Below are 230,686 nucleotides of genomic sequence, written 5' to 3'. Positions count from 1 at the left end.
ATTGAGATTGATAATAAGTATTCTAATATTGAGCAATATTGAGAGACACCTTATGAAAAACAATCATACGCTGATTATCGGTGGCGGTATCGTTGGGGCGACGCTCGCGCTAAAGCTTGCGCAGCACAAAATGCCAGTGACCTTGGTTGATGCCCGTCCTGCTCGAGATGAGTCTGCATGGCAAGCGGTGCTAAGCAAACGTGACGCGCGTGTCTATGCGCTTAGTTTGGCGAGTATTAACCTGCTTACAGAGGTTGGCGCGTGGCAACACATTACCGCATCCAAGCGTAAAGCCGACTATTCACAAATGCAGGTTTGGCAGTTGAACGGCATGGGCGAGCTATTATTTGGTGATAGTCATGACCAGAGCGCTGCGCCTGAGATACTCGGTAGTATGGTGGAGCCAGCCGTTATTGAGCACGCCTTATGGCAGCGTCTGTCTGAGGAGGATGTCAGCGACTATCTGACGGTTATCGCTGGGCATAAAGTGGTCAATATGGACTGGCTAGGCGCGCAGCAAGGCTACCGTGTGACCTTGGATGATGGAACAGCGATTGACGCGCGTCTGTTAGTTGGGGCTGATGGTCGTGGCTCGTTTGTGCGTCGTCAAGCAGGGATTGGACTTGATACGCTTGATTACAATCAAACCGCGATTTGCTGTGCGATTCAAACAGAGAAACCACATCAAGCGACTGCTCGTCAAGCCATGTTGCCAACGGGGACGCTAGCGCTCTTGCCGCTAGCGGATATTACTGATGACGATAAGGCAAATCCACAACATTGGCAATCTATCGTATGGACCTTGCCGCGCAATCAGGCATTGGCATTGATAGAGGAAGACGACCGCTTTATCGCAGATAAACTCGCAGCGGCAAGTCATTACGAGCTGGGTGCTATAAAGCAGATTGAGTCCATCGCCAGTTTTCCTTTAGCAGCACAACAAGCAAAAAACTACGTCGCTGATAACTTGGTACTCATCGGTGATGCCGCCCATGGCGTGCATCCGCTAGCAGGCCAAGGGTTGAACCTCGGTATGCTAGATGTAAAAGTGTTGTGTGAGCAGTTGATGCATGACTTTACCCGTAGTGGCGGCACGCTGTGGGGCAGTAATCAAACGCTGCGTCATTATGAGCGCTCGCGTCGTCCGCATAATAGCCTGATGATGCACAGCTTTTCGGCACTGAATTGGTTGTTTGCAGGGTCGCTTGCACAAACTCGTCCTATGCAGCAACTGCGTAGCGAAGGCATGTACCGCGTTGGCAAGATTAAACCTTTAATGCGGCTGTTTGCGAAGCAGGCTAGTGGGGTTTAGTTTGCTTGTTCTTAGTGACACAGAGTTAGTGGCATAGCATGAGTATAAGTATGACCTATCATAACCAGTAAGGCATTCACTATGACAAAGTTTAAGAAAACAAAATTCTCTACTGCCTTATGGATGATAGGAGCTGTGGTAATAGCAGGCTGCCAATCAGTGACTCCAGTCACAAGTAACATAGCACAAGAGGTTTTAAAGCCCTCCATTTGCGTGGTTGAACCGCCACCTGTTGATGAAAATGGCAAACCTATGCCAGTAGATTTGGACGATACATTGTCTATGGAGTTACGAGTATTTTTTGATAAAGATAGTGCCGAATTAAAGGAACAATATACTCCGGAATTAAATAAGATCATAGCGTTCGCGGATCGCTGTTCTAACCTGACTTTTTTTGTCCAAGGGCATACCTCCAAAATTGAACAGCAAGCCATTGACGAGAAAGCTCTACATCTCAAAGGCTCGTCTCAGCCACTGGACTTTATCTCATTAGCGAGTGCTCGTGCACAAAGTATCAAAAATTATTTGGTTAATCTTGACCTGCCAGCGTATAGAATTCGCACCTTTGATTGTAGCGCTAATAATCCTATTGCTCCTAATGATACCGAGGAGGGAGCTATTATGAATCAGCGAGCGTTCGGTTGGATATCAGCGCGAGATAGGTATGATCAAATGTTACTCGAATGCAGAGAGTTTTAAAGGAAAAATATTATGAAAACTCAATTGGGAAATGCATTTTTAATTTTGGTAAGTGCTTTGGCGTTATCAGCCTGCCAAACATCTGTTTCACAAAATCAAGCAACTCAAAATATTAATGCTCCAGTTGCTAAAGTTATTTTAGATAGCGACGGTGATGGCGTACTTGATGCTATGGACGAATGCCCAAGGACGCCACATAATATGGTAATAGATGAAAGAGGCTGTCCGCACTCCTTACTTTTTGCTGAAAATGAATTCAGAATGGAAGCTAGAGCCTATTATGATGAAAATAGCAGTGAGATAAAAAGTGAGTATTATGAACAGCTAGATAACGCAGGCAAGAAAATGCAAGATCATTTGGACGCTATCATGCGTGTTGAAGGGCATATATCCAAGCGTGAAGACAGTCGCGGCAACCAAACACTATCAAGATACCGTGTAGAAGGAATCAAAAATTATATCGTTATGAAATACAATATAGATCCCGCTCGTATCGAAACGTCCTATTATGGATCGGAGCGACCGATTGCGCCTAATGATGCTGAAAACAGTTGGCTCAATCAGCGTATTTATGTGCTTATTAGCAATGTTGAATAGTGTATTCAGCGTTTGAAAATTAAAAAAGTAAATTTATCAAATGCTACCCCAAAGCCGAAAACACCACCATCAGTACGGGCGAGATGATATTAATCAAAAAGCCAAAGCTAATTGCCAGTGGCACGACCTTGAGACCGCCTGATTGCTGAATAATCGGTAAGGTAAAATCGAGACTCGTCGCGCCGCCAAGCCCCACCGCAGCAGAAGGATATTTGCGCATAAATACAGGAATGAATAGCAGCGCAAAAAATTCCCGTATCAAATCATTAAATAGCGCGACACTGCCCCATACCGCGCCGTAAGCATCAGTCATGACAATCGCGGATAGTGAATACCAACCAAACCCTGATGCCATAGCCAAGCCTTTCGTCCACGACACATCGGTAAATAGTAAGGCAAACACAAGCCCACCAACCAACACCGATAGCGTAAAAATAACGCTCATCTCGACGCCGCGCTTATTGAGCATGACTTCTTTTAAGGTAATGCCTGAGCCTTTGAGACCGATACCGACCAGCAAAATCAAAATCATCAGCATGACCGTCATAGAGTTTTCAGGCGGCATATAACCTGCCGGTAAAAAATAACCAATCACCATGCCAATCACGACACAAACCACTTGTGCCAAGCTACCGCGGATACTGACGCGGTGCTCTTTAGATTTGACGCTTGGTTTTTTGGCATGCCATGGTCGTACATGATCAAATACCATCAGTGCAAACAATCCTGTGCCAATCGTCAATATGGATAAGACAGTCACGTACAGTGCAATTTCGCCAACTTGATTACCCAGCCCTTCTACCTGTGATAGCTCAATACCGATCAGTGCCAAGATAAGATAGACTAAATAAGACAAGCCTGTATCGGCTAGTTTGGTCATGGTTGGGTTAGACGGAATGGCAAAGCCAATAAACATTGGCATCAAGACCAAAACGAGGGTAATTAGGCTTTGCATGGTGGTCAGCTCGCAGCGATTTTAACAAGACATTTTAGGAAGCTTGCGATTGTACCATAACCCTGACCGAATACTAAAAACCCACTAGGTAGCCTACATTGATTGATATTTTGTGAGCTGATAGGACTTGCGACAAGTCAATCAATCTCTGCTATTGGCTGACTTTTTCTAGAACGTTGATGTGCACACTGCTCCGTCAAGCAATCAACGTTTTCCACATATTGTTTAGCGTTTTCGATATATTTATAGATTGAGCAGAGGAGATATGTTGCTGATATGGCTCACGCTGCGGCTCAACCACACTTGCCCGAGGTATATCCGATAGCTTTGGATAATCATGGCGATAATGTCCGCCGCGACTCTCCATACGCTGATAAGCAGACTGAATAATTAAGGTCGCTAAAGCAAGCTGTCTGGTTAATTGAAAATATGCCAGCTCATGTATGTTCGTGGGGCTGTCATTTTTAATGATATTTTGTTGTCCAAGCTCAGTACTGGCAAGCGAAACTTGCCACTTTTGTATTTGGGTTAATGCTTGTTCTAATTGTCCCGCGCTACGGGTGATACCCATGTTAGTGGTCATGAGCACTTTTAGTGCGGCAGTGATTTTGGTCATGTCCGCCTCAGCGCCAGATAGCTTGTCATCATTGTCATATTCGGACGCTGTAAATAACGTATCAGTCAAAATAATTGACTGCGCATCTGTGAGCGTAGGCACTGACCAAGATTCAATGACGGATTGATTTATGTCACGATAAGCATCATTACCTATCTTCTCTGCGTTTGCTAAACGGGTGACATACTGAGGCAAATGGTCTGCGATATTACGACCAACCACCACGCACTCCAACAACGAATTACTTGCTAAGCGGTTCGCCCCATGTAGCCCTGTATAAGCGACTTCACCAGCCGCATAAAGTCCTGGTACATCCGTCAATCCATTGGCATCAGTCACCACACCGCCACAGCTATAATGCGCAGTCGGGGCAACTGGAATAGGATCTGTCGTGATATCAATCCCGAGCGTTAATAGCGTTTGGTAAATCTGCGGGAAATGCGCTTTTATAAAGTCAGTGGCTAAGTGACTGACATCAAGATGCACGTAGCCAAGCCCGTTGTTATCAATCTGCGCGGCTATCGCCCGAGCGACGATATCGCGCGGTGCCAATTCAGCACGGGCATCCACGTCCAACATAAAGCGGACACCCGTCTTTGGACAATATAACCGTCCACCTTCACCGCGCAGTGCCTCAGATATCAAAAAGCTGCTGTCATCTAGCGCTAAGCCTGTTGGGTGAAACTGAATGAACTCCAAGTTTGCCAAGCGGCAGCCTGCTTGCCATGCCATCATCACGCCATCACCGACGCAGACGTTAGGCGCGCTGGCACGCTTGAATAATTGACCTAAGCCGCCACTAGCCAGTACCACTGCACGACTATGAAAGGTGAGCGGGCGCCCATTGATATGATCAAAGACAAGCACCCCTCGGCAATGCTTAGCATCGCTATTATCTGTAAAAAAAGGCTTGTCGCTCGCTATAGGCAGTGTCAGTAACTCAAGCGCTTCATGATAAGGCAAAATAGTGATATTGGTAGCAGCTTGCGCTTTGATGGTTAATGCGTCCATCACGTGTCGACCCGTCGCATCGTCCGCATGGGCGACGCGTCTACAGCCGTGACCGCCTTCTTTTGTTAAATGCAAGTCGCTAGTCTGTAACTGAGAAAATTCCTGTGCGCTTGTATTATCCAAAGCGTTAGGTGAGTTCTGCGTAAAAGGGACACCTTGCGCGCATAGCCACTGAACCGCTTGCTGTCCTGCACCCAAGATACGGGCAGTATTATCGGGTGTGCAAAGCCCGGCACCAGCCACTAAGGTATCAGCAACATGGTCAGACACAGAGTCATCTTTGTCTAGACTAGCGGCAATGCCACCTTGAGCATAGTGACTTGAGCAAACCTCAAGTGCCGCTTTACTCAAAACCGTGATATTCAGTGACTTTGGTAGCGATAACGCTGTACTCAAGCCTGCCAGTCCAGCGCCAATGATAAGGACGTCAGTGTTGACAATATGGCTCATGCGACTACTCCTACAGTTATCAGGAATACAGTTATCAGGGATGGTGGTACGGGTTTGATTGGCTGAGCGCGGCTGACTCATGCTAGGCTGCCCCAACATTGGCAAACAATGCACGGTCTTGAACGATATCGCCACTGGCGGCCACACGTTGCTTTTGCGATTCAGCAAAATCAAGCATACGTTGTAAGGGTTTTCTAGCGGCGGCGGCAAGCTCAGGCGTCATTAGTACCTCACCGCTGTTATTGGTCAAGCATTGCTCGATACCTTTTAGGCCATTCATCGCCATCCAAGGACAAAAGGCACAGCTTTTACAGCTTGCGCTTTCACCAGCGGTAGGCGCTGCCAAAAAGCGTTTGTTCGGCGAGCGTTTTTGCATTTCATGCAATATGCCGAGGTCAGTTGCAACGATAAAGGTGTCAGCATCCATCTCATACGTTGATTGCAACAGTTTACTGGTTGAACCAACGACATCAGCGAGTGCCACCACGCTATCGGGCGACTCAGGATGTACCAAGACTTTGGCTTCTGGGTACTCGGCTTTTAATTGCAGCAATTCAGTGGCTTTAAACTCATTATGCACGAGGCAAGACCCTTGCCAAAGCAGCATATCTGCACCCGTCTCACGAGCGATGTATTTGCCCAAATGACGGTCAGGCCCCCAGATGATCGGCTCACCTTGTGCATGCAAATGACGGACGATATCGATACCGACCGATGATGTCACAACCCAGTCAGCGCGGGCTTTCACCGCGGCGCTGGTATTGGCATAAACGACGACGGTACGTTCAGGGTGGGCATCACAAAATGCGGAAAACTCATCAGCAGGACAACCCAAATCGAGCGAACATTCCGCCTCCAAATCTGGCATAAGCACGGTTTTTTCCATACTTAAAATCTTTGCTGATTCGCCCATAAAGCGTACACCAGCGACGACTAGGGTCTGGGCGCTATGGGCTTGTCCAAACCGAGCCATCTCAAGCGAGTCACCGACGCAGCCACCTGTCGCAAGTGCTAAGTCTTGGATAAAAGGATCGACATAGTAGTGTGCAACGAGTACCGCGTTATTATCTTTCAATAATTTTTTGATGTTTTCTTCAACCACGAGTCGTTCAGCACGAGGCAAGTCTGCTGGCATTTTTGCTCTGGCATATTCGATGTTCATCTGAGTGGCGATGCGATTGTCGGTACTCATGATGGGTGCGTCGTAAGGATAAATTTTCATAATGGCAACCTCTGTTGGCGCTATAGTGATAAATGGTGTGCTAAAACAAGATATTTGGTTAAATAAATTTAATTGGTCTTTAATTATGCTCATTTTGAGTATAAATACAAGTGTTTTTTATAGGTTTACTGATTTATTTCCTCTGTTGTCATCATTTATTCTTGGTTATGTGATAGAGATTCTCTAGCATTTCTCTGCACCATCCTTGATAGTAGAAGGACCATTTTGATGTTGTCTGATTGCAACGGCAGACTATGATATTTTTAGATTCACGTTATACTGAGTCTTATTATTATCAGCATTGATAGTCCACTCATCACACTTTATACAGATAGGATAACCCCCTAAATTATGACGTTGTCTTATTCACATGCGCACCAGCAAGGTAGCGGCACGACAGAAGTGGTCGCCGTATTGGTCGCGATTACCGATCATATCGCTCGTGTCCTAACCGTTGATCAAGGTAAGCTGCTGCCAAATGGGCCGCTTATGCCGCTACATCGCTCGCTACAGGCAGGCGTACGTCAATGGGTAGAAGAGCAGACGCAGCAGCCGCTCGGATATTTAGAGCAGCTATATACCTTTGTTGATACCAACAGACGTAACGTTGATGGTCATGCATTGGTGTACGTCAGCTACCTTGGTTTGGTACAAGAAACTCAAATGCAGGCATTGCAAAGCCAAGCGCTATGGCGAAATTGGTATGATTATTTCCCATGGGAGAACCATCTAGATGGTATGCCTAGTATCATTATGGACTTTATCATCCCTATGCTATTGGAGTGGGCGAGTAGCGCTGAAGATTCAGTTGCCCGGCAGCGCAGGCGTCAACGTATTGGTTTGTGCTGGGGACTTAGCGAAGAGTTTTTGACAGATAGCGAGTTCATAGAAACTGAACCAGTTGGCGATAAGGCTGATGAAAGCAGAGAATGGATCGCAGAGCATGTGCTGCTGCGCTACGAGATGCTGTATGAAGCAGGACTGATACCAGAAGCGCCCAATTATCCGCCTAATTACCAAACGGTTCAATTGCCAAGCGACTGGTCTCAGCGTATCGGCATACCGATGTATTACGATCATCGCCGCGTGATTGCCACCGCTATCTCCAGACTACGCGCCAAGATTGAATATCGACCGCTTATCTTTGGGTTGATGCCAGATGTGTTTACTTTATCCCAGTTGCAGCAGAGTGTTGAGGCCTTATCAGGCATACGCTTGCACAAACAAAACTTTCGCCGTTTGCTGGAATCTCAGAATCTTGTGATGGAGACAGGAGAGAGTAGTAGTGCTCAGCGTGGTCGCCCCGCCAAACTCTATCGTTTTCGCCATGATATCGAGCTACAAAGCTTATTGATGGACAGCAAACTTCCTAAGCGTAAATAATTGCTACTAACAAATACAGCTAGGTCAATTTCATATAGAAATCGACTTGCTCAATAAAAACTGTTTCACCTTCCCTTGCAGGAGCGTCAACTTTACGCTATATTTATGCTCATTTTGAGTTTAAATATTTAGACGTTTTTATTCATATTACGCCTACATAAGGGTCAAACATGACAATTGAAAAAGAGCCAGTATTGGATGACGTATTGCTTAAACCTTTGGTAGAAGATGCGCTAGCGGAAGATTTGGGCAGGCGTGGAGATGTCACCTCGCAAGCCACTATCCCAGCAGATATGCAAGCCCAGCTACAAATCAAGGCGCGACAATCAGGTGTGATATGCGGTATGGATTTGGCGCGGTTGTCTTTTGCCTTAGTTGATGCAAACATTGAGTTTGTGGCTCAAGTGCAGGATGGCGAAACAGTCGCCGCTGGTGCCGTATTGGCTACTGTAAAAGGTAATGCACGCCATCTGCTAACAGCAGAACGTACAGCATTGAACTTCATGACGCATCTTAGCGGTATTGCGACTGCGACCCGCCAGATCGTCGATAGCGTGGCGCAATATCCAGCGCAGATTACTTGTACGCGTAAAACCATCCCAGGTCTGCGTATTGTACAAAAATACGCGGTACGCTGCGGTGGCGGTCGCAATCATCGTTTGGGACTGGATGATGCGATCTTAATCAAAGACAATCACATTGCCATCGCAGGTGATATAAAGACGGCTATCGAGCAAGCGCAACACTTTGCTGGGCATCTGATTCCGATTGAGGTTGAAGTCGATACGCTAGAGCAATTAGAGCAGGCGCTAGAGGCGGGTGTGAGTTTGGTATTGCTAGACAATATGTCGCCAGAAACGCTATCGCAAGCGGTTGCTATGTGTAAAGGTCGCGCAAAGACTGAAGCATCCGGTGGTATTACGCCTGAAACGGTACGAGCCGCCGCCAGTACAGGGGTTGATTTTATCGCGATGGGCTACCTAACGCACAGTACTACTGCGCTGGATATTGGCTTAGATTTTAGTGCATAGGCCATCAAGTATTTCAGCTTCATCTGATTCATAGCTTTTATATTCGCTGGATTTCTCGCCAAGATGACATAGAAGGGTAACCGAGCAAAGTTAATGATTTAACTCGCTTATCTGCCTATGTTACAATGCTACTATGAATTGCCTATTGGGTCATCGTTGCACTCGCACGATGGCCTTATCTTTTTGCACCAGTGGTATCAATAGACAAGCGAGCGCTCAGTGAATACTGAAATTATCAAGATAATCCTAGCCTTTATGGTATTGATCAATCCATTTAGCGCATTGACGTTGTTCTTGGATTTGACTCGCGGCTATTCGATGAACAATCGACGCAAAGTTGCGCGTGTTGCTTGTCTGACCATTTTTATCACCATCAGTTTTTTTACGGTGGCGGGTGAGACCTTACTAAAAGCACTAGGTATTTCTATTGGCTCGTTTCAGCTGGCTGGTGGAATATTGGTGTTCTTGATTTCACTAAATATGATGAACGGTGAAGGCAACCCTGTTAAGCCTGATCAAGAGAACTTCGATGTCGACCACGTGCAAGATGCACCGCCGACGATGGCCTCAGCAGTGGTCCCCATTGCGATACCGATGATGATTGGACCAGGTGGTATTTCTACCGTTATTATTTATTCATCGCAAGTCTCAGGCATTTTGCAGGTATCTGCCATCATCATTGCTGGTCTCTTTATTAGTCTATTTTGCTACCTGGCATTGATGGCTGCTGGTCGTATCAGCCGCTTGCTCGGTGATACTGGTCTGAATATTATGAGCCGGATCATGGGTATGCTATTAGCAGCCGTGTCTATCGAGATTATCGTTAGCGGTCTGCGCACACTGTTTCCTGCTTTAATCTAAGCTATTTATTCTGTCTCTAATATTGAGCACTTAAAATCCTAATAATTGAATTAAGAGGCCTTATCAGATAGCTGATAATGGCATCTTAGTTTATCTAGATTTAACGCCTAATGTTGTGTTTAGCTTTGGTATAAATGCCAAGCCAGATACAACATCAGCAGTCCTACCAACGCATCGAGTATGTTCCAAGCTTTTGGCTTTTCAAATAACGGCCTGAGCAGGCGTGCACCGTAACCGAGCGCAAAAAAGAAAAAGAATGAGGCGCTAATTGCCCCAATGGCAAAGGTAAGTTTGCTAGCAGCGCCTGTTGAAACCATCCCAACGAGCACCAATGTATCTAAGTAGACGTGCGGATTGAGCCAAGTGAAACCAAAGCAGAGTAGTAGCGCTTTTTTTAAGCTGGTCACTACTTGCCCATCAACGTTCAAAGCGTGTGATACACGGATACTGGCATACAAACTTTGTAAGCCATAACCCAACAAAAATAAAACGCCTGCTATTTTTGCGATATCTATCACATGCGGATAGCGTGCGGTGACCGCACCAAATCCACCAACGCCTGCTGATATCAACAGCGCGTCGCTCACTGCGCAAAACAGGCAAACAAAAAATATGTGCTCACGTTTGAGACCTTGTTTGAGTACAAAGGCATTTTGTGAGCCAATGGCGATGATGAGCGATAACCCAAGCAGGAAACCAGAAATATAATCGGGAGCATTCATAACAAGTCGCTTAGCATTTAGGAAGTGAGCGGAGAGAGTAGGAATGTTGACACTTTGCGTACTGGCAGGTCAGCAAAAACCTGTTAAGATAAGCTATTGAATGAACGTATGCAATACGAGCACAACGTGTGTGTACTGGATGAGGGGCAGAGCAAGTCATGGTAGTCAGTTTGACAAGAATGCTAAAGTCATTTGGGCAAGCGCAAGATGACCTACCAACGTTAGCTGCCAACAATGCGCAGGAGATGGGTGTTAACCATAATTTAAATGACAATAGTGATAATATCGATATCCATCATAATAATGACGGCACTCAATCAAATCACGAGCGTGCTGCATTAACGCCACCTGAGCGGGTACACCGTATACGTGATGCACTAGCGCAAGTGAACGATATTCACTCATCAACCCCGCTGACTGATCGCTATTTGTCCAATCGCGCCCAAATGCAACCGACCAATAGACCACCTTTTGACCCCGATACCTTGTGGTATCTCAAACATGGACGTTGTCCGATTATGACTGAGCTTGTTGATGTGGTCGACGAGGCCACCCTAAATGCGATGCCTATCGAAGCCGTTGCGATATTAGATCGTATCAATGGTAAGCTAAAACGCTATCGTGAGTGGAGTAGTGAGCTAAACGAGCAACAGCAGCAGCAACATAATGAGCGCCAGTTTGTCATTGATAAGCTGGTGTCCGAGAGCATCCCTGAAGCGCTACATCATTATGAGCAGTTGCAGCGCTTTAGTCCGCATCGCACCAAAAACAATATGGTTCAGGGAAAAATGACCGCAGGTGATATGTTGACCGATTTGTTTTTAGAAATCGATTATGAGCTTGATGAGCTATTGGATGAGTTGCATCAAACCGTTTTAAATCGTCTTGCCTCAACCCATCGTTATGTCAAGAGCCGCACGCAAAGCTAGCGTATTTTATAAAATAAAAGATTATCCAAAAACATAACAGACTCAATGTATAACAATATAAGGCTTTCATAGAGCCTTATTTTTTTGTTTAATAAAAGCAGTGCTAAGCAATAAAGTTGACGACACTAAAACCGCCTAGCTTAAAATACTGATTAAAATAACAAGAAATCTGCCAAACTATTCTGTCAAAACAATAAGGAAAACCCGATGACCCAAGTGACTGCTATGTTAGTGATGTTTGTATTATACGGAGTGCTGCCGGCCGCTGGGTTATATTTGGGGTATCGTGGTATTAAGAAAGTTACCGCGCCCAAAATGCTGGAATATACTGCCATGCCGCAACTGGGATATATACCAGAGAAAAGCCTACCTGTTGAAGTCAAAACAGCACTTGAGCAAATCAATCGAAAAGGCAAAAAACTCCGCTTGATTTATGGTGATACCAATAATGACGGCAAAATTGACGATAAAGACACCATCAATGAAACTTATATTATGATCCAAAATCTGATGGACCGACACATTCCGCAAGCTGTGGCCGATTATCGCCGCTTATATGACTTAGATGTGACAGATGGGGCGCGTGCTGATACCACCAAAATCAAACATTCAGATGTCACTGGTAAACAAGCATTGTTAGAAGTGCTTAAAACGATCAATACCCAGTTTGACGATTTACTCAATGCCTCATACCATCAAGATGGGCAAAAACTGCTCGCGACCAATCGCTATCTGCAAACACGCTTTGATCATCCAAATATGGATTCAACAATGCAGCCGCTGAGTAATCTCAGTAAGAAAACAGAGGCTATTGAGTCACCTACTTTGAGTAGCACGGATGTGAAAAATCCAGTAGCAGAAGATATTAAACGCTAAATGCTAAATGCTAAGTGCCAACGATAAGTAGTCATACATAGAATTGAGTGATGAGTAGCGAGCAGTTATGAGTATATTAATAGGCATCGGTATTGTAACGACCGTCACAACTTTTTATCTAGGTAGAAAAGGCTGGCATGCATTGCACAAAGCGGTCGGTATTACTCCAGGTGTGCTTATATATCAAGATGATCATGCGCCATTGTCACTGGCTACGTTAAGTTGGGAGCAGCTTAACTTAAATAAAAAGCACTTAAAAAGCTTGTCAGATCAGCAGCTACGGCAATTAAAACGTATCGATAACAAAGTGAGTGGCTATCAAGCTTATCAGGCAGCATTACAAGCTCAACATAAAACACCTGCTATAACAGAAGCACAGTTTGTATTGAACAAAATGTTGCAAACTCGGCTACCCGAAATGCTAGCCACTCACTACCAATTAACAAATATAAATGTCACTAATGAGAATAGTGAAAAGAGGTTAGAGGCTAGTGAGTTATTGCAAAGTGTTTTAGATAACATCGAACAGCGTTTGGATAGACTACTGGCACAAATGGACGAGGAGCAGCTAAAAGAGCTGCGAGTCATGACGCATTATATTAATACCCACGATAGCTGAGGCGTTATTTTTATACTGAGTCACTGTGAGGCCTGTAAAAAATACATAAAAAAAGGGGTCAATGATGAATAGTCATTGACCCCTTTTTTATGTTTATTCTAAATCTATCAAAAACTTAGAATAATGTTAAATCAATTGAATTAGCGCTTATCATTGCGGTCACGACTATTACGCGTACCGCGGCTGGCAGGGCTAGCACTGCTTTTAGGCTTCGCGCTGCTGTTGCGATTGTCATTACGAGTGTCCGTGCGACGCGCTTTAAGCGGCTTGTTTCTGATACGCTCTTGCTTTTTTTTAGCCGCACCATGTAGACCTGTGCCATAACGTGGGCGTAAGCTCACCAAATCGGTCAATGTATTGATCTCTTTTTTATCGAGCTCTAAGAAACGACCTGTACGTAACTCTTTTGGCAAGGCAATCGTACCGTAACGTGTACGCAATAGGCGGCTAACTTTCAGACCTTGTGACTCAAACAAGCGGCGTACTTCACGGTTACGACCTTCTTTAAGCTTGACGTGATACCACTTATTAACGCCTTCACCGCCGCCTTCTTTGATGTCGTCAAACTGCGCCATGCCGTCTTCTAACATGACACCAGCAGTCAAGTTGCGGGCGATATCGGGAGTGACTTCACCCAACACACGAACGGCATATTCACGCGTCACTTCGCTAGAAGGATGCATCAGGCGATGCGCCATCTCACCATCATTGGTAAATAATAGTAAGCCAGTTGAATTGATATCCAAACGTCCAACCATGACCCAACGATCATGAGTGAGCTTTGGCAAGCGCTCAAACACAGTCGGACGACCTTCTGGATCCTTGGCTGAGCAGACTTCGCCTTCTGGCTTGTAATAAGCGATCACTCGGCGACGCTTTTCATTTTCGGCGGTATATTTGATCTGACGACCATCCACACGTATTTCATCGCCTTGCGATACACGATCACCAATCGTTGCTGGACCGTTATTAACAGATACGCGACCTGCTTTAATCACTTCTTCCATTTGACGGCGTGAGCCAAGGCCCATACGGGCGAGTGCTTTTTGCAATTTTTCGTCTTTCATCTTAATGTCCTTGAGTCGGTGGGTTTACATTTCTCAATGTATAATGATTCACAATTGTTTATACTAGATTATAAATGATAATAGGTAAGAAAATGCATTGTTTGCTGTGAGCAGCATTATACTAGTAAAAGACTGCTTATACTGTATTTTTTGACTTATTTCTTTGACTTATACACCTCGCAACTGTACTCAAGCCAATTTGAACAAAATCTTGCATATTTTTACTAAGAATGTTTAACAGCTTTTAGGTAGTCGTACATATGCAGCAACATAGCAGTGTAAGAATTTAATATAAATTCAATCAATTATTAATATACGTAATATATTTAATTGTAATTGATAAAAAGAATTTATATGCTACATGGAGTAATTAGTTTAAAAATAGCTTTTTGTATCAATCAATAAGAACATTACTGTATAACAGATAACTTATGTTATGATGCCGATTATTTTTGTGAAAGATGTAAAAAAATAACATCGATACAAATTTATTAATACAAAACTGTTTTTAGTCGTTTTATGTGATTGCAGTAATAGAAGAGGCTTTTTGATATGAGACAGACAACTAAGTTGTTGAGTGCAGCGTGTTTGTTAGCTAGTAGTATGCTCTATGGATGTGCTACTACAACCATCAATTCTGGGCTTCAAGCTGGTCAGTTACCGCCCAGTGGATCTTTTACTGCAGAGAATGGTATTAATTTCAATGTACTGCCATTGACTCTTGCCACATTGCCACCTAAACAAATCGCTCGCTCACAAATGAGTGCCAACCTATCTGACCTAGTACGATCGTCTAATAGGATGAATTACCGTATTGCATCCTCTGATGTATTAAGTATTATTTTGGTAGATTATCCTGATATTAATGCTGCAGGAGCATCTGGTTATCCTGTTGATCAGCAGGGGTTTATACAGTTTCCGTTGATAGGTCGTATACAAGCTGGCGGGCTAAGTGTTCCACAGTTCACCGCAAACCTAAGTTCAAGATTGCAACGCTACCTAAAGTATGCAGATCCGCAAGTGAAAGTTGCTGAGTATCGAGGCAATAAGTTTTTTATCGATGGTGAGGTTAACAAGCCTGGTCAATTCAATATTGCTGACGAACCTGTGTCATTGTACAGTGCAATATCTATGGCTGGTGGTACGACGAGAGAAGGTAACTCAAACAGTATTGTATTGAGAAGAAATGGTATTGATTATCGTATGGGATTACAGTCTCTGCAGCAGGCGGGATTATCAGCCAATCAAATTTATGTACAAGATGGTGACTCTATTCGTGTCAGTAGCGAAGACATCAATAAAGTGTATGTTTTGGGAGAGTTTGGCAAAGTTGCACCTGTACCTATTATTGACCAGGGGTTGAGCTTAGCGCAGGTGATTGGGGAGTCAGCTGGTCTGAATTCTAATACGGCTAATGCGGCTAAGATCTACGTAGTACGTGATCAACCTGAATATCAGCGTACAAATATATACTATGTAGATATGCAGGCGCTCACTAGCTTTCCACTGACTAGCCGGTTTGAGATGTTGCCTAATGATATTGTCTATGTCGACCCAACTGGTCTGACGCGCTGGAACCGTGTTATCAGTGCTTTGTTACCATCAACTTCAGCAATCAGAAGTTTTTCAACTTTATAGGAAGTGATAAGCATGGCGTTTGATAATATTTTGGTTGTTTGTGTTGGTAATATTTGCCGTAGCCCAATGGCAGAAGCTTTGTTAAAAGAGCGTTATCCTAACAAAGTAATTGACTCCGCAGGCGTTGGTGCTTTAATTGGACATCCTGCAGATTCATCTGCTCTCAAGATTATGACTGAACAGCAGATAGATATTACAGACCATATAGCCAAACAAATCGACGAAAAATTAGTAAAAAAAGCTGATCTTATTTTTACCATGTCAGATAGTCAGACTAAATGGATTGAGGAACGTTGGCCATTTTGCCGTGGTAAAACCTTCAAGCTTGGTCACTGGCAAAATAAGGATATTGCTGACCCATATAAACATGAAATGAGCGCTTTTGAGACAGCATATCAAGATATTGTTGATGGTCTCGATCAGTGGGCCGATAAAATTAACTAAGTAATGCTTATCCGATGAACAAGCTGAAGTGGTAGACCTATAGTTATGAGTACAGATTCGAAAAATTTATCAAACCCTGTTTCGAAAGAAGATAATGATGACATTGATCTTATGGCGCTGCTGTTTGCCATTTTGCGTGGCTGGAAAACTGTATTGTTTTTCGCATTAATTGGCTTATTGATTGGTGTGCTGTACGGGCGCTATGTGAACCCCACTTTCAAATCCGATGCTTTGATACAAATAGAGGAAAACTCTCAAGGTATATCAGCATTAGGTACAAGTGCATCAGAGCTCATCGCTCCACAATCGAGCAAAGCTCAGACAGAGTCCGAGCTGATAAGATCTCGTATGATACTTGAGCCTGTAGTAGATAAGTTAAACTTGCGTATACGTCTAACGGATCCTTCTATCGGCTATATTGATCGGATCAAAAGTGATCGCGTCGCTACCCAAGTTAATACTCCTGATGGTGTATCGTTACAAACAGAAGACGGCGATGCTCAGATTAGCCAGTTCAATGTATCGCAAGCTTATCTTAATCAAATATTTACTCTGACCAAATCCGAAACAGGTTTTGTCCTGAGCAATGGGTTCGATGATTTTAAAGGCCAGTTGAATAAACCGCATTTATTTAAGGGTGTAGATGGTCAGATTCAGATTACTGTGACTGATTTACCTGACAACTCTCATCCTATCAACTTAGCCAAGCAATCTCTACAGGTTACTACTGATTCAATAAACAGCAAGCTATCCGTAGTTGAGCAAGGGCAACAGACTGGTATTGTTGAACTGTCTATGACAGGGTCTAACCAACAGCAAGTCAGTTTGATATTGAAAGAAATAATTCTGTCTTATGTAGATCAGAACCAAACGCGGGGCACTGAAGAAACAACCAGAACAATCAAGTTTATGGAAACACAGATCCCAGACTTGAAGAAAAAGTTAGAAGATTCTGAAGCAGCATTTAATAAATTCCGTGAAAATAACGGTACTATTGACGTTAGCAAAGAAGCTGAACTTTTATTATCAGAGAACTCTCAAATTGATACACAGATTAATGAGCTCAAGCTGAAAAAAGCTGATTTGACTACCTATTATACGGAAGAGCATCCATTAGTCATCCAGATCAACGAACAACTCGACGTACTTAATCGTAGAAAACAAAATATAGATGACACCATTGAAGGATTGCCGGAAATACAAAGGGAGTTCTTACAGTTGTCTGAAGATACAGCGATTAATAGAGAAATATACCTAACACTGCTAAAAAATTATGAACAGCTAAAAGTCGTGAGAGCTGGTCAGATCGGCTACGCTCGTATTATTGATTTGCCTATCAATACTTTCAATGCTATTGCGCCAAATAAGCCACAAATTTGGGTGTTAGCAACGCTACTAAGCACTATGATAGGTGTATTGCTCGTACTCCTGAAAAACATGCTTAGAAATGTGGTTAAAGACCCTGAACGTATCGAAGCAAAAACGGGTGTACCTGTGGTCGCAACGATTCCTCGTTCACCTTTACTGACCAGATTACGTAAAGATAAGAAAACGCCTAGTCGTTTGCTGGCCTATACTGATAGTAACAGCTTGAGTTATGAAGCCATCAAAAGCCTAAGAACGAGCCTGATGTTCGGTATGACGACACCAGAGCAAGCGGGCCAAAGGGCGAAAGTTATACTTATCACTGGTGAGAGTCCTGGCGTTGGTAAATCATTTATCTCGGCCAATCTAACGGAAGTTTTTGCTCAGTTAGACAAGAAGGTGCTGATTATGGACGCAGATATGCGCTTGGGTGAGCTGCATAAAATATTTGGTATGACCCAATATAACGGTTTGGCCGACTATCTATCGCAAGATAAATTATCACAAAATATGACTGATTTTGCGCAGAATAACGCTCAAGTCCCAGAAGCTATCACCACCCAAAATATCAGTAATCTAGCGAGCTTTATCCATCCGACCAATATAGATAATATTGATTTTATGCCAAGGGGCGAGTATCCACGTAATCCTGCATCGCTGTTGTCTGATAGCAGGCTCAATAACCTAATGACAGAGTTAAGCTCACACTATGACTATATCATTATTGATTCACCGCCGATCCTAGCAGCTTCCGATGCAATGATACTGGCGCAATATGCTAATAAAGTATTGATGGTAACTAGATATGATAACTCAATTGAGGGACAGCTGGTCTATGCGGTCAATCAAATGAATAAGGCAAATATAGAAGTAGATGGAATTATCTTAAATGACGTACAGCAGGGTATCATGAGCAAATACAGCTATCATTATAGTTATGCCTATGGTAACAACCAGTAGTATGCTATTAACTAACTTAGTTCTTAAAAACGATGTGGTATGAATAGACAATCCATATGGTTGAAACGTCTTTACATAGTGTCAAACGTAAGCCGAAGCTTATAGGTGGAAATGTGTTGCAATCTATCGCTCAGTACCTGTTGTCGCTGCCAAGATATGTCAAGCGTCTGATTTTGATTAGCGCAGACTTTATAATGGCTATTGCCTGTCTGTTTTTGTCACTATTATTGCGATATGGTTATATCGAGCTTCATATTAGTTTATGGACATTAAGTTTATATGCCTTAATTCCTGTCATTGGTTTATACCTTGTAGGCTTTTATCATGGCGTATCTAGAGGGTTTCTTGATACGGTTATGAGTGGTGTATTGCAGCTGTTTTTTGTGCTGATTGTTTTTTATGAACTGATTATCTACTTTGATGTACTGCCACAAATCCCTCGATCGACCCCTATTTTGTTTCTGTTTTTGCTTTATATCTGGCTGTGGAACAGTCGTCTGACAATTAAAGAATTATTGAAGCGATGGCAAGGTAAGCGTTTTGAGGGTGAGCTTATAGACTACGATAATATTTTGATTTATGGTGCAGGTGAAGCAGGGCAGGAGTTGATGAAAGGTTTGAGTAACTCACATAAATATAGTGTGGTTGCTTTTGTTGATGATGATCGTCAGCTAACAGGTGCCCATATTATGGGTAAAAAGATTTACCATACTGATAACTTATTGGATATCGTAAATACCCTTGATATTGCCCAAGTATTTTTGGCAGTACCCTCGATTAGCCGTGCTCGTAAGCGCAAAATTATTGAAAAGCTTTCACATATCTCTATCAAGATAAAAGAACTACCCAGTCTAAAAGAATTGGCTGACGAAAAAGTCACGGTTAGCCATATGCGCAAGATCGATATATTAGACGTATTAGACCGCCAAACTGTAGAGCCAGACGAAGAGTTGCTGAAGAAAAATATCGCTCATAAATCTGTCTTGGTAACAGGGGCTGGTGGCTCTATCGGTAGTGAGTTGTGCCGTCAAATCATCAAAAATAAACCAACTTGTCTGGTGTTATACGAGCTATCAGAGTTTGCCCTTTATAGTATTCACCAAGAGCTTTTGGCAAAACAGGCTAGTAGTAATGAATATCAGGATATTCAAATCGTATCCATTATTGGTAATGTGACTGATGAGCATAACCTTATGCGGATATTTCAGACTTATCATGTACAAACAGTCTACCATGCAGCAGCATATAAACATGTGCCTATGGTCGAGCACAATCCGTTTCAAGGGGTTATTAATAATAGTCGCGGTACTTACCATTGTGCGCGTGCTGCTATTCAAACAGATGTAGAAACTTTTGTTTTGATATCTACTGACAAAGCTGTTAGACCTACTAATGTGATGGGTGCCACAAAGCGTTTAGCTGAGCTTGTGTGTCAGGCATTAAGTTATGAAGCCAATTCAATCAAGCCAGGTAGCAAAACCTGTATTAGTATGGTTAGATTCGGCAATGTGCTAGGCTCATCAGGATCTGTAGTACCTGTTTTTACCAAACAAATCGAAAAAGGTCTTCCAATTACTGTCACCCATCCTGATGTGACACGCTATTTTATGACTATTCCAGAGGCTGCTAATCTAGTAATACAGGCAGGTGCTATGGCGCAAGGTGGTGAGGTTTTTGTGCTTAATATGGGAGAGCCAGTAAAGATTGTCGATCTGGCTCAGCGTATGATTCGCCTAAGTGGGCATGAGGTCAAAGACGATAAGCATCCTAATGGTGATATCGAAATTGTCTTTACAGGTCTTCGTCCTGGTGAGAAGCTCTATGAAGAGCTCATAATCGGTGATGACAATGTTGAAGAAACTGCTCATCCTCTTATTATGCAAGCTATGGAGCATAGGTTTTCTCTAGCAGATCTTGAACGGGTATTAGAGAAGTTACCAGAAAAATCTCAATTATACGACGTTGTATGGTTAAAGTTGCAGTTCAAACATTTTGTAGATGGATATAAAGAAGATACTACAGTTCACTCCTAATTTGGAAAACACTCATTGATAAGGTTGGTTGATAGATACTATGCTAAATATTGATAATATTAAAATTGCCGTTATTGGTCTTGGTTACGTGGGGCTACCATTAGCAGTAGAGTTCGGTAAAAATCACTCGGTTATAGGCTTTGATATCAATGCTGAACGTATTTCAGCACTTAATACAGGTATTGATCATACTTTAGAAGTCAGTGAAGAGGAGTTAGCAGAAGCTACACATTTAGGATACAGCTCAGATATCAATGAGTTAAAGGACTGTAACTTCTTTATTGTGACTGTACCTACTCCTATTGATGACTACAAACAACCTGACTTAACACCGCTTATAAAAGCATCGGAAGCAATCGGCGGCGTGTTAAAGCAAGGGGATATCGTCGTCTATGAGTCGACCGTCTATCCTGGCGCAACTGAGGAAGTATGTATCCCTGTGCTAGAGAAAGTATCGGGATTGAGCTTTAACCAAGACTTTTATGCAGGTTATAGCCCTGAGCGTATTAACCCAGGTGATAAAGAGCACCGTGTAACTAACATTCTGAAAGTCACCGCTGGTTCAACGCCTGAGATTGCGGACTTTGTCGACGAAGTCTATAACTTAATCATCACTGCTGGTACTCATAAAGCACCTAGTATTAAGGTAGCGGAGGCAGCAAAAGTTATCGAAAATACGCAACGAGATGTCAATATTGCTCTCATTAATGAGCTTGCAGTTATTTTTAATAAAATGGGTATCGATACTGAAGCAGTGCTAGAAGCTGCTGGTACTAAATGGAATTTCTTACCGTTCCGTCCAGGTCTAGTCGGCGGCCACTGTATCGGGGTTGATCCATACTACTTGACGCACAAAGCTCAAGCCATCGGCTATAACCCTGAGATTATCTTAGCGGGCCGTCGCTTAAACGATAGCATGGGCGAGTACGTAGTCACGCAGTTGGTCAAAACCATGATTAAAAAGCGCATTCAGGTAGAAGGCGCAAAGGTACTAATTCTAGGTCTTAGCTTTAAAGAAAATTGCCCAGATGTACGTAATACTAAGGTTATTGATATCGTACACGAGCTGCAAGAATATAATATCGAGGTCGATGTGTACGACCCATGGGTAGATGCTGTAGAGGCTCAAAAAGAGTACGGTGTTAAGCCTGTCAATGAGCCTACAGCCAATAGCTATGATAGTATTATTTTAGCAGTAGCTCACAGTGAGTTTGTCGATATGGGCGTAGCGCATATAAGAAGTTTAGGTAAACATAATCATGTGCTATATGATCTGAAGTATGTGTTCGCCAAAGAAGACACAGATATCCGTCTATAAGCCTATATAGTCTTACAATAACAGCATGCGAGCAATACTATGACAGCGACAACCTACAATAAAGTGAAAGAAACATTAGTACAGACGCCTAAAACTTGGCTTATCACAGGAGTAGCGGGCTTTATCGGCTCTAATTTGCTTGAGACACTATTATTGCTTGATCAAAAAGTGGTTGGGTTAGACAATTTCGCCACAGGTTTTCAGCATAATTTAGATGAAGTAAAAAGTTTAGTAAGCGCTGAACAGTGGGAAAATTTTACTTTTATAGAGGGTGATATTCGTCAGTTAACTGATTGTTCGAAAGCCTGTCAAGGTGTTGATTACGTGCTGCATCAAGCAGCGCTAGGTTCAGTCCCGCGCTCTATCGCTGATCCTATTAATACCAATGATACCAATATCTCAGGCTACTTAAATATGCTCGTAGCAGCTCGTGATGCTCAGGTAGCTAGCTTTACCTATGCGGCGAGTAGCTCAACCTATGGCGATCATCCAGCATTGCCAAAAGTCGAGGATGCTATTGGCAATCCGTTATCACCTTATGCGGTGACTAAGTATGTCAATGAGTTATATGCAGATGTATTCTCACGTACTTATGGCTTTAAGACGATTGGGCTACGTTACTTCAATATCTTTGGTAAACGCCAAACACCAGACGGTGCTTATGCTGCAGTGATTCCGAAGTGGGCGGCAGCAATGATCGCAGGTGATGAAGTCTTTATTAATGGCGATGGTAATACCAGTCGTGACTTTAATTTTATAGAAAATGCCGTGCAGGCTAATATCCTAGCAGCGACGGCTAATGATGAGGCTAAAAATGAGGTGTATAATGTAGCAGTCGGTGGTCGTACTACCCTTAATACACTGTTTTCAGTACTGAAAGAACATTTAAGTGCTAACGGAGTTAGCTACACTCAAGAACCAATCTATCAAGATTTTAGAGTAGGGGATGTGCGTCATAGTCAGGCTGATATTAGCAAAATACAAAATGCGTTAGGCTATGCGCCACAGTTTGATATTATTCAAGGTATTAAAAAAGCGATGCCTTGGTATGTACTAAATCATAAATAAACTTATTTAATAGGATATGTAATGAAGAAATTTGCGCTAATAGGAGCTGCTGGATATATTGCTCCAAGACATATGCAAGCCATTAAAGCTACAGGGAATGAATTGGTTGCCGCTTATGATCCGAACGACTCTGTAGGAATTATAGATAGCCACTTTCCTGAAGCACATTTTTTTACTGAGTTTGAAAGATTTGATCGACATATAGATAAGTTGCATCGTCAAGCTGAAAATAAAAAAATAGATTTTATGTCAATTTGTTCTCCTAACTATCTACATGATTCTCATATGCGTTTTGCTTTACGTAGTGGTGCGGATGCTATTTGTGAGAAGCCTTTGGTTTTAAACCCTTGGAATATTGATGGTTTATTAGAAATAGAAAAAGATACAGGGCATAAAGTAAATACCATTCTTCAGCTAAGAGTGCATCCTGCTATCGTTGCTCTAAGAGAAAAAGTAAAAAGCCAACCACGAGATAAAAAATATGAAGTCGATCTCACTTATATCACTTCGAGAGGTAAATGGTATTTACAGTCATGGAAAGGTGATATTAATAAGTCTGGAGGAATTGCAACCAATATAGGCGTGCACTTCTTTGATATGCTGCATTTTATATTTGGTGATTTACAGCAAAATATTGTACACCATGTCTCAGAGACTAAGTCTTCTGGTTTTCTAGAATATGAAAATGCTCGTGTGCGCTGGTTCCTATCTATTGATTTAGAAGATGTGCCAGCTGATATATTGGCTACAGGACAGCGTACATTTAGATCGATTACGGTAGATGGTGAAGATATTGAGTTCTCTGGCGGTTTTACCGACTTACATAATCGTAGCTACGAGCAGATATTGGCAGGTAATGGTTTTGGCTTAGAAGAAAATCGTACCGCGATTAGTACTGTAGCTCATATTCGCGATGCTCAGCCTATTGGTTTACAGGGTGATTATCATCCTTTCTTGAGTAGATAAGGAAATATGATAATGAATGATTATTATCAGCACTCTAGCGCAATAGTCGATGATGGTGCACAAATAGGTGAAGGATCTCGAGTCTGGCATTTCGTACATGTCTGTGGTGGGGCTAAAATTGGAAAAGGTGTTTCACTTGGTCAAAACGTCTTTATAGGTAATAAAGTCATTATTGGTGATTATTGCAAGGTACAAAACAATGTATCAGTTTATGATAATGTAACTCTAGAAGAGGGTGTGTTTTGTGGACCAAGTATGGTCTTCACCAATGTATATAATCCACGTTCTCTCATTGAGCGTAAAGATGAATATCTTAATACTTTAGTAAAAAAAGGTGCTACATTAGGTGCAAACTGCACTATCGTGTGCGGGATAACCATCGGCGAATATTCTTTTGTGGGAGCAGGTGCAGTAGTAAACACAGATGTTCCAGACTATGCCTTGATGGTAGGCGTACCTGCAAAACAAATTGCTTGGATGAGTGAGTATGGTGAGAAGTTAGATATACCGCTCACTGGTAACGGTGAAGCAATATGCGAGCATACTGGCAGTAAGTATGTGCTTTCCAATGGCCAATTAGCCAAGGAGGCTTAATATGCAGTTTATTGATCTAGTCGCACAGCAAAACAGAATAAAAGATAAATTGAATGCTAATATTCAAAAGGTATTGGCTCATGGGCAGTATATTTTGGGTCCTGAAGTACATGAGCTTGAAGAGAAGCTATCAGCATATACGGGTGCTAAATACTGTATCACTTGTGCCAATGGTACTGATGCGCTACAGATCGCGCAAATGGCTTTTGGTATAGGTCCTGGTGATGAGGTTATTACTCCAGGCTTCACTTATATTGCTACTGCAGAGACGGTTGCGGTACTCGGTGCCAAACCTATCTATGTAGATATTAATCCACAAACTTATAACTTAGATGTAGAGCAGCTTGAAGCGGCTATTACGCCACGTACCAAGGTAATTATTGGTGTGAGCTTATATGGACAGTGTGCAGACTTTGATGCTATCAATGCTATCGCTGCCAAGTATAATCTACCAGTCATAGAAGATGCTGCACAGAGCTTTGGTGCGAACTATAAAGGAAAGAAATCTTGTAACTTGACCACAGTCGCTTGTACCAGTTTTTTCCCTAGTAAACCCTTAGGTTGCTACGGTGATGGTGGGGCTATTTTTACTAATGATGAAGAATTGGCTAAAATAATTCGTCAAATAGCACGCCATGGTCAAGATCGCCGATATCATCATATACGTGTAGGGGTCAATAGCCGATTAGATACCTTACAAGCAGCGATATTGCTGCCTAAGCTTGAAATCCTAGATGATGAAATGCAAGCACGTCAGCGTGTGGCAGAGACTTACAATCAGCTCTTTACCGAAGCAGATATAACAACAATACCCTTTGTCGAAGCACATAATCAGAGTGCGTGGGCGCAATATACCATCCAAGTTGATAATCGTGATGAGATACAAGCCAAGCTAAAAGGGCAAGGTATCCCGACAGCCGTACATTATCCTATTCCATTGAATAAGCAGCCTGCAGTTGCGGATAGCAATGCAATACTGCCAGTAGGTGATGAAATTGCTGAGCGAGTAATGAGTTTACCGATGCATCCTTATATGTCTCAGAGTAAACAAGAGCAGGTTATAAGCGCACTGCGAGAGGCTGTGAGTGTTTAAAAAAATACTGAGTAAAGTATTACCCAAAAAACAATTTGCGCGTGGTGTAAGTGTATTGATTGGGGGTACAGCAGGGGCACAGCTATTAAGTGTACTCGCTGCACCCATACTTACACGGTTATATAGCCCAGATGATTTTGGTATGCTTGCTGTATTTACAGCACTACTAACTTTCTTGACAGTAATATCAGCTGGGCGTTATGAACTGACCATTCCTTTACCTGATAGTGAGCAAGATGCAGCAGACTTAACAGTACTAGGTTTTAGTTTGGTTTTGTGTACTACAATTATCTCAGCATTTATATTTATAATATGGCCTCAAAAAATTGCCACTATTATTAACACGCCTCAGCTTGCAAATTATTTATGGATAATCCCATTAGGTGTATTTTTCCTCGGTAGCTATCAGGTCTTTAACAAATGGGCAGTTAGGCAAAAACAGTTTACAGTCATAGCTAAAACAAGAATTTATCAATCAGTCGGTACATTAGCTATCCAGTTGGGTGGTCATTCGCTAGGGCCTTTAGCCCTGATGGGTGGGCATGCTACAGGTCAAGGCATAGGAGCTAGTGGCTTAGCGTATTCGGCATTGAAACGCCCAGAGCTAAAAAAAATCTCTTGGAGAAATATAAAAAAGCAAGCGTACCGATATAGGGACTTTCCTGTTTTCTCTACTTGGACGGCGTTGTTTAATACAGCTAGCTTACAATTTGCGCCTATTATGTTTATCGCGATGTTTGGCGCTACGGTAACAGGGCTATATGCCCTAACGCTACGTATGCTAACGTTACCGAGTAGCTTAATTGGTAATGCAATTGGTAGTGTGTTTCTGTCAGAAGCCCCTAAAGCAAAACGTGAGGGTAATTTAGCAGAATTAGTCACTAAACTTCATTCGCGTTTGGCGATGGCGGGTGCTTTACCCTTAGTGGTCTTGTTGTTATTTGGACCCGATTTATTTGCACTCGTGTTTGGCGAAGAGTGGCGTAAAGCTGGGGTTTATTCACAATGGATGGCACCTTGGATTTACTTGCAGTTTCAGTGGTCTCCATTGTCAATGCTCACTACCGTTCTCGAGTTGCAACGACAAGCGTTAATTGCTCAGGTTTTTACCTTTATTTCACGTTTTGGCTCAATATTAATCGCAATGTTGTTGGGATGTACAGCAGATAACAGTATCTTTGTTTTCGCTGTAGTAAGTGCGGTCGTCTACCTGCTCATAATGTTTTGGTTTATGAGAAAAGCAGGTGTAAAAATACGTACAATATGTACGGCAGATATTAAGTATGTCTCAGCAGCATTTATTTTAATTTTGCCAATATGGTTGTTTTTTCGGAGTATATTATGAATATAAAAAAATCCTGGGAGACTTACTTCTTTAAAAAAAGAAATATTATGGCTTATAATAAGGATAAAGAGCCATTTGAAAATATTTCTTTTGCCTCAATGGCTGAAATCGATATTGAACCATTACTAAAAAGAATTGATTCGCGTTTTGCTAATTACTTAAGAATGAGAAAAGACAATCCAGCATGGATTCTTTTCTATTTTGAAATAGACAATAAGATTCTTGGTTATAGTTTTTTGCATGTGCCAGTACAAGAAGAATGGAATGATTCGCTTCCAACTAATAGCGGAGAGGCAAGGGTCAGCACTAACTTCGTCTATCCTGAGTATCGTGGTAAAGGGATACTTAGTGAAATTGCTAAATGCCAAATTAAATATGCGTCTGAACATGATTTAAAGCTATGGTGTGTGATAGAAAATAGTAACGTTCCAGCTATGCGTGCAACTTGTAAAAACGCTCATATTGATAGAACTAATTACTTAATTAAAGTAATGAAAAGAAATGTATTTTCAGTTCTAACCAATCCTGTACGAGTAAATTTACTTTTAGGAAATAAACGTGAAAGAAGATAAAATTTTCTATTTTTTACAGCCTACTTCTGATCAAGCAATAGCTATGACAAGGATTTTAAATACAACAAATTCTTGTAAGTTGATAGCTGTACTTCTGAAAAATGAAAAAAAGTCTGGAGCGATAAAAAAATTATACTCTAGTAGTATTAGAGTCGAGAGTTACTCAGATATAAATAACGGAATAATTGTACCTTTTGGAGCTGCTTCTACGGAGATGTTATTAAAAAATCAGGATATTAAACTATCAAATGTAACAATGAAGCAATCATCGTTGTCAGTTTATAGTAAAGACCTATTTATAGAGTTTTGTAACTCTAATAATATTCCCGTGCCAAAAACGTTTTTAACTGAAGAACAGATAAGCTCAGAAGACTATCCCTTATTTTATAAACAGAAATATGAGAAGGGTGGTGGTGTTCGCGGTATTGCCTATGCCAAAACGGAACTTCCAAAGGAAGGTAAAAGCGACCTTATATATCAAGAATTCATTGATACTCCAGGTACGTATGGAGTAGGGTTTATAGCAAGAGATGGGGTTTTAGAAGTATGCTTTTCTCACTTTGAGTCCCGAAGTTATCCCGTATCAGGTGGTTCAGCTATTAAAGTTGAAGCTTATGAGTCTGAAAGACTAGTTGAGTTAACAGCTAAATATATCGAAGCAAGTAATTACTCCGGTTGGGGACTGGCTGAATTTAAATGGTGTAATAAAAGACAAGATTTTGTATTTATGGAAATCAATGCAAAGCTATGGGCTTCTTGTGAGTTTAGCTTCAGAAATGAACCAGCTTTTATTCGAAAATTATTTGGCATAAAAACTATAAAAGAAGAAATTCCCAGTATGATATTTATACACCGTGCTTTCAATGCTGGGCTCATAAGCGGGTTAAAGTATTCGTTCAGGAGTAGTGACGCTAAAAAAAATATTTATCCAGGTCTTTTTAGAATGATTATCATTAGCACTATACCTAATCCTGTAAAAAACAAGCTCAAAAAGATATTGGGTAGATAATACAAGTTAGTTTGTTACTTAGAATAACACATGAAATGCATTTTTAAAGAGCAGGTGGAAAAGAGGCCTAGATGCGCTAGCATCAAAGCTACTATCCACCGCCAAAGTGAGATTGCAGCTATGAGCTATAAAATTTAAGCCTAGAGAAACGATATCAGATTTAAGCCCCTAAAGAGGCAAACCGAAGCATTAAATTTATAGCAGGCGAATTAAATAAAAGTGAAATGAAATCAAATTAAGTACAGATGGCACTGATATTATTTTTGATCAAGAAATGCAGATAAACTTGTTTTTTTAACTTTAACGAAGCATAACAGCAACACTTTTCTATATAGTTAAGGGTTGCCTAGCCATAAATATAAAATATTGGTGGTGTATCAAAATTATACTGATTAAAATTCAAACAATTCTTGAAGCATTGAAAGCTCTGTAAGGTCAGAGGATATCTAATAGTTTCTTATTGGTTTTTATCGCTAGCATATTTTTTAGGACACCACCAAAATATTTACTACATATGAGAAAGATTATGCCAGAATTTACTACTTCCGCTCTTGAATGGATTACCCTAGTTCTTGAAGAACGTTTTGGTTATGTCTTTACGCTTAGGCAAGGCCAGTCAGGACTGAAACTATCCCTAGCCAACACGTCACAGGGCTATATTTTATTTCCCAAGGTTGAAGAGGCGTTTCATCTGTCTCGTTCCGATTTTCCTTGCAGTCATTGGGATGCAGATAGAGCAGGCTGGATTAGCGTATTGGAAGTGCCATTGCCTGCACCAGGCGTTAATGACCTATCTGAGCCAGTGATCGAGAAAAAAGAAGATTGTTTTGTGATTAATTACGACATTCTTGGCCTTACCTATTGGATGCTTAATCGTATTGAGGAAATTGGTCGAACTGATTTGGACAACCATAACCGCTTTCCCGCAACAGCTTCCCATGCTTATAAACATGGTTATTTAGAACGCCCTGTGGTCGATGAATGGCTGCATATATTGGGACAAGTTATACAATGCACATGGCCAGCGTTAGAGCTTAAGCGACACCAGTTTAATATGAAGGTATCTCATGATGTTGATGGTGCCAGCAGGTATGGCTTCAGTTCGTTTAAAGGAATGCTTAGAGGAGTTGCGGGAGATATTTTAAAACGTAGAAATTTTAAAAGCTTATTACTAGCACCTTTGATACATTTAAATAGTAGTAAGAAAATTCACCATGCTGACCCTGCTAATACATTTGATTGGCTTATGAATCAGTCGGAAAAGCATAACATGACTAGTGCTTTCTACTTTATCTGTGGTCGTACCGATGCTTATAGAGATGCAGATTATGAGCCAGAACATCCAGCTATTCGTGAGCTTATACGTAGGATACATAATCGTGGTCATGAAATAGGACTACATCCTAGCTATAATAGTTTTCAGTATCCTGAAATCATTAAAGCTGAGGCAAATCGTCTCCGTAATATTATGCAAGATGAGGGTATAACACAAGGAGAGTTAGGTGGCCGTATGCATTATCTGAGATGGGAACATCCCACTACATTACAAGCTTGGAACGATGCAGGTATGACCTATGATAGTACATTGAGTTATGCAGATTTACCTGGATTTCGTTGCGGCACATGCTTTGAGTATCCAGCATTTAATCCGGAAACTCAAAAAATATTAGATATACGGGTAAGACCTTTAATCGTAATGGATTGTACGGTTGTTTCGGACCGTTACTTAGGACTAGGATATACTCAAGAAGCCGAAGAAAAAATACTCGAGCTAAAAAATAAATGTCGAAAAGTACATGGTTGTTTCACTTTTTTATGGCATAACTCCTTCTTCGTAGGTAAAGAAAGCTATTATCTATATGAACAAATACTGTCTAATTAAACTAGGTAAAGAAACTATATTGAGGCAATAAATGAAAATTGTAACTATTTTAGGGGCTAGACCTCAGTTTATCAAAGCAGCAGCTTTTTCTAGAGCACTTAAAATATATCCAAATATTGAAGAGGTTATCGTTCATACGGGTCAACACTATGACCAGAATATGTCGGATATATTTTTTCAAGAAATGGATATCCCTAAGCCAAAATACCAACTAAATACGGGTGGAAAATCTCATGGTGCTATGACTGGACAACAGTTAGAAAAAACAGAAGAGATATTAATTATTGAAAAACCTGATATCGTGTTGGTTTATGGTGATACGAATTCTACTCTTGCAGGAGCTTTAGCGGCTGTAAAATTACATATTCCTGTTGTTCATATTGAAGCCGGACTGAGATCTTTTAATCGTAGAATGCCCGAAGAAATAAACCGTATACTTACCGATCAGATTAGTTCTTATTTATTTGTACCGAGTGAAGAGGCACGAAAAAACCTATTGAATGAGGGGGTTGATAAAAACAAGATATTTGTTGTCGGCGATATAATGTACGATGTATCTTTATATTATAAAAAGAAAAAAGTGAAACCTATCTGGTTTGATGAATTAAACATAGATAAGTTTATTCTTTGTACGATTCATCGTGCAGAAAATACTGACGTTCCACATAAACTGAAAAATATTTTCGAAGGCTTATCAACTTCTAAAAGCCCAATAGTTTTACCACTTCACCCTAGAACATTAGATAAAATAAAAAAAGTAGGAATAAGCATTCCTACTAATGTATTTATCGTTGAGCCAGTTGGATATCTTGAAATGGTTTGGTTAGAGATTAATAGTGAATTTATTATTACAGATTCGGGCGGCGTACAAAAAGAGGCCTACTTTCATGGTAAACAATGCATAACTTTAAGAGATGAGACTGAGTGGGTTGAGTTGGTTCAATCAGGTGTAAATATTCTAGTGGGAAATGATATCCGAAAGATTAAAAGCGCTATTAATAATGTTCAGTTTACCTGTATAGATAATAATATATATGGTCAAGGGAATACTGCAGGTCAAATTGCTAATTTTCTTGAGGTTAACATATGAAGCGTATAGTTCATATTACTAGTGTCAGAGAGTTGACTTCGGGCCAAAGACAGCAGTTGCATTCTGAGCATAAAGCTGCTTTGATGCTTCAAACTGCTAATTGGACTACATTAGCTTATCATACAGATCAGCCGAAGCTTTCATTTGAAAAGCGAATCCCATTATTTTTTAGACCGATACTTTTAAGGAATTTATACATATGGCTTAAAATACTGTCTTATCAGAATGATTATGATTTAGTCTTGCTTCGACATATGACTTTTGATCCATTTTCTATAGTATTTTCTCCCTTAATTAAAAATCGTATAAGTGTTCATCATGCTAAAGAAATTGAAGAGCTAAAATTAGTACGCAAGGGTTGGAAAGGTAGGTTAGCTTCTATGTTAGAAGTTATAGCAGGAAAGGTTTTAATTAAGAATTCAGTTGCTGTTATTGGAGTAACAGAAGAAATAGGGAGGTATCAAAATATAAGAAGGAGACTCAATAAGATAGTTTTTAGTTATCCAAATGGTATTGATCTACCCTCTATTCCGCTAGCGCAGGACTGTAGAGAAAAAGAAGATTTAAATATAGCCTTTATCTGTGGAACGTTTTCTGAATGGCATGGCCTAGACTTACTTATTAAATCTGTCAAAGAGTATACAAAAAAAGATTTAAACTTTAAGATACATTTAATAGGGAAATTAAATAATAGTTATATTAATAGTATTAAGGATAAGGAGTGTTTTATAAACCATGGGTTCTTGGCTAAGACAGAGTATCTTGATATCGTTTCGAAATGTGATATAGCACTAGGTTCTCTAGCGATGTTTAGACAGAATTTGAATGAAGGTGCTACGCTAAAAGTTAGAGAAATGTTGGCTTTAGGTATACCAGTATATTCAACACATATAGACACAAGCTTGCAAGATAACAGCATTTTTTATTTGAATGATAAGGTATTAGATATCGAAAATTTAGTTAATTATGGCCTAGAGATGAAAAAATATAGTAGACAACAAGTTAGAAATGATACAGCCAGATTTATAGACAAAACTAGTATTTTGCAGAGTCTAATCATAGATATCAACAATGCTTTATTTTAACGGAATGTTTTTAGAAAAATTCTTGAAAGTCTATAGATAGGTGCTAATCAGAGTAATTATATGGAAAAGTTGAATTTAGTATACTATGACTTCTACCAAGCTATACTGACATTATTTATTTTAATATTAGGATTAATAGTCTGCATACTAGTGGGTGCAAAAAAATCAAGCGATATAAAGTATATCTCACTTATTTATGGCTGGCATACATTTTATTCATGTTTCTACTGGTATTACTCTTTATCTAATCCGGGTGATTCGATTACATATTATAGAAAAACATTTGATTTAGACCTTAATTTTTACCCTGGAACCAGATTTACTGAATCTCTAGTGCTAATTGTTACTCGAATATTCGATTCAAATTATTTAAATACCAACTTAATCTTTAATATATTTGGGTGTCTGGGTTTAGTTTTAATATATCTTACGCTAAAAAAGTTCTTTCTTGTTCTGAACAAGTACTGGTTCTTTATTTTATTAATTCCTTCTATGAGCTTTTGGAGTGCTGGCTTAGGTAAAGACTCAATATCATTCTTTGCAACCGGTCTTTTTCTATATGCTGTAACTACCGGTAAGAGACCTACTTTGCTAACGCTTATTGCTGTTTTTTCTATGTTTATGGTAAGGCCCCATATAGCTTTAATGATGTTGGTTTCATATTTACTATATTATTTTATTAAAGCAAAGATACACTTGGTGCTTAAGCTTTTTACTTTGCCGATCATAGCTGCAGGAGTCATTATAGCTTTAAGCTTCGTGCAGCAATATGTAGGCTTGGAGGATACTTCTTTAAGTAGTGTTAGTGACTATGTTGATCAGCGTCAGGGTTATAATCAACGTGGTGGGTCTTCTTTAGATATTGCTTCAATGAGCTATCCGATGCAAATGTTCACATATATTTTTAGACCTCTACCTTTTGAAGCTCATAGTGCGGTAGCACTGATTAGTAGTTTAGAGAATACAATCTTATTATTATTATTTGTTTATATTCTAATTAAGTCAAGATTCAACTTCCGACCATTCATAGAGAATAAAAACTTATGGTTACTTATCTACGTTTTTTTAACTTGTACGATACTTGCTATTACGACAGCAAACTTAGGCATAGCAACACGGCAAAAATGGATGTTTATGCCAGTATTACTTTATCTATTAATATATAGCTTCCATAATTACAAATTAAATAAGTCTAGGATTTATCAATGAAGTTTCTCCTCATAGCAAGCTATCCTGCTTCAATCTTAAAGTTCCGCGGTGCTTTAGTTAAAGCACTACAGGATAAAGGCTTTGAGATTCACATTACTGCCCCTGAGTTTGATGTTTATTCAGAAGAGCGTAATAACTTAATAGAGTTAGGTTATATAGTCCATGATATACCTATGCAGCGTACAGGGACCAACCCATTAAACGACGCTAAAACTGTGTCTGCTTTATACTTATTGATGAAGGAAATTAAGCCTAGCCATGTAATGGGCTATACCATTAAGCCTGTCATCTATGGATCGCTAGCAGCCAAACTCGCTCGTGTGCCGCATCGTTTTGCTCTGATTACAGGTCTTGGTTACGCGTTTCAAGGAGCAGATGAACAGGACTATAAAAAGTCTAATCTACAAAAAATAATGCATAAACTGTATTCAATAGCATTAGCATCGACTCATAAAATGTTTTTTCAAAATCCTGATGACGAAGCATTATTTAAATCTATGAGTATCTTAACGCCCAATGCCTCAACTACCGTTGTTAATGGTTCAGGCGTTGATATATCAGAATATAGTGTCCAGCCTTTTGCCACTATAGATGATATATTGATTCCTAGGTTTTTATTGATAGCTCGATTGCTGGGTGATAAAGGAGTACGCGAATATGCTCAAGCTGCTAAAATTATTAAAGATAAATATCCGCAAGCTCAATTTGACTTGGTAGGCTGGATCGATGATAACCCTGATACCATCAATCAACAAGAGTTAGATAGTTGGATTAGTGCAGGATTATTTAACTTTTGGGGTAAGCTTGATGATGTGAAGCCAGCCATTGCAGCGAGTTCCATTTATGTATTACCTTCTTATCGAGAGGGCACACCGCGCACTGTACTAGAAGCGATGGCAATGGGTCGACCAATCATTACGACGGACGCACCAGGTTGTCGTGAAACAGTGATTGATGGTTATAACGGTTATCTCGTTCCTGTTAAAGCGGTAGAAGAATTAGCCGCTGCGATGGAACGTTTTATCGTTAATCCAGCGCTTATTATTGAAATGGGTAAGGCATCACGCCAATTGGTAGAAGAAAAGTTTGATGTGGATGCGGTCAATCAATCCATGCTAGAAGCGATGGGTTTATAATTTATATATTAGAGTCACAGGAAGAAAAATGATAAAACGCCTTTTCGATATCACTGCTGCGACCACCGCTTTGGTCGCTTTATCTCCGGTATATGTCATCACCGCTTATAAAGTCAAAAAAAACTTAGGTTCACCTGTACTATTCCGTCAGACGCGCCCTGGTCTAGACGGTAAGCCGTTTGAGATGCTCAAGTTTCGCTCGATGAAAGATGCTGTTGATGCTGATAGCAATGTGCTTCCTGATAGTGAGCGCTTAACTGACTTTGGTAAAGCACTACGGAATAGTAGTTTGGATGAATTGCCCGAACTGTGGAATGTGTTAAAAGGCGATATGAGTTTAGTGGGGCCGCGTCCGTTGTTGATGGAGTACTTGCCGCTATATAGCGATGAGCAAGCGCGTCGTCATAATGTACGCCCTGGTATTACGGGTTATGCGCAAGTGAATGGACGTAATGCTATTGGTTGGGATAAAAAGTTTGAGCTCGATACTTGGTATGTAGATAACCAATCATTATGGTTGGATATTAAAATACTACTTAAGACAGTAAAAAAAGTAGTTATCAAAGATGGTATTAGTGAGGAAGGTGAGGCAACCATGAGCAAGTTCAGTGGAAACAAAAAGGAATATTCATGAATATATTAATCACCTCCGCAGGTCAAAGAGTATCATTAGTTAAATCATTCAAAAAAGAATTAACTTTCTTTTTTGAAGATAGTAAAGTTTTTACTGCTGATTTAAATCCACAGTTATCTCCTGCATGTCATATCTCTGATCGTTCTTTTAAGGTTCCTAAAGTTACGAATGATGAGTATATACATTACTTACTAAAAATTTGTTTAGATAACGATGTAAAGTTGATTATTCCTACTATTGATACAGAGCTAAAGACTCTTAGCTTAAATATTGAACATTTTAAAAAATATAATATTGAAATAATAGTGAGTGACTACTCACTTGTAGAAATGTGCCGCGATAAAAGAAAAGTAAATAAATTATTTGTCGAACACAATATAGAGATTCCAGAACAATTTAATGTCGATAATTTAGTTTTTCCAGTATTCATTAAACCATGTGATGGAAGTAGAAGTGAAGGTATATTTCTTGCTTCTACAAGCAAAGATATAAAAGATGAGCATATAAAGAATACAAAGCTCATGTTTATGGAATATATTTCTAACGAAGATTATGATGAGTTTACAGTAGATTGTTATTATGACAAACATTCTGATTTAAAATGTGTCGTGCCACGCCAACGAATTGCTGTTAGAGCAGGTGAAGTTAGTAAAGGTGTAACTAAGAATAATTTTATTGTAAGTGAATTTCAAAAACATCTTTCTAAGTTAGAAGGAGCTAAAGGTTGCTTAACTATTCAAGTATTTTTACATAAGAAACTAAATAGGATTAAGGGAATTGAAATTAATCCTAGGTTTGGTGGTGGTTATCCATTGACTTATTTGTCAGGAGCTAATTATACAAGATGGTTAATAGAAGAATATATGTTAAATAAGCGCATTGAGAAATTCAATGGCTGGCAAGATAACTTACTAATGTTACGTTATGATGCAGAAGTTCTGGTAGAAGATTATAATGAATAAAGTTCTAGTTTTAGACTTAGATGATACTCTCTATTCTGAATTAAATTATCTGAAATCTGCATATCACAGAATAGCCAGTGAGTTGTCAGATAATAATAGTCAATTATATGAATTAATGTTGAGTAAGTACATTAATTCCGAAGATGTATTCAGTTTTCTTGTCACCGAATATAATGTTGAGCTGCAATACTTGCTAGATTTGTATAGATATCATATCCCTAATATTCAATTGTATCCTAATGTGGACAAAGTCTTAAACTATTTCTCAGAGAACGGTGAAATAGCTATTGTCACTGATGGTCGCTCTAAAACTCAGAGAAATAAACTCAGGGCTTTAGGCTTAACCCATATATTGACAACTATAGTGATATCAGAAGAGCTAAAAACCGAAAAACCTTGCAGAGCAAATTTTGAAAAAGTTGTTTCAGAAACTATAGGTAACAAGTATATATATATTGGTGACAACTTAAAAAAAGATTTTATCACTCCAAAAGAGATGGGATGGACAACAATATGCTTAAAAGATCAAGGTAATAACATACATAAGCAGAATTTCGACCTCCCTTATGCATATCAGCCTGATTATTGTTTTGAATCATGGTTGGAAATACAATACTTTTTAAATATCCCATAAAGACGAATTTATTATGCTAAATACAAAGTTTTCACCGTGGCCGAGCTTTACGCAAGAAGAAGCTGATAAAGTCAGTGCTGTTTTGTTGTCCAACAAAGTAAACTACTGGACAGGTCAAGAAGGGCGCGAGTTTGAAAAAGAATTTGCGGCATGGGCAGACAGCCAGTATGCAGTAGCCGTTGCTAATGGCACCTTAGCATTGGATGTAGCATTAAAAGCGCTGGATATCGGCGCAGGTGATGAAGTGATTGTCACACCGCGCACTTTTATCGCCAGTATCTCTTGTGTGGTCAATGCAGGGGCGACCCCTGTTTTCGCTGATGTAGAAACGGACACGGGCAATATCTCGCCTGAGACCATCAAAGCCGTATTGACCGATAAGACCAAAGCTATCATTTGCGTACATTTGGCTGGCTGGCCGTGCGACATGGATGGTATCATGACATTGGCGGATGCGCATGATTTATACGTCATCGAAGACTGCGCGCAGGCACATGGCGCAACCTATAAAGGACGCAGTGTCGGCAGCATCGGTCACGTAGGCGCATGGAGTTTTTGCCAAGACAAAATCATGACCACAGGCGGTGAAGGCGGTATGGTCACCACCAATGATGAAAACTTGTGGCGCAAAATGTGGGCGTACAAAGACCATGGCAAGAGCTACGCCGCTGTCTATGAAACCGAGCACCCACCTGGCTACCGCTGGCTGCATGAGAGCTTCGGTACCAATTGGCGTATGACTGAGATGCAATCGGCAATCGGGCGTATTCAGCTGGCGCGCATGAGCGATTGGACAAAAAAGCGCACGCAAAACGCGCAGGCAATTTTGGATGCGTGTACACGCTGGGCAGAAAAAGGCTATTTGTCTGTGCCGCGTCTAGAAAACAGCGCCGACTTTGCTGATGCCAAACACGCTTACTATAAGCTTTATGTTTATGTAAAGCCTGATAATCTACCCGAAGGCTGGACACGAGATGCTATTATTGCAGCGATTAATGAGCAAGGCGTGCCGTGCTTTTCAGGCTCGGCGTCGGAAGTGTATTTAGAAAAAGCCTTTGATGATACAGGTCTGCGTCCAGAAATCAGGCTGCCAATAGCCAAACAATTGGGTGAAACCAGCTTGATGTTTTTGGTGCATCCAACCTTGACAGAGGCAGAAATTACGCAAACGGTTCAGGCTTTAGACAAAGTTCTTGCCCGTATCGATGCGAATGCTAAATAAATAATGATTCATTAAAACTTATCTATTCTGGATAAGTACACTTTATAAAGAGTAGATAATTATGTCTAAACAAAGAAAGTACAAGCAGCTGAGTGTGTTAGTAGGGCTGGGTATGGTATCCATGCTGGCCTCAGCACAGAATTTGTATATGAATGATATGAAGCTCAAGTCAGAGCTAGAATGGTTAAATGCGCAAGGCGTCACTCACATTAGTACCAGTACATGGCCTTTAACTGCTAATGAAATTACAAAAGCAATCACCACGGCTCAGGTGAGTACTGACGCACAGCAAAAAGTACTACAGTCAGTCCGTGCAACACTTGCTAAAAACCCCAACTCCTTGGTGAAGGCTGAAGTAGACGCTTATGTACAGACCGATCGTCAGCAGTTGCCGCAAACTTTTGCTGATGACCATTTAGCAGGGCAAGAGGTTTCAGCAGCGCTCAGTTTGAGTGAAGAAAATTGGGAGATGAAACTTCAAGCCAATCTAAAAAACGACAGTTTGCTCGAAGACAGTAATGACTTGAGTTTTGAAGGCTCATATATTGCTGGCTCTGCTGCCAATCAATGGTTGATTGCCGGTCAGATCCCGACATGGTGGGGCCCTGGTACTGACGGCAGTTTGATTCGTGGCGATGCCAGTCGTCCTGTTGCAGGTATCACCATGCAACGTGATGAGCAAAATGCACCAACCTCGCCTTATCTTTCATGGGTTGGTCCATGGCAGTATCAATTATTTGCAGGTCAACTTGAAGATTATGATGCCGTACCAGATGCCAAGCTATTTGGTGCTCGTCTGACGGCCAGTCCTTTACCATGGCTAGAAGTTGGTGCGTCTCGAACCTTTATGTGGGGCGGGGAAGGTCGTCCAGAGAGTTTTAGCTCCTTTGGTGATGCTATTTTAGGCACTAAAGATAATGGTGACAATGGTGCGACGATTGGTGAAGACCCTGCTAACCAATTAGGTGGTTTTGATGCTAAGGTGCAGCTTGCCCCACTGATCAATATTCCTGCGAGTATCTACGGTCAATATATTGGTGAAGATGAAGCGGGCGGCTTGCCTGCTAAAAACATGTATTTGGCGGGTGCAGACTACGCTTCTGAAGCTTATGGTATGCCATATCAATTGTATACAGAATATGCAGACACACGTACTAGTGGTAAAGTCCGAGGCGTATCCTATGATCATAGTACATATACGGATGGGTACTACCAGCAAGGCTATCCACTCGGGCATTCTTTGGGCGGCGATGCAGAGAGCATATCAGTAGGTGGCAAGCTATGGCTAGATAGTCGAAACTTTGTCAATACAAAACTGCAATATGCTAAGGTTAATCAGTCAGGAGAGTTGGATCGTCGCACTGGGAAGTCTGATAACCAAGCATTTCCAATGAAAGATAAACTGACCGCTATTGACATATCATGGGCGCATCAGTTGAATCCAAAAACTTTAGTGACATCTCGCTTATGGGGCGTAGACTCTGATACTCAGTCGAGTGATATTGGAGCAGGCGTTGGGCTAGAGTTTCAGACTTATTAGCCCAAGCCTATAGCGGCTAATAAATAACGTGAATACATGAGAAGTCAAATGGTCTACTAAATGATAGTAGGCCATTTTTTTATTGTATCCCAATACACGCTAGGATTTTGCAGCGTACACAGGTACAATATTATTATCAGTCAAAGGTTGACGAACCAAAGGACAGGCATGCAAAGTACTTGCACGCGCTGTCTTTATTTTTTTATATCGTATCCTCTATTGGAGTTACTATGTCTATTGCCCACGAGTCCGCCACCGTTTTGGACGGCAAAGCACTTGCCAAACAAATAGAACAGGATCTACGCACGCGCGTGGATGCGATCAAAGATAAAACGGGGCGCACCCCAAGCTTAGCGACGATATTGGTTGGTGACGATCCAGCCTCTGCCACTTATGTCCGTATGAAAGGCAACGCTTGCAAGCGTGTTGGCATGGACTCTATACGTGTTGAGATGCCGAGTGCCACGACCACTGAGCAGCTCATGGCAAAGATAGATGAGCTAAACAGCAATCCAGACGTACACGGCATTTTGCTACAGCATCCAGTTCCTGGACATATCGATGAGCGCGCTTGCTTTGAGCAAATCGACTTGGCAAAAGACGTCGATGGCGTGACTTGTCTTGGTTTTGGACGTATGGCGATGCAGCAATCCGCTTACGGCTCATGCACACCGCAAGGCATCATGCATCTACTCGCGCATCATAATATCGAGCTTGCGGGTTTGGAGGCTGTGGTCGTAGGGCGTAGTGCTATTTTGGGTAAACCAATGGCGATGATGCTATTGAATGCGAACTGTACGGTGACTATCTGTCATTCAAGAACTCAAGACTTAGAGTCTCATGTCAAGCGTGCCGATATTGTTGTTGGTGCTGTGGGTGTGCCTGAGCTGATCAAAGCCGCTTGGATCAAAAAAGGCGCGGTAGTCGTTGATGCAGGTTTTCATCCAACGGATAACGGCGGTGTTGGCGATATCGAAATGCAAGGTATGGAAAACATTGCTAGCGCGTATACACCAGTGCCAGGCGGTGTTGGCCCAATGACCATCAACACGCTTATTCGCCAGACAGTCGATGCGGCTGAAAAATCAGCAGGTTTGGGTATTAGCTAGAAAATAGCCATGTGAGTGCTGATTGCCGATAGATAAAGGGGCCTGATTGATAGAGTCAGGCAAATCAACCACCTCTTCGTTGATAGGATCTAAAAATGGCTAAAAAAGACGTAGGTATTCATGAGCGACTACAAGGTATTGGTAGAGAGTTTGTCGATGTCTGTCATTACGTTATCTTATTTTTAATCAGCGTGGTGGTGGTCTGGACGGCAGGTAAAGAGTTTATCTATATTGTCCAAAAAGGCTCAGCGGATTTAAAAGATATTTTGATGCTATTCATTTATCTTGAGCTGCTGGCTATGATAGGGATTTACTTTAAAACCCATCGTCTGCCCGTACAGTTTTTGATATTTATTGCGATAACGGCTTTATCACGACATCTAGTGGTTGATGTGCAGGCAGTGTCAGATTATTTTCATCTATGGTTGCTGGCCACCATTTCTGTGGCAATCATGCTATTGAGTGGGGCTATTGTCATACTCACTTGGACGGCAAAAACATTTGGTCGCCCAGAAGACAATCTTGATAAACAGTATGCAAATTTAACGGTCAAGGCTATGCTGCCTGATAATGCGCAAGCACCAGACAGCCATACCAAGCATCGCCGCGAATAATGATTGACGATCAGCATAAAAAAGGGCTACCAGTGGTAGCCCTTTTTTATGTATGAATGAGTTATCACAGCCATTTGAGTCGCTTAAAGTTGTAATACAAGAAGCTACAAAGAGCGATGATGATTATCATAATAACGAAGTACGCATACTTCCAATGGAGCTCGGGCATAAAGTCAAAGTTCATACCGTAAATACCAGCGATGGCGGTTGGTACGGCAAGGATACCCGCCCATGCCGCAAGCTTACGTACGACTTCGTTCTGTCCCATATTGACCATGGCCATATAGGTATTCATGACCACACTTAGCATCTCATTAAGACCATTAATGGCATCCAATGAGTGCAAAAGGTGATCATTCACATCGCGAAAATATGGCTTGGCTGCTTGAGAAAACCCTGAGACTATTTCGCTCTTTTTATGATTGATAAAAAAGCTACAGATGTCTTGCACAGGTAAGATAATGGCACGCATATGTACCAGCTGTGATTTGAGCTGATACAGATTTTTTAATGTGCCTTTATCAAATTCATAGGTGAAGACATAACGCTCTTGCTCACGCAAATATCGTCCCAATCGATCGGTGATCGGCATATAGTTATCAACGATAAAATCGAGTATGGCATGGAGTACAAATATGGGCCCCATGCGTAGCTTTTCTGGGCGACGATGACAGTGCTCGCGTACAGGCGCATAGGAGTTTGACGGACCATTACGAATCGTAATCAGGTAGTTTTTGCCCATAAATATCGCAGTCGTACCATAACGAATGACATTGTCTTCGAGCTTGGCGGTACGTATCACGACAAAGACCATATCGTTGTCGTAGTTCTCTACCTTGGCACGCTGGTGATCGGCAAACGCATCTTCAACCGCCAACTCATGCAGATCAAAAGCGTCTTTGACTTTTACCATGGTTTCTAGGCTTGGGTCGTAAAGACCGAGCCAAATAAACTGACCGTTATTACTCAGCGCACGGCTCACATCGGTAAGTGCCACTTTATCTAGATTTTCGCCTGTTTTTCGCGAATACGCATAGCAATTAACCACTTCATCCTTACTTGATGAATCAATATCTTCATAGCGCTCAGAGTCAGGATCATAGACCGTCATGGTCTCGATGGTATCCTGAGTCGTGGCTTCAGCATCGCCGTAGATATAGCTGTCATCGTCATCTAGGTAGAGATGCCTGTCATTCATATTGGCATAAATGTGGCTCATATTAGAGTCAGGTGCAATGTGAGCCGTTTTTTTGATTAATTGGTTATTGTCGTTTTCCACACACCCTCCTGTCATATAATAAACAGCTGCAAGAATCAAAACTTGTCTTAAGCAAAGCCATTATCATTTGATCGCACTATCTATGAACAACCTTTTACAATGCATAGCTTTTTAGCGTGTCGATATCTACCAATGCCAGTAGGCTCTCGTGGCAAGCTTCTAGTTTTATCTGCGGAGCAATGTCAAAATCTAGTGCTTCGACCCAACGCAGGGCGCAGATACACCAGTAATCACCAGGCTTGAGACCGGCAAAGTTATATTCAGGTAGCGGGGTGATAAGGTCATTGCCACGACTGGCTGAGAAGTTTAAAAACTCGCTGGTCATCTTGGCACAGACGGTATGTTGACCAACATCATGGTTTCCCGTATGACAAAAGCCATTGCGATAATAGCCAGTGATAGGGTCGAAGCAACAGCTGGCAAGCGCTGTGCCTAAGACATTGGTTTGGTTGATGGCAGGGTTTGGATGGTAATCAGATGACATAAGGCTTCCGAGATAAAAATATGTGTTAGTGTACCATGAGTCTGTATTGATGACGCTGCCGTAATCATGCTCATCAGTGGATGTATAACAAAAAATAAACGCTATTGTAGCCTGTCAATGCCGAACTGAATATATGAGTGTCAACGGCTACCTCTACCGTACTAATGAGAAGCACTTAGACAGTAATTAGATGCGGATTGTGGCTAATTGTCACTAGGCGAACCTTGAGTGCTATGCTAAACTAAAGCATAAAGTGCCTTGATTATTGGTCGCAATTTTTTAGCGCATAAAGATACTCGTCTTATCATTCCAAATTATACTTATTACTCACCCTCTTAAAGTTGCCTGGTTTGTTTATAAATAATTGGGTCAATGATGTTGCGCGTTAAAAATAAAAACACTCGGCGTCAATACTTGGTAAAACAACCTTTGAGTACCGCATCAGTACCGCGTTTTTGGTAAGCGATACGCCAAACAAGGATTTATTGTGTCTGTTAGTTCTGATTCTGCAAAATCTGCCCAGCAAAACCCTCCAAATGAAACGACTCAGTCTGCCAAAAGCAGTACTGCATCTAATAGCATGCCGTACTTGAGTAACTTTGGCAGCGATGTTGCCAATAGCTGGCTGTTGCCTGATGGGGTGGTCGATGTCCTGTTTGAAGATGCCCATAAGCAAGAAGTGCTTAGACATCAACTGATTGAGCAGCTTATCACTCATGGTTATCAGCTGGTTTGTCCGCCGATGATTGAGTTTACTGAATCTTTGCTGAGTGATGCATCAGAAGATCTGAAACGTCAAACCTTTAAGATTATCGATCAGTTGACGGGCCGTCTAATGGGCGTGCGTGCTGATATTACTCCGCAGATCTTGCGTATTGATGCGCATCATGGCGGTACGGGTATCGCTCGTTATTGCTATGTCGGTGATGTGATTCATACCTTGCCATCAGGATTGTTTGGCTCACGCACACCATTGCAGCTAGGTGCTGAGATATTTGGCTGTGCATCACTGGCAGCAGATATTGAGTTGATCGATGTGTTGTTTACCATGGTAAATAAACTCAATATAAGTGCAGCGCTCCATATTGATTTGGGTCACGTGGCGATATTTAAGCGTTTAGCCGAATTGGCTGAGTTGCCAGACAGCGCCACTGAGCAATTGATGTACTTATACGCCAATAAAAACCTTCCAGAACTGAAGCGTCTCTGCCGAGACTTACCGATGGGCGATGATTTTTATGTGTTGGCACGCTTTGGTCATGACATTGCAAACTTATTATCTAAATTATCAGACGCAGCTCAACAAGACGATCAAATCGCGGCCGCTGTCGATGAGTTACAACGCCTCAAATCTTATTTAGAAAATCACTGGCAGTGCCCAGTCAGTATCGATGTGACAGAGTTATCAGGCTACCACTATCATACAGGTATCGTGTTCAACGGTTATATTAATAGTGAGACACAGCCGCTAGTACGCGGCGGACGTTTCGACGGTATGCAAAGTCAGACGCAAACACTACGCGCTGCCACAGGCTTTAGTATGGATGTTAGTCGCTTGCTGGCGCATACGCAGCTTGATGCTCCAACCACAGTACTAGTTGATTTTGCTGCTATAAACAATGCCAACGAAGATGAGATGCAGACACTCTTACAACAAGTTGAGAGTCTACGTCAGCAAGGCTATCGCGTTACCATGCCGCTTGACGCACAAGACAGCCCAAATGATGTCACTCATCGCTTGATTTTTGCTGATAATCAGTGGCAGCTACAAACGATTTAATGAGTCATTTGTGAAACACACGCGCATCAAGCACCAGTTATTAAAACGCTATGTTGTTCGTTAGATAAAAAGATACAGTCAATAAAATCATTTTAGTTTTTCAACTGTTATTGCACACACCTCAATACATAAAGGTAAGGATTGATCATGGGTAAGAATGTTGTAGTCTTGGGTAGCCAATGGGGCGACGAAGGTAAGGGTAAAATCGTTGATTTGCTTACCGAAAAAGCCTCAGCAGTAGCCCGCTTCCAAGGCGGTCATAATGCTGGTCACACGTTGGTTGTCGATGGCAAAACCACGGTCTTGCATTTGATTCCATCAGGTATCTTGCGTGAAGGCGTTACTTGCTTTATCGGTAATGGCGTGGTGTTAGCTCCTGATGCATTACTAAAAGAGATGAAAGAGTTAGAAGACAACAACGTACCAGTACGTGAGCGTCTACGTATCTCTCCAAACTGCCCACTTATCATGCCTTATCATGTGGCACTTGATCAAGCTCGTGAAGCCAAGCGTGGCAGCGGCAAAATTGGTACAACAGGTCGCGGTATCGGCCCTGCCTACGAAGACAAAGTCGCTCGCCGTGCGATCAAGCTTGCTGACTTGTTCCGTGAAGATCTAGAAGAAAAACTACGTAACCTAATCGAATATCACAACTTCCAACTGACTGAGTATTATAAAGTTGAAGCGATTGATTTTGATGAGACACTTAAGCTTTGTAAAGAGTGGCGCGATGAGATTAATGGTATGGTTACTGATGTAACTGAAGACCTAAATCAATTACGTCTGGCTGGCAAAAACTTAATGTTTGAAGGTGCTCAAGGTACGCTACTTGATATCGACCATGGTACTTATCCGTTTGTAACCAGCTCAAGCGTAACTGCTGGCGGTGTATCAACGGGTACAGGTATCGGTCCATTGTATTTAGACTACGTACTTGGCATCACCAAAGCGTACACTACGCGCGTTGGTAGTGGTCCGTTCCCAACTGAATTGTTCGATGATGTTGGTGCTCACTTAGCCAAAGTCGGTCATGAATTTGGTGCAACAACTGGCCGCGCCCGTCGCTGTGGTTGGTTCGATGCTGAAGCATTACGCCGTGCAGTAGTACTTAACTCTATGTCAGGTATCTGCTTGACCAAGCTTGACGTACTAGATGGTCTTGAAGAGTTGCTAATCGGTGTAGGTTACAACTTACCTGAGACTGAGTGTGCAGGCGCGCATGATGCTGAATTCTATGAGTCAGTCACGCCTAAGTACGAAACCCTACAAGGCTGGAGCGAGTCAACCGTTGGTATCACAAGCTATGATGACCTACCAGAAAACGCTAAAATTTACATCAAACGTATCGAAGAATTGATTGGTTGCCCAGTTGATATCATCTCGACCGGTCCTGACCGTGAAGAAACGATTGTATTACGCGATCCGTATGATGCTTAATTGGTTATAAAGATATTGTCTGTTTTATTTACAAAACCCTGATGCCAAACATTGGGGTTTTATTTTTGGTAAATAAGAAGATTGATGAGCGGTAAAACCTTGCTCAATTTATCTTTGTGTAAGTTATCGCCATAAATTAATCCTATCATTTATACGCTTAATCATTATATTGACATACTTCCACCACTTTCGCCAAGCTCAAGTGGGGAATTCTAAAAGCATAAGCTCTTAGGTGGCTTTCTCACGAAGGTCACAAGTTTTCTGTTTCAAAGGGCGACCTTTAACGCATCCTCCCTCCGCAGACAAAACGGCATGTCCTGCCGCTAATATATTACGAGCCGCATTAACATCTGCGTTCGTAACATACCTGCATTCGACGCACTCAAAGTTTGCTTGAGTGCGTCTATTTTCCTTGGCAATATGCTTGCATTCAAAGCAGGTTTGGCTGGTGTAACGTGGGTTTACCTTAATGAGCAACCGTTCCAAAAATCTTACTCAAACCTAGCCAATATTGACTATTAGATAGGTTTGACGTTTTCTTTCTGCTTCATTGTCACGCGCTATTTCTCATTTGAGATTTAGACTGACCACGACTCCACAGACTTTTTTAATTGGCGATGGAACTCACCGTCCAATAAACAGGATTATGCAGCTGTTAAAATAACAGTCGCGTTATTTAAAATATTGATGCTGGCGTTGAGGTCACGGTCATGAGAAACCTGACAGTTAGGGCACAACCACTCACGCATTTTCAATGTTAGCTCATCTTTACCAAGGATATGATTGCAGTTTGAACAGGTTTTTGAGCTTGGGTAGAAGGGTCCGACTGATTTCACAACCTTGCCTTGCTCAGTGGCTTTGTAGATAAGCTGTCGCTTAAACTCAAAGAAACCCAAGTCACTGATAGCTCTTGATAGCCGCCTGTTCTTAACCATACCTTTGACATTCAAATCCTCAATCGCAATCACATCGAACTCATTAACCAGACTTGTTGTGATTTGATGGAGAGAATCTTGCCTAATACACCTGATCTTATAGTGCAAACGAGAGAGCTTGGTTTTCGCTTTTTCTCTGTTTTTACTGCCTTTTTTAGTGCGACTGAGCGCTTTGTTTAGCGTTCTTAGTTTTTTAAGGTTTGCTTGAAGTGGTTTTGGCGCTTTAATTTTAGTGCCGTCTGATAAAACCAGTAAGTCGGTAATACCAAGATCAACACCAACGCTTTTACCTGTCTTTTTAGTAGGAATTACAGCTTTTTGTATTTCAACAGCCACACTAACAAACCACTTACCGCCACGTTTAGAGATGGTGGCTGACATGATCTTGCCGTCAAAACGTAAAGCTTCTTTTAAGCGAACCCAGCCCAAGTTTGGGATACGAATGGATTTACCTTTAATGGCAAATTGGTCGTTGGATAAACTGAATCTATCGTCACGGCCTTTTTTACGAGCGGTTGGGTATTTCGCTAAGCCTTTAAAGAAGTTGTTATAAGCATCACCCAACTGCATGATTGCCGCCTGCGGAGCGCATTTGGTCACTTCCAGCATATAGGGGAATAATTCACGCTTAATGGCGTTCAATTCGCGTCTGAGCTTCGCCTGTGAGGGCTTGTTTAGATTTTTAGTATCAACCTCAACGCCTGCGGCCAAACACGCATCACGGTACGCTTTGTCAAGCGCATACTGCCGCTGCCACTCATGCAAAGCCCAGTTGTAGGCTTTTCTCGCCACGCCACAAGCACGAGCAAGGTGATTTGCCTGTACGTTGTTTGGCTTGAGTTCGATAATGTGTCCACGGATCATAATGCTTTTTTAACCGCCTCTATTAATTGTTGGTTTTTCTTGCTGCAAGAGCCGTATAGCCTCGCTGAAAATACGGTGATAATCTCCAATAAATCTTGGGCTAATTCTTGCTCAAAACTCAACTCTTCACCTTGATTGATTATTACCACTTCAACGTCACGAGCCTCACACAACATGAAAACCAGTTCTGCACCAAATCGTAAAAGCCTGTCTTGATGGGTAATTACCAGCCGTTCAACTTTATTGCTCAGTATGTCATCAAGCAGGTCTTTTAAGCCTTTCTTTTTATAATTCATTCCACTACCAAGATCGGTAATCGTCTCAAAAGTCCAGCCTTGCCTGGCACAATAAAGTTCCAAAACTTGAGACTGGCGAAGTAAGTCGTCTTTTTGATCACGACTCGACACACGAGCATAAGCAATGGTTTTTCGGTCTAATTTAGGTGGTGTATTCAAGGAATGCGGTCTGATTTCACTTAAATCATATCGCCTATGCCCGTTTTCGGTTCGCTTGGCGACTAACGTACCATCCTCATCCCAACGTCTTAATGTGGATTGAGCAACCCCGAAATGTTTGGCAGCCTCCCCAATACTAACCAGTTTCCCCATAACTTGCTCTCTATATTATAGATATAATCTATCTATTATAGTAATAAATAGGTAGGTTTGTATATGTTTTATTTAACTGTTTGCAACCCGCCTTGCCATTGTTGCTTGTACTCAAACATATTAACCATCATGCCCCAGCCTTGATCTAAGATTGATTTGTTTAATGCTGATTTGGCTTTGACATGCCGACCTTTTTTCTCCATCGTACCGCTAGCTGATCTCGACATATTGGCGACTTTTAAATCTTCACAGGCAATCATGGCGTGGTTTTTGCTGATCGCGGTAGTGATTTTATGCAAGTAGTCATGGCGAATATTGGCGATGTGATTGTGTAATTTTTGAATCTTACGGTTTTGCCTTTTCCAGTTTTCACTGAACTTTACTTTCTTACTTAATTGACGCTGCAATTTGGCAAGTTTAATTTGATTGGCTTTAAAGCTGTTTTTGGGTTTGATGTATTGACCGTCTGAGGTGGTAATGAGTTTAGTGATACCTAAATCAATACCTATGGCGCTTTTGGAGGGGTGAGTTGGGTTCTCAGATAATGCTCGCTCAGTGCCAAACGACACGTACCAGTGACCTGATTTCTTGCTGATGGTGACGTTTTTAATGGTGCCGATGATATCTTGTGATTTTTTAAATTTTACAAAGCCCACGCCATTAGGTAGTTTGACGCGATTACCTTCAACACGGCAATATTTATCAAACTGAACAAGCCTGATTGAGTCGCAGCCATCGGATTTACGTTTAAATCTTGGCATCAGTTGTCGTAGTTGAATCTCTGTGCCATCACTTAGCTTAAAAAACTTGGGTTTTCGAAACTTCTTTTTGTTTTCTTTGAGCCTAGCATGAACTTTAGGGTCGAAAAATCGTGACCAAGCAGAGGCAAGATCACGTACTTTTTGTTGTAAAGACACAGCATTGGCATGGGTTCTTAAGAAGTCAAAATCAGGATTGTTCTTTAGAACCATGATTTTATTAACCAAGTTGGTGGCATTAATAAATTCATTTTTGGCAAACATCTCAAATGAGATCGCTAGCATTTGATTCCAAACAAAGCGTGCAGAGCCGACAAGATTATTTAGAATAATCTGTTGCTCTGCATTAGGCTCAAGCCTAAATTTATACGCTTTGTTGATTTTCATAACGCCGATTCATTTTTTTTGATATAATATAAACTCTAAAGTTTACAATAATTTATTTCAATATATTATTTGTGTAAAGATATAATATAATAAACGAAACGCTAGGCGAAATTCAATTCCACCCTAACATCAGGTGGAGTCCTTTTTCACGTTTTGATAAGCAATAATTCTGTTTTGGTCTGTCTTGAATTTATATTTATATTGATAAATCATGAACCATTTCAATAAGTCTAAGCCAATATAGTAGTCGGAGATAAAATGAGAGGTTCGTGATAAGGCGACTTCTTTGCTATTTCATTTCTTATTTTAGTTCAATTTTTTAACCCACTCATCCATTAGGAGCTTTTCATGGCTAACGAACGTACTTTATCTATCATCAAACCTGACGCAGTTGCTGGCAACCACATTGGTGCTATCTATGATCGTTTTGAGCAAGCTGGTCTAAAAATTGTTGCCGCTAAAATGCTACAACTTGATGACGAAAAAGCAGGCGGTTTCTACGCTGAGCACGCTGAGCGTCCATTTTACAACGACCTAGTATCATTCATGACTTCAGGTCCAGTATTGGTATCAGTACTAGAAGGCGAAAATGCTATCGCTAAGCACCGTGAAATCATGGGCGCAACCAATCCTAAAGAAGCTGCTGAAGGCACTATCCGTGCTGACTTCGCTAGCAGCATCGATGAAAACGCGGTACATGGTTCAGATTCAGCTGAATCAGCGGCACGTGAAATCAGCTACTTCTTCAATGAAGACGAAGTTTGTGCACGTACGCGTTAATAGCAGCTATTATTTGCAATATTGATTGTTAATAAATAGTATCGCGAGACGGCTTATATCTTATGGGTATAAGCCGTTTTAGCTGTTATATGTAATAACAGTGTCGTTGCTTATTGAAATTCATAGGCGCTTGCCTCATTATTAGATTTACTAGCGTTATCAATCCTTTATCAGCACATTGTCAATATAGATAATTATTTGCATTCTATATAGGACAAATTTTGCGCTCATAACGGATTGCTCAATGCATCATTTAATTGTATAACGACGTTCATGGCTTATGCCAAAAGGTTACCTATTATGTCCACTGTTCAATCACCGATCCAACACACACCCACTAACAAGACGGCTAGTATCAAGATAGTAGATGAGGCGCAGGCCAAGACCAATCTATTAGGGATGACGCAGTCGCAACTTGCCGATTACTTTAAAAGTATCGGTGAAAAGCCATTTCGCTCGACGCAAGTGATTAAATGGATATATCAGCACGGAGTCACTGACTTTGAGCAGATGACCAATCTGAGCAAATCATTGCGGGATAAGTTATCAGCCAATGCCTGCGTTACGCCACCAAAAGTGATTCATCGTCAATATAGTGATGATGGTACGCGTAAATGGGTGTTTGAAGTGACGGGCGGCTCATTGGTTGAGACGGTATTGATTCCAGCGGATGACAGTAAATTAAATGGTCGTAAGACTTTGTGTGTGTCTTCACAAGTGGGCTGTGCGCTAGATTGTAGTTTTTGCAGTACTGGTAAGCAGGGCTTTGAGCGTGATTTAAGCGCTGCTGAGATTATCGGTCAGCTGTGGGTGGCCAATGCCTCTTATATGACTGATAACAATGATAGTCTAGAACACGTTGATCATAGCCTGTGGGAAAACAATGTCACCAACGTGGTCATGATGGGCATGGGTGAACCATTATTAAACTATAAACCAGTGGTTGGCTCAATGGAGCTGATGCTGAGCGATCACGCTTATGGACTATCAAAACGTCGAGTGACCTTGTCAACCTCAGGCGTGGTACCTAAAATGTACCAACTAGCACAAGATATCGATGTAGCACTGGCTATCTCACTGCATGCCCCCAATGATGAACTGCGTAATGAGCTGGTGCCAATTAATAAAAAGTACCCGCTAGAAGAGCTGATTGCCGCTGCAAAAAACTACGTCTATGATGTCAATCCGCGTCATAAAAAGCACGTCACGATTGAGTATGTGATGCTTGATGGTGTCAATGATAGCAATGAGCATGCTCATCAGTTGGTCGTGCTATTAGAAGGGCTACCAAGTAAGATAAATCTTATTCCGTTCAATCCGTTCCCACATGCGTCGTACGATAAGTCAAGCAACAACCGCATTCATGCGTTTAGCAATATACTGAGTGAAGCTGGGTTTGTTTGCACCATTCGTCAAACACGCGGTGATGATATTGATGCCGCTTGTGGTCAATTGGTCGGACAAGTGGCTGACCGTACCAGACGCTCGGCTGCATGGCAACAAAGCATCAAAGATCGTGAAAATGTTTGATACGTTTTGCATATGACAGGATAAATATCCGTCTGTTCTAAAAGAAGCTTAGCTGTCTTTTATCTGTCGCAACGGTAATGAAAATGTATCAATAACGGTCAAGATTGAAGAACATAGCAATTAATAACAACTAAATTGTACTTATAGGGGCTAAATCTATTAAACTGATGCCTCGAAGATCGAATGCATTGAACCACAGTTTTATGATGGCGGCTATGATGACTTCTAAAAATTTTTATCAGTTGGTAGAGCAAAAACCATTTTTTAACCTTTATAAAAAGGCAGGTGTGGTGACGAACCGAGTCACTGCACCGAAGTGCGCATTACTGGCTGCCGCACTCGCATTATCATTGCTAAGTGGCTGTCAGAGTACACCAAACAATGACTTGTCAGGCATCGCGCCTTATCAGACATCCACGAAGCCCAGCGGTGACCGCAACTTAGATCAGCAAGAAATTGCTCGTGTACGTACCTCACTTGCTGCACAATATATCCGCAAAAATGAGCTCGATACGGCGCAGCGTCAACTCGAAAAAGCCTTTGCTGCTGATAGCCGTTACGCGCCAGCCTATGATATGATGGGCGTTTTGTTGCAGCAAGAAGGCAGCCGCATCAATCTTGCAAAAGCCGATCAGTACTTTAAAAAAGCCATCGCGCTGGATAAAGACTTTGTGCAAGCACACAATAATTACGGTGTTTATTTATCACAGATGAAGCGCTATCGTGAGGCGGCAGAGCAGTTTGAGATTGCAGGCGCCTCATTAGGTTACGAAGGCCGTATCGGTGCGTTAGAGAATTTAGGGCGTACATACCTTCAGTTGGGTGACAATAGTGCCGCTGCTAAAGCGTTTTTGCGGGCCCTAGATGGCAATCGCAATAGTATTATTGCTCATATTGAGCTGGTAGATTTATTGCTTGAGCAGCAGCGAGTACCGCAGGCTCAGCGCTTGTATGACGAGACCTTGATATTGGTACAAGGGCAGGGCATCAGTCCTAGATTGCTCCTACAAGGTATCAAACTTGCGGCAGCACAAAACAACATTACAACTCGCCAGCAATTGGCACAGCAGCTTTTATCCGCTTATCCATTGAGCGACGAAGCGAAACAACTTAAGACTTGGCTTAACAATCCAGAGGCACCATGGAAATGATCACCCCATCATCAAACACTCAATCTAACGCTCAGGGATCATTTGGTGCCACGTTGCAGCAAGCCCGTAAAACGAAGCAAGTCAGTTTAGAAGAGGCAGCCGCCGAGTTATTTATCTTAAAACGTCATCTAGAAGCACTAGAGAGCGAAAACTTTGCTGAATTACCGCAAGCGGCATTTGCTCGTGGCTTCGCTATTAACTATGCCAAATATTTGGGCCTAGACTCAGCCAAAATCGCGAGTAGTTTTGATGCCGCTTACCCCAGTGAACTCAAAGCCAAATCGGTCAATAATACTGATACACCATTGCAACCAATGGGCACGCTGCAACGCGATACACACAATCGCATTCGTTTTAATCCGCTATTGATCATCGGTGTGATTGGACTCATTATCTTGGCAGTATTTTTATTCCGTATGGTGAGTAATGCGAGTAAAGAAAATAGCCAAGAGCCTGTCTCTACTGTTGAAGATGTATCTGCTATTGAGCAAGCGCAAGGGGCTGCGATTAGCAATGATGCAAGTGATATCGGTGCGTCTGGCTCTGCGTTGAATTTAGGTGCTGCCAGTGCAGATACGGCTTTTTTAAACGTGAAGTTGACCGATAATGCTGTGGTTAGCATTACGGATGCATCGGGTAATAGTCTCATCAGCGGTTCACAAACGGCAGGTGACTATGACCTATCAGGTGTGCCACCATTTAGTGTACAAATTGATAATATCGATAATGTTAGCTTGATGCTCAATCAAGAAACGGTTGCTTTAGATACTTATGCAACGGATAAGCAAGCTACCTTTGAGCTAGTACCTTAGTCATCATTGGCCTCTTATCGAGCATGATTACTAGCGTTTAATAAAACTATTATACGTCTAAGCTCATTTATATATACAAGCCTGTGGTTTTTCTATTTTTGATTTAAGGATTTATCTATGTCAATGCCATCGCCTATTAACCGCCGTTTGACCAAAAAAATCTATGTCGGCGATGTTGCGATTGGTGGTGATGCGCCAATTAGCGTACAGAGCATGACCAACACTGACACTTGTGATGTGGCGGCAACTGTCGCCCAGATCGAGCGCTGCGTAGAAGCTGGTGCTGATTTGATGCGCGTATCAACGCCGACGATGGATACCGTCAAAGCCTTTGGCGAGATTCGTAAACTGGTGAGCGTACCTTTGGTTGCAGACGTGCATTTTGATCATAAGATTGCCTTAGCAGTGGCTGAAGCCGGCGCTGATTGTTTGCGTATCAATCCTGGTAACATCGGTAGCGATGCCAAGGTGCGTGAAGTGGTTGCTTGTGCTAAGTATCACAATATTCCTATTCGTATCGGCGTCAATGCAGGCTCTTTAGAAAAAGACATTCAGCGTAAGTATACTGAGCCGACTGGGGAGGCGATGCTTGAGTCAGCAATGCGTCATATCGACATTTTAGAGCGTCTTAATTTTGACCAATACAAAGTATCTGTCAAAGCCAGTAATGTGTTTTTGACATTGGATGCGTATCGCCTGCTATCAGCGCAGATTGATAACCCACTGCATTTAGGTGTCACTGAAGCAGGTGTCTACCGTACTGGTGCTGTCAAATCTGCCATTGCGCTTGGTGGTCTGTTATTAGACGGTATCGGCGATACGATTCGTATCTCCTTAGCGGCTGAGCCTGAAGAAGAAATCAAAATTGGCTTTGATATTTTAAAATCGCTCAACATACGTTCGAACGGTGTTAATTTTATCGCTTGCCCAAGCTGCTCGCGTCAAGAGTTTGACGTGATTAAAGTGATGACGGCGCTAGAATCACGTTTGGAAGACATCCGTGAACCAATGGATTTATCCGTGATTGGCTGTAAAGTGAATGGTCCAGGCGAAGCAAAAGAAGCAGATATCGGTATCGTTGGCGCCGCACCAAGATCACTGGTATACCGTATGGGTCAAAAAAGTCATCTTATCGATACCGGCAATGTAGTCGATGAAATAGAAAGTATGGTTCGCGCCCATGCAGAAGATTTGGCGAAAAAGCGCGAGAACGAGATTATTCGCGTAAAATAAGTCGCAATATAGGTATCTGCTTTTTGCTGTGTAAAAAAAGGGTAGGCAGCACATTTTTTTTGTTAATACGTAGATAACAATAATAGACATAACTGTTAAATTTTAAGGACATGACCGTATCATGATTAAAGCTATTAAAGGGTTTAATGACATTTTGCCTGACCAATCAGCAAAGTGGCTGCATCTAGAAGCGATATTGGCTGATGTACTTGGTAGATATGGTTATGAGCATATTCGCTTGCCTATCGTTGAGCAAACTGATCTATTCGCACGTGCGATTGGCGGTGCGACAGATATCGTTGAAAAAGAGATGTACAGCTTCACTGATAAATCTGAGCCACCCACGCCTTTGGCCTTGCGTCCTGAAGGTACAGCAGGAGCAGTACGTGCCGTTATCGAGCATAACTTATTGCGTGGGGACACGCCGAAGCTTTGGTACGTTGGTCCAATGTTCCGCTATGAGCGTCCGCAAAAAGGCCGCTATCGTCAGTTTCATCAGCTAGGTGTCGAAAGCTTTGGTAGTGCGCTACCAGACGCTGATGCTGAGCTGATTGCAATGACGCATCTGATGTGGCAAGAACTGGGCCTAAAAGATGAGATGCACTTACAGTTAAACAGCCTAGGTGAGCTTGATGAACGCCATGCCTATCGCGAAGCGCTGGTTGCCTATTTGACGGACAAAAAAGATCAATTAGACGAAGACAGCAAACGTCGCTTGACGACCAACCCATTACGTATCTTAGATAGTAAAGAAGCAAGTACGCAGGCAGTATTAGCAGACGCACCAAAGCTTGCTGACTTCTTGGGTACAGAGAGTGTGGCGCATTTTGAACAAGTTCAAGCTTATCTGACTGCGCTTGGTATCGATTTTGAGATTAATCCACATCTGGTGCGCGGTCTTGATTATTATAATAAAACGGTCTTTGAGTGGGTAACGGATAAGCTTGGCAGTCAAGCGACGGTATGCGCTGGTGGTCGTTATGACGGTCTGGTTGGACAATTAAAGTCCATAGGTACAAACGATGATAAGTCAGATAAAAAACCTGTAAAATCTGAACCGGCTATTGGTTTTGCGATGGGGCTCGAGCGCTTATTGCTACTGATGGAAGCCGTGGCACCGATTGCTGACAAACCCGCTTGTGATGTCTTTGTCGTGGCGCATTCTGACGTTTATAGTGCAGGTATCAGCTACGCACAAAACCTACGTTATAGTCGTCCAGATGTACGCGTGAAGATGGCAAGTGCAACGAGTCTAAAAGCGCAAATGAAAAAGGCAGATAAGTCCGGCGCAGCATTGACAGTCATTATCGCACAGCAAGAGCTGGATGATAATACCATCAGTATCAAAGACATGCAGACGGGTGAGCAGCAGACTGTCACACAAGATTGGCTATCGAGTAAAGATAACTTTTCTCGTAAATAATCGTCTTGCAACGCCGCATTTTTGATTTTGGCATCAGCAATTTAATGTACATTTTATCAGGTAAATATATATGGCTCTGACCCCCAATTCGCCGAATGCAGACAACTCCATGCAAGCGTTAAAGCAGTATGGTAGTTATATTGTCACTGCGATTTTGTTGGCACTGGCTGCTTATTTTGGCTGGACATACTGGCAGAACAACCATGCGCGAGTAGATACTGTCGCCGCTGATCAATATGCCGATATCCAACGACTGAATGAAGAAGTCAGCCTGGCTTCGCAAAATCCAGATCTAGAAGCCGATGCACAAGAGTCGCTGGTACAGAGCCGTACACAGCTAGACAAAGACATTGATGCTTTAGTCAGTACGCATGGTGAATCAGTTTATGCCTGGCAAGCGCTGATGATAAAAGCTCGCCAACAGGTCGATAATGATGATTTTACGGCGGCAGCTGAGACATTTAAACAAGCGCTAGCAATCGATCTGGGCGATGCCGGTCTAAAGGCAATCACTCAGCTGCGTTATGCCAAGACGTTACTGGCGACAGGCGATGCAGATGCGGCCTTGTCAGAAGCCAACAACGATATGCCAAGCTCGTTTGAAGCCAGTCAGCAAGAGCTGCTGGGTGATATCTACTTGGCACAAGACAACAAAGAATCAGCGATTAAGTCTTACAATAATGCTTGGGAGCTATTACGTAGCCGCCAAGAAACGCGTGCAGTATTGGCCTTAAAGATGGAAAGCTTGGGTATCACTCCTGAGCCAATTGCTGGGCCCACCAGTCTTATCCAAGAATCAGCGACTCCTGAGCAGCCATTAGTGGTTGAAAACTCAGAAAATACGAGCGTTGAAGCTGCTCAATAAGTCACTAAGTTCAGTAAATAACTAAGCTCAGTAAATCACTAAGCTAGTATTGAGCAGTAGCAATCGATTAAATGCTTTTTGATATGACGTCATAATGACTAATGTGCTGTTGGCCAATGTACCAATTAATAATAATTCATTTGTAGTGAGAACATATAATGACTCAATCTATTCGCTCTAGCAAAATGTTAAAAACTACGTTAAGTAGTCAGACTATCAAGAAGACAGTCATGCATGTGGCAGTACTTGCCGTAATGAGCACTGCAGTGATTGGGTGTAACCGCGGCATCAAGCCAGTGGTTAATGACCCAGTAAAATTGGTACAGATTGCGCAACCGATCAACGTGCTCCAGCCAGTATTTAGCACCGATGTAGGTAACAAAAAAGCCAGTAAGAAAGACCCTCTAGATTTGCAAGTTGGTTACGCCAATGGGCAAATCGTTACGGCATCACGCGGTGGTGATCTGATAGGGTTTAATCAGGCAGGCGAGCGCTTATGGTCGGTTAACGTCGGTGATCAGATCACAGGCGGCGTGGCGTTGGATGCGCTGAGTCAGACAGCGGTTGTGAGTACTCGCAATGGTCAAGTAATGGCGTTTGATACTATGACTGGCGCAAAACGCTGGCAGCAGCAGTTGTCAGGGTCGGTTTTATCCCCAGCGCTTATCAGTAATAATCGTGTGGTATTATCAGCGAATGATGGCTTCTTGCATGGCTTATCACTACAGACTGGTGAATCAGTGTGGCAGTTTGCGACGCAAGTACCAGCGATCAGCGTGCGCGGTAGTGCGGCACCAACTTTGCTAGATAATGAAACGGCATTGTTGGCGACTGCTGATGGTCGTTTGCATGCAGTCACCGTTGATAATGGCTTACCAAAGTGGTCAAGACGTGTTGGCATTGGGTCTGGAAGCAGCGAAGTTGAGCGCATGAGCGATGTCGATGGCAAGCCTATCGTGGATAAAAATCAGCTGTTTGCGATTAGTTATAGTGGTCAGCTATTAGGTATTGATTTGGCCTCACGTCAAGTGATGTTCGTCAATGAGCTTGCTAGTTTAAAAGCACTTGCCGTCAACCCTCAGCAAGTGATTGCTACTAGTCTAGATGGTAAAGTGGTTGCCTATGATCGCAATAGTGGCGAGACATTATGGGAAAGTGAGGCACTGGCTTATCGTGACCTAACCAATCCTGTCATGATTGGCAATTATATTGCAGTCGGTGATTTTGACGGTATGGTACATTTATTTGACCCTGCTACTGGCAATATTGTTAGCCGCGTGCAGACAAAAGGGACGTTGACGAACTTGCAAGTACAAGGCAATCGCCTGATGACTCAAAGCACGTCAGGACAAGTTGCTATCTGGCAGCTAACGCGCTGATAAAACAGTACACTGGTTTTTATCTACAAAACACAAACGCTGCTTAGTCAGCGTTTAGTGCCTTGTGTAAATCGCTTGTTTAAGTACAGGCTTTCGCGTACTCTATGCGACCGATGTGCTAACCATATATACTATATATAATTTAGTCGTCCCAATTATTTTTTAGCTAAAAAATAGCTAGCTACTATTTTTGCTATTGTTTTATCATTCATTTTAATTTGCGGTTAAGTGCAGCCCTATTCGTTACTATTGTTATATCAGTGGTCATAAGAATAATTGTACTGTCCGTCATTGTGCCTTTCACTGAGAGTAACCCATGAGTATCAAGCCTGTGGTCGCCTTAATTGGTCGTCCAAACGTCGGTAAATCTACCTTATTCAATCAGTTCACAAAAAGTCGGCAGGCATTGGTTGCTGATTTGTCGGGATTGACTCGTGACCGTCAATACGGTGATGCAACTTATGAAGATAAGTCATTCATCGTTGTGGATACTGGTGGTATTGGTGAAGCAGATGACGGCAGCGGTAATATCGATGACTATATGTCTGAGCAGTCGCATACCGCGATTCACGAAGCAGATATCATTGTATTTGTCGTTGATGCTCGTGCTGGTATGATTGGTGCTGATGCTGAGATTGGCAAGTTTTTGCATACTCTGGGTAAGCCTGTCTACGTGGTTGCAAACAAGGTTGATGGTGTCCACGATGCAGCGCCAGCAGAGTTTTACGCGCTAGGATTGGGCGAGCCGTATCCGATGGCAGCCAGTCATGGTCGCGGTGTGGGCAACTTGCTTGAAGTCTTAACGGCTGATATGCCTGAGCAAGAGAATATAGTTGAGCCAAACGGTTTGAAGCTTGCGATTATCGGTCGTCCAAACGTTGGTAAATCAACACTGGTTAACCGTCTGTTGGGCGAAGATCGCGTAGTGGTATTTGATATGCCTGGTACGACGCGTGATAGTATTTATATCCCTTATCAGCGTGAGGGCAGAGACTACGTATTGATTGATACGGCTGGTGTACGTCGCCGCGGTAAAATCGATGAAAAAGTAGAAAAATTCTCTGTTATCAAAACCTTGCAAGCGATTGAAGACTCTAATGTAACTGTCATTGTCATTGATGCGCATGAAGGTATTGTTGACCAAGATTTGCATATGATTGGCTATGCACTTGATGCTGGTCGTGCTCTAGTCGTAGCAATCAACAAATGGGATGGTTTGACACCAGATCAAAGAGACTATATTAAGCTTGAGATGGATCGTCGTTTTAACTTTATCCCATATGTAAAAGTACATTTGATATCAGCACTACATGGGACTGGTGTGGGTAATTTATATCCATCTATCTTGCGTGCTTACAAGTCTTCAATGTTTGAAGTCTCTACCAATCGCTTGACGCAAATCTTGCAAGATGCTGTCACTGCCAATCCGCCACCAACTATTGCTGGTCGCCGTATTAAGCTACGTTATGCACATATCGGTGGTCACAATCCACCTGTTATCGTAATCCATGGCAATCAAACCAGCGCGCTTCCTAAGAGCTATCAGCGTTACTTAGAGAACCAGTTCCGTCAAGTATTTAAGCTTGAAGGTACGCCGCTCAATGTTATCTTTAAACAAAATGACAACCCATACGCCAATAAGAGCGACACGCCAACCAAGGCAAAAACACAGCAATTGCGTCAGCGTGAGCGCAATCGTGCGAAGAAATTCACTACCAAAGATAAAAAGTCTCGTTAATCACATGATTTGCTATGACTTATTTTATCGTGCAGCTCAGCACGGTAAAATAAAAAAGCACTATAATCATATAGTGCTTTTTTTGGCAGTTCAGTATACTCGTTAATTGCCTCAATCTTTCGCTTATCACATCTCTCAAATACTTGTAATATAAGTAAAACTTTTCTTGACTCAGTAGAGTGATATGAACAATCGTTCGTCTCAAACCATTTCTATGCTCATTTGGCGCTCTGTTGGACAGGCCGTAATTCTGGCTCTGCTGGCAGGCTTTGTATTGCCTTTTATTTATGGTTTGGTGCATCACTACCAAGAAAAACATCAGCATATACAGCAATTAGCCTCGTTACTAACAACCAGTGCATCGACACCAGATGGTGCTGACGTCGTCGCTGAGCAAGTGAATGTTTTATTAGAAAATGAGCCGAGCATTCAGAGTATTGTGTTTTATTCCACATCCCAGCCTATCAACGATATCAGCCAATCACTAGATGACTGGAAAAATGCTTTATTTGCCGATACGGTCAGCTTCAACTATCCTGTCGTTAGTAAGTACGAAGATTTTTTGAGTGTCAGACCCAATAAACCCACATCTAATCAGCAGCTAGCGACAGATCTGTCTGAGAGTATGAGCACATCATCAGTTACGGATGAATCGATCGGTAGCACGAATAGGAATAACACGCTGATTGGCTATATCAACATCACCATGGATGTGAAAGTACTGCGTTCATATTGGTTTCGTAGCATTATTCCGTTGTGGCTGACCACGTTACTACTGACTATTATTTCAGGTATATATATCTTTCGAAAGCTGAATTGGCCGGTCAAAGATATCGAAGCATTAAATGGTGTCTGCGGTATTATCATCAAAAACGCAGAGCTAGAGCAGCTACCTATTATTCCGCAGCGCTTTAACTTTCAAGAGCTGACACAAATAAAAAAGGCCTTGGCTATCTTGTTTGATCGACTGCAAGAGGCCAAGCAAGGATATGATACGCTTGCTGCCTTTGAGCAGCAACTACATAACAAAGATGTCTCGCTTGATGTGCAGTTGCATAATTTTCAAAGCATGATTACCCATGAACTAAAAACATCGCTCAATGCTATCGTGGGCGGGCTACAGTTATTGGACTACGAAACCTTAACTAGAGAGCAAAAAGACGCTGTCGAAATTATTAGCAACGGCAGTGATAAACTGGTGCTATCACTGGATCATATTATTCAATTAAATCAGATACAAAAAGGACAAATAAAAATTCATAACAATGAATTTAATCCGCTACAGTTGATATCTGATCTTTTGATAAAGTTTGAACCTATAGCCAATCAACAAGGCTTAGCGTTAACCAGTAATATTCATCATGTAGATTACAGTCTTTATGGCGACTCAGCAAAAATTCAACAAATATTATCCATATTAGTCAGTAATGCCATTAAATTTACTCCTACTGGACAGGTAGTGATCACGTCACAACTGACGCATTTTGATAAAAGTAATCGTTGGAAAATCAGTGTCAAAGATACGGGCATCGGTATTGATAGCAATCATATTGATGATATTTTCAATCCTTTCTTTCAGGTGGATTCGTCACAAACGCGCCAGTATGAAGGCTCAGGTGTGGGCTTGCCTGTGGTTAAGCAATTGGTGCAGCTCATGGGGGCGACCATCGAAGTTGATAGTACCTTGGGATCAGGGACGCAGTTTACGTTGACGTTAGTAATGCCAAACCAACAACAATCTCGCCAGCAGCGGCTCTTAAATGGGCTAACGATTATTTATTATTATGATCAAGAGACGGGTGCGTTATTCAATGAGCTAGAGTATCTAGGCGCTACGGTGATCTGTCACCAGGACGTACAGCAAGTCATGAATGAAATAAGGGTACAGAAGGTCGATATGGTGATGTTCGCTGAGGACGTGCTCGCGGACAAAGCTGAGCTGTTAGCAAAGCTTATTCGCCAACATGAAAACGAAGAAAGCGTGCAACGTGCGTTATTGATATATTGGTATCCCCAACATCAAGCGCGTTATGTCGATAATTTCGAGTATGGTTTAAAAGCAGCTGGCATCGATTACTGTCATAGTACGACCTATGAGCACAAGGCTTTGAGTGACTTGTTAAAACGTTGGTTAGTATGGATCTAAAACACTATAAAAAAATACGTTTGACTTCTTAAAATCGCCTAGCCCATTAGATGTAATTTCCTGATAAAAAGCACAAACAAGCCAAGATTTTTTTACAACAAATAAAAAAGACGCCCAATTTTAAGGCGTCTTTTTTATTATGTGATTTTCTTATAATGAGAGGATTTGCTATAGCTTTTTATCTATAAAGATAAAACAGTTCTTAGAACAGGTTTTGCGCCCAGCGTACAATATGTTGCCAAGTACGGCTCAAAAATCCTGACTGTGCGACATCATTAGTGGCAATGATAGGGACAGATGCGACAGCTTTACCATCAATAACGGCCATCATCTTACCGATTTCTTGACCTTTCTTAATCGGTGCTTCTAGGCTTTCAGGAATATCAACCACGGTCGTGATTTTATTCTTCTGCGTTTTACTGGTCAGGATTTGTAAGTTATCACCCGTTGCCAGTTCTACCTCATCGGCTTCTCCGAACCATACTGGAACTTTGCTGACGAACTGGCCAGCAGGCGCTTTGGTCACTGTGGTGAAGTGGCCAAAACCCCAGTTGAGTAGTTCACGCGATTGATCGGCGCGAGCCTGCTGGCTCTTGGTGCCCATGATGACAGAGATGAGGCGCATACCGTCGCGGTTACTAGAAGCGACTAAGCAATAACCTGCCGCATCAGTATGGCCCGTTTTTAGACCATCAACGGTAGGATCGGTTGCGAGTAGGGCGTTGCGGTTGCCCTGAGTGATACCATTATAGGTAAACTCTTTTTCGGAATAAATACTGTAGTAATCACCGCTGTTTTTGACAATAGCGCGAGCAAGTTTGGCCAGATCCAGCGCTGATGCCTGATGCCCTTCAGCAGGCATGCCAGTAGAGTTGACGAAATGAGAGTTTTCCATACCAAGCTTTTGCGCTTGCTCATTCATCAATATTGCAAATGATGCTTCGCTACCCGCGATATGCTCAGCCATGGCTTTTGACGCATCATTACCTGATTGAATGATAATACCGCGTAGCATATCGATGACACTAGCGGTCTTATTGACTGGCACATACATGCAAGACTGACTGCTGCTACCACGGCACCATGCATTTTGGCTCATGAGTACTTGGTCGTCTTCTTTGAGGTCGCCTGATGCTAAGCGCTGTTCGATGATATAACTGGTCATCATTTTTGTCAGAGACGCTGGCGGTAATGACTCATTCGCATTTTTTTGACCCAAGATTTCACCAGTATTGTAGTCCATCAATACATAGGCGGTATTATCCATCTCAGGCGGTTGTATGGCTGCGTTTGCCATCACTGCACTCATTGAGATACTTACACCAACTACCAGCTGTACTAGCTGATTTTTTACACGCTTTACTGTCATATATCATTACACCGCATCATGGAACCAAATGTATCTATCGCTTGTATTCAATGTCAATTTTCATACATTATTTTAAGCAGCATGCCTTAAACATCATGTCTAAAATAATGTATTAATCAAAACAAGAACGACTGTACGATAGACATAAAATTAACGCCTTATCTTAGCAAAATGCCAACCGATGGGGAATCGATAAATGCAAAAAAGTAAGGCCTGAATAAAAAGAAAAGCGAGTAGGTATTAAGTGTTTGCTCTTACTAACCTATAGATAGCTTTTGATCAGCATAAATTCAACGACCACAAAAAAGCCTGCTGTACCGCTTGTGGTTTATAAGCGGAATGACAGCAAGCTTTTTTGTTCATTAAACTTAATGGGTAAGTGTAGAGTATTGTTCTTAACGATGATGAGAGTAGAGCTCCAAAAAGAACAAGGCCATTGTTTATTGTCGTTAATTATGACTGGCTTTTCTAGCGCTCAAGACGGCTCTCTACGCTTACACGCTTTTTAGCGATTAATATTCTGCGTTTGCAAGATCTTCGCATAGTGCTTTATTTTCTTGCTTTGAAAAGCCCATTGTCCAGCTACGAATACCTTGCAGTATCTGACGATAGTCTTGCTGCGTTGACAGGTATTGAATCGCTGCTTTTGGGTCTTCTAATGAAGGCATCAGCTCGTGCAATTGCACAGTATAAGACTTATAAAAACGTTGTTTTTGATTGCCGTTCAGCATTGATGGACAGATCTCTGATAGTACCTGCATCACAGCAATTTCATGCTTTGTGATATTAATGCCAGACATATCTAGCGGAATAGTGGTCGCAGGATTGTTTGCAGCATTAGACGCTTGAGACAGCATGGCAACAGACGTTATCAGTCCTGCCAGCCCGATTTTTGAGGCGGTCTTTGCTATCACAGAAGCTATAGATAATATCGATTGATTCTTCATTCAGTATTACACTCGCTTATCTTTATTTGATGGTGATATGTTAATGGGTAAAAAAACAAAAGTCACATAAAATATTGATTTATGTGTAGATATCTTGTGAGCCAAAGGCATTTTACAGCAACATATCAGTAGCATATACCAATGAAGTCACATCAGTATAAACGCATCAGTCTGTATTATTGTACGGTGTTGCATATTGTAACGCGTTGCCTTATTTCTCTCATTTCGACTCCATTTGAGGCAAATAATATAACAATAGACAAAAATGCCAGACGGTTTTTGGTCAAAGACTGAGTTCGGGATTATCTATTGTTCAGGTATAATCGCTCGGGCTATCAAGATAATTTAGTTTTAATGTACTGATATCACAAGGCTTTCAAGAGTAATCGCCAAATTTTTTATTTTATATACTGGGGCGTGTTGAACATTCGACCATGGCACTGACAGCGACTATTTTTTAGGCGATTCGATGTTAAAAATAATAAGTTTAGTCATTCTAAGCGCTTATTTTTAACGATGAAGCGGCAAAAAAGAGTCCTGTCCCCTGCTTTTATCGTTGGGGCTGATGCTAAAATTGCCCCATACTGCGTTACAAATCTCGCTAAGGCATCTGCATTATCGTCGCTTTGTGCCTTATCTGGAACAATTTTAGCGATCAGCAGTGCCTATTTGCGAATGTTCAACACGCCCTAGCCTTTGGTTGCTATTTTTATACGAATAAAGATATGGTACGGTAGCAAAACTTTCTACTAGAAAGACGGTTTGACACAAACATACTGAGCTGACATGAAGATTTTAATTAGTAATGATGATGGGGTGTATGCGCCGATTATTGGCACTGTCTCAAGCACTATCCACCATCGGTGAGGTCGTGGTAGTCGCACCAAACGAGGAGCAGAGTGGCTATGCTAGTGCATTGAGTGTATCAAAGCCATTGCATACGCATCAATTGCCATCGGGATTTATAGCGGTCAATGGTTCACCAGCTGATTGTGTCCATCTGGCGCTGCATGAGCTATACCGTGACGTGGATTTTGACTGTGTCATTACAGGTATCAATTCAGGTGCAAACTTAGGACAGGACGTGATGTTTTCTGGTACCTTTGGCGCGGCATTGACCGCGCAACTATTGGGCATACCTGCTATTGCCACGTCTTTGGTAGGTGGCGGCGTAAAAAATGGTGGACAAGAATCAGCCAGTGATTATCAAGTGGCGGCAAATGAAATTGTCAAATTGCTCACTGATACCTCGATTTTAGAGTTTCTCAAAAGTTTGCCCTATCATGTATTAAACGTTAATATTCCTGATATGGATAGCAGCAGTGATATCAAAGGGCGAAAGGTTACCTCGTTGGGACACAAGCAGATCGCCCGGCCCGTGCGTCATATGATTGACCCGCGCGGCCGAGATGCGTACTGGCTGTCTCTACGAAAATGTAAAAACAGCAAGCACAAAAATGAGCGACCCTTAGACATTTCAGCTAAATCAACCAATCAAAAAAATGTTGTATTAACATCGGGCATGACGGATGATCAAGCAGTGGCAGCAGGATACATCAGTTTGTCGCCAGTACGTCTACATCATACCCCAGCGCGGGCATTGGATAAGCTTTTGGCACTAGATTTATAAGTTCGATAGGATATGATTATCAATGACATAGGTGATAATCACCATATCGCTTGCTGTACGAGTGATATAAATCATCTGCTAGATCGCTAATTGTAGTAACAATATCTGGAGGCTTTTGAGTGATATCAAGCGCTTTTGGATGATAAAACAATAGATAAGCAACACAAAGAACAGGAACCTTGTATGAAAAGAATCATGACCGGATCGCACCTTGCTAAGGCGGCGTTGATTGGCACTATGGCAGTTGCTACCTTGTCTGTAGTCGGCTGTGCAACCAAGCCTACTTATCAATCACCAAACCAAGTAGGTCCTAAGATTATTACCAACGCACAAGGCGTCCCTAACTACCATCACGTACAACGTGGCGATACGGTCAGCCAAATTGCGGCGCGCTATCGTCTTAACTATCGTCAGATTGGCGCACTAAATAATCTGGACAGTAGATATACGATTTATAGTGGGCAATGGCTCAAACTATGGCAGGGCGGTGCAGCGACCACAGCGAGTAACAATAGCTATAGCAGACCAGCACAGTCGCAACCAACTTATACCCCACCTGTAACCCAGTCTCGAACGCCAGCATACGAGGCAACTGCCAATTCGACCTTTGGTTATGATTATCCTACTCGCAATCCAGTGACGCGTAACATTGATCCAGCGGCGGGCAATATGGGCATGTGGTTTGCTGGTAATATCGGTGATCCAGTACTTGCTAGCCAATCAGGAACGGTGCTTTACTCAGGCAACGGTCTACCAGAATATGGCAACTTGATTATGATCCGCCATAGTGATGATTACATCACGGCCTACGCACACAATAGCCAATTGCTGGTAAAAGAAGGGGATACGGTACAGCGTGGCCAGCGTATCGCGACGATGGGTAGCAGTGGTCAGACCAATCAAGTGGGGCTGGAGTTCCAAGTTCGCTTAAATGGCAATCCGATTGATCCACGTACGGTACTTGGACGTTAGTATTCAGCCATGTCGCTGATGGCTGGGCGGCTTTGGTCCATTTTATTTATTTATGTTTGAGACTTTTTATGAGATTAAAAAAACAGTACCTCACCCTGATGCCAGCGCTCGTGATGGTTGGGTGTACAAGCCAACAAGCGATGCAAAAAAAACCGGTGCGCCAAGGCGGCGTTGAGATCACGCAGACCCAAACGGTGCAGGTCAAGCCAACACCAGCGCCAGTTATTAAGCCGCAGCCCGCCCCAAAGCCAAGCTATAGCAGTTTTTCTGATTGGAAGTCAGACTTTTCTATGCGTGCAATATCTTCAGGCTATGATGCGGGAGTCATTCGCCGATTACTCGATTCCGCTTATCTGAATCAGCAAGTTATCTCATTAGACTCAGGACAGCCTGAGTTTTCTAAGATGCCATGGGAGTATGTGGACTCTGCTGTCTCTAGTGGGCGTGTGAGCGTAGGTAAGCGCAAGTTTGCAGAGCAGCGTGCGTTTTTGTCTCAATTAGAATCGCAGTATGGTGTTGATGCAGAGATTGTCGCAGCGATATGGGGTATGGAGTCGTCATATGGCGCGGTCACAGGTAACAGTGATTTGCCAAGCTCGCTTGCCAGTCTGGCCTACGATGGTCGTCGTCAAGAATTTGCAGAAGCTCAGCTATTATCCTTAGCGACGCTACTCCAGCGTGGCGACGTATCATGGTCGCAATTAGATGGTTCTTGGGCAGGCGGCATGGGACAAACGCAGTTTATTCCTGAGACTTGGCTCAAGCAAGGCGTTGATGGTGATGGCAACGGTCACCGTAACCCTTGGGCCACAGGTGATGCACTCGCTTCTACTGCCAACTATCTGAGCAACTCAGGCTGGGTGCGCGGTCTAGCACCTTTTTATGAGGCGACTGTACCTGCTTCGTTTGATTATTCACTGATGGGGAGTAAGCAACCTGCAGCCAGATGGGCGGCGATGGGTGTCGATACGATAGATGACGTCTATTTAGATGCCAATACTCAGATGGAGCTATGGTTGCCAGCTGGTAAAGATGGTCCCGTATTGCTGCTAAGCCAAAACTTTGATGTTATCAAGGTTTACAATAACTCGTCGAGTTATGCGCTAGGGGTGAGCCTATTGGGCAAAACGATTGATGGACAAAGTGGTCTGCGAAAATCATGGCCCCGCTATGAGCGTCCGTTATCAACCACGCAAGTGACCAACTTACAGCGCCGTCTGACGAGTATGGGTTACGATACCAAAGGTGCTGATGGTATCGTGGGCACCAATACTCGTATGGCATTTCAGCGCTGGCAAGCAGATAATGGGCAAACGCCAGATGGATTCATCACTCAAAATAGCGCCTCTTCATTGGCTGGCTGGTGAGGTAAGCTGACGGTATTTATACACCGTATGAAGGTCACGATTCATAATCGCTTTTAGCTATTATAAATCAGTCATTAATCATCAATTAAGCATGTTACCTTGCTCTACAAAAAGCACCTTGCCAAGGTGCTTTTTTTGCCTCAGGCTATGTCTGATTTTGCTGAAATTTATTGAATGAATAAATATTGTGATAATCATCAAATATTTGAGTTGGCTTGATCTCGCAATCTTCAAAACTTATCAGAACAAGGTTAATACAACAAAATCGATACTGTGAATGATAGACTCTAAGGACAGCTTTTAATAATAAAGATTCAATCACAAATAATGAGAACGATCAAAAGAGCATACCTTTATGATTACTATGGAAGAATTACAAGCGGCAATAAAGCTGCGTATCAATGATTATAATAATACTGACTTCCCGCTTCCCAACAGAGCCGTCAATATCTGCGATCTATTAGACAGTCGTAACCACATACTCGCGCAAGATATTGCATCACCTTTTGATGTGCCAAGACAGAATCTATCTGCTATGGATGGTTATGCCATTGCAAAAGGAAGTGAGCTGTCAGAAGGCAAGACGATTGAAATCATTGGTGAGTCTCAAGCAGGCAGTGCCTATGCTGGTGAGACAAAAGCAGGGCAGGGTGTGCGTATTTTTACTGGCGCGGTCGTCCCTGACTGTTGTGATACGGTCATCATGCAAGAGAATACTAATTTTGCTGATATCAAAGCGACCATTGATAAGACTCAGCCGTACAGCATCACTCTCACGCAAACGGCCGAAACCAACGATAATATCCGTGCGCAAGGCGAAGAGGTTGAGTCTGGCGAAGCTGTGCTAAAGATAGGAAAACGAATTAATCCTGCCGATATCAGCTTGCTGGCAAATTTAGGTATCAGCGAAGTGAGCGTGTTTCAACCACTCGTCGTCGGTGTGCTCGCGACAGGCGATGAGCTCGTCGCTATTGGCGATGAGCTGGAACATCTAGCCCAAATATATAATTCAAACACCCCAACGCTCAAAAGCTTACTGTCGGATTTACCTATAATCATTCGTGACTATGGCATCATTCCTGATGATTTGGATAAGACGACAGCTGCGGTCAACGAAGCCATGCAAGACTGTGATGTGCTCATATCGACAGCAGGCGTCTCAGTCGGCGATTATGATTTTCTGACGACGGTGATCGAAACGCTTGGGCAAATCAACCACTATAAAGTGGCGATGAAACCTGGTAAGCCTTTCGTATTTGGCGAGTTAAATAAAAATCTCGATAAGCCCGTATTGTATTTTGGTCTACCGGGTAATCCGCTCTCCACAGTTGTGGGCGCGCTACAGTTTGTGATACCCGCATTATGGCAGATGTCAGGTGCGAGTGTGTCCGAGCAGCCGATGCCGCTAACGATCAACGCTAAACTCACAAATGACATCAAAAAGTTCCCGGGCCGCAAAGACTTTCAGCGCGGCGTATTGTCACAAGATGAGGCGGGTCATTACCAAGTGGAATGTTTTTTGAGTCAACAATCACACAGAATAAAACAGCTGAGCCGCGCCAATTGCTTTATTGTATTAGACAAAGACAGTGGCAACGTAGTATCTGGTGGTGAGGTTACCGTACAGCCGTTTCCTTGGTTGCATCGCTAATTCACCGTTTGCCAATCTGCTATAAAATGATGGAACGAAATTAAAAAGCAATCTAGCAATGGGATGCTAAACACGAATAATAAAGTAACGCTTATGGCAAGCAATACTGATGGCAGTAATATATGAATGACAACAATATCAAAATAGACAGCCCAAAACTGTACTCTCCTGCGTCAGCACCTGTGCTGTCTGACAGCTATATACCGTCTAATTTAGTGATGCCGATTGATCAGGCAACCCAAATCCATCAGCCTTTAACGGATGGGTTTGCGCGCCGTCTGACATATCTGCGTCTATCTATTACGGATTTTTGTAATTTTCGCTGTGAGTACTGCTTGCCAAATGGCTATCAAGGCAAACGTCCTGACGATGAGTTGAGCGTTTCTGAAATTGCGACATTGGTGCGCGGCTTTGCCCAAGTAGGTACCAAAAAAGTGAGAATTACGGGCGGTGAGCCATCCATTCGCCGTGATGTTGTCGAAATTATCGAAACGATCAAGCAAACGGACGGTATTGAAACAGTAGCGATGACCAGCAATGCTTATAAGTTGGGTAAACATTTAGCCAGCTGGCAAGCGGCTGGACTTGATCAGCTCAATATCAGTATGGACAGTTTTGATGCGGCCACTTTTCACAAAATGACTGGCTTTGATACTTTACCGCAGATATTGGCGGATATGGATACCTTGCTAGAAACGACGGATATCAAACTCAAAATAAATAGCGTCTTGATGGCAGAGACTGCCTTTGAAAACCTGATCGCCGCGATCGACTACGTCAAAGACAGGCAAGTAACGTATCGTTTTATTGAGTTTATGCAGACCAGTGACAATAGCGACTTGTTTTTTGCCCAACATGCTCAGTCTGATATCATCACGGATTATTTATTAGAGCATGGTTGGCAGCCACACGAGCGTGGCAGTGCCGATGGTCCAGCGGTCGAGTACAGTCACCCTGATTATGTCGGCCGTATTGGTATGATTGCCCCTTATGCGGCGCACTTTTGTGATACTTGTAACCGCTTGCGAGTCAGTAGTCAGGGCAAGGTGCATCTGTGCTTATTTGACCAAGGTAATTACGATATTCGTCCATACTTACAACAAAACGATATCCAAGGACTGGTAAACACTTTACATAGCTTTATGCCGATTAAGCCTGAGCATCATCATCTGCATGACTCGAACAGTGGTATCATGCACAATCTCTCGATAATCGGTGGTTAAGGCATTCTGAGTCTCTAATTCTGATGATAACTGATGCTGTTTTTGCTATCGTTTTTCTGACATAAGCTTTTTTTAATACATTTATAAAATTATATCTATAAAGGATCTTTTATGAGTAAGCCTGCTGCACCGTTTACCCCTCTTAATATTGCGGTATTGACTGTTTCTGATAGCCGTACGCTGGCAGAAGACACGTCAGGTCAATATCTAGCCGATAGCTTGACCGAGGCTGGACATCATTTGGCAGACCGTCAGCTGATCACTGATGATATCTATCAGATTAGAGCGGTCATTAGTGGCTGGATTGCCAGTCCAGACGTGCACGCGGTCATCACAACAGGTGGTACAGGGTTCTTTATTAGAGATAGCATGCCAGAAGCTGTCAGCGTACTATTTGATAAGTCGATTGATGGTTTTGGTGAGATGTTCCGTTTGATCTCAAAAGACGAGATTGGTATGTCTACGGTGCAGTCGCGGGCATTGGCTGGTATGGCCAATGGTACCGGTATCTTTTGTCTACCAGGTTCATCGGGCGCGTGCCGAACTGGTTGGGAAAATATCCTAAAAGAGCAGTTTGATAGCCGTACTCGTCCGTGTAACTTTGTGCCGCATTTTTTGGCACAAAACCCCAGTCATGACTGATTTATAAATGATTGATGATAAATGATTAAGCCATGACAGCTATTTAACCAAAAATGACAGGCAATGGCATAATAATGGGTTGCTCAAATAGTTCGGACAACTTGGCAGGTATAGTTATTTTAGCTGGCGGAGCATCCAAACGTATGGGAACACCAAAGGCGACGCTCACTCTGCCGACAGGTGAGCAGCTGCTAAATTATCATGTTCGTCATGCCAGCGAGTTGCAAGTTCCTATTTTGATTGCGGATAATGGGCGCGGCTTTTATGTTGATTCAGATGCTACTTTGAACAAACCCAGTTCGCCCGTTACGCCTATTGCTGACTACGTTTCTGATTTTGACGCGGATAATGATGAGCAGATTCGTACAGGTGGTGCGTTGGTTGCTATCGAATCAGCATTGCAAACATTGACTGGCTCGAATAATCTGTTTACAACTAACAATCAGCGCGCATCGTGGCTACTGGTGATGAGTTGTGACAGCTTAATACCCGCCACTGATCTATGGCAGAAATTGCAACAAGCGATTAATACAGCGGCTAATCAGCGCGTCATTTGCTTAAAAGATAACAGTCACTTATATCCACTATTGGGACTTTATCATTTAGACATTGAACCCGATTTGAAAGCTTATATTGATAGTGGTCAGCGCCGAGTCATGCCCTTTATTCAGCCGATGGTAAAAACCTTGCCATTTACTCAGGACTGGCAGCATTTGACCAATTTTAATATGCCTCAAGAGTTTGAACAGGCGTGTGCCGCGCTACCAACATAATAAAAATACCGATAAAGAGATTACTAAGAAAAGGCGATATAATGAGTAACAGCGTTCAGACAAATCATCAATCTGCTTTATCACACTTAGATGGTAATGGTGACATCACAATGGTTGATGTCAGTGGCAAGACCGCAACGACGCGAGAAGCGAACGCGACTGGGCAAGTTCGTTTTCCGAGCGAGATCTATGCGCAGATCAAAGCGGCTGATGGGATGACCAAAAAAGGCAGCATTACGCAAACGGCACATATTGCCGGTATTATGGCTGCCAAACGCACGCATGATATGATACCGCTTTGTCATTCGCTGCCGCTAGATAAGATCGGCCTTACCTTTGTGTATAATGATGCGCTGAGCAGTATCACCGTCAGTGCTGTAGTCAAAGTCACGCACAAAACGGGGGTTGAGATGGAAGCGCTAACCGCCGTGAGCGTTGCCTGCTTGACCATCTATGATATGACTAAAGCACTATCACATGACATCGTTATAAATGATATTCACCTGATTAAAAAAACAGGTGGCAAGTCAGATTATCGCCATGCTTAGCGTAAAAAGTATCATTAAAGCACAGAGATATATCACATATTAAGCAAGGACGCTTGCAAAAAAGGAGAAGTTTATGAGTGTTATTGAGACAAAAGCTGATATCGAATCAACGATGGATATCAATGTCATGTATTTCGCCAGTTTGGCAGATGAGGCTAACTGTCAGCAAGAGACTGTCAAACTACCCCAAGACACCTCATTGACTGAACTATATGAACAGCTTAGCCAAAAGCATCGTTTTAGCCGTCCGCAAGCAGAGCTACGGGTGGCAGTCAATGATTACTTCGCTAAATGGACAGATCAAATCAATGACGGCGATAGCGTAGTATTTATCACGCCAGTCGCTGGTGGTTAGGTATATATTTATAAGCGGCTATAGCGTCACAATTAGTGTAAATAGAGAAAAAAATGACAGATAACATCCATAACCATTCAATGACCATCAAACGTAGTACCGATGAAGCGTATCTTATTGCTGAGCGCGACGGTTTTGCGTTACTCGATATTGCCATCGATGAGGATAGGCTCAAAAGTACGTTAGACAATGACAGCTGCGGTGCGTTTGTTTGCTTTGAAGGGCGAGTGCGTAATCATAATAATGCCACGAGCGTTGATCGTCTTACGTATTACGGTTATGAAGACTTAGCAATCAACCAAGGCCGCGCCATTATAGAAGAGGCTAAAGAGCGCTTTGAGATCACTCATGCCATTGCCATACACCGCATCGGAGCGTTAGAGATTGGTGATGTGGCAGTGTGGGTGGGGGTAGTGTCAGCGCATCGCTATCCAGCATTTGATGCCTGCCGCTGGATACTAGATACCATCAAAGCCGACATTCCTGTGTGGAAGCAAGAGTATTACGAAGATGCTTCATCTAAATGGCTCAGCAACAATGGGTAGGTCACTAGCTGCTATTAGTACCTCTGCGTGTTTGCTACTGGCATTAAATGCTTGTACAGCAGATAACAGTACGAATGTAGAATCGGCGACTGCCACAACTGAGCACCAAACCTTACGGATCGCTGCGGCAGCCAACTTATCTGATGTCTTACCCAGCATTATTGACAGTTATCAGGTGGATCATAGGGTTTCTGATAGTACCTCTGACAAAAGTGACTTAGATATCGAAGTCACTTACGCGTCTTCTGGCAAGCTATATGCTCAAATCAAGGCAGGAGCCCCTTATGATATATTCTTGTCCGCCAATCAAGAGTTTCCGGCAAAGCTGTCTGATGACAAGCGTGATAAATCTGTACAACCGTTTACCTATACCAGAGGTCAGTTGGCGCTCTATAGTGTCACAAAGCCTTTGAATGATTTTACGCCAGCATCACTTATTGACGCATTTACAAGTGCTAGTTTCACAGATGATAGCAAGATTTCTATTGCCAATCCTGAACTCGCTCCTTATGGTGCATCTGCAAAATCCTATCTGCAATCACAAAAGATATATGACAAATTAAATGCACAGAAAAGCCTGATACAGGCAGAAAATATTGGTCAAGTATTTCAGTACGCCCATACAGGTAGCGTGGATTATGGGTTTGTGGCGCAGTCTCAACTCGTTGCGATAAAAGCCAAACCTGAGCAGTTTATTACTGTGCCAAAAACATCCTATCCAGCCATCTTACAAGATGGTATCGTTATCAATAATACAGTCCCAGCAGCGGCGTTTACTGATTACTTGCGCTCGGATGCAGGACAACAGCACTTCGCGCAAGCAGGCTACCTGCCCATACAGTAATCCGTTAGCCTAGACACGCTACCTATAAAACGAGCCGTGACATTATATGATCGATCAGTCTCTTATGTCAGATATGCTCAGTCCATTTTGGGTAAGTATTAAGCTCGCTTCTATCACGACCTTATGCTTACTGTTGTTTGCAACTCCTATGGCTTATTGGCTTGCCAAACCAAGTCAAAAGAAGGCAGTTGGGCGTTTCAAAATTCTGCTCATGGGCATCATTGCCATGCCTCTGGTGCTCCCGCCTACGGTTATTGGCTTTTATTTATTATTACTGCTAAGTCCAAGTATGGGTATCGGTCAATGGCTGATTGAGCACAATATTAGTCCGCTTATTTTTACTTTTGAAGGTCTAGTGGTTGGGTCTATTATTTACTCACTGCCTTTTTATATACAGCCAGTGTATGCACAGTTTTTGCGTATTCCGCAAAGTGTCACGGAAGTCGCGCATCTGTTAGAACCCAGTCGTCTGCGCCGCTTCGTCAAAGTAGCCTTACCGCAAGCGCGCGTGGGTATTATTTTGGGTAGTTTAATCAGCTTTGCTCATACCATTGGTGAGTTTGGTGTGGTGTTGATGATAGGGGGGAGTATCTCAGGTGAGACCAAGGTGGTGTCGATTGCGATATACGAGCAAGTTGAAGCGCTCAACTATGAGGCAGCGCATATGATGTCTGGTATTTTGATTATCATGGGCGTAGTGATGGTGGCGTTGATTGCTAGTGTGAGTCGCATGAGTCAGCGTCCATAATACTAAAATACCTGCACGTCCGTTGGATGATTATAACTATTGCGAATACAAAATAGATGCTTATCGAGAGGTAGTTATATTAGAAGGAACATAGACAAAAAACACAAACACAAACACAAAAAAACCTCAAACAATCTAATGTTTGAGGCGAAACTTGCTTAAACCCAAAGGTTTAAATTCGTTTTAGCTGTTTACAAGAAATGGTGTAGCGAACAGAGTTACTACCTAAGATTTTCAACGTGAAAGGCTAAACCAATCATGTTTTAATAATTTTTATGTCATCTAAAAAATTTTTAAACCTGAAAATAATAGGCATGAGACACTAAATATCAATCCTAGATAATATCTAAGATCCTGATTAAAAGGCATTATCATCGATATATTAGGAAACGACCTAATAACATAAATCTTACTTTTATCCATACATTTTAGTAATCTTGCATTGGCACTTTCATAACTTAGCCTCATTACAGAATTTGTAGAGTTAAGTAAGCTGTTCTTATGATTTTCTTCTGATACCTCGTATTCATAGGTAACACTGATAGAGTGCCATTGTCCTATATAAAACTTTTCGCCAAAAGGTGAGATATTATATGAAACAACTTTACAATTAATTTTTTCTCCAAATAGACAAACAAGTGCATCTATCAGGAAACATCCTGCTATAAAAACTGTAATTAGTAAAGAAGATAAAAACATAATATACAGAAGAAATATCTCGTACATAATTTGAGTCACTGTAATCTAGATTAAATTTTTTCTATAATTATTCTTAAATGAATTTAGATTAGTACATTTATAAGTTTTGCCTTTATAGTCGAATTCATAAAAGATGAATATGGCATGAGGATTACCCAATCTATTTTCTCTTCATAAAGGTACGATATCAGCTCTAATAACCATAGCTTTTTGGCGTGGAGCAAATAAAACGAATATCGTATCTATAATAATAATTAATGCAACAATTAATAAAAATATGAGTCCTACCCAAAATAGAGACTTTAGCAAAAATCCAATATAAGCTTCATAAATCAGATTATTATGCATTGAAAATTTCTCCGACAGAGAGCTCTATTATGCATGTTATAGCGATTAAAGTTTGGGAGGTTTTATCAGCTGTGATCAAATCATCATTTTGCCACGTTAAGCTAAAGAAGTCGCTCATTCTTCAAGATAAAGCGTCTGTTGATTGTTTTATATTATATATGACAATCAGGAGTAAGTTGCTCCTAACGGGAAGGCATAAAATATGAAAGCTATAATAATAAATTATTTTATAGACACAAAAAAACCTCAAGCAAGCTAATGTTTGAGGCGAAACTTGTATAAACTTTACAGTCTAAATTCGTTTTAAATATGGCGCAGCGGACGGGACTCGAACCCGCGACCCCCGGCGTGACAGGCCGGTATTCTAACCAACTGAACTACCGCTGCTTAGGTCGTCTTAGCTTTTTGCTCTTATTTAAAGAGCCCACTTGCTAAAAAGTGGTGGGTGATGACGGATTCGAACCGCCGACATTCTGCGTGTAAGGCAGACGCTCTACCAACTGAGCTAATCACCCTGAGAACCGTTAAAAAATTGCACTGCAATTTTAGGTTCGCAAGAGAAAATTCCTTAAAGGGAATTTTCTGAAGCTTTTAAAGCAATCAAGCTTTTCAACTTCTAAAGCTATCATCAGCTGTCACACTCAATGTTAACTTAATCAGCTGGGCTTATCTAAGTAAGTCCCCTTGCTGTGGGTGTGTATTATATAGATTTACACTTGGCTGTCAAATGTTATTTTGACTATTTTATGAAATAATCGGAAATAAATTTTTAATGGTATTAAAAACAGTAATATATGGTAGATACTTACTTGTATTTTTTAGAGGCAGGTTATGATCGTTAGCAGTTGTTTGACAGCGAAAAGCTACTATACTACGGATACTTTGTTTTTTGAGCATGATTGAGGGAGGCCAGCATAGATATTTTTACGATTGGGCAGATCTTTACTAACTGGACGTGGGGAGAGTACGCAGGTCTAGGTCTGATATTTCATATTATACTGATGATTGTTATGACGTTACGCGTTGTATCAGTGCAGCGTAATATTGGTGTATCCATTGCTTGGATTGCAGTGCTTTATACCGTGCCCGTGTTCGGTCTGATTGCATACATACTACTAGGCGAGCCGATGATTGGACGACGCTACCGTGAGCGCGTGGATCAAGCAAGCATCATGATGAATGACATGGCACGGCGCGAGCAACTAGTGTTTGATAAAGGACAAGATCTGCTACCCATCAAATACCGCGGTGTGAGCCAAATAGGAACGCGCTGGACAGGGTTTGGCGTGTTTCCAGATCACAATATGCAGTTGTTAACAGATCCTGCATCGATTTTTCAGCGTTTGATTGAGGATATCCATGCAGCGCAGCGCATTGTCTTTATGGAGTTTTATATTGTATATCCCAGAGGAAAAGTACTCGATGTGATAGAGGCGTTGTCAGTAGCCGCTCAGCGCGGCGTTGAGTGTCACATATTGGCTGATAGTGTAGGTAGCTTTAGTTTTATTAATAGTAGTGCCCATCGTAAATTAGAAAAAGCCGGTGTGTTTGTCCATCAGTCGCTGCCAGTGGGACTGCTTAAGACACTATTTAAGCGCTCTGATTTACGTAATCACCGTAAGATGGTGGTCATTGACGAATATATTGGCTATATCGGTAGCTTTAATTTGGTTGATCCACGGTTTTTTAAGCAAAATAAAAATGTCGGACAGTGGATTGATGTGGCGATTAGAACCACCAGCCAGCACTCTATTAGTATCAATACCGCCATGGCCAAAGTTATTGTTACTGATATCGGCGCCGAAAACAATGAAAACCTAGATGCGCTCAATCAGCGAGTCAATAACTATACGCGAAAGCTCTATGTGATGGATCCGACCATCAACGACTTAAACAGTCGCGTAAAAGTATTGAGCGATCACATTGATTATCACGAGCAGCCAGGTATCGGTAGCACTTCAATTGTGATACCGAAGATGCCTGTCGTAGACAAGGTGATGGCACAGCTCATACCGTCAGCACCGCAGCTGACAGCGCATGTGATTTACAATACGTTAGTGACTGTGATTCACCGTGCCAATAAGCGTATTCGTATTACCACCCCATACTTTGTACCCGATGAGTCGCTATCAGGTGCACTGACGATAGCGGCAAAGCGCGGCGTTGAGGTGACGATTATTGTTCCTGAAAAAGTCGATTCGTTTTTGGTGCAGCATGCTTCACAAGCTTATTATCAAGAGCTACTCGATGCTGGCGTGACCATTGCGCTATTTCGAGGGGGGTTGCTACATGCAAAAACCGTGGTTATCGATGACGACTATTGTCTGTTTGGTACGGTCAATATTGATATGCGCAGTTTTTATTTAAATATGGAAGTCAGCTTGGCGATTTATACGCCAGAGATGGTCGCTCAAGTGGCTGACTGTCAAGAAATATATTTACAAAGCTGCCGTATTTTGGGCAATGAAGAGTGGCAGCAGCGCCATGGATCAAAACGCTTATTTGATAATGTTGTACGCTTGTTTAGTCCTTTATTGTAGCACGCTCAATTTTAGGTTAAGGTAACCTGTCCGTGTTTTTTATGCTCATATTTTTAATCATTATCATTGTCTCTATAATCAACTTATCTAAAAAAGGACACGCCTGTCTATGTCTGCCTCGCCCTTAACACCACTTGACTATATTGCAGAAGGCTACTGGCAAGATTTTTTAGCTGGGCGTCCTATCGCAGGTGGTATCGCATATGAGACAGAGCTACATAATTGTGCGCTAGATGAGTCGCTTGAGAGCTTACAGCGTATTGATACACTATTGTCTCAGGTGCGCCGTGACATGATGAAAGGCGGTATATGGAACGAGGCAACGTTACTGGTCGATGAGCACTATCGCAACTTTATGGTGTTTTTGGCGTTTTATGCAGGTCGCGTATTGGCACAGCAGTGGCAAAATAAGCCCCATTGGTATGGGCAGTTTGAGCTACGCAAACGCTATCCTGAGCTGTCATTGATTACCGATGACTTTTATCAGCATATGGCCGTTGGCTATGGTGATAATAATGCGGCTACTGATGCGCTGCCTTTATTTTTTCCTTTAGAGCCAATAGGGCTGCGTCTATTTGGCAATATTGATCGGCTATTTGAAGCGGTACAAGGCGGGCAAGTAGCTGGTGGGTTGTATCAAGCAGTCAGCGCAAGATTGCCAGATTTATTGGATCAAGCTAATAATACAGATACTCTTAGTTATTTAAAGACTGAGTCAGCAACGCATAATACGACCCAAAGCCTTCACTCAACGACAGATTCGAGTACGACTATCAGTACAAGTCAACCTGTTAGTCATTATGAGGCATCAGAGGACGTACCAGTAAATAATGAATTCGATGATGTTAATATAGTATCAGCCAATATCGAGCGCCCTTCTGCTGCAACTACTGTATCTAAACCATTAGTGAGTACCGCGCCGCGCCAACCAGAGCTTCAAATAAAACCTGAGCTGACGAAGGTAGAATCGCCAGTTATTAAACCTAAGTCATTTGTGAAAACCCCACCGACACCAGAAATGTTTACACAGCTGCTCATAGATTTAGACGAGATTGAGGTGCCGCAAACAGCAGGCGTGACTGAATATCAGCAAGCTTGCAAAGTCCTCGATCAGTTTGAGCAGCACATTGCCAAGCAGGATAAACCGCGTAGCCAAGTTGTGTTTTCAGACAATCATATAGCAGCAAAAAATAAAGCATTGCTAGCATTACAGGCGGCTGCAGAAGCGGGTAATACGGCTGCCATGCTACGCTTGGCCATGTACGAGTTGCTTGGCGAAGGACTCACGGCAGATGATGAGGAAGCTAAAAAATCTGGCGTGGAATGGGTGAAGCAAGCCGCTAGCAAAAACGACAGCCGTGCCCAGCGTTTACTTAGCAAGCTGTACTATCAAGGGGTAGGCATGCCGCAAGATATTGATAGTGGTAAATACTGGCTAGAGCAAGCGGCAGATAATGGTCATATAGAGGCGGCTAACCTTGTGTTTCAATGGGAGCAAGCGCAAGCGCTGATCACGACGCAAAAACAAGAGCAGCACAGTATCAAGCGCTATCAGTTACTGTTTGGTGCAGTGATCGTGGTTGCGGTACTGATACTGATTATCGTCTAGGCGCTATTTACTCAGTAAACTTTTAAAAGTTTATGGTTACGCGCTGATTTCAGGTAGAATTGGCGCGTTTTTATATTTACCTTTCTGCTGTTTGATTCATTACTAATCTGGGCTACTCCATGCCATCATCTCATACTCCATCTGACACATCTTCCCATTCGACTGACACTAGGTTGTCAGGTCATAATTTATTGACTGATCGTGCGGTGTATCAGACGCCATTTTATTATCAATTTCTGATCGGTGTGTTAAAGCCGCTATACCGTCTGCAAGTATGGCGGCGCTCTCACAAACGTGACAATTATCAGCAAGAAGTTGCTCAGCGTTTTGGCAAGCAATATCCACCGCGTCCAGCGATTACTGGTCACAGTAATAAAGGTGTGATTTGGTGTCATGCGGTATCGTTGGGTGAGACCAATACGGTTGCACCTTTATTAGACGCATTGCTGGCTAGTGGCTATCAGATATGGTTGACCAACACCACGCAGACAGGTTTTGCTCGCGGTGCCAGTCGGTTTGCAGATGAAATCGCTCAAGGTCGTATGAGCCACAGTTATGTCCCCGTTGATACTCCTGCCGTGATTGAGACATTTTTGACGCACGTACAGCCTATCGCCGCGCTGTTTGTCGAAACTGAACTATGGGCGAATATCTTGACCAAGCTTGCTGAGCATCAGATACCAAGTATCTTAGTCAATGGTCGTCTCTCGGCGTCTTCTTTTAAAAGTTATCAAAAAATTGGTGCGGTGAGTGCCAGCATGATGAAAAACCTTGCGCTCATCATTGCGCAAGACAGCGATTCTGCCAAACGCTTTCGTCAATTAGGGGCGGATAGCGCACAGATCCGCGTGGCAGGGTCGCTAAAGTGGGTCATCAATACGCCCAAAATCGATGATAAGGCGATTGGTTCTAGTGAGCAGGCTGGTGATACAGAAGATGCAAGTGCGCAGATACCCTCTAAAAAAAATGCGCTTGCTAAAAAAAATGCGCTGGCAAAAGCGTTTGCGATAGCAGGCCGACCAGTTTGGGTGGCAGCAAGCACTCATAACGGCGAAGAAGAGACGGTGCTATCGTTACATCAGCAGATCTTATCGCAGTCATCACTAACCAATACGTTGCTGATCATCGTGCCCAGACATCCTGAGCGTTTTGATGAAGTCGCAGCATTGATCGAAAAGACTGGGCTAACAATGGCACGGCGCAGTCTTGATGAGCCCATCAATGCAGACACGCAAGTCTATCTGGCGGACAGCATGGGTGAGATGATGACTTGGTATACACTGGCAAATGTCGCATTGGTTGGAGGGTCGCTAGTAGACATAGGCGGACACAATCCCGTTGAACCTGCGAGCGTGGCAACGCCTATTATCATGGGTCGTTACACCCAATCGTGCCAAAGGGTGGTCGATAAACTGGCCGAGGTAGGCGCTTTATATCAACCAAACAATCAGTTTTATCGTCCAATGACGATAGATGGCTCAAATGAGTGCGCTAAAAGTACAGTAAATCATCAGTACGGTACTGATAGCACTGATGACACCGCACTTATTTGTCAGCAGCTAGAGGTGTGGTTAAGTGATTTACCATTAGCGACGCAGGCAGGACAGGCGGGTGAGACAATAACCGTACAACAGCAAGCGGTACTGACTCGTCAACTGGCTATGATTGAGGACGTTATTGAACGGTATTGTCCTAAAACGTTAGACCAAGAGATATTATGAATTGTATATTACTGCCCGTTGAAAACTTCTCTGCAAACACGGCAAAGATCAATGACGTAGTGCAAGTCGACCATGTTAATAACATACTGGGCGCAAAAGTCGGTGACACGCTCAAAATAGGGCAGCTCGGTGGCAATCTTGGTACGGCTGTCATTGAGGACATTGCTGCTGATAGTATTCAGTTATACGATGTTCAGCTCGCTATTACCCCGCCAGCCAAACTGGATCTGACCGTGGTTTTGGCCTTACCTCGGCCCAAAGTATTGCGGCGTTTGATCATGGATATGACGGCGCTTGGCGTATGCGATATTGTGCTTGTTAACAGCTATCGCACGCAAAAAAGCTATTGGCAAAGTCCGCTGCTTGAGCGTCTTGATGAGTTTGTATTAGAAGGGTTGCAACAAGGGGTTGATACGATTGCACCTCGTATTACGCTACAAAAACGTTTTAAGCCATTTGTCGAGGATACGCTTACCAGTTTGGTGAGTAATCAAGCCATCGTTGCACACCCTTATGCTGAGCAGTCATTTTCTGAATTTCGACAATTAGATACAACATTAGAATTGCCCAGTTTGGTCTGCATCGGTGCTGAAGGCGGTTGGATCGATTATGAGATAGCGCTACTCGCCGCACACGGGTGCACGCCAGTACATATAGGGCCGCGTATATTGCGTACAGAAGCGGCGGTCAATGTTATGTTAGGGCAATGGCTGCTCTAAATTGGTTTGGTATTAGTTAATATATTTGCCATTCACAAGAGTGCAGGAGTACAAAAACACAAGAGCCGTTTTAGGTACAACTTAGCTTTAGAAAATGACTAATAAGCCAAATAATTTCAGCATCTTGGGTTAGATAAATGTATTGATAGTTAATCTCATTTCTATTAGTATGTTGTTTCCATGATTATGGTCCAACGAATCCCAACAAATAGGGGCTTTGACCATTTTATCTCACTATTTGCCGTCTCTTTTTTATCGCATTACTATGGGGAAAACCATGCCACTGAACACCATCCGCACTAATCTAGTCACCACCAAGCCTGTATTGTCTGCTGCCATATTTGGCCTGATGTTGGGAATGGTTGGCTGTAGCAATTCTTCTACAACCGAAGACAGCGTGGAGACAGAGACAACAGCGGCTGGTACTGAAACTGAACAGCAAGCAGGTAATGATGACGGTGTGACCAGTGCAGATGGTCAAACAATTACTATTTATTCTTCACGTAATGAGCAGCTGATTAAACCATTGCTAGACCGCTATACTGAACAGACTGGTGTCAAGATTGAACTTGTCACAGACAAAACTGGCCCACTGATGGCGCGCTTGCAAGCGGAAGGTCAAAACACTCCAGCTGACATGCTACTGACGGTGGACGCGGGTAACTTATGGCAAGCGGCTCAGCAAGGGTTGCTACAGCCAGTAGCGTCGTCTGTGCTAGAGGCCAATGTCCCTGCAAAGTATCGCGATCCAAAAGGTCAGTGGACAGGTCTATCACTGCGCGCGCGTACGATTTTTTATGACCCAAGCAAAGTTAGCGCCGATCAATTATCGTCTTATGCAGATTTGGCGGATCCAAAGTGGAAAGGCAAACTATGCTTGCGTACTTCTAAAAAGGTATACAACCAGTCACTTGTGGCCAGCATGATAGAGCACATGGGTGAAGAAAAAACAGAAGCTGTCATCCGTGGTTGGGTCGATAATCTCGCCACTGACGTATTTAGCGATGATACCTCTATGCTAGAGGCGATTGCTGCTGGTCAGTGTGAAGTCGGTATCGCCAACAGTTACTACTATGGCCGTCTATTAGACGAAAAACCAAACTTCCCTGTGAAAATATTCTGGGCAAACCAAGGCACCACTGGTACACATGTAAACGTTTCAGGCGCGGGCGTGGTTACAGGGTCAGATAATCCAGACGGTACGCTTAAACTGATTGAGTGGTTGTCATCTGATGAGGCGCAAGGCCTTTACGCCAGCTCAGACAAAGAATTCCCAGTCAAAGAAGGGGTGGATGAGTCAGAAATGCTCAGATCTTGGGGCGAGTTCAAAAAAGACGATATCAACGTACAGAAATTTGGTGAGCTACAAACTCAAGCCATTCAAATGATGGACAAAGCGGGTTATAAATAAAAGACTGCCAGTCATCGTGATACCAAGCTCAACATCATCTTTTTTAAAGGACAGTTTTTAAAGAACAGCCTTTAAAAATAAGTCTTTAAGAGTTAGTTGTTAAAGTAATGACGGTTTTGAGTTTGGTCTATGCTTAAAAAGCCTCGATGCGTGAGTATGACACGGTAATGATACTATGATCACAACGCCAGATGCGTCTGTTAGCGAGCAAGATCCAATCAGTAGCAGAGCTGATGACAATCAGACGGTCAGTCAAGACCATGCCCTTCGTAAACATATTATCTCGAAATCAGTCTTAGGGCTGATTTCGTTGTTTATGCTGGTGCCGATTTTGATCGTGTTGTTGTCGTGGACGCAACCAGTCGCCGATATTTGGACACATATGGCAGAGTATGTCCTGCCGCAAGTGCTCAAAAATACCGCGATTTTACTGTTTATGGTGACGGTTATATCGGGGACCATTGGTACGGTTCTCGCTTGGGTAACCAGCATGTACCGCTTCCCTGGCCAGCGGTTTTTTTCGTGGGCACTCATGTTGCCGCTTGCCATACCGGCTTATGTATTGGCATTTGTCACCATTGGTATTGTGGATTTTAGTGGGCCGTTACAGACAGGACTGCGCGATTTTGGTATCACGACAGCCATTCCCTCGGTACGTAATGTCTGGGGTGCAGGTTTAGTGTTGTCGCTGGCATTTTATCCTTATGTGTATTTGCTGGCGCGTCAGGCGTTTTTGTCACAAGGTCGGCGGGCGATTGAAGCAGGGCAGATGCTAGGTTTGAGCCGTAGCCGCGTGTTTTTTCGGTTGGCATTACCGCAAGCACTGCCGTGGATTATCGGTGGCTTATTGCTGGCAAGTATGGAGACATTGGCAGATTTTGGCGCGGTTTCGGTATTCAATGTCGATACGTTTACCACCGCTATTTATAAGGCGTGGTTTGGCTTTTTTAGTTTGACCACAGCGGCTCAGTTAGCAGCCTTGCTCATCGGTGTGATTTTTATTGTAGTACTGTTTGAGCAGTATTGGCAGGCCAAGCGCGGCAGTACGATTACGCAAGGCAGCAACCAGCGTTTCGACGCCAGTACTCCTGCCAAAATAGGGATGAGCTTGCTATGTACGTTTGTATTTTTGCTGGCTTTTCTAATACCGTTCTTGCAGCTGATTTATTGGACTGCACTGAATTTTCGCCAAGATTTTGATGCGCGCTATATTGATTTTGTGACTAACAGCCTTATGATTGCTAGTATGACCACAGTTTTTATTGCCTTTTTGGCAGTGATTATTGCGTGGATCAAGCGGCAATATCCTGATAAATCGACTAAACTGATGACCACGCTCGCTAATTTAGGCTACGTCGTGCCAGGTACGGTATTGGCAGTGGGTATTTTTATTCCTATTGCGTGGCTAGACAATCAAATGATTGCTTTTGGTATCACCTCGCAGCAGGTGCTCTCAGGCAGTGTGATCGTTATGCTATTGGCATTGTCGACGCGTTTTATGACGGTGAGTTTTCAGCCAGTGGATCGGCAGTTACAACGATTGACCGTCAATCAAGAGGCCGCAGCGAAACTGCTTAGTGACAGTGCGTACCAGCGTTGGCGTCATGTGATGCTACCTGTGCTTAGCCCTGGGATACTAACGGCATTGTTAATGGGATTTGTCGAAGTGATGAAGGAGATGCCGATCACATTGATGACACGCAGGCAGGGCTGGGATACACTGGCGGTGCGCGTATTTGAGATGACAAGCGAAGGCATGTGGGGGCGGGCAGCATTACCAAGTTTATTGATTGTACTGGTCGGATTGCTTCCTGTTTGGATACTATTGCGTCAAAGTGACAAACACAGCTAACCGCCATTGCTGCTTATAAATATGCCATGGTTAATGGTGCTTGATCCAACTTATATTATCATTTTTACTGCTTTATCCAATATTGTATTTACTAATAGCGAACTGGGATTGTCTATGTACACTGATTCAATGAACGACTCGTCAGACGCTCAGTCAGTAAAGACTGGAGCACGTAGTACTCCTGTCAAAAAATCACCAGTCGTGCAAACTCGGACAACCCAGTCTCAACGTAGCAAGCCTGTAGAACAAGCCGATACTGCGCGCCAAGATACTGAGAGCACTATCGCGACCAATCCATATTTTAGTGTACAAAACCTAATTGTCGGCTATGACGATACTATTGTAGTTAATGGCATGTCGTTGATGCTTGAGCAAGGAGAGATTGGTTGCTTCTTGGGCTATAGTGGCTGCGGCAAGACCACGGCATTGCGAGCGATTGCAGGACTGGAGCAAAGCCGCGGCGGTACTATCCATTTAAACAATCAACGTCTAACGGAAAAAACAGCTCGGGACTCTTTTGCCGTGGCACCAGCCAAGCGCGGCATGGGGATGGTGTTTCAAGATTATGCGCTTTTTGGTCATTTGAGCGTGGCAAAAAACATTGCCTTTGGCCTCAATAAATGGTCAGCGGCTGACAAAAAAGCTCGTGTGGCTGAGATGCTAAGCCTGGTCGAACTGACGGAGCATGCGGATAAACGTCCAAATGAGCTGTCCGGTGGTCAGCAGCAGCGTGTGGCACTTGCAAGGGCGCTTGCACCGAAGCCTAAATTACTACTACTTGATGAGCCATTTTCTAATCTGGACGTGGTATTACGTGAATCCTTGGCAATGAATGTCCGTGACATTCTCAAACGTACCAATACTACTGCAATCTTGGTCACTCATGACCAAAACGAAGCGTTTGCGTTAGCAGATAAAGTCGGGGTAATGGATAAGGGCAGATTGGTACAGTGGGCAACACCAAGCGAGCTGTATCATGAGCCTGTCAGTCCTTTTGTCGCTGAGTTCGTCGGCGAAGGCGCGATGATAGACGGTATCATCAAAGAAGGTCGTGTGGAGACGGCGCTTGGCAATATCTATCGCCGCATGGAAGTCTATGATCAATCAGGACAACCACAGTACTGCGAATATGATTATCCAAATGGTACACCAATCAAGGTGCTCGTGCGTCCTGACGATATCATCCATGATGATGATAGTACGCAGACAGCCTTGGTGATTGGGCGAGTGTTCCGCGGTGCCAACTATTTGTACCGTCTACAGTTAGATGACGGACAGACCATATTATCACTGGTTGCTAGTCATCATAATCATGAAATTGGTTCACATATTGGTATCTTGCCGTTATTGGAGCATGTGGTCGTGTTTGACGAAAAAGAGGTCAATGCCACCACTTGGTCAGAATATGACAGATCATCGAGAGTTGATGAAGACGTTTAGTAGCCTTCACAGCTTTTGAGCGGTTGTCTAAGTTTACCGTTTAGCCAGAATATGCAAATACCGTCCAAGCCATTTGTATGGCTCTAATTGTGAGTAGCGCAGCTCCATCCTTATCACCGCATCTGGATCGTTATGCCCGCCACGCTTGAGCGGTGCATAGTCATGAAATACCCGTAGACCACTGCTACGTACCGTCTGATAGTCATGCGCCTTCAACCAAGACTCCACTTCTTCTTTAGCAACGGGATGATTGGGTGTGAGGCTTTTTTTATTGTCCGCCTTGTAGTCTGTATTATCGAGTAAATTAAAATTTCCCATGATGAGGTTGCGATAATCAAAGCTTGCGGGATTATAAAAGCACAAAGATAGCGCGCCATCATCGGTTAGATATTGATCAAAGAAGTCCATGACGGCAGCAGGCTCTGCCAACCATTCAAGTAGCGCGTGCGATAGGATCAAATCAAACTTATCAACTTCTTTAGTCAATTTTTCTGCAAGCGCTTGGTATGGACAGACGTACCATGTGATATCCAGCGCTTGATCGATTTGTTCAGCGTTTGCTTTTGCCTTCTCAAGCATATTTGCTGAGATATCGTTGATGACGACGCTATGACCTTGAGTAGCAAGCTCTATGGCAATTTGTGCAAGCCCTGCACCCACATCTAAGATACGCAGCGGTCGTCCAAGCGCTTCACTCATCTGCGCACTATATTCAACAATATCACGGCGTAATACCGCCAATCGGATTTCACCTTTTAAACCGCCATAGACCTTTTTTTCAAAATGATTGGCAATGGTATCGAAGCTACGATCTGCTCGTGTGTCTTCTGGTGCGGTGGCTTGGTTTAGGTCAAGTTGGTTGTTTTGATGTTCAGTTGTCATAAGGCGTTCAGATCAATAGAAGTGAGGTTGAGAGCAACAAAAATATTCAGTATAGCTTAGCGTTTCAAACGTCTATTAATGACCCATTTAAAGACGATCTTGGCTAAAACAATAATGACAAATACGACGATAACAAATACCCACATACCGTTGCCTTGTAGGTTTTCTTGATAGGCTTTTGCTAAGTATGCTGACAAAGCCATGGCGACTAAAAGTGCTCCCCAACGGACATAGGGTACAGCGCGATTGTTATGGTTAGGAAAGCTAGCAACATAATCGCTCGAAAAGCTATATAGCACCATTGCTAAAATCCAAACAATCGCAAGAATGATATCCATAATAAAAGTAGCCTGTTAGGTCGTTATTCGAGTTCTATAAAAGATGAGTTAGTGTAACGCTTAGGATTTTTTTGTCCAGCGTCACTAAAAAAATAGCCTCATTGACCTAATTTAAATCATCATATACTTATGAAACCCATTAGCTCATGTTAGAACAATTGGTAGGCTCTGTTCAGCTAAGATGGACGGAGTATCTCTTTGCTCAGCAGGTTGTAAGTTCGTCTGTAAAAATGGCAAAATCAGCCAATCAAAAAAAACCTGTCATTAGAATTATTTTAGAGTGTATGGGTAATTCAAAATATCACTGCAAATGAACCGCCTAGCTTGATTTTAATGGTGGTCAGAACCCCCTAAATCAGCAAATTTGTGCTAAAATAGCTTCTTTTATTAAACATTGTTTTTAACAAAAACCGTATCACTATTTTCCTATTGTTTTGCACGTGTAGCAGTGTTTTTTTATGGTATGTATTTTGATCATGACTGCCCATTTATGTGGCAGTATTTTTATATGATCTGTGGGTGCCATAAGCGATGTGTCAACGTTAGAAAAAAATGTGAGTGAAGGAGTGTATATGAGCGAATCGGTCAGTCCTATTGGCATCGTAGATGAACTAAAGCAATCCTATCTGGATTATGCGATGAGCGTGATCGTCTCGCGTGCGCTGCCTGATGTGCGTGATGGGTTCAAACCTGTACACCGCCGCGTGATGTACGCCATGCACGTGCTATCAAACGACTATAATAAACCGTACAAAAAATCAGCTCGTGTGGTTGGTGATGTGATCGGTAAGTACCATCCACATGGTGATAGTGCCGTCTATGATGCCATCGTCCGTATGGCGCAGGATTTTAGCTTGCGCTACCCAATGGTTGATGGTCAAGGTAACTTTGGCTCGATCGATGATGATCCTCCGGCAGCGATGCGTTATACCGAAGTACGTATGACCAAGCTGACTCACCAGATGCTGGCAGACTTGGACAAAGATACGGTCGATTGGGAAGACAACTACGACGGCTCTGAGCGCATGCCAAGCGTAATGCCAGCACGTATTCCTAACTTATTGGTCAATGGCGCGACGGGTATCGCTGTCGGCATGGCGACCAATATGGCACCGCACAACTTGACCGAAGTCATTAACGCTTGCTTGGCTTATGCAGAGAACCCACAAGTTTCAGCCGAAGAGCTGATGTCACATATTTCAGGTCCTGATTTCCCTACAGGCGGTATTATCTATGGTCGCGCAGGCATTTTAGATGCTTACCGCACGGGTAAAGGCCGTTTGCATATTCGTGGTCGTTATCATATCGAGCCGATGAGCAATTCTGGCGTCAACCGCGATCGTGAGCGCATCGTATTTACCGAAATCCCTTATCAGGCCAATAAAGCCAAACTAATCGAGCGTATCGCAGAGCTTGTTCGTGATAAAAAAATCGAGGGCATCAGCGAGATTCGTGATGAGTCTGACAAAGAAGGTATGCGTATCGCTATTGACTTGCGTCGCGGAGAAACTGCCGAAGTTATCGTTAATAACTTGTTCTTGCAGACGCCGCTTGAGTCTAGCTTTAGCATCAATATGGTCGCGCTTGATAATGGTCAGCCCAAACTATTGACCTTGCGTCAGCTTATCGCTGCATTTGTCCGTCATCGTCAAGAAGTGGTGACGCGCCGTACGATTTATGAATTGAACAAAGCCCGCGTTCGTGGTCATTTGCTAGAAGGTTTAACGGTTGCATTAGCCAATATCGATGAGATTATTGCGACGATTAAAGCGTCTGCAAACCGTGGACTCGCCCGCGAAAGCTTATTGAATAATACATGGGGTTCAGGCAGTGTCGTTGCGATGCTCACGGCTGCTGGTAGTCAGTCAGTACGTCCTGAGTTTATCGATGGCGAAGATCCTAAAGCGCCGTTTGGTCTGATCGAAGGCGAGGAGCGTTATCGCTTGTCACTTGAGCAGGTCAATGCGATTTTAGACATGCAATTACATCGTTTGACGGGTCTTGAGCAAGATAAATTGACCGAAGAATACCAAGACTTACTACGCGAAATCACTCATTTAGAGTCTATTCTGGGTGATTTTGATAAGCTTATGAGCATTATCTCTAATGAGATGATCGAGATTCGTGATAACTTTGGTGATGAGCGTCGCACCGACATCATCGATTCACGCATGGATTTCAGCCGTGAAGACCTGATTCCTGAGCAGACTGTTGTGATGACGGTGTCGCGTACTGGCTATGCCAAGACTCAGCCGATTGACGATTATGTTGCACAAAAACGTGGTGGTAAAGGCAAGTCTGCAACCGCGATGAAAGAAGATGATGTGATTGATCATCTGGTCGTGACCTCAACGCACTCTACGGTATTGTGCTTCACTGACAGTGGCCGCGTCTTTAGCTTACGTGGGTTTGAAGTGCCGATTGCCAGCCGCGGTGCTCGTGGTCGTCCGTTGGTCAATTTGATTGGCCTGAACAGCGATGAGACAGTAACCACGATACTACCGATTCCGCAAATGTCTGAGGAAGTTAGCGGCCGCTTTGTCTTCTTTGCAACCGCCAATGGCACAGTCAAGCGTGTTGAGCTTGAACAGTTTGCCAATATTCGCTCGAACGGCTTGATCGCGGTTGGTCTAGAAGAGGGTGATAAATTGGTCAGCGCTCGTATTACCAACGGCAATCAAGAAGTGATGCTATTTGCCTCAAGTGGTAAAGCGATTCGTTTTGATGAGAATGATGCTCGTGCGATGGGCCGTACAGCGAAAGGCGTCCGCGGTATGCGTTTGGCTACTGATGAATTTATCAAATCATTGGTCGTTATCGAAGATGATGTACATGAAATCCTAATTGCTTGTGAAAACGGCTTTGGTAAGCGTACCCTTATCGAAGAGTTTAATACGCAAAACCGTGGCGGTGGCGGTGTTATCGCCATTAAGACCAGTGAGCGTAATGGCGCATTGGTGCGAGCGACTAAAGTTGACGCTACCGATGATATTATTTTAATCTCTGACAAAGGAACGCTAGTACGTACGCCAGTTGAGCATGTCGCGAGCTCTGGCCGTAACACTCAAGGTGTCACGCTCATTCGTCTGCCAAAAGATGAAAAATTGGTCGCTATGGCGCGTGTTGAGCACGAAGAGGATGATGATGAATTAGTCGATGCGATGAAAGAAGATGGCACGTTTGAGGTGGAAGGTCAGGAGCAGATAGATATCGATACCGCAACTGACAATACCGCTTTGAGCGATGCCAACGACGCTATCGATATTGCCAACGATTACACATTGGATAATGATGCAGTAGACGATGACGAGTAATAGTCTTGGTAGTTAGCTTTTCAGTCTAGTTTCTGATCATTGTCCTAGAAAAAAGCCTCTGACGTTGTCGTCGGAGGCTTTTATTTTTTATTCACTTTTTCTTAATAATGTACATAGGGTTTTACTTTTAAGGCTGTTGTTATGCTTATGACCAATCAAACTTTTCAGGGAACTGTCGCAGCGGTATCGTCGAGCTTTTTATTCTCGATGATGTTTTTGTTTGGCCTGTTTATGCTGCCCTTAACGGGGACACAGGTAGCCTCATGGCGCGTGCTGATGATGCTGCTCAGTTTGATTGTTTTGCTCAGTTTGACTAAGCAATGGCAGCATGTCTTTGATTATATAAAGACGCTTAAGACCTTAAAAGAATGGCTGATATTTATATTGCCTGCACCGATCTTAGGCGGCCAGATTTGGTTGTTTATGTGGGCACCGGTTAATGGGTTTGGCTTGGATGTCACCTTGGGATATTTTTTATTGCCACTTGTGATGATTGTGCTTGGTCGATTTTTTTATCGTGAGGATATGAGTGTCTTGCAGTATGCGGCAGCGATACTGGCAGCGCTCGGTATTGGCTACGACATTGTTCAATATGGTTCGGTGTCTTGGGTGACGCTATTTGTATGTTTGGGCTATCCGCCGTATTATCTATTGCGCCGCACACTTGCTGTACCGCCCATTACTGGCTTGTTGTTTGATTTGACATTGCTGACGCCAGTGGTATTGATCATGCTTTATCTCACTGGTGGTTTTAGTGTGGCGGCACAAAATATGAAGTTTTGGTACCTACTGCCATTGCTAGGTGCATTTAGTGCACTGGCAATGTCGCTGACGATGATTGCGAGTAGCAAGTTGCCGGTCTCGCTATTTGGGGCGCTGAGCTACATAGAGCCGCTACTGTTATTTGTGTTGTCCATTACCGTTCTGAGTCAAAGTCTTGATGAAGGTGGCTCGCTCTTTATGTACGGTATGATTACACTTGCCCTAGTGGTCATGATAATCGATAGTGCGATAGGCTATCTCGTTCGTCAGCGTAATGACCGCTTGCATGGATATAGAGAGCCGCAGGTCGGCGGCTTTCCGCCGCGCCGTCATTTTATCAATCAGCGTATCGATGGTGTGCTAAAAGCGCATCGCTTTCGTAAGATTCGTCGTTATCAAAAAAAGATGGATAAAATACAGCAAAAACTCGAACAACTTGATGCAAAATAAGCACTTATATACATTAAATTTACTGGATGTAGAAATTAATGCACTAGATGCACACTGGTATTGCTTATCTATTCCGACTTTGACATCATGCCGCCCATAATGTAGCAAGATACATTAAAAGCGTTTATCTTAGATTGTGCGACGACCTTATATGCAAAGGCCTCAGACGTTATCGTCTGAGGCTTTTGTTTTTTTAAAATTGCAAAGGATGTGCCCCAATCTCTAAAGGCTGTTGTGATGTTGACTACTAACCAAACTTCTCAGGGTGCGATCACGGCTGTGGCTGCAAACTTTTTATACTCATTGCTGTTCCTATTTGGCTTGCTGCTGCAACCGCTATCAGGAACACAAGTGGCTTCGTGGCGCGTGCTCACGATGTTTTTTGGTCTGGTGCTGCTGGTGGGTGTGCTAAAACAGTGGCAGCATATTTTTGATTATCTAAAAACCTTAAAAAATGCCAAAGAGTGGTTTTTATTCATACTACCCACACCGATTTTGGGGGCGCAAATCTGGATGTTTATGTGGGCGCCAGTCAATGGTTTGGGGCTTGAGGTGACGTTGGGTTACTTCTTATACCCGATGATAATGATCGTGGTCGGTCGCTTTTTTTATAATGAAGACATGAGCTTGCTACAGTGGGCTGCGATTATATGTGCAGGTCTTGGTATTGCTTACGATATCTTTGAATATGGTGCGATCTCTTGGGCGACTTTGTTTGTGTGCTTGGGTTATCCGCCGTACTACTTGCTGCGTCGTAAACTGGCCGTACCGTCTATCACAGGCTTGATCTCTGATCTTGTATTGTTGCTACCAATCGTATTGGTTGCGTTATATATGAATGGTGGCTTTGAGGTGGCAATCACTAACCATAAGCTTTGGTATCTGTTGCCGTTGTTGGGCATTATTAGCACTGCTGCGATGTCACTGACGATGGTCGCCAGTCAAAAGCTACCTGTCTCGTTGTTTGGGACTTTGTGCTACCTCGAGCCGGTATTTTTATTCATAACTTTCGTCACAGTTCTACAAACTTGCAGTGTCAAAGGGGCAAAAATTACGCTATTATCAAGAGCAGTGGTGTCATGTTTAATTCAAAACATGGCGCCATATTTAAGAGATTATGGCTGATTTAAAACAATATATAACTAGGACGGTTTATGTTAACTCTGCATCATTTAAATAATTCGCGCTCGTTTCGTATTTTGTGGCTACTAGAAGAGTTGGAGCTAGATTATGAGCTGACCACTTATGAGCGTACTAAGGCGTATCTTGCGCCTGAGAGTTTAAAGAAAGTGCATCCGTTGGGACACACGCCGGTGCTTGAAGTGGGTGATCGTGCTTTGGCTGAGTCAGGTTTTATCATTGAATACCTGCTTAGACACTATGACAAAGAGCATCAATTTAAGCCTACTGATGATAATGAGGCGGCATGGGAAGCTTATACTTTTTGGTTGCATTTTGCCGAAGCCACGGCGATGCCACAGTTAGTTATGCGTCTGGTATTTAGTAAAGTCGTTGAACGATCGCCTATGCTCATCAAGCCGATCAGTAAAGGTATCCGTAAACAAGTTGAAGATGGCATGATCAACAATAATATTATCAACAACCTAAATCTGATGGAGCAGCATCTCCAAGACAGTCATTGGTTTGCAGGGGAGACGTTCAGTGCCGCTGATATTCAAATGTATATCGTAGTCGCCGCCTCTAATGCGCGTGCAGGTATGGATCAATCTAAATACGCCAATCTATTGAACTGGCTCAAACGTTGTCAAGAGCGTCCCGCTTTTAAGCGTGCTGAGGCAAAGGGCGGAACACCGCAGTTTTAAAAGATACTTGTATAAACACTTAAACACCTCTCAATACTTGAGGTGATATTAGATAAAAGGTTTTGTTTATTTATAAGCAAAGCCTTTTTTAGGATAAAATAATGACAGACTTGAATACATCGCATCATGCAAAAACAAAGAAAGACACAGATGCTAAGCAGTCGCTAGATCAGAACTTGCAAAATAGGCAACCGGTTGATAACCAGCAAGTATCTATCAAATCTTGGTCACAAAAACTACTGGTTGTGATTCTGTGCGCCGCTAGTTTTTATGGTGGCTGGAAATCTTATGAATCTAATATGGTCAATGAATGTACGGCCAATGGTGGACAAATGGTTGACGGTCAAAAAACCATGATATGCCAACGGTCCTAATCCGTGCCTCTAACCTCTAATAAATAGAAGACATGACCTATGCTGAAATTAACCTTTTTGGGCACCTCCGCAGGCGTGCCAACTAAGCAGCGTAATGTAACGGCATTGGCAATCGAGTGCTTGAATCCTCATGCGTCTGGTTCATCAAAAGGCAACCAGCCGCATAGCAACAGTCAAAATAAAAAGTCGCGCCCGTGGCTACTCATCGATTGTGGCGAAGGCACACAGCAGCAATTACTGCATACCAAGCTCTCCTTACGTCAATTGACGGCTATTTGTATTACCCACGTCCATGGCGACCACTGTTATGGCCTGCCAGGGCTGCTGGCGAGTGCCGCGATGTCAGGTCGCCGTGAGCCATTGACGCTCATTGCACCAAAAGCCATCTCGGCGCTGCTTGATGCCTTTATCCTACATACTGAACTATATCTGCCATTTACCCTCAACTTTGTGTCGATAGAGGATCTGTTGTCGCAAGAAGTTAATAAAGGTAAAGTAAAAATCGACTTGGATAATCAACATCAGCTGATGATAGAGGTTTATCCGTTATCGCACCGCGTGCCATCTCATGGGTTTGGTATCACGCAGACCATTATCCGTCGCACGCTCAATACAGGTAAACTCATAGCGGATGGTGTTCCAGCAAGTGCGCTGTGGGGCAAGCTACAACAAGGCAAAAATGTCATCACTGAGGATGGTCAGCACTTACATTCGGCAGTCTATGTTCATGATGATGTGCAGCGGACAAAAGTAGTAATAGCAGGGGACAATGACACGCCAGAGTGTTTGAGTGAAGCAGTTATGGATGCGGATTTGTTGGTGCATGAGGCCACTTATACGCATGAGGTCATGATGGCCATTCAAGCCCGCAACCCTGACTTTGATCCTATGCATAGTAGCGCGCACATAGTGGGCACATTCGCGCAAAAGATGAGCTTGAAAAACATCATTTTGACTCACTTTAGCGCTCGTTATCAGAGCTTTGATAATCCAGATAGCGAAACGCCAAATATGGCCTATATTCGCTTAGATGCGCAAAGTGTCTACCAAGGCAATATATGGCTGGCAGAAGATTTTGCTCAATATAGCGTCAATGGGGCTACCGACTTGGTAGACAATCAAGCGGGTAGTCAAAAGGAGAGTCGCGTGCAGTATGTAGGCTCTGCACGCAGCAATTAGGCATAACTGTAAAGAGATAGTTTCAAAGATATGGCTTAGCGGCTGATATGGCTTAGCAGCTATGATTTACGGTCTTCAATAGCCAATTGTGTTTTGCCGCTCCAATAACGACTGAATTGATAAGCCACTCGACCTGAGCGTCCACCGCGTTCAGATGCCCAGCGCAAGGCGTCCATTCTGATTTTGTCAGGTAGATTTTCACCGTCCACATCCATTTCAATATCAGTATCAATGCGAGCTGAAATTTTCCGTTGCTCTAAATTTAGATAATGCTGCACAATCTGTAAGTATGTCTGCTGATCCATGGGATGAAAGGTCAGTGATAAGCCAAATCGATCTGATAACGACACGGTCTCGTCAATGGTCTCGTAGGGATTGACTTCATCCGTCTGCCCATTATAAATATCAAGATTGTCCTTCATCATTTGTGGTAGCAAGCGACGGCGATTACTGGTGGCATAGACCAGTAGCTTGTCTTGCTCAGAGTCTAGCGCGCCATCAAGCACGCTTTTTAGCGCCCGATAACTCTCATCTTGACCGTTAAATGCCAAATCATCACAGTAGACGATATAGCGACAAGCGCAGTCCGCTGGCAGCGCATTAATCGCGGCACGAATCTTGTCTAGCACCTGTAGATCATCACGCGCAATCTCGATAATGCGTAACCCTTCACTGTGATAGGCTTGTAGTAATGCGCGAATCAGCGAGGATTTGCCGGCACCACGTGTCCCTGTCATCAGGACGTGATTGGCAGGATAGCCTTTGAGAAACTGGCGGGTGTTTTGTACCAGCTTTGCTTTTTGCACATCAATACCTTGCAAATCATCCAAACTCAAAAATAAATTGACAGACAAAGGCTGTAGGTGACCAGTACGTCCACCGACCCAGCGATACGCAAGCTGGCTTGGGTCAATCTCAATGGTTGGTGTGACGTGCTCTTGCAGATACTGGCTAAGCAATGCTAATAAAGGGGCGGGCAGGGCATAATTGTTAGACTGTGACATAATGACTCTAGCGGTAAAGTGGCGGTTGGGTAAAACGATAGTGCGCGATTGCGACTCTATAATATGATGAGAGATAACACTGTGAAAAATAGTGCCAGTAATTTGCCTATTAAACAAGCCTTGCAAGCGCAATCTGGACAACTATTGCCAATCATTACCCAAGTATTGTCAGAGTTACAATATGCCCAAATAGTGCATCAGCGTATCAGTCAACAACTCAGAGAGGGAAGCACAGAGCAAACCCAAGAGAGCAAAACGCAAATTACCAAACAACGCAGCAAGCAAAGCTGCTATCAAGGTATAACGCGTGCACGCCATGTAGAGTATGGTAGCGTGATAATTAAATGGGAGCTATGTGCCACTTCAGTTAGACTCCAAAGTGTCTCAGATTTAACTCATGAAATAAGCGTGTTGCAAGCGTTATATAATTCGCAGAAAATCCAAGTTAGCTCTATTACGCCACCTCTATTGGCCTATCACAATGTAGAGGTCGACACATTAGAACAGAGCCAGCAGTTAACGGTATTGGTCATGCCTTATTATGAAAGCGGCAGCTTAGCCAAGCTGTTGAATCACCATGTGTCATTAACAGACAAGCAAAAACATGATTTGATTAAAGAGTCTGCTCATTTAGTCTGCAACCTACACAACGCTGGCTGGCTTCATAATGATATTAAACCTAGTAATATTTTGCTCAGTGATAATCTAACAAGTTACGCCGATAGTGATTGTATAGTGCCTGACTTACTATTGACAGATTTTGCATTAGCCCAAAGAAATGATCGACCAAACGCAATAAATTTTTCTGGCGGAACACCAGCATATTTGGCACCTGAGCGTTGGCAAGGACAAAGAGCAACGAGACAAAGTGACATCTATGCCTTCGGTATCATGATGGTTGAGATATTGGTAGGGAAGCGACCATTTATTATAGACCCTCAAAGTAATCAGTCCATGACAGATTGGGCCATTCAGCACTGCCAGCAGCCTATTCCAAAATTACCGTTAGGGTATGTTCGCTATCAAAGTATTGTTGATAAAGCATTGGCAAAGCGAATAGAGAAAAGGTATCAGAGTATGGATGAGGTGATAGCAAATTTATAAAGGTTATAACTAGAAATGCTAAATGACAGACACAAAAAAACCTGCTAAAAAGCAGGCTTTAATATTTGGTCTAAGATGTACTATCCGAAAATGGTGGGGCTGGAGAGACTCGAACTCTCACACCTTGCGGCGCCAGAACCTAAATCTGGTGCGTCTACCAATTCCGCCACAGCCCCATTTTCGTTACTCTATCATCAAAAGCGATTAAGTTCAAACGCTATCTAGACAGTTAACTGATTCGGTAGTGCGTCTCAGTGGTTGGCTATTATATAGAGTTTGAATTTTTGGTCAACCCCTATTTGCGATTATTTTTAGTTATTTTGCATTTATTTTCACGTATTTTTATAAATAATTGATATTAATGGCTTTTTAATATTGCGTTTTAAGCCTTTATTTACTCTTTGGATGGCACTCTGGGTGCAGAGATGTCTAACTGCTGTAATTTACGGGTCAGGGTATTGCGACCCCAACCAAGTAAACTTGCTGCCTCTATCTTTTTGCCACCACTATGGTTGAGTGCTGCTGTTAGCAAGACCCGCTCAAACTCAGGCGTGGCCGTTTGTAGAATATCAGTTTCGCCAGTATTGAGAGATTGTTCAGCCCAGATAGCGAGCGCTTTTTGCCAACTAAGGCTGGCAGGAGCTTGAGTGACTTGATTATTTTGGCTGTAATTATTTAAGTCATCTTTATTTTGCAGTTGAGGGTTTTCTGTATTTGCTTGTGGTGACGAGTCGTGTTCTTGGTCTAGCTCTGAGTCTAGAGGCGTGTTTTCTAATAGCTCTGGTGGCAAATCTGTCGCCATCACGGTGTCGCCCGTGGCCATCACTGTCAGCCATAGGCAGACATTCTCAAGTTGACGCACATTGCCGCGCCAGTCAAAGGTCTGCATCATCTGTAAGGCCGCAGGATGCAAATGTTTCGGTGTTGTGTTCATTTGCTCAGCTGCCGACTGCATAAAGTAGGTCGCTAATGCAGGAATGTCTTCGGGGCGTTTACGCAGTGGTGGCAGCGGTAGACGAATGACATTGAGACGATAAAACAAATCTTCACGGAAACGATTTTGTTTGACTAATTCTTCTAAGTTCTGGTGAGTGGCGGCGATGATACGGACATCTACTTGGATCGGCTGCTGTCCACCAACGCGGTAAAACTCGCCATTGGCCAGTACGCGTAACAGACGTGTTTGGGTACTAAAGGGCATGTCGCCAATTTCGTCCAAAAATAACGTACCGCCATTAGCCTGCTCAAAACGTCCTTGACGAGTTGTCGTTGCACCAGTGAACGCGCCTTTTTCGTGACCAAATAATTCAGACTCAATCAAATCATGTGGTATGGCTGCCATATTAAGGGCGATAAATGGTTGCTGTTTGCGCGGTGAGTGCTGGTGCAAGGCACTGGCAACCAACTCTTTACCTGTTCCTGACTCTCCGGTGATCAAGACTGAGATGGGGGACTGCGCCAATCTACCAATGGCACGAAACACGGCTTGCATGGCTTGTGACTGACCGATGATACCGCTCGGATTGCTATTAGCTTTAGAGGCAGTTGTCACCTCAGCTTTATTTTTGCTGTGTTTAGAGTGTGTACTGGTAGGTGCTTCAGGTGTTATCTCACTGTCAGCGCGCGCGTCAGTCGCGATATGGGTATCAGATTCGTTCGAATAATGAGCTATCGCCATATTTGGCTGGTAGTTGATCGCTTTATAGATAGTGGCAACAGCATCATCTAGGTCAAAGGGCTTTGGTAAGTATTCAAATGCACCGGTCTGATAGCTATTAATCGCAGAGGTGAGGTCTGAGTGCGCTGTCATAATGACAATCGGCATGTCCGGAAAGTGCTGGTGTACCCAGTCACTAAATGACAAACCATCCATCATTGGCATACGAATATCAGTCAATATTACATCTGGCAGCTGTGTGGCTGATTCTTGCTGTTTTAGCGCATCATTGAGCCGAGTCCATGCTGCCTGCGCTTGGGTAAAACTGATAACGGTCAAACCAGCATCTTCAAACGTATCTGCCAATACCATACGCAGCGCTGCATCATCGTCGATTAACCAGAGCGTTGCAGGCTGATCGCTGGGTGCATTATTGACGGTGACTATTGGAGAGTGTGCATCGCTTTTAGGGTTTTGGTTGTCACTGTATTGGGTCATGTATCGGGCCTAATGAGCAATTGTTATTGTCGGTTTGGGATTGGATGTCTTACAATTTAACAGTTTTATGCCGCCGTGTGTTCTATGATTCAGTGACGGGCTGGGTAAAAGGCAGATATAGTGTAAAGCGTGTTTGCTTGCCGTTCGCCTCCTCTGTAGAGCTCACATCAATCATACCATGATGATGGCTGATAATATCTTGTACGATAGATAAGCCAAGGCCAGTACCTGCTGCACGGCTGGTCACCATCGGAAAAAATATTTGTCCGATAAGTGCCGGATCAATGCCCGAACCATTATCAGTGATAGTGATTTGCAGCACTTGCTTGTGCTGCTGCCCGACAATCGTATGCTGAAAGGCAACGCGCGTTTGAATGTGCAAGGTTGGCTGATAAGCAGTCTCTGTATCGGTCTGTACGTCGGTCAATGGTAACTCCTTAGACGCAGAGAGTTTGTTCTGCTGTAGCGTTTGCTCAAACTCAGTCATAGACTCACATGCATTATTCATAATATTTAAAAATACCTGAATCAATTGGTCTTTGTCAGCACACAACTCAGGCAATGACAAATCATAATCCCTCTGTATCGTCACTTGTGGGTATTGACTGACTACCAAGGTCAAAACATGCTCTAGTGGTTCATGGACATTCAGCGTTTGCCAGTTTGGCAGCTGATTTGAGCCAAGCAGCTGAGCAATCAGGTGCGTCAAACGGTCAGTTTCTGAGATGATAATGTCGGTATAGTTACGCAGCTTTTGATTCATTTTTTGCAAATCATCGTTTGTGCCAGCGCTAGTGTCCTGTGAGATGCTGAGCGCGTGAGAGTGACTGTTAGCCGCCGTCGTATTCGCATCACTGAATTTAATAAACTGCCTTTGCAATAACTGCGCTGCACCCCGAATGCCCGCAAGTGGGTTTTTGATTTCATGCGCGACCGACCGTAGCATGTGACGAGCAACCGCATATTGCTGCTGCTGGCGCTGCTCTTCTGAGATGCGACTTTGGCGATCCTTGCCCCACATCTCGATAATAAAATACGACTGCTGCTCGTAGATAACAGGTGTCACGCTATAATCGACCGAAAGTAGTAGGTTGCCATTCAAAGGCGTCTGGATGACGTGATCATGGTCAATGAAAGGCTGTTGGTAGTTTTGTGCTTGATTGAACCGCTCTGTCAAAGAATAGAGGGGTTCATCCAGAGGTTTGTTTTCACTATCATCACTGACATTGTCGATAGAAGCATTTTCTTTTAGTTTTAATTCATCGGGTGCCAATAGCGTCAAGATAGACTGGTTGATTAACCTCCCACTACTAATAGCCAGTAATTGCTCCGCTTGAGCATTTAAACGGGTTATCGATAACTGATCATTGACCCACAAAATAGCGGTGAATAGATGCTGTGATACGAATGCTAAATCAGGGGTGGTTTTGGTGGTGATAAAATCAGCAGTCATGGATAGTGCCCAGAAAAATAGGAGGTTTGAATCAATATTTAACCATAAATCAAGACTATAGAGCGGCAAAACTGGTGATTTTTGCAAAAAAAACGTACAATGCGCTCAGCCAATTTATCTCTAGCAAGGTCAGCCATGTCCAAAACTTCTACCGAGTCAGTGAACACGACAATGACAGCCCCTACGTCAGCCGTAAAAGACACTGCCACTATCTTTAATCCTGCAAAGCCATCAATACCGCAAGAGCAGAGTCAGACAGATGTCAGTCAAACACATGCTGACCAGCCTTATCATCATAAAGCCAACCACAATCAAAATCGCAGCATTACTCAAAGCAGCCACGCTACTTCAGTCTCGACGGCTAATGCAACTGCCACGATGCCAGTGACTATAGCGCCAAAGATTGGATTTGTGTCACTAGGTTGCCCAAAAGCCTTGGTGGATAGTGAGCGTATTATCACTGAGCTGAGCCGTGACGGTTATCAAGTCGCAAGCGACTATGACGGTGCAGATTTGGTCGTGGTCAACACCTGCGGCTTTATTGAGTCAGCGGTGCAAGAATCACTTGATGCGATTGGCGAGGCCATTAGTCAAAACGGCAAAGTAATTGTCACAGGCTGTCTGGGCAAAGAAGCGGAAAAAATCCGTGAGATGCATCCCGCTGTACTCGCAGTGACAGGCGCGCATGCCTATGATGAAGTGATTACAGCCGTTGCACAGCACGTGCCAAAGCCAAATCGCAGCTTGGATGCCAATTACGACCCAAAAATAGACTTGATCAATGAAGCGGGGGTCAAACTGACGCCCAGTCATTATGCGTATCTAAAAATCTCAGAAGGCTGTAACCACCGCTGTACGTTCTGTATTATCCCAAGTTTGCGCGGTGATCTCGTGTCGCGCCCGATTGATAATGTCATGAACGAAGCCATGGCGCTCAAAAAAGCGGGCGTGAAAGAGTTGCTTATCATCTCGCAAGACACCTCAGCCTATGGGCTGGACCTCAAATATAAGACCAGCTTTTGGAATGGCATGCCGCTCAAGTCTAAGTTTTATGATTTATGCCAAGCCTTGAATGATCTAGGCATTTGGGTGCGTCTGCATTATGTTTATCCATACCCACATGTAGACAAAGTCGTCGAGCTGATGGGCGAAAAGAAACTGCTGCCTTATCTCGATATTCCGTTTCAGCATGCCAGTCATCGTATTCTAAAAGCAATGAAACGCCCTGCGCACAGCGAAAATACCTTGGCTCGTATCAAAGCATGGCGTGATATCTGCCCTGATATCGTGATTCGCTCAACTTTCGTAGTTGGCTTCCCAGGCGAGACTGAAGAAGATTTTCAGTGCTTGCTTGATTGGCTGGTCGAGGCGCGACTTGACCGCGTGGGGGCATTTACGTATTCAGAAGTAGAAGGTGCTGTCGCCAATGATTTGCCAAGCCATGTGCCTGAAGACGTCAAGCAATCTCGCTACGAGCGTTTGATGGCGCTGCAACAAGAGATCTCAGCGCAAAAACTACAAGAAAAAGTCGGCAAAACCTTAATGGTATTGGTTGATGAGATTGATAGTGATGAGAATATCGCTATTTGCCGCAGTTATGCTGATGCGCCTGAAATTGACGGGCATGTCTATGTTGATGACATTACTGCTCAAGTCAAAGTTGGGCAGTTCCTGACCGTGACGATTGATGATGCCAGCGAATATGATCTATTTGCCAGTTATCAAGGTTAAGTGTTCGACAAGATATACGAGTGAAAATTGCCCAATAGCGGGCAGTTTTTGCTACAATTAGCGCAATTTAGCCTGTTTAATACGCTTGTCTTTAAGTGCAGCGTTACGGGCAAACCTGATTTGTGTTTTACCCATAATTTTCTTTATAATTTCATGATAATAAGGTGACCTCATGTCTGACAAAAACCCGCGTTACGCCCGTATCTTGCTAAAACTCTCTGGTGAAGCCTTGGCTGGTAGCAAAGACATGGGTATTGATACCGAAGTGCTCGATAAAATGAGCCTGTCTATCGCTCATTTGCGTGGACTAGGTGTTCAGGTTGGTATCGTGGTTGGCGGTGGCAACTTATATCGCGGCGCACAATTACAAAAAGAAGGTTTGGTTGGCCGTGTGACGGGTGATCAGATGGGTATGCTAGCCACTGTCATGAATGGTCTGGCGATGCGTGATGCGCTTGAGCGTCGTAATATCAAAACGCGTTTGATGTCTGCATTGCCAATTGGTGAGGTCACCGAAAGCTATAGCAGTCGTAATGCGATTCGCTATCTCAAAAATGGTGAAGTGTGTATCTTTGTTGCTGGAACAGGCAACCCATTCTTCACCACTGATACGGCTGCTTGTTTGCGTGGTATCGAGATTGAAGCCGGCTTGATTTTGAAAGCGACTAAGGTTGATGGCGTTTATGACAAAGACCCAAGCCTCCATACTGATGCCAAAAAATACGACGGGCTCACCTTTGATGAAGTGTTAGAGCAGAAACTTGGCGTGATGGATTTGACGGCTATCGCGCTATGCCGCGAGCATAACGTACCGCTACAAGTGTTTGATATGACCAAACCTAATGCATTGCTAAATGTCATCATGGGTGAAAACGAAGGCACACGCGTTTTTCATTAATTAATTCCCTGAATTGATGTAGCGTTGATCGGTCACTTCAGAGAGTGGCTAATAACAAAAAGTAGCTAATAACAAATATCCCAATAGCAAATAAAAAATTTGTCGATAGCGATAAATAAGGACACACAATGATTAAAGAGATTAAGCAAGACGGCGAAGCACGCATGCAAAAAACGTTGGAAGCGCTTGAGAACACTTTCAGTAAAGTTCGCACTGGACGTGCACACCCAGGTATGTTGTCAGGCGTGATGGTCAGCTACTACGGTGCACCAACCCCCCTAAACCAAGTCGCCAGCGTCAACGTTGAAGACTCACGTACGTTATTGGTTCAACCGTTTGACCGTACGATGGTACAAGCAGTAGACAAAGCCATTCGCGAAGCAGATTTGGGCTTAAACCCAATGACAGCGGATGTGATTCGTGTGCCCATGCCAGCGTTGACCGAAGACACCCGCCGCGATATGCAAAAACTTGCTCGCGGAGAAGCAGAGAGCAGCCGTGTATCTATCCGTAATATCCGCCGTGACATGATGAATGACATCAAAGATCTAGCAAAAGAGAAAGAAATCTCAGAAGATGATGAGCGCCGTGCTAACGATGACATCCAAAAAATCACTGACAAGTACATTGAAACTATCGATAGCCGCCTCAGCAAAAAAGAAAGCGATTTGATGGAAGTTTAATACTGATCCATTTGGTATTTATAGCAAGAATCAATTCGGTAGATTATCTGTAATTTAGCAGCCAATACCTTGTAGTTATTGGCTGCTTGTTATGACATGGATAATATGATTTATTAATGTGAGTGCAGTTTACTGATATTTCTCAAATATATTGTAAGCTATAAAAATTTTGATCGCTAAATTATGATAAATTTGTGAATTATTTACATGGCGCTTTTAATCGCCACTGCACACGTTATTATTATTTTACCTTAACAATAAGCAAGTTTGCCTATGTCCACTTCAGCCGTTACGGCTCCTAACATTCTTCCTCGTCATATCGCGATTATCATGGACGGTAATAACAGATATGGCAAAGCCAATAACCTGGGTAAAGGTCAAGGTCACATAGCTGGTAAAACTGCTTTAGACCCTATCGTAGAATATTGTGTCGAGACCGGTATTGAAGTACTGACTGTTTTTGCTTTCTCTAGCGAAAATTGGCAGCGACCACCTAGTGAAGTTGCACTATTAATGCAGTTGTTGGCATCGACCATTGATGAGCAAATGCCGCGTATGAAAAAATACTGTATTCGCTTACGTTTTATCGGTGATCGCAGTCAGCTTAGTGAAGAATTACAAGCGTTAATGGCGGATGCCGAAGCAGAAACTGCAAGCTTTGATGCCATGACATTAGTCATTGCGATTAGCTACGGTGGACAATGGGATATTGCTCATGCAGCAAAACAGCTGGCACAACAAGTGCAGGCAGGTGAGTTGAGGGCTGAAGATATTAGTGCAGAAATGCTCGGTGAGCAAGTACAACTGGCAGACGCTCCAGCAGTAGACATGCTGGTTCGTACTGGTGGTGATTATCGAATATCGAATTTTTTATTATGGCAAGCGGCCTATGCAGAGTTGTTTTTCACGCCAACTTTATGGCCAGATTTTGTTCCAGAAGAGCTGGCTTCGATGATGGCTGAGTTTGCACAGCGTCAACGCCGTTTTGGTAAAACCAGCGAGCAGGTAGGGATAGAGCAGCATAGTCGCTGATGCAATAGTAGCCATAAAAATTCAGACAGTATTCTCTAGGTCGCTAATACCGCTTGCTTACGAGATGATAAACCGTTTTAATGAGGGTCAATGCTATTAATGGGCACAGGTCTATCAACTGTTATAATGCATTTTTTTGACTGTACCTTCTTCATCATTATAAGGCTCGATAAGTATGTGGCAACGAATTAGAACGGCAATAGTTCTCGTTATTATCGTTGGTATTGCAATGTTTGCGAGCCAAACCCCTATTTTATTCGCACCGCTTTTAGCCGTTGGCGTCATTATCGCAGCTCATGAGTGGGCGAAGTTGATGCCGAAGTGGCGTCAACCTATTGTCTTTGTGCTATTAGTTTTAGTGATAACTGTCGTATCGCTTATGTTGAAGGTGACTTGGTTATTTTGGTGGACGGCCTCGCTTGTCATATGGCTGACGGCACTATCTTGGGTGCGCGCATTCCCAACACAGACAAAATGGTACGGAAAACATCTAGCGTTGTTGGGTGTGGTTATTTTGACAGCCTCTATCACTGCGATTTTTTACCTTTGGCAGCTATCAGCATGGTGGCTACTTTATGTGTTTTTATTGGTCTGGTGTGCTGATAGCGGTGCTTACTTTGTTGGTCGTAAGCTTGGCCGCCGAAAAATGGCACCCAATGTCTCACCCAATAAGAGTATGGAAGGATTGGCCGGTGGTTTGATTACAGGTCTACTGGTAGTCGTTGCGATCAGTGTGTTTAAGCTACAACTGACAGGCGCATCGCTAGTCGCCTTTGTGGCACTATCGGCGCTAACGATTCTGGCTTCTGTGCTTGGTGATCTTTTTGAATCAATGCTCAAGCGCCGTGCTGATGTCAAAGACTCTGGTACCATCTTACCAGGACATGGTGGTGTACTTGATCGTATTGATTCATTGCTATCTGCAACTCCGATATTTGCACTTGGCTTTTGGGCGATACAGCAGCTAGGTTTGATTGTGGTATAAGACTTTGATTGTGGTATAAGACAAAGTCACTTAGCTGATTTTATGATGCGATAAGTAAGCGAAGTGACCGTTTTGGTTAGTCTTTTACAACGGTCTTATTTGTTACTATATAGTCTTATTATCCTTTATATTTTTTAAACCTCATTTACTCTTTTCTCCTTCTCTAAATATTAAATATCATAGGCATTAATGGTTATGACGCAACGCATCGCCGTACTAGGCGCGACAGGCTCGATTGGCGATAGCACGTTAGCAATATTAGCGGCGCAACCGCAACATTATGAAGTTTACGCATTGTCAGGCTACCACCGTTTAGATAAGCTATTTGCGCTTTGTCAGCAGTTTTTGCCTAAGCGCGTCAGCGTGCCAAAAGCCGCTGTGGATGATTTTTCCAAAAAGCTTAAAGCAGCAGGGATTGATAGTGATGTAGTAGGGGGCGAGGAAGGTCTAGTAGATATAGCCACTGATTCACAAACTGATACTGTCGTTGCTGCCATCGTAGGCGCAGCAGGACTGCCTTCTACCTTAGCCGCAGCACGCGCAGGTAAGCGTATTTTGCTCGCCAATAAAGAAGCGCTGGTGATGGCAGGGCAGGTCATGATCAATGCGGTCAAAACACATAATGCTACGTTGTTACCCCTCGACTCTGAGCACAATGCTATTTTCCAGTGCTTACCACTCGCTATTCAGCAAGACAACACCCAAATTCATCAGCCAAATCATGGTGTACGCAAACTGTGGTTGACGGCTTCAGGTGGCCCATTTTTGCAGCAGTCTTTTGAGCAGATGCAGCAAGCAACTGTCGCAGAGGCAGTCAAGCACCCTAACTGGTCAATGGGCCAGAAGATATCTGTCGACTCAGCCACAATGATGAATAAAGGGCTTGAGTTGATCGAGGCTTGTCATTTGTTTGATTTGCCTGAAAATAATATAAATGTGGTCATTCATCCACAAAGTATCATTCACTCAATGGTAGAATATAGCGATGGTAGCTTTTTGGCACAGCTTGGCAGTCCAGATATGAAAACTCCAATTGCCCATGCGCTCAGTTACCCTAGCCGTATTGATAGCGGTTCGGAGCCATTAGATTTATATGCACTTAGTTGTTTGGAGTTCATTGAGCCTGATCTGCAAAAATTTGCCTGTCTACGCCTTGCTCGTCAAGCAATGCAAGCAGGTACGCAGGCGACTATTGTACTAAATGCAGCCAACGAAATTGCAGTGGCAGCGTTTTTAGATGGACAAATTCGTTTAACTGACATTGCTGATATCAATGAGCGTGCCTTAAACGATATACAGCTGCCACCATTAAACGAAACGGCTGACATAGAAGATATATTAGCCATTGACAAGATAGCGCGTCACCTTACTGATAAGCTTGTGGCAAAATTGGCATAATCGTAGCAATCATTAGCCATAAATAGCCTCTTGGTTAAAAAATGGTACTAATAAACGATATCAGTGAAGATGTTGATGTTGATGTTGATGTTGATGTTGATGTTGATAAAAGATGCTAAGCAACAATACTGAGAAAAGATCATGACGTTTTTATTAACGCTTCTTGCGGCAATATTTGTCTTAGGTCCACTCATTGCCTTACATGAGTGGGGGCACTATATCGTGGCACGGATGTGCGGCGTCAAAGTATTAACATACTCTATCGGTTTTGGCCCTAAACTATTTGGTTGGACCAGCAAAAAAAGTGGCATCGATTATCGTATCTCAGCATTGCCACTCGGCGGCTATGTCAAAATGCTTGATGAGCGTGAAGGCAATGTCGCAAAAGATGAACAGCATCTTGCGTTTAATTATCAGCATCCGCTCAAGAAGATTGCGATTGTCGCCGCTGGCCCCATCATGAATTTCATCATTGCCATTGCGCTCTTTTGGGTGCTTTTCATGACGCCCTCTGAGCAGTTGGCTACCAAAATCGGGCAAGTACTGCCAGATACCCCAGCTGCGATGGCGCAGTTACCTGTCGGTGATAAGATTATTGCGATTGATGGGCACGATGTACAAACGTGGGAAGGCATCAATTATCGCCTTGCAGGACGGATGGGTGAGACAGACAATGTGAGTATCACACTACAGTCAGATGCCCAAACCAATCAGTCGATCAAAACCTATCAAGCACCAGTCACACAATTTATGCAGGGTGATGCGCAAGGTAAAGATGCATTGACCAGCTTTGGTATGTTACCGTGGCAGCCGCAGATTGCCCCGATTGTCGGTGAATTGGCGCCTGATGGTGCGGCTAGCCGTCAAGGTCTACAGGTGGGCGATCGTATTACCGCCATCAATAATCAAAACATTGACGATTGGATTAGCGCCACGCGTATTATTCGTGATAATCCCGAGGTGTTACTTGATTTTACCGTATTGCGTGATGACAAAACGGTGCAATTGCAAATTATGCCGCAAGGTAAAAAAGACAACTTGGGTAATAATTACGGTCAAATTGGCGCCATGGTTGATCAGACTGAGATTGCTATTCCTGATGCCTACAAAACCACCGTGGTTTATGGCCCTGGCGAGTCATTGGTCAAGTCGTTCGAGAAGACTGAGCAGCTAGCTGTGATGACGGTAAGCTCGATGGGAAAAATGCTCTCAGGTATGATTGGTCTGGATAACTTGTCAGGTCCGATTACCATTGCCAAAGTTGCCAAGCAAAGCTTTGATATCAGTTGGCAGATGGTATTATCGACTGCCGCGCTCATTAGTTTAAGTCTGGCGGTATTAAATCTTTTACCGATTCCAGTATTAGATGGTGGTCATATCGTTTATCATTTCATCGAACTGATTCGCGGTAAACCGCTCTCTGAAAGGGTGCAAATGGTGGGGTTAAATATCGGTTTACTCTTACTGGCAGGTTTCATGGTGTTAGCAATTGGTAATGACATCAGTAGGCTGTTTTGATCGGTTAATGAGTAATATAATCAATAAAGCACGATATACTAATGGTTTAATGCCTCTTACGCTTTGATTGTTGCTATTATACGCAAGATACTTTGTGTCATAGCCTCTGTACTAATCGTAATTTTTAGTTTATTTTGTGATTCTTTTTATATAAAGTGTTCTGAGTCAGCCGTGCATGGAGTTGCGACTTTGTGCAAATGGGCTGGACAACATATGCTTTTTAACTTAACTTTAGCAAGTTTTTTATTGACGGATAGTGTTTATGCGTACGCCTTTATTTATGAGCGCGGCTGGGTTGCCGTTAGTTGTAGCGATGATGAGTATGCCGGTACAGGCTGCAGAATTTGTAGTGAATGACATCGGTTTCAATGGCTTACAACGCCTAACCCCTGATAGCCTCTATCCGGTTCTACCTATTACGGTAGGAGATACGGTCAACGACAGTAGCTTGGCGGCCAGTATCAAGGCACTATACGCCACTGAAAACTTTGCTGATATTCAAAGCCGTGTCGAAGGTGGTAACCTCAGATTTGATGTTATTGAACGTCCAACCATTGCCGAAGTGAATTTTGAAGGTAACAAGCTCATTCCCAAAGAAGGGCTTGAGCAAGGCCTTGGGAATGCTGGACTGTCTGTCGGTAATGTACTGAAGCAATCGACCCTGCAAGGCGTTGCTAATGAGCTGCAACAGCAGTATATCAGCCAAGGTTACTACAACAGTAATATTGAAGTAGATCAGACGGTACTTGATGGTAACCGCGTCAAACTTGATGTGCGCTTCATCGAAGGTAAGCCTGCTAAAGTTGTTGATATTAATGTGATTGGCAACAAACACTTTAGTGATGAAGAGATCAAAGATGTCTTTGCGGTAAAAGAATCATCATGGACGCGTCTGCTATCAAAATCTGATCGATATGCACAAGAAAAACTGGCCGCCAGTTTAGACAATTTAAAAGCATTGTATCAAAACGATGGTTATGTGCGTTTCGCAGTAGATAACGCGGTACTCAATATTAGTGAAGATAAACGTAGTGTGTTCATCGAAGTCAGTTTGAGTGAAGGTGAGCAGTATCAGTTTGGTGACGTCAATTTCTTAGGTAAGCCTACTTTTGATAACGACGAACTAAAAGAGTTGGTGACTTTTGCGCCTAATGAAAAATATTCACAGGCCAAACTGGATGACACCACAGCTGCGCTCAAAAGACGCTATGGTAACGAAGGGTATTATTTAGCTCAAGTTAGACCTGTACCACGCATTAATGACGACACCAAAATGGTTGACGTGGATTATTATATCGATCCTGCACGTCCTATTTATGTTCGCCGTATCAACTTCACAGGCAATCTAAAAACTCAAGATGAAGTATTGCGCCGTGAGATGCGTCAACTGGAAGGGTCTCTTGCCTCTAGCGAAAAAATCCAGCTTTCACGTACACGTCTTATGCGTACCGGTTTCTTTAAAGCTGTTAACGTTGATGTAAAACCAGTACCCAATCAGCCAGATCAAGTAGATGTCAACTATACCGTAGAAGAGCAACCTTCTGGTAGTTCAACGATTGCAGCAGGTTACTCGCAGAGCGGAGGTGTTACTTTTCAGTTGGATTTGACCCAAAATAACTTTATGGGCACTGGTAACCGCGTTAAAGCCGCACTATCACGTTCAGAGACACGTGATTCGTATAGCTTGGGTTACACCGATCCATACTTTACAGAAAATGGCGTCTCACAAGGGGTGAGTGCTTATTATCGCGAAACCAAATACGATGATAGAAACGTCAGTAATTATGTCACTGATGCCTACGGTGCTACGCTAAATTATAGCTATCCTGTGGATGAGACCAAGCGTGTCAGTGCTGGTCTAAATGTCGACAACACGACAGTACGTGGTGGTCGTTTCCTCGGCATATCAAACGCACAAGAAATCATCGATGACGGCGGTACTGTTGAAGACTTCACTGGAGATTTCGAAGGTCGTACTGGCTTTAAAAATGATTATCAGACTTACAACTTACTATTGGGCTGGGACTACAGCACACTAGATCGCCCAGTGTTTCCGACTAAAGGTATGAGCCACACTGTTGATGCTACCATTGGCCTTGGCGATTCTAGCTATCAGAAACTCGTTTATCGCGGCAACGTGTATTATCCGCTTTATAAAGATTGGATCGCGCGCGGTTATACCAAACTTGGCTATGGTAATGATTTGCCATTCTATGAAAACTTCTACGCGGGTGGTTATGGTTCAGTACGTGGTTATGAGTCTTCAACGTTAGGACCTAAGTCACAAGCTTATTATGATGCTATTAACGATCCCGCTGATCAGACGTATAGTACAGAAGAGGTTGGTGGTAATGCGTTAGTTAGTTTTGGTACCGAGCTAATTCTACCAATGCCGTTTAAAGGCGATTGGGCAGATCAAGTGCGTCCAGTACTATTTGCTGAAGGTGGTCAGGTATTCGATACAAGTGACAAAGAAGACCGTACCTTCGTTAATCCTGGCACTGGTGAGGATACAGGTGTACCACTATTGACCCAAGACAACGAATTCCGCTTTAGTGCAGGTGCAGGTGTGACATGGTATACACCAATTGGTCCAATTTCACTCAGTTATGCCGTACCTTTTGGTGATAAAGAAGGCGACGAAACTGAAAAGGTCCAGTTCCAGATTGGTAATACATTCTAGATCGCTAATATTATCTAAATATATCTAATCGTTCTCAAATATTTGTCTAAGTAAGTTAGAATGTCATTAGTTTCCAGTAGGTCGTCAAAACACATTGTTATTTTGACGACCGTTTTATATATAACAATAGTCTATTAATAGTCATTATGATAACGATTGAGCAACTTATCACTCGGATTGAGCAGCGCCAGCCCATTATCAATAAGGCTGATATTAGTGCTGAGCAGTTACGTCACCCATTTAACAGTGTTGGAAGTTTAACTACTGCTGACCAAAAGCAGCTAAGCTTTTTGGCAGACCCTCACTATATCTCTAGTTTGTCCGGTAGCCAAGCAGGTGCAGTATTGGTCACCCAAGCGTATCGTGACCAAGTACCTGAGTCGGCCTTAGCGTTGGTTGTCTCTGACCCATACCTAGCTTATGCCAGCGCCAGCCAACTATTTGCCCATCAGTCACTATCTGCTGGAATCCATCCTAGTGCTGTGATCTCTGATAGCGCTGTGATTGGTGATGAGGTTAATATTGGTCCTTTTTGTGTCATTGGCGACTATGTGCAGATAGGAGCGCGTAGCTCACTTGATGCCCATGTAGTGATCGAGGCGCATTCTGAGATCGGTACTGACAGTGTTATCAAATCGCAAGTGGTTATTGGTCATGATTGTGTCATTGGCAATTATGCAAGATTGCATGTGGGTGCGAGCATTGGTGCCGAAGGGTTTGGCTTTGCTCCTACCAACAACCCTAGTGTTTCAGGCTGGGAGCGGATCGCTCAGCTAGGCCGTGTGATTATTGGTGATCATGTACGCATTGGTAGTCACACCTGTGTCGATCGCGGCGCCATTGATGATACGGTTATTGGCAATCATGTTATCATTGATAATTTGGTTCAAGTTGCTCATAACGTACGTATTGGTGACGGTACTGCCATTGCCTCCCAAACGGGTATTGCCGGTAGTACGACGATAGGTAAACGCTGCATTATTGGCGGTGCTGTCGGTATCACAGGGCATATCGAAATTACAGATGATGTGGTTTTATCAGGTATGACCATGGTTACCAAATCTATAAAAACTGCTGGTTCTTACTCTTCTGGAACTGCTGCTATGCCAACTGCTAATTGGCGCCGTGCAGCGGTACGCTTTCGTCAGCTTGGTCGTGATTAATGCGAACACATACAAACAATAAACATCCAAAACATAGCAAGGAAGCCTCATTATGAGCAATGACCATATAGATATCCCAACTGATGAAGACATCAAAAGCTTGGCTGAGCAAGGTCTTACCCTGCCACTAACGTATCATACGATTAAGCATTATTTACCACATCGTTACCCTTTTATGTTGGTCGATAGAGTAGTCGCTTGTACACCAGGAGAGTGCATTACGGGTATCAAAAATGTGACCATTAATGAAGAGTTTTTTAATGGGCATTTTCCTGACGAGCCAATCATGCCAGGGGTATTGATGGTAGAGGCAATGGCACAGGTTTCAGGCATACTTGGGTTCATTACCGCAGGTCTGACTTCAAAAGATGGCTATCTGTATTTGTTTGCTGGTGTGGATAAAGTGCGTTTTAAGCGCCGAGTCATTCCTGGTGATCAACTCACCATTCGTGCCAAGACAGTGATGCAGCGCCACGGTATTTATAAGTTTGATTGTACGGTGCATGTCGAAGACGAACTTGCTGCGAGTGCTCAAATCATGATTGCGCGTCAAGAGCAGCAAAAAATCAAAGACAGTAAAAGTGCCTAAGTTTGTAATAAGTTAGCATTCATAAAGCGCTATATCGAATCGATCTTCACAATTATAATGAGCTATTATATTGATATTTAACAAAGCAGCGGATATTGGCCTCATTCATGAAGCCAAACTGGCTGTATTTGGCTGACTATTTATTTGCATTAAATGATACAAGGGCCCACATCATGAGTCAGATTCACCCTACAGCACTCATCTCACCATCTGCACAGATTGATGAGACTGCCATCATTGGTCCCTACTGTATCATTGGTGATGAAGTGTCAATTGGACCACATACTGTGTTGCATAGGCATGTCGTTGTCACAAAGTTAACGCGTATCGGTGCACACAATCAATTCTATCAGTTTGCGAGTGTTGGAGAGGATCCTCAGGATCTAAAGTATGCAGGTGAGCGTACTTGGCTTGAGATTGGCGATCACAATACGATTCGCGAAGCTTGTAGCCTACATCGCGGTACTGCACAAGATAGTGAGCTAACCAAGATAGGTAGTCATAACTTGTTGATGGTCAATACTCATGTGGCGCATGATTGTGTGATTGGCGATCATAATGTGCTGGCAAATAATGTTGGTGTTGCAGGTCACGTGACTATCGGCAGCCATACAATCATCGGTGGTAACTCAGGCATTCATCAGTTTTGTACAGTAGATGACTATAGTCTGGTTGGCGGCGCCAGCTTGATTTTAAAAGACGTCGCAGCGTTTACGATGGTGTCTGGTAATCCAGCAAAAGCTCATGGTCTAAATATCGAAGGCATGCGCCGAAAAGATTGGTCGAAAGAAACCATTGATGTCCTACGCCAAGCGTATCGTACTATTTTTAGATCGGGTCTGACGACAGCGCAAGCTTTAGAGGTTCTGCAAGGTGAGCTACTATCTCAAGAGCCAAAAGTTCAATTGTTGATTGATTCACTACAAAAAAGTCGTCGCGGGGTGGTGCGTTAAACGCATATTGAGCTACGATAGAAGCTAGGCTAGATAGTCGTTTTTTACAGTTTTAATCTGCCTAAATTTTATTAATAAAAGATAATATTGCTAAAAGCCATAACCAATTGTTATGGCTTTTTATATTTATGAATGCTTGACTTTTTTGGTCGCTTAGCAGAAACTGAGCGTTTATGATATTGTAAACAATTCTTTCTTAATGTTACGGGACACTCCATATTGAAGTGTTTACTAAATAGTTTGATAGTAGTAGTGACTATTTATGATGATCAAGGAGGATTGTCAGTAGCGTTATTTGAAGTACGAGGACGCAAAAAATGGCTATCAATAAACAAGAACATGCGCAATGGAGCTCAAGTTTTGGCTTCGTGTTAGCGGCAGTAGGTTCAGCAGTAGGTTTGGGAAATATATGGAAGTTTCCATATATGGTGGGTGAGAGCGGTGGTTCAGCTTTCGTTATCGCTTATTTATTCTGTATCGCGCTAGTCGGTTTTCCAATATTAGTTGCTGAATGGCTCATTGGTCGCCGTGGACAAAAAAACCCAGTCAACACGTTTGCGGATGTGGCTGCTAGCGAAGGTAAATCTCGTAGCTGGACCATCGTTGGTGCTACTGGTATTTTGGGTGGCTTTTTAATTCTATCCTTCTATAGTGTGATCGGTGGTTGGGCACTTAACTATATCACCAAAGTGGCGTCAGGCAGCTTTACAGGTCAAGATAGTGATTCTGTGGCTGCGACCTTTGATGCGATGCTAGCATCAGCCGGTACATTGACGATTTGGCACACTGTATTCATGATTTTAACGGCCGTTATCGTTGGTATTGGTGTAACGAGTGGTATCGAAAAAGCAGCCAAGATTTTGATGCCACTATTGGGTGTGATCCTTTTCGTTATCGTTGGTTATAACATAATGAATGGCGGTTTTGGTGAGGCAGTTGCTTATTTGTTCACGCCAGACATGAGCAAGCTGACGGCTGACGTTATGCTTGCAGCATTAGGTCATGCCTTCTTCACGCTATCGATTGGTATGGGCATCATGGTTGCTTATGGTTCGTATTTGGGCCGTGAAGTGAACTTGCTAAAAACTGCACGTACCGTTGTTATTTTGGATACGGTTATCGCTTTGGCGGCTGGTTTAGCCATTTTCCCAATTATCTTTAGTAACGGTCTAGATCCTGCGTCAGGTCCTGGTCTGATCTTCGTCAGCTTACCGATTGCTTTTGGTAGCATGAGTGCGGGTATTATCATTGGTGCATTGTTCTTTTTGCTTATTACCTTTGCAGCTGTCACCTCATCTATCTCATTACTAGAGCCAACGGTTGAGCTACTAGAAGAGCGTACGTCGATGAGCCGTACCGTATCGACTATCGTTGCCAGTACTGTGATTTGGCTATTAGGCATTGCCGCATTGCTATCGTTTAACCTATGGTCTGAATTTACTATTATGGGTAACGGTATCTTTGATGCCCTAGACAAGATTACCAGTAAGTTCCTGTTACCTCTAACAGGTCTTGCGGCTATCGTATTTGTTGGTTGGAAAATGGATCAGCGTAGTATTCAGCAAGAGCTTGGTTTATCTAATGCGACATGGCAGCTTTGGCAAATTGTTGCAAAATTCATCGCGCCAATCGCTGTGATCGTGGTATTTGTTACCTCACTGATGGGCTAATAGTTATTTACAATGATTTAGACATGTAAATCATTGAGTGATAAAAGCAGTACACATAAAAAGGGCTTAAGAATTATCTTAAGCCCTTTTTATGTCTAATAATATCAATAAATACTAAAATAGATTAACGCAAGTTTAACTCAGGAATGGTTTGTCCACGCTTATTATAAAATTCGCTAACGAATTCATCAAACTGATCTTGCTCAATGGCGTCTCTGATCCCTTGCATCAAACGTTGGTAATAGCGTAAGTTGTGAATGGTGGCTAGCTGAGCACCCAACATCTCTTTACATTTATTAAGATGGTATAAGTAAGCACGGCTAAAGTTTTGGCAAGTGTAGCAGTCACATTCAGGATCTAATGGGCCTTCGTCGTTACGATACTGGCTATTACGGATACGTACCACACCAGCATTGTCTGCATCGCCCGTCACAAAGTAATGGCCATTACGCGCGTTACGAGTTGGCATCACACAATCGAACATGTCCACACCGCGGCGTACGCCTTCAACTAAATCCTCAGGCTTACCAACGCCCATTAGATAGCGCGGCTTATCTGCTGGCATATCATCGGGCAGGTAGTCTAGGACGTCTATCATCTCTTCTTTTGGCTCACCAACTGAAAGACCGCCGATAGCATAACCATCAAAGCCGATATCTAGCAAACCTTCGAGTGATTGCTGGCGCAAATCGGGATACATACTGCCTTGTACGATACCGAATAATGCGTTGGTGCTACCCAGTCTATTGTGCTCATCAACGCAGCGTTGTCCCCAGCGTAGTGATAGCTCTAGAGATTTCTTTGCTTCATCATGAGTCGCTGGATAAGGCGTACATTCATCGAACTGCATGACAATGTCTGAGTTCAAGCTGTATTGGATTTGCATGGATTTTTCAGGAGAAAGAAATACTTTGGCACCATCGATAGGCGATTTGAAGTTAACACCTTCTTCGGTAATTTTACGCATGGCCCCCAGACTGAATACTTGGAAGCCGCCTGAATCCGTCAAAATAGGCTTGTCCCAATGCATGAACTTATGCAAGCCGCCAAATTTATCAATCACTTCCGTGCCTGGGCGTAACCAGAGGTGAAAAGTGTTGCCTAAAATGATATCAGCACCAATGGCTTCGATATCACGTGGCAGCATACCTTTGACCGTACCATAAGTCCCAACAGGCATAAAGGCAGGCGTCTGCACGTCGCCATGATTGAGATGAACGGTGCCGCGGCGTGCACGCGTTGCACCGCTGGCTGTTTTATGTAAGACAAATTGCATATGTTAACCGATATATGAGCTATGAAAATGGCGCTAATTATAGCATTGTTAGGGATTTTTTGGATATTGATATTCATTCTGTCAATATAGTCAGTCAGTATGCAGCAAGATGACGGAAAGTGGCGCGTACAATTCGCGATGCCCAGTAAATATACGATGGAGACGTCACCAAAACCAAATAACCCAGAAGTCGAAATCGTCGAAGTACGAGCTCAAAATTATGACATTATCAAATTCTCAGGATTTACTGGAAGTGATAAAGTAGATAAAAGGACATAAGAACTGCGAAATTGGATGCAAAGCAAAAATTTAACGCCTACAGGTGAGCCAGAATTGGCACGTTACGATGAGCCATGGGCATTGCCATTTTTACGTCGTAACGAAGTAATGATTGCGTATGAGCAAAAGTAATACAAGGATACTAGGGTATATAGTCATTGTTCTTAGCCATTTAGGTTATTGACCGCACAAAAAAGACAGCAAGTGCTGTCTTTTTTATCTGATATTTTGGTTATTCGATTTAGTTGTTTTGCTCACGAATGATATTCAGCATACGGCGCAATGGTTCTGCTGCGCCCCATAACAACTGATCACCAACGGTAAAGGCACCTAGATATTCAGGGCCCATGTTTAATTTACGTAAGCGGCCTAATGCAACTGTTAATGTACCAGTCACTGCGACTGGCGTTAAGCGATTCATAGTGGCTTCTTTGTCGTCTTCGACCAAGTCTAACCACTCGTTGCCGCTATTTTTTAGGGCGGCTTCAATCTCTTCTAGAGGGATATCTTTTTTGAGCTTGATGGTTAGACCTTGCGCATGGCAACGCATTGCCCCGACACGTACACACATACCATCGATAGGAATCGTGCTAGCTTCGTCATTACCAAGAATTTTGTTAGTCTCAACGCCGCCTTTCCATTCCTCTTTTGACTGCTTATTTTCTAACTGTACATCGATATAAGGAATCAAGCTACCGGCAAGCGGCACACCAAAGTACTGTGTAGGGAAGTCTGCTGAACGCTGTGTCTGAGCAATTTTCTTATCAATATCAAGAATGGCGCTAGCAGGGTTGGCCAGCTCATCTTGTACAGCGTCATGCAAAACACCCATACCTGAGATAAGCTCACGCATGTTATTGGCACCAGAGCCACTAGCCGCCTGATATGTCATCGCGCTGACCCATTCGACCCAGCCCTTATTGAACAGCTCGCCGATAGCCATCAGCATCAACGATACGGTACAGTTACCACCGATAAAGTCTTTTTTGCCACTGGCTAGGGCGTCATCAATGACGCTGCGATTGACTGGATCAAGAATGATGATGCTATCGTCTCGCATGCGTAGCGTACTTGCCGCATCAACCCAATAGCCAGTCCAGCCGCTATCACGTAGTGGTTGATGAACTTTTGACGTATAATCACCACCTTGGCAAGTAATAATCACATCACAGGCAGCGAGTGCTTCAATATCATGAGCGTCTTTTAGTTGGCCAGTTTTAATACCGTCGAATTTTGGCGCATCACCACCAGCATTACTGGTTGAAAAGAAGACAGGCGTAATACCGTTAAAGTCATTTTCTTCTTGCATACGTTGAATCAATACTGATCCTACCATGCCGCGCCAGCCTACCAAGCCTACTGTTAAATTACTCATGAAATTCAGTCCTATTTACAATTATTTGTTGCATCACCAACCGATAACAATGCCGTGAATGGTACAAAAAAGCAAGGCGTTTTGGCTATTATTTACTCGTTTTCCATACACTATTAACTATGTGTACTATAACTTTACGTTATTATTAGAGTCGCGCTTAGGTATTGGCAAAATATATTTGGTTGCCTATAAAGAATAAGGCTCTCGATAAAATACTTATTATTTTGATTGGGCAGGTATTGTAAATTTTTATGGCAGTTGTTGCAGAATCACGACTCATATATAGGCGAAAATCTTATGAAATGCTAAAGTAAGCTTCTAGCATTAATACTTGACGTCAGTTCAGTTAGAACTCAGTTCAGTTAAGATAATGATGTGCGTTGTCATGGAATGAATGGCACATGTCATTATTGGCCCCATTATCATCTCAATAAACGGTTATCACATACTATGGATCTCTCACTATTATATTACAGCTTACAATGGCTCGCAGGATTCATCGCATTTGTAACGATCTGGGGTTGGGTGCCACTGGATAATTGGTGGGTACGTGGCGTCGAATTCCCACGCATTCAGATAATGGTACTGGGCATTATTGCTTGGATTGGCATGATCATGTTTTTCTCAGAGTGGCAACTGGGACAATGGTTGTTATTTATAGTGCTTAGTATCACGTTAGCGTTCCAGTTAAGAATGGTATTGCCGTATACCAAGCTATGGAAAAAAGAAGTTCAAAAAGCAAAGGACAAACCAGAAGGGCAAGTACATCAATTAAAAATCATGGTCTCAAATGTGTTAACACCCAATGATGAAACACAAAAATTGGTTGATTTGGTCAAGCATAGACAGCCCGATATTTTAATTACGCTTGAAACTGATAAAAAATGGGAGAAAGCCTTACAGCAAATTGAGTCTGATTATCCATATACGGTGAAGGTTCCGCTGGATAATCTATACGGTATGCACCTGTACTCTAAGCTTGAGCTCATAGATCCTGAAGTGAAGTACCTAATAATTGATGACATACCTTCTATTCATACGCAGTTACGCTTGCAAGGTGGTCGAGTGATTTGGCTATACTGCTTGCATCCTATGCCTCCAAGTCCAACTGAGGCTGATAAATCTACCACGCGTGATGCTGAGCTGTTGATGGTTGGCAAACACATCAAAGAAAATGAGCAAACCGCGATATTGGCTGGTGATCTCAACGATGTGGCATGGTCAAAAACCACGCGCCGCTTTCAGCGTATTTCGGGGCTACTAGATCCTCGTATTGGTCGACACTTTATCAACACCTTTCATGTCAAATATCCATTTCTGCGTTGGGCATTGGATCATATTTTCCATAGCGCTTGTTTTACCGTCGTAGATATCAAACGTATGCCATCTATTGGGTCAGATCATTTTCCAGTGATGACGACTTTGCAATACGAGCCAGAAGAAACCCGTCATCAAGAGGAAAACGCACCGACTGCAGAAGCGGAGGATGTTGAAGAGGCTGACAGCAAGATTGAAGAGGGCAAAAAAGAAGGCAAGAAAATGTCAGATGAGCACAGAGAGGCACAATGTAGCTTTGACTGATAGTAGAGATAAAAGGTAAGAAAAATTTGCTTTCATAACGTAAGCATATGCTTACGTCAAATAAGGTCTTTAGCTTATATTCGTGCTCAGTTGATTGTCCTATAATACATTTATCAACACAAGGATACGCAAGGATGCAGTGTTGAGACGGTATCAATAAAAGAACAGGTCAGCCCGCTGTCTTATACGTTACTGTTTATGACTTAGGATGAGTCAACATGGAAGAGAGATAATAACAATAACATGAAGCACTGAAGCCCCGAACCAATCGCCCTAGGTTCGGGGCTTTTCTTTGTGCGTCATTTGTCGATTTGTAATATTCCTGCCATACACAGCTAAATAGAGTGGTTTAACCGTCTGTTAAGTTAATTGTACTTAGGCGGTTTGCTATCCATTATTCTAATTAACTGGCAGTCAATTTCTAAATAAAAAAAGGGTATATGCATTGGCATAGACCCTTTTTCTGTGCAAGCTCATCAGTAGTATTAGCGTTCAGTGTATTAACTTATGACCAAGCAGTTGAACGTAAGTCTTTAACCGAGTACTTGGATGTAGGCACCTGCACGCAATTCTTGCAACCAGTCTTCTTGTGCTTGAGGCGCTAGGCGTTGATACAAAGCTTGGCGTGCCATATTGCGACGATATTGCTCGCTCACATCCTGCTGACGCTTACCGTCAACTTTTAGGATATGCCAGCCGAATTGAGTTTTGAATGGAGCAGAGTAGTCACCAACGGCTGTGTTTTTCATTGTGGCTTCAAATGGAGCCACCATATCTTCTTCACTGACCCAATCAAGATCACCACCGCGTCCAGCCGATCCTGGATCGTCTGAATAGGTTGATGCTAAGGCAGCAAAATCAGCGCCATTACGCAGTTGCTCATACAAATCATTAATTTTCTGTTCAGCCAGTGCATCTGTCTGTAACTCATCGACTTTTACTAAGATATGACGAGTGTGCCACTGCGGAATTAGCATGGTATCACTGGCTTTTTTATCAGCCAGCTTAACGATATCGATACCTTCAGGCGTTAGTAACGGCTCACTAACTGCACCAATATCGAGGTTGGTAATTTTGCTTGATAGCTCTGTCGGTAGGGAGGCCGCTTTGTGAAAGCCCATATCGCCACCTTGAATAGGGATAGGATAGCTACCTTGGCTTGCAGCAACAGCTTCAGAGACATTGACATTTGGTTCAAGTAAACGAGTACGCAAATCCTGTGCAACTTTTAGCGCTTCCTCACGTTGAGCTGCTGACAGACGGCTGTAGTCATCTATATAAGGAACGCGTACATGCACAGTTTGGTATTCACTTTGGTTCAAACGTTTTGCTTCAGGCGACGCCAAAAATGCATCAATATCTTGCTCGCTAATGCGTACTCGGCGACTGATTTGACGCTGCTGCAGCTCTTGAATAGCAGCATCTTCGATCAGTTGAGCACGTAATGCGGCATAACTACCAGGACGCGCGGCATCTAAGCGTTGCTGTAATGCTGAGATGCTATTAAGCCCTTGAGATTGAGCAATTTGAGCAAGGCGTTGATTGATCTCGGTCTCATCAGGAGATAGGCCGACACGTTTTACCATTGATAGTTGCAATTCACGCAAGATAAGCGCGTTTAGTACCTCTGACTGCAGTTGCGCTGAGTTTGCAATAGGTTCTCCTGCTGCTCGTGCGCGGGCTTGGGTTTGTGTAATGGCATCGACCAATTCACTTTTTAGGATAGCGTTTTCATTGACTAAAGCGACAATACCATCGGTGCTATTGGCAGGTGTCAAGCGACTTACTGCATTCTGATTAGCAGTAGTCGAGGCTTGTGCTGTGGCAGGTTTCACAGGCGCTGCTTGAGCACTTAATATCAGTGCAAGACTGGCACTCATAGATAGCAATACAGCGCGGCTGGTTTGACGTAAAGAAAAAAATCTCATGATGCTCCTCATCAATGTCATCGCATCGGATGGTAGTCGGTCAACGCAATCCAATACTTAATAATCAAATATTTGACAGCGTGGCCTATAGTAGGGTTATAGATAATATCTTATAAATATTTTTGCAAATAGTGCGGTAATCTAGCAAAAAATCTCGTTAGTCTTTCCATGCAGTTTGGACAGGTTCAAAGCCTAATATCTTATCAGAGAGCAATCGTGTTAAGCGGCTACTGCCACTACCAAGCCCATTCAACCGTATCTCTGCCATAACCGCCTGTGTTGGTTCATCTTTGACGTTTAAGTCATTATAGTAACGGCGACCGTAAACTGCAAAGCCAAAGCAGCAATCTTCGTAATCAACGCCGATAAGTGAGTCGAGCATCTTATTACTATTATAGTCATATTGACCTTGAGCCAATATCCGCCAGCTATTGTTGATAGGGAAAACAGCAGAGGCGGTAAATGCGGACAATGGCAACTGATCCGTATTTTCATCACGCTGACGCTTGACATAGCCCACATTGAACAAGCTATTGTCTGATGGCTGATAACGTAGCTCAGTCGTGATATAGTTCAAATCATAGTCGTTAGTCAGCGCACCGCTCACATCAACCCAAAAATTATTGTAAGGTTGGGTGCTGGTATCCCATACCATGCCTGAGGAAGAAGAGTTGAAAACTCGTTGCTCATCATCAAGTGTGACACGACCGTCATCTATATAGAACTGTTCTGCAATGCTACCATCAAAACGTGTCACACCCGTTGCATCGATGTAACGATAATTGACACCAGGCGTGATAGAGTGCAGATCTTGCAAGCGATCATGGCCTAAGAACCAACTGTCTGAAAATAGCTGCTCATAGTTGATAGAGGCAATACGAGTATTAAAGTTAGGGATGTCGTTTTGGTTTTTGTACGGTGAATACGTGTATTTCACCCGCGGGCTAAGCAGACGATAGCCACCCATAGTGTCATCAAAAGCGCCAAAGGGTGAGCCTGCTTGGTAGAAATTCAGACCTGCATCAATACTGGCTTGTGGCACAAATACGGATTGGCTACCATCTTCTTCACTGATGTTATTGTCTGCCAAGCTGTCTTCATCATAGGAAGTATAAAGGTGCTGTAGGCTTAGCTTCGGTCTAATATAACCCCAAGACTTCTCCAACGGATAGACGGCACTTATTTTATTATAAATGCGTGCGCCGCTCTTTTCATTCTCAGAGCCATCATCAATAGACTTCTTAAAATAGGCAGAATCATGTACACCAGTGATATCAAAATTCTTCGCCCACGGCAGTCGATAGTTGAGCTTTAGTTGTGGTAGGCGTGAATAGGGTTTGTCTTTATCCTCTAGAGCCTCACCGTTATCAGTAAACGCATCTAACGTTTGAAAGGTTTCTACTTTTAACTCACCATCGACGTAATCATTATAATAATTAACTCGAGCACGCCTTGGTAGGTTGATGGTGTTATCTGATAAACCTAAGGTATCAAAATCATCAAGATAATCTGCATCTGATACATAGCTATATTTGGCATCACCACTTAACCGTGGAATACTTTTCGATGACCAATAATGATCATAAAAAAAGCTTTTACGATCTTCGTCATTATATTCTTTGTCATTAGGCAAGTATGAACCGTTAAAAATGCCTTCTCCATAGTTTTCGGTCAAATAACGGAACTCACCTGAGAGCATAGGATTACGATCAGTATATACATGCGTATTGAGCGTGGCATCGTAGTTGGGCGCTAGGTTGAAGTAATAAGGGACATCAATCTCAACACCGCTCTCACTACTCACGCTCGCACTTGGTAACAAAAATCCGCTACTACGACGACTGTCTATTGGAAAGTTAAAGTAGGGGAGATAAAAGACGGGCACGTCAGCAATGCGAAAAGTCGTATTATAGGCTTCACCGCGCCCTGTATCAGTATTCAAATCGATACTTTTGGCATCAAATTGCCATTTACGGTTGGTGGGTGGACAGGTGCTAAACATCACCTCGTCCAACTCGTACTCACTATCATTGGGCTTATTCAAGCGTTTAGCGTAGCCGTGTGCTTGTAGCTCAACACTAGCAAAAGCCACATCGTTGGCTGTTGATTGTCCAGTTTCAGTATTATAATTTAAGCTGTCTGCAACCCCAATCAAACCACCTTTTTTTGCTCTTTCATTAAAGCTGGCTTGAGCATTGCTTGGTGCATTGCTACGTTGCAGTGATTGTCCTGTCGCCTGATCGGTAAACATGACTCTACCTTGTGCAGCAGCCACGCCATTGCTTAGATCAATCACAACTTTCTCTGCTTCGATATGCTGGGTGCCCTGATCGACTTTCACATTACCTGATAGCTCAGCATAGTTGATATTATTGTAATAACCATAGTCTGACTCTGTGAATAAAGGTGCTTGATTATTGGGAATACTGTCAACATCAGGTACGGGTTGTCCATTTGCACCGCCAGCTTCATTCACAGCACGCTGATAATTAGGGTTGCTCTTTGGATAGACCCATTGACCTTCACAGCGTTGTGCACTATCTATAGCGTTTGGCAATAATCGTAAGTTTTTACCGACTTTTGGAATGGTCTGCGCTGTAGGCGCTAGCGTACTCTGTATGTTATCTGACTCAGCATCTTCTATATTATCCACGTCATTTGAGACAGGAGTCTCTGGTGTAAGCTCATAGAATTCTGCCAAACGCACTAGACTGTCTTGAATGCTCTCATCATTGATATCTAGCTGACGGTTATCCGCTACGGTATTTTCAGGTGTAGCTATAGCATTAGCGCGTGTGTCGCGGCTTACCTGATCGCTATCTGGCATATTTGATGGTTGTATCGAGGCGGTATCAGAAGACTCATTAATCTCTGTGATATTCAAAACATCATCGGAGGCGCTGTCTTCCAACTTAGCATCGCTTGCGAAACCTGTGTCATCAAAATCAGAGGCAGGAGTCGCTCTTTGAGAATTATCGATCTGTGAGCGCGCGTCTTTATAACGGATATCGTTGTAATCACTGCTTTGAGTGACATTACTGTTATTGGTATCAGGAAGGTAGCTGCTCGTACTACCAGCACTTGATGGCTCAGTTGTCTGTGTGTCAGCATCGTTGATGGCAGCATTAACCGTTAGGCTAGATAAGCCTAAGGCACCAAATAAGATCAAACGAATGCTTTGGTAAAGCGGAGAATATAACAAGGGCACACCTATGATTGCAGAGCCTATTGGATTGCGATACTGAATTGCATAGTCGTATTATTCAACAAGACAGAGTTGTTAATGAACGGCTAAAAAATCACTCATCGATAGCGTCATCTCAAGAATTTGGCTGTTTTACATATAATGACGACTAATCATAGTCAAAAAAAACCAAATCAGCTACACTATTTACCAAAATTTATAATATAGCCAAGCTGCTTTTAAATGAGCTAAAAGACTCAGCTTAGCGCTAAATTACTGAATGATATCTTGATATGTCTACTGACGCAGTTGTTGCGGCTTAAGATTACGCTATTTTAGCAAGTATTTACCTGACTTATCACTACTTTAATTATTTATGATTTATATTTAACCTGTGATGCCCATTATGATTGATAAAACCACTATAGAGCCTGACATGACCGATAACAATAACGACAATCGCCAACAACAACTCGAGCATTGGTTGCAGCAAGTATTTGTAGATAAGCCCTTTGATCTAGACAGTTTACCGGGTGACGCGAGTGCGCGCCGCTATCATCGCATTCAACTGCTAGAGGCTGACGGATCAGGAGATACGCGTCATATCGTCATGGATTCTGCTGATGAGCAAGATGCCATGCGGCAGTTCATCAATGTTACCAAGCTCATGTCGCCTGCAATCAATGTGCCGACGCTCATCGCACAAAATCTAGAAAAAGGTTTTTTGGTGCTACAAGACTTTGGTGCAGTAGAGTTTGCTCATTTGCTGAATGATGCAACACCAGAGCAAATCAATGACTATTATCAACTTGCCATGCAGACGTTAGTAGCGCTGCAAACGGTACCAGTCGAGACTGCAAAATCTCAGTATCAGCTCCCAGATTACGATACGGCGTTATTAGATCGCGAAATGAATCTGTTTAGCGAGTGGTTTATCCCTTATATCGGCGTAGAGCTGAATGAGGAAGTGTGGGAAAACTTAAAATCGGCACTCATCAATGAAATCCTGCTGCAGCCACAAGTCATTGTGCATCGCGACTATCATAGTCGTAACCTCATGCAAGACCAAGCGGACACATCGCGCTTAGGTGTGATTGATTTTCAGGACGCCGTCATCGGCTCTTATGCTTATGATTTAGTATCATTGGTACGCGATGCTTATGTTGAATGGCCAGAGCACCAAGTATCTGCATGGATTAACGACTTTTGGCAGCTACAAAAGCAACAATCGCTAACCACAGCCGATAATGTGGTTCAGCTTGAAAACGACGTCAATGTAATGGGCGTACAGCGTCATTTAAAAGTACTAGGGATTTTTATTCGATTATCTGAACGCGATGGCAAAAATCGCTATTTGGCTGATATTCCCAAAGTCATGCGTGATTTAATTATTGAATTAAACTGGCTGGCTGAACAAGGTAATGATGCGATCAAGCATGCCGTCCTACCTTTTAATCAATGGCTAAAAGATGCTGTTCTACCTGCATACAAAGGTAAGTTTCCTTCAGCCTAGATGATGCTTAATCAAATTGATAAACTAAATAATAAAAATAGGAGTCAGCATGTCTAGCTCGACGATTACACAAGCCATGATTTTGGCTGCTGGCAAGGGCACACGTCTGCGACCATTGACATTAGAAACGCCCAAGCCTTTGGTTCAAGTAGGTGGACAGCCACTTATTGTCTGGCATATTAAAGCACTACAAGCCGCAGGTATTACCGATATCACGATCAATGCGTCATGGCTGGCGGATAAGCTGATGGATACCTTGGGCAACGGCTCGCAATATGGAGTCAAACTACATTGGTCAGTAGAAGGTGATGAACCGTTAGAGACGGCAGGTGGCATTTTTCAGGCATTACAGTCAGGCAAGCTGCGAGACGAGCCATTTATTCTCGTCAACTCTGATGTTTGGACGACCTATGATTTTGCTCAGTTGCGAGACTATACATTAGGCGCGGATCAGCGCGCGCACCTGTTGTTGATTGACAATCCAGAGCACAATGACGGTGGTGATTTCGCTATTAATAATGGTCTTGCCAGCGAGCAGCCAGTTGGCGATGCGGACAAGTTTACTTTCGCTGGTGTTAGCGTGATGTCTCCTACACTAGTAGAGGGATTGGTATCAGGACAACCTGCCGCATTGGCACCACTACTTAAGCAAGCGATGATCAAATTCCAGATTACTGCTGAAGTGATTACTGATAACTGGATCGACGTCGGTACAGCCGAGCGCTTGGCACAAGTGAATGAATTTATTGAAAAAAACGATATCGATAATCATCAAGGTCGAGTAAATTCATAAGATAAGCAAAAATCCACTGGTAAACACAAAAAAGCAGCGTTGATCGTTCAACGCTGCTTTTTTATACAGATGATTTCTATATCTTGTTCAATCTTTACCAATAGAAATGAAGAGTGAATACAAGGGCTGATAAATTGAGCGCGTAGCACATAGGTAACGACATTGTCTGATAACCGTGTTAAACGCCCATTGCCAGCTTAATCAATTGGGCAATCGTAAAGATCGTCAAAAATCCTGCGGCATATAAGCCCAGAAACCAAGCCCATTGTCTTTGCTTTTTACTCAAATGTTTTTTACTGAGATTTTTCATAAAGACCTCTTATCTGACAAATTGAGCACAGGTGCCACAAAAATGTGTAGCACCTGCTTATCTCACTACTAGCTGCTTGTCATTTACAATGACTAGTACATATGTTCGTGATCAGTTTTGCCCTTGAACACATAGTACGCATAAGCAGTATAACTTAAGATGATAGGTAACATGATTACCGCACCCACCAGCATAAATGATAGCGATGTATCGGCAGCCGCCGCTTCATGTAGCGTCATCTGATAGGGCACAATATAAGGGAAAATCGCCACACACACTCCAATATAGCCCATCAAAAATAGCGCGACAGTCAATAAGAAAGGACGATATTCACGCTCTGTGGTCAAATCTTTACGCATGATAAAGAACAATATGAGTGCAATAATCGGCATCGGCGCTAAGTAAGGTAAGCGTGCTAGTGTGAACCAATTCTCAAGTGCTTCAATGTCTGAGAAGTACATAAAGATCGTCACGATAATCATTGCGACAACCAGTGCTGACAATAACCACCCTGAGATTTTTCTTGCCCAGACCTGCAAGTCATGCTCCGTCTTTAAGATCAGCCACGTCGAGCCTAATAGCGCATAACCAATGATGACCGCAATACCGCTGACAATCGAAAAGGTCGTGAGCCAGTCAAAGGGGCCACCCGTGAACAGACGGTTACTGGCGTCAAGACCATGTACCAACGAGCCAAGCATCACCCCTTGAAAGAAGGCTGCAGTGATTGAGCCAACAAAAAACAAAGAGTCCCATATGTAGCGATGCGTGCTAGATTTGAAACGAAACTCAAACGCCACGCCACGCAAGATCAGACCAACCAGCATCAAAAACACAGGCAAGTACAGCCCTGTCATGATGATACCATAAGCGACTGGGAAAGCTGCGAATAGACCGCCGCCACCCAATACCAGCCACGTCTCGTTACCATCCCAGAATGGGGCGATAGAGTTCATCATGCGGCTACGGTTTTTGTCTGAGCCTGCAAACGGAAATAAAATACCACAGCCTAAATCAAAGCCATCAAGCAGGACATAAATAAAGACTGCAAGCGCAATCAATCCACCCCAAATCAAGGGTAAGTCTAATACATCACCGAAATTAAACATTAGCGTAACCCTCCATCATCGATGTCATCTGCTGGTGTGTCGATATCTTGCTTGGTCGTGTGACCAGCAGGATCATTATCTCCGCTCAGCGTACGACCTTGACCTTCGGTTACTGAATGCTCGTAGAAATTGTCTTCGGCAGGATCGGTATAAGGTTTTGGCCCTTGACCAATCAAGCGCAAGATATAAAAGCTACCTGCACCAAAAACAAAGGTATAGACGATAATAAAGCCGATCAATGTAGTGGCAACCTGTTGGGCTGCTAAGGGTGACATACTTTCAGCTGTACGGATTACACCATAGACTGTCCATGGCTGACGCCCTGTTTCGGTGACAAACCAACCGGCAAGTAGCGCGATAAAGCCAAGCGGCGTCATCATCATCCATGCACGGTGGAACAGCTTGCTGTCAGGATTGAACTGCTGTTTTTTGAAGTATTTATAGACACTAAATAGACCCACAAGCACCATTAACATACCAATGCCAACCATAATACGGAAGGCCCAAAACACAATAATAACGTGTGGTTGGTCTTCTGGTGCCCAGTTTTTGAGACCCTTCACTTCACCATCTAACGAATGGGTGAGGATCAAACCTGTGACATAAGGGATTTTTACTTCGTATTTATTGGTTTGATTTTCTTGATCAGGAATCGCAAAGAGACGTAATGATGCCCCGCGCTCATCTTCCCAGATACCTTCCATGGCTGCGACTTTGGCAGGCTGATGCTCAAGCGTATTTAGCCCGTGCTCATCACCGATTAATACCTGCGCAGGTGCCACAAAAATCGCCATGATCATCGCCATGCCTAACATCACGCGGCCATGTTTTCGGTGTTCGATGTGCTTTTTGGATTGTAGATAATAAGCACCAATACCACCAACCACAAAAGCAGTCGTCAAGAAAGCAGCGGTCATCATGTGTGCGTAGCGGTAGGGAAATGAGGGATTAAAAATAATCTCAAGCCAGTTGGTTGGATAAAGCAGACCATCAGCACCGACCATGAAGCCTTGCGGCGTCTGCATAAAGCTGTTGGCGGCCAAGATCCAAAACCCTGAGATCAACGTACCGATAGCGACGGTTGCAGTGGCGACAAAGTGCATGCGCTTACTAACGCGGCCCCAACCGAAGAGCATGATACCCAAAAAGGAGGCTTCTAAGAAAAATGCAGTCAGTACTTCATAAGCGAGTAGTGGGCCTAAGACGTTACCCGCCTTATCTGAAAAGACTGCCCAGTTGGTCCCAAACTGGTAAGACATTACCACCCCTGAAACCACACCCATACCAAACACCACGGCAAATATTTTTACCCAGTGTTTGTAGACTTCCGCAAAAACAGGATTGCCTGTTCTTAACCAGCGAAACTCAAGTACGGTCAGCCAGCTGGCAAGTCCAATAGAAAAAGCGGGAAAGACGATATGAAAAGAGACAACGAAAGCGAACTGGATGCGCGCGAGTGTCAGTGCATCGAGCTGGTCAATCATAAACGTAGCAAACATAAATGGTTACTCTTATCTGTTAGCTTCATAGCGCTGTCTTCCGTACAACGCTCAAGTAACTGTCCGTAACGGTACATAAATCAAGGTGACAATGATTACGGGCAATGGCTCTTAGTGGCGTAAAACTTTAACGACATCAGGCATAAATTGTGGCTAAAGTTACGATTCACTGTTTAGCTGAATTGAATAATTTATGTCCCTATAAACTCATATACTACAGGTATGTGCTATGCATATATTATGCGCTTCCCTAGATAGTGACGCAACCCGTGCGGTTAGACAGCTGCATACCTAGGAGTCAGAAAAACAAACATAAAACACCCTTGAAAATAAAATTAACTTTATGAATAACAATGACTTGAGAATAGCGAGTATTTTTTTATAAAACATCTGTTCTGTTTATTACTTGCTTTCCCATGCATTAAAATGTTCCCCAATAACAAAAACATACATCATTCTTGTAACTGTTTATGCAAAATCCGTCGCAGTGTCAAAATAGTTTGTGGATTGGTTTGAATACTATGACCGCCATTGATAACTGTTTCAGAGGCGGCGCCATCTAGGTGAGCACTGGTATAGGGAACAATACCGTCTGATAAACGTTGGGTTAGGGCTTGACTGATATTTTTATCAACAGTGACGGCAGCGACCAGTGGCTCAGGAGGCAGCTCTGATGTGTCATCTGACACGCGGGCACTTGCATTGTCGTCTTCAGTCTTTTCTTCTACCGCTTGGGATAAATCGATTTTGGCACCGTCAGGCTGTGCTTGGGCCAGTCCTTTGGTGATATCAGCATCATTGTTGGCAATAATTGAATGATAAGTGACACGACTATTGATCGTCAGATCTTTGGTCAGCTCAATAAAAGAAGAGTCATCGCTTAGCTGGCTGGCACCGTTTTGCAAATACAAAGCGCCCAACGGGTTTTGTGCCAGATCGCCTTGTGTGGCAATCGTTGCCAAGTTGTCAGTCACTGTTTTTACCAAACCGACTGGCAGATAGACAATGCGGCGCAGCGCCCGCGTAAACCAGCGATCGGCATAATCTGTGCCACGAAATGGCGCAGACAAAAATACGGCAGTGTCTACTTGGGGCAATGAGTGAAGCTCAAACCGTTTTCTTAATTCTTTTTCGCCAAAAGATTCTTTGAGGGCGTCGCGTATTTGCCGCTTTTCACTGTTTGAGAGAATGTCTTGGTCATCCAGTCGGTCTAAGTCTTCAACCAGATTTTCATCGGATAGCATCATACGCGCGATGAGCGCGCCCATACTGTGGCTGACAATCACGCTATTTTTGCTGGCGCGATTTTGTCCCGTTGGGTCTGTTTGCTCATAAGTTGTGTTGATTAATTGCTGAATCTGATAGCGATTTTCTAAAATAGGCAAATTGGTTGGATAAAATATTTGCCAAACCTGATAGTTATCGCGCAGCTTGTCATCGTTTAAGATATCGTTGGTGAGATTGACCCACGTGGCTGGGCTAGAGGCCAAACCATGTAGCATAATGATGACACGCTTGTCAGGGTCATAAGGTTCGAGCATAAACAATTTGGGTAGACGAGCATCTGGCTGGCGCGTGATGAGGTTCAAATAACCCACACTATCTAACTGGTTTTCTGCCAGCCACATTCCATAACCTGCTGAGAAATTGGCTGCTAATGGATAGTTATCGTTAAGAATATTGACGGTTTCAGTTCGATATGGATTGTATAGATGGATATCGAGCTGGCGACTGCTCAGCACGTCCAGTACGCTATCACCACTTGGTTTGATCAAACCAGTCAGCAGTAGATGACCAGTAGGATAAATGCGTGAGCTTGGCTCGCTATCCTTTGTATTGTCACTCTCATTGGCTAATCGACCCGATAGTGATGATGATAATAACTGGCGAATCGTGGTGGTATAGCGATCATCGAGTGAGGCAACTAAGCTGATACCTAAACCGGGACGTTTGCTAACAGAGTTCAGCCCAGAGAGACGTAGCTCGTAAGTAGAAACTAAGTCAGCAAGCGCAGAGTCTTGCTTATGAGCATTTTGCAAATAGTTGTTTTCATTGGGCAAATAGATGCCGAGGTCATAATCATCTACTTGTACTTTCATGACTTTGACTTGGTCGATCGCTTTACCTTTTAGCGGGGCTCGGTTGGCAATCGCTGCTTGGTCGTTACTATCGCGCTTGGCAGAAGGGACGGTTAAGTATTCTACTTTTGTGCCATTCATCAGTTTATCTGAGTTTTCGGTCGATCGATAAAGCTGTGTGATGACATCATTGCTGGCAGCGTTGTAGATATCTTGGGTCTGAATATCGTTGTCAGTTGGGATGCGGGTTTGCGTGTGAGCACTACTATAGCTTTCATCAGCACCCTCAAAATCATGAGTCAGACTGTCATAAAACAAATAAGTATAGCTATATTTAATCGCATCAAACAGTCTGTCCTGATAATTGTTTAAGCAAAGGTCGGTCTCTTCTTGCTGCGTTTTGGCATCGTCGTCGCTCAAAGGCGCATTGGCATAGTATGGGTCAAGTGGTGGACGGGCAAGTGCATTGCGGCAGTTTTGTGAGTCAGCAAGCTGGCGCGCTTTTGCGTAGTGCAGTTCTGCAAAAATTGCCAGTGCAGGTCGATAGTGTTTATTTAAAATACTGTCCGTGAGCTGAGTCAAGCACAAGTCGAATTGCTGCATACAAGCTTGCTCATCAAGACCTGCTGATAGCAAGGCAGATGCCGTATCGCTGCTTAGTTGATTATCAGTGACGATATTGCCGCGCTGTGCTGAGATGGTCTTGGCCGATGCTTGTTTTTCCACCGAGACGACACTACAGGCTGGTAACAGCATTGCCGCTGTCAATAATACGACTGAGGCGATAGGCCGCATTTTTTTATTGGCTTGCGTTACCGTGTTTTTGCTAGGGCTAGCAGAAGTCATAAGTCAGTCCGGTAAAAAAAGTAGTTATGAGAAAATCAGCAATGGAAGTACTTTTGGTTATAGTAGAGTTTAGCGTAACTTTTGATATTAGACTATTTTATTTGAAAGGTTATAACCAAGCGCTATATATCGAATGACTTTTTCAATTGATGGTTATTGTTTTGAGATACACTTAAATTTTTGGTTAAAAAGAGCATTTATTTAGACAAAGAAAAAAGAGGTAAAGTAGAAAAAGATGAGGCTCTGTGCAGGCAGGTTTCTATTAGGCACAAAAAAGCCAGACACAAAAAAGCGCCTTTGCTTTATATTCATAAAAACAAAGGCGCTAGGTATTCTAAGGCTACAGAATTATTTGTTTATCTTTAGTATGGACAAACAGTACCAATTTAGGCACCTGGTTTGACATTGATATCTGGTGCAGGGATGTCCCAAATGTAGAATTTGCCATCTTCCACCAGTTTGATTTGTTGAGGAATCACGGTGTTGTTAGGGTATTTTTCTTCAAGACGACGTAGGCGCTCTAGGGCGCTGGCACGGCGATCACTGAGTAGATCTGACTGTGCCAAGCTTTGCTCTGCTTCGGTGTAGCCAAGAGAGACCGCTCGATCTAGATATTTTTGACCTTCTTTAAACCCACCGCCCTCTGATAGCATCATGCCATACAAAAAGTTGGCTTCACCGCTATCTGGCTGGATTTTGAGCGCACGATCAACATACTGCCCGCCGCGTACTGTATAGTCTGAGCCCAAGTCCAGATTACGACCCATACCATTTAGCTTGGCTGCGCGAATCAATACATCGTAAGACGCATTTGGTGATTTGGCATAAGGCTCGATCCAATCAGCCAATACTTTGATTTTTTCGCGAGTATAATGGCGCTGAGTGCGGTTAGGGAAGTTTGGTGGATAGTGACGAGCATTCGGTGAGACGTCTGCGATGAAATCATCAAGCAAGCTGACGTCAAGTTTATCAGTACCTAGGCCTTTTTGTTGTGGGATCAAGACGGTTTTGATAAAGCTCACATCTGAAAGCTGTACTTGTGGCGTTGGAATATTTGAGAGCTGACCACTGCGCAGATCAATACCAGTCGCAGTCATCGGGCCTGGCTCATAGACGCGAGTGGTACCGCTGATTACAGGGGCGTTAGCTGGATTCATCATTTGCGATGCTGGTAGCTGAGCGGCGCTGACAGGTACACGATTTGGTTGAGTACTGTTTGATTGCATCATCTGCGCTGCCTGTGCCGTGCTCAAAGGCGTACGGTTAGGCTGAGTGTTGCTTGACGGCATCATTGGCTGAGTATTAACTGACTGAGCGCTATTAGCAGGCGTAGCATCTGTTGTGCTTTGAGCTGTGCTGGTCGTTGCACCTGGCCTTGCTAGACGAATCACGCGTTTACTGGAATCTATAGCGCTCGGTACAGCAGGTGCTGATGTAGCAGCAGTGTCAGCTTCTGCAGCATTCACAGGCGCAGAAAGCATCATTGCACAGGCGGCCGCGAGCGCAGTCAAGGTTGCAAGCTTTGGCGACTTGGAAGACGCGCTATTAGAGAGAGTTGCTTTCATAAAAATCATTACCTTATTTAGTCGTTATTCATTGATCGGCGGATAATCAGGATATATGTTTGCTGCAAAATCGTACAAATTTTTAATACCCTAGCAAATTAAGCTTTGCGCTATCTGTGGTAGGATTGTTAATCGCTTGGGCTGAGCAAATCGAGTATTGCTCGTCATCTCAGACATCAAATTGCTATTTGCCTTTATAAATGATAAGCGGTCGCCTTCATACGGTTGGCCATCCAGCGCATCGTCTGACGTACAGGTGGTGACAACGCAGCGCCGCCACTTGCCAGTGCTAGCTCGCGATGATGTTGCTCTTCGATATCCATTTGTGCCAGTATTTCTCTTGAGCGTTGATCATGTTCGGGTAGTTGATTGATATGATCTTGCAGGTGCTCGCTAACTTGTGCTTCTGTCTCCGCGACAAACCCCAAACTAAACTCATTTGAGATGGCGCCTGCGACTGCACCTAGGCCAAAAGACATCCCATACCAAAGCGGGGTAAACACACTCGCATGGCTACCCAGCTCATTTAAGCGCGTCTCGCACCAGACCAGATGATCGACTTCTTCTTCAGCAGAGTTTTGCATGGCTTGCTTGACGCCACTGTCTTTGGCAGCAAATGCTTGTCCATGGTAGAGACCTTGCGCGCACACTTCACCGGTATGATTGATACGCATCAGCCCTGCGACATGGCGCGCCTCTGTGATAGTCAGTTCAGGAATCTCGTCACTACTCACTGGCAATGGGCGCGTACTGGGGTTTGAGTTTGGCACGACAGCTCGTAATGCTTTGTCGACCCCAAGCAATAGCTGATCGATTTTGGATAAGGGACGCAGGGCCATGGTTCACTCCTGATGGCGTTAAATTCTATCAATAAAATAAGACTAGTGACTGCTCTAGGGTAATAATCCTGTGCACAGCTCTTATGTACATTACTATAGCAAACAATCCAAATTATCGGCATCAATATTATTACCTTGATAACCTATCGATTGCTATCGTTATTTGAGCTCAATATGGCTTATTTATATAACCACTTCATCATTGGTTTGGATAACCGCCTGTTTGATATGCCTATTTAGCTTAAGGTATAAGAAGATACCAAAAACAATATTGAGCACACCTGTTACCAAAAATAGCTGCGGTAGACTTAGCCCTAATGTATTTAAGATGACAATCGCAAAAATCGCTGATGTGACCATAAATATCGCATTGAATATATTGTTGGCACCCACGATACGCGCGCGATGGCTCTTTGGCGCATAGGCCTGCATTGAGGCATATAAAGGCACAATATATAAACCGCCACTGAATCCCAATAAGAACAAATCAGCAAAAACGCGCCAGCTCCCACTGACACCAAACAAGTCACTGATGCCAAGCAATGTGTCATTATTCACATTTATGTTTAGGCTTGAAAGTGAAAAGTACAAATCAATAGCAAAGATACTCAATCCAGCAATACCAAAAGGCAATAGGCGCAGGCTGACTTGGTTTTTGGTCAATGATTTGCATAGGAGCGAACCTATCGATACCCCTACTGAAAATAGCGTCAATAGAAAAATCACCACCGACTCATCACCGTGCAAAATGACTTTGCTGAACTCTGGCACTTGAGTCAAAAACGTCGCCCCATAAAACCAAAACCAGCTGTTGCCAAGAATGACAAAAAACAAGAATGGCAGAGAGTAGAGATAGCGTACCGTAGACAAGCTGATGGTGATAATATTCCAGTTAATCTTAAGATCAGGCTGCATGGCTGGCATGTTAGGGATATAGCGCGCTGCCAGATAACCCAGCACAGCAACGACCAATACGGTAGCGCTAATCCAATATAAGGAGTGTGACAGCTGAGTTAAAATGCCAGCGACAATCATACCAACAAGAATGGCTAGAGAAGTGCCCATTTGAAATAGACCGTTGGCACCGACCAGCTCATCTTCTTTCATCGCCTGTGGTAGATAAGCGTACTTAATCGGGCCAAAAAAGGTCGAATGCGTGCCCATCAAAAACAACGCGACAAATAAAAGGGTGTACCATTCAAAAACAAAACCAACCGCAGCGATTGCCATGATGACCAGCTCAAGCACTTTGATAAACTGCGTGAGCTTGGATTTTTCATACTTATCAGCGATTTGTCCTGCCAATGCCGAAAACAAAAAGTAGGGCAATATGAATAACATCGCGGCCAAATTGTTTAAAATACTGACTTCGACGCCCAATTGACTGGCAGCGGTATAAGTCAGAACCAGTATGAGTGCTTGTTTAAAGATATTGTCATTAAACGCACCCAAAAACTGGGTGAAAAACATGGCGCTAAAACGGCGGCGCTTAAATAGCTGAAACTGATTGGACATGAACGTTCCTACAGATGAGACGCGGCTGATAAAGTAAGAAGAGGCGCTGAACGCAGCTTATAATGCGATAGCAATCATCAATATTATCAAAAACTTATCGAAATACAGCATAGGTTTTATCAATATTAAGCCGTATAATAGCAAGGCTTAGGTAAAAATACATGAAACCTGCGCTATGATTTCATAATTAACTAAGTTATGATTTGTAAATTTTATATGGTTGCATTAAAAGGTGCGAGCGACGGTAAAGGTGAAGGCTTGCTATCAATTAAGACAGTTTGTATGGTGTCACCCATCGAGTGCTGAGATTTAATATGCGCTAGAGACTTCCATCATGACAAGCAACGTAGTAAACCATTAATTTCAGCCCACTGCTATAAGTTTATTCACCGGTCAGACTTGGCGATAATCAATCGTTAATAATAGTATGCCGCGTGAAGGGATAGGACGTAAACATGACCCAGCCGCCTTCAACTCGAGCACGCAACACATTAATGAGGCAGCGTGACAGCGTGAGTATTCAGAATGATATCAGCATCCAAAGCACTCATGTCGGTACTCCCCGTATTCACTTTAAGCGCTCAGCGCTCTGTACCGCGCTAGCTACTAGTCTAGTCAGTGTCGCACCTGCGGCATTGGCTGAGACAACCAACACAAATATCACCAATCCATCGACCAGCAATCAAGTCGCTAAGACTCAATCAGCTAACAATCAAACGACCAATAATACATCAGGCACACTATCAGACGATGATACCCAGCTCGATGCTGCCCTAGATGCACTACGTCTAAAAAAGGCAGTAGAGCAAGGTATTATTGATCAGTCGGTCTTGGATGACTATAGCGAGCAAAATTTGGGCATCAAAAAATCTGATGCTAACTCGCCATTGTCTCAGAATGACAGTGCCCGAAATAATAATCAGAATAGTGGCCTGCAAGATTCAAATCGTTTCGACGAGGATATGTACGTAGAAGGCATGCAGGCAGATCTATCTAACGATGATTTGTTGCAGCAAGCAACAGCGATACAGCAGCAAGGCTATCAGATGATGACGCCTGAGCAGATTGATCGTGAGTTGGCTGCGATGGATTTGCAAAACGCTCAAGATATCGACAGCATTAACAACGACAGTGCCTTTGATGCGCCAATTGCCACATTGAACGACACAGCGCCGCCCATCGGCTTAGATGTTGACTTAGATGCGACCAACTTGCCTATGCCTAGCAATCTTGACACACTGGGTAGAAGTGAGGCCGCAGCAGAACAGGCAGCCACAGCTGAAATTATGTCACGTCCCATTAACGTGAGTGACTCTGTCAGTAGTGGCAATGTCAATGCGGCAAATGGCATTAATGATGAGATAATAGCAGGTAATAGCGATATAACTGATGGCGGTAACATGCCCTCAGATGTGATTGATCCTGAAGACTACCTACCGGATTATCAGAATGATACTCAGGCCGTCAATCAAAGCATCGAGCAAGCTGACCAGTCAAAACCACTTGCACGTAATAAAAGCAATATCGTCAAGCGTCTCTATAATCGCTTTTTCAATGGTGGCGCAATGGCATTGCCTAGTGTGGAGACCACGGTTTATATACAACAAGCTGGCGCCGAAGACACGGCTAATGGTCAACCAAAACTCATCAAAGCTGACGACGATATTCAGCCAATGAAAAACATTAAAGCGGCCCTTGATGATACGACAGTACAGTCGGTCATTGATTTTACCGCAGCGCTACCACGTTTGCGTCAAACGGCATTGGATGCCGCCAAAGCAGTGGGTTATTATGATGTCACTCTCAGCCTGCGTCAGCCTACGCGTGATACGATCAATGTGGTGATCGAAGAGCTGGGCGAGCCTGTTATTGTAGACAGCCGTATCGTTGATATCCGCGGTGAGGGCGGTGAGCAAGCAGAGTTTGTCGCGCTTGAAAAAGAATTACCGCCGCAAGAAGGGGATGTCTTTAATCATCGTGTCTACAAGAGTAGTAAAGCCGCGCTTGAGTCTTTGAGTAATACCTATGGGTATTTTGATCAGTATTGGTTGAACAAATCTGTCGATATTATCTTACCAGACAACAAAGCGGATATGTCTTTGGTCTACAACACAGGCGAGCGCTATGAGTTTGATGATGTTGTTTTCTTTACCTATGACAAAGAAACCAACACCCTGACACAAGACCCTGACAAACTCCCAGTAGAACTGTCGTTATTGCAGCAGTTGTATGAGTTTGCGCCAGGCGATCCTTTCTATCGTCCGTCAGTGACAAAGTTTAGTAATGACTTATCAGCGACCCGTTACTTTAATATGGTCAATGTCGAATCGATATTACCGCCAGATGACCGGAGTGAGGCCAGTACATTGGCATTTGATAATGCACCTGCCAATAGCAATGCTATATTGGATGAGGATGTTGATAATGATGGCATCTCAGATATGACTGGAGATAATGCTACTCTAGCAGCATCCAATAATCGTTTGGCTAGTAAAGAAGATACGGGTAGTAGTACTGGCGTAGAGCGTGAAAGTGCGCTTGGCAATGGTAGTGGCGAGACGGTCAATGAAGCTGATATTGCTGCTATCGAGTTTGAGGCTGATGAAGAAACGCTTGATAAGCTACAGGCCGTTAAGCAAAAAGCGGAGCGTCTAAGCCGCCTGCCGGATGACCGCGTGCTGGATGAAAAAGACCAAGAAGCCGATAACTTATTAGGCAAAATCAGTGACTCTATCAGTAATGTTGCTCAAAAAATATTCCCTGATGATGCAGACTTCACCGTTGATGAGGATTTCGTACCGCCAACGCTGGTAGGACGTAAAACACCGCAAGACGTTGCCACAAGCAAAAAAGTACCGTTGTATGTCTTTGTATACGCTGATAAGCCGCGTGATGCTCAGGTTGGTTTGGGTTACGGTACTGACACAGGCGTGCGAGCAACCGCCAAGATCGATTATAATTTGCTTAATCGTCAGGGCTATCAAGCAGGCGCAGAAACCGAAGTGTCCAGAATCAGCAAAAACGTCGCTGTCTATGCGAGCCGCCCTTGGAATCATCCACTCAATGATAAATTAGATGGGCGTCTTACTTATGAAGAAGAAGTCATTGACCAAGGCAAAGGTAACTTTGATTTATCTACCACCACTTTAAAAGCGGCTTTGGCACGTAATATTCGCCGTGATAGTGGTTGGAATCGTAGCTACTCTATGCGTTATCGTTTAGATGAGCTAGAGACTGGCGTTGACGGCGCTGCGCGGGATGATTTACCTATCCGCTTTACCTCGTCAAACCCCAAGCAGCAAGCATTGCTGTTTGGCTATGGTATGAATAAAACCGACACGGATAGTGCGACCAATCCAACGCGCGGTATGCGTCAGTATTATTCGATTGAAGCAGGTGCTGACAAAGCGCTGAGTGATACTGATTTGGCCATCGTGCGTGCTGGTGTTAGCGGTATTTATAGCTTTGGCGATGACAAAAAACATCAAGTGCTTGGTAGTTTGAATGGTGGTTATATTTGGGCAGATGATTTCTATGATGTGCCTTATAAATTGCGCTTTTTCGCAGGTGGCGACCAAAGCATCCGTGGCTATGATTACGAGAGCTTATCGCCACTAAACGATAAAGGCTATCTGACAGGCGGGCAAGTACTAGCGGTTGGTAGTGCAGAGTATAACTATGAGTTCAAACCGGGCTTTCGCGGTGCATTCTTTACCGATGTTGGTAATGCGTACGACAAAGACTTTGATGCTGAAACCAAAGTTGGCGTCGGCGTCGGTGTGCGCTGGGCCTCTCCTGTTGGGATGGTGCGTGTCGATGTCGCCGCAGGGGTGACAGAAGACAATATTCCTGTGCGATTACATTTCTTTATTGGCTCGCCGTTGTAAAAGCTTACTTCCTACATATGAACACAGATCGCTTGAATCGTTTTATTCATTACTTATCGTACCGATTGCTGGTCATCACTTTTTAACGTAGTTGAGTGTCATGCAGACAAAAAATACCCCGCCTAACAATGCACCAGATGAAGATCCAGCACAGCGCGATGCTCGTGCCGTTAGGCGCTGGTATCCGCTATCATTTTTACTCAAGCTGCTGGTGCTGGTCATTATCGTACTAGCGATTATGTTTGCGATATTTTTTTATGCTGCAGGCACGGACTCTGGCACCAAGTTTATTTTAGAAAAAATCAGTGCTGAGACGGGTATCGGTTTCAAATATGGGCGCGGTAATTTGCGTGATGGTATTTGGGTGACAGATATCGATATTGAAGCCACTGAAGATCTTGAGGTATTAGTAGACAAAGCTTATGTCAAGATAGGCTGGCGTGCGGTATTTGCAAAAGAAGTACATCTAAGCGATGCTGACATTCAAACCATCGAAATTCTCAATAAAAAACCACCGACTGGCGAGCCGTTTGATTATAAGACGCTAAAGCTACCAGTCAATCTACGTTTTGATCACGCAAAAATCAATAAAATTATTTATAAGCAAGTGACCAAAGAGCCTATTGTTATCAACAATACTACGGCTCGCGATCTCACATGGGTTGGCAGCACTGTGACGGTCGGTCGAGGCAGCTTACAATATGCTGATATTGTAAAAGTCAGTGCCTTACAAGGTGAGGCAGATTTACAAGGCGACTACCCACTGGATCTGAGCGCGATTGTAGAGGTGAGTGCGCTTGAAAAGGCATACATTGATCCATTGAATATCACGGCAACAGGCACGCTAAAACGTACGGTTGGGCAGGTGCGTAGTCGCTATAACGACAGCGACGTTAGCGGCGATTTTGTGGTTCAAGGCCTAGATGCAGGCGCACCGTTTCAGGCAAAACTGAAGTGGGATGATATTTTGGTGCCTTATGCAGACGACCAAAATATTCATCTAAAAAGTGGTATGGCGACTGCATCAGGGGTTATCTCTGAGATACAACTGCGCATCAACACAGAATTGACTGCCAAAGACATTCCATCCGGTCATTATCAAGGGCGCGGCGTCATTGCAGACAGTCAATTGCGCATTGACCGCTTAGAAGCCGACGTTCCCTCTGGACGTTTGCTGCTTCAGGGCATCTTAGGCTGGAAAGAGAGCTTTAATGCGACAGTGCGTGCGGCTGGTAGTAACTTTGACATTCGACGTGCGATTCCTGATGAGTATGCTGATTTTAAAGCGTATGCTCCGCAAACGCTCAATGGTAGATTATCGTTACGCTATCAGCAGCAAAACAGTACAGGTAATACAGAGGTTGATGTAGACCTACGTCAGCGTGACGGCGAATATGTCAACGCCAACCTAGTGCGCGGCAAGACGTCTGCTAAATCTCAACAGACAGCGCCTTGGTATATTGATGCAAGATGGCAAAACTTGACTCGCCGTGATGTGCCTAATATAGGCAATATTGATAGTCCTCGCGGTCAAGCAGATGTCATCGTTCGTGGTTCAAACCTATCCGTCGATGCCAATGCCGTTATCAATGAACTCAATGCTGCACCTAAAGGCAACTATGACGTGCGCTTGCGTAAAGCAGGTGACGTTATTGATATCAATCGACTCAATTATGATGGTATCGTAGGCGACCTATCAGGAACTGGGCAGATTCGGCTAGCAAATAAAAACCGCCCACTGACGTGGAAAATCGATGCAGTGACCAAAGGTTTATTGCCTAAAGAGTACCGTAGTGACTTACCACTTGAGCGTCTAAGAGGGCGTGTGAGTGCTCGTGGTCGCCTGTTAAATATCACCAAAAACGGCGTTAGCGGTCAACGTCACATCATCACGGTTAATAGTACAGACCTGCAAGCACAACTGGATGCCACGCAAAACGGTCGCGCGATCGGTATAACAGGTAGCGGTGATGCCAGTGTCGATATCGTGGGTGGTGAGTTGTCCGTATTTGATGCACGTTTTGATGGTCAGATCGATACAGCAGATGTACCAAAAGGTCGTCTATCAATCGACGCAGCGGGTACGCCAAAATTAATTAGTATCCGTAAATTGAATTATGATGGCGAAGCTGGTGCGGTGAATGCCAAAGGTGTCATTGACTTGCGTCGTAATATTGGCTGGACGGTCGATGGACGTTTCGATCAGTTTAATTTAGGGTATTTTTTGCCAAATAATTCAGCAATCATCACAGGTGATCTAAAAACCAGTGGCGAGTGGCAGGCTGCGCCTAAAAACAGCCCAAATACCGCAGGTAAATTACAGCGTTTTGCTGTGAATTTCGATGGGGTTTTGGATGCCGAGCAGTTACCAGCAGGTAAGCTCAATATTAACGCGAGCGGCGATAGTCAGCTGATCCGTATCAACCGTCTACGGCATGTGGGCGCGGCAGGTAGTATTGATGCCAAAGGAACGGTTGATGTGCGTCAAGGCATTGCATGGGACATTAGTGCGGTGATGGATCGCTTCAATATCGGATATTTCTTAAAGGATACACCAAGCCGTATCACGGGTACTATCGATACGGATGGACGTTGGGGCGATACGCAGCAGACCGTCAATGTCAAACAAGTCAATCTGAGCGGTATGCTGAAAGGCCAGCCACTCAGTGCTAAAGGTAGTTTGGCCGCAAAACTGCGCTTGCCAAAAGACTTAGCCAGCTATTTCAAACGTCTACAAACACAAGATGCCCAAGCACAGTATAAGCAAGTGAATGCATTGATCGATAGTTTAAACGCTGACAACTTGATACTACGCTGGGGTGACAACTATGTCACTGCTAATGGCAATGCCAAACAGCTACAGACCAAAATCAATATCACAAGCCTAGATCAACTGTCAGATAAGCTTGCTGGCAAAGTAACTGGTGGAGCGACTTTGTCTCAACCAGTAGGTCAGGCACTACCGACGATCTATATCGACTTGGTGGGTGAGCGAATTGCATTACCGGGCTTTATTTTGCGTCAAGGTCGCATACGTGGCAAGCTGGTTAATCTAGCCAATAGTCCAAGCCAGCTTATCGTCAGCGCTGAAGGTCTGGATGCTGCGGGACAAAGCTTCGATAGTGTAAAAGCCTCCTTTAATGGGACTGAGCAATCTCATATCGTTGATCTAAATGTAGCCAATCAGCAGCTTGATGTTGGCGCTAGGCTTAAAGGTGGGTTTGATCGCGACAAGCTTCGTTGGTCAGGAGTCATCGGTAAAGGCCGCGTTAAATCCAGATACGCTACCTTAAATCAATTACAGCCAGCACAGCTGATTGTGAATTTGCCTAATAATCAAAATGGCAATAATACAGATCTCAAAGTACAGTTGGCTGCACATTGTTGGCAAGCCACGGACCAAACGGGCAAGCTATGCTTACGCAAGAACTTAGTGGCTTCTCCAGCCAGTGGTGAAGTCGATGTGGCATTGCAGAATTTAGATACGTCATTATTTTCAGTATTTTTACCAAAGGATATTGATTGGCACGGCAAGATTAATGGTAAAGCCATTGTCGGTTGGCAACGTGGTCGTCCGCCAACTATTAACACGACACTCTATTCAGACAATGGCAAAATCGGATTGATTCAAGACGGGGATAGCACGCCTGTGACACTGCCTTATAAGCGTGTTTCACTAATCGCCTTGTCGGTGCCAGAAGGTATCAAGCTGCGTACCGACATCAATACGGGTCGCGGTGCTCGCGGTTATGCTGAAGTCGTTGTTGATCCTTACAAAACACCGAAACCCATCTCTGGTGCACTCGTGTTAAATGAGCTTGATTTGGCGATATTTAAGCCTTTCTTCCCAGGTATGAGAGTACTAAAAGGCAACGTTACAATGGCAGGAGGACTGGGCGGTACGCTAGATAAGCCGCAGTTCTATGGTGATGTGAAACTCTCTGATGGCCGTATCGCCATGTTAGACTTGCCAGTGAATCTGACCAATGTCAACACACAGGCCAAAATTCGCGGTACGCAGGCGACCATTGATGGTACGTTCAAAAGCGGTACAGGAACAGGCACACTGACAGGCACGGTCAATTGGCAGCAAAAGCTACAAGCCAAATTGAGTATTGTTGGTGAAGGGCTCGTGATTACGCAGCCGCCACTACTCGTGGCTGAGATCAATCCTGATATTGACATTATTGTACGTCCAGGCGATCGCTATGTGGATATTAAAGGCGCTATCAGCGTACCAACCGCTACCATTCGTCCACCAGAGGCCAGCGAAGACATTGTGACTCAATCAGAAGATGTGGTAGTGCTGGATCGGCGTTTGATTGGTAACATCGATGAGGTATTGGCAATATCAAAACCTTGGTCTATCAATGCTGATATCGGTGTTGATTTGGGTGATGACATCAATTTCCGTGGTTTTGGTGCCGTTATTCCATTGGCTGGTGCGATTAACATCAATCAAAATGGCACGGGCATCATGCGTGCCAAAGGCGTGGTTCAAGTATCACGTCGTACCAATATCAATGCTTTTGGTCAAAGCCTAGAGCTAAATTATGGTCAAGTACGCTTTAATGGCGATGTCATGAAGCCCAACTTGAGTATTGAAGCGGCAAAAACCATTGATGGTAAAACAGTGGGTCTGCGTGTGAAAGGTACGACTGAAAGTCCAAATATCATCGTCTTTAATAATGCAGGATTGACCCAGCAGCAAGCGATGAATGCGCTGGTGACAGGGCGAATCGATAACAAGAGCGCCACTCAAATCAGTGAGCAAGGGTTCAAGTCACAAGTGACCAATAACCTAGCCGCTGCTGGATTAAGCTTTGGTCTGAGTGGTACGCGCAGTCTGACCAATCAAATCGGACAGGCCTTTGGTTTACAGAGCTTGACGGTGGATGCCTCAGGTAGTAGTGAAGATACCAATGTCAATGTCACCGGTTACGTGACCCCTGACTTGTATATCCGCTACGGCGTGGGTGTCTTTAATGCTCAAAATAGCTTATCTGTTCGCTATCAATTGACTCGTCGTATTTACGTAGAAGCCAGCTCAGCTGCTGAAAATGCGGTAGACGTGGTCTATAGTTGGCAGTTTTAAATGACGCATTTGGTAGACGGTTAATTTATAACTGACATTATTTGAAAACGATTTTATTGCTATCCAACAAAAAACGCCTTGTAATGAAGGCGTTTTTTTATAAATGGCGTGAGCTTAGTTTAAAATTATTTGGTCAAAATCAATCGGTTGTTACGAGTCAAACGTAGTCGATACTCTTCGCCTTGATGCTCGATACGTACTTCTTTGGTTAGAGCAAATAGATGCTGCGACTGTAGCGTTGGCAGACGGTTTTCACGGCAGTTTAGATAACGAGAGATAACCATATTCATGGTAAATTCCTTTTGATAAGAAGTGGCTTAATAAATTAGCTATGTTCTAATGAACCTTAACGATAATCATTATCATTTAGATTGAATGAATTTGCAAGGTAATTGATAAAATAAAATGCAGTTATTGTGTAAATTTATCTAAGGCTACTGTCACAAAGTGAGAATAGGGGGCTTTCTCCTTGTAGAAACACAGAATTTATAAGATGCATAAAAACGATAGGGACCATAAAGACAGTCGCCACGTTATTACAGCTGCCAAGTTATATACGCAGAATCAGGCGATTAAAAAGTCATAATGAAGAGAGAAGTGAAAGGTAGAGTTATGCCAAATGAGATGAGCGGCCAATCAAAAACGAAAAACATCACCACCGTCAATGTTGCGGTTGCGGTTATTCATTATGAAGACAAGTATTTGCTTGGGTTCCGAGATGCGGCCCAGCATCAGGGCAATCGCTATGAGTTTGTAGGCGGCAAAATAGAGGCTGATGAGTCAGCAGAGCAGGCATTGATTCGGGAGGTTGCTGAAGAAACAGGGATCGATATTCATCAAAATATGATGGTGAAGCTTGGGCGTTTGCATCACGACTATGGTGACAAGCAGGTGAGCTTGCAGGTGTATAAAATTGAGCTAAACGCACAGCAGTATGAACAGCACAAGCATTGTGAGTATGGATTAGAAGGCCAAGCAATGACGTGGGTTGAAAAATCTAAGCTACTGGCAGGAGCGTATCATTTGCCCGCTGCCAATAAAACTATTTTGGAGTGGCTAAAGCTTCCTACAAAAATAGCGATTACGTATCCACTTGCGCATTTTTCTGCTCAGCCAAATTCAGCAGCAGCATGGGTGCACTATCATCGAGAACAGTTGGCAACAGAGTCTTGGGTTTATATCCGACTAAAAGCATCTGAGTTAGAATATATTGCCCAGCAGCTAATGGATGTGCGTCCAGATATTCTAGCGATTTTGCCGTACGACAATGACTGTCAGCGCTCCAAGACGACAATTACAGAGGCAATGATAGAGGCAAAAACGACTGGTTCGATTGTCGCTAGACACCTGACGCATTCGGTATTAATGGCATGGTTCAATGGTACTCAAGATATTACAGAGTCTGAGCAATTGGCCGACATCTCGAGTGAGCATCCACTAATAGTCAGCTGTCATGATATTGCCAGCATTCTTGCCGCTAATAAACTTGCGAGTATGCGCATACAGCAGCAGTTGTCGCCAGTGATTGGCGCTTTTTTGTCTCCTATACTTACAACTCAGACGCATCCTGACACGGTGCCACTTGGCTGGGAGGCGTGGTCGGCTTTGGCACAGTTAGCTGACATGCCAGTCATTGGTCTGGGCGGCTTGGCACCTGTCATGATTGACCAGACATTAGCGCACGGCGGTGTCAGTGTCGCAGGCATTCGTCAGTTCCACGAATAAAAAACTAGAAAATGAGTGCTCATTAAGCAGCAATATCATTCACTTGACTATGTTTGCTTATTAAGATAGGTAAGTATAAATAACTGATTTTTAAGTTATTTATCCAGTCAGTAACTATGTGATTATGATGTGTGCATACCAATGCATAAACCCATCGTTATTTACAAACCGTTGCGTTTCCCTACATTGCACTACTGTTTTAATAGTCCAACTGCCCTTAATATATATTCCATATCTACAACGCATTGATTCTGTTTTTTATCACTGAACTAACTATTAACGCATTTATCAAAACTTATAATAAAAAAGAGCGTTTGTAGTAGTAGAGTTTGGGTCGATAATTAACTCTAGAACTCAAGCTCATTATAAAATCAATTCGGATAAATGATGCAGATAAAGTATTTTAACAGTCACTATTAATAACGGTATCCCTATGAAAACCAATAAGTTACATGAGTCAGAATGGTCTGACTCATGGGCAGCTGGTTCTCAATCTCAGCAGCCTATAAAGCCAAACAGTTGTAAGGGCAAACGTCATGCACAGCAGACCAAAAATGCCAGCAACGATGCCAATTATAGCCATAAAAAACTGAGCAATGAAAACCTGAACGGCGAATATTCACCTCATCTGGCAGAAGCTATGCCTTCACAAGACAGCTATTTTGGATACAAAAGCGCCGACAAAAGCCTTACTAAGGCCAAAGAGTCCGCTATGAGTAACAGTAAAAACAGTCAACATCTGAAAAATAATGATAAAGACCAATTCAACATTGCTAATGGATACAAGCGATCAGCAACGTTGAATAAAGACGAGCCGCTAATCTCTGAGCTTGTAGATGATCAAGCAGGTAATTTGCAAGACAGCACCAAGCAAATCCTTGATACTTCATCAACCACTATCAACTCGTCATACAAAGACATACCGGAGCGTATATTTATGAATGGACTTATCAAGCATACAGGCATTGCGTTAGCGATCATCATACCGCTAGCGGCATTTTCAGCTTATGCTGCAACGCCGCCCATTAATATGGCTACTAGCAGTAATATGCAAGATAATGTGATGAGCGAGAAGATTACGACCGATATGCTATCAGTTAAGCCAAGCGATATTATCTATAAGTCTGCAAGCACACCAACGACAGTGGATAGTGTCGATCTCAATGAATACGCTGGGACATGGTACGAGATTGGACGTCTACCTATGTATTTCCAGCGTAAATGCGCAGGCGATGTCACGGCAAACTATACGCAAAAGACCGATGGGTCAGGCATCATCGTTACTAATAAATGTATGGCGGAAGATGGTTCGACCATTACCGCAGACGGTTTGGCTAAGCCAGTCGATGAAAGTGGTAGCAAACTAAAAGTGACGTTTTTACCGAAGTGGATTCGCTGGATCCCAGTCGGTCGTGCTGATTATTGGGTACTAGCACGTGATGCAGATTATAAAACTGCGCTAGTAGGGACTCCTAATAAAAAATACTTATGGCTTCTAGCACGGTCGCCGAATATCAGTCAGGAAACGTATACTAAATATCGTCAGGTTGCTCAGCAGCAAGGATATGATTTGAAAGAGTTTACATTGACGTCGCAGAGCAATCAAACAGTGAATCTAGCACCATAATAGATATAATGAAAATTATTGCTTCAATTAATTAAGCGCTATGGCAATTATCATGTAAACGACGTCCTAATAAGGCAGCATATATGGCTGCCTTTATTTTTATACTTGTTTATATATGAGTTTGTATATAACGACAAAACCTATTATGCACACTAGCTAATCGGTTATTACTGGCAAAATGAGGCATTTTAGGCTAAAATCTAGGCGATTTGAATACTCTGACGTCAAGAACTGATATTGATAGTGGTTGATTATCCTATTACAGTCACCACCTAGAGCATACACGACCTATCTTATTTATATCTCTTCATATTTTATCGATCATACATTACTGACCATAAGGATGTTTCTCGTGAGCAACGCTGATACCTTACGCCAATTACATCAAGACCACTTAAAAAACTACAACAATCAAGAGCAACAAGCCATTGAGCTTATGGGGCTATTGAGCAAGCTCTATAATGAGCAAGACGTACAAGTGACTTTGTTTGGCGAAACGCTAGACGCTACTTCAGTTGGTCAAATACTTGGACTACATCAAAAAGCAGCATTGCGCGACAACGATGCCAACGCTATCGATATCGCTGATACTCTAGCGATGGTAAAAGTTATCTCAGAAAACACTGATATCCAAGCTACTCGTATTGATGTTGGTCAATTGATTGCTAATGATACCGATGTACAAGCCACTCTACAGTCTATCAACAACGCTGGTGCCGTGAATGGCGCAACGGACGTTGTACTGTATGGTTTTGGTCGTATCGGTCGTATTTTGACCCGTCTGTTATTGTCACAAGCATCAAGCGCAAAAGGTTTGCAGCTAAAGGCAATCGTCGTACGTCCAGCCGCTGCTGGTGACTTGGCTAAGCGTATCTCATTGCTTGAGCGCGACTCAATCCATGGTAGATTCTTAGGTGGCATCAGTATCGATGAAGACAATAACGGCATGATCGTTAATGGTCGTTTCGTACAAGTCATCTATGCCAAAGACCCAAGCGAAATCGATTATACTGCTTATGGTATTAACAATGCGCTAGTTATCGATAACACCGGTATTTGGAAAGACGAAGCGGGCCTTGGTAAGCACCTACAGTCTACTGGCGTGAAAAAAGTACTCCTAACAGCACCTGCTGGTGGCGATATCAAAAACGTCGTTTATGGTGTGAACAATGACACTGTTGGTGACGATACTATTGTTAGTGCTGCGAGTTGTACGACCAATGCGATTACACCGACGTTAAATGTACTAAACGATGAGTACGGTATCGTAAACGGTCATGTAGAGACTATTCACTCATTTACCAATGATCAGAACTTGGTTGATAACTATCACAAAGCAGACCGCCGTGGTCGTAGTGCGGTGATGAACATGGTTATCACTAGTACTGGTGCGGCAAAAGCCGTTGGTAAAGCATTACCAGAATTGAACGGTAAGCTAACGGGTAATGCTATCCGTGTACCGACACCAAATGTCAGCCTAGCAATCTTGAACTTGAATCTAAAGACCGCACCAGCAAGCGCTGATGCGTTGAATGAGTTCTTGCGTAAGATTGCTAACAGCAGCACGTGGCAGTCGCAAATTGCTTATACCGATTCTACAGAAGCCGTATCTACTGACTTTGTTGGTACGACCCATGTTGGTATCGTTGATGCCCAAGCGACTATTTTGACTGACAACCAAGCTATCGTTTATGTTTGGTATGATAATGAAGTCGGCTATAGTACTCAGGTATTGCGTTTGGCGACGCAGATGGCAGGAATCAGCTACGCTCAGATTCCAGCATAGATTACTAAATACAGTAGCGCAATAACGTTATACTAAGCCTCTCAAAGCATAGTCACTTTAAAGATTATGCTGCAATAGACTCTACTTTGCATAGCTTGGTATCACTTTAACTGTCATACTTAAACACCCGATAGTCCGATTGATTATCGGGTGTTATTGTCATAATGGGCATGACGTAACATAGCTTCTATAGATTGCTCATTTTGTCAGAACGATATAGCAAAACCTCAAAATACAACCGCTGGTTGTCACCAGTCATAGACTGGATTGTGAATTAAGGAACGTAAGATGCGATTTATTGATGAAGCCGTCGTAACGGTAAAAGCAGGTGACGGTGGTAACGGAATCGCCAGTTTTCGCCGAGAAAAATATGTCCCACGTGGTGGACCGGATGGTGGCGATGGTGGCAAGGGCGGAGATATTTATGTCATTGCAGAGGACAACACCAACACTCTAGTTGACTATCGCTATACGCGTCGTCATGATGCCATGCGCGCTGAAAACGGTCATAGCAGAAACTGCTCAGGCAAAGGATCAGATGATTTGTATTTACCAGTACCAGTTGGTACAACGGTCGTGGATACCGAAACTGATGAAGTACTCGGTGATTTGATTGAAATTGGCCAGACGCTATTGGTCGCTAAAGGTGGTGACGGTGGTCTGGGTAATACCCATTTCAAAAGCTCAACCAACCAAGCACCACGTAAAGCCACGTCTGGTTTTGAGGGTGAGTTAAAAGTTCTTAAGTTTGAGCTAAAAGTTGTGGCTGATGTTGGCTTGATTGGTTTGCCTAATGCTGGTAAATCGACCTTTATCCGTCAAGTCTCTGCTGCTAGACCAAAAGTGGCTGATTATCCGTTTACCACGCTAGTACCAAACTTGGGTGTGGTCGATATTGGTCGTCATCGTTCGTTCGTGATGGCAGATATCCCTGGTCTTATTGAAGGCGCATCAGAAGGCGCAGGACTTGGTATTCGCTTCTTAAAACATGTTGCACGTACCCGTCGTCTGTTACATTTGGTGGATGTTAAGCCTGTCGATGGCAGTGATCCAGTCGAGAACGCCCGCGTTATCCTAAATGAGCTTGAGCGTTTTTCACCTGAATTGGCCAACTTGCCACAAATTTTGGTATTGAACAAAATTGATCAGGTCAATGACGAAGATTTAAATGCGCTTTGTACACATATCGTGGCAGAGCTTGGTTGGACAGGTATGGTTTTCCGTACAGCAACGCTGACTGGTGAAGGTGTTGATGCAGTAAAATATCATTTAATGAATGATATTGAACTTGAGCGCGAGCGTGAAATAGAAGATCCTATATTCGCTGAAGCACAAAAAGAGCGCTTTGAGCGTTTAGAAGCCGAAGTGCGTCTAAACACTGAAGCACAGCGTGAAGCATATCGTGCAGCTCGTAAAGCCGCGCGTGAAGGCTTAGATTTGTCCGATTTGGATGATGACGACGATGGTGTTGAGGTAATGTACGTTCCTTAAGCTAGTATGCTTAAGCGGTTATACTTGAATTGTGAATTTAATCCCTACAATCAATTGATATGAAAAAAAGGAGTTTATATGGCAGATGACATAGCAAACACGACCGAAGAAGCAAGATTTGTCAAACAATCTCGCAACTTTGATATTCAGCGCGTTATTGTCAAGATTGGCTCATCATTATTGACAAATAATGGTCGAGGGTTGGATCGTACTGCCATATACGAGTGGGCAAAGCAGATTGCTAAACTGCACAAAAAAGGTGTTGAAGTGCTGCTGGTATCGTCAGGTGCCGTTGCTGAAGGTGTGGTACGTATGGACCTTGAGGAACGCCCTAAAAAACTGGCAGCATTACAAGCCTGCGCTTCTATTGGTCAAATGGGACTGATTGAAACATGGTGGTCAGCACTGATTCAGCATGGAATTCAAAGTTCACAGCTCTTATTGACTCATGATGACTTGTCCAATCGTAGCCGTTATCTCAATACTACAGGCGCGCTCACGCAACTATTAGAATGGCGCGTGCTACCGGTCATTAACGAAAATGACACCATTACCATTGATGAGATTAAATTTGGCGATAATGACACGTTAGGTGCGATGGCAGCCGCGATGGTTAATGCAGATTTGTACATTATTTTAACGGATCAAGAAGGCGTGTTCACTGATAACCCACGTGACAATCCTGATGCCAAGATGATTCGTCAAGAACGTGCCATGGCTGATTATTTATTTGATATTGCAGGTGACGGTGGCAAGCTTGGGCGCGGTGGTATGTTAACCAAAATCCGTGCTGGTCGTCTTGCAGCAATGGGTGGTTGTCCAACCGTTATTGTGAGCGGTGCTATCGATGATGTGATCACTCGTGTTGTCTCAGGTGAGGCAGTCGGTACACTACTGACGACTAATGAAGAAGATAAAATCATCGCTCGTAAACAATGGCTTGCCGCGCATTTGCGTATGTCAGGTAGCTTGGTCGTTGATGCAGGTGCCGCAAAAGCATTGACTGAACACAACAGAAGCCTGCTACCTGTGGGCGTTGTGGAAGTTCGTGGCGGCTTTGATGAAGGTGATGTGGTAGAAATTGTTCATCAAGACACTGGTGAGCGTATAGCCGTTGGGCAAGTAAACTTCTCATCGCATGAGGCGCACCGTGTTGCCCGTGAGCGTACAGAGAAGTTTGACAAAATCTTTGGTAGTAACGAAGACCGTGTGGTGATGGTGCATCGTGACAATCTTGCGATAACTGTATAACGTATTCATGATATAGCACGGCTGTTTTTTATAGCTTATAAATATTTATTGTTATTTTATTTAACCTATTTTATCCAGCACAGTATCTATTTATAAATATGGATACTATGTTGTTTTGGAGATTTGTACATGAGTGCTTCAGACAAGAGTGATTCGATTCAGCAGCAATTTGCACCACTAAAAAATGACAGGCTGCTACGTGCATTACGCTTTGAGCCCATCGATACCACGCCAGTTTGGATGATGCGCCAAGCTGGTCGTTACTTACCAGAGTACAAAGCCACTCGTGCTGAAGCCGGCGACTTTATGAGCCTGTGCAAAGATACAGATCGTGCTACTGAAGTGACGCTCCAACCGTTACGTCGTTATGACTTAGATGCCGCGATCTTATTTAGTGACATTTTGACCATTCCTGATGCCATGGGATTGGGTTTGTATTTTGAGACTGGCGAAGGCCCTAAGTTTAAGCATCCGATTCGCAAGCAGGCTGATCTTGATAGATTGCCATTACTTGAGCCTAATGATTCACTCGATTATGTGATGCGTGCTGTAACCAGTATCCGCACGGCACTAAATGGTCAAGTGCCTTTATTTGGGTTTTCTGGTAGTCCATGGACGCTTGCTACATATATGATGGAAGGTGGTAGTTCAAAGGATTATCGTTATACCAAAGGCTTTTTGTATAGCGATCCTGATTTTTTACATCAGCTATTAGATAAGCTTGCGACTTCGGTCATTGACTATCTCGATGCACAAATTGTGGCCGGAGCTCAGATCGTACAAATATTTGACAGTTGGGGCGGGGCGCTTGGTCATCGTCAATTTATCGAGTTTTCGCACAATTACAACAAGCGTATCGTGGCTGAACTAAAGCAACGCCATCCACAAGTACCAGTGATATTATTTACCAAAGGTGGCGGGTTATGGCTTGATATTCAGGCTGATAGCGAAGCTGACGCTTTAGGTTTAGATTGGACGATGCCGCTTGACCGCGCGCGTCAAGTACTGACTGAGAGTCAGCGTGAGTTGACCAAAAAGCATAAGAAGCTACAAAGCAGCAAAGCCATTCAAGGCAATTTAGATCCGGCAACGTTATACGGATCACCCGCCACTATCCGCTCTGAAGTGAATGCGATGCTTGATCGCGCCTATGCTAATGGCGAAAAAACTGGCTACATTGCAAACTTAGGTCATGGTATTACCCAGTGGGTGAATCCTGACAATGCCAAAGTCTTTGTTGATGCGGTACATGACTACAAGATCTAAAAGCCACGGTATTTAAAGCTATGGTATTCAAAGCTATGGTATTCAAAGCCATAATATTCAGAGACGGTAGGATTGACAGACTGGTTTTATGTCTATATGGCTTTGTAATCTAGATAAAAATATAGAATTTATTAGATATAATGAGTGCTTACTAAGAATAAGGATAATTTATGATTTCAGCAGCGATTGTCGGTGGTACAGGTTACACAGGTATTGAGCTTATTCGCTTACTATCTGCTCACCCTGAAGTGTCTATTGATTTGCTAACCTCGCGTAGCGAAGCTGGCACGCGCGCTGATGAAATCTTCCCAAGCTTACGCGGTATCTCAGATATTGTTTTCAGTGACTTAGGTGACAATACGCTTGGGGCATTGCAAAAATGTGATGTTGTATTTTTTGCGACGCCGCATGGTGTTGCGATGAAGCAAGCAGAAGCGCTGACCCAAGCTGGCGTAAAAGTCATCGATTTGGCAGCTGATTTTCGCCTGCAATCATTGACGGAGTTTGAGCGCTGGTACAAACAATCTCATGCTTGTCCTGATCTGTTGAAGACAGCAGTTTACGGTTTGCCTGAAATCAATCGTGATAAGCTTGCCAGCGCTTTATTGGTCGGTAACCCTGGCTGCTATCCGACTACTGCGATTTTGGGTTTAAAACCTGTTATCGAAGCACAAAATGAGCAAGCAGAAAGACTAGTCGAGTCTCGTATTGTCATTGACGCCAAATCTGGTGTGTCAGGTGCTGGTCGTCAAGCGTCACTGGCACTTAATTATGCGGAAACAACGGATAATTTTAAAGCCTATAGTGTAGAAGGTCATCGCCATTTGCCGGAGATTGAACAGGGTGTGGCGCAGTTACTAGACAGTCAGTTTACACATCGCATTCGCTTTTTACCGCACTTAGTGCCTATGATACGCGGTATGCTGAGCTCAATTCACATGGAGCTGACCGATGCAGGTGCGGCTATCGATTGGCAGCAAGTGTTTGAGGACAGCTATGCATCAGAAGGTTTTGTTGATGTCATGCCAAAAGGTGTTTATCCAGACACGCGCAGTGTGCGTGCTAGTAATCGTCTACGTATCGCAGTACATCAAGACAACGAGCGTGCTGAGCTGACGGTCATTGTGGTGCAAGACAATTTGGTAAAAGGTGCCGCAGGGCAGGCTGTCCAAAATATGAATGTGATGTTTGGATTTGATGAGTCGATGGGACTCAATTTTGCACCTATCGTACCTTAATGCTGACTTTTTTGTCGCTAAGTCATTCATATTTATGGTACTAGGTATTGATTATAAATTCCGCTATAATAACTTGCCTTTACTCTTAAGAGATACCATCTAAATGCGTGTTAAACTTGAACGACGCTTTTTTTTAAAGTCATCACGTCTATCGTGTCAAGATTCTGTTCTATATGGTTTGGCGTGCAAAACGCATTCCGATAAAAATAGTAATGGCTTTATGAGTGATATCGGTAGCACTCAACGAGGCGCGTCTACATTAGTATTGGCTTTATTTGTAGTAGTGATATTAGTGACTGCCGTGGCTGGATTGCTATTCGGACATAAGCTGGGCTATCAGCGTGGTTTTCATTCGATGGAAACGCAAGCTCAGCAAGCGATTATCGATGGTACAGAAGCGACAAAAGCGCTAGAAGATTTGCGTCTTAGTAATAAAATCGCGACCAATCAAGCCGCGACAGCCAAGCAAGAGCTGGCCATAAGTCTCGCAAATCTAAAAGAGCTGCGTGAAAACCAGCAATCATTGACAGTAGAAAACAGGCAGGTCTCACAGCTTAATGAGATATATGCTGATGTGATTGCTGAGAAAGGTGGCATGCCGCTACAAATATTGGGCGCTAAGATTGAACCGCTGCCCGAAAATGCTTTTGAGTATGGTTTTGATATTGGTATGCTCAGTAGCGACGGTCAAGCCAAACGACTCCAGCCAACCTTGACGTTACTCAATAATGATGACCTTGTAGAAGTGCCCTTAGATCCTGCAAGCTATGCGATCGAAGGTATTGTTCGTATACGCGGTCGTTTTATGATGCCCTCAGGTTTTAAACCTTTACAAGCAAAACTAAGCTTGCAAGCGGGTGGCCAAACAGTAGAGCAATTGTACGATTGGAAGCTCGGTGATAAGGTTGATAACATGCTACCATCACTTTTAGACTTGCCAGAAGTTGATGAAAGCCCGATTGTTCCCTAGTAAATACAAGTCTTAATAAATATCAAACAGCGATGATATAGTTGAAAACAAAGCACCATGTCTATATATAGTCATAGTGCTTGATGTTTCATCGCCTGCCTAGCTAACCTTTCTTATTCCAAACTTACCTTATAATTATACTTTGATTATGATGAAAAAAATGATATTACAAGCTACGCCAACGGTTGCTGATTGGCATTTTCCAAATATGCCTGCCCATCGCGCACAGGACGGTGACACAGAAGGTGAAACGTCACCGCAAGCAGATGTGCTGGTTGCTGAGCCAGAAATTGCTAAACCGCCTATGTATGCGGTGGTTATGTATAATGACAATTACACGCCAATGGAGTTTGTCGTCTATATTTTGCAGTCAGAGTTCCGCCATAGTATGGACTCTGCGGTCGAAATTATGCTAACGATTCACAATAGTAGCAAAGGTATTGCTGGTATTTATCCCAAGGATATCGCTGAGACCAAGGCCAAAAAAGTAAATAGTCTGGCACATCGTGAGGGCTATCCACTATTAACCCAAATTGAGCCACATCAAGGCGAGTAAAAGGATAGCAAGACACTATATCTTATTCTCACATCAGCTCTCATTGCCATACCTAATCGTTTTTTGTTCTCATCCAGTCGTTATAGCAGCTCACTCTCAAAGTGAGCTAAGCCATCTATCTATTGTTACAGCCTCGCTTTAGATACCCATATTTGATTAAGCATGTCAGTGATTATATTGCTCTTATAGTCTTGATTTTATTGTAATATATCCTTATATACTAACTAGGCTTCTCAATAATTTTTACAACCTTTCGATCACTCGTTATTAATATCCTCGTTCATCTACTTATTTTTTATCCACATTAGCTCTTTAAGCTTCTCGTCGCTCTCACATTCTTCTTTATGTACTCGTAGTATGCTTTGATACACTTTAGTCTGCGTTAATAGATTGACTCTGTCGAAGTATCGTGTTGATATAAAGAAAAGCGACTATGAATTATCACAATCACTGCTAACTGATAGATAGATTACAGCATTCGTCACACAGTCTATGCTCCAAATGATATCTCCATGATTTTTTAATTATACGAATCTTACCCTTGAACAATCGATCTATCGCCCTGATTTACTTACTAACTCATTCATAAAACTATCAATTATAAAGATAGATATAACCGTAGGAAGTTGTTATGTTAAGTCGTCATCTTGAAGTTTCTCTACGTTTAGCAATGACGCTTGCGCGCCAAAAATCGCATGAGTATCTTACTGTTGAACATTTATTATTGGCACTATTAGAAAATACTCACGCTGCCAATACCCTGACTGCCTGTAATGCCAATATATCGGCATTGCGTACTGAGCTTGAAGCTTATATTAATAAGCACACGCCAACCGTCGATGCAGATACAGATCAGTCACCGCAGCCAACGCAAAGTTTTGATCGTATTTTGCAACGCGCTATTTTTCATGTGCAGTCTATAGGCGGTGGTCGATTGGTAGAAGGCTCTGATATTTTGGTTTCTATGTTTTCAGAGCATGATACTTATGCCGTTTATCTGCTCAAAAAACAAGGTATTAGCCGTCTTGAGCTGACCCAATATTTATCACATGGTCAAGACAAAGAAGAGGCATCTGAGCAACGTGCTTCTATGACTGGTGAGCGCCGCAGTGCGTCTGAAAAAACCAGCAAAGATCCACTGGTTGAGTTTGCAACCAATTTAAATCAGCGTGCTGCTGAAGGCGAAACAGACCCACTCATTGGACGCGCTTCTGAAATTGAACGTGCCGCTCAAGTTTTATGCCGCCGCCGCAAAAATAATCCGTTATTGGTCGGTGAACCAGGCGTTGGTAAAACCTCTATCGCCGAAGGTTTGGCGTGGTTGATTATCAATGATAAGGCACCCAAGCCACTTAATGGTTGCGTGATTTATAGCCTTGATATCGGCTCGCTTATTGCTGGGACGAAATATCGTGGCGATTTTGAAAAGCGTATGAAGTCATTGCTTGATGCGCTGAAGAAAAAGCCCAATGCTATTTTATTTATTGATGAGATTCATATGATCATTGGTGCAGGCTCGTCAATGAGCAGCAATATGGACGTATCTAACCTTATCAAACCTGCCTTGGCTAATGGTGAGCTGCGCTGCATTGGTTCAACGACCTTTACTGAGTACCGTCAAGTGTTTGAAAAAGACCATGCACTATCACGTCGCTTCCAAAAAATCGATGTGAAAGAACCAAGTGTAGATGATGCCGTCGATATCTTGCGTGGCCTCAAGCCTCGCTACGAAGAGTTTCATAATGTGGAATACACGGATGAGGCATTAGTGACCGCTGTACAGTTATCAGCCAAGCACATTCATGAGCGTTTTTTACCCGATAAAGCCATTGATGTGATCGATGAGGCAGGTGCGTACAAACGTCTGGGTGTGGTACCTGATGTAGAGGATATTGAAGCTGAAGAGAGCTTTATTGCAGATTTAGAGCAAGACTTTGATGTACAGATTGATGCTGATGTCGAAGGTATCGATAGCGATGCAGACAGCGATAATGAGATGCAAGACGAAGCAGAGACGGCAAAGGCAAACGACCGTGCTCAGTCTGCCGGTGGCCTAAAATCTGCTAAAGCGCAAAAGCCACCGATGAAAATCGATGTCGCTGATATCGAAGCCATTATCGCTAAACTGGCACGCATTCCGCCCAAGTCGGTATCGAGTGATGACAAGAGCATTCTTGAGCACTTGGATCGTGATCTTAAGCACTTAGTGTTTGGTCAAGATGAAGCGATTGCCACGCTTGCTGATGCAATTAAACTGTCTCGTGCAGGACTAAAAGCACCAGATAAGCCGATTGGCTCGTTTATGTTTGCAGGGCCGACAGGGGTGGGTAAAACGGAGGTCTCTCGTCAGCTGGCTAATCTATTAGGCGTAGAGCTGGTACGCTTTGATATGTCAGAGTACATGGAAGCCCATACCGCATCACGTCTGATCGGTGCGCCTCCAGGTTACGTTGGTTACGATCAAGGTGGATTGTTGACTGAAAAGATCAATCAACATCCGCATTGCGTACTGCTACTTGATGAGATTGAAAAAGCGCATCCTGATGTCTTCAACTTGCTATTGCAGGTGATGGATCATGGTACATTGACTGATAACAATGGCCGTGTTGCTATCTTTAAGCAAGTCATCATTATTATGACAACCAACGTTGGTGCTGATAGTATCAGTCGCTCTTCTATGGGCTTTACTCAGCAAGATCATAGCCGAGATAACACTGAGGCGCTCAAGCGTGTCTTTACGCCAGAGTTCCGAAATCGTCTAGACGCGATTATTCAGTTCAATCCACTAGATACTTCAGTGGTTGTGTCAGTTGTTGACAAGTTCTTGGTTGAGCTACAAGTACAGCTTGATGATAAGCAAGTGACGTTAGAGATTGATGATGATGTGCGTGATTATCTGGCTGATAAAGGATACGATCGCCTTATGGGTGCACGTCCAATGCAGCGCCTGATTCAGGATGAGATCAAAAAGCCACTGGCAAGTATGATTTTATTCGGTGACTTGGTAAATGGGGGCGTTGTTCATTTGACTTTAGCCCCTAAAGCCGACAATACGCAAGACGATGATACAGTGAAGTTAGATAAATCTTCGCAAAAAGGTTCACCGGATAGTCGGATTGTTTTGACTGTGGTCGAAACTCATGAGCCACGTTCAGACTCTGAGTCAGTGGCTAGCTAAAACATTTAGTTTGAATATAAGAGTAACGGCTATCGTAACATTACGGTAGCCGTTTTTTTGTTACTATTAGTCTTTAAAATAAGCCCATCACTAAGCATTCATTTCATAATAAATATAAAAGGATATACCATGGAGCTGTTTGACGAGCCGACCACCAAAACGCCAGAACAAAAACAAGCCATTTTAGACAATGTCCGTCTGCCAGAGGATTGGAAGGCGGCCCTCGCAGATGAATTGACGTCTGACAATATGGACAACCTGCGTGCATTTTTAAAAGAAGCCTATCAGTCAGGGGATAGCATTTATCCGCCCGCGCCGTTGATGTTTAATGCGCTTAATCTCACGCCTTTATCGCAAGTTAAAGTGGTGATTTTAGGTCAGGACCCTTATCATGGGCCAGGGCAGGCCATGGGATTGTCATTCTCTGTTCCTAAAGCGATTCCTAAGCCGCCATCATTAAACAACTTGCTTAAGGAGATGGCAGATGACATCGGTATCGCACCTTCAAAACATGGTGACCTAACTTACTGGGCGCAGCAAGGTGTTTTGCTACTAAACAGCTCACTAACTGTGCGAGAAGGCGAGCCAAACAGTCATCAAAATAAAGGCTGGGAGCAGTTTACCGATGCAGTCATTGACGCGGTTAACGAGCAGACAGAACATACCGTATTTATTTTGTGGGGCAGTAAAGCACAGAAGAAAGGTAAGTATATCGATACCGACAAACATCTTATTTTAACGGCAGTGCATCCTTCGCCGCTAGCTGCCAACCGTGGTGGATTTTTTGGGACAAAGCCATTTTCCAAAACCAATGATTATCTGGTGCAGTATGGCCGAACGCCCATTGACTGGCAGCTACCGCAATAAATGCTAAATATGATGAAGACAACTTTAGCGCCTTATTTTTCAGCGGCGAGCGACTCAGCAAGTATACCTTTTGCTCAGCTTATGTTTTGGTCGCTATCAGATGTTCAATGGATGCAAAAGGCTCTTAGACTAGCAAGCCAAGGCGCTAAACTGGGTGAAGTGCCAGTAGGTGCTGTATTGGTACATGATCAGCAGATCATTGGTCAAGGGTTCAATCAACCGATTGGCTGCCATGATACGACGGCACATGCTGAGATAGTTGCGTTAAGAGAGGCCTGTCAGCGTCTACAAAATTATCGTCTGCCGCTACAGACAACTTTGTACGTGACACTAGAGCCTTGTACGATGTGTATTGGCGCGCTCATTCACGCACGTGTTGATAGGCTAGTATATGCGACGAGTGAGCCACGTGCTGGCATGGTAGGCAGCCAGATGGACTTATCAATGCAGCCTTTTTATAATCATAATATCCAAGTTCATAGAGGATTGTGCAGTGAGCATAGTAGTCAATTGCTAAAGACGTTTTTTCGTGAGCGTAGGCGATTAGCGAAACAGAATAAAAACAGCGTTTAATCCAAAATGATTAATAAATAAGATATCAGTTTGGGCGCTAGTGGTAGCAATGATTTTTTGCTATAATATCGCCCTATTTGGTAGCGAATTTTTTAGCCTGCTATCAAACATTTGATATACCAGTAAATATTGCTTCATTGCTACTGTATGACAGCTATACGGGTAACAACTATTATTGAGTAAGTATTATGACCGTCTCCGTATCTGATAACGATCTACTCAATAAAAACGATAGTGTACACCATTCAGCACGCTATCCGGTTATCTGTATCGATGGGCCTAGTGGCGCTGGTAAAGGTACGGTCACATGGCGTTTAGCTCAAGTGTTGGGCTATCAGCTATTAGACTCTGGGGCGCTGTATAGAATCGTAGGACTCAAAGCATTTGAGGCGGGATTGATCACAGCAGATGCCAGCCAACCAATCGATGAGTCGGCAGTGCTAGCGCTCACGAAAAGTTTGGAGATAGCGTTTTTACCAAATAATGATTCTGGACGTGTAGACATCATCGTAAATGGACAAGCGGTAGGTGATCAGGTACGTAACGAGACCGTAGGCGGCTATGCTTCACAAATCGCGGTGTTTCCAACAGTCCGTCAAGCGCTGCTTACGTTGCAACAAGATATGGCGACACGCTCAGGACTTGTCGCTGATGGTCGTGACATGGGAACCGTTGTATTCCCAGATGCCGATGTGAAAGTATATTTGACGGCGAGCGCGGAAGCGCGTGCTGAGCGCCGCGTGACCCAGCTAGTTAATGCGGGGCAAGCAGCAGATTTTGACTCGATTTTGGCGACGATTAAAGAACGTGATGATCGTGATGAGAACCGTAGCACCGCACCATCGAAACCTGCAGCAGATGCTTTGTTGCTTGATAGCTCAATGCTCGATGCTGATGCGGTTTACGAGCAAGTAAAAAGACATTGCCAAGATCAAGGGCTGTTTTTTAATAGTTAATAAAAACAACATATTAAGTACTAAAAAATTTCCTATAGTCCCTGTTTTTAATGTAGAATTGTATAGTTGGAAGTTAGTGTTTTTTAACGATTAATTATTTATTAGGCTGGGTTGATAAAATTTTGTTTGATAGAATAAAGTAAGACAGTTGTTGTTAGTAAGTTTAAATATGCGCTTATTAACAACAAACGTTTTTATATATGATTGCATAAGATATAAAACCAGTATTCTCGTTTTATGCAATCATAAATTTGATCCGTACTGTGCTGGACAGGATACGGCTATACAAAGGTAGACATAATGGAATCATTTGCTGAACTATTTGAAGCGAGCATCGAAGAAACAGGCCTAGATATCGAGCGTGGCTCGGTGATTAACGGTACTGTTGTGGCCATCGATAGCGATTGGATCACAGTAGATACTGGTCTAAAATCTGAAGGTATCGTCGCTCGTGAAGAGTTTTTAAGCGAAGAAGGCGAACTTGAAGTTGAAGTTGGCGATAGTGTTGATGTCGTAGTTGAAGCGGTTGATAACGGCATGGGTCAAACCTTGCTGTCACGTGAAAAAGCTAAGCGTGTTGAAACTTGGAACTTCCTTGAAAAAATCGCTGACAATGATGAGATCGTAAAAGGTATCATCTCAAGCAAAGTTAAAGGCGGTTTCACTGTAGATATCGGTTCAGTACGCGCGTTCTTACCAGGTTCATTGGTAGATGTACGTCCTATCCGTGATACAACGCATCTTGAAGGCAAAGAGCTAGAATTCAAAGTCATCAAACTTGATCAAAAGCGTAATAACGTTGTTGTTAGTCGCCGTGCAGTTATGGAAGCTGAAAACTCAGCTGAGCGCGAAGAGCTATTGAACAAGCTTGAAGAAGGCATCGAGATCGAAGGTATCGTTAAGAACCTTACTGATTACGGCGCGTTCGTTGATCTAGGTGGTATCGATGGTCTATTGCACATCACTGACATGGCATGGCGCCGTATCAAGCATCCATCTGAAGTTGTTGAAGTTGGTCAAGACCTAAAAGTTAAAGTATTGAAGTTTGACCGTGAACGCAATCGCGTAAGCCTAGGTCTAAAACAACTTGGTACTGATCCTTGGGACAACGTTAGCGGTACTTACCCAGTGGGTAGTGTTGTTAAAGCTCGCGTAACCAACTTGACTGATTATGGTTGTTTCGCTGAGATTTCTGAAGGTATCGAAGGTCTAGTACACGTATCAGAAATGGATCACACCAACAAAAACATCCACCCATCTAAAGTAGTTCAAGTGGGCGATGAAGTTGAAGTAATGATCCTTGATATCGATGAAGAACGTCGTCGTATTAGCCTAGGTATCAAACAGACTCTAGCTAACCCATGGGATGAGTTTGATAAGAAACATGAGCGCGGTGATAAAATCACTGGTACGATCAAATCAATCACTGATTTTGGTATCTTTATTGGTCTAGACGGTGGTATCGATGGTCTGGTTCATTTATCTGATATCTCTTGGAACGAAACTGGCGAAGATGCTATCCGTAATTACAACAAAGGCGACACCGTTGAAGCAATGGTATTGTCTGTAGATGCAGAAGCTAACCGTATCAGCCTAGGCATTAAGCAGTTGAGCTCTGATCCATTTAACGAATACCTAGTCGCTAATGACCGCGGTGCTATCGTTAATGGTAAAGTGAAAGAAGTAGACGCTAAAGGCGCTACTATTGAGCTTGCTGACGAAGTTGAAGCTTATCTACGCGCTTCTGAAATTCAACGTGACCGCGTTGAAGATGCAACTAAGCATCTGTCTGTTGGTGATGACGTTGAAGCAAAAATCATCAGCGTTGATCGTAAAACACGCAACATCAACTTGTCTATCAAAGCGAAAGACGAAGCTGAAGAGCGTCAAGCGATTAAAGATCTTGGTAGCACGAATACAACTGCCGCAGCAGGTTCTGATGCACAGCCAAAAACGATTGGTGATTTGATCAAAGAGCAAATGCAGTAAGTTGTAAGTTATTGATATAAAAGTAATATAAAAAAAGCGACTTCGGTCGCTTTTTTTATGATTAAGTTTTGATATTTGTATTAATAGGTAAGGTTTTTGGCTAAATAAGGAAACTCTTATTCCTATTTTCCTCAATATCCGCTATCATTTGCAACATTGAGTAACGAGATGTGAGCGACAGTGTATTTAGAGTTGCGATATGACTCGTGCAAATAGTCTATTCTGATATGAGCTATTAGAGTTTCTGTTGATAATACTGTTTTGACTTATTATCAGTTTATCCATCAATCAACAAGGCAAGCGTAATAATGCAGCAAGCGATTAACAAATCCGAATTTATCAGTAATTTGAGTGCGAATTGTGACAACATGGCAGATACCATCGTTGATGACGCCGTTCGCGAAATATTAAATTTGATGACCCATACTTTAGCCAATGATGGCCGAGTCGAGGTTCGTGGGTTTGGCAGTTTTTGTCTACATCATCGCCGCGCTCGTGTCGGACGCAATCCTAAAACGGGGGAGAGCGTACCAGTTCCTGCCAAAGCGATTCCACACTTTAAGCCAGGTAAAGCATTACGTGAAGCAGTCAATGATAAAGTAGCACACAGCTAATATTCATTAATGATTGACTGACCAAAAACTATCATTCCAACCTGAGGTAACTGTCTCATGCGCTTTTTATTATTCGTATTGCTGTTTTTGAGCTTTGCTTACTCGCTTGGTCTGGTATTAGCAAATAATACCGAGGTCGGGGTCAATTTACTGTTTTCGCAAGCACCTACAATGAATTTGGGGCTACTGCTCATTCTATGTCTAATACTTGGCATCATTATTGGTATTCTATTATCATTGCTTATATTCCGCGTACTACAGAATAAGTGGGAAATCTCACGTTTGCAAAAGGCAAATGCAAATCTACAAGAGCAATTGAATCAAGCCAATGTGGTGATTGACCGTCAGGCCAATGCGCCAACCGTAGATGAGGCTGTCTATGGTGCCAGATCGATTGATATGCAAGACAATACAGACACACATCTAAATGAAGGTGGTACGTTGTCTAAGCGCAAGCGAGATTAAATTGCTCGGCCATAGAAATGGTTGTTGATTTTGAAAATACAGTGCTCTAATAATTCTGATATGCGGCAAAACCATGAATAATATGATTAACTCTCCCGTCATTGTTGCTTTAGACAATATGACTCTGCAAGCATCGTTGGCATTAGCTGATCAATTGGATCCAGCGTTATGCCGGCTCAAAGTAGGTAAAGAGCTATTTACACGCTGTGGTCCCGATATTATAAAGGCACTGCATCAGCGTAACTTTGAGGTATTCTTAGACCTGAAGTTTCACGATATTCCTAACACTACTGCTCAAGCGGTACTAGCTGCTGCCGAGCTTGGTGTATGGATGGTCAATGTTCATGCTAGTGCAGGTCTAGAGGCTATGTCTTTGGCAAAACAGCGTTTAATAGATAATAACCTTGATACATTACTCATCGCGGTGACTGTATTGACCTCTATGGACAGTGACGCATTGATGCAAACGGGTATCACTGATAGCTTAGACGTACAGGTGAGCCGATTGGCACAATTGACCAAGCAAGCTGGGTTAGATGGGGTAGTATGCTCTGCTCAAGAAGCGAAAACGCTTAAAGCGTTATGCGGTCAAGATTTTAAATTAGTCACACCAGGTATTCGACTAGCAGACGACAATGCTGATGATCAAAAGCGTATCTGTACGCCAAGTCAAGCATTGTTAGATGGTTCTGATTATTTGGTGATTGGACGCTCAATCACTCAAGCCAAAAACCCTGCCGAGAAGCTAAATAGAATATTACAAAGCATTTAAGTTTTAATAGCAATACAATAAAAAAGACAGCCTAAATCGCTGTCTTTTTTTACTTTTTTCAGACAGAAAAAAGCTGTTACACTACCTGAGAGGTTTTATAAGTAGGCTGATCTGCAACCAATTATGCAGTCTATTAAAAGGAGTGCTGGCCTATTAAAATACGCTAACGTTACCGATTGGCTGATAATGATACTATTGGACGATATTGAATTATATGAAATTACAAATACTAAGTGACTTACATATTGATAGTTATGCACGCCAGTCACGCCCTATTGGGCATATTCCTAAAACTGACGCAGATATCGTGTTAGTAGCGGGAGACACCGCCAACAGCGATAGAGGGATGCCATGGTTACAAGAGCAGGCAGCACGCTTACAAGTTCCTCTGATCACGATCTCAGGTAATCACGAATATTTTGACGAAGATGTGCTAAGTTTTGACCAAAAGTTGGCGACTTGGGACAATTATGATGCTGCCTCTAACAAAGGGGTTTGTGTCTTACAGTGCCAGCATATTGATATTGGTGATATACGAATCTTAGGTTGCACACTGTGGACGGATTATCAGTATCATGCCAATGAAGATACTATGGCTGCTGCTAGGCATTTTATGCGTGATTATAAGCAGATATATGCAGGGAAGGAGATGTTCTCACCTGAAGTTTCCATGCAAATTCACTCAGAGCATCGTCAGTGGTTGCAGCAAGCACTAATCACTGCCAAAGCACTGGGCAAAAAAACGGTCGTCATGAGTCATCATAGTGTCAGTGCATTATCGGTGTCTGAAAAATATGCTAATTTACCAAGCAATGCTGCCTTTGTTAGTGATTTGTCTGGGTGGATGCATGAGGACTGGGCACCGACTTTGTGGGTGCATGGTCATACCCATGAAGCATTCGATTATCGAATAGGTAATACGCGAGTGATTGTCAATCCTAGGGCTTATCCTAATGAGATTAGCAGTACGGCGTTGGCATTTGCGTGGGATAAAGTTATTGATATCGGTTAGTTGAGGATCTATGTAGATAAGCCATGTTACTTATCTTCGCTTAGTTCTCTTAAAAACAAGCTCACTCCTTGTATGACAAGATATTTACAAGATATAGTGCAACTAGACTTGTCAGTTGTTCATTCCTATCAAAAAATCTGCTACGCTTGCTACTATGAGTAAATATCTTAATAGCACCTTATCAAAAGTCTCTGCTGACAAGCTTGCGAGTCACACACCAAGTGCGCCTGCGCCTTCACATCTGCCAGATAGTATGATTTCTTCGGTCAGACTATTACCTGAAAATGAGCGGCTGATTTTATTTACCAGACACTCTTTGCGTGAGCGTTCTGACGGCAATGGTTTTGCCAGCTATCAGTTGCCGCTGACGCCTAAAGGCCGCGTACTAGCTAAGTCTTGGGGTCGTTGGTTAGCAGGTCACCTCCCATACTCACTCGATGTTGATAGCATCTCAAGCCCCATTAAACGCTGTATTGATACGGCGCAGCTCATGCAGGAAGGAGCAGGTCTAAAGCGTGATATTACGCATCAGTCACTGCTGGTTGAGCCTGGTAGCCTCGTTACTGAACCTGAAATAGCGAACCCAATATTTAAAGAGATTGGTGTACTCAATTTTATCAATCGTTTTTTGCAGGGCAATCTTGAAGGCACCAAAAATGCTTATCAAGGTGGCCTAGATCTCTTATCCCTTTTTTATCAGCATCAGCCTCAGCATGGTCATCTAATGCTGGCTGTCAGTCATGATACTTTGTTGTCTGCATTCTTAGCCGTGATGTTCGATGTGGAAGAGATCGATTGGAATGATTGGCCAAAAATGATGGAAGGGGTGTTTTTGTGGTTTGATGATAAACCTTTTGATCAGGCAAATGCGCATTTTATCTGGCGTGGTCAAGTATATACACGTCCAATTAGTTCATTGTTGAATGGATATCGTGCAGCAGGGTATCACCCAAGTAAACTGCTATTACCACCAGGGGTGCAATGGACATAAGATTTCATCAAAAAATGGTAATGACGCTCCACTAGATATATATCGAGTAGGCATAAAAAAACCTTGCCCCAGTATGAGAACCAGTGGCAAGGTTTTAGTCATTATGCTATAGAAGCATAATGCGGTCTAGACAAGACAAATCTTAAGCTTGTAGGCCTTTGATTGTTTTGTTTAGGCGGCTCTTACGACGAGCAGCTTTATTCTTATGAATAATACCTTTGTCAGCCATACGATCAATAACTGGTACCGCTCTGTTGTAAGCTTCGGTAGCCGCGTCATAATCTTTAGCTTCGATAGCCGCATCAACACGTTTTAAGTAAGTACGAACCATAGAGCGTTGTGACGCAGAGTTCTGACGACGTTTGGTGTTTTGACGGGCGCGTTTACGAGCTTGTGCAGTATTAGCCACGCGTATCTCCTTGATAAAGACAGATAAAAATATGAATGTTGATTGCAATAATGGGTTTAACAATCATCGGTGACGAGCAGCCGTCTCGTCAAACATGATGTCGATGTCTAATATTAAAGTATCTAATACAAATAGATCATCGCAAGCGCCAGAACTGTTTGGAATAATTAAACAGCGTTGACGTGTAAAGCCGGTTATCTTAGCAAATTATTGCGCTAAGGACAATATATTTGATGATTAATGCGTAAAGAAGTACTGTAAACTCATGAATTTTGGTTTATTAAGGTATCTAAATCAATAGTAGACATCAATAGGCGCAACTGATTGATAAAATCTCTTACAATATATTATACATAATAGCGTCAGTTATTCATGAATTTAGGTATGATATCCTAATGGTAGGCTTTGATATAGGTTACTTTTCATCAATATAGAACCTCTAACGTTATATAAGTGGATAGGGTATGCAGCGAAAAGCAATTGTGATTGGCGCAACAGGATTGGTAGGGCAGCATTTGGTAAAACAGCTGAGTGAGCTCTATGATACATTGATTGTGATCGCTCGGCGCCCGCCACGTTATATTAATGCCAGCATGCGTTTTTATCAGGTTAATGACTTTGATAGCCTCTCTGAAGTGTTTGCGAGCGTTGGTGCGGATCGAACGACAGATGCCTTTAGTTGTCTTGGCACCACCAAAAAACAAGCGGGCAGTGATGAGGCTTTTCGAAAGATAGACCATGATTACAATGTTAACTTTGCTAAGCTATGCCGTGATAAAGGGGTAGAAAACTTTTTTCTACTTTCATCCATGAATGCCGATATTGACAGCCGCTTTTTGTACAATCGAGTTAAGGCAGAGACGGAGCAATCTATTACAGCACTAGGCTTTGGTCAACTGGTGATATTTCGACCGTCGTTATTACTAGGCAAGCATAAAGGGCGTCCACTCGAGAGCATTGGTCAAAAAGCTTTTAAGCTTATCTCGCCTTTAGTCTCAGAGTCACTCTCATTACATCCTATCTCGGCTAAGCGCGTCGCTAGTGCAATGGCGATGAGTGCTCATGACATTTATCATCGTCGTAAATACCGTACAGAACCCCAGATTGAACATACAGAGATCATTGAAAATAAGAAGATGCTTGCAATGACTCGCGTGAAAAAATAAAGCATTATTTTTGAGTCAAGACTACAGCCAAGTATGACCATGTATTACAAGATCAAGCAGCTTAATCACTCATAATAAGGAGTAAAAACGATGGAGATGAATAAAGAGAACTTTGTCACATGTGATTTACTGGACGCCAATCCTGAGTCGCAAGTATGCTTACCAAATATTGAAGGTAAGGTATTTCGTCATTTTGGTGCAAAAGATAAATTCTGCGGTGAAATCGTGACGGTGAAGTGCTTTGAAGACAATAGCCGCGTCAAATCACTATTGAATAGTGATGGCAAAGACAAAGCTGGCGATGGTAAGGTGTTGGTCGTTGATGGTGGCGGCTCTATGCGCTGTGCCTTGCTCGGCGATATGATTGCACAGTCGGCCATCGACAATGGCTGGGCGGGTGTTATCGTATATGGCTGTGTGCGTGATGTTGATGACATGGCAGCGATGAATCTTGGTGTGATGGCACTTGGTTGCATCCCGCGCAAATCAACTCGCCGTGATGAAGGTCAAACGGATATCGAAATCCGCTTTGGTGATTTGACATTGAACTCGGGAATGTTTGTCTATGCTGACAACAATGGCATTATCGCTAGTGATAAACCGTTAATTTGAACTTGGTTTAACCAGTGTGAATGAGAACCTCAGCTTATCAGTTGGGGTTTTTTATGTAATGATAGTTAAAGCTTAATAACCGTTATCAATCCTCGATCATGAATGAGTGAGCTTTTACGTGACAAACCGTTACGGCATAAGTTTTGGTAATTGCTCAAATATTCGTATAATAGCTTTCTGACTCCTTAACTGTGATCCTATTCTTTATGCCTATCACTGCTTTGACTGACGCGTTTGATCCCATTAACCAGCAGTTGTTCCCCATCCAAAATGCCGAGCGGCGTTGGCTTGCGCCTGTCCACGGTGCGGTCAGTAGCTTATGGCTGGCAAGCTTGGCTCAAACGCCTCACTGGAATGTTGCCGAGCGATTGAAGGTGGTGGTGGCACGCGACCAAAATCAGCTCAATCAGATAGAAACTGAGCTGGCATTTTGCGGCGTCGATGCTTACGTATTCCCTGACTGGGAGACACTGACATATGATGAGCTGTCTCCGCACCAAGACATCGTTAGTGAACGCATCAACCTATTGACGGATATGCCAAAAACGGGTGTGCTACTCATCTCAATACAGACATTGATGCAACGCGTCGCACCGCCCAGTTGGTTGATCGGACAGCATTTTGATTTGAGCGTTGGTGATCGATTCGATATCAATACGCAATGTGGGCTTTTGGCAAAGGCGGGTTATAGAGCGGTTGATAATGTCTTTGAGCCTGGTGAGTTCGCTGTACGTGGCAGCATTATCGATATCTTTGCTATGGGTCAGCCTTTTCCGCTGCGTTTAGACTTATTTGACGATGAAATTGAGACAATTCGTTTTTTTCATCCGCAAACCCAGCGCACGTTGACCGCTGATGACCTCAAAGCGATGTTGACAGGCAATGATACCAGCATGGGCAAAGAGTCACTGTCGCTGCTGCACAAATTGCCAGATATCTCTAAACCTATCGAACAGTTCCAAATATTACCAGCAAAGGAGTTTCCGCTGGATGAAGGGCGAGAGACATTTCGCACGAATTTTGCGGCGATGTTCCCTAATGCCAGTAGCCGCAAGTCTGAGTTGCATAAAGATGTAATGGCAGGTATCGCGAGTAGCGGACTGGAGTATTATCAGCCACTATTTTTTGACTTAAAAGATTGGCAAGAAGAAAGTACATTGTTTTCTTATTTGCCAAGCGATGCGTTGTTTATCACGGATGAGCTGATCCACGAAAAGCAGGCGGACTATTGGTCACAAATTCAGCGCCGCTATGAAGAACGTCGCCATGATATTGACAAGCCTATCGTCGAACCTGCGCTCTTATACTTATTATCCAACGCACTTAACGAGCAGCTCAATCAATATCCACGAGTGATATTAAGTGCTCGTGATGAGTTGGCTACGACAAATGACGTAGCAGCGCCAGAAGGTAACGACCCATCTCAGCCGCAACTGCCATTAACGCCTACTAAGCAGCAAGGCTTGGTGACATTAAGTGCGCAAGAGCCGCCAGAGCTGGCAGTCAATCATCAGAAATCTGAGCCATTAACGGCATTGCTCGATTTTTTACACGTTCAACAACAAACAGCAACGCCAGTATTAGTTGTGGCAGAGACTGCTGGTCGCCGTGAGATTCTTATTGAGCTGTTTAAGGGTAAGATTGATATCAAAGCATATGATAGCTTTGAAGCATTTTTAGCAGCAGATAAGACGAGCGCTATGAATAATGCTCGACTACCACATGTCGGTCTGACTGTGGCACCGATTGAGCGCGGCGTATACGTGCCTGAACGTTTGGTATTGATTAGTGAAACGCAGCTGTTTGGTCGTCAAGTCTTGCAGACGCGTCGTCGTCGCCAAAGCGGTGTATCAGAGGAGTTCTTGGTTAAGAGCGTCACTGAGATAACAGATGGCAGCCCAGTCGTTCATATCGAGCATGGTATTGGTCGTTATAACGGCCTAATCACGCTAGATGTGGGCGATGGTGAGCAAGAGTTCATTCATTTAAAATATGACGATGATGCCAGTATCTATGTGCCAGTCGCCAATCTACAAATGATCAGTCGCTATAGTGGCGGCGATCCAGCGTTAGCGCCATTACATAAGATCGGCAGTGGCAAATGGGATAGAGCCAAGCAAAAGGCCTTGGAGCAAATTCACGATGTCGCCGCAGAGCTGCTCAATATGCAAGCGCGTCGTGAGGCCAAAGTTGGTATTCATTTTAAAATAGATCTGTCGCAATACGAGCTGTTTGCCAGTCAGTTTGCGTTTGAAGAGACCGCTGACCAAGCCAATGCCATTCATGCGGTTATGGAAGACATGAGACAAAACCAGCCAATGGATCGCCTCATCTGCGGTGATGTTGGCTTTGGTAAAACAGAAGTAGCGATGCGAGCGGCCTTTATTGCCGTCAGTGCTGGCTATCAAGTGGCTGTATTAGTGCCCACCACATTGCTCGCAGGACAGCACGAAGACAATTTCCGCGATCGATTTGCTGATTGGCCAGTGCGTATTGAGAGCCTGTCTCGCTTTGGTGGTAAAAAGCATCAAGACATGGTCTTGACGGATTTGGCTGATGGCAAAGTCGATATTGTGATCGGTACTCATAAACTATTGCAGCCTGACGTGAAGTTTGCCAATCTTGGGCTAATGATTGTCGATGAGGAGCACCGCTTTGGAGTACGTCATAAAGAGCGTATCAAGGCGATTCAGACAGATGTAGACAGTATGTCTATGACCGCGACGCCCATCCCTAGAACGCTTAATATGGCGCTCTCAGGCATGCGTGATATGTCAATCATTGCCACACCGCCTGCACGCCGGTTGGCTATTAAAACCTTTGTCATGCAAAAGACAGATGCCTTGATGAAAGAAGCTATCTTGCGCGAGCTGTTACGTGGTGGGCAGGTTTATCTGCTCCACAATGATGTGGCTAGTATTGAGCGTATGGCAGAGACTATTCGTGACCTCGTACCAGAAGCGCGAGTAGGGGTCGCCCATGGGCAGATGCAAGAGCGTCAGCTTGAGCAAATCATGCAGCAGTTTTATCACAAAAAATTCAACGTGTTGGTGTGCTCTACTATTATTGAGACAGGTATTGATGTGCCAAATGCCAATACTATTATCATTGAGCGTGCGGATAAGTTTGGTCTGGCGCAATTGCATCAGCTACGAGGCCGGGTAGGTCGCAGTCATCATCAGGCATATTGTTACCTATTGGTGCCTTCTCTCAAAGGTCTCAAAGGCGATGCCAAGCGTCGTCTACATGCAATTGAACGCGCCAATACACTGGGCGCAGGTTTTATGCTGGCGAGTGAAGATCTAGAGATTCGCGGGGCAGGTGAGATACTGGGTAAGCAGCAAAGTGGTAATATGCAGGCGATTGGCTTTAGCTTATATATGGATATGCTGGAGCGTGCAACTAAGGCGATTAAGGCCGGTAAAGAGCCTGACTTGAATACGCCACTATCGCTAACCAGTGAGATTAACTTGCATAGCTCTGCTCTTATTCCAGAAGACTATCTACATGACGTACATCAGCGCCTATTGTTTTACAAACGTATAAGCAATACAGATGATAAAGAAGCGTTGACGGATATTCGTACCGAAATGATAGACCGTTTCGGTGCATTGCCAGACCAGACCAAGCAGCTATTTGCCATTCATGGACTGCGCTTGCAAGCAGAACCATTGAAGATTAACAAAATTGATGCCAATAGTAATAGTATGACGTTGGAGTTTGCACCAGATACCCCTGTTGATGCTTTGGCTATTATCAAACTGATCCAGTCAGATGGACAGCACTACCGCATGAATGGGGCATCTGGTATTCGTTATCAACATAGCGAGAAGCTGGCAACGCCTCAACAGCGAGTCTCTGTTATCCAAGATCTTCTACGTTATTTTAGTGAGCATATGGTGACAGAAGCGGCCTAGAGTTGATCAGTGAGAGCCATCATCGGGGTTTCTAAGACAATCCACACAAACGCAATAGTGTATGGCGCTATTTTATCGCAAGGATAACTGATAAAATAACCGGATTGCTTTTTCTTCTATACTTTGTACCTACTTTTATTTGCATTAAACAACAAGAGAACCGTCATTATGTTCCAACTTCATCATAAACTTGCTGCTGATAGTTTCTTAGTGGGTGATTTTCCATTATCTACTTGTCGTTTGATCAATGACTGCCAGTTTCCTTGGCTGATATTAGTACCGCGCGTATCGGGTATCAAAGAGCTTTATGAGTTGTCTGAGGCAGACCAAACGCAGTTCTTGCGTGAGTCAAGCTGGTTATCGAGTCAGCTAGCCAAAACCTTTCAAGCAGATAAAATGAATGTGGCCGCGCTTGGTAATCAAGTCCCGCAGCTTCATTTTCATCATATTGTTCGTTATCAAAATGATATGCAATGGCCAAATCCAGTATGGGGAGTTCCTGCGGTTCCTTATACCAAAGAAGTCTTGGCACAAATGCAGCAGACGTTAATGATGGCGCTACGTGGTCATCATCAAATGCCTTTTGATTGGCAGATGTAATCCGTTTTTAACTTTGAATTGCTTTACCTCATCTATAAAGCATTATTTATGAAGCCTCTTTCATAAACTATTGCGACAGAAAAAAGCCAGATACTCGTCATATCTGGCTTTTTTCTGTAACAATCAAACATTGTCAGTTGTTTATCCAGAAAATTTGTCATCTTGATAAATGATAGATGGTATTTTTTTAGCTACCACTGACCTAGGTTTCATTTAATTTAGAAAGTATAATATATTTTTGTAATTATTTATTTATCATTAAGATAGGTGATTTGCGTGTGTTGTTCTTATATATCTTTATCTCTCTGATAGCTTATCTCATTTAAGTGAAATTCAATATGCCTTTTATAGGGATGTTAAAGCCAAAACTATTGTCAAAAGGTAGTGGAATCTGTCAATTCGACTATCCAGAAGTTTTTGTTTTAATTCTTACTGTCATATTACTCGCCCCGCATTACAATTTTCGTCCTACCTCAATGGCGTTATTGGTTGTCGTTCTACTACCTAGCCTAATGATTCTGATTTATAACTATCGACGCCAAACCAGTCTTTGGACGTCTAATATGGTCGTTATTTTATTTGCGGTCGTTATTGGGTCAATACAGTTTTGTACGGTGATATCGCTCAGTTTGGCAGCCTTAATCGGCGTACGTATGATCGTCAGTGGTGTCGATAACGGTCTAAGATTATTTACTGTAGCATTGGTGACATCTATTGTCTTTTATTATGTCAGTACAATACTAGACAACGAAGGATTGAACTGTAATGAAGGTTGGGTGCCTCCCACCGTATTGCTAGCAAGCATAATGGTTATTTTGTATCAGTTTCGCAGTACGTATCAAGAGTATATTGGTTATAAAGAAAGTGCCTCTAAAGCCGGAGGACGTTTGAGTACCATGGTGTCGGTCATCAATAAGTTGACTCGCTTTGTACCGCCGCAAATTTGGGAGCCAATTGTTAGATCTGATAGCCCTGTTAGTGTGTCGAATAAACGTGCCAAGCTGACTATTATGTTTTCAGATATTGTGGGCTTTACCGATCTGTCTGATAGTCTGAGTGCTGACAACGTGGCTGATATTTTGAACACTTATATGCATTGCATGACGTTAATTGCTGACAGACATGGTGCCGTACTTGATAAATTTATTGGTGATGGCATGGTGTGCTTTTTCGGTGAGCCTAATAGCCGTGGCTCACGTCAAGATGCTCTGGATTGCGTGGCAATGGCGATAGATATGCGCCGCGAGATGCGTACATTGCGTCAAAAATGGCGACTGATGGGGTTTGAGGGGTTATATATACGTATTGGTATCACAACTGGTTATTGCCACGTGGGCAATTTTGGTAGCAACAATCGTCTTAGTTACACACTGATTGGTAAAGAGGCTAATCTGGCGTCAAGACTCGAATCGAATGCTGGCAAAGATGAGATATTGGTCAGTGAAAGCACTTATGATTATGTTTGCCATAACTATGAGTGTCAACATGTTGGAGCGCTTCAGCTAAAAGGCTTTGATGACAAGGTAAATGCATGGCAAGTACTTGACCCTGATGCTAATAAAGGTCATTTGTCTAAATGGGTAGATCACACCTTGCCAGGGTTTAACTTGCATCTAAATTTTAAAGACATGAAAGACAATGACTATCAAGATATCAGGAGTCGTCTAAACTTTGCGCTTGAGCGTATCGAACAAGAAGAAGAAAAATTGGCACAGAGCATCGCTGAAGAAAGCAAACGTCATAGTGCTAACAAAAAGTCATGATTTGGGAAGTCATATCGTGAAATATTGAGTATAAAAAAAGCCAGCTATTATATTTTAATAGCTGGCTTTTTTGTAACTTATAAGTAGTTTGTACTGATCATATTAATGATTTTCTTTTGCATGATTCAATGTGTATTTTGGAACCTCGATGGTTAGATCTTCATCATCAAGCATGACCTGACAAGACAGACGTGAGTCAGGCTCTAAGCCCCAAGCACGATCAAGTAGATCAGCTTCTACATCATCCATCTCATCTAGACTATTGAACCCTTTGCGTACGACAACGTGACAAGTAGTACAAGCTTTTGACATCTCACAGGCATGCTCGATTTTGATGCCTTTTTCTAACAACGCTTTGCACAAATTCTGACCAGCTTGTAGCTCAACTTCTGCGCCCTCTGGGCAGATTTCGTGATGGGGTAGTACGGTAACTTTTGGCATAAATTATTTGTCCAATGCTAATCAATCTAAAAAATAAGATAAAGTAGCTTAGTATCATAACTAAGCTATCATTTTGAGTATGGATTTTACCAATCTTGTGCGCTGGTACCTGCCATGCTGGTTTGAACGCTTTGATTCATAATGCGAGCAGCAAAGGCATCACTATGCGGCTTAAGCTGTGCTTGCTGTGCTTCGATAAGTGCCAAGTCATTAGTGCTAAGAGCAGAACGAAGGGCTTGTATGTGCTCCGCTAAAGTGTGCTGCTCATCAGAAGAAAGCAGTGCTGCAAACTCGTTCAGCGCAGATTCTAGAGCCAATACTTCACGCTCGGCTTCTACTTTTGTTTCGATTAAAGAGCGTGCGTTTTTATCTTCCTCTGCATGTTTAAATCCGGCAACAAGCAACTGCTCTTTTTGCTCATCAGACAAACCATAAGAAGGCACGATCTCGATCTTGCTTTCTGTCTTGGTCGTGGTTTCTTGTGCACTAACAGTCAGCTGACCATTGGCATCGATGCTAAAGGTGACCTCGATACGAGCAAACCCAGCTTTCATTGGCGGAATACCGTACAGCTCAAAGCGGCCAAGTGAGCGACAGTTTTCTACTGTTTCGCGCTCACCTTGCACGACGTGTATCACCATGCCTGTTTGACCATCTTGATAGGTGGTAAACACTTGACGTTTTTTGACAGGGATAGGCGTGTTGCGTGGGATGAGTACTTCAACCAAACCACCCATGGTCTCAAGACCTAATGATAATGGCGTTACGTCCAATAACAACAAATTGTTGTTACTATCACCATTCACCAGTTGGTGAGCAGTTTGAGCAGCGCCTAAGGCAACAACCTCATCTGGATTCAGACGGCAAAGAGGCTGCTTGGCAAAAAATTCAGTCACGACTTGTTGTATGGCAGGCATACGCGTTGAGCCGCCTACTAAGATCACTTCGTCTAAATCTGTGGCAGTCAGCTTGGCATCACGCAGGACTTGTTCACATACGCTTAACGTGCGACGACTAACAGGCTCTACGATAGTAAGGATGTCTTCACGGCGCAATACACCTTGATAGGTTTGTCCGTTGACAGTGACATTGATATCCACTTGCTCAGCATCAGTCAGCGCTTGCTTGTAAGCTTTAGCTTCTTGTGCGAGTACTGATTTGTCATGCAGGCTTACGTCTTTTGGGTCTATATTTAACTGTTTAATAATCCAGTTGGTAATCAGACGATCAATATCATCGCCGCCCAGTGCGCTATTACCGCCAGTTGCCAATACTTCAAAGACACCATCATTCAACTTCAGAATAGATACATCAAAAGTACCGCCGCCCAAATCATAAATAAGATAGTAATTTTCTTTATTGTTATCTTCTGATGATTGCTCAAGACCATAAGCGACCGCAGCAGCTGTGGGCTCATTTAACAAGCGTAGCACATTGATACCAGCCGCTTGCGCAGCATCTTTAGTGGCTTGGCGCTGTGCCTCATCAAAATAAGCTGGCACAGTAATGACGGCACCCTCAATGCTGTCTGCAGGCAGTGCGCTCGCTGCACGTTGCTCAAGCGCGGCTAATATACGCGCTGATACTTCGACAGGTGACACTTCACCTTGAGCCGTGACAAATGCTGGCATATCATCTGTACTACCAGACAACTCATAAGGATGCGAGAATTTAATATCCGCTTGGCTACGACCCATAAAACGCTTAGCCGAGACGATCGTATTTTTGGGATCGTCTGCTAAATGCGCTAGAGCATCATAGCCGACCGATGGATTACCTGTCGCTGGATAATAAACCACAGAAGGCAGCAAGGTATCTGATGCTGCGCCTGCTTCTAAGACTTGCGCCTTGCCTGAACGTACTACAGCGACCAGTGAGCGTGTCGTACCAAGGTCAATACCTAGGCCAAAACGATGTTGATGAGGTTGAGCGCTTTGATTGGGTTCGGCAATTTGCATTAAAGACATAAGAATAACTCAGAGATAAAATGAATAAGTGTAATGAGGCAAATATGGCATGTTCAGTAGACTGCTTAACCGCTATCTCTTTATGCTCAATATAGAGGGATTTGGCAGTTAAGCATGCTCAAAATCAGAGATTATACGGTATAGTTGATACTAATTTAACCAAATATTTAGAATCTAGCTTTCAAGTAAGATACATCATGCACAGCTATCTAGACGTATAGGTCATCGTCATCTGAATGTGCAGCAGTGGCGACGTCATCAAGCCCCGTTGTAACATCAGCATTCAATTTGACCAAAAACTTCAATTTCTGTGTCGCATCAATCGCCGTTGGCCAATCTTGCTCTTGGTAAGCAGTCTCAAAACGCTGAGACTGGTTTGCCAAGCGCGATGTAATCTGAGGATGTAGCTGCTGCAAGGCTAAAAGGTCTTTGCCTACAATAGCGTCATCTAAATCCATACGCATTTCCATCGCATCTTCTAAAAAATCTAAGTCTGCGATGGAGTGTTCTAGATTTTGCGCTTGATCAGCCATACCTAGTAGGTAACCAGCACGGCTATCAGGGGCACTTAGTGTCTGATACGCTTGATTGATGACGGCAGAATACTGCTCTGATTGCTGCTTGGCTTGCTTAGTATCTGCTAGATTCTTTGCAACATTATCAGGATGATAGCGTTTTTGTAGCAGACGTAGATGCTGATCGAGACTGTCTTGATTGACTTCAAATTGTACAGGTTGCTCAAATAGGGCAAAGAAGTTATCAAATTGTGTTTCTGGAATCGTATCTGTCATATCTTACGCCTTGCTTTTTTATTTGTTTTTAAAGTCTTAATCTGGTGCTTCTACCAAATATATTAGTGCATTTATATCTTTTGTATTGATTCATCACAACGGGTGCATCAATCACTGAATAATCAGTTGATTGAACCATTAAACAGTAAAAGACTCACCGCAGCCACATTCACCTTTTTGGTTAGGGTTAGTGAACTTGAAACCTTCGTTTAGACCTTCTTTTTCATAATCCATCAACAGGCCATCTAAATAGACCAAGCTTTTAGGATCAATAAAAATGCTAACGCCGCGGCTTTCATAGCGCGTGTCATTTTCATCAGGTATATCTACAAACTCTAAAACATAAGCAAGGCCTGAGCAACCCGCTGTACGGATACCCACTCGAATACCTTCACCTTTGCCGCGATTGTCCAAAAAGTCTTGAACATGCTGAGCGGCGCGTTCTGTCATTTCAATCATGCCAACTCCCATTGACTATTAATCGTAAATATCAATAAATAAACTATGTAAACTGGCAAGCGAAGTTACGAGTTTGCCAAAATAATATGCTAATAGTTTTTAGAAAATAAAAGGTGACAATTACATAAGTGTCATTGTCACCTTTTTAGCGTTAGTAACCATCTGATGTATTACTACTTTAGCATTGCTAACAAAACACAGCGCAGACGCTAGTAGGTTTGGCTTAGATAGTGGCTTCTTCTGCCGCTGCTGCTACGCCATGCTTACCTTTATAGTCGCTAATAGCGGCTTTAATGGCATCTTCTGCAAGTACAGAGCAATGCACTTTTACTGGTGGTAACGCTAGTTCTTTAGCGATATCGTTGTTTTTGATTTCGCCAGCTTGATCCAAGCTTTTGCCTTTTAGCCACTCAGTAACGAGCGAGCTTGAGGCAATTGCTGAACCGCAGCCATAAGTTTTAAAGCGTGCATCTTCGATAATACCGTTATCATCGACTTGGATTTGTAGACGCATTACATCGCCACAGGCTGGGGCACCGACCATACCGGTACCAACGTTTTTGGCGTTTTTGTCAAGATTACCAACGTTGCGTGGGTTTTCGTAATGATCAATAACTTGGTCACTATAGGCCATGGGGTTTTCTCCTAGTTAGATGATGAGTAATCGCGTATTAACTTTAAATATCTAACTACTCATCGATAATTGGGGTCAAACATTTAGTTAATAAAAACTGGATTTTTAATTGTCTGATCAATCGTTTAATAAATATATTTGAAGCTGTATTACTGTCTGTGCTCGATTTTAGTGCTCAGCCCATTCGACTGAATTCAAATCAACACCTTCTTGGTACATATCCCAAAGTGGCGATAGGGCACGTAGTTTATCAACAGCTTCATGCATTTGCTTGATAACAGTGTCGATGTCTTCTTCAGTCGTATAACGACCAAAGCTGAAGCGGATTGAGCTATGCGCCAATTCGTCTGGGCGACCGATAGCACGTAGTACATATGATGGCTCAAGCGTCGCTGATGTACAGGCTGACCCTGATGATACCGCTAAGTCTTTTAGCGACATCATCAATGACTCGCCTTCAACAAAGTTAAAGCTGATGTTCACAATGTTTGGTACGCTGTTCTCAAGATCGCCATTTAGGTAGATCTCTTCGATATCTTGTAGACCATCCCAGAGTTTTTGACGCAGTTTTGCAACATGGGCATGATCTGCTTCAAAGCTCTCATTGGCTAGAGCAAATGCTGCGCCAAGACCAACGATCTGATGCGTAGGCAATGTACCTGAACGCATACCGCGCTCATGACCACCGCCGTGTTGCTCTGCTTTTAAACGAATACGTGGCTTACGACGAACAAATAAGGCACCGATACCTTTAGGACCATAGGCTTTATGACCTGAGAAACTCATCAAATCGATCTTCATCTCTTCAAGATTGATTTTTACTTTACCAACAGACTGTGCACCATCAACATGGAAAACCACACCGGCCTCACGAGTGATTTCACCAATGGCCGCCACATCTGTGATCGTACCAAGCTCGTTATTTACCATCATAAGCGATACCAAAATTGTATCCTCACGTAGCGCTGCTTTTACCTGCTCTGGCAAGATAAGACCTGTGCTTGGTTGCGGCTCAAGATACGTAATTTCAAAACCTTCTTGCTCAAGCTCACGGCACGTATCTAGCACGGCTTTGTGCTCAATTTTGCTGGTGATGATGTGTTTACCACGAGACTGATAAAAGTGAGCTGCGCCTTTAATGGCTAGGTTGTCAGATTCAGTTGCACCAGAAGTAAAGACGATTTCGCGTGGATCAGCGTTGATGACTTCAGCAACTTGTCCGCGAGCAGTTTCTACGGCTTCTTCTGCTTGCCAGCCATAGCCGTGCGAGCGCGAGGCTGGATTACCAAAGATGCCATCTACTGTCAGATATTCGCTCATCTTAGCAGCTACTGATTTGGCAACTGGTGTGGTGGCGGCATAATCTAAGTATATAAGGTTGTTATGTTGGCTCATGCTGGGTTTGCCTCGCTGTTCGATAGAGTAATGGTATTAATGTCTTTTATGGAAATATCTTTTGTAGAACTGTGCTGACGTTCTGATACTGACTGCACATTTTCCATATCTAATAATTGCGCTAATGTTATATTTTTCAAGTACTGTTCAATATGATTTGATAGTGCACACCATAGGTCATGGGTCAGGCACATTGTACCACCTTGACAGTCACCGCGTCCTTCACACTGCATCGCATTAACGGATTCATCGACAGCAGATATGATGCTCATCACATCTATCTCGTTCAATGGCTTGGCTAGGTTATAACCACCAGCTGCACCGCGAATACTGGTCACAAGGCCACGTTTGCGTAGCTTGGAGAATAACTGTTCGAGGTAGGAGATAGAAATTGACTGCCGTTTAGCGATATCAGATAGAGATACTGCGCTCTCTTGTTGACTGGTCTGTAATGCCAAGTCTAGTAAAGCAGTAACGGCATATCTGCCACGAGTAGTTAAACGCATGTGTTATCTCCAAACTTTTATGTCATTTTTATTTAATAACGTTCTTGGAAAGGGATAGATGCAGTCAATAATAGATCAATATAAAAGCTGTCAATCATATCCGTTCAAGTTGTGTCTTATCGTTATTAAACAACAGATGGTTAACCCGATGTGTGCAACGATTAGGTCAATTATACTTAATCCTGAGTAATTTAGTCAAGATTAAAGTGTGATTAAATGGTTGATCGAGCTTATCGCTATGATTGATAAAAACAATGGTGTTCGGGATGTGTGTATGAGCGGGGAGAGATATCTTATTTTTAACACTTCAATATTGGCTAATTTATGATTTGAACGTAAATTGTAGCAATATCGAACAAGCCAGAATGTAACAATCTAGAGAAAAAATGAGCGTCCATTACCTTTTCAATAGGCACTGTACGCTCATTTATATCTGAAATCATAGTTTGGTAAAAATCAATTGATAAAAGCTAAGTTCGATTAAAATCAGCTCATCAACAGTGCGATGACTGAGCCAATCATAACAATCAGCGCCACCATAGTGACAATCATAAAGGTCTTTTGCTTGCTCTGTAGCTCTTTAACTGTGGTTTCAAGTTCGCGGTTCTTGATGGTTAATGTGTTGATTTGGGTCTGTTGTTCTTTGATACGCTCTTTATAATGGTCTTTTCTTTCTGCCATTTCAGCATCGGTCGGTTTGGTTTTAGCGTTGCCGCCTTTTATCTTTTTAATTAGACCTTGAATCAAGCTGCCGAGACCAAGCTGCATAATGAATTGTTTGACCAGCTGCACTTGAACGGATTCACCGCGCATCTGTAATTTTTCGGTCGTCTCTCTATCGTGAGTGGTGATGGCATTAATCACTTGAATGCTATAAGCATTGATAACGACATCAGGTTCGCTACGACCAACAGGTAACTGGGCATCCAAGAGTACGCCTTTGGTACTAAAGGTGGCAAAAACCTCGACATGAGGCAAATATAAGCGCAACGCTACGACCGTACCTTGTTTGGCAAGTGGATAAGCGGCTTTACGTAGTTCAGGATCCAAACGTAACAATAGTGTCAGCGCCGACTCGATGAACACCAGAATAATATTAAGAAGAGAGTGAGACAACGTAGAACGCTTCATGTAAATAATCCATTTTTTTTATTTAGCAAATCAAAGTTATGTAATAAACTTAAGTTTATTTTTACCCGAAATTTGCAGTGATATTTTGCTTATAGTAACGCCTTTATAATAAAAAGTAACGCTAGTTTCTGTCAGTGGTAAAATTATTACAGTACAATCTAGCAGTTGATAAAGACACCAAAATTTATGACTGGTAATGCACAGACACCAACTGACAACTGTTTTAAAGAATAAACAAATAAGTTGATTCATTGTTCGAACGAGGACAGTTTGCCTGTATAGAGGTTGCAGATGTTTTGCGTAACATTGGGTGTCAAATACGTAGTTGATGGCACAAAAAGATGTAAAATCGCTTGCACTCCTTATGCTGCCTTGATATAAAGACGATAACAAAGCGAAACCTGTTAATACGCCAGTCAGGTAGTTTTTATTGCGTAAGTACCACGAGAGCGTTACAATGCTTGGCGTGAGCGTTTATTACCCCCTTAAACTTGAAGGAAATTTTATGAATAAGTCAGAATTAATTGATAGCATCGCAGACAAAAGTGGTCTAAATAAGACTCAAGCTGGTGATGCTTTGAACGCTGTTATGGAAAGTGTTGGCGAAGCTTTAGAAGCTGGCGATAGCATCTCTCTAGTTGGTTTCGGTACTTTTAGCGTAAAAGACCGCAAAGCACGTACTGGCCGTAACCCTAAGACTGGTGAAGAGCTAAGCATCCCTGCAAGCAAAGTACCAAGCTTCAAAGCTGGTAAAAACCTAAAAGAGCGTTTGAACTAAGCCGCTCTATGGTAGATGGTCGCTTTGGCTGATGTCATAAGCTAAGCACCGAAAAAGCACCTAAATATTAGGTGCTTTTTTTGTCGCTATAGTTTATCTCATACAACGTGAATATTTTGAGTATATATGAAAAATCACGTATCATAGGGCGCGCGATAGATGCGTTGTTTAAATAAGGTATTGTCACTGAACCTTGTTTCCCCTAATAAAATGTACACGTTCTTCCTCTTACCATTGCCGGCTTAAATAGCATTGATATTAGCAGGTCGCACTCAACAGCTCCTAACAGTATTACAATGGTTTTTCATCAATATAGGTTAATAAAGCAGAGATAACTATGGATAAATTGCGCGATTTCTTAAAAAGCTGGCCAGGTCGCATTTTATTGATTTTATGCCTATCGCCACTGGCTCTATTGGGTGTCGAAAGCTATTTTGGCGGCGGGGTTGATCCCAACCAAATCGCTCAGGTGGGTGAGGCAAGCGTAGGGTTGTCCGAGTATCAGACTGCCGTCAATAACCGTCGTAGCGAAATACTAGAGCAAGTTGATGATGCCAGTTTATTGAATGAAGATGTACTGCACGAGCAGGTACTAAAAGGTCTAATTGACCGTACATTATTAGAGCAGCAAGCAGGTAAGCTTGGTATGACAGTCTCTGATGACACGATCAATCGTTTGCTGCGTGAAGAAGACATATTCAAAGATGCTGATGGAAACTTTTCTAACGATCAGTTTGCAAACTTTTTGCGTCAGCGCGGTATGACCAAAAATCAGTTGTTTGCAGAGTTTCGCAATCAGTTAAGCTTAGATCAGCTGAATGCTAGTATCGTTGGCACAGCTGTCTATCCAATGCAGGCAGTTAGCCAATTGATCGACTTGCAACTAGAGTCGCGCAACGTCTGGGTACATCGTTTTGATTGGCAGGATTATGCTGATCAGGTCAAACTGAGTAAAAATGATATTCAAGCATATTATGATGCCAATAAAGACACGCTAAAAAGCGCGGCAATGGTCAACTTGGCTTATATTCAGCTTAGCCCGCAGACCATCAAAGTCGATGATGTGACAACAGAAGAGTTGCAGCAGCAGTACGAAGCGTATAAGCAAGGTCTGGCTGCTGATGATGAGCGTAGAGTGAGTCAAATACTGTTAACAGGTGATGATGCTAAGGCAAGAGCAGATAAAGTTAAAGCTCGCTTGGCTAAAGGCGAGTCTTTTGCTACTGTGGCCAAAGCAGAATCGGATGATCCTTCAGGAGAAGCAGGCGGTGACATTGGTCGCTTTAATCCGTCAGTATTTGGTGGTGACGCCGATGCTGTTGAAAAAGCACTAGAAGGCTTGAGCGTTGGAGATGTGACAGCCCCTATCAAGACCAGCTTTGGCTATCAGATATTCACAGTCACCGAAGATAATGGCAAAAAGATTCCAAGTCTCGATAGTATGCGTGCAGAGCTGACTGCTAAGGCAAAAGAGTACAAGCGTCAAGAAGTCTACGCGGATAAAGTAACCTCGATTAATGATTTGGCAGCAGATGGCTTTAGTATCGAAGATATTGCGCAGCAAGAGAATGTCACGCTAAAACGTATCAAAGATTATCGTAAAGAAAATAACAAATCAGTATTATCGCAACCAGCAGTGATCAAACAGGCCTTTGACGAATTTACGATTCAAGATCAGGCCGTGACGGCAGGTATAGAAGTTGGTAACGGTACGGTATGGGTACAACCAAGCAACTATCGTCCTACGACCACACTGAGCTTATCTAGTGCAACGCCAAGAATCACTCAGATATTGCGTCAGCAAAAAGCCACAGCCTTGGCGCTAAAAGAAGCGAAAGCTGTCGCTGCTGGTATCAAAACGCCAGCTGATATTGCTAAGCAGTCAGTAAGTTTGCAATCTTTGGGTGAGATCAATCGTCAAACAACGTTGCTAACTGATAAAGAGCGTGGATTGGCCTTTAGCAAGCAAGCTGCCAATGATGGCGTAGTCGCGCTCGCTAGTGAGACTGAAGCAGGTGCAACGCTATTGGTTGGTGATCGCATCAAGACTGAGCAGCAGTCACCACTATCTGATATGCAAAGAGCGCAAACGGCCAGCATCATTCGTGATAACTTAGGTCAAGATCAGCTGCAAGATTACTTAGATTATCTACGTATGGTCTATCAAGTTGAGATTAACGAAGCCAACATGGCAAATGCACAAGGGCGCTAAGCGTTCGCTGTATGGTTACTCTTAATTGTTAAACGCAAAAAAGCCACTGTAGCGATGCAGTGGCTTTTTTTATTGGGTAATACTTTAACTGTAGTGACCACGAATACGATAGAAGCTGAAAATTAGTTGCAGTAATAAATACAATTGCTGCGACTAATTCCAGTCTTAAACTAATAGATGATTACTTAGTGGCGGAAATGACGCATGCCAGTGAATACCATCGCAATACCGTGCTCATTAGCGGCTGCAATGGTCTCATCATCACGCATAGAACCACCTGGCTGAATGATAGCAGAGATACCCACTTCAGCAGCATTATCGATGCCATCACGGAATGGGAAGAACGCATCTGAGGCCATAACGGCACCTTCAGTGGCCAGTCCAGCATGCTCTGCTTTGATAGCAGCGATACGTGCTGAGTTAACACGGCTCATTTGACCTGCACCAACACCGATAGTACGTTGACCTTTCGCATAAACAATGGCATTCGATTTGACATATTTTGCCACATTCCAGCTGAACAACAGATCTGCCACTTGCGCTTCAGTTGGTTGTACGTCAGTGACGACTTTTAGATCGTTTGCCGTAATCAAACCAAGGTCTTGCTCTTGTACGAGTAGGCCGCCATTGACGCGTTTGTAGTCAAGCTGACTATCACGTTGATCTGGTGCTGGTAGTTCACCACATACTAATACGCGTACGTTTTTCTTAGTAGCAGTCGCTTCAAGTACACCGTCTTCAATGCTGGGTGCAATGATGACTTCTACAAATTGATTATCGATAATGGCTTTTGCAGCAGCAAGCGTCAGTGGACGGTTGAAGGCGATAATGCCGCCAAAAGATGACTCAGGATCGGTGCTAAAAGCAGTGCGATAAGCAGCTACTTGGTCATTATCTACCGCGACACCGCAAGGATTGGCATGCTTAACGATAACGCAAGCTGGTGCAGTAAAGGCTTTAACACACTCAAGGGCTGCGTCAGTATCAGCGATATTATTGTATGATAGCGCCTTACCTTGCAGTTGCTTAGCCGTTGCAATAGAAGCTTGTTGGCTTTTTAAAGGATGATTTTCAGTGTAGAAAGCAGCGTTTTGATGTGGGTTTTCGCCATAGCGCAGATCTTGCGCTTTTTCTAGTTGTACATTAAATGTGCGTGGGAAGTTTTCTGGTTCCTGCGTCTCATTGACACGGCTGCCTAAGAAGTTGGCAATCATACCATCGTACTGCGCAGTATGCTCAAAGGCTTTAACCGCTAAATCATAGCGTAGAGCCGTTGTCAATTCAGTGCCACCATTTAAAGCAGTCAGTACGCGATCATAATCAGCAGGATCGGTCACGATGCCTACATGGGCATGATTTTTTGCTGCTGATCGTACCATGGTAGGGCCACCAATATCGATATTTTCGATAGCATCGTTCATCGTCACGTCAGCACGTGCAATCGTTTCAGCAAATGGATATAAATTCACAACAACCAAGTCAATACGCTCGATTGCGTGCTCATTCATCACAGCATCGTCTGTACCACGACGTCCCAAGATACCACCATGAATTTTAGGATGCAGGGTCTTAACACGGCCATCCATCATCTCAGGAAAGCCCGTATAGTCAGACACTTCCGTCACAGCGACATTATTTTCTGTAAGTAATCGATAGGTACCGCCAGTAGAGAGTAAGCCAAAACCTGCTTTAATAAGGCCTTGAGCAAACTCAACGATATTGGATTTATCAGAGACCGAGAGTAGGGCAAGTGGGGTTGTACTCATAAAAAATCTTCCATAAAAAAAGCCTGACGTAAACGTCTGGCAAGGTGATGATGGCAACAACGGTAGACTATATCGCGATAGATAAAGCCATGCACATTCAATTGCCATGCATGATGATTAGTAATAATGGGTGAGCACATATAGCAGTGCTACATTAAGTCGTAAGTTTTGAGTTTTTTGCGTAAAGTGCCACGATTGAGGCCTAAGATTTGTGCACACTTGGTTTGATTGCCTCGAGTTTTCTCTAGAACCACTGACAATAGAGGCTCTTCGACTTGCTTTAAGATAAGCTCGTACAAGTCGGTAGGCATCTCATCACCTAGCATAGCGAAATACTGGCGAACGACGCGCTCAACATGTACACGCAAAGGCTGCTGTGCGCTACTCGCAGCACTCTCTAACGGGAACTCAACATCGTGAGCGACATGGTGATGATCTTCTTTATTATAATCGGCAGGATGCTCAGAGCTTTTAGCAAAATGATGGGCATGATGCTGTGCATGAGGTGCCATAAGATAATATCCTTGAAATGAAAAAAGAGTCAAACCATAAGATGTCAGAATAATAGTATATCAAATTAATATCGTCTAGCGCTGACAGATTGACGGCTATCTTAAAGTCAGCGATATGTCAGGCTCATTCTATTGCTAAAAATAGTATTCAATAAAGTGGTGTCATCGTAATTCCGCGAATTTGTGCATTGTCAACGGGTATGGTAAATAGTAGTTGTCTGTTATTACTAGCAGCTAGCTGACTTGGCTTACCCAATAAATAGTCGTTAGGCGCTGCTATAAACTCTCCAATCAAAGTGTCTGCCCCATAAATACTCACTTTTATATTTGGATAGAGCTGTGCTTTTGTGCTTTGGTTGTTCAATATCGCGCTGATATCGCTAAATGTACCTGTGGTTTTAATTTGACTTGACCGATGACTTGGATTGGTAATAGTCAAAGCTGTCAGATCAGCGCTTGGCAAGCTACATGCCGCAATAGAGCATACCGTTTGGAGGCGCTGCGCATTGGCAGGGTTTTTGACTAATGTCTCTAGGTTAAACATAACATACTGCGCGGCAAGCAATAGTGCTAATACTAAGCATCCCAGTATCCAGAGAATAGATGCAATTGAATGTGTTGTGGCTGTTGGCGCAAACTGTGCTTGCGCCTTGTTTGCATGTTCTGTAACAGAATTTTCTTCGTCCCTAAGAGGTACACCCATATCTATCAGTAGTTGTGATAAATCTGTGCTATCTACTGATTTGGCTTCGCGTTTATTTTGTTCCTCAAGAAGTGTTTCTAGCCATGAGTTATCAGCTGTGTCGTTGATGCTCGCATGAATGTCATTGGCAGCAGTTGAGCTCAGTACTTCTTGAGCCATTGATGAATGTTCTGTTGTAGTATGCTCGGTAGGGGATGCTACAAATTGCTCTTGGCTTTTATTATTGGTTTTAGAAAATGTGTTTGTCGCGTTGTCAGTTGCCGTTGCAGCATTGGTATCGCTCACTTGCGTCAACCAAGCATCCATGCTGTCTAGTGAGTCGTATTCTACAATGCTGTCTTCTGGCTCATCGATATCCATATCATCATAGATTAAGTCATCATGAATCAATATATCAGCTGAACGTTTTTTATGGAGTGAGGACTTTGCAGTATTTGATATATTAGATGCTTGATTACGACTATTGGTGGAGCTTTCAGGTCGATTACTCAGCTTGGATTGCGCATTTTGATGTGCTGTAGCAGTATGTTGAGTGGAGGAGCTGTTGGGGGTATCAGGGGTTACGATAAGGTGTTGATTGACCGAAAAACTTTTTTGGCACTGAGTACAGTTAATAGTAGCATTGGCTTTATTTAGTTGATTCTGTTGCACTTTAAAGCAAGCTTGGCAATGAGGGCACTGGGTTTTTATTGGGGTGGTCATAGGGTCGAATCCAAAAAAGTATGGTTATCTATACCGCTTAGCCACTCACCAACAGCTACCATGCTTTTTGAAATTCTATAAATCATGAGCAACGACAGAGTGGCGCCAAACATGTGACGTTTGACTGCCCTCTATCGTAACAGATGTAATTAAATGTTACTAGCTAGTAAATGTACCAGATAAACGCTGCCAATGCTGGTCCTCTTGCGCGGTAAAGGCATGCTTTGGATCGAGTGCAAAATAGGGTTGATAAGCGTCCATGACTTGTTCAGTCTGTGACTCGATTAAACCTGCCAATACGATGCGACCTTTCGATGCAATCAATGTCGAAAAGTAAGGTGCTAAGCCAATTAAGGGTTTGGCCAAAATATTGGCGACAATCACTTCTACAGGCAAAACATCATGTTGTGAGCAGTAATCTGTGAACTCTTCGGGCAAGAACGCTTGCAGACGGTCACCGACATGATTACGCACTGCATTTTGATTGGTTGCGAGTACAGCTTGTGGATCGATATCGACTGCATACACTTGGCGTGCACCTAATAATAGAGCGGCGATACCCAAGATGCCTGAGCCGCAGCCATAGTCGATGACCACTTTATCTGTCAGGTCTTGCTCTGTTAACCAGTCAAGACAAAGACGAGTCGTGGCATGATAGCCAGTACCGAAAGCTAAGCCTGGATCCATAATGATATTGGTCGCCTCTGGATTGGGCGGTGTGAGCCAGTCTGGCACAATCCACAAGTCATTAGCGCATTCGATAGGATGGTAGTTACTCATCCATTCGCGCTCCCAATCCTTGTCATCAACAGCCGTTAGCCAGATACGAGTAGCCTGTACTTGTGCGGCAATTTCATGACTGAGCTGCTCAACAGCCTGACGGCTACCATCATCAGTAGTGGCATCAAATAGCCCTGTCAGTATGACTTCATCCCATAGCGGTGACTCACCGGGAAGTGGTTCAAACAAAGGCTGATCACCTGCATCATCTAAGGCAATAGATAGTGCGCCAGCTTCTAATAAAAGCGCTTCAGCCAAATCGACGTTTGATTTTTCACATTGTAAATGCAGTTGTTGCCATGCCATAACGATAACCCTAAGCTAAAAAAATAAGGGGCTGTCCTAGATAACTAGTTCAAACCCTGTTTAACCCACTGTTTTAATTGTAGTAATTGCGACTTTGGGTCACTGTGATTAAAACGCCACTCACATTCCTTTAAATAGAGGTGAAAATGCTCTTTTGGAACTCCGTTAAACTTGCGTAGATGCCGTTTAGCTTGGTTCCAAAAGTTCTCTATACCGTTAATGTGATTCTTGTCATTAACAAAGGTTTTGGAGTGGTTGATACGATAATGAGTAAACTCACTGACATCTAATGCGTTATAGCTTTTAAATGAGTCAGTATAAACAATGCTATCAGGCTTCACTTTTTCTCTTATGATGGGGATCAAAGTATCTGCTTTAGCATGGGGTATAATACAAGCGTAGACCTTACCATTACGCTTTAATAGGCCAAACACGGGCACTTTGCTACCAGCACCTCGCCCTCGCTTGCCTTTACGAGTTCCACCAAAGTATGATTCGTCTACTTCGATTTCGCCCTCAAATAGACCAGGGTCTTGGCTATTCTCGTAAATAAGCACTCGTAGCCTATGAAAGTAATAACTGGCTGTGGTTTTATTAACACCAATTAGGCTTGCTGCTGTTCTCGCGGTAGAACCAGCAACAAATAACTCGATGAGTCTGTTTTGTTTATACCAACTTAGTTTACTCTTTCTCATAGTACTATCCTAAATAATTTTACTTATCTAGGACAGCCCCAAAAATAAATGTATGTTTTGGATAAATGATAACTGTAGTGAGCGGTTATTAGCGTAAAGCTCGTCTTGCTTCACTAACGACGCGTGAGTTACCTTGAGCTTGCCCTGATTGTAAAATGATTTGCCACAGCGCTCGTCTGCGACTGGCATTTTGAGAAACACTAAGGCCACGACGTGCCATCGCTTCTGCCTTACGAGGTTGGTTCTTTTTCAATGCCACTTGCGCCAGATAAAAATATACGGCAGACGACTTGGGGGCCAAGCGCTGTGCACGGGTAAAGCTGTTTTCAGCATTCGTTAATTGTCCTGATTTCAGTTGATTAACGCCTACCTGCATCAAGTTACGAAATGCAGGCAAATTACTGTTATTACTTGTTGATTGTTGAGAGCGTTGCTGTGAGTTTTTTCTTGCCTGCTCTAGTAGATCATTGTGTGACGGTGCTGAGGGCTCAGAGATGATATAGTCATTGCGCGATGGTATGGCAATACCCAGATTAGGCTCTGTCACCACTGGAGTAGGCGGCTCAAATACAGGCGTTTCTTGGGTCAATGGGTTCGGCGACTCGAGCTTTTTGGGTGGAGTATAAGGCTCAATAGGGTATTCGTTCTCATCATCTGCTTCAACGATGGGTGCCTGAGTCACAGTGGTGGTCGATGTCACTGGCGGCTGTGATGATGGGGTTGTTTGAATAGGTGTTGTTTTCATCGCAGCTGAGCTATCTGGCGCAGTCTGGCATGCGCTGAGGCTTAGCATACTACAAACAATGCCACCTATAACTAGAGTATTCACTGACGCAAATTTTTTCTGCCACCAAGACATTGTTTGTGTCACAGAGGCAGACTGCTGTAGAAATGAGACCATATTGAGACCTTTTTTAAATATCAGACGCTACATATTAAAAACAATGTTAAAACCATTCAATAGCACGGTCATACCATGTGTCAGCGCGGTCTTGACCTTCATTATTTTGTCCATTACTGTCCTCTGAATCACCAGCATCAACCGCTTCACCGTTTGGGATATCTAAACCTTCGCGACGACGTTGCTCATTGATCGCGCTCTGCTGATTTTGGAATTGAGATTGCTCGCGAGCACGATCTTGTTGATACAAGCTAAGCGCGCAGCTACTGGCTTCCTCTGGTAAATGTGCTGACATGACAGGTAAGTAGCGAGCATTGGCACAACGTTCGTTAGACAGCTTGCCTGAGTTGTTCTCGAGCCACAACCATTCGATACCTTCTGGCTCTGGTAGCGCTACTGGAGTGAGTTTGAGGCGTTTCATATAATCGACCCAAACCGGTAGAGCACCAGTACCACCACTCAAGCCAATGGGCTTGTTGTCATCACGACCAACCCAAACAACACTGACGTAGTTGCCACTGTAGCCTGCAAACCAAGCATCACGGTAGTCGTTTGTCGTGCCCGTTTTGCCGGCGAGATTCAGATTGCTGCCAAGTGATTGAGCCCGTCTGGCGCTACCGTTTGACACCACTTGTTGTAGCGCATAGTTGGTCAAAAAGTTGGTCTCAGGTGGAATACTGCGCTGAGTATTGAGTCCGGTACGCTGCAAAATACGACCGCGATCATCAATAACCGTGCGAATACTATGAATAGGCGTGCGGAAACCGCCAGTCGCAAAGACTTGGTAAATACCTAACATGTCCATCGGGCTCAGATTGACCGACCCTAATAACGCTGATGGGTAGGATGGTATTTCTTCTTTAACCCCCATGCGTTTTAGTTGTTTGGCAAAAGTATCAACCCCAAATTCCATACCTAAGCGTACCGCCGCTTGGTTATAAGATTGCGACAGTCCTGTGGTCAGTGGTACATAGCCATGATCACGGTTGTCATAATTCTTAGGACTCCAATCGGTACCATCATTCAGATTGACTGTGATAGGTGAGTCATCCACCGAGCTTGCTAAGTTATAACGACCACTCTCAAGCGCGGTCATATAAATGATTGGCTTCAATAAAGAGCCGACTTGACGCTTGGCATCGACGGCGCGGTTAAAGCCCGTGAACTCACTGCCACTACCAACGACAGAGACCAATTCGCCAGTTTCAGGGTTGGCACTGACGAGCGCGCCTTGTAAGTCTTTGGTTTTGCTACCGCTACGGCGCAGCTCGCCCAGTTTTCTATCAACCGCCTTATCTGCTGCCAACTGAGCAATAGGGTCTAGGGTACTAATGATGATTAGACCTTCATTTTTGAGATCATCAGAGTAATAGACATCATTGAGCTCACGTTTGACGATGTCCAAGAAATCAGGGAACTGGCTCTTGCCCTCAGCAGGCTTGTCCACGATACCGAGCGGCTGTTTTAAGGCTTTGTCATAGTCCTCTTGACTTAGCGTGCCCATTGCGAGCATGTTACCAAGCACCACGTCACGACGAGCTTTTGAATCATTTGGATTACGACGTGGGTTGTAAATACTTGGGCCTTTTGCCATACCAACTAGCATGGCTTGCTGATCTATACGCAGCTCGTTAAGTGGTTTATCAAAATAGAACTGTGAGGCCAAACCAAAACCATTGATAGAGCGATTGCCGTTTTGACCCAGATAAATTTCGTTCAAATAAGTCTGTAAAATTTCATCTTTACTATAATGCAGCTCAAGCAGTACCGCCATCAACGCCTCATTGGCTTTGCGTTTGAGGGTGCGATCAGAGTTGAGGTAAAAGTTTTTGATCAGCTGCTGGGTGATGGTCGAGCCACCTTGCCTAGCACCACCAGTAAAGTTATTGATTACGGCACGGGCGATACCGCGTATCGAGACGCCTTTATGCTCATAAAACGCGCGATCCTCGGTGGCAATCAATGCATCAATCAGTGGCTGAGGCACATCATCTAAAGAGACAACCATTCGATCTTCGTTACTGTCTGGATAGATACCACCGATACTCACTGGCTCTAGACGAATGATGCCACTTTTGGCAGGTAAGGTGCTTTGAATAGAGTCAACTTTATTGCCAGCAAGGGTCATTTTGATGACTTGCTCAGCATCTATATCGCTTGAGCTATAGGTAAAGCCGCGCGTATGGATAAAATAAGTATTACCCGATCTATGATAAGTGCCAGTGCGATCATAAGACTTGTTGCTTTGATAATTAAGCAACTCCAGCCACGTTTTCATCGTGTCTCTATCGATATTGGCACCCTGATATAGCTCAAGCGGCTGTGAGTATACTTTAGCTGGAATATCCCAGCGCTTGCCTTCAAACTTATGGGTAATGGTGCGATCAAGCTTGACCAAATACAGTGCAAATAGCACCATGCCAGCGATGATGATAATTAAGAGAAGACTACTAAATACCAAGCCGCGCTGCTGTGAAGGTAAGGCATTCATAGCAGGCTTAGATGATGGGGGTAGCTTGGTATTTGGTAACTTAAAATTGGATTTTTGCACGGATGTCGCACCATTTTTGGATAAAAAACTGCCTCATAATGACGCAAATTGACAAATTTTTCAATCTATCATCGTTAACGAGGGCATTCATTGGTATTAGACCATAAGCAATGGTACTGCCTAGGGCGACTGCTTGTAGTATAATCTCTACTAAAATACTGATACTTATAGTCAAGTATCAGTATCTTTCAATTGGGTTAATAAGCGCCATATAAGATAACAATCTATGATATGTACCATGATGTATTTTGTATGAATCCGCCGTTGCTAGTTATTTGCTATTAGCCATTTATTATCAATATTGTGCTACTAACAATAGTGATATTCATGTAATGAAAAGTGGCTCTGTTGCACGACGTACAGTACAGTCAATCAGAGCAAGTTTGCCTTAAATGAATGCATTTTGAGCAAGCCTGTCAAAGGAAGTAAGCGCGACTATGTCTAGTATTCCATCATCAGTATCATCTGCTACCAATCATTCTTATGAAGACAACTCTATTACTGACGGCTTGGTACTACCGCTTGCTGATCACTGCTTTCACTGCGGCGATCCCGTACCCAAGCCGCCGTTTCATACTGAGATATTAGGCAAGTCGCGTGAGATGTGTTGTATGGGCTGTCAGTTAGCAGCTCAGAGCATCGTAGAGGCTGGTCTTGAGCAATATTATCTTGACCGTTCGGAGATTAACCGTACAGCAAGCTTACCGACCCAGCTGACGCGTCTTGAGGTATATGATCATGACGAGATAAAGTCGCAGTTCGTATATGCGCAAGATGGGCTGTCGGTGGCGGAGCTGTCTGTTAATAATTTGCGCTGTGCGGCCTGTACATGGTTGATTGAGTCGCGTCTCGATGAGCTAGAAGGCATTAGTAAGTGTCAGGTGAATTTGACCAACCAGCGTATGCGGGTCATTTGGAATGAAGATAAGTTACCGATTAGCCGCATTTTAGCGGTCATCAATGAGATTGGCTATGATGCCAAGCCTTATCGGCAAGATACCCATGAAGCCATGCTGGCGCGTCATAACAACCAAATGCTATTGCGTCTTGGTATCGCGGCACTCGGTTCAATGCAGGCAATGATGTATGCCGTTGCGCTTTATTTTGGTGAATATAGCGACATGTTGATATTTCAGCGTGACTTTTTGCGTTGGGTGTCTTTATTTGTTAGTACGCCTGTTTTCTTTTATGCCGGTATTCCTTTCTTTACCTCCGCATGGTCAGCGATTCGTGCGCGCCAGGTCAATATGGATGTGCCTGTTAGCCTTGCTTTGATTATCACCTTCTTTGCCAGTTTATATGCCACCATTACTGGGCAAGGGGAGACATACTATGACTCCGTCAGTATGTTTATTTTCTTTTTGCTGGCAGGACGCTATATCGAACATAATGCCCGTCTAAAAGCTGCGACCATGGCCAATGATCTGGTCGTAGTAGAGCCAGTATTGGTACAAAAAGTGGCTGAAGACAAATCAGCAGCAGAGCGTATTTTGCAGCAGATCAGAGACAATGCGTCTCAACAAAGTGACAATGTTGAAGATGAGGCAAAAAAGGCATCAGATGCGACGACAGAAATGATGCCTAACTTTATGAAGGGTGTTGATGCCAATGTTCATCAGCTCACATCGGGTATTGCTCAAGATTGGCAGCAGTCACGTCATCAACAAAATGCGTTATCACAGGTAGAGGAAAATATAGCATCAAAGCAGATGGTGACGGCTCATAGCTTGCAAGTGGGTGACATTATTTTGGTTGAAGCGGGTTCTGAGATTATCAGTGACGGTATTTTGTTAAGTCCTACTGCAACAGTCTCGCAAAGCCTACTGACAGGCGAAGGTGATTTAATCATTAAGTCCCAAGGCGATTATATTGTCGGCGGTGCGCAAAACGATAGCCAGCCGTTTGAGATGTTGGTGACGGCATTACCAAAAGACAGTCAAATAGGGCTGATTGATAGACTGATGAACCGCGCCATGAGCGAAAAGCCTAAACTTGCACAACAAGCAGATAAACTGGCACGTTGGTTTGTGGCGCGTATCTTAGTGCTATCAGTTTTAGTGTTTGTTGGCTGGTACATTGTCGATCCAAGCCAAGCTATTTGGGCAACAGTCGCCGTATTGGTTGCCACTTGTCCTTGCGCCTTGTCATTGGCGACGCCGATTGCCTTGACTGTTTCAACCAATCGTTTAGCCAGCTATGGTTTTTTGACGACGCGCGGGCATACGCTGCAAACATTGGCTGAAATTACACATGTTGCTTTTGATAAAACAGGTACGCTTACTTATGGGAAGCCAAATTTATTAAATATTGAGGTAATCGAGCCAGTAAACCAGACTGATTCTGATAACTCAGCATCAACAGCACAAAAAGATAAACTATTGGCAATCGCAGCTGCCCTAGAGGTAGGGAGTCGTCATCCGATTGCACACGCGCTGCTTACCGCTGCCTATCAGTTACATCTGCCATCGACGCAGGCCATGCAGCATTATCCCGCAGGCGGGGTAGAAGCCATGATTGATGGCATGGTATATCGCATTGGTCATGTGAATTTTGCGTTAGATAAAACCAGTGGCAGTACCAATGAGGTCAATACAAACAATGATTTGAACATTGACTTGGCGGCGCAGCGTGCCAGCTCAGTGGTTGTCTTATCGAGCCAGAAACCTGATACAAATGACTGGCAAGCGCTGGCGTGCTTTTATTTTAATGACAAGGTACGTGATAGTACCCAATCGATGCTCGATACGCTCAAAGGTCTAGGCATTGAGTCTGTGATGTTGACGGGGGACCCAAGCCCGCAAGCGCTCGTGATGGCTGAGAATTTAGGGATACAGTCAGCTTATCATGGTCTATCACCGACTGATAAAGTCAATCATATTCAGCAGTTGCAATCTAAAGGCGCTGTTGTCTTGATGGTGGGTGATGGCATCAATGATGCACCAGTGTTAGCAGCGGCTGATGTGTCCACCTCGATTGCTGGTGCCGCAGATTTGGCACAAGTATCTAGCGACAGTATTATTTTGAATGGACAGATCGAAGCCATCACTGCTGCCAAACGTATCTCTGATAAAACCGAACGTATTATTAAGCAAAACTTCCGCTGGGCTTTGGCTTATAATAGTATCGTGCTGATACCAGCGGCTTTAGGGTATGTACCACCTTGGCTTGCTGCCATCGGCATGTCACTTAGCTCATTGTTTGTGGTGTTAAACGCGCTACGCCTAAAGCGAGCTTAGTTGAACTATAGCTCTCAGAGTTTGCCCATAAAAAAACCGCCTGCAACTATCAATAGCTCAGGCGGTTTTTTTTATACAGATTTACTATCGAATTATTTGATTAGTCTTGAAGATAGCTGAGCAGACGCATAAATTCGATATACATCCAGACTAGCGTGGCAAGAATACCAATGCTGAACAACCATTCGTAGTCTTCTGAGATACCCATAGCAACACCGCGATCGATATTGTCAAAATCTAATAATAGCGTAAAAGAAGCGATAACAATCACAAACAAGCTAAAGCCGATAGCGATAGCACCACCTTCAAACAAGAATGGCAAAGTTGAGCCAAATACTAAAGACAGTACCCACTGTGCTACATAAACTAGCATGATAGCGATAACGGCTGAGGTCACGATAGAACGGAACTTTTCAGTAACCTTTACCAAACCTGAGCGATACAGTCCTAGCATGACTGCTGCTGTGACGAAGGTCGCACACATTGCCGTGACTGGGACGGTTGGATACATTCTCATGAAAAATAATGAGATACCGCCCAAAAAGATACCTTCTAGCAAGGCATAAGGCACCGCCAACGTCTTTGCTTTTTGTGGTTTAAAGGTAATAAAAAGAGCAAGAACAAACGCAGCAATCATGCTACCAAAGGCTGCCATGGTAATAAAACCTTGCGATAAACCTGCCATAAGCGCATAAAAGAAAAAGCCCACACCAGTAATAGCTGATAACCCAAGTAACAGGCTGGTCTTTTGAATAACGCCTTTGACCGTCATTGGATTACCGCCGATCGCAAGTTCTGCGCGACTGACAATAGGATTGGCCATACATAAGTCCTTAATAATAAAATATAAAAATAGAGATGCTGCTACTTTAGCAAAACCGCCGTTATTGTCAACTGTGTTTGCGTGACAGCCGTTACAGCTTGAGCTACCAAGGCTGATTGGTCAGTAGTCAGTGCATATTGCAACCAAAAATAGATAGATGGTAGAAAAACCAGTAATCTAAGCAAACGAGCAAGTCCCAATAAGGCATCTGATATATTTTATATGGGGCCAGTTACGACAGTTAACAACGATAATTCATAAACATGCTAGTCTAAGCGCGCATTTATCGCTATTATTACCCTGTACTTCACCGTTATACCGAGTCGTTTTATGGAAAACTCAGCGCAGTCAGCAAGATTGCCACACTTACACGAGTCAGAGCTGTTCCACGCTATCAAAAATCCTGCTTTTAGGCGTATTGGTTTGATGGGCCGTGCTGGTAAACGCAGCGTCACGCGAAGTCTGGTACAGATTGCGCAAACCATCAATGAGATGAACTTGACGTTGATCATGGATGTACAAACAGCCAACTTACCAACGCTTAACCTCACAGAAGTAGAAAGAGTCAAAATCGTTAAGCGTGGCTTGATTGGTGAGATTTGCGATTTGGTCATCGTTGTTGGTGGTGATGGGTCGATATTGCATGCTGCCGAAGCATTGGCACGCTACCGTGTCCCAGTATTAGGGGTTAACCGTGGTCGTTTGGGGTTTTTGGCAGATGTAAAGCCCAACGAAGCGGCTTTTAAATTACGCCAAGTATTGATGGGCGATTATCAGCTGGATCATCGGTTTTTATTGACGATGGAGATACGAGAAGGGCGTAAAATCATTCATGAAGACATGGCGCTGAACGACATCGTACTGCACGCTGGTAAATCGGTACATATGATCGATTTTCAGATGAAGATTGATGGACATGATGTTTACAGGCAGCATAGTGATGGCCTGATAGCAGCGACACCGACTGGTTCAACCGCTTATGCTCTATCTGGTGGTGGCCCCATCATTCATCCCAGTATGGATGCGATTTGTCTTGTGCCTATGCACCCACATACGTTGTCTAGTCGCCCGATTGTTGTCAGTGGTAATAGTGAGGTCTGTATTCGTATTCATGAAGACAATCGTACGCAGCCGATGGTCAGCGCAGATGGCAAACCAAGCGTACCGCTTGAGCAAGAACAGCGCTTATATATTCGTAAGCACCCTGACAAGCTCACTTTACTGCATCCGCCTGGATTTGACTTTTATGAAGCCTGTCGTACCAAGCTGCACTGGAACGTACATGCCGAAGAATTCAGTCTGGATGTCGATGATGATATTATAGATGATGAATAAGCGTATCTATTAGAGCATGTTTTCAAATCGTCCAATAGCCATCAAAAAATATGATGAAAAAATAGTAGTGGAGAGTAGGCAAGATGGATAAACAAACAATACTAGCCAGTCTAACACCGGAAGTGGTTGATAAATTCCGCATGGCGATTGAGTTAGGTAAGTGGCCTGATGGTCGCAAAATTACCGCTGAGCAGCGAGAAACTTGTATGCAAGCGGTGATGGTGTGGGAACATGAGCATCTACCTCCTAACGAGCGTATCGGTTTTATCCATAAACCAGTAAAAGAGGACGGTTCTATCGTGGGCGCTGAGTGTGATGTCGAGCATGAGCATCACTATCCTAATATGCCGAACCCGAAAGGGGCGGTACAACCTGTGAAGTTTCGTAATAAATAGGACTATAAACAGTCAATAAAAAAGCCACGCTAATGAGCGTGGCTTTTTTATTAATAATTACATACTAAGTAATACTTAGATCGCAGTTGTATCAACACTAGGACGAATGGTTAACGGATTTTTTTGCATTAAAAATCCTTGCCAGCCCCAATGCAAAAAGTTGCGAATATTAGCATGGTCAGTACCGTTAGGCGTTGCTTGCACTTTGGCATAATGTTCGCCGAATAGTTTTAGCGTGTCCAGTTGATTCAAACCGTGATGCTTAGCGAATCCAAAAATCTTTGCACTGCCTTCGTTTTCGCCCGCTGCATTATGGACCATACCGTTGACAAACGGGGCAGGCGAATAGCGATAAAAATCATCGATAAAGCTGATAACATCATTGAATCCAATGGCTTTTTTATTCAAACCATTAAGTAGAGCCGATACATCTGATTGGCGGATACTCATAAATAAATGACCTCAGAGCAGTTTAAAAAATAAAAAATATAATGCTTATGTATGCTCATTAGTCGTTGAGCATTAAGTATTATAAATTAGCGATTGAAGTAGTCTTCGTCATCGAACGACGGCGAAAAATTGCCTTGCTCAAGATGTTGCATGTGCGACTGTACAGAGCGCTCATGCTGGATACGTTGATAAATCTCTTCGCGATGTACGGCAATATCTTTAGGTGCATTCACACCGATACGTACTTGATTGCCCTTGACGCCCAATACCGTCACACTGACTTCATCGCCGATCATTAGCGTTTCGCCCACACGGCGTGTCAAAATTAACATGCGTCACACTCCTTATGTCGCATCAACAGATTATTACTCATCAGATTACTTCTCAATTGCAGAACATCACCGCAGCACTCAGTAAGTAATATATCAATAATTACCATACTCGACATTGTGCAAACCACGGCAATGATAGGTAGATTCATTTAGCCCAAATGAAAGCCCATTATAGGTGGCATAACAGATACTGTCACGGTTTTTCACAAAACTATTGGGTAAATGCTCATTTCAACTATGCTAAAAAATAAAATAGGATCTAAAAAGATCCTATTTTATTTAAGTACTGTTTTTATTTGGAGGCTATTTGTTTAAACGAAACGCTATTTATTTACATACGATGCGAAGTTTTCAATAGCGGTTAATAGATAACCATCAATGCTAAAGCTGTATTTTAACAGTTTTTTGGTCTTATAGCCCAGCGATTTTGCTCTCGCCATCTTCACGGTCAAGACCAAAGGCAGTGTGCAGTGATTTGACCGCTTTTTCTAAGTGTTGGTCTTGAATCAAAACAGATACTTTGATCTCGCTGGTCGATATCATTTGGATATTGATATTGTTCTCAGCCAATGTTTGAAACATGAGGCTGGCAACCCCTGCATGTGAGCGCATACCAACACCAACTAGTGAGACTTTGACCACTTCGCTGTTGCCTGATATTTCTTTGGCACCAATCTCGTCTTTGACTTCCTCATTAAGCACTTTTAGCGTCTTGTCCAAGTCAGTACGATTGACGGTGAAAGTAAAGTCAGTGGTACCATTATCCGAGAGGTTTTGGACAATCATATCGATTTCGATATTGGCACGGCCAATTGGGCTTAAGATAGCAGAGGCGATACCAGGATGATCGGGTACACCGCGCACTAAGATTTTTGCTTCGTCTCGGTTGAATGCGATACCTGAGATGATTGCCTGTTCCATATTGTCTCCTTCGTCTATCGTAATTAGGGTGCCCACGTTGTTTTGAAACTCTTGGTCAAAGCTACCGTCAGTGTTTTCATCAAAGCTAGATAGGACGCGCAGTGGTACGCCGTATTTGCCAGCGAATTCTACTGAGCGAATCTGTAGGATTTTGGAGCCAAGACTTGCCATCTCAAGCATTTCTTCAAAGGTGATTTTTTCAAGCTTTTTGGCTTTTGAGGTTACGCGAGGGTCAGTGGTATAAACGCCATCGACATCAGTATAAATTTGACATTCATCAGCACCTAAAGCCGCTGCAATCGCAACGCCTGTCGTATCAGAACCGCCGCGCCCCAATGTGGTTGCATTGCCTTCTTCATCAATACCTTGAAAGCCTGCCACAATGACGATATTGCCGGCATCTAGCTGCTCGCGTATGTTTTTATCATCGATGCTTTCGATACGGGCTTTATTATGGGCGTTATCAGTTTTGATCGCGACTTGACGACCAGTCATTGAACGCGCACCAATACCAAGCTCTTTTATCGCCATCGCGAGTAGTGAGATAGAGACCTGCTCACCGGTTGAGACCATCTGGTCGTACTCACGTGGGTCAGGGTTGTTACTGATTTGGCGTGCTAGATCAATCAAACGGTTGGTTTCGCCGCTCATGGCTGAGACCACGACCACGACTTGATGACCATTGTCATGCCAGCGTTTGACGCGTTTGGCGACGTTTTTGATGCGGTCGATACTGCCCATCGAGGTGCCGCCGTATTTCTGTACTATTAACGCCATAAAAATCTACCTATTATTCATTAATGACCTTTTATTCTCATGGATCAGTCTCAATGCGACACGTGTCCATGCGTGTATAGATAAAGCCAGATTGTAAGAGTTATGCCCTATATGTGTCATTCGTTTATTGGTACTGCATCAAATGTCATGAATGAGCAATATTGTCAAACGTTGACCTTTATACCATATCTACCGCATAACTTTAAGTATCAGTACCGCTTAGATGTATGGCGATTGGTTATAGCTGCTATAACTAATCACGTATCTTATACCCAGTAAACCAGAGTAAGGCGCTGAGTTACTGGGCTTTTTATGATTAGCTAAGCTGGGTTTCAATCCAAGCAGGTAGGGCATTGATGACCGCAGTACTGTTATCAGACTTTGGTGCGCCGCCCTGTGCGTAGTCAGGTTTACCGCCACCTTTTCCGCCAAGCTCACTGGCTAAATGACGAATGATATCACCCGCTTTGATTTTAGCAGTAACAGATTTTGCGACACTCGCGGCTAGTGCTAATTGGTCATTTTTATCACCAATTAATACAATCACACTATCAGGCAGTTTTGATTTGATATCATCCATCAGCGTACGGATGGATTTACCATCGATACCGCTTAAGGTGCTGAGAAGTACGGGCGTATCTGCAATCGTTTGTACGTCATCGAGTAGGTTGGCAGCTTGAGCGCTGGCCATTTTTTGCTCTAAGCGCTCAAGCTGTTTTTCAAGCTCGCGTTGCTTATCTGCCATGGTACGCACACGCTGGGCGACCTCAGGACGTTTGACCTTTAGCTGGCTTGCCAACTCGCTTAGTTGCTGCTCGCTTTGCTGAATGTTTTTGACCGCGTTCATGCCCGTGACGGCTTCAATACGGCGGATGCCAGCAGCGATACCTGACTCGCTGGTGATTTTTAGCATACCGATATCGCCAGTACGCTGTACATGTAAACCGCCGCAAAGTTCGATAGAGAAAGGCTTGCGCTGACCATCGACGATACGATCTGTACCCATGGTTAGTACGCGAACGTCAGTGCCGTACTTTTCGCCAAATAATGCCATCGCGCCTTGATTCATGGCTTCATCAATCGACATGTGTTCAATACGAGCAGGAGTGTTGGCTTGGATTTGCTCATTGACGAGACGCTCTACTCGCATGATTTCAGCAGCACTGACAGGCTTATCATAAGCAAAGTCAAAACGCAGTACGTCGCTTGAGACTAATGAGCCTTTCTGCGTGACTTCATCACCCAAGACTTCTCTTAGTGCTGCATGTAATAGGTGAGTGGCAGAGTGGTTTTTGGCACTGGCTGCACGAATGCTTGAAAGCACGTGGGCATCCGCCGTTTGCTTGGGTTTGATATCACCCATGGTCACCACACCATAATGAATGATGGCTTGACCAGATTTTTTGGTATCTTGTACTTCAAAGACACCTGATTCGGTACGGATTTCACCAAGCTCACCCACTTGACCACCGCCTTCGGCGTAAAATGGCGTACGATCCAATACCACAACGCCTTCTGTGCCTTCCGTTAGGCTCTCTGCTGGATTGCCATCTTGATAAAGCGCGTCGATGGTCACGCCGTCTTCTTCAAGCTGCTCATAACCAACAAAGACGGTTGGCGTCTCGACTTGGATGACGCTGCTGTAATCGACATCGAACTTACCTGCATCACGAGCACGTTCGCGCTGTGCTTGCATGTGCTCATCAAACTCCGCTTCATCAATAGCAATGCCGCGCTCACGCGTGATATCCGCGGTCAAATCAACTGGGAAGCCATAAGTATCATACAGTTTAAAGGCGGCTTCGCCAGATAGCGTATCGCCATCTTTTAGACCTTCAAGCTCGCTGGCAAGCAAACGCAGACCTTGTGCCAATGTTTTGGCAAACTGCGCTTCTTCTTTTTGAATCGCATTTTCGATCACGTTTTGTTTTTCTACTAGCTCTGGATAAGCACTGCCCATTTCAGCCACGAGTGGCTCAACCATTTTATAGAAAAACTCACTATCAGCGCCAAGCTTGTTGCCATGACGTACCGCACGGCGAATGATACGGCGCAATACATAGCCACGACCTTCGTTGCTCGGTGTGACGCCATCAGCAATCAAAAAGGCCACAGCACGGATATGGTCAGCGATGACTTTTAGTGAAGACTGCTGTTCATTGTCAATCTCTAAGATCTCAGCTGCCGCATCCATTAAATGGGTAAACAGATCGATCTCATAGTTACCATGGACGCCTTGCATGATAGCGCTAATACGCTCAAGCCCCATGCCAGTATCGACACTGGGCGCAGGTAGCGGCAATAGCGTGCCGTCTTTTTGGCGATTGAACTGCATAAAGACGCAGTTCCAAATCTCGATGTAGCGATCGCCATCTTCTTCTGGCGTACCGGGCAAGCCGCCTTCGATCTCAGCGCCATGGTCATAAAACACTTCGGTGCAAGGGCCACAAGGACCGGTGTCGCCCATGGTCCAAAAATTGTCTGAGGCGTACGGTGCCCCTTTGTTATCACCGATACGAATGATGCGCTCACTTGGCAGACCAATGGTTTTGTGCCAAATATCAAAGGCTTCGTCATCAGTCTCATAAATGGTGACATACAGACGATCTTTATCAATCGCGAGCCACTGATCTGAGGTCAAAAACTCCCAGATATACTCGATACCTGCTTGCTTGAAGTAATCGCCAAACGAGAAGTTACCAAGCATCTCAAAAAACGTATGATGGCGGGCAGTGTAGCCAACATTGTCCAAGTCATTGTGCTTACCACCAGCACGGACACATTTCTGCGAGGTCACAGCACGTGTGTAGTCACGTGGCTCCATGCCCAAAAAGGTTTCTTTAAACTGATTCATACCGGCATTGGTGAATAACAATGTCGGATCATTATGCGGAATCAAGCTAGACGATGAAACTTGGGTGTGCTGCTTGCTTATAAAAAAATCGATAAAGGCTTGGCGAATATCGGCTGAGCGAAATGGCTGGCTCACAGCGGCTCCTTACTGACGGATAGAATTGAGTAAATGACATAAAATAATTTTGCAAGCGATTTTAGCACAAACGCCTAAGCTCTTGGTACAAGAGTTATAACTGCTCGTTATAGTCCATTCATGATTTGCCGCTCATATAGGGTGCATCATGGTGAATTGGTCAAAATTGCCGCATCAGTCTCATCAAGCTTGTCTTTGATTAATGGATCAGACTCAATGACCTGCACTGGCAAGTAGCGCAATTGCAATTTAATAGGCAAGTATTTGGGGAAGTTTTTTGCCATATCTTTGGTAATCACATCCTCGATCTGCTGTACATCTTGTGAATTTGGACTGGTCTCACCGCGTACCACGGCACGAATGATTTGAAACCTATTATTCTTATCAAATTGTATGTTGGTCAGTACGTTACCTTGATCGATAAAATGTTCATTAATTGCTTCTTTGACATTGTTTTCAAAGGTCTGCTGCTTGGCATTGCTATTGAGGTTTAGAGTAAGATAAATGCCCAAGCCGACCAGTAACAATAGTGTGACGGCATTTCGACGGAAAAATATCAAATAGGTGCCCGATTCATAATCATCATCGACCAAGCGCCTGAAGCCTAAAAACCACAGTACCATGGCATTAGTAAACTGAATGGCAATGATGTTGGTCAGGGCCAATAAGGCAGCACCTAGCCCCATCTGTATCTCGCCATTGGCAAATAAAATGCCACTGGCCGCGAGTGGCGGCACCAAGGCGGTGGCCACAGCAACCCCAACAACGGCGACGGACAGGTGCGGAGACACCATCGCATATGCACCAGCCGTACCGCCAGCCAGTGCAATCATCAAGTCCATAGACGTGGGCTGGGTACGAGACAAAATCTCATTGGTCAGCGGTTGACCTTGATGCAATAGACCCACCATAAAGCCGACCAATATCACCAAAAATACCCCCGCTAACACGGTGAGCAACGACTTACGCAACAGTGGCATACGGTAGTCAATAATCGCTAGGGCGACACCTGTAATCGGACCGAGCATCATGGCGACCAACATCGCGCCAATAACCACTGCGGCTGAATTGGTCACCAAGCCATAACTGGCAATAATGGCTGATAGCGTGTTCATTACAAAGTACATTTTACTTGGTAGGGCGTTGGCCTCGATCGTGACACGGACTTCAGGATAGTCTATCTTTTGATCGCTAAACTGCTCGGCAACGAATTGCTTGTAGGATTCTAGCTTGGCTTCTTTCTCCTCTTTGACGGCCTCTTCTTTTTTCTCGTTGTTATCGTCTTCTATCTCTTCTTCATTCGATTTGGCAGGCGTGGACGGTATCAGATCAGAGTCTTCTGCCTCTTCGATGGCAGGATCATTCGCATGAATACTGTGATCAATGGCGATAGGCTCGACCGGTTGACTGACATGATTGTTGGGCGCTTCGGAAATGTCTGGATTTTCTTGTGTTTGAAGAAAAGCCTCAGACGCTGTCTCTGATGCGTGAGCGGCTGTGTCTGCGTTTGGCCTGAATAATTCAGATTGATCTGAGTCATCATCAGGCGCGTCTAGCGTGGCAATGACGACATCAGGCTCTGGTGAGGTCATGACGATTTTTGTTTCAGAGAGCGACTCCTCTTCACTGTTTTCGGTTGCATACTCCTGTTCAGGGGTCTGTTCGGGTTCATGGGCATCATCAATCTTTCTCTCAGATGTCTCTTTTGTCATATCAGATGAAATCTGAGAAGCGGTGTCTGGTTTTTTTTGTTGTGACATATTATCAGAAGCGTTCATAGCAATTGGGCTTTATTAGTCAGTTGAAATAAAACCATTATTGTAATGAAAAATCAGCGACAAGCTGTCTTTTTTTTGTGCAAAAGCAAAGCGCTAGACATGACATTGGGCAAAATAGAAAGAGGTATCGTAGTAAGGGTATGATCGAGGGGGTGAATGTAAAGTGGAATCGGAGTAAAAATTTATAGGAAATGAGTATTAATTAAGATAGCGAAATATGAGTGAGAAATACCCTTATATTAACATGGGTTTTTCTGAAAGTCAGTTAATATGTATGTATCTGGCGTCTATATTAAATACTTACCTTTAGTAGGGATATGGCGTATAAAGTAACTATACCCACACATAAAGTAAGGATTAAGTCATGAACTGGCCATTATTTGCTGTCATTTACATCATAGCAGGCACTGTCACCACAGGGATTGTCATCATCGGTACGCTCATTATGGGTTTCGATGAGATCGCGCATATGCAAATAGCGGTCGCAGTGGGTGCAGCGGCGTCTATTCCCATCACCATGTTCTTTGCCAAAAAAATCGGTAGCATCACTGGTAACGAAGATGGTCATAAAGTATAACGGATGATCAGATTTTGGCTTGATGCTCAGATGATGTTGGTTTTAGTAGTAAAAACGCTAAAGCGTCGCCAAACGTAAAAAAGACCTCAATAGTGAGGTCTTTTTTGGCAGTAAGTGCTGACTTGGTAATAAATGCTGATAGCGATCTAGGTTAGAGCGTTATTTAAGCTCAACGGTTGCGCCATTCTCAATGTTGGCATACACCTCTAGTACATCCCAGTTAGTCAAACGTACACAACCTGCTGATGCTTGACGGCTGATACCTTCAGGTTTTGGCGAGCCATGCAAACCATAAGACGGTTTAGACAAGCCCATCCATACAACACCGACAGGGTTGTTCGGTCCTGGTGGCAGCATATGAACCTTTTTCTGAGCACCGTCACCGACTGTGGCTTTATACCATGGCATTTTGACTTTATTGACAATCTTATAAGTACCATGTGGTGACGGCGTGTCATTACTACCAACGGTCGTTGGGTAAGTCGCTACCAGTTGGTTGCCATCATAAGCATATAACGTTTTATCAGCTTTGTTAGCGACCACGCGGTTGATTCGCTTGTTTAACGCACCACGAGTATTGAGCACTGTGATGGTCTCACCAGCTTTGTATTCTTTGTTCTTATTGAGTTTATCCAAGTAGCGCACATCCATATGGAAGCGTTCACCAAGCATCTCTTTGATATCTTGATAATACAGTCCTTTCATTTTTGACTTGGCTTCTGCACTAGCAGGCGTGGTGGCAAAGTTGGTATTAATATCATCATCAGTCAACGTATAAGTCACAAGCACAGGTTTGGTTGCAGGAATGTTCTTAACCAAGGCATCCCACGTTTTTTGATCCATTCTACCTGTGGTTGGCAAGCCTTTCATTGCTTGGAAGTTAGTAAGGGCTTTTTTGCTGTTCATACCCCAGCCACCGTCTATAGGACCAGGAGAGGCATGGTTCCAATCGAGCAACGCTTGCATTTTGATCGTCATGGCTGAGTTGACTTTCATGTTAGGCGACCAGACAGCGTTATTGACTTGTTGTGCGTAATTTGACAAGTTTAATGTGGTATATCTCTTACCATCTTTATCTTCGATATTTTTGATGGTTGGATCATCACTGAAGTCTTGACGCTTTTCACTCTCCGGTAACTCAAAGGCGAGTGGATCAGATGAGTCGATAGAGGAGACATCGCTGGGTGCAGCGACCGCTTGGCCTTCGCTGATATCATCAGTGCTATCTGACTGCTCATCTTTACGCGTCAACTCAGCAGCGCTCATGTTGTCAGCAGCGGGTGCTGGCGTGCTATTTTGATCGTCTTGCTTAGTGTTGATCAGCTGGTTCATGCTATCAACGGGTTTTGCGTTCTCTGTATTTAACTGTACAGTAGCAGCACCATCTGAGCGACTACGATTTTCTTGCACATTGAGGCTCACCTTTTGAGCAAGGCCTGGCATGGCGTTTGCCGTTCGTACTGGCAATGTGCGAGTATTATCGGCAGTGGCGGCAAGTGCGCCAACGCTGGCACTCATGGCAGCGATAGATATAGCAGTAATAATAGGCTTTATTTTCATCATATTGAATCACTTGTGGTTGCTACTAATGCGGCTATTATGCGCATAATTTGGTTGCTTCGCAAACTTTTGGTCTATCTTTTTGCATTTAGAGTGGGTTAAACGTCAACTGCTGACGTATTCGCTACAGTTGAGTAATATTTTAGCCAAAATGTGTACGGCGACAGGCAGGCTGCTTACGCAAACTCCTCATTATTTTCACTATTTTTTGTTTTAGTAAAAATGACAGTGATTGGCGCTATTTGGCGTTTACGTCTATAATGTATGATTAATTTTTTTATTAATAGATCGATTGTTAGCAACAAGCCATTTAACCTGCTAATAGTTAATCCATAAGGTGCGATATGTCAGAAGACCAAACAATGAGTGCAGAAGAGTTTCAAAACCAATACTTCAGTGATGATGAGTCTAAGGGCTTAGAAGGTGAGATGGAGTATGATCTAGAAACTGGACTTCTTGGTGAGGATGGCGAACTTGCTAACTTACATGCCGAGTTAGAAGAAGCACGCGAGCAGCTAGTGAGTATTCGCGACTTTATTCGTTTTTCCGTCACACAATTGCGTAACTATGATGTGGTTGTCGCGCAAGGCACGACCGATGAGTTTGCAGAAGCCTCAGCCATTGTGTTGCATTCGTTGTCTTTAGATTGGTCAGCCAATGAGCAGATTTTAGACTGTCGTTTGACCACGTCAGAGAAGCAGGCAGTGCTAGGACTATTAGAAGAGCGCATCGCTGAACGTAAGCCGCTGAGCTATCTGATTAACTTGTCGTATTTCTGTGATTTGCCTTTTTATGTGGATGAGCGCGTGCTTATCCCGCGCTCGCCAATCGCAGAGTTGATTCGTCAGCAGTTCCATCCTTATTTTGAAGTTACTGAACTCGCCAAACCACTGGGTGTTAGCCCGAATGAAAAGTCAGCAGTATTTTATGATCATGGCTTGGATGTGAAGCAGTTGTCGCAGCCTGAGCGTATCTTAGACTTGTGTACTGGCTCTGGTTGTATCGCAATCGCGCTTGCTACCCGTTTCGTTGATGCGTTGGTTGATGCTATCGATATCGATAAAGGCGCGCTGGACGTGGCAATGGTCAATGTCGATCATCATGACCTTGACCATCAAGTGAACGTAATCGAGTCTGATTTGTTTGCCAAGATACCTGCTGAAAACCAGTATGAGCTTATCGTCACCAATCCACCGTATGTCGATGCGGCTATCATGGCAGATTTGCCGCCTGAGTTTTTATATGAGCCTGAGCATGCATTAGCCGCGGGTCAAGACGGCTTGGATTTGGTACATCGTATTTTATTTGAAGCGTCAGATTACCTGAGCCCAGATGGTTTGCTGGTCTGTGAAGTGGGCGACAGCGAATGGGCATTAAAGCAAGCCTATCCTGAGATTCAGTTTGATTGGTTGAAGTTTGCACATGGCGGACATGGGGTTTTTGCGATTACTTATGATGAATTGGTAGCCAATCGTCAACTGTTTGCCGCTTATGTGCAACTATTAGATAGCGTGCAGTAGTTGAGTGTGGGTCACAAAATCGAGCATATAAAAACTGATCAGCGATAATCATAAAAGGTTGGTCGAACAACCATCAGTCGCGTTTACTTGTTTAAGGACAATTATGGCAGGCAATAGTATTGGGCAGGTTTTTACGGTCACCACGTGCGGTGAGTCACATGGCGCAGGACTGATGGCCATCGTTGATGGCGTACCACCAGGTTTAGCATTATCGGCAGACGATTTACAAGTAGATCTGGATCGTCGCAAACCGGGTACGTCTAAGTATTCAACCCAGCGCCGTGAGTCTGATGAAGTTGAGATTATCTCTGGCGTATTTGAAGGCAAAACCACAGGGACATCCATCGGTCTATTGATTCGCAATACCAATCAAAAATCAAAAGATTATAGCGATATCAAAGATACCTTCCGTCCTGGACATGCCGATTATACTTATAGCATGAAATACGGCTTTCGTGATTATCGTGGTGGTGGCCGTTCGTCAGCGCGTGAGACGGCTATGCGAGTGGCTGCTGGTGCTATCGCTAAGAAATACTTACAAGAACGGCTGGGCGTACAAATTCGTGGTCATGTGACCCAAATTGGCAATGAGCATAGCAATGTACTAGACCCGAACCAGATCGATTGGGAATTTGTAAATAGCAATCCGTTCTTCTGCGCAGACAAAGAAGCGATTGGCCGTTTTGAGACATTGATTGACAACTTGCGCCGTGAAGGCACCAGTTGCGGTGCACGCCTTGATATTATCGCGAGCGGTGTACCCGTAGGTCTGGGCGAGCCAGTATTTGATCGTTTAGATGCCGATATCGCTCATGCGATGATGAGTATCAATGCGGTCAAAGGGGTCGAGATTGGCGATGGTATGGCAGTGGCAGGTCAATTTGGACATAGCGCTCGTGATGAGCTGACCCCAGATGGGTTTGCAGCCAATCATGCGGGCGGTGTCTTGGGCGGTATCTCATCAGGTCAAGATATCCGTGTCAGTATTGCGCTTAAGCCAACATCTAGCATCACAACTGCAGGCAAGAGCATCAATACCCAAGGTGAAGCAGTCGATATGCTGACCAAAGGTCGTCATGATCCTTGCGTCGGTGTGCGTGCCACGCCTATTGCCGAAGCGATGCTAGCGATTGTAGTGCTCGATCACTATCTGCGTCACCGTGGTCAGAACGCGGATGTAAAGCCGCCAGTACAATCGATTACTTAGTATTTTTGCTCTAAAGTAATCAGCCCTTTGTTGTTTCCAGTAGTTTAATACTAGAAATGATAAAGGGCTTTTTTATGTTCCAATAAAATATAGGTGTTACCTAAAAACAATCAACGTGCTGAGCGAGCAAGATATCAGGCTGCCAATCGATATTCATCAATAGCCACGCATTGCTGATGCCGAAAGACCAGTAATAATTGCTGACTAGGAATCGCTAGCCAATGTCCAAACTCAATACTACCGACACCTTGGCTGGATAGTATCTGCGCGCAGTGATGACGACTAAGGCCGATTAGGTGCTTGATGATAGGGTTATCAGTTAATTGACGTGACATAAATGTTCTCCTTCTAATCTGCTTTACGAATTTGATGGTTCAATAGATCTTAGTGCTATCGTAAAATAAAGAAGTAGAAATCCTGTGCAGTCATGATGGAAAATTGATGAACTGTTATCAATGCTTATTCTTAAGCCAGGGGCAGGGTAATACTAACCATCACACCAGAACGCTGATTTTTACCAGTATGATTTTTATCAGCGCCAATTTTATTATCATTAGCATGGATATTATCAATAGTTACCTGACCACCATGATGCTCAATGACTTGCTTCACTAAAGTGAGTCCAAGACCGGTACCTTTTTTGAGAATACTATCGGACTGTTTTGAGTCAGCTTTGTGATGTGCTGAACCTGTATCTAGCGTATAGGTTGTATTCTGATTTTTCACTTGCTGAACAGAATGGCTTTGATGAGATAGGCTAAAATAACGCTCAAAAGCTTTTTCAATAGCATAATCAGGCAATAGCTTTCCATCATTAAATATATCGATGATTACCGTTCGCGCTGTGCTGTGTAACGAGATATCAACTGTGTTATCAGCAAAATGAATGGCATTATCCAGCACATTTTGTAAGACTTGTACCAACCAAAATTGGTCAGCAAACACACTGGTAGAGGCCAACAATTCTGCTGGCAAGTTTGCTGTGTTTGTCATGTTCTGATCATCGATATATATGTCGATTGGTCGTAGATTTTGCTGTTGTTGCTTGGCGGTGTTGTCCTTTACCAAGCTTTGTAGCAGTGGCAGTAGCGGCGTTAGCTGACGACTGAGCTTAAAAGTAGGCTGTTCAACTTTCGCAAGCAACAGTAGTCGGTCAATGAGCTGCTGCATTTTTACGCTTTGCTCACCAACCGTCTCAATGAGCATCTGCCGATCATCCTGATCAAGCATATGACCATCTAGTCCATCATCTTCTAACAGCTCACTACTGGCGCGAATGGCGGTTAAAGGGCTTTTTAACTCGTGAGTGAGTGTATGCACATAATCAGTGACATAAGCACGATTCTCTAGCCGGTGTTTCATAGTCTCAATGGTATCTGTCAGGCTGTTTAGCTCATGACCGAGATAAAAATAGGGTTTTTTGGTGTCTTCTGCCAGCGAACTGGTATATTGAGTCACCAAGGTAATACTTTGCTTGAGCCACCATGCGATGAGACCTGCTAAAATGAGGGCAGCAGTGCTGATGAATAGCACTGTGATCAGCATTCGGTTACGTGTATCGTCCAAATAAGGTAGCACGCTGGCGACAGGTTTGCCGACGCTGACCACGCCGATAATCTCGCCAGACATATTCTTTATTGGCTGTGCGACATACATGACCGAGCCATCACGCTGCTGGTTATCCCGCAGCGTACTTCTGGCACCGTACTGACCTCTTAATGTGAGATAGACATCATTCCAGCGCCCATAGTTTTGCCCTTCATTATTGTCAGGTTGGGGTAGCGAATCATAAATGACCCTGCCGCTGCTGTCTGTTACATATACCCGAAAGCTGCTATAGCTTTTGGTTTGATAGACGGGACCTAAATTATCGTTAATCGCTGGTATGCCTACAAAGGCTGCATCAAGTTGCGCTTGATAAGCTTCATCGTATAGTTGCCCTGTAGATAATGGTATCTGGAGACTGGCCGCAAGTAACTTACTGGTGTCTAGGAGCGTGTCTTCGATGACTTGCTGCGCTGTTGGCTTGACGTAGCCAAACAACTGGGTAAATACAACCACGCCGCAAATGATGAGTACCAAAGCAACTGCAAGCCAAATCCTAAAAAATATACTTAAATTGAGCAGTCGTTTACGTTTAGGAGTTTGCTGCACAGTACCAATGGGATGCAATTTGGCATACCAATTGTTTTGGTCGTTATGAGTATCGCTCTCAGCATTATTGGCATTATGATTCATAAATTAGCAGCTATTATTAAGCTGGACATAATGCGTAACCCAGTCCACGATGTGTATGAATGACTTCAATACTCGTATCAACAGTCGCAAGTTGCTTACGAATCGACTTGATATGGCTGTCTATCGTGCGTGCTAGGCGATGATCAGGATAATCACTAACTGCGTTAAGCAGCTGCTCACGGCTAAAGACTTGATTCGGTGCTTGTAATAAGGTGAGTAAAATTTTGCGCTCAGTATTACTAAGTTCCAGCTTTTGCTCTTGCCACGTTAATGAATAATTAAGCGGTTGATAGTGCCAAACGCCGGATTGGTTTTCAAACGTTAATGCTTGTCCTGATAGATTATTCGAGGAGGTGCTTTCAGTGCTGTCATTTGAGCTTACGGTATGAGAGCCTGACTGTTGAATCAGCTGTTCACGTCGCCAAATGGCTTTTAGGCGTGCGACCAATTCACGTGGACTAAAGGGTTTGGCACAGTAATCATCGCCACCCATCTCCAACCCCAAAATACGATCGACCTCATCGCTACGTGCAGTCAAAAATACAATAGGCAAGTCTTTTAAGGCGTCGATATCAGGTGTATGACGTATTTGTTGGCACAGACTCAGACCATCACCATCTGGCAGACCGACATCCATAATGATCGCCGATAGATCTTGTGCTTCATGACTATGCAGCATGGGTAACACACTACTGGCATTATCCAGCCAAGTCATCTGCCAGCCTTCGCGCTTGCAGGTAACCTTGAGTGACATGGCAATCGCAGGATCATCTTCTACCAGTAAAATATGGGTCATAGTCTCTACATCATCTTATAGTCTTAGTAAATTATCGTAGCACAAAACAGCAGACTGCTCTTGCTACTAGGAACCGAATGGTGTGAAAAGTTAATGGAAAAGTAGGGTGCTCAGTAGATGGTTTTCGGTGTAATCATTTTAATGCATTTAATAAAAAGGTCAGCTTAATAAATAAGCTGGCCTCGGTAATACAAACTAAGCGTGATTATCTATTAATAGACTAAATCTATTTAAGACCTTTGCAATTGGCATAGTAGCTCACCGTAGCGGGCCAGTCTGAAAAAATGCCTTGGACACCGACATCCTGCGCTAGTACGTCAATATAATTCATCATATCGCCATCATTGTTGATAGCATCTCCAAGACCGCTATAGTACCAATCGCCACCATCGGTTAATGGTCCTGAACGCTCTATCGACCACGTAATAATTTTTAGACCATTGGCTTTGGCTTGTTTTGCGTATTCTGAGGGTTGCATATCTCCCTTACCATCAGTAGTGACTAATAACCAAAGTGCTGGAGCAATGGTATTGATGCCGCGTGCTTTGATATCAGCCAATGAATGCCTCCATGTGCTTGCGTCGTTTTTATTAAAAGTTTTATCGTCAGCGGTCTCATTGCTGTCATCAATCAGATAGACGGCATTAGCCCCATAAGCTGGCTCGTTTTTGATCCAGTAATCCAGATCTTTTATATTAAATGACTGGGCAAATACATCACTTGCAGGCACGCCCGCTGCCTTATAAGTATCTATCAGCTGTTGGCGATAATCGTCTAAACGATAGCCATTAAACGGCATGGTCACGGCTGGTGCTTTTAGCTCAGGCGTGTGCTTCATGCCTAGCTGGCGTGCCAATGCGATATGCTCTTTTAACGTCAATACCTGACCATTTTGTGAATACAAGTCCGTTCGCCACGGCGCAGTCGCATTCATATACTCGCTAATACTGGTTGCTTTTTTATTGGCAGCATCCATCTTACCCGTCAAGGTTTTAAATTGAGCGGCACTGATATCTGAGGTGCGACATTCGATACTATCGGCATTGGTAAGTTTACCCTGAGCATCCAATACAGGCGGTACGGTACATTGCTTGGCCAGCGGCGTGGTTAGAATATTAGTGGTGGTGTGCAAATCGTTTTGGGCATGACGACAGACAAGCTCACCGTCATTGGTAAAAGCGACATCACATTCCAAGATGCCAGCACCCATTTGTGCTGACGCCACGTAGCTATCATAAGTATGTTCAGGTAGCTGTAATGGCGCACCTCGATGCGCAATAGAGAAGTCCGTCTTACTTGGTAGTTGCCCCCTGCACGCCTGTAGCTCTTCTTTTAGTGGTCCCTCGTCCATATCATTTATCAGATAAAACGGACGCACGCCATAGGTATATGTCACAGGTGAGGAAGGTTGCGGCTGTGATTGCGGTTGCGCTGTCGATGAAGGAGCTTTTGATGTGAGCATCGAGCGGCTATCGGTAGTGCAGCCTACTATCAATAGTGAGCTGATCAGTGTTAAAGGTAAGGCGAGATTAATCTTAGCCGACGTCTGTTTACTCAGCTTAAGCACTGATTTATCAAAAATTGTCATGTAAAATGTTCCTGCAAAATTATAAAAAAATCCCATCGGACGTAGGGATAGGAATTAAAAGATTAGCATTTGACTATTGGTTGCTACTTGCTGTTTGCTAAAAGAAACTAAAGGTCTTGCATTCTTGTATGAGCTTAGCCTTGTAAGAACTTAACATTAATGCAGATACAATTGTAGGAAAATGTACTAAAGAATAGACAGCTGATAGTATTTAAGCTTGATAGTATTGGGCTTATCGGTCATAAAGTCATACGTGTCTTCTTATGCTGTTCTCATTTTCGCTATTGTACATTTAGCACCTCACTATTGACCATAAGCTCAAACTAACAGATGATATTGACCATATAATGACACTCACATTATTTTGGCAAACAACATAAAAATGCTTAGGGCATATTTCACTACATTATTAAGGATAATTATGAGTAACTATCTAGACGCAGTCGTCGTTGAGCACAATCCCTTTCAAAAAAAGATAGATCGCGCGGTGATTTGGCTGCACGGTCTTGGCGCGAGCGGACATGATTTTGAGCCAGTCGTGCCGCAGTTGGGTCTCGATAATGATATGGCGGTAAGATTTATCTTTCCGCATGCGCCGCAGATACCTGTAACTATTAATGGCGGTATGGTGATGCCGGCTTGGTACGACATCATAGAGATGAGTCTGGAGCGAAAAGTAGATGTGGCTCAGATTGAAGAGTCTGCTCAGCAGATACAAGATTTGATTAGCCGTGAGATTGAGCGCGGCGTATCACCAGAGCACATCGTTATTGCCGGATTTTCGCAGGGCGGGGCGGTGGCGTATCACGTGGCACTTGGTTACCCAGAGCGCTTAGCTGGTTTGTTGACGCTCTCTACCTACTTAGCGACCAATGACAATATTGAGTATAGTGCTGCCAATAAAGACATGCCGATTCTGATTGAGCATGGTACGCATGATCCAGTCGTGCCTGTCATCCTAGGTGAGCAAGCACATCAGCTATTATCAGCAAAAGACTATAATGTGTCTTATAATACGTATCCGATGGCACATCAAGTCTGTATGCCGCAGATTCAAAATATTGGTCAGTGGTTAAATACCGTTTTGGCGTAAATTATTAAGCTGTAACGTAATGTAATGCAAGTCTACTATAGGTTGAAAACTTGCCTAATTTTCCTATATAATAAGCGACCTTATTGGGGATGTTCTGGCTTCGACGCTGGTGATGAAACTCAATGATGCATGTCGAGAGTGTATGTCCTCTCGTTAATCAAACATATATTGTTATAGTCGCAAACGACGAAACTTACGCTCTAGCAGCTTAAACCCTGCTTACTGCGCTGCCGATTACCTATAGTTGGTTAGTCCAGTTGAAGCGTCCGCATATAGGTTCGCCACAAGGGATTGTCTCAATCGCTTGGGTTCAAAAGTAGAGAATCGTCCAATCCATCCTGACTGTCGGATCGGTGCGGATTAAATTTAAAGACAGAAACTAAACATGTAGATTCATGAGCGTAATGCTGGCGGACGCGGGTTCAACTCCCGCCATCTCCACCAAATATATTAAAGAAAGTCAGTCACTTAGGTGGCTGGCTTTTTTTATGACAGGCTTTTGACAGGTTTTGATACGAATAAGCACTTAATTTATAGGCGTAATATGATAAATACACGCGGTTACGAAAAGTAAGCACGGGGCATATTATTTACTCAGAACAGTCATACTGTAATAACTATAGCTGATTTTATATTGGCGCAAATGTTAAATATGGACGTTGGTATGGAAGTCACTGTGCCGGATAGTTGTGCCAAGCTGTTGGCTGATAAGCAGTTAACCATCGCGTTTATTGAGAGTGCCACGGCCGGCTATTTGTCTCACCGTTTTTCTGTTAGCCCATATTCTGGTGAGGTACTGATGGGCGGTTTGGTGTGTTATGACGTGTCTTTAAAAAAGAACGTGCTACATATATCTGATAAGTTAATTGATAAGTGTAGCCCAGAGTCATTGGCAGTCACGCGTGAGCTGGTCAAAAAATCCAAAGCGTTGTTTGACGCTGATGTATATGTCGCCTGCACCGGACTGCTAAAGCCTGGCGGCTCTGAAACCGAGGAAAAACCTGTCGGCACCTTTTTTTATTGTATCGGCTACAAAGGCGAGATTTATGATTTTCGTGTTTTGTGTAGCGGACCACCCGCCCAAAAGCTTCGCAGCATCAACAGCCTAATCTGCAAAAGTATCATCGAGGTGGTCGACCAGCACAGTTAGTGTGCAGTGAGAAAGACGTTTTGCATTATGTGCGATGATTTGTCTCAAGATTGGCTAGAAATGCAGCAAAACCCTCTGAGGCTCGCGCATTCAATCGGCTACTGGTGGTCACGCGCACACGATTGCTCCAGATGATATTGTAGCCTTGAGAGTCAAATTTGTTGACCAAATCCACATCTTCATGACACGGCAGAGCGGCAAACCCGCCAACTGCTTGATAGGCCTCAGCACTAAAACTTAGGTTTGCGCCATGGATATGACGATGATCCATCATGTCTTGATAGTGGGCAGTATATGCCTCTTTGGTTTGCGAAGTGAGATGTGCCCAGCTATCGATGCTGACCACGCCGCAGATCATCGCAGTCGGCTGATATGTTAGATGACTCACTTGCTCTGTTAACCAGTTAGTAGCGACGAGCGAGTCGGCATCGGTGCAGGCAAGCCATGTTGCGCCGGATTGTATCGCATGGCGCGCCCCCAAGTCGCGTGCTTGTCCCACACAGCGGTAGTCACAAGTCAGAGACGCAACGCCTGCTGCTTCAACGAGCGCCGCGGTATCATCAGTGCAGCTATCTAATACCACCAGTGGCCGCGCGCTGATGGTGGCGGGTAACTGTGCCATCGCTTTTTTTATGGCGGTCAGGCAGTCACTGATGGTCATTGCTTCATTATGCGCTGGGATGATAACCCCGATGTTTAGCTTTTTCATATCTTTTCTTTTAGATATTTTCGATAGTTTTATTCATACATTGTCTTTGCTTTTACAGAGATAGGTAAGAGTTTGCCCAAAGCCCAAATGATTAGACAAGATGCTCTTGCATGGCAACGGTTTTTTGAGAGTTTTGCCATATATCCAACAAAAAATCACTGTCCACAAGCTGGCTTTGGTGCGTAAAGCTCGCCTTGTACTCTTGACTAAAGGCTTGCTGTAAGCGCTGATGTACCGTTTCGCCAGTCAGCGCAAAGCCCTCGATATCGTAGCGCCAATGACAACACAGCAGCGTACCGCCGGCAGCAATGTTTTGCTGAATCCATTCAATGACTGTAGTGAGCGTACGGGCTGATAAATAGTATAAAACCTCGCTAATTACGATTAGGTCGTAGGGTGGTCGATGAGAGGGCGCATCGGCAAGCTGTAAGATGGACGGAGCGGGTAGACCCTCGTTTTGTAGTGCTAATAATACATCAGGAATCACGCCTTTTAACACCTTGGCGTGAGGAGCCTCTATTAAGCGCTGTCTGGCTAGCTGCACGGCGCTGTGATTGCCATCTATACTGAGCAGAGCCTGACAGCGATGAGTTAATAGCTGGCTAAATACCCCGTTGCCGCAGCCAAGCTCAATAGCATTGGCATATGTGTCTTGCGGTAATATCGCAAGACACATATCGCGTTTACGCTGTTCATACCAGCGCGTTTGATACTGCCACGGGTCGTCACTGTCGCGGTACAGCGCCTCAAAATATTTCTCTACATAGGCAGGAGATTTTACGTTGTCACCTGAAGGCGAAGCGTTAGGCGCATCACTCATATAGATAAACCTCCCAAGGTTGGCTGACTCTGGCAATGGTGTGTGCAGATAAAATAGGCGGATTGCCTGTGCTTTTATCCATCGTAATCTGGCTCTTAAAGCATGCAATGGCCTGTGTTTTTTGATGCAGTTGCTTGGCGCTTAAGTCCAGACGTGTAGCGCAGTGCCAAGGAATGCGCCTATCAGCAGGCTTGGCCCAATGCCATGCCCAAATCAGTGCTTGGTAGCAGGCTAGGCCTTGGCGCTTGGCAAAATCAGTGACCACGTGACCGGTGGCCTCATGATCAGGATGTCCATCATACCTAAACGGCGTCACCAGTATGTCATCCGGCTGGATAATGGTGGTAAGTCTTTGCTGCAATACCGCTTGCTGGGCAAACACATCGCCATCGCTCAAGCCCAATGCAACCGTCGATACTTGCCCTGCGACGCCTAAAGCGCGCAACGCTGCGAGGCTCTCTTGTGGGCGAATGATATTTAGCGTCTGTGGCGAATAAAGCTGAGAGTCTGGATGGCTTTGGGTACCGTTGGTCACATGAATAATGACGATGTTATTGCCATTTGCCGCTAGGTGCTGTAGTAGTCCGCCGCAGCCCAACACCTCATCATCAGGATGCGGGGCAAAGATACATACTCGCTGATGGACAGGAAAACGGGCCGCAATATCCAAACGCGGCAAACGTTGCAGCCCTTGCCAGTTTTGCCAAGCGTCTTGGCTGGTACCGTCGCCCTCGATGAGGCGATCGCCGACGATCGGATGGGGCGCACTGATGGCGGTACTCTGTGTATGGCCATCTGCTAGACCATTATTTACCAAGACTTCACTCATATGCGCGGTTATAGTTGCCATAGGTTTCTCTGATGTTTGGCGTGCTTGTCGTGGGTTTTGCTTGTCAGCTCGCCGATGGTTTGTAAGTCAAAAGCACCATGACTTTGGCGAATAAATACGGGCAGATCCGCTGCCAATCTAGCAAAATGAGCATGGGTACAAAACGGCGCCGCTCCCAAGGCTTGCCCGACATTCTCCAAGACCTGACGCGCTGACTGCTCGGTGCTTGCTCTAAGAGCTCGTATCGCAAGCTCGTGATGAGACTGCGGCTGGCTGGCCATCAGCTCTGCCACATGATAAAAACACTGCTGCGTGCCAAACAGCGCTGTACTGATCTGGCCTAAATACATGGCTTTATAATAACTTGGTTTTTGTTGATAAGACGTTATCAAGTACTGTGCCAGAGCCGTCGTCGCCCCGTACCAACACGCCGCCACGCCAGCGGCACCGTGCCAAAACCCAGCGCGCTCTAAGTAGGCATCCGCTGCGCCAACCTGCATCGCGGTCACATCAGTAAACGCTATGGCCGCCGTGTCAGTAGCCTGCATACCGACCGCTTGCCAACTACTGTCGTCGATCACAATACCGTCTTGTCGCATATCGACGATAAGTAGCTGCGAGCGACCTTGTGCATCGCGGTACGTCATCAGCCCATAATCGACAAAACGTGCACCAGAGCACTACGCTTTTGTACCATTGACTTTGCCTGCCTGATTGTCTTTATTTGGTTCAAACTCTAAAATCGGACCATCAGCCGCCCAAACAGCCCAAAGCCCTGACATAGAGTCTTGAGATGCTTTTTGCGTAGTAGTCGCAGCGCCGACTTCGTGTAAGATGCTTAAAGCGTCTAAATGCGACTCAAACCACTTGGCAATCGTTAGATCAATGCTGGCAATATAGGCCAAGATTTGCCATCGAATCAACGTGTTTGCATAAGCATCTTCACCGCCAGCAGGATGTGGAATTCGCTCAGCATAGCTTAGCAAGACCTCTAATATCTCACGGCGCAATACATCGGTGATGTCGCAGTGACCAGAGGTGTGATCCTCTGTGGTTAAGGCCGCTGTTATGGCCGCTTGGATCTGTGATAATAAAGGATTTTTTACCGTTTTATTTTTTGTCATTATCATAATATCCCCAACGCTCAGTCTATGACTTTAGATTGACGACTCAAATACAAGTCGTCCAAAAACCGCTGTTGCCACTGATGAACATCATAGATTTTTAATCCTTGTAGTAACACCTGATGCCGCTCTTGTCGCTGCTTGAGTGGCATGGTCAGCGCGGTTTTTAGCCCTTGTATGATGCTGCTGGGCTGCGCAGGGTCGATGATCACTGCCGCCTGCATTTGCTCGGCTGCGCCAGCGTATCGAGACAAGAGCAGCACCCCTGGATCATCAGGGTCTTGTGCAGCTATATATTCTTTGGCAACCAAATTCATACCGTCTTTGAGTGAATTCACCCAGCCGATATCACCTTTATAAAACATCGTCATCAGTTGTCTGTGCTCCAGCACTTTTTCGCTATAAGTAATGGCTTGCCACTCATCGAGAGCAGAGTCATCATTATCAGTGACTGGTCGGTGGTTTAGACTATTTGGTGCATATAAAGAAGGCGAAAACTGCTGATTGACCTCGGCCACCAGCTGTCTGACCTGAGCATACAATCGCTGATACACTGGCAAATCTAAGCGGCTAGGGCAGGCAATTTGTAAAAAATTTAACTGGTTTTGATAGCGGGGATTTTGTTGTAAAAAACTGCGGTAAGCCGAAAACCGCGCCAACAAACCTTTGGAGTAATCAATCCTATCTACGGCAATGATTTGCTTTATGTCAGATTTAGCACTGTGTTTGTATAGAGGATCATCTGAGATCAAGTGGCTGACGTACTGCTGGATTCTAGCGACATTGACACCGATAGGGTAGGCGTCAATCTTTAAGCGATGCGGGCTTTGTAAATCTAACCACAGTTTAAGCCGGGTGTCATTGGAATGCGGAGGCGGCTGACGGTGAGTAGTCATGTCCAGATGTGCATCAGCAAGCGACTGTGGCAATAATCGATCTTTTAGATAATGCTGGCAGACGGCAGTTGCCTTGGTTTTGTCTTGCATGGTCTGCGTGCCAAGTAGGTCGTAGTGGACAAGGTGATAAATCAGCTCGGCGCTTTGTTGCAGCGGCTGCCAAAAAAGCAAAGGCGCAAAGGGAATATGTAAAAATAAGCCAATCCGATTACGCATCCCAAGCTGCCTGCAATGATACGCCACGCTCAAAAAATGATAGTCATGCACCCAAATCACATCATCAGGCTGAGCG

180 protein-coding genes, 3 tRNA genes, 1 other RNA gene and 5 pseudogenes (1 of these 189 cut by a window edge) are annotated in these 230,686 nt (G+C 43.5%); 124 read left to right on the top strand and 65 right to left on the bottom strand.

All coding sequences use genetic code 11. The annotated features are described in order from the left end of the window. The first annotated feature begins 52 nt into the window (after positions 1-52). The 3 genes from PSBA01_RS01860 (at position 53) to PSBA01_RS01850 (ending at position 2,608) form a co-directional block, all read left to right on the top strand. Positions 53-1,312: an FAD-dependent oxidoreductase gene (locus PSBA01_RS01860; protein WP_186474903.1), complete on the top strand. Its 1,260-nt coding sequence runs from the start codon at positions 53-55 to the stop codon at positions 1,310-1,312. An 81-nt stretch (positions 1,313-1,393) separates the two neighbouring features. Further along, complete coding sequence (locus PSBA01_RS01855; RefSeq protein ID WP_186474902.1) at positions 1,394-2,011, top strand: OmpA family protein; 618 nt, start codon at positions 1,394-1,396, stop codon at positions 2,009-2,011. Positions 2,012-2,023: 12 nt separating this feature from the next. Continuing rightward, positions 2,024-2,608, top strand: coding sequence for an OmpA family protein (locus PSBA01_RS01850; RefSeq protein ID WP_186474901.1), 585 nt, complete (start codon positions 2,024-2,026; stop codon positions 2,606-2,608). 43 nt (positions 2,609-2,651) lie between these two features. On the opposite strand, the gene PSBA01_RS01845 is transcribed toward PSBA01_RS01850, so the two are convergent. The 3 genes from PSBA01_RS01845 to nadA form a co-directional block, all read right to left on the bottom strand. Further along, positions 2,652-3,563 (bottom strand): lysine exporter LysO family protein, encoded by a 912-nt coding sequence (locus tag PSBA01_RS01845; protein ID WP_186474900.1) that lies wholly within the window; start codon positions 3,561-3,563, stop codon positions 2,652-2,654. 196 nt (positions 3,564-3,759) lie between these two features. Further along, on the bottom strand, positions 3,760-5,721 hold the full coding sequence (gene nadB, locus PSBA01_RS01840; RefSeq protein ID WP_228724618.1) for an L-aspartate oxidase: 1,962 nt from the start codon (positions 5,719-5,721) through the stop codon (positions 3,760-3,762). A 1-nt stretch (position 5,722) separates the two neighbouring features. Continuing rightward, entirely contained in the window at positions 5,723-6,862 is a 1,140-nt protein-coding gene (gene nadA, locus PSBA01_RS01835) for a quinolinate synthase NadA (protein ID WP_186474899.1), read from the bottom strand. Positions 6,863-7,213: 351 nt separating this feature from the next. Here nadA and PSBA01_RS01830 point away from each other — a divergent pair, with 351 nt between their 5' ends. The 3 genes from PSBA01_RS01830 to PSBA01_RS01820 all read left to right on the top strand — a co-directional run bounded on the left by PSBA01_RS01830 (position 7,214) and on the right by PSBA01_RS01820 (position 10,137). Next, positions 7,214-8,245, top strand: coding sequence for an NUDIX hydrolase (locus PSBA01_RS01830; RefSeq protein WP_186474898.1), 1,032 nt, complete (start codon positions 7,214-7,216; stop codon positions 8,243-8,245). A 170-nt stretch (positions 8,246-8,415) separates the two neighbouring features. Beyond that, positions 8,416-9,276 (top strand): carboxylating nicotinate-nucleotide diphosphorylase, encoded by an 861-nt coding sequence (nadC, locus tag PSBA01_RS01825; protein WP_186474897.1) that lies wholly within the window; start codon positions 8,416-8,418, stop codon positions 9,274-9,276. A gap of 255 nt (positions 9,277-9,531) precedes the next feature. Beyond that, positions 9,532-10,137, top strand: a complete 606-nt coding sequence (locus tag PSBA01_RS01820; protein WP_252963006.1) for a MarC family protein — start codon at positions 9,532-9,534, stop codon at positions 10,135-10,137. A gap of 119 nt (positions 10,138-10,256) precedes the next feature. Here PSBA01_RS01820 and PSBA01_RS01815 read toward each other — a convergent pair whose 3' ends face one another. Next, on the bottom strand, positions 10,257-10,859 hold the full coding sequence (locus PSBA01_RS01815) for a LysE/ArgO family amino acid transporter (RefSeq protein ID WP_186474895.1): 603 nt from the start codon (positions 10,857-10,859) through the stop codon (positions 10,257-10,259). Between the two features lie 179 nt (positions 10,860-11,038). Between PSBA01_RS01815 and PSBA01_RS01810 the strand changes: the two genes are divergently transcribed. From PSBA01_RS01810 to PSBA01_RS01800, 3 genes are all read left to right on the top strand, one after another. Then, positions 11,039-11,788 carry a hypothetical protein gene (locus PSBA01_RS01810; RefSeq protein ID WP_186475400.1) on the top strand — a complete coding sequence of 250 codons (750 nt, stop codon included), beginning with the start codon at positions 11,039-11,041 and terminating at the stop codon, positions 11,786-11,788. A gap of 207 nt (positions 11,789-11,995) precedes the next feature. Then, the gene (locus PSBA01_RS01805) at positions 11,996-12,664 is read left to right on the top strand and encodes a hypothetical protein (RefSeq protein WP_228724617.1); all 669 of its coding nucleotides are present in this window, start codon (positions 11,996-11,998) and stop codon (positions 12,662-12,664) included. A 67-nt stretch (positions 12,665-12,731) separates the two neighbouring features. Further along, a complete protein-coding gene (locus PSBA01_RS01800; RefSeq protein ID WP_186474894.1) occupies positions 12,732-13,283 on the top strand; it encodes a hypothetical protein in 552 nt (183 codons plus the stop codon). 140 nt (positions 13,284-13,423) lie between these two features. On the opposite strand, the gene rluB is transcribed toward PSBA01_RS01800, so the two are convergent. Further along, positions 13,424-14,350 carry a 23S rRNA pseudouridine(2605) synthase RluB gene (rluB, locus tag PSBA01_RS01795; protein WP_186474893.1) on the bottom strand — a complete coding sequence of 309 codons (927 nt, stop codon included), beginning with the start codon at positions 14,348-14,350 and terminating at the stop codon, positions 13,424-13,426. 552 nt (positions 14,351-14,902) lie between these two features. On the opposite strand from rluB, the gene PSBA01_RS01790 reads away from it, so the two are divergent. From PSBA01_RS01790 to PSBA01_RS01675, 24 genes are all read left to right on the top strand, one after another. After that, on the top strand, positions 14,903-15,988 hold the full coding sequence (locus PSBA01_RS01790; RefSeq protein WP_058024345.1) for a polysaccharide biosynthesis/export family protein: 1,086 nt from the start codon (positions 14,903-14,905) through the stop codon (positions 15,986-15,988). Between the two features lie 12 nt (positions 15,989-16,000). Next, positions 16,001-16,432 carry a low molecular weight protein-tyrosine-phosphatase gene (locus tag PSBA01_RS01785; protein WP_186474892.1) on the top strand — a complete coding sequence of 144 codons (432 nt, stop codon included), beginning with the start codon at positions 16,001-16,003 and terminating at the stop codon, positions 16,430-16,432. A gap of 45 nt (positions 16,433-16,477) precedes the next feature. Beyond that, positions 16,478-18,757 carry a GNVR domain-containing protein gene (locus PSBA01_RS01780; protein WP_186474891.1) on the top strand — a complete coding sequence of 760 codons (2,280 nt, stop codon included), beginning with the start codon at positions 16,478-16,480 and terminating at the stop codon, positions 18,755-18,757. Between the two features lie 113 nt (positions 18,758-18,870). Further along, positions 18,871-20,790 carry a polysaccharide biosynthesis protein gene (locus tag PSBA01_RS01775; protein ID WP_228724616.1) on the top strand — a complete coding sequence of 640 codons (1,920 nt, stop codon included), beginning with the start codon at positions 18,871-18,873 and terminating at the stop codon, positions 20,788-20,790. Positions 20,791-20,830: 40 nt separating this feature from the next. Continuing rightward, on the top strand, positions 20,831-22,108 hold the full coding sequence (gene tviB, locus PSBA01_RS01770; protein WP_186474889.1) for a Vi polysaccharide biosynthesis UDP-N-acetylglucosamine C-6 dehydrogenase TviB: 1,278 nt from the start codon (positions 20,831-20,833) through the stop codon (positions 22,106-22,108). A 39-nt stretch (positions 22,109-22,147) separates the two neighbouring features. Then, a complete protein-coding gene (locus PSBA01_RS01765; protein ID WP_186474888.1) occupies positions 22,148-23,176 on the top strand; it encodes an NAD-dependent epimerase/dehydratase family protein in 1,029 nt (342 codons plus the stop codon). Positions 23,177-23,197: 21 nt separating this feature from the next. Next, positions 23,198-24,142: a Gfo/Idh/MocA family protein gene (locus tag PSBA01_RS01760; RefSeq protein WP_186474887.1), complete on the top strand. Its 945-nt coding sequence runs from the start codon at positions 23,198-23,200 to the stop codon at positions 24,140-24,142. Between the two features lie 12 nt (positions 24,143-24,154). Then, positions 24,155-24,736 (top strand): acyltransferase, encoded by a 582-nt coding sequence (locus PSBA01_RS01755; protein ID WP_186474886.1) that lies wholly within the window; start codon positions 24,155-24,157, stop codon positions 24,734-24,736. A gap of 1 nt (position 24,737) precedes the next feature. Continuing rightward, positions 24,738-25,829 carry a DegT/DnrJ/EryC1/StrS family aminotransferase gene (locus PSBA01_RS01750; protein ID WP_186474885.1) on the top strand — a complete coding sequence of 364 codons (1,092 nt, stop codon included), beginning with the start codon at positions 24,738-24,740 and terminating at the stop codon, positions 25,827-25,829. After that, on the top strand, positions 25,822-27,174 hold the full coding sequence (locus tag PSBA01_RS01745) for a lipopolysaccharide biosynthesis protein (RefSeq protein WP_186474884.1): 1,353 nt from the start codon (positions 25,822-25,824) through the stop codon (positions 27,172-27,174). Before PSBA01_RS01750 ends, PSBA01_RS01745 begins: the two co-directional genes overlap by 8 nt. Then, positions 27,171-27,746, top strand: a complete 576-nt coding sequence (locus PSBA01_RS01740; RefSeq protein ID WP_186474883.1) for a GNAT family N-acetyltransferase — start codon at positions 27,171-27,173, stop codon at positions 27,744-27,746. The genes PSBA01_RS01745 and PSBA01_RS01740 overlap by 4 nt, the downstream gene beginning before the upstream one ends. After that, the gene (locus tag PSBA01_RS01735; protein ID WP_186474882.1) at positions 27,733-28,755 is read left to right on the top strand and encodes a hypothetical protein; all 1,023 of its coding nucleotides are present in this window, start codon (positions 27,733-27,735) and stop codon (positions 28,753-28,755) included. Before PSBA01_RS01740 ends, PSBA01_RS01735 begins: the two co-directional genes overlap by 14 nt. A gap of 526 nt (positions 28,756-29,281) precedes the next feature. Further along, positions 29,282-30,637 (top strand): polysaccharide deacetylase family protein, encoded by a 1,356-nt coding sequence (locus PSBA01_RS01730; protein WP_186474881.1) that lies wholly within the window; start codon positions 29,282-29,284, stop codon positions 30,635-30,637. A 31-nt stretch (positions 30,638-30,668) separates the two neighbouring features. Then, positions 30,669-31,727, top strand: a complete 1,059-nt coding sequence (gene wecB / locus PSBA01_RS01725) for a non-hydrolyzing UDP-N-acetylglucosamine 2-epimerase (protein WP_186474880.1) — start codon at positions 30,669-30,671, stop codon at positions 31,725-31,727. Next, complete coding sequence (locus PSBA01_RS01720) at positions 31,724-32,812, top strand: glycosyltransferase (protein ID WP_186474879.1); 1,089 nt, start codon at positions 31,724-31,726, stop codon at positions 32,810-32,812. The genes wecB and PSBA01_RS01720 overlap by 4 nt, the downstream gene beginning before the upstream one ends. A 60-nt stretch (positions 32,813-32,872) precedes the next feature. Beyond that, a complete protein-coding gene (locus PSBA01_RS01715; protein WP_186474878.1) occupies positions 32,873-34,021 on the top strand; it encodes a hypothetical protein in 1,149 nt (382 codons plus the stop codon). Further along, positions 34,018-35,157 (top strand): glycosyltransferase family 4 protein, encoded by a 1,140-nt coding sequence (locus PSBA01_RS01710; protein WP_186474877.1) that lies wholly within the window; start codon positions 34,018-34,020, stop codon positions 35,155-35,157. The genes PSBA01_RS01715 and PSBA01_RS01710 overlap by 4 nt, the downstream gene beginning before the upstream one ends. Positions 35,158-35,185: 28 nt before the next feature. After that, complete coding sequence (locus PSBA01_RS01705) at positions 35,186-35,791, top strand: sugar transferase (RefSeq protein WP_186474876.1); 606 nt, start codon at positions 35,186-35,188, stop codon at positions 35,789-35,791. After that, a complete protein-coding gene (locus PSBA01_RS01700; protein ID WP_186474875.1) occupies positions 35,788-36,753 on the top strand; it encodes an ATP-grasp domain-containing protein in 966 nt (321 codons plus the stop codon). The genes PSBA01_RS01705 and PSBA01_RS01700 overlap by 4 nt, the downstream gene beginning before the upstream one ends. Next, positions 36,746-37,387 carry an HAD family hydrolase gene (locus tag PSBA01_RS01695; protein WP_186474874.1) on the top strand — a complete coding sequence of 214 codons (642 nt, stop codon included), beginning with the start codon at positions 36,746-36,748 and terminating at the stop codon, positions 37,385-37,387. The genes PSBA01_RS01700 and PSBA01_RS01695 overlap by 8 nt, the downstream gene beginning before the upstream one ends. A 13-nt stretch (positions 37,388-37,400) precedes the next feature. Next, complete coding sequence (locus PSBA01_RS01690) at positions 37,401-38,609, top strand: DegT/DnrJ/EryC1/StrS family aminotransferase (RefSeq protein WP_186474873.1); 1,209 nt, start codon at positions 37,401-37,403, stop codon at positions 38,607-38,609. 61 nt (positions 38,610-38,670) lie between these two features. Continuing rightward, on the top strand, positions 38,671-40,149 hold the full coding sequence (locus PSBA01_RS01685) for a capsule assembly Wzi family protein (protein ID WP_186474872.1): 1,479 nt from the start codon (positions 38,671-38,673) through the stop codon (positions 40,147-40,149). 230 nt (positions 40,150-40,379) lie between these two features. Further along, positions 40,380-41,258, top strand: a complete 879-nt coding sequence (folD, locus tag PSBA01_RS01680; protein ID WP_186474871.1) for a bifunctional methylenetetrahydrofolate dehydrogenase/methenyltetrahydrofolate cyclohydrolase FolD — start codon at positions 40,380-40,382, stop codon at positions 41,256-41,258. Between the two features lie 95 nt (positions 41,259-41,353). Then, complete coding sequence (locus PSBA01_RS01675; RefSeq protein WP_071003358.1) at positions 41,354-41,872, top strand: phosphate-starvation-inducible protein PsiE; 519 nt, start codon at positions 41,354-41,356, stop codon at positions 41,870-41,872. Positions 41,873-41,936: 64 nt separating this feature from the next. Here the strand turns inward: PSBA01_RS01675 and corA are convergent, their stop codons facing one another. Together corA and PSBA01_RS01665 are read right to left on the bottom strand one after the other, a co-directional pair. Beyond that, complete coding sequence (gene corA, locus PSBA01_RS01670; RefSeq protein WP_416383513.1) at positions 41,937-43,091, bottom strand: magnesium/cobalt transporter CorA; 1,155 nt, start codon at positions 43,089-43,091, stop codon at positions 41,937-41,939. A gap of 154 nt (positions 43,092-43,245) precedes the next feature. Further along, entirely contained in the window at positions 43,246-43,635 is a 390-nt protein-coding gene (locus PSBA01_RS01665) for a DUF2237 family protein (protein WP_058024362.1), read from the bottom strand. A 487-nt stretch (positions 43,636-44,122) separates the two neighbouring features. On the opposite strand from PSBA01_RS01665, the gene PSBA01_RS01660 reads away from it, so the two are divergent. Next, positions 44,123-45,415 carry an ATP phosphoribosyltransferase regulatory subunit gene (locus PSBA01_RS01660; RefSeq protein ID WP_186474869.1) on the top strand — a complete coding sequence of 431 codons (1,293 nt, stop codon included), beginning with the start codon at positions 44,123-44,125 and terminating at the stop codon, positions 45,413-45,415. 147 nt (positions 45,416-45,562) lie between these two features. Further along, positions 45,563-46,852 carry an adenylosuccinate synthase gene (locus PSBA01_RS01655; RefSeq protein WP_186474868.1) on the top strand — a complete coding sequence of 430 codons (1,290 nt, stop codon included), beginning with the start codon at positions 45,563-45,565 and terminating at the stop codon, positions 46,850-46,852. A 228-nt stretch (positions 46,853-47,080) separates the two neighbouring features. Here PSBA01_RS01655 and PSBA01_RS01650 read toward each other — a convergent pair. From PSBA01_RS01650 to PSBA01_RS01635, 4 genes and pseudogenes are all read right to left on the bottom strand, one after another. Beyond that, positions 47,081-47,329, bottom strand: a pseudogene (locus tag PSBA01_RS01650) (zinc ribbon domain-containing protein); the annotation flags it as partial. 167 nt (positions 47,330-47,496) lie between these two features. Next, entirely contained in the window at positions 47,497-48,651 is a 1,155-nt protein-coding gene (locus tag PSBA01_RS01645) for an RNA-guided endonuclease InsQ/TnpB family protein (RefSeq protein WP_093071385.1), read from the bottom strand. After that, a complete protein-coding gene (locus PSBA01_RS01640) occupies positions 48,648-49,259 on the bottom strand; it encodes an IS607 family transposase (protein WP_058025651.1) in 612 nt (203 codons plus the stop codon). The genes PSBA01_RS01645 and PSBA01_RS01640 overlap by 4 nt, the downstream gene beginning before the upstream one ends. Before the next feature lie 83 nt (positions 49,260-49,342). Further along, positions 49,343-50,404 (bottom strand): annotated as a pseudogene (locus tag PSBA01_RS01635) (RNA-guided endonuclease InsQ/TnpB family protein); the annotation flags it as partial. Positions 50,405-50,752: 348 nt separating this feature from the next. On the opposite strand from PSBA01_RS01635, the gene ndk reads away from it, so the two are divergent. From ndk to PSBA01_RS01585, 10 genes are all read left to right on the top strand, one after another. Then, positions 50,753-51,184 carry a nucleoside-diphosphate kinase gene (gene ndk, locus PSBA01_RS01630; RefSeq protein ID WP_058025095.1) on the top strand — a complete coding sequence of 144 codons (432 nt, stop codon included), beginning with the start codon at positions 50,753-50,755 and terminating at the stop codon, positions 51,182-51,184. A 300-nt stretch (positions 51,185-51,484) separates the two neighbouring features. Continuing rightward, a complete protein-coding gene (gene rlmN / locus PSBA01_RS01625; protein ID WP_186474867.1) occupies positions 51,485-52,714 on the top strand; it encodes a 23S rRNA (adenine(2503)-C(2))-methyltransferase RlmN in 1,230 nt (409 codons plus the stop codon). Between the two features lie 215 nt (positions 52,715-52,929). After that, on the top strand, positions 52,930-53,865 hold the full coding sequence (gene pilW, locus PSBA01_RS01620; RefSeq protein WP_227517153.1) for a type IV pilus biogenesis/stability protein PilW: 936 nt from the start codon (positions 52,930-52,932) through the stop codon (positions 53,863-53,865). Continuing rightward, positions 53,856-54,677 (top strand): helix-turn-helix domain-containing protein, encoded by an 822-nt coding sequence (locus PSBA01_RS01615; RefSeq protein ID WP_323970149.1) that lies wholly within the window; start codon positions 53,856-53,858, stop codon positions 54,675-54,677. Before pilW ends, PSBA01_RS01615 begins: the two co-directional genes overlap by 10 nt. Positions 54,678-54,794: 117 nt before the next feature. Next, complete coding sequence (gene ispG, locus PSBA01_RS01610) at positions 54,795-55,910, top strand: flavodoxin-dependent (E)-4-hydroxy-3-methylbut-2-enyl-diphosphate synthase (protein WP_186474866.1); 1,116 nt, start codon at positions 54,795-54,797, stop codon at positions 55,908-55,910. Positions 55,911-56,031: 121 nt separating this feature from the next. Next, positions 56,032-57,333 carry a histidine--tRNA ligase gene (hisS, locus tag PSBA01_RS01605; protein ID WP_186474865.1) on the top strand — a complete coding sequence of 434 codons (1,302 nt, stop codon included), beginning with the start codon at positions 56,032-56,034 and terminating at the stop codon, positions 57,331-57,333. A 70-nt stretch (positions 57,334-57,403) separates the two neighbouring features. Further along, on the top strand, positions 57,404-58,198 hold the full coding sequence (locus tag PSBA01_RS01600; protein ID WP_071003377.1) for a YfgM family protein: 795 nt from the start codon (positions 57,404-57,406) through the stop codon (positions 58,196-58,198). 158 nt (positions 58,199-58,356) lie between these two features. Beyond that, positions 58,357-59,577: an outer membrane protein assembly factor BamB gene (gene bamB / locus PSBA01_RS01595; protein WP_186474864.1), complete on the top strand. Its 1,221-nt coding sequence runs from the start codon at positions 58,357-58,359 to the stop codon at positions 59,575-59,577. A gap of 316 nt (positions 59,578-59,893) precedes the next feature. Then, a complete protein-coding gene (der, locus tag PSBA01_RS01590) occupies positions 59,894-61,315 on the top strand; it encodes a ribosome biogenesis GTPase Der (protein ID WP_071003380.1) in 1,422 nt (473 codons plus the stop codon). 184 nt (positions 61,316-61,499) lie between these two features. Then, the gene (locus PSBA01_RS01585; protein ID WP_186474863.1) at positions 61,500-63,461 is read left to right on the top strand and encodes an ATP-binding protein; all 1,962 of its coding nucleotides are present in this window, start codon (positions 61,500-61,502) and stop codon (positions 63,459-63,461) included. Between the two features lie 202 nt (positions 63,462-63,663). On the opposite strand, the gene PSBA01_RS01580 is transcribed toward PSBA01_RS01585, so the two are convergent. Then, positions 63,664-64,830: a D-alanyl-D-alanine carboxypeptidase family protein gene (locus PSBA01_RS01580; protein ID WP_186474862.1), complete on the bottom strand. Its 1,167-nt coding sequence runs from the start codon at positions 64,828-64,830 to the stop codon at positions 63,664-63,666. 512 nt (positions 64,831-65,342) lie between these two features. Continuing rightward, entirely contained in the window at positions 65,343-65,777 is a 435-nt protein-coding gene (locus PSBA01_RS01575) for an MCR_0457 family protein (protein ID WP_058025084.1), read from the bottom strand. 820 nt (positions 65,778-66,597) lie between these two features. Here PSBA01_RS01575 and surE point away from each other — a divergent pair. The 12 genes from surE (at position 66,598) to modB (ending at position 77,075) form a co-directional block, all read left to right on the top strand. After that, positions 66,598-67,407, top strand: coding sequence for a 5'/3'-nucleotidase SurE (gene surE, locus PSBA01_RS01570; protein ID WP_228724614.1), 810 nt, complete (start codon positions 66,598-66,600; stop codon positions 67,405-67,407). 183 nt (positions 67,408-67,590) lie between these two features. Further along, positions 67,591-68,379 carry a M23 family metallopeptidase gene (locus PSBA01_RS01565; RefSeq protein ID WP_186474861.1) on the top strand — a complete coding sequence of 263 codons (789 nt, stop codon included), beginning with the start codon at positions 67,591-67,593 and terminating at the stop codon, positions 68,377-68,379. A 68-nt stretch (positions 68,380-68,447) separates the two neighbouring features. Continuing rightward, complete coding sequence (locus PSBA01_RS01560; protein WP_186474860.1) at positions 68,448-69,746, top strand: lytic murein transglycosylase; 1,299 nt, start codon at positions 68,448-68,450, stop codon at positions 69,744-69,746. Positions 69,747-70,101: 355 nt separating this feature from the next. After that, the gene (gene glp / locus PSBA01_RS01555) at positions 70,102-71,397 is read left to right on the top strand and encodes a gephyrin-like molybdotransferase Glp (protein ID WP_186474859.1); all 1,296 of its coding nucleotides are present in this window, start codon (positions 70,102-70,104) and stop codon (positions 71,395-71,397) included. Positions 71,398-71,519: 122 nt separating this feature from the next. Continuing rightward, positions 71,520-72,620: a GTP 3',8-cyclase MoaA gene (moaA, locus tag PSBA01_RS01550; protein ID WP_186474858.1), complete on the top strand. Its 1,101-nt coding sequence runs from the start codon at positions 71,520-71,522 to the stop codon at positions 72,618-72,620. A gap of 111 nt (positions 72,621-72,731) precedes the next feature. Then, positions 72,732-73,262, top strand: coding sequence for a molybdenum cofactor biosynthesis protein B (gene moaB, locus PSBA01_RS01545; RefSeq protein WP_186474857.1), 531 nt, complete (start codon positions 72,732-72,734; stop codon positions 73,260-73,262). Between the two features lie 74 nt (positions 73,263-73,336). Further along, positions 73,337-74,035, top strand: coding sequence for a molybdenum cofactor guanylyltransferase (mobA, locus tag PSBA01_RS01540; protein ID WP_186474856.1), 699 nt, complete (start codon positions 73,337-73,339; stop codon positions 74,033-74,035). A gap of 41 nt (positions 74,036-74,076) precedes the next feature. Then, a complete protein-coding gene (gene moaC, locus PSBA01_RS01535) occupies positions 74,077-74,583 on the top strand; it encodes a cyclic pyranopterin monophosphate synthase MoaC (protein WP_186474855.1) in 507 nt (168 codons plus the stop codon). Positions 74,584-74,656: 73 nt separating this feature from the next. Continuing rightward, positions 74,657-74,938 (top strand): MoaD/ThiS family protein, encoded by a 282-nt coding sequence (locus PSBA01_RS01530; RefSeq protein WP_071003397.1) that lies wholly within the window; start codon positions 74,657-74,659, stop codon positions 74,936-74,938. Positions 74,939-74,991: 53 nt separating this feature from the next. Further along, positions 74,992-75,483 carry a molybdenum cofactor biosynthesis protein MoaE gene (locus tag PSBA01_RS01525; RefSeq protein ID WP_186474854.1) on the top strand — a complete coding sequence of 164 codons (492 nt, stop codon included), beginning with the start codon at positions 74,992-74,994 and terminating at the stop codon, positions 75,481-75,483. Next, on the top strand, positions 75,476-76,327 hold the full coding sequence (modA, locus tag PSBA01_RS01520) for a molybdate ABC transporter substrate-binding protein (RefSeq protein WP_186474853.1): 852 nt from the start codon (positions 75,476-75,478) through the stop codon (positions 76,325-76,327). The genes PSBA01_RS01525 and modA overlap by 8 nt, the downstream gene beginning before the upstream one ends. 46 nt (positions 76,328-76,373) lie before the next feature. Continuing rightward, positions 76,374-77,075, top strand: a complete 702-nt coding sequence (gene modB, locus PSBA01_RS01515) for a molybdate ABC transporter permease subunit (protein ID WP_071003402.1) — start codon at positions 76,374-76,376, stop codon at positions 77,073-77,075. 1,357 nt (positions 77,076-78,432) lie between these two features. Here modB and PSBA01_RS01510 read toward each other — a convergent pair. Both PSBA01_RS01510 and PSBA01_RS01505 read right to left on the bottom strand, forming a co-directional pair. Next, a tRNA-Asp gene (locus PSBA01_RS01510) sits at positions 78,433-78,509 on the bottom strand. Positions 78,510-78,561: 52 nt separating this feature from the next. Then, positions 78,562-78,637, bottom strand: a tRNA-Val gene (locus PSBA01_RS01505). A gap of 495 nt (positions 78,638-79,132) precedes the next feature. Here PSBA01_RS01505 and PSBA01_RS01500 point away from each other — a divergent pair. From PSBA01_RS01500 to PSBA01_RS01470, 7 genes are all read left to right on the top strand, one after another. Continuing rightward, complete coding sequence (locus tag PSBA01_RS01500; protein WP_228724613.1) at positions 79,133-80,662, top strand: cardiolipin synthase; 1,530 nt, start codon at positions 79,133-79,135, stop codon at positions 80,660-80,662. 109 nt (positions 80,663-80,771) lie between these two features. Continuing rightward, on the top strand, positions 80,772-82,271 hold the full coding sequence (locus tag PSBA01_RS01495) for a tetratricopeptide repeat protein (protein ID WP_186474852.1): 1,500 nt from the start codon (positions 80,772-80,774) through the stop codon (positions 82,269-82,271). Positions 82,272-82,390: 119 nt separating this feature from the next. Beyond that, positions 82,391-83,992: a 3-deoxy-D-manno-octulosonic acid transferase gene (locus tag PSBA01_RS01490; RefSeq protein ID WP_186474851.1), complete on the top strand. Its 1,602-nt coding sequence runs from the start codon at positions 82,391-82,393 to the stop codon at positions 83,990-83,992. After that, a complete protein-coding gene (locus PSBA01_RS01485) occupies positions 83,989-84,711 on the top strand; it encodes a 16S rRNA (uracil(1498)-N(3))-methyltransferase (protein WP_186474850.1) in 723 nt (240 codons plus the stop codon). The genes PSBA01_RS01490 and PSBA01_RS01485 overlap by 4 nt, the downstream gene beginning before the upstream one ends. Positions 84,712-84,988: 277 nt before the next feature. Beyond that, positions 84,989-86,122 carry an extracellular solute-binding protein gene (locus PSBA01_RS01480; RefSeq protein ID WP_186474849.1) on the top strand — a complete coding sequence of 378 codons (1,134 nt, stop codon included), beginning with the start codon at positions 84,989-84,991 and terminating at the stop codon, positions 86,120-86,122. Between the two features lie 175 nt (positions 86,123-86,297). Further along, positions 86,298-87,974 carry an ABC transporter permease gene (locus tag PSBA01_RS01475; protein ID WP_186474848.1) on the top strand — a complete coding sequence of 559 codons (1,677 nt, stop codon included), beginning with the start codon at positions 86,298-86,300 and terminating at the stop codon, positions 87,972-87,974. 114 nt (positions 87,975-88,088) lie between these two features. Then, a complete protein-coding gene (locus tag PSBA01_RS01470; protein WP_186474847.1) occupies positions 88,089-89,414 on the top strand; it encodes an ABC transporter ATP-binding protein in 1,326 nt (441 codons plus the stop codon). A 33-nt stretch (positions 89,415-89,447) separates the two neighbouring features. Here the strand turns inward: PSBA01_RS01470 and PSBA01_RS01465 are convergent, their stop codons facing one another. Continuing rightward, complete coding sequence (locus PSBA01_RS01465) at positions 89,448-90,296, bottom strand: methyltransferase domain-containing protein (protein ID WP_186474846.1); 849 nt, start codon at positions 90,294-90,296, stop codon at positions 89,448-89,450. Between the two features lie 56 nt (positions 90,297-90,352). After that, entirely contained in the window at positions 90,353-90,634 is a 282-nt protein-coding gene (locus tag PSBA01_RS01460) for a hypothetical protein (RefSeq protein ID WP_058025545.1), read from the bottom strand. 572 nt (positions 90,635-91,206) lie between these two features. On the opposite strand from PSBA01_RS01460, the gene gyrA reads away from it, so the two are divergent. The 6 genes from gyrA (at position 91,207) to PSBA01_RS01430 (ending at position 98,536) form a co-directional block, all read left to right on the top strand. Beyond that, positions 91,207-93,948 carry a DNA gyrase subunit A gene (gene gyrA, locus PSBA01_RS01455; RefSeq protein ID WP_186474845.1) on the top strand — a complete coding sequence of 914 codons (2,742 nt, stop codon included), beginning with the start codon at positions 91,207-91,209 and terminating at the stop codon, positions 93,946-93,948. A gap of 147 nt (positions 93,949-94,095) precedes the next feature. Continuing rightward, positions 94,096-95,160, top strand: coding sequence for an EamA family transporter RarD (gene rarD / locus PSBA01_RS01450; RefSeq protein WP_228724612.1), 1,065 nt, complete (start codon positions 94,096-94,098; stop codon positions 95,158-95,160). Positions 95,161-95,397: 237 nt separating this feature from the next. Next, entirely contained in the window at positions 95,398-96,285 is an 888-nt protein-coding gene (rarD, locus tag PSBA01_RS01445; RefSeq protein ID WP_186474843.1) for an EamA family transporter RarD, read from the top strand. A 29-nt stretch (positions 96,286-96,314) separates the two neighbouring features. After that, positions 96,315-96,983, top strand: coding sequence for a glutathione S-transferase (locus PSBA01_RS01440; RefSeq protein ID WP_186474842.1), 669 nt, complete (start codon positions 96,315-96,317; stop codon positions 96,981-96,983). A 101-nt stretch (positions 96,984-97,084) separates the two neighbouring features. Continuing rightward, positions 97,085-97,357, top strand: coding sequence for a hypothetical protein (locus PSBA01_RS01435; protein WP_186474841.1), 273 nt, complete (start codon positions 97,085-97,087; stop codon positions 97,355-97,357). 39 nt (positions 97,358-97,396) lie between these two features. Then, a complete protein-coding gene (locus tag PSBA01_RS01430) occupies positions 97,397-98,536 on the top strand; it encodes a ribonuclease Z (RefSeq protein WP_186474840.1) in 1,140 nt (379 codons plus the stop codon). A 59-nt stretch (positions 98,537-98,595) separates the two neighbouring features. On the opposite strand, the gene PSBA01_RS01425 is transcribed toward PSBA01_RS01430, so the two are convergent. Further along, entirely contained in the window at positions 98,596-99,540 is a 945-nt protein-coding gene (locus PSBA01_RS01425) for an ATP-binding protein (protein ID WP_058025551.1), read from the bottom strand. 81 nt (positions 99,541-99,621) lie between these two features. On the opposite strand from PSBA01_RS01425, the gene PSBA01_RS01420 reads away from it, so the two are divergent. Next, a complete protein-coding gene (locus PSBA01_RS01420; protein WP_228724611.1) occupies positions 99,622-100,644 on the top strand; it encodes a serine/threonine-protein kinase in 1,023 nt (340 codons plus the stop codon). A gap of 91 nt (positions 100,645-100,735) precedes the next feature. Here PSBA01_RS01420 and PSBA01_RS01415 read toward each other — a convergent pair. The 3 genes from PSBA01_RS01415 to PSBA01_RS01405 all read right to left on the bottom strand — a co-directional run bounded on the left by PSBA01_RS01415 (position 100,736) and on the right by PSBA01_RS01405 (position 104,252). Next, positions 100,736-100,820: transfer RNA gene (locus tag PSBA01_RS01415), tRNA-Leu, on the bottom strand. Positions 100,821-101,038: 218 nt separating this feature from the next. Continuing rightward, positions 101,039-102,799, bottom strand: coding sequence for a sigma 54-interacting transcriptional regulator (locus PSBA01_RS01410; RefSeq protein WP_071003444.1), 1,761 nt, complete (start codon positions 102,797-102,799; stop codon positions 101,039-101,041). 82 nt (positions 102,800-102,881) lie between these two features. Next, positions 102,882-104,252: a two-component system sensor histidine kinase NtrB gene (locus tag PSBA01_RS01405; RefSeq protein WP_186474839.1), complete on the bottom strand. Its 1,371-nt coding sequence runs from the start codon at positions 104,250-104,252 to the stop codon at positions 102,882-102,884. A gap of 135 nt (positions 104,253-104,387) precedes the next feature. Between PSBA01_RS01405 and rimO the strand changes: the two genes are divergently transcribed. From rimO to PSBA01_RS01345, 12 genes are all read left to right on the top strand, one after another. Continuing rightward, a complete protein-coding gene (rimO, locus tag PSBA01_RS01400; protein WP_186474838.1) occupies positions 104,388-105,983 on the top strand; it encodes a 30S ribosomal protein S12 methylthiotransferase RimO in 1,596 nt (531 codons plus the stop codon). A 172-nt stretch (positions 105,984-106,155) separates the two neighbouring features. Next, the gene (gene pyrH, locus PSBA01_RS01395; RefSeq protein WP_071003450.1) at positions 106,156-106,881 is read left to right on the top strand and encodes a UMP kinase; all 726 of its coding nucleotides are present in this window, start codon (positions 106,156-106,158) and stop codon (positions 106,879-106,881) included. 128 nt (positions 106,882-107,009) lie between these two features. Beyond that, on the top strand, positions 107,010-107,564 hold the full coding sequence (frr, locus tag PSBA01_RS01390) for a ribosome recycling factor (RefSeq protein ID WP_186474837.1): 555 nt from the start codon (positions 107,010-107,012) through the stop codon (positions 107,562-107,564). A 273-nt stretch (positions 107,565-107,837) separates the two neighbouring features. Further along, the gene (uppS, locus tag PSBA01_RS01385) at positions 107,838-108,596 is read left to right on the top strand and encodes a polyprenyl diphosphate synthase (RefSeq protein ID WP_071003453.1); all 759 of its coding nucleotides are present in this window, start codon (positions 107,838-107,840) and stop codon (positions 108,594-108,596) included. A gap of 175 nt (positions 108,597-108,771) precedes the next feature. Beyond that, positions 108,772-109,581 carry a phosphatidate cytidylyltransferase gene (locus PSBA01_RS01380; RefSeq protein WP_186474836.1) on the top strand — a complete coding sequence of 270 codons (810 nt, stop codon included), beginning with the start codon at positions 108,772-108,774 and terminating at the stop codon, positions 109,579-109,581. A 189-nt stretch (positions 109,582-109,770) separates the two neighbouring features. After that, on the top strand, positions 109,771-110,979 hold the full coding sequence (gene ispC / locus PSBA01_RS01375) for a 1-deoxy-D-xylulose-5-phosphate reductoisomerase (RefSeq protein ID WP_186474835.1): 1,209 nt from the start codon (positions 109,771-109,773) through the stop codon (positions 110,977-110,979). Between the two features lie 141 nt (positions 110,980-111,120). After that, positions 111,121-112,497, top strand: coding sequence for an RIP metalloprotease RseP (gene rseP, locus PSBA01_RS01370; RefSeq protein ID WP_186474834.1), 1,377 nt, complete (start codon positions 111,121-111,123; stop codon positions 112,495-112,497). A gap of 262 nt (positions 112,498-112,759) precedes the next feature. Then, a complete protein-coding gene (gene bamA, locus PSBA01_RS01365; RefSeq protein ID WP_186474833.1) occupies positions 112,760-115,180 on the top strand; it encodes an outer membrane protein assembly factor BamA in 2,421 nt (806 codons plus the stop codon). Positions 115,181-115,326: 146 nt separating this feature from the next. Further along, entirely contained in the window at positions 115,327-116,343 is a 1,017-nt protein-coding gene (lpxD, locus tag PSBA01_RS01360; RefSeq protein ID WP_186474832.1) for a UDP-3-O-(3-hydroxymyristoyl)glucosamine N-acyltransferase, read from the top strand. Between the two features lie 52 nt (positions 116,344-116,395). Next, the gene (gene fabZ / locus PSBA01_RS01355; protein ID WP_186474831.1) at positions 116,396-116,932 is read left to right on the top strand and encodes a 3-hydroxyacyl-ACP dehydratase FabZ; all 537 of its coding nucleotides are present in this window, start codon (positions 116,396-116,398) and stop codon (positions 116,930-116,932) included. 173 nt (positions 116,933-117,105) lie between these two features. Beyond that, positions 117,106-117,885, top strand: a complete 780-nt coding sequence (gene lpxA / locus PSBA01_RS01350; protein ID WP_071003795.1) for an acyl-ACP--UDP-N-acetylglucosamine O-acyltransferase — start codon at positions 117,106-117,108, stop codon at positions 117,883-117,885. A gap of 317 nt (positions 117,886-118,202) precedes the next feature. Next, complete coding sequence (locus PSBA01_RS01345; RefSeq protein WP_071003465.1) at positions 118,203-119,555, top strand: sodium-dependent transporter; 1,353 nt, start codon at positions 118,203-118,205, stop codon at positions 119,553-119,555. 124 nt (positions 119,556-119,679) lie between these two features. Here the strand turns inward: PSBA01_RS01345 and tgt are convergent, their stop codons facing one another. Further along, complete coding sequence (tgt, locus tag PSBA01_RS01340) at positions 119,680-120,831, bottom strand: tRNA guanosine(34) transglycosylase Tgt (RefSeq protein WP_058023663.1); 1,152 nt, start codon at positions 120,829-120,831, stop codon at positions 119,680-119,682. A 99-nt stretch (positions 120,832-120,930) separates the two neighbouring features. Here tgt and PSBA01_RS01335 point away from each other — a divergent pair. Then, positions 120,931-121,242: pseudogene (locus PSBA01_RS01335) on the top strand (SOUL family heme-binding protein). 109 nt (positions 121,243-121,351) lie between these two features. On the opposite strand, the gene asd reads toward PSBA01_RS01335, so the two are convergent. Then, positions 121,352-122,485, bottom strand: a complete 1,134-nt coding sequence (asd, locus tag PSBA01_RS01330; protein ID WP_186474830.1) for an aspartate-semialdehyde dehydrogenase — start codon at positions 122,483-122,485, stop codon at positions 121,352-121,354. A gap of 450 nt (positions 122,486-122,935) precedes the next feature. Here asd and PSBA01_RS01325 point away from each other — a divergent pair, with 450 nt between their 5' ends. Further along, positions 122,936-124,066: an endonuclease/exonuclease/phosphatase family protein gene (locus tag PSBA01_RS01325; RefSeq protein ID WP_186474829.1), complete on the top strand. Its 1,131-nt coding sequence runs from the start codon at positions 122,936-122,938 to the stop codon at positions 124,064-124,066. Between the two features lie 533 nt (positions 124,067-124,599). Here PSBA01_RS01325 and PSBA01_RS01320 read toward each other — a convergent pair. Together PSBA01_RS01320 and PSBA01_RS01315 are read right to left on the bottom strand one after the other, a co-directional pair. Further along, the gene (locus PSBA01_RS01320) at positions 124,600-125,994 is read right to left on the bottom strand and encodes a peptidylprolyl isomerase (protein WP_186474828.1); all 1,395 of its coding nucleotides are present in this window, start codon (positions 125,992-125,994) and stop codon (positions 124,600-124,602) included. Positions 125,995-126,151: 157 nt separating this feature from the next. Then, a complete protein-coding gene (locus tag PSBA01_RS01315; protein WP_186474827.1) occupies positions 126,152-129,196 on the bottom strand; it encodes an LPS assembly protein LptD in 3,045 nt (1,014 codons plus the stop codon). A 418-nt stretch (positions 129,197-129,614) separates the two neighbouring features. Here PSBA01_RS01315 and PSBA01_RS01310 point away from each other — a divergent pair, with 418 nt between their 5' ends. Both PSBA01_RS01310 and murU read left to right on the top strand, forming a co-directional pair. After that, on the top strand, positions 129,615-130,691 hold the full coding sequence (locus PSBA01_RS01310; RefSeq protein ID WP_228724609.1) for an aminoglycoside phosphotransferase family protein: 1,077 nt from the start codon (positions 129,615-129,617) through the stop codon (positions 130,689-130,691). A 49-nt stretch (positions 130,692-130,740) separates the two neighbouring features. After that, positions 130,741-131,484, top strand: coding sequence for an N-acetylmuramate alpha-1-phosphate uridylyltransferase MurU (gene murU / locus PSBA01_RS01305; RefSeq protein WP_186474825.1), 744 nt, complete (start codon positions 130,741-130,743; stop codon positions 131,482-131,484). A 178-nt stretch (positions 131,485-131,662) separates the two neighbouring features. On the opposite strand, the gene PSBA01_RS13365 is transcribed toward murU, so the two are convergent. From PSBA01_RS13365 to PSBA01_RS01275, 7 genes are all read right to left on the bottom strand, one after another. Further along, positions 131,663-131,794: a hypothetical protein gene (locus PSBA01_RS13365; RefSeq protein WP_263281220.1), complete on the bottom strand. Its 132-nt coding sequence runs from the start codon at positions 131,792-131,794 to the stop codon at positions 131,663-131,665. Between the two features lie 92 nt (positions 131,795-131,886). After that, the gene (gene cydB / locus PSBA01_RS01300) at positions 131,887-132,903 is read right to left on the bottom strand and encodes a cytochrome d ubiquinol oxidase subunit II (protein WP_186474824.1); all 1,017 of its coding nucleotides are present in this window, start codon (positions 132,901-132,903) and stop codon (positions 131,887-131,889) included. Then, entirely contained in the window at positions 132,903-134,402 is a 1,500-nt protein-coding gene (locus PSBA01_RS01295; RefSeq protein WP_186474823.1) for a cytochrome ubiquinol oxidase subunit I, read from the bottom strand. The genes cydB and PSBA01_RS01295 overlap by 1 nt, the downstream gene beginning before the upstream one ends. A 452-nt stretch (positions 134,403-134,854) precedes the next feature. Next, the gene (locus PSBA01_RS01290) at positions 134,855-137,326 is read right to left on the bottom strand and encodes an esterase/lipase family protein (protein ID WP_186474822.1); all 2,472 of its coding nucleotides are present in this window, start codon (positions 137,324-137,326) and stop codon (positions 134,855-134,857) included. 386 nt (positions 137,327-137,712) lie between these two features. Beyond that, on the bottom strand, positions 137,713-138,891 hold the full coding sequence (locus PSBA01_RS01285; protein WP_186474821.1) for a tetratricopeptide repeat protein: 1,179 nt from the start codon (positions 138,889-138,891) through the stop codon (positions 137,713-137,715). Positions 138,892-139,085: 194 nt separating this feature from the next. Then, complete coding sequence (gene coq7, locus PSBA01_RS01280; protein WP_197496799.1) at positions 139,086-139,724, bottom strand: 2-polyprenyl-3-methyl-6-methoxy-1,4-benzoquinone monooxygenase; 639 nt, start codon at positions 139,722-139,724, stop codon at positions 139,086-139,088. Positions 139,725-139,913: 189 nt separating this feature from the next. Next, complete coding sequence (locus tag PSBA01_RS01275) at positions 139,914-141,245, bottom strand: MFS transporter (protein ID WP_186474820.1); 1,332 nt, start codon at positions 141,243-141,245, stop codon at positions 139,914-139,916. A gap of 455 nt (positions 141,246-141,700) precedes the next feature. Here PSBA01_RS01275 and PSBA01_RS01270 point away from each other — a divergent pair, with 455 nt between their 5' ends. Both PSBA01_RS01270 and PSBA01_RS01265 read left to right on the top strand, forming a co-directional pair. Beyond that, a complete protein-coding gene (locus tag PSBA01_RS01270) occupies positions 141,701-145,132 on the top strand; it encodes an autotransporter assembly complex protein TamA (protein ID WP_186474819.1) in 3,432 nt (1,143 codons plus the stop codon). Positions 145,133-145,232: 100 nt separating this feature from the next. Further along, complete coding sequence (locus PSBA01_RS01265) at positions 145,233-150,227, top strand: translocation/assembly module TamB domain-containing protein (protein WP_186474818.1); 4,995 nt, start codon at positions 145,233-145,235, stop codon at positions 150,225-150,227. Positions 150,228-150,352: 125 nt separating this feature from the next. Here the strand turns inward: PSBA01_RS01265 and hemP are convergent, their stop codons facing one another. Further along, a complete protein-coding gene (gene hemP / locus PSBA01_RS01260) occupies positions 150,353-150,511 on the bottom strand; it encodes a hemin uptake protein HemP (protein ID WP_379542873.1) in 159 nt (52 codons plus the stop codon). Positions 150,512-150,839: 328 nt separating this feature from the next. On the opposite strand from hemP, the gene PSBA01_RS01255 reads away from it, so the two are divergent. The 19 genes from PSBA01_RS01255 to PSBA01_RS01165 all read left to right on the top strand — a co-directional run bounded on the left by PSBA01_RS01255 (position 150,840) and on the right by PSBA01_RS01165 (position 173,554). Continuing rightward, positions 150,840-151,952, top strand: coding sequence for an NUDIX domain-containing protein (locus PSBA01_RS01255; RefSeq protein WP_228724608.1), 1,113 nt, complete (start codon positions 150,840-150,842; stop codon positions 151,950-151,952). Positions 151,953-152,385: 433 nt separating this feature from the next. Beyond that, a complete protein-coding gene (locus PSBA01_RS01250; RefSeq protein WP_186474817.1) occupies positions 152,386-153,579 on the top strand; it encodes a lipocalin family protein in 1,194 nt (397 codons plus the stop codon). Positions 153,580-153,922: 343 nt separating this feature from the next. Then, positions 153,923-155,365 carry a glyceraldehyde-3-phosphate dehydrogenase gene (locus tag PSBA01_RS01245; protein ID WP_186474816.1) on the top strand — a complete coding sequence of 481 codons (1,443 nt, stop codon included), beginning with the start codon at positions 153,923-153,925 and terminating at the stop codon, positions 155,363-155,365. A gap of 288 nt (positions 155,366-155,653) precedes the next feature. Continuing rightward, positions 155,654-156,856, top strand: coding sequence for an Obg family GTPase CgtA (gene cgtA / locus PSBA01_RS01240; RefSeq protein WP_058024205.1), 1,203 nt, complete (start codon positions 155,654-155,656; stop codon positions 156,854-156,856). 78 nt (positions 156,857-156,934) lie between these two features. Beyond that, positions 156,935-158,107, top strand: coding sequence for a glutamate 5-kinase (gene proB, locus PSBA01_RS01235; RefSeq protein WP_058024204.1), 1,173 nt, complete (start codon positions 156,935-156,937; stop codon positions 158,105-158,107). Between the two features lie 129 nt (positions 158,108-158,236). Continuing rightward, positions 158,237-159,373 carry a uroporphyrinogen decarboxylase gene (gene hemE / locus PSBA01_RS01230; RefSeq protein ID WP_186474815.1) on the top strand — a complete coding sequence of 379 codons (1,137 nt, stop codon included), beginning with the start codon at positions 158,237-158,239 and terminating at the stop codon, positions 159,371-159,373. Between the two features lie 170 nt (positions 159,374-159,543). After that, entirely contained in the window at positions 159,544-160,611 is a 1,068-nt protein-coding gene (gene argC, locus PSBA01_RS01225) for an N-acetyl-gamma-glutamyl-phosphate reductase (protein ID WP_186474814.1), read from the top strand. Positions 160,612-160,831: 220 nt separating this feature from the next. Then, entirely contained in the window at positions 160,832-161,581 is a 750-nt protein-coding gene (locus tag PSBA01_RS01220; RefSeq protein WP_227511573.1) for a hypothetical protein, read from the top strand. 160 nt (positions 161,582-161,741) lie between these two features. Further along, positions 161,742-162,137 (top strand): ATP-dependent Clp protease adaptor ClpS, encoded by a 396-nt coding sequence (locus tag PSBA01_RS01215; protein ID WP_083328960.1) that lies wholly within the window; start codon positions 161,742-161,744, stop codon positions 162,135-162,137. Positions 162,138-162,768: 631 nt separating this feature from the next. Further along, positions 162,769-165,315, top strand: a complete 2,547-nt coding sequence (locus tag PSBA01_RS01210; protein WP_186474812.1) for an AAA family ATPase — start codon at positions 162,769-162,771, stop codon at positions 165,313-165,315. Between the two features lie 129 nt (positions 165,316-165,444). After that, positions 165,445-166,182, top strand: a complete 738-nt coding sequence (locus tag PSBA01_RS01205) for a uracil-DNA glycosylase (RefSeq protein ID WP_186474811.1) — start codon at positions 165,445-165,447, stop codon at positions 166,180-166,182. Between the two features lie 9 nt (positions 166,183-166,191). After that, a complete protein-coding gene (gene tadA / locus PSBA01_RS01200; protein ID WP_416383509.1) occupies positions 166,192-166,755 on the top strand; it encodes a tRNA adenosine(34) deaminase TadA in 564 nt (187 codons plus the stop codon). Positions 166,756-166,943: 188 nt separating this feature from the next. Next, the gene (gene cmk / locus PSBA01_RS01195; RefSeq protein ID WP_186474810.1) at positions 166,944-167,711 is read left to right on the top strand and encodes a (d)CMP kinase; all 768 of its coding nucleotides are present in this window, start codon (positions 166,944-166,946) and stop codon (positions 167,709-167,711) included. A 300-nt stretch (positions 167,712-168,011) separates the two neighbouring features. Then, the gene (gene rpsA, locus PSBA01_RS01190) at positions 168,012-169,700 is read left to right on the top strand and encodes a 30S ribosomal protein S1 (protein ID WP_071003507.1); all 1,689 of its coding nucleotides are present in this window, start codon (positions 168,012-168,014) and stop codon (positions 169,698-169,700) included. A 308-nt stretch (positions 169,701-170,008) separates the two neighbouring features. Continuing rightward, positions 170,009-170,314 carry an integration host factor subunit beta gene (locus tag PSBA01_RS01185; protein ID WP_058024195.1) on the top strand — a complete coding sequence of 102 codons (306 nt, stop codon included), beginning with the start codon at positions 170,009-170,011 and terminating at the stop codon, positions 170,312-170,314. Positions 170,315-170,371: 57 nt separating this feature from the next. Then, a complete protein-coding gene (locus PSBA01_RS01180; RefSeq protein ID WP_071003508.1) occupies positions 170,372-170,779 on the top strand; it encodes a lipopolysaccharide assembly protein LapA domain-containing protein in 408 nt (135 codons plus the stop codon). A 73-nt stretch (positions 170,780-170,852) separates the two neighbouring features. Beyond that, the gene (gene pyrF / locus PSBA01_RS01175; RefSeq protein WP_186474809.1) at positions 170,853-171,551 is read left to right on the top strand and encodes an orotidine-5'-phosphate decarboxylase; all 699 of its coding nucleotides are present in this window, start codon (positions 170,853-170,855) and stop codon (positions 171,549-171,551) included. 214 nt (positions 171,552-171,765) lie between these two features. Then, positions 171,766-172,563 carry a metallophosphoesterase gene (locus PSBA01_RS01170; RefSeq protein WP_186474808.1) on the top strand — a complete coding sequence of 266 codons (798 nt, stop codon included), beginning with the start codon at positions 171,766-171,768 and terminating at the stop codon, positions 172,561-172,563. A gap of 154 nt (positions 172,564-172,717) precedes the next feature. Next, positions 172,718-173,554: a histidine phosphatase family protein gene (locus tag PSBA01_RS01165; protein ID WP_186474807.1), complete on the top strand. Its 837-nt coding sequence runs from the start codon at positions 172,718-172,720 to the stop codon at positions 173,552-173,554. A 142-nt stretch (positions 173,555-173,696) separates the two neighbouring features. Here PSBA01_RS01165 and rpsT read toward each other — a convergent pair whose 3' ends face one another. Continuing rightward, positions 173,697-173,963 carry a 30S ribosomal protein S20 gene (rpsT, locus tag PSBA01_RS01160; protein ID WP_071003512.1) on the bottom strand — a complete coding sequence of 89 codons (267 nt, stop codon included), beginning with the start codon at positions 173,961-173,963 and terminating at the stop codon, positions 173,697-173,699. Positions 173,964-174,427: 464 nt separating this feature from the next. On the opposite strand from rpsT, the gene PSBA01_RS01155 reads away from it, so the two are divergent. The 5 genes from PSBA01_RS01155 to PSBA01_RS01135 all read left to right on the top strand — a co-directional run bounded on the left by PSBA01_RS01155 (position 174,428) and on the right by PSBA01_RS01135 (position 182,021). Further along, a complete protein-coding gene (locus PSBA01_RS01155) occupies positions 174,428-175,129 on the top strand; it encodes an NAD-dependent epimerase/dehydratase family protein (RefSeq protein WP_186474806.1) in 702 nt (233 codons plus the stop codon). A 96-nt stretch (positions 175,130-175,225) separates the two neighbouring features. Beyond that, positions 175,226-175,741, top strand: a complete 516-nt coding sequence (gene rraA / locus PSBA01_RS01150) for a ribonuclease E activity regulator RraA (protein ID WP_186475394.1) — start codon at positions 175,226-175,228, stop codon at positions 175,739-175,741. A gap of 206 nt (positions 175,742-175,947) precedes the next feature. Then, positions 175,948-179,658, top strand: coding sequence for a transcription-repair coupling factor (mfd, locus tag PSBA01_RS01145; RefSeq protein ID WP_186474805.1), 3,711 nt, complete (start codon positions 175,948-175,950; stop codon positions 179,656-179,658). A gap of 168 nt (positions 179,659-179,826) precedes the next feature. Further along, positions 179,827-180,258: an HIT domain-containing protein gene (locus PSBA01_RS01140; protein WP_057759208.1), complete on the top strand. Its 432-nt coding sequence runs from the start codon at positions 179,827-179,829 to the stop codon at positions 180,256-180,258. A gap of 353 nt (positions 180,259-180,611) precedes the next feature. Next, complete coding sequence (locus PSBA01_RS01135) at positions 180,612-182,021, top strand: adenylate/guanylate cyclase domain-containing protein (protein ID WP_228724607.1); 1,410 nt, start codon at positions 180,612-180,614, stop codon at positions 182,019-182,021. Between the two features lie 102 nt (positions 182,022-182,123). On the opposite strand, the gene fdx is transcribed toward PSBA01_RS01135, so the two are convergent. The 8 genes from fdx to PSBA01_RS01095 all read right to left on the bottom strand — a co-directional run bounded on the left by fdx (position 182,124) and on the right by PSBA01_RS01095 (position 189,345). Next, positions 182,124-182,462, bottom strand: a complete 339-nt coding sequence (gene fdx, locus PSBA01_RS01130; protein ID WP_058024187.1) for an ISC system 2Fe-2S type ferredoxin — start codon at positions 182,460-182,462, stop codon at positions 182,124-182,126. 86 nt (positions 182,463-182,548) lie between these two features. Further along, positions 182,549-184,429, bottom strand: coding sequence for a Fe-S protein assembly chaperone HscA (gene hscA, locus PSBA01_RS01125; protein ID WP_186474803.1), 1,881 nt, complete (start codon positions 184,427-184,429; stop codon positions 182,549-182,551). Between the two features lie 209 nt (positions 184,430-184,638). Continuing rightward, the gene (hscB, locus tag PSBA01_RS01120) at positions 184,639-185,220 is read right to left on the bottom strand and encodes a Fe-S protein assembly co-chaperone HscB (protein ID WP_071003518.1); all 582 of its coding nucleotides are present in this window, start codon (positions 185,218-185,220) and stop codon (positions 184,639-184,641) included. Between the two features lie 138 nt (positions 185,221-185,358). Continuing rightward, a complete protein-coding gene (gene iscA / locus PSBA01_RS01115; RefSeq protein WP_071003519.1) occupies positions 185,359-185,679 on the bottom strand; it encodes an iron-sulfur cluster assembly protein IscA in 321 nt (106 codons plus the stop codon). 223 nt (positions 185,680-185,902) lie between these two features. Then, positions 185,903-186,313 (bottom strand): Fe-S cluster assembly scaffold IscU, encoded by a 411-nt coding sequence (gene iscU / locus PSBA01_RS01110; RefSeq protein WP_058024183.1) that lies wholly within the window; start codon positions 186,311-186,313, stop codon positions 185,903-185,905. 168 nt (positions 186,314-186,481) lie between these two features. After that, positions 186,482-187,708 (bottom strand): IscS subfamily cysteine desulfurase, encoded by a 1,227-nt coding sequence (locus PSBA01_RS01105; RefSeq protein WP_186474802.1) that lies wholly within the window; start codon positions 187,706-187,708, stop codon positions 186,482-186,484. Beyond that, positions 187,705-188,214: an Rrf2 family transcriptional regulator gene (locus tag PSBA01_RS01100; RefSeq protein WP_186474801.1), complete on the bottom strand. Its 510-nt coding sequence runs from the start codon at positions 188,212-188,214 to the stop codon at positions 187,705-187,707. The genes PSBA01_RS01105 and PSBA01_RS01100 overlap by 4 nt, the downstream gene beginning before the upstream one ends. 486 nt (positions 188,215-188,700) lie before the next feature. Then, complete coding sequence (locus tag PSBA01_RS01095; RefSeq protein WP_186474800.1) at positions 188,701-189,345, bottom strand: hypothetical protein; 645 nt, start codon at positions 189,343-189,345, stop codon at positions 188,701-188,703. Between the two features lie 505 nt (positions 189,346-189,850). Here PSBA01_RS01095 and PSBA01_RS01090 point away from each other — a divergent pair. After that, positions 189,851-190,123, top strand: a complete 273-nt coding sequence (locus PSBA01_RS01090; protein WP_045445077.1) for an HU family DNA-binding protein — start codon at positions 189,851-189,853, stop codon at positions 190,121-190,123. A 337-nt stretch (positions 190,124-190,460) separates the two neighbouring features. Then, entirely contained in the window at positions 190,461-192,335 is a 1,875-nt protein-coding gene (locus tag PSBA01_RS01085; protein WP_186474799.1) for a SurA N-terminal domain-containing protein, read from the top strand. 185 nt (positions 192,336-192,520) lie between these two features. On the opposite strand, the gene purH is transcribed toward PSBA01_RS01085, so the two are convergent. From purH to mrcB, 7 genes are all read right to left on the bottom strand, one after another. Beyond that, entirely contained in the window at positions 192,521-194,101 is a 1,581-nt protein-coding gene (purH, locus tag PSBA01_RS01080) for a bifunctional phosphoribosylaminoimidazolecarboxamide formyltransferase/IMP cyclohydrolase (RefSeq protein WP_075107009.1), read from the bottom strand. 149 nt (positions 194,102-194,250) lie between these two features. Next, the gene (locus PSBA01_RS13240) at positions 194,251-194,469 is read right to left on the bottom strand and encodes a helix-turn-helix domain-containing protein (RefSeq protein WP_045452018.1); all 219 of its coding nucleotides are present in this window, start codon (positions 194,467-194,469) and stop codon (positions 194,251-194,253) included. 292 nt (positions 194,470-194,761) lie between these two features. Further along, the gene (locus tag PSBA01_RS01070) at positions 194,762-196,018 is read right to left on the bottom strand and encodes a DUF3426 domain-containing protein (RefSeq protein ID WP_186474798.1); all 1,257 of its coding nucleotides are present in this window, start codon (positions 196,016-196,018) and stop codon (positions 194,762-194,764) included. 159 nt (positions 196,019-196,177) lie between these two features. Then, entirely contained in the window at positions 196,178-197,104 is a 927-nt protein-coding gene (gene prmA / locus PSBA01_RS01065) for a 50S ribosomal protein L11 methyltransferase (RefSeq protein WP_186474797.1), read from the bottom strand. Between the two features lie 44 nt (positions 197,105-197,148). Continuing rightward, positions 197,149-197,799 carry an IS1595-like element ISPssp3 family transposase gene (locus PSBA01_RS01060; protein ID WP_186474796.1) on the bottom strand — a complete coding sequence of 217 codons (651 nt, stop codon included), beginning with the start codon at positions 197,797-197,799 and terminating at the stop codon, positions 197,149-197,151. Positions 197,800-197,887: 88 nt separating this feature from the next. Next, positions 197,888-198,700: a tetratricopeptide repeat protein gene (locus tag PSBA01_RS01055; RefSeq protein WP_186474795.1), complete on the bottom strand. Its 813-nt coding sequence runs from the start codon at positions 198,698-198,700 to the stop codon at positions 197,888-197,890. 46 nt (positions 198,701-198,746) lie between these two features. Then, positions 198,747-201,191: a penicillin-binding protein 1B gene (gene mrcB, locus PSBA01_RS01050; protein ID WP_186475393.1), complete on the bottom strand. Its 2,445-nt coding sequence runs from the start codon at positions 201,189-201,191 to the stop codon at positions 198,747-198,749. Positions 201,192-201,688: 497 nt separating this feature from the next. Between mrcB and PSBA01_RS01045 the strand changes: the two genes are divergently transcribed. Beyond that, a complete protein-coding gene (locus PSBA01_RS01045; RefSeq protein WP_186474794.1) occupies positions 201,689-204,487 on the top strand; it encodes a heavy metal translocating P-type ATPase in 2,799 nt (932 codons plus the stop codon). 100 nt (positions 204,488-204,587) lie between these two features. Here PSBA01_RS01045 and PSBA01_RS01040 read toward each other — a convergent pair whose 3' ends face one another. Then, positions 204,588-205,310, bottom strand: coding sequence for a Bax inhibitor-1/YccA family membrane protein (locus PSBA01_RS01040; protein ID WP_071003531.1), 723 nt, complete (start codon positions 205,308-205,310; stop codon positions 204,588-204,590). Positions 205,311-205,736: 426 nt separating this feature from the next. Between PSBA01_RS01040 and PSBA01_RS01035 the strand changes: the two genes are divergently transcribed. Both PSBA01_RS01035 and PSBA01_RS01030 read left to right on the top strand, forming a co-directional pair. Further along, entirely contained in the window at positions 205,737-206,645 is a 909-nt protein-coding gene (locus PSBA01_RS01035; RefSeq protein WP_237182806.1) for an NAD(+) kinase, read from the top strand. A gap of 83 nt (positions 206,646-206,728) precedes the next feature. Then, positions 206,729-207,040: a YeaC family protein gene (locus tag PSBA01_RS01030; protein ID WP_186474793.1), complete on the top strand. Its 312-nt coding sequence runs from the start codon at positions 206,729-206,731 to the stop codon at positions 207,038-207,040. A 75-nt stretch (positions 207,041-207,115) separates the two neighbouring features. On the opposite strand, the gene PSBA01_RS01025 is transcribed toward PSBA01_RS01030, so the two are convergent. The 5 genes and pseudogenes from PSBA01_RS01025 to PSBA01_RS01005 all read right to left on the bottom strand — a co-directional run bounded on the left by PSBA01_RS01025 (position 207,116) and on the right by PSBA01_RS01005 (position 214,287). Then, a complete protein-coding gene (locus PSBA01_RS01025; protein WP_071003534.1) occupies positions 207,116-207,490 on the bottom strand; it encodes a HopJ type III effector protein in 375 nt (124 codons plus the stop codon). A 164-nt stretch (positions 207,491-207,654) separates the two neighbouring features. After that, positions 207,655-207,822 (bottom strand): annotated as a pseudogene (gene csrA / locus PSBA01_RS01020) (carbon storage regulator CsrA); the annotation flags it as partial. A gap of 411 nt (positions 207,823-208,233) precedes the next feature. Next, positions 208,234-209,520, bottom strand: coding sequence for an aspartate kinase (locus PSBA01_RS01015; RefSeq protein ID WP_058024167.1), 1,287 nt, complete (start codon positions 209,518-209,520; stop codon positions 208,234-208,236). A 316-nt stretch (positions 209,521-209,836) separates the two neighbouring features. Continuing rightward, positions 209,837-212,509, bottom strand: coding sequence for an alanine--tRNA ligase (gene alaS, locus PSBA01_RS01010; RefSeq protein ID WP_186474792.1), 2,673 nt, complete (start codon positions 212,507-212,509; stop codon positions 209,837-209,839). Between the two features lie 146 nt (positions 212,510-212,655). Further along, positions 212,656-214,287, bottom strand: coding sequence for a DUF389 domain-containing protein (locus PSBA01_RS01005; protein ID WP_186474791.1), 1,632 nt, complete (start codon positions 214,285-214,287; stop codon positions 212,656-212,658). A 364-nt stretch (positions 214,288-214,651) separates the two neighbouring features. Between PSBA01_RS01005 and PSBA01_RS01000 the strand changes: the two genes are divergently transcribed. Then, positions 214,652-214,864 (top strand): hypothetical protein, encoded by a 213-nt coding sequence (locus tag PSBA01_RS01000; protein ID WP_058024164.1) that lies wholly within the window; start codon positions 214,652-214,654, stop codon positions 214,862-214,864. Positions 214,865-215,023: 159 nt separating this feature from the next. On the opposite strand, the gene PSBA01_RS00995 is transcribed toward PSBA01_RS01000, so the two are convergent. Next, positions 215,024-216,427 (bottom strand): L,D-transpeptidase family protein, encoded by a 1,404-nt coding sequence (locus tag PSBA01_RS00995; protein WP_186474790.1) that lies wholly within the window; start codon positions 216,425-216,427, stop codon positions 215,024-215,026. A 341-nt stretch (positions 216,428-216,768) separates the two neighbouring features. On the opposite strand from PSBA01_RS00995, the gene prmB reads away from it, so the two are divergent. Continuing rightward, complete coding sequence (gene prmB, locus PSBA01_RS00990; RefSeq protein ID WP_186474789.1) at positions 216,769-217,944, top strand: 50S ribosomal protein L3 N(5)-glutamine methyltransferase; 1,176 nt, start codon at positions 216,769-216,771, stop codon at positions 217,942-217,944. 103 nt (positions 217,945-218,047) lie between these two features. Next, positions 218,048-219,151 (top strand): chorismate synthase, encoded by a 1,104-nt coding sequence (gene aroC / locus PSBA01_RS00985; RefSeq protein WP_114700845.1) that lies wholly within the window; start codon positions 218,048-218,050, stop codon positions 219,149-219,151. A gap of 134 nt (positions 219,152-219,285) precedes the next feature. Here the strand turns inward: aroC and PSBA01_RS00980 are convergent, their stop codons facing one another. The 4 genes from PSBA01_RS00980 to PSBA01_RS00965 all read right to left on the bottom strand — a co-directional run bounded on the left by PSBA01_RS00980 (position 219,286) and on the right by PSBA01_RS00965 (position 223,773). Next, positions 219,286-219,486: a hypothetical protein gene (locus tag PSBA01_RS00980; protein ID WP_058024161.1), complete on the bottom strand. Its 201-nt coding sequence runs from the start codon at positions 219,484-219,486 to the stop codon at positions 219,286-219,288. Between the two features lie 130 nt (positions 219,487-219,616). Next, entirely contained in the window at positions 219,617-221,389 is a 1,773-nt protein-coding gene (gene creC / locus PSBA01_RS00975) for a two-component system sensor histidine kinase CreC (protein ID WP_186474788.1), read from the bottom strand. A gap of 16 nt (positions 221,390-221,405) precedes the next feature. After that, on the bottom strand, positions 221,406-222,185 hold the full coding sequence (locus PSBA01_RS00970) for a response regulator (protein WP_186474787.1): 780 nt from the start codon (positions 222,183-222,185) through the stop codon (positions 221,406-221,408). Positions 222,186-222,411: 226 nt separating this feature from the next. Then, positions 222,412-223,773 (bottom strand): glycerophosphodiester phosphodiesterase family protein, encoded by a 1,362-nt coding sequence (locus PSBA01_RS00965; protein WP_186474786.1) that lies wholly within the window; start codon positions 223,771-223,773, stop codon positions 222,412-222,414. Positions 223,774-224,194: 421 nt separating this feature from the next. Between PSBA01_RS00965 and PSBA01_RS00960 the strand changes: the two genes are divergently transcribed. The 3 genes from PSBA01_RS00960 (at position 224,195) to PSBA01_RS00950 (ending at position 226,016) form a co-directional block, all read left to right on the top strand. Beyond that, positions 224,195-224,866 (top strand): alpha/beta hydrolase, encoded by a 672-nt coding sequence (locus tag PSBA01_RS00960; protein WP_186474785.1) that lies wholly within the window; start codon positions 224,195-224,197, stop codon positions 224,864-224,866. Between the two features lie 85 nt (positions 224,867-224,951). Then, positions 224,952-225,310: a transfer-messenger RNA gene (gene ssrA, locus PSBA01_RS00955) on the top strand. Between the two features lie 232 nt (positions 225,311-225,542). After that, positions 225,543-226,016 carry a CinA family protein gene (locus PSBA01_RS00950; protein WP_186475392.1) on the top strand — a complete coding sequence of 158 codons (474 nt, stop codon included), beginning with the start codon at positions 225,543-225,545 and terminating at the stop codon, positions 226,014-226,016. 25 nt (positions 226,017-226,041) lie between these two features. On the opposite strand, the gene PSBA01_RS00945 is transcribed toward PSBA01_RS00950, so the two are convergent. The 5 genes and pseudogenes from PSBA01_RS00945 to PSBA01_RS00925 form a co-directional block, all read right to left on the bottom strand. Beyond that, complete coding sequence (locus PSBA01_RS00945; protein ID WP_186474784.1) at positions 226,042-226,725, bottom strand: glycosyltransferase; 684 nt, start codon at positions 226,723-226,725, stop codon at positions 226,042-226,044. Between the two features lie 91 nt (positions 226,726-226,816). Next, entirely contained in the window at positions 226,817-227,545 is a 729-nt protein-coding gene (locus tag PSBA01_RS00940; RefSeq protein WP_186474783.1) for a class I SAM-dependent DNA methyltransferase, read from the bottom strand. Then, complete coding sequence (locus PSBA01_RS00935) at positions 227,538-228,395, bottom strand: PIG-L deacetylase family protein (RefSeq protein WP_416383508.1); 858 nt, start codon at positions 228,393-228,395, stop codon at positions 227,538-227,540. Before PSBA01_RS00935 ends, PSBA01_RS00940 begins: the two co-directional genes overlap by 8 nt. Beyond that, positions 228,383-229,498 (bottom strand): annotated as a pseudogene (locus PSBA01_RS00930) (acyl-CoA dehydrogenase). The gene PSBA01_RS00935 and the pseudogene PSBA01_RS00930 overlap by 13 nt, the downstream one beginning before the upstream one ends. A 20-nt stretch (positions 229,499-229,518) precedes the next feature. Beyond that, positions 229,519-230,686 carry the 3' portion of an alpha,alpha-trehalose-phosphate synthase (UDP-forming) gene (locus tag PSBA01_RS00925; RefSeq protein ID WP_186474782.1) on the bottom strand. It continues 395 nt past the right edge of the window, so only the last 1,168 of its 1,563 coding nucleotides appear in the window; its start codon lies beyond the right edge, outside the window — the gene reads right to left on this strand; it ends in the stop codon at positions 229,519-229,521.

The sequence above is a fragment of the Psychrobacter sp. KCTC 72983 genome (genome assembly GCF_014280455.1).
Lineage (GTDB): Bacteria > Pseudomonadota > Gammaproteobacteria > Pseudomonadales > Moraxellaceae > Psychrobacter > Psychrobacter pacificensis.
This window is presented reverse-complemented; position numbering and strand designations above follow the sequence as displayed.

What these genes read in the sequence shown, in the direction of transcription:
- PSBA01_RS01860 (WP_186474903.1), top strand. Translation starts at nt 53, where the DNA reads ATGAAAAACAATCATACGCTGATTATCGGTGGCGGTATCGTTGGGGCG.
- PSBA01_RS01855 (WP_186474902.1), top strand. Translation starts at nt 1,394, where the DNA reads ATGACAAAGTTTAAGAAAACAAAATTCTCTACTGCCTTATGGATGATA.
- PSBA01_RS01850 (WP_186474901.1), top strand. Translation starts at nt 2,024, where the DNA reads ATGAAAACTCAATTGGGAAATGCATTTTTAATTTTGGTAAGTGCTTTG.
- PSBA01_RS01845 (WP_186474900.1), bottom strand. Translation starts at nt 3,563, where the DNA reads ATGCAAAGCCTAATTACCCTCGTTTTGGTCTTGATGCCAATGTTTATT.
- nadB (WP_228724618.1), bottom strand. Translation starts at nt 5,721, where the DNA reads ATGAGTCAGCCGCGCTCAGCCAATCAAACCCGTACCACCATCCCTGAT.
- nadA (WP_186474899.1), bottom strand. Translation starts at nt 6,862, where the DNA reads ATGAAAATTTATCCTTACGACGCACCCATCATGAGTACCGACAATCGC.
- PSBA01_RS01830 (WP_186474898.1), top strand. Translation starts at nt 7,214, where the DNA reads ATGACGTTGTCTTATTCACATGCGCACCAGCAAGGTAGCGGCACGACA.
- nadC (WP_186474897.1), top strand. Translation starts at nt 8,416, where the DNA reads ATGACAATTGAAAAAGAGCCAGTATTGGATGACGTATTGCTTAAACCT.
- PSBA01_RS01820 (WP_252963006.1), top strand. Translation starts at nt 9,532, where the DNA reads ATGGTATTGATCAATCCATTTAGCGCATTGACGTTGTTCTTGGATTTG.
- PSBA01_RS01815 (WP_186474895.1), bottom strand. Translation starts at nt 10,859, where the DNA reads ATGAATGCTCCCGATTATATTTCTGGTTTCCTGCTTGGGTTATCGCTC.
- PSBA01_RS01810 (WP_186475400.1), top strand. Translation starts at nt 11,039, where the DNA reads ATGCTAAAGTCATTTGGGCAAGCGCAAGATGACCTACCAACGTTAGCT.
- PSBA01_RS01805 (WP_228724617.1), top strand. Translation starts at nt 11,996, where the DNA reads ATGACCCAAGTGACTGCTATGTTAGTGATGTTTGTATTATACGGAGTG.
- PSBA01_RS01800 (WP_186474894.1), top strand. Translation starts at nt 12,732, where the DNA reads ATGAGTATATTAATAGGCATCGGTATTGTAACGACCGTCACAACTTTT.
- rluB (WP_186474893.1), bottom strand. Translation starts at nt 14,350, where the DNA reads ATGAAAGACGAAAAATTGCAAAAAGCACTCGCCCGTATGGGCCTTGGC.
- PSBA01_RS01790 (WP_058024345.1), top strand. Translation starts at nt 14,903, where the DNA reads ATGAGACAGACAACTAAGTTGTTGAGTGCAGCGTGTTTGTTAGCTAGT.
- PSBA01_RS01785 (WP_186474892.1), top strand. Translation starts at nt 16,001, where the DNA reads ATGGCGTTTGATAATATTTTGGTTGTTTGTGTTGGTAATATTTGCCGT.
- PSBA01_RS01780 (WP_186474891.1), top strand. Translation starts at nt 16,478, where the DNA reads ATGAGTACAGATTCGAAAAATTTATCAAACCCTGTTTCGAAAGAAGAT.
- tviB (WP_186474889.1), top strand. Translation starts at nt 20,831, where the DNA reads ATGCTAAATATTGATAATATTAAAATTGCCGTTATTGGTCTTGGTTAC.
- PSBA01_RS01765 (WP_186474888.1), top strand. Translation starts at nt 22,148, where the DNA reads ATGACAGCGACAACCTACAATAAAGTGAAAGAAACATTAGTACAGACG.
- PSBA01_RS01760 (WP_186474887.1), top strand. Translation starts at nt 23,198, where the DNA reads ATGAAGAAATTTGCGCTAATAGGAGCTGCTGGATATATTGCTCCAAGA.
- PSBA01_RS01755 (WP_186474886.1), top strand. Translation starts at nt 24,155, where the DNA reads ATGAATGATTATTATCAGCACTCTAGCGCAATAGTCGATGATGGTGCA.
- PSBA01_RS01750 (WP_186474885.1), top strand. Translation starts at nt 24,738, where the DNA reads ATGCAGTTTATTGATCTAGTCGCACAGCAAAACAGAATAAAAGATAAA.
- PSBA01_RS01740 (WP_186474883.1), top strand. Translation starts at nt 27,171, where the DNA reads ATGAATATAAAAAAATCCTGGGAGACTTACTTCTTTAAAAAAAGAAAT.
- PSBA01_RS01730 (WP_186474881.1), top strand. Translation starts at nt 29,282, where the DNA reads ATGCCAGAATTTACTACTTCCGCTCTTGAATGGATTACCCTAGTTCTT.
- wecB (WP_186474880.1), top strand. Translation starts at nt 30,669, where the DNA reads ATGAAAATTGTAACTATTTTAGGGGCTAGACCTCAGTTTATCAAAGCA.
- PSBA01_RS01720 (WP_186474879.1), top strand. Translation starts at nt 31,724, where the DNA reads ATGAAGCGTATAGTTCATATTACTAGTGTCAGAGAGTTGACTTCGGGC.
- PSBA01_RS01715 (WP_186474878.1), top strand. Translation starts at nt 32,873, where the DNA reads ATGGAAAAGTTGAATTTAGTATACTATGACTTCTACCAAGCTATACTG.
- PSBA01_RS01710 (WP_186474877.1), top strand. Translation starts at nt 34,018, where the DNA reads ATGAAGTTTCTCCTCATAGCAAGCTATCCTGCTTCAATCTTAAAGTTC.
- PSBA01_RS01705 (WP_186474876.1), top strand. Translation starts at nt 35,186, where the DNA reads ATGATAAAACGCCTTTTCGATATCACTGCTGCGACCACCGCTTTGGTC.
- PSBA01_RS01700 (WP_186474875.1), top strand. Translation starts at nt 35,788, where the DNA reads ATGAATATATTAATCACCTCCGCAGGTCAAAGAGTATCATTAGTTAAA.
- PSBA01_RS01695 (WP_186474874.1), top strand. Translation starts at nt 36,746, where the DNA reads ATGAATAAAGTTCTAGTTTTAGACTTAGATGATACTCTCTATTCTGAA.
- PSBA01_RS01690 (WP_186474873.1), top strand. Translation starts at nt 37,401, where the DNA reads ATGCTAAATACAAAGTTTTCACCGTGGCCGAGCTTTACGCAAGAAGAA.
- PSBA01_RS01685 (WP_186474872.1), top strand. Translation starts at nt 38,671, where the DNA reads ATGTCTAAACAAAGAAAGTACAAGCAGCTGAGTGTGTTAGTAGGGCTG.
- folD (WP_186474871.1), top strand. Translation starts at nt 40,380, where the DNA reads ATGTCTATTGCCCACGAGTCCGCCACCGTTTTGGACGGCAAAGCACTT.
- PSBA01_RS01675 (WP_071003358.1), top strand. Translation starts at nt 41,354, where the DNA reads ATGGCTAAAAAAGACGTAGGTATTCATGAGCGACTACAAGGTATTGGT.
- corA (WP_416383513.1), bottom strand. Translation starts at nt 43,091, where the DNA reads ATGAGCCACATTTATGCCAATATGAATGACAGGCATCTCTACCTAGAT.
- PSBA01_RS01665 (WP_058024362.1), bottom strand. Translation starts at nt 43,635, where the DNA reads ATGTCATCTGATTACCATCCAAACCCTGCCATCAACCAAACCAATGTC.
- PSBA01_RS01655 (WP_186474868.1), top strand. Translation starts at nt 45,563, where the DNA reads ATGGGTAAGAATGTTGTAGTCTTGGGTAGCCAATGGGGCGACGAAGGT.
- PSBA01_RS01645 (WP_093071385.1), bottom strand. Translation starts at nt 48,651, where the DNA reads ATGATCCGTGGACACATTATCGAACTCAAGCCAAACAACGTACAGGCA.
- PSBA01_RS01640 (WP_058025651.1), bottom strand. Translation starts at nt 49,259, where the DNA reads ATGGGGAAACTGGTTAGTATTGGGGAGGCTGCCAAACATTTCGGGGTT.
- ndk (WP_058025095.1), top strand. Translation starts at nt 50,753, where the DNA reads ATGGCTAACGAACGTACTTTATCTATCATCAAACCTGACGCAGTTGCT.
- rlmN (WP_186474867.1), top strand. Translation starts at nt 51,485, where the DNA reads ATGTCCACTGTTCAATCACCGATCCAACACACACCCACTAACAAGACG.
- pilW (WP_227517153.1), top strand. Translation starts at nt 52,930, where the DNA reads ATGATGACTTCTAAAAATTTTTATCAGTTGGTAGAGCAAAAACCATTT.
- PSBA01_RS01615 (WP_323970149.1), top strand. Translation starts at nt 53,856, where the DNA reads ATGGAAATGATCACCCCATCATCAAACACTCAATCTAACGCTCAGGGA.
- ispG (WP_186474866.1), top strand. Translation starts at nt 54,795, where the DNA reads ATGTCAATGCCATCGCCTATTAACCGCCGTTTGACCAAAAAAATCTAT.
- hisS (WP_186474865.1), top strand. Translation starts at nt 56,032, where the DNA reads ATGATTAAAGCTATTAAAGGGTTTAATGACATTTTGCCTGACCAATCA.
- PSBA01_RS01600 (WP_071003377.1), top strand. Translation starts at nt 57,404, where the DNA reads ATGGCTCTGACCCCCAATTCGCCGAATGCAGACAACTCCATGCAAGCG.
- bamB (WP_186474864.1), top strand. Translation starts at nt 58,357, where the DNA reads ATGACTCAATCTATTCGCTCTAGCAAAATGTTAAAAACTACGTTAAGT.
- der (WP_071003380.1), top strand. Translation starts at nt 59,894, where the DNA reads ATGAGTATCAAGCCTGTGGTCGCCTTAATTGGTCGTCCAAACGTCGGT.
- PSBA01_RS01585 (WP_186474863.1), top strand. Translation starts at nt 61,500, where the DNA reads ATGAACAATCGTTCGTCTCAAACCATTTCTATGCTCATTTGGCGCTCT.
- PSBA01_RS01580 (WP_186474862.1), bottom strand. Translation starts at nt 64,830, where the DNA reads ATGACAGTAAAGCGTGTAAAAAATCAGCTAGTACAGCTGGTAGTTGGT.
- PSBA01_RS01575 (WP_058025084.1), bottom strand. Translation starts at nt 65,777, where the DNA reads ATGAAGAATCAATCGATATTATCTATAGCTTCTGTGATAGCAAAGACC.
- surE (WP_228724614.1), top strand. Translation starts at nt 66,598, where the DNA reads ATGCGCCGATTATTGGCACTGTCTCAAGCACTATCCACCATCGGTGAG.
- PSBA01_RS01565 (WP_186474861.1), top strand. Translation starts at nt 67,591, where the DNA reads ATGAAAAGAATCATGACCGGATCGCACCTTGCTAAGGCGGCGTTGATT.
- PSBA01_RS01560 (WP_186474860.1), top strand. Translation starts at nt 68,448, where the DNA reads ATGAGATTAAAAAAACAGTACCTCACCCTGATGCCAGCGCTCGTGATG.
- glp (WP_186474859.1), top strand. Translation starts at nt 70,102, where the DNA reads ATGATTACTATGGAAGAATTACAAGCGGCAATAAAGCTGCGTATCAAT.
- moaA (WP_186474858.1), top strand. Translation starts at nt 71,520, where the DNA reads ATGAATGACAACAATATCAAAATAGACAGCCCAAAACTGTACTCTCCT.
- moaB (WP_186474857.1), top strand. Translation starts at nt 72,732, where the DNA reads ATGAGTAAGCCTGCTGCACCGTTTACCCCTCTTAATATTGCGGTATTG.
- mobA (WP_186474856.1), top strand. Translation starts at nt 73,337, where the DNA reads ATGGGTTGCTCAAATAGTTCGGACAACTTGGCAGGTATAGTTATTTTA.
- moaC (WP_186474855.1), top strand. Translation starts at nt 74,077, where the DNA reads ATGAGTAACAGCGTTCAGACAAATCATCAATCTGCTTTATCACACTTA.
- PSBA01_RS01530 (WP_071003397.1), top strand. Translation starts at nt 74,657, where the DNA reads ATGAGTGTTATTGAGACAAAAGCTGATATCGAATCAACGATGGATATC.
- PSBA01_RS01525 (WP_186474854.1), top strand. Translation starts at nt 74,992, where the DNA reads ATGACAGATAACATCCATAACCATTCAATGACCATCAAACGTAGTACC.
- modA (WP_186474853.1), top strand. Translation starts at nt 75,476, where the DNA reads ATGGGTAGGTCACTAGCTGCTATTAGTACCTCTGCGTGTTTGCTACTG.
- modB (WP_071003402.1), top strand. Translation starts at nt 76,374, where the DNA reads ATGATCGATCAGTCTCTTATGTCAGATATGCTCAGTCCATTTTGGGTA.
- PSBA01_RS01500 (WP_228724613.1), top strand. Translation starts at nt 79,133, where the DNA reads ATGACGTTACGCGTTGTATCAGTGCAGCGTAATATTGGTGTATCCATT.
- PSBA01_RS01495 (WP_186474852.1), top strand. Translation starts at nt 80,772, where the DNA reads ATGTCTGCCTCGCCCTTAACACCACTTGACTATATTGCAGAAGGCTAC.
- PSBA01_RS01490 (WP_186474851.1), top strand. Translation starts at nt 82,391, where the DNA reads ATGCCATCATCTCATACTCCATCTGACACATCTTCCCATTCGACTGAC.
- PSBA01_RS01485 (WP_186474850.1), top strand. Translation starts at nt 83,989, where the DNA reads ATGAATTGTATATTACTGCCCGTTGAAAACTTCTCTGCAAACACGGCA.
- PSBA01_RS01480 (WP_186474849.1), top strand. Translation starts at nt 84,989, where the DNA reads ATGCCACTGAACACCATCCGCACTAATCTAGTCACCACCAAGCCTGTA.
- PSBA01_RS01475 (WP_186474848.1), top strand. Translation starts at nt 86,298, where the DNA reads ATGATCACAACGCCAGATGCGTCTGTTAGCGAGCAAGATCCAATCAGT.
- PSBA01_RS01470 (WP_186474847.1), top strand. Translation starts at nt 88,089, where the DNA reads ATGTACACTGATTCAATGAACGACTCGTCAGACGCTCAGTCAGTAAAG.
- PSBA01_RS01465 (WP_186474846.1), bottom strand. Translation starts at nt 90,296, where the DNA reads ATGACAACTGAACATCAAAACAACCAACTTGACCTAAACCAAGCCACC.
- PSBA01_RS01460 (WP_058025545.1), bottom strand. Translation starts at nt 90,634, where the DNA reads ATGGATATCATTCTTGCGATTGTTTGGATTTTAGCAATGGTGCTATAT.
- gyrA (WP_186474845.1), top strand. Translation starts at nt 91,207, where the DNA reads ATGAGCGAATCGGTCAGTCCTATTGGCATCGTAGATGAACTAAAGCAA.
- rarD (WP_228724612.1), top strand. Translation starts at nt 94,096, where the DNA reads ATGACCAATCAAACTTTTCAGGGAACTGTCGCAGCGGTATCGTCGAGC.
- rarD (WP_186474843.1), top strand. Translation starts at nt 95,398, where the DNA reads ATGTTGACTACTAACCAAACTTCTCAGGGTGCGATCACGGCTGTGGCT.
- PSBA01_RS01440 (WP_186474842.1), top strand. Translation starts at nt 96,315, where the DNA reads ATGTTAACTCTGCATCATTTAAATAATTCGCGCTCGTTTCGTATTTTG.
- PSBA01_RS01435 (WP_186474841.1), top strand. Translation starts at nt 97,085, where the DNA reads ATGACAGACTTGAATACATCGCATCATGCAAAAACAAAGAAAGACACA.
- PSBA01_RS01430 (WP_186474840.1), top strand. Translation starts at nt 97,397, where the DNA reads ATGCTGAAATTAACCTTTTTGGGCACCTCCGCAGGCGTGCCAACTAAG.
- PSBA01_RS01425 (WP_058025551.1), bottom strand. Translation starts at nt 99,540, where the DNA reads ATGTCACAGTCTAACAATTATGCCCTGCCCGCCCCTTTATTAGCATTG.
- PSBA01_RS01410 (WP_071003444.1), bottom strand. Translation starts at nt 102,799, where the DNA reads ATGACCCAATACAGTGACAACCAAAACCCTAAAAGCGATGCACACTCT.
- PSBA01_RS01405 (WP_186474839.1), bottom strand. Translation starts at nt 104,252, where the DNA reads ATGACTGCTGATTTTATCACCACCAAAACCACCCCTGATTTAGCATTC.
- rimO (WP_186474838.1), top strand. Translation starts at nt 104,388, where the DNA reads ATGTCCAAAACTTCTACCGAGTCAGTGAACACGACAATGACAGCCCCT.
- pyrH (WP_071003450.1), top strand. Translation starts at nt 106,156, where the DNA reads ATGTCTGACAAAAACCCGCGTTACGCCCGTATCTTGCTAAAACTCTCT.
- frr (WP_186474837.1), top strand. Translation starts at nt 107,010, where the DNA reads ATGATTAAAGAGATTAAGCAAGACGGCGAAGCACGCATGCAAAAAACG.
- uppS (WP_071003453.1), top strand. Translation starts at nt 107,838, where the DNA reads ATGTCCACTTCAGCCGTTACGGCTCCTAACATTCTTCCTCGTCATATC.
- PSBA01_RS01380 (WP_186474836.1), top strand. Translation starts at nt 108,772, where the DNA reads ATGTGGCAACGAATTAGAACGGCAATAGTTCTCGTTATTATCGTTGGT.
- ispC (WP_186474835.1), top strand. Translation starts at nt 109,771, where the DNA reads ATGGTTATGACGCAACGCATCGCCGTACTAGGCGCGACAGGCTCGATT.
- rseP (WP_186474834.1), top strand. Translation starts at nt 111,121, where the DNA reads ATGACGTTTTTATTAACGCTTCTTGCGGCAATATTTGTCTTAGGTCCA.
- bamA (WP_186474833.1), top strand. Translation starts at nt 112,760, where the DNA reads ATGCGTACGCCTTTATTTATGAGCGCGGCTGGGTTGCCGTTAGTTGTA.
- lpxD (WP_186474832.1), top strand. Translation starts at nt 115,327, where the DNA reads ATGATAACGATTGAGCAACTTATCACTCGGATTGAGCAGCGCCAGCCC.
- fabZ (WP_186474831.1), top strand. Translation starts at nt 116,396, where the DNA reads ATGAGCAATGACCATATAGATATCCCAACTGATGAAGACATCAAAAGC.
- lpxA (WP_071003795.1), top strand. Translation starts at nt 117,106, where the DNA reads ATGAGTCAGATTCACCCTACAGCACTCATCTCACCATCTGCACAGATT.
- PSBA01_RS01345 (WP_071003465.1), top strand. Translation starts at nt 118,203, where the DNA reads ATGGCTATCAATAAACAAGAACATGCGCAATGGAGCTCAAGTTTTGGC.
- tgt (WP_058023663.1), bottom strand. Translation starts at nt 120,831, where the DNA reads ATGCAATTTGTCTTACATAAAACAGCCAGCGGTGCAACGCGTGCACGC.
- asd (WP_186474830.1), bottom strand. Translation starts at nt 122,485, where the DNA reads ATGAGTAATTTAACAGTAGGCTTGGTAGGCTGGCGCGGCATGGTAGGA.
- PSBA01_RS01325 (WP_186474829.1), top strand. Translation starts at nt 122,936, where the DNA reads ATGGATCTCTCACTATTATATTACAGCTTACAATGGCTCGCAGGATTC.
- PSBA01_RS01320 (WP_186474828.1), bottom strand. Translation starts at nt 125,994, where the DNA reads ATGAGATTTTTTTCTTTACGTCAAACCAGCCGCGCTGTATTGCTATCT.
- PSBA01_RS01310 (WP_228724609.1), top strand. Translation starts at nt 129,615, where the DNA reads ATGACCGATAACAATAACGACAATCGCCAACAACAACTCGAGCATTGG.
- murU (WP_186474825.1), top strand. Translation starts at nt 130,741, where the DNA reads ATGTCTAGCTCGACGATTACACAAGCCATGATTTTGGCTGCTGGCAAG.
- PSBA01_RS13365 (WP_263281220.1), bottom strand. Translation starts at nt 131,794, where the DNA reads ATGAAAAATCTCAGTAAAAAACATTTGAGTAAAAAGCAAAGACAATGG.
- cydB (WP_186474824.1), bottom strand. Translation starts at nt 132,903, where the DNA reads ATGTTTAATTTCGGTGATGTATTAGACTTACCCTTGATTTGGGGTGGA.
- PSBA01_RS01295 (WP_186474823.1), bottom strand. Translation starts at nt 134,402, where the DNA reads ATGTTTGCTACGTTTATGATTGACCAGCTCGATGCACTGACACTCGCG.
- PSBA01_RS01290 (WP_186474822.1), bottom strand. Translation starts at nt 137,326, where the DNA reads ATGACTTCTGCTAGCCCTAGCAAAAACACGGTAACGCAAGCCAATAAA.
- PSBA01_RS01285 (WP_186474821.1), bottom strand. Translation starts at nt 138,891, where the DNA reads ATGAAAGCAACTCTCTCTAATAGCGCGTCTTCCAAGTCGCCAAAGCTT.
- PSBA01_RS01275 (WP_186474820.1), bottom strand. Translation starts at nt 141,245, where the DNA reads ATGTCCAATCAGTTTCAGCTATTTAAGCGCCGCCGTTTTAGCGCCATG.
- PSBA01_RS01270 (WP_186474819.1), top strand. Translation starts at nt 141,701, where the DNA reads ATGACCCAGCCGCCTTCAACTCGAGCACGCAACACATTAATGAGGCAG.
- PSBA01_RS01265 (WP_186474818.1), top strand. Translation starts at nt 145,233, where the DNA reads ATGCAGACAAAAAATACCCCGCCTAACAATGCACCAGATGAAGATCCA.
- hemP (WP_379542873.1), bottom strand. Translation starts at nt 150,511, where the DNA reads ATGGTTATCTCTCGTTATCTAAACTGCCGTGAAAACCGTCTGCCAACG.
- PSBA01_RS01255 (WP_228724608.1), top strand. Translation starts at nt 150,840, where the DNA reads ATGCCAAATGAGATGAGCGGCCAATCAAAAACGAAAAACATCACCACC.
- PSBA01_RS01250 (WP_186474817.1), top strand. Translation starts at nt 152,386, where the DNA reads ATGAAAACCAATAAGTTACATGAGTCAGAATGGTCTGACTCATGGGCA.
- PSBA01_RS01245 (WP_186474816.1), top strand. Translation starts at nt 153,923, where the DNA reads ATGTTTCTCGTGAGCAACGCTGATACCTTACGCCAATTACATCAAGAC.
- cgtA (WP_058024205.1), top strand. Translation starts at nt 155,654, where the DNA reads ATGCGATTTATTGATGAAGCCGTCGTAACGGTAAAAGCAGGTGACGGT.
- proB (WP_058024204.1), top strand. Translation starts at nt 156,935, where the DNA reads ATGGCAGATGACATAGCAAACACGACCGAAGAAGCAAGATTTGTCAAA.
- hemE (WP_186474815.1), top strand. Translation starts at nt 158,237, where the DNA reads ATGAGTGCTTCAGACAAGAGTGATTCGATTCAGCAGCAATTTGCACCA.
- argC (WP_186474814.1), top strand. Translation starts at nt 159,544, where the DNA reads ATGATTTCAGCAGCGATTGTCGGTGGTACAGGTTACACAGGTATTGAG.
- PSBA01_RS01220 (WP_227511573.1), top strand. Translation starts at nt 160,832, where the DNA reads ATGAGTGATATCGGTAGCACTCAACGAGGCGCGTCTACATTAGTATTG.
- PSBA01_RS01215 (WP_083328960.1), top strand. Translation starts at nt 161,742, where the DNA reads ATGATATTACAAGCTACGCCAACGGTTGCTGATTGGCATTTTCCAAAT.
- PSBA01_RS01210 (WP_186474812.1), top strand. Translation starts at nt 162,769, where the DNA reads ATGTTAAGTCGTCATCTTGAAGTTTCTCTACGTTTAGCAATGACGCTT.
- PSBA01_RS01205 (WP_186474811.1), top strand. Translation starts at nt 165,445, where the DNA reads ATGGAGCTGTTTGACGAGCCGACCACCAAAACGCCAGAACAAAAACAA.
- tadA (WP_416383509.1), top strand. Translation starts at nt 166,192, where the DNA reads ATGATGAAGACAACTTTAGCGCCTTATTTTTCAGCGGCGAGCGACTCA.
- cmk (WP_186474810.1), top strand. Translation starts at nt 166,944, where the DNA reads ATGACCGTCTCCGTATCTGATAACGATCTACTCAATAAAAACGATAGT.
- rpsA (WP_071003507.1), top strand. Translation starts at nt 168,012, where the DNA reads ATGGAATCATTTGCTGAACTATTTGAAGCGAGCATCGAAGAAACAGGC.
- PSBA01_RS01185 (WP_058024195.1), top strand. Translation starts at nt 170,009, where the DNA reads ATGCAGCAAGCGATTAACAAATCCGAATTTATCAGTAATTTGAGTGCG.
- PSBA01_RS01180 (WP_071003508.1), top strand. Translation starts at nt 170,372, where the DNA reads ATGCGCTTTTTATTATTCGTATTGCTGTTTTTGAGCTTTGCTTACTCG.
- pyrF (WP_186474809.1), top strand. Translation starts at nt 170,853, where the DNA reads ATGAATAATATGATTAACTCTCCCGTCATTGTTGCTTTAGACAATATG.
- PSBA01_RS01170 (WP_186474808.1), top strand. Translation starts at nt 171,766, where the DNA reads ATGAAATTACAAATACTAAGTGACTTACATATTGATAGTTATGCACGC.
- PSBA01_RS01165 (WP_186474807.1), top strand. Translation starts at nt 172,718, where the DNA reads ATGAGTAAATATCTTAATAGCACCTTATCAAAAGTCTCTGCTGACAAG.
- PSBA01_RS01155 (WP_186474806.1), top strand. Translation starts at nt 174,428, where the DNA reads ATGCAGCGAAAAGCAATTGTGATTGGCGCAACAGGATTGGTAGGGCAG.
- rraA (WP_186475394.1), top strand. Translation starts at nt 175,226, where the DNA reads ATGAATAAAGAGAACTTTGTCACATGTGATTTACTGGACGCCAATCCT.
- mfd (WP_186474805.1), top strand. Translation starts at nt 175,948, where the DNA reads ATGCCTATCACTGCTTTGACTGACGCGTTTGATCCCATTAACCAGCAG.
- PSBA01_RS01140 (WP_057759208.1), top strand. Translation starts at nt 179,827, where the DNA reads ATGTTCCAACTTCATCATAAACTTGCTGCTGATAGTTTCTTAGTGGGT.
- PSBA01_RS01135 (WP_228724607.1), top strand. Translation starts at nt 180,612, where the DNA reads ATGTTAAAGCCAAAACTATTGTCAAAAGGTAGTGGAATCTGTCAATTC.
- fdx (WP_058024187.1), bottom strand. Translation starts at nt 182,462, where the DNA reads ATGCCAAAAGTTACCGTACTACCCCATCACGAAATCTGCCCAGAGGGC.
- hscA (WP_186474803.1), bottom strand. Translation starts at nt 184,429, where the DNA reads ATGTCTTTAATGCAAATTGCCGAACCCAATCAAAGCGCTCAACCTCAT.
- hscB (WP_071003518.1), bottom strand. Translation starts at nt 185,220, where the DNA reads ATGACAGATACGATTCCAGAAACACAATTTGATAACTTCTTTGCCCTA.
- iscA (WP_071003519.1), bottom strand. Translation starts at nt 185,679, where the DNA reads ATGATTGAAATGACAGAACGCGCCGCTCAGCATGTTCAAGACTTTTTG.
- iscU (WP_058024183.1), bottom strand. Translation starts at nt 186,313, where the DNA reads ATGGCCTATAGTGACCAAGTTATTGATCATTACGAAAACCCACGCAAC.
- PSBA01_RS01105 (WP_186474802.1), bottom strand. Translation starts at nt 187,708, where the DNA reads ATGAGCCAACATAACAACCTTATATACTTAGATTATGCCGCCACCACA.
- PSBA01_RS01100 (WP_186474801.1), bottom strand. Translation starts at nt 188,214, where the DNA reads ATGCGTTTAACTACTCGTGGCAGATATGCCGTTACTGCTTTACTAGAC.
- PSBA01_RS01095 (WP_186474800.1), bottom strand. Translation starts at nt 189,345, where the DNA reads ATGAAGCGTTCTACGTTGTCTCACTCTCTTCTTAATATTATTCTGGTG.
- PSBA01_RS01090 (WP_045445077.1), top strand. Translation starts at nt 189,851, where the DNA reads ATGAATAAGTCAGAATTAATTGATAGCATCGCAGACAAAAGTGGTCTA.
- PSBA01_RS01085 (WP_186474799.1), top strand. Translation starts at nt 190,461, where the DNA reads ATGGATAAATTGCGCGATTTCTTAAAAAGCTGGCCAGGTCGCATTTTA.
- purH (WP_075107009.1), bottom strand. Translation starts at nt 194,101, where the DNA reads ATGAGTACAACCCCACTTGCCCTACTCTCGGTCTCTGATAAATCCAAT.
- PSBA01_RS01070 (WP_186474798.1), bottom strand. Translation starts at nt 196,018, where the DNA reads ATGACCACCCCAATAAAAACCCAGTGCCCTCATTGCCAAGCTTGCTTT.
- prmA (WP_186474797.1), bottom strand. Translation starts at nt 197,104, where the DNA reads ATGGCATGGCAACAACTGCATTTACAATGTGAAAAATCAAACGTCGAT.
- PSBA01_RS01060 (WP_186474796.1), bottom strand. Translation starts at nt 197,799, where the DNA reads ATGAGAAAGAGTAAACTAAGTTGGTATAAACAAAACAGACTCATCGAG.
- PSBA01_RS01055 (WP_186474795.1), bottom strand. Translation starts at nt 198,700, where the DNA reads ATGGTCTCATTTCTACAGCAGTCTGCCTCTGTGACACAAACAATGTCT.
- mrcB (WP_186475393.1), bottom strand. Translation starts at nt 201,191, where the DNA reads ATGAATGCCTTACCTTCACAGCAGCGCGGCTTGGTATTTAGTAGTCTT.
- PSBA01_RS01045 (WP_186474794.1), top strand. Translation starts at nt 201,689, where the DNA reads ATGTCTAGTATTCCATCATCAGTATCATCTGCTACCAATCATTCTTAT.
- PSBA01_RS01040 (WP_071003531.1), bottom strand. Translation starts at nt 205,310, where the DNA reads ATGGCCAATCCTATTGTCAGTCGCGCAGAACTTGCGATCGGCGGTAAT.
- PSBA01_RS01035 (WP_237182806.1), top strand. Translation starts at nt 205,737, where the DNA reads ATGGGCCGTGCTGGTAAACGCAGCGTCACGCGAAGTCTGGTACAGATT.
- PSBA01_RS01030 (WP_186474793.1), top strand. Translation starts at nt 206,729, where the DNA reads ATGGATAAACAAACAATACTAGCCAGTCTAACACCGGAAGTGGTTGAT.
- PSBA01_RS01025 (WP_071003534.1), bottom strand. Translation starts at nt 207,490, where the DNA reads ATGAGTATCCGCCAATCAGATGTATCGGCTCTACTTAATGGTTTGAAT.
- PSBA01_RS01015 (WP_058024167.1), bottom strand. Translation starts at nt 209,520, where the DNA reads ATGGCGTTAATAGTACAGAAATACGGCGGCACCTCGATGGGCAGTATC.
- PSBA01_RS01005 (WP_186474791.1), bottom strand. Translation starts at nt 214,287, where the DNA reads ATGAACGCTTCTGATAATATGTCACAACAAAAAAAACCAGACACCGCT.
- PSBA01_RS01000 (WP_058024164.1), top strand. Translation starts at nt 214,652, where the DNA reads ATGAACTGGCCATTATTTGCTGTCATTTACATCATAGCAGGCACTGTC.
- PSBA01_RS00995 (WP_186474790.1), bottom strand. Translation starts at nt 216,427, where the DNA reads ATGATGAAAATAAAGCCTATTATTACTGCTATATCTATCGCTGCCATG.
- prmB (WP_186474789.1), top strand. Translation starts at nt 216,769, where the DNA reads ATGTCAGAAGACCAAACAATGAGTGCAGAAGAGTTTCAAAACCAATAC.
- aroC (WP_114700845.1), top strand. Translation starts at nt 218,048, where the DNA reads ATGGCAGGCAATAGTATTGGGCAGGTTTTTACGGTCACCACGTGCGGT.
- PSBA01_RS00980 (WP_058024161.1), bottom strand. Translation starts at nt 219,486, where the DNA reads ATGTCACGTCAATTAACTGATAACCCTATCATCAAGCACCTAATCGGC.
- creC (WP_186474788.1), bottom strand. Translation starts at nt 221,389, where the DNA reads ATGAATCATAATGCCAATAATGCTGAGAGCGATACTCATAACGACCAA.
- PSBA01_RS00970 (WP_186474787.1), bottom strand. Translation starts at nt 222,185, where the DNA reads ATGACCCATATTTTACTGGTAGAAGATGATCCTGCGATTGCCATGTCA.
- PSBA01_RS00965 (WP_186474786.1), bottom strand. Translation starts at nt 223,773, where the DNA reads ATGACAATTTTTGATAAATCAGTGCTTAAGCTGAGTAAACAGACGTCG.
- PSBA01_RS00960 (WP_186474785.1), top strand. Translation starts at nt 224,195, where the DNA reads ATGAGTAACTATCTAGACGCAGTCGTCGTTGAGCACAATCCCTTTCAA.
- PSBA01_RS00945 (WP_186474784.1), bottom strand. Translation starts at nt 226,725, where the DNA reads ATGAAAAAGCTAAACATCGGGGTTATCATCCCAGCGCATAATGAAGCA.
- PSBA01_RS00940 (WP_186474783.1), bottom strand. Translation starts at nt 227,545, where the DNA reads ATGAGTGATGCGCCTAACGCTTCGCCTTCAGGTGACAACGTAAAATCT.
- PSBA01_RS00935 (WP_416383508.1), bottom strand. Translation starts at nt 228,395, where the DNA reads ATGGCAACTATAACCGCGCATATGAGTGAAGTCTTGGTAAATAATGGT.